Genomic DNA, 225,499 nt, shown 5'->3' with positions numbered 1-225,499 from the left:
GCAATGCCAAGGCTGCGGCCGATGCGGCCGCCAGGCTCTCGGGCGTGACGAAGGTGTTGCTCGCCGACGATGCCAGCCTCGGCAACAATCTTGCCGAACCGCTGGCCGCGCTCATCGTGTCGCTGGCCGGCAACTATGACGCCATCGTTTCGGCCGCGACCTCGGTCGGCAAGAACGTGCTGCCGCGCGTTGCCGCCCTGCTCGACGTCGCGCAGGTCTCGGAGATCGTCGAGGTCGTCTCGGCCGACACGTTCAAGCGTCCGATCTATGCGGGCAATGCCATCCAGACGGTTCAGTCCACCGATGCGAAGAAGGTGATCACCGTTCGCACCGCGTCCTTCGCCGCAGCCGGTGAAGGCGGTAGCGCCACGGTCGAGACCATCCCGGCTGCCGCGAACCCGGGCCTGTCCACCCACGTCAAGGATGCCCTGTCCTCGTCCGACCGTCCGGAGCTGACGTCTGCCAAGATCATCATCTCGGGCGGCCGTGCGCTCGGCTCGTCTGAAAAATTCCAGGAAGTGATCCTTCCGGTCGCCGACAAGCTGGGTGCCGCCGTCGGTGCGTCGCGCGCGGCCGTCGATGCCGGCTATGCGCCGAACGACTGGCAGGTCGGGCAGACGGGCAAGGTGGTTGCCCCGCAGCTCTACATCGCCTGCGGCATCTCGGGCGCCATCCAGCACCTTGCCGGCATGAAGGACAGCAAGGTCATCGTCGCCATCAACAAGGACGAGGAGGCGCCGATCTTCCAGGTCGCAGACTACGGCCTCGTCGGCGATCTCTTCGAAATCCTCCCGGAGCTTGAGAAGGCCCTCTGAGCCGGTTGCACGAAGGGGTTCTCTCGCGCCCCTTCTTGAAGCTTCACCATTGTTCGGCAGAAATCCAGTCGCAAAAGACAGAGATGATCTTTACGCGCTTATGGGCTTTCGGAACGACGAGGTAGAAGCCGGGGACGTCCTTCTTGTCCATCGTCTCGAGGATATCGATGCCGAGCGGCGCGACCAGCGTGCCCGCCTCGATATCGGCGAGCGCATCGAGCTTTGAAACGAGGCCGACGCCGATGCCGGAAATGCTGCCCCTGCGCATCGTCGCGGCATCCTGGAACTCGATCTCGCCGGCCATCTCCATCGACGGCAGGCCGAGATGCGCCAGCACCTTGCGCCAGAGGTCCCGCGCCATGACGGGATGGAGCAGCGTCATGCGGCCGAGATCGGCGGGCGAAGAGATCTGCCTCGCCAGTTCCGGCGAACAGCAGATGATCTTCGGATCGTGCATCAGCAACCGGACATCATATTCCTTCCAGTTGCCGAAGCCCCACTGGATGGAGACGTCCACCTCGTCCGCCGCGAAGTCGCGGACATTCACCATCGTCGTCAGGCGGATATCGGCGCCGGGCATGAGCTGACGAAAGCGCTCGAGCCGCTCCATCAGGTAACGGGTGGCGAAATACGGACTGACATTGATGTTGATGCGGTTGCGATAAGTCGAATTGGTGACCCGGCGGATGCCTTCGGTAAATTCGTCGAAACCCGCCTGAATGAAATGCGAGAGGATGATCGCATGCTCGGTCGGCTCGATGACCCGCGCCTTCCGCTCGAACAACGGAACGTGCAGGGTATCCTCAAGCAGCTTGATCTGCTGGCTGATGGCCTGCGGCGTGACGAGAAGCTCGTCCGCCGCGCTGCGAAACGTCCCCTGGCGCATGACGGCCCAGAAGGCGCGCAACGCATTGAGAGGGGGAAGCCGCGTATGTTGTCCAGCCAAGTCACCCTCCGGCAGGCGATTTTCAATGACGACCGGCCCCGCCGTGCGGGCGGAGCCGGCGGTCGTTATATCACAGCTTTTTCGAGGAAGGGGCGGTTCTCCACGATCCGCTCATAGCCGACTTCCGTCAGGTCCAGTGTGCGATACTCGCCATAGACGATCAGCTCGGAAACACCCCGCCCCGTTGCCGGTCCCTGCTGCAGGCCGTGGCCGGAAAACCCGTTGGCGAAGACGAAATTGCGCACCGTGGGATGGCGGCCGACGACCAGATTGTGGTCCAGCGTGTTGAAGTCGTAATGACCCGCCCACTGGTTCACCACCTTGATCGCCTCGAAGGCGGGCGAGCGTTCGGCGAGCGCCGGCCAGATGATTTCCTCGAACTCTTCGTAGCGCGGCTCGAAATCGTCCCAGTCGGCCGCCGGGTCCTCGACGGGCGCGCAGCCCGTCAGGAAGAAACGGCCTTCCGGCCGGCAGAAGACGCCGGAGGGATCGATCATCAGCGGCAGCCGCCCCTGGTTGACGCGTGCGGTCCCCTCGGGCGTGCTGGCGCAATCGAACACGAACAGGGTCCGCTTGCGTGGCTCGACCGGAATATCGAGGCCAGCCATGCGGGCGGTGAGCGCCGCGCGGGGACCGGAGGCGTTGACGACCGTACCGGCCTTGACGACCGCGCCCGACTTCAACGTCACCGACGTCACCCGGTCGCCGTCACGGCCGATGGCCACGGCTTCGTCCGTGACATAATCGACGCCGAGCGAGCGGGCCTTGTTCTTGAAGCCGTACATCAGGCCGGTATTGTTGAACCAGCCCTCGCCGGAACGGCCATAGGAGGCCAGTTCGATATCCGCGACATTGAGATGCGGGAAGGCGTCTGCCAGTTCGTCGCGGTTCCAGAGCACGACATCGGCGCCGCAGGAAACCTGCGCCTCGTGGTTCTCCCTGAGAACCTGCGCCTGCTCCGGGGTATTGGCCAGGAAGAGATAGCCGCCCGAATGGAAGCCGAGATCCGGCCTGTCGCCCTCGACCTGCATCATCTCACCGAAATTGCGGATGACCTGCGAGCCGTACTGGCTGATCTTCACGTTGATCGGATTGGAAAACTGCGTGCGGATCGAGGAGGACGACAGCGAGGTCGCCGCCTGCAGATAGGTCGGATCGCGTTCGATGACGAGCACCGACCCGTCGAAATCGGGATTGGCCGCGAGATAATAGGCGACGGCGGAGCCGATCACCGCGCCGCCGACGATGACGACGTCATACTGGTCTTTCATTTCGATGCCTCATCATTGGGGTGGCCGATATCGACGAACCAACCACCGAGATAAAGGGTGGACGGTGCCTTGGGATCGACCGGCGGCTTTTCCGCCTCGACCTTGGCGCGGAAGCGCTCGGTATTGTCCTGCGGCACGTAACCGAGATGGCCGGCCCTCGAATTGTCGACCGGCTTGACGGCATTGTCGGAGAGGCCGAAGCTGATCGTGTGGCCGACGCGCGGCGCAGTCAGGCTGGCGGTGACGAGGCGGATGCAATCCTCGAAGGACAGCCAGGACCAGAGCATGCGGCGATCCGCCGGCTCCGGGAAGGAGGAGAAGATGCGCAGGCACACGCTCTCCAGCCCGAACTTGTCCCAGTAGAAGCGGCTGAGCGCCTCGACGAAGCATTTGGAAACACCGTAGAGGCTATCGGGCCGCACCGGCGCATCCGTATCGATATGGCCTTCAAGCGTGTGATAGCCGATCGCATGGACCGAAGAAGCGTAGACGACGCGCTTGACGCCGTGCTTCCGGGCAGCCTCGTAAATGTGGTAACTGCCACGGATATTGGCGTCGAGAATATCTTCCCAAGGGCGTTCCAGCGGCACGCCGCCGAAATGCACGACGGCGTCGACGCCATCGACCGCCTTCATCACGGCGGCCTCGTCGGCGAGGTCGAAGACCATCGCCTCTTCGTTCGGCTGAATATCCTTGATTTCCGCGACATCCGCGAGCCGCAGCCGGTCGGCCAGCGGCGCGAGGCCGCGGCGCAGTTCCGTACCGAGACGGCCGGCCGCCCCCGTGATCAGGATGGTCTTGTAGGGTTTGGACATTCTTCCTTCCAATCAGAATTCGAGTTTGGAAACGGCTTCGCCGATACGCTTCACTGCCTCGGCCAGGACCCCGTCGGAGGTCGCGGTGGAGATGCGGAAGAACGGCGACAGGCCATAGGCCGTGCCGGGAACGGCCGCCACATGGCCCTCGTCGAGAAGATACTTCGCGACGGCGACATCGTCGTCCAGCGTCTTTCCGGCCGGCGTCTTCGCGCCGATCAGCGCGGCGCAGCCGATATAGGCGTAGAAGGCGCCCTCCGGCGGGTCGAGGCTCAGCGCGTTGATCTTCGCGATGCCCTCGACAACGAGGTTGCGGCGGCGCTCGAAGGCGGTGCGGAACTCGGCGACACAGTCCTGCGGCCCCTCCAGCGCCGCCCTCGCCGCGATCTGCGCCGGAGCCGAGACGGAGGTGCAGGACTGGCTCTGGATCGTCGCCATCGCCTTGATCAGGTCCCTCGGACCTGCGGCATAGCCGACGCGCCAGCCGGTCATGGCATAGGCCTTGGACATGCCGTTGACGATCAGCGAACGGTCGCGCAATTCCGGGCAGGCCGCACCGAAGGAGACGAAGCTGCGCCCGTCGAAGAGGATGTGCTCGTAGATCTCGTCCGAAAGCACCATCACTTTCGGATAGTTCGCCAGCACCGCGCCGAGCGCCTTCAACTGCGCCTCGGTATAGACTGCGCCCGAAGGATTGCCCGGCATGTTGAGGAACAGCCAGCGGGTCTTGTCCGTCAGCGCCGCCTCCAGCACCTCCGGCGTCAGGCGAAAGCCGTTTTCGGCCGGGCAGGCCGGGGTGACCGGCACGCCGCCGAAAAGCTTCACCATTTCCGGATAGGAGACGAAGTACGGCGCGGGCAGGATCGCTTCGTCCCCCTCCTCCACCGTCGCCATCAGCGCATTGAAGATGATCTGCTTGGCGCCGTTGGCGACCGCGATCTCGTCGATGGCGTAGTCGAGGCCGTTCTCGCGTTTGAACTTGGCGACGATCGCCTTGCGAAGCTCCACCGTGCCGAGCGAGGCGGTGTAGAGCATGCGCTCCGTGCGCGCCGCCGCGAAGGCGGCCTCGGTGATGTGGGCGGGGGCCGGAAAATCCGGCTCGCCGAGACCGAGGTCGATCACGTCGACACCGGTGGCCGCCAGATCCTTGGCGGCCTGCGAAACGGCCATGGAGGCGGAGGGTTTGACGGCGGAAAGCCGGCTGGCGATATGGCTCATTGCTTCTTCTCCGTCACATAGCCCTTGGAAAGGTCTTCGGCCGTTGCCTCGGCCGAGCGCTCGGCGGGGTTTCCAAAGCCGCCGCCGCCGGGCAGTTCCAGCACCAGCTTGCGGCCTGCCGGCACATGCTGCCAGCCCTTCGGCCGCAGCTTCGTGCCGTCATCGAGCCTGGCCGAACCGGGCGCTCCGTCTTCGCCGCCATCGCGGCCGCGCGGCGGGGTCGCGATGCGGTCGAACATCGCCGAAAAGTCGAACTCATGGCCTTCCGCCGGCGCGATCTCGATGATCTGGCCGAGGCCGCCGCGATATTTGCCGGCACCGCCGGAATCGGGGCGCAACTCCTTGCGCCAGACGACGATGGGGCCGGTATGCTCGGTCGCCTCGATCGGCATCGTATGGACGCCGGAAGGGAAGGCGGTCGAAGATAGGCCGTCGATGCCCGGGCGCGCGCCCATGCCGCCCGAGTTGAACATCAGCACCTCGGCACGGCGGCCGGCGGAGCCCGCAACCGGCCGGGCCGAAATATGGATGTTCCACAGGGCGGCCGCGCCTTCGGCGAGAATCTGGCCGGGCAGCGCCTTGGCGAGCGCGCCGAGAACGAGATCCGGCACCATATGGCCGATGACGTGGCGCACCGAAACCGGGGCCGGCCGCTCGGCATTCAGGATATTGGTCGGCGACGACACGTTGAAGGCGGCAAGGGACGCCGCGTTGTTCGGGATGTCGGGGGCGACCACGCATTTCAGCGCGTAGCAGGCATAGGCCTTGGTGTAGATCAGCGGCACGTTGATGCCCCAGCGGCTCATCGCGTCCGTGCCGGAGAAATCGACATTGACGCCCGTGTCGGTGATCGAGACTTCGGCCGCGAGCCTGATCGGCACGTCATAGCCGTCCGTCAGCATGTCATTCGTCCACGCGCCCTTCGGCAGGCCGGCGATACGCTCCATCGTCGCCGCATGCGTGCGCGACAGGATGAAGTCGCCGAGCGTGTCGAGGTTGTCGTAGCCGACCTCGACCAGCATCTCGATCAGCCGCTTGTGGCCGACATCGTTGCAGGCGGCGAGCGAATAGAAGTCGCCGATCACCTGGTTCGGCTCGCGCACATTGAGGCGCAGTATCTTCAGGAGATCCTTGTTCACCACGCCGCGCTCGGCGAATTTCATGATCGGGATCTGGATGCCTTCCTCATAGACCGACTTGCCGTCCGCCCCGAAGCCGCGACCGCCGACATCCACCACATGCGCCGTGCAGGCGAAGAAGCCGATCAGCTCCTCGCCCTTGAAGGAGGGCGAGACCATGGTGATGTCGTGCAGGTGGCCGGTGCCCTTCCAGGGGTCGTTGGTCACATAGGTATCGCCCGGATACATTTCCTCGCGCGGAATTTCGGCGATGAAATGCAGCACCGCCTCGGCCATGGTGTTGACGTGGCCGGGCGTGCCGGTGACGGCCTGGGCAAGCATCTCGCCCTTGGCGTTGTAGACGCCGGCCGAAAGGTCGCCCGCCTCGCGGACGGAAGTGGAAAACGCGGTGCGCAGCAGCGTCAGCGCCTGTTCCTCGACCACCGAGATCAGGCGGTTCCACATGACCTGCATGCGAATTTCATTGATATCGCTCATGATCAGTGACCCTTGCGCACGAGAAGAATGGTGCCGTCGATCTGGATGACGGCATCGAACGGCGACGTGACGATGGTGGAGGTTTCCCGCTCGACGATGACGGCGGGGCCGGTCACCCGCGCGCCCGGCGACAGCGTATCGCGCGGCACGATCGCCGTCTCCAGCGCCTTGCCCGACGCGGGATCGAAGACCGCCCTCGTCACGGGCACGGATGCGACGACACCGTCCGTTTCAAGGGTGAAGCGCTCGCCTTCGGGGCGAACGTCCTGCGCCTTTACCGACCAGGTGACGAATTCGATTTCCGGGCCTTCGACCGCACGGCCGAAGAACTGGGCATAGCGCTCCTTGAAGGCAGCCTCGATCATTGCGGTATCCGCCGCCGTGAAGGCACGATCGGGCAGCGCCACGGGAATCTCCCAGCCTTGGCCGGCATAACGCATGAAGGCGGTGATCTCGCGCACGATCGCGCCATCCGTTCCGGCGCGCACGAAGCCTTCGGCGGTCGCCTTCAGGTCGTCGAGCATGGTGTTTACCGCGCCGGCATCGAATTTCGACAGGCGCATGATCTTGGAGGCCAGCGCTTCATAACCGAACGGCGCCTTGAGGAAGCCGATGGCCGAGCCCACGCCCGCCCCCTGCGGGATGAGGCACTGGTCGACGCCGAGCTTCTCGCAGAGCCGGGCGGCATGCAGGGGAGCTGCGCCGCCGAAGGCGATCATGATGTTTTCCGAGATGTTCTTGCCGTTCTCGACCGCATGGACGCGCGCCGCATTGGCCATGTTCTCGTCCACCACCTCGACGATGCCGAAGGCGGCGGCTTCGGTCGCCAGCTTCAGCCTGTCGCCGACATCGCGAGCAATCGCCGCGCTGGCATTGTCGACCGAAAGCCTGATCTTGCCGCCGGCGAAATTGTCGGGGTCGAGCTTGCCGAGCACGAGGTCCGCATCGGTGATCGCCGGGCGTTCGCCGCCGCGCTGGTAGCAGGCCGGGCCCGGTTCCGAAGCTGCGGATTCAGGGCCGGCCTGGATGCGGCCCATGGCATCGACCCAGGCGATGGAACCGCCGCCGGCGCCGATCTCGATCATCTCGATCACCGGAATGGAGATCGGCATGCCCGACCCTTTGCAGAAGCGATAGGTGCGCGCGACCTCGAAAGTGCGCGCCGTATGCGGCTGATAGTCCTCGATGAGGCAGATCTTCGCCGTCGTGCCGCCCATGTCGTAGGAGACGACGCGCTCGAGGCTGAAGCGGCGGGCGATATCGGCGGCGAAGATCGCCCCGCCCGCCGGGCCGGATTCGACGAGCCGCACCGGAAACTCCGAGGCCGTCTCCACCGAGATGAGGCCGCCGCCGGAATGAATCATGAAGACCGGGCATTCCGCCCCCATCTCCTTCAGCCGCACCTGCAGGCGCGAGAGGTAATCGGCCATCTGCGGGCGCACATAGGCATTGGCGCAAACCGTGTTGAAGCGCTCGAACTCGCGCATCTGCGGCGAGACTTCCGACGAGATCGAGATCGGGATCGAGAGCTTCTTAGACAGGATTTCGCGGGCGCGCTCCTCGTGCCGCGGATTCATGTAGGAATGGATGAAGCCGATGGCGACGGCTCCGAAGCCGCGTTCCGCGATGACGTTCGCCAGAGCCTCCAGCGCCGCCTCGTCGAGCGGCTGAAGCTCCCTGCCCTGTGCATCGATGCGGCCCTTGACCGGGAAGCGATCCTCGCGCGGGATCAGCGGCTTCGGCAGGACTAGGCTGAGATCGTATTGCTCGAAACGGTTTTCCGTGCGCATCTCGATGACGTCGCGGAAGCCTTCCGTCGTCACCAGCGCGGTTTTGGCGCCACGGCGTTCGATAAGCGCGTTCGTGGCGAGCGTCGTGCCGTGGATGACGATGTCGATATCCTTCGGCGCGATCCCCGCATCCCGCACCACGATCTCGATGCCGTCGAGGATCGCCTGCTCGGGGGCCGCGTAATTGGTCAGCACCTTCGTGGAGAAGAGCTTGCCCCGCACATCGAGCGCGATGTCGGTAAAGGTCCCGCCGATATCGGCACCGAGGCGAATGTCGTGACGCTGTGTCATGCGGTTTCCTTTGCAGAAAGTGCTGCCTTGCGCATTTGGCTCAGCGTCTGGCGAGGGGTCAACGCCTCAGGTGAAATAGCGAGGTCGAGGAGAGCGCCGGTCTTCGATGCGCGAGCGCGCTCGAAAGCGGCGGCGAAGTCCGCCGTCGATTCCACCCGCTCGGCATGGAAGCCATAGGCTTTCGCCAGCGCGACGAAATCGGGATTGACCATCGTGGTGCCGGAAACGCGCTCGGGATAATGCCGCTCCTGATGGGCGCGGATCGTGCCGTAGATGCCGTTGTTGAGCAGCAGGATGATCGGCTGCGCCCCATGCTGAAGGGCGGTCGCCAGTTCCTGGCAGTTCATCTGGAAATCGCCGTCGCCGGCAAAACAGACGACCGTGCGCTCGGGATGGGCGACCTTTGCGGCCACGGCCGCCGGCACGCCATAGCCCATCGCGCCCGATTGCGGAGCGAGAAGCCGCGCCTTCGGCCCGAACCTGAAGAACTTGTTGGGCCAGACCGTGAAGTTGCCCGCGCCGTTGGTCAGGATCACGTCCTCCGGCAGGACGTCGTTCAGCAGCGCCGTGACCTTGCCCATGTCGACGGGCGACGGCAGGTCGGGGAGATCGAAGCCCTTCTCATAGGCGGCACGCCCCTTGGCCCGCCATTCCGCCCATCCGCCCTTGACGGGCTCCAGCGCGCCGAGCGCATGCGCGAAGGCGTTCGGACCGGCGTGAATGCCGAGCGCCGGCCGATAGACCTTGCCGATTTCAAGGTCCGAGCCGTGGACGTGGATGATCTGCTGGCGGGGCTGCGGAACGTCGAACAGCGTGTAGCCGTCCGTGGAATTCTCCCCGAAACGGTTGTTGATGGCGAGGATGACATCGGCCTCGCGCAGCAGTTCCTTGACGGAAGCGACCATCCCGACCCCGGCCTCGCCGCAGAAGGTCGGCGAGGTGTTGTCATACTGATCCTGATAGCGGAAGACGGAAACGACCGGAATGTCGGATGCCTCGGCGAACCGCTGGACGGCGGCCATGGAGCCCTCGGCCCAGTTGCAGCCGCCATAGAGAATGACGGGGCGCCTAGCGCCTTCCAGCATCTCCCGCACGCGTTGCATGCCCACGGCCGACGGCGCGGGTTCGGCGATCTCCACGGGACCGGACAGCGGCGCGGCCGCGGTGAGCGAAGTCAGCATATCCTCTGGCAGGGCGATGACGATCGGGCCGGGACGACCCGAGACGGCAAGCGTCCAGGCACGAGAAAGGATTTCCGGGATGCGCTCGACCTGGTCGATCTCGACCGCCCATTTCGCCATGGTGCCGAAGACGGCCTTGTAGTCCACTTCCTGGAAGGCTTCCCGGCCCTTCATGTCGGTCCCGACCTGGCCCACGAAAAGGATCATGGGCGCGGAATCCTGCATCGCCGTATGCACGCCGATCGAGGCATTGGTGGCGCCCGGACCACGGGTCACGAAGCAGATACCCGGATGGCCGGTCAGCTTGCCGTAGGCCGCCGCCATGAATGCCGCTCCGCCCTCATTGCGGCACAGAACGTAGTCGAGGCGTCCGCCCGTGTCGTGCAGCGCATCGAGCACCGCGAGATAGCTTTCCCCCGGCACCCCGAAGCTCTTCGTCGCGCCTAGCGCCAGGAGGCACTCGACGAGCAGCTGCCCTCCATTACGTTCCATGTCCGTATTCCTGTCGTTCGATGAATTGAGATTGAAAGCCGCCTGTTGACAGCAGCGAAAGGACCTGCGGCCCCAAATGCTGGAACGGCGGCTCTCCCAAAGAAAGGCGATGAACGGATACGCCGCTGCCCCGGGTCTCATCAGCAAGCGCGCGCGAGAACCCGTCGATCGCCCCCGCGACGGTCCGTTCGATCGCACCATTCGCGTTGCTGCCATCCAGGGAGAGCATCACGAACGCACCGCGGCCTCGCTCGATCATCGAGGGCAGGACGGCGCGCGTGACATGCAGCATGGCGGACAGATTGACTTCAAGAGCCATGTCGATGTCCGCTTCCGCAAGACCGAGAAAACGGTTCTCTTCGGGCCAGCGGAGGGCGGCATGGACGAGGACATCGGTTTCGAGGCCTTCCGCAACGGAGCGGACGTATTCGCGATCCGTCAGATCCATGGCCAGCGGCACGATCCCGTGTTCGCCGCGCATCTCGTCAAGCGCGACGCGATCACGACCGAGCGCGTGCACTTCCCAGCCTACTTTTGCAAGCGAAGTGGCGATCGCGCGTCCGGGAGCACGCGTCGCCCCCGTGACAAGTGCTTTCGTCATCACACGATTCCCATGAGGCAAGTCAGAAGATGCCTGCACAGGCCATCGGCTTAAACGAAGAAATTGGCACCCTTAGACAAGTTCTTCTTGTGTCCCGACGGCAGCATGCTTTCCGGCACCCCACGACATCGTATTCGCATGGAAATCCGGCCTGACAGCGACTGCAGCGGCTATCGGGCCGCTTTTGCCCGCTCTCGCTCAACTCTCTCGGTCGCATCTCGCGCCACAGCAACAGAACCGACGACGCAATCGGAGGACCGGACGAGTGCGAAACTCATCTCGACGTAAAGCCTGCGCCCCGTCTTGTGTGTTGCCCTGGTCAGTGTCGGCCGGCCATTCAGCTTCAATTGCCCCGCCTTGACGGCGGAATCGAAGCCGGCCCAGTGCGCGTTCCGCAGATGCGGTGGAATGATGAGATCGAGCGATTCACCGATGGCCTCGCCCTTTTCGAAACCGAAAAGCGCAGTCGATGCGCCGTTCCACCCAGCTATCTTTCCATCGACCGTCGCAAAGATCAGGGCGTCCGCCATCTGGTCCAGAATGAAAGTGGCGATGGCGTCGTCCATTGGCAGGGCCCTCCGCGCTCCTTCCGCGACCTCAGATAAATCGAGGCCGCGATCCTGTCAGCCCGGATACGTCGATCCGATGCAGCTTGCGGTAACGATATACCAACCGTTCCAATTCCGCCGCCCGCCGCGCGTCATCCCAGCGACGAAACAGTCCGATGACGCCGACCAGTTCCTCCAGCGCATCGTGGCCCAGCGGCCGCTCCAGGAACACCGAGCTGCGCCCGAAGAGAAAATCTTCGGCGTGCAGGACCAGTTCCGTATCGCAGATGATCGCGATCTCCTCCCGAGAAAATTCCGGCAAGGAGGCCAAGAAGGTTTCGCCCTTCGCGAGCGCCGGCGCAACCGCTTTCGCGCGCGAGCCGTAGCGGGCGACAAGCTGGCGGGCCCTTTGGCGCGAAAGCCCGTGCTCATCCGTGATGGCGGACAACAGGCGCTCCGTCGGGGCAGAGGCCTGGGAAAGGCCCGCTCCGCCGCCGATGGGCAGATCCGTCGTCGAGGATGAGCGGCGCTTGCCCAGGTGGGCGAGTATCCTATCGGTCGCCTCGGCCGAAAAGGCCCGGAAGGTGGTCCATTTGCCGCCGACAAGCGAGACGATCGGGAAACGGCGCTCGCCTTCGGGGGGAAGTTCCGGCATCGAGTGATCGCGGCTGATGGCGCCGGGGTCGCTTGCATCGTTCGCCGGCAGGGGGCGAACGCCCGCATAGCTGAAGAAGATGCTCGAACGATCGACCGGAACCTGCGGGAAGAGCCGCCGGAACGCACCGAGGAGATAGTCCACCTCCTCGTCGTCGCAGGCCACGCCGTCGGGATCGTCGACAGGGATATCGGTGGAGCCTAGCAGCACATGTCCCATGAAGTTCGACAGGATGCAGATGCGCCCGCCCTCGGCCTCGAAATAGATCATGCGGCCGTGCAGGGTTTCGGCGAGGGCCGGAAGGTCGAGCAGGAGGTGGCTGCCCTTGGTGCCGCCGATCATCCGGCGCCCGGGGGCCGCGCTGGTATTCACCCGGTCGATCCAGGCGCCCGCGGCATTGACCAGCACGTCGCATGTCAGCGAAAACGCCTCGCCCGTGTCGGCATCCTGAAGCTCGACGCGGTTGCCGGCGATCCCGCTGAAACGCAGATGGTTCAGCGCCATGTTGCCCGGATTGGCGGCCATGCCGTCGAGGGCGAGCTCCACGACGAGCCGTTCGGGCGACGTGATCCAGGCGTCGTAGTAGGAGGCGGCGATCTTCAGGTCCGGGGCCAGATCGGGGATTTCGCGCAATATGTCCTGCCGCGCGATCATGCGGTGGCGCGGCATGGTCCGGTTCAGCGCGCCGTAGAGATCGTAGAGCCAGAGGCCCAGCTTGATCACCAGCGCGCCACGCTCCGTGATCTTCGCCGGCATGCGCAGGAACTTCCGCAACGCCGGAACGATGCCGCCGAACCAGGAATGGATCGGGATGATCATTTCGAGCGGCCGGACATAGTGCGCGGCATTGCGCAGCAGCCGATTGCGTTCCTCGGCGGATTCCCTGACCAGCCGGAATTCGCCCGTCTCCAGGTATTTGAGCCCACCGTGGATCATGCGTGAGGGGGCCCTACTGGCGCCGGCGCAGAAATCGCCCTGCTCGACGAGCAGGCAGCCGACGCCCTGGAGACTGAGGTCGCGGAACGTTCCCATGCCGTTGATCCCGCCGCCGACGATCAGGACGGGGACATGGCCGATGCGGCGCAGGGCCTCCAGCCGGGCTTCGCGCGTGGTGTCGCCTGCGCTCATGGGGCGGTCTTCTCCTTGTGGCGGTGCATGACCGTGTCGATGGCCTCGCGATAGCGGCCATAGCCGGCCTGAAGGCGGGGTACGGCCCGGCCCGGCTGGTAGATGCGCAGGTCCGGCGCGGTCCGCGCGGTCGCCTCCTCCCAGTCGCCGTAGACGTTCACGGCAATTCCGGCCGCGATGGCCGCACCAAGCGCCCCGGCCTCCGGCATTTCCGGCACTTCGACGCGGCGGTTCAGCGCATCGGCGAAGAGCTGGCCGAAGAAGGGATTGCGGCTGCTTCCGCCCGTCAGCCGCACCTTGCCGACGCTTCCGTCCGGGTCGATGAGATCGACATGGTGGCGGTGGTTGAAGACGATGCCCTCCGCAACGGCGCGCAGCATATGACCCCGCCCGTGCCAGCCGCGCAGCCCGAGAAAGGCCGCCGGCACATCCTCAGCATGGGGAGACCCGTAGAGATAGGGAAGGTAGACGATGTCGGAGGGATCGTCCGAGACGGCGTCCAGCTCGGCCTGAAGCAGGGCGAAGGGGTCACCGCCCGCCAGCGCGTCCCGCGCGGCCGTTCCAAGGAACCAGTCGAGATTGGCGCTGGAGGCGGGGGAAACCGACATGTTCATCCACTGGCCGGGGTACAATCCATTGCGCGCATTCCAGCCCACCGACGTTCCCGGCACGTCGACCAGCATTTCATTGATCGAATAGGTGCCGGCGATGACCGCGATCGTGCCGGCTTTCGTCACCCCGGCCCCGACGGCGCAGGCCGTTACGTCATGCAATCCGGTGGCAACCGGCGTGCCGGCCGCAAGCCCCGTGGCGCGGGCAGCCTCCTCGGTGACATATCCCGCGACCTCGCAGGGCATCAGCACGTCCGGAAGGGCATTCGCGACGGCGGTAAGGCCGAAGAGGGCGAGCGCCTCCTCGCTATAGCGTTGCGTTCCTATGTCGGTGAAGGCGACGCTTGCCTCGGTGAAATCGGTCGCCACCCTGCCCGTCAGGCAGAAGCGGAGCCAGTCCTTGCAGGAGAGGACGGCGGCGATCCGCTGGAAGCGTTCCGGCTCGTGCGCCTTCATATGGGCGAGCAGCGGCGCCGGGGAGGACGCGAAGGGGCGCTGCCCCGTCAGCTCCAGCGCCTTTTCCGATATGCCCGTCTCGTCCCAGTGGCACAGCAACGGCTGGGCGCGGCTGTCGAGCGAGGTGGCGGCAAGGCCGAGCGGCGCACCAGCGCCGTCGATCAGATAGAGGCCGTCGCCATGGCCCGCCACGGACACGGCAGCCGGGCGGACCGGCGCGCCGACACTGGCGCTCGCCTGTTCCAGCGCCTCGCGGATTGCTGCGGCGGAGGCTTGCCAATGCGCCGTCATGTCGCGCTCGACGTGCCGGGGCACGGCCTTGATCTGCGCGATCTCGCGGCGGGCAAGGGCCACGACCTTGCCGTCGTCCCGGAAGACGACGGCCTTGGTGACGGTCAGGCCGCTGTCCAGCCCCAGAAGATAGGCCGGCATTTCAGGACTCCAGCCGTGCGTGGCGCAGCCGCTCCTGCAGGCTGGCGAGATAGATCGCCACCAGAAGAACGCCGCCGAAGACGACCTGCCGGATCGAAGGCGGCACGCCATGGAGGTTCATGAGGTTCTCGATGATCGAGATCACCAGCACCGCCGCGAAGACGCCGCCGACATTGCCCTTGCCGCCGGTCAGGGCCGTGCCGCCGAGAATGGTGCCGGCGAAGACCATCATGATATCGCCCTGCCCCATGTCGGCCACGACGGATTCCAGGCGGCCGACCTCGAGAAGCCCGCCGAGCGACGCCAGGAAGCCGGCGATGACGAAGCAGACGATCTTGGTCCGCTCGATGTTCACGCCCGCCACGAAGGCGGCATGCTCGTTGTTGCCGAGCGCGAGGATATCCTTGCCGAGCCGATGACGGTCGATCATCAGCCACGCCAGGATGAAGATCGCGATCCACACCAGCACAGCCACCGGCAGGATGCCGAAGAGCTTGGCCGAGCCGAGATAGACATAGCCCTCGGGCAGATAATAGACGCCTTCCGGGATCAGGTAGACCACGATGCCGCGCATCAGCAGCATCGTTCCGAGGCTGACGAGGAAGGAGCTGACCCTCAGCTTGACGGAGAACAGGCCGTTCACCAGCCCCGCGATGGCGCCGAACAGCAGCGTGCAGAGCACGGCGACGATCGGATAGCTGTCGAGCCCCATCCCCTGGAAGAAGAACACGACGGCCAGCGCTGGCGCGAGGGCGAAGGTCGATTCCAGCGACAGGTCGACATTGGCGGTCAGCAGCACGAAGAACAGGCCGAGCACCATGCAGCCGAGCGGGGCTGCCGCCCACATCACGTTCAGGATGTTGCGCGCCGAAAGGAAGCCCGGCACCGCCAGGCCCGCAAGGCACAACAGCGCGAGCAGGGCCCAGATCAGGTGCTTTTCCAGAATGAGAAAAACAAATTTGTTCACCGAAGTCATACCCGCACCTCTACGCCCTGTATCGCCTTGTAGATCGTCTCGACATCGAAGCCCGGCATGCCGCGCTTCAATTCCCGGACCGCACGTCCCTGATAGAAGATCAGGATCCTGTCGCAGATCTCGGCCAGCTCTTCCTCGCTCTCCGAGATCATGATGACGCCCGCATCGCGCGACAGGTCCTCGCGGATCATCTTCAGAATGTCCGGCTTGGCCGATATGTCGACGCCGCGCGTCGGCTCGTTCAAAAGCACCAGCCGCGGCGCCGTCAGCGAGAGACGGCCAAGCAGGATCTTCTGCTTGTTGCCGCCCGACAGGCCGTCTATCGGCACGTCGAGGCCGGGCGTCTTGACCTTGAGGCGCGTCACGATGGACCGGGCGACGGCCTCGCATTCGCCGCGCCGCACGAAACCGAGCCGGTTCGTCAGCACCGGAAGGCCGGCGATGATCGCGTTTTCCAGCACGGAGCGGTTCTGGATCACCGCCTGCTCCTCGCGATGCTTGGGCAGGAAGGAGATACCCGCCGTCTGGGCCGCCTTGGGGCTTTTCAGATGCACCTCGACGCCGTCCATCTCGATGGAGCCGCCATGGTTCGGAACGAGCCCGTAAAGCGCCTCGATGGCCGCGTCCTTGCCGGAGCCTTCAAGGCCGGCAAAGCCCAGCACCTCGCCGCGATGAAGCGCAAGGTCGAGATGCGCGAGGGAGCGGCCGGCCTTCAGCCCCCGCACGGTGAGCACGGGAGGGGCGGTGAATTCGGGCTGATCGGTATAGTTGATCTCGGTTCGCGCGACGTCGCCGACAATCCAGTCGGCCAGTTCTCTGCCGGTCGTCGCCGCCGTCTCCAGCGTCGCAACGCGCTCGCCGTCGCGCATCACGGAAACGCGGTCGGTAAAGCCCATCACCTCGCTGACGTGGTGCGAGATCAGGGTGAAGGACAGGTCCGGCTGGTCGACGATCAATCGGCGCAGGAGGCCGAGCAGGCTTTCCTTGCGCTCGCTCGTCAGCGATGCGGTGATCTCGTCCAGAAGGATCGTGCGCGCCTTCTCGATGAAGACCGCGCGGCCGAATGCGAGAAGCTGCTGGGTCTCCAGCGGCAGGTCCCCCATGCGATCCTCGGGGCGGGCGCGAAGGCCGAGCTCGCGTATCACCTCCGCCGATTGCCGGCGCGTCACGGCGGGAGCAAGAAAATTCAGGCGGCCGCCCGGATGGCGCCCCATGAAGAGGTTGTCCGCCACGGAAAGGTCGGCGGCGAAAGCCGGCTCCTGGGTGACGAGCGCGATACCAAGCTTCTTGGCGCGCGCCGGGCCGGAATGCGTCGGCGTCAGCGCGCCGTGTTCGGTAACGATCTGTCCCTGGCTCGGTGCGAGCAATCCCGCCACCATGGAGACGAGCACCGACTTCCCCGCGCCGTTCTTGCCGATCAGACCGTGTATCTCGCCCTTGCGGACGCCCAGATCGACGGAATCGACGGCCAGAACGCCGGGAAACCGGCGGGTCACGCCTTGCACCGCGAAGCTCAGCGAAGGGTCCAGTATCATGTGAACTCCTGTTGCGGGAATGGCTGCGAGCGCCTGAACGCCCGCAGCCGAGGCCCGGTTACTTGCCGAAGTCGGGCATCTTGCCCGTCTGCTCGACGGTCATTTCGTTCGCCCAGTTGTGCGGGTCGTCGTAGTTCGCATCGCCCGGCACGCTATAGGCCTGCGTCTGGTACCAGGAACCCTCGATCGCGTCGGGCGTCAGCACCTTCACCGGCGCCCAGACGGGACCTTCCCCGTCGAGCAGCACCTTGCCTTCTTCCGGCAAGGCGTTGCCGGACATCAGCGTATGGAGCATCCGCATGGAGATGATGCCCTCGCCCGTCGCCGGCTGCACGGAGATATGGTCGATCTCCCCGCGGGCCATGGACTGGAACTCCGGCACCGTGCCGTCGATGGTCGCGACCGGGATGTGCTTGGGATCGTCGATCGGGAAGAGCAGGTCCTGCGCCTTGAAGGCCGGAACCGCGCCGCCGATGCCCATCGTGCCGTCGATGCTGGCGATGCCCAGGATCTTGTCCGCGCCTTCGCGCGAGATCACGTCATCGACCACCTTGCGCGCCTTGCCGCCGTCGCAGCCTGCTTCCTGCTCGACGATCTTGACGCCGGGATATTTGGCGGCGATCGGATCGAGCACCGACCGGTAGCCGGTGTGGCGCGCGATGTCGAAGGAAGCGGTGATGATGCAGCGCAGCTCGATGAAGACGCCGCCCTTTTCGGCCCAGCCCTCCCCGCGAAGCGTGTCGAGGCGCTTGACCAGCGCCTCGCCGCCGAGGCGGCCGGCCGTCTCGTTGTCGAAGGCGACGAAGGTCTGCTTGACGCCCGGGACCCAGGCATTGGTCGTGACGACCGGAATGTTGGCCTCCTGCAGCTGCTTGACGATGCTGCGCATGGCCTCACCGCGCCAGGGCGTCAGGAGCACGCCGTCCACGCCGCTGTCGAACTGCGCCTGAAGCGCCTTGAGCTGCTGGCCGGCATCGTTCGCGCCGAAGACATTGAACGTGATCGTGTCGCCGGTCGCGGTCTGGATGCGCTTTGCCTCCTGCTGCTGGCCGAGCGCGACGCCGTTGAAATAGATGTCGTTCGGTTCCCACCGGATGACGGCAACCTTGTAGTCCTTGGCGGACACGGCCCCTGCCATCAGGCACAGTGCCGATACCGCGGTCAGTCCCTTCAAAAAGCCTCGCATCCTATCCTCCTCTTGTGCTGGTGCTTGCTTTACAACCGGTTCTTCCTGCTGTCGCTCTTCGGAAGCTGGCCTTTTACGATCCAGCCGCCTGGTATTCCTCCGGTTCAGATGACCCGGTCATTGCCGCCATCCACCGGAATCTGTGCGCCCGTCGTCCGGGAAAAGGTGCTGTCCGCCAGCGCGACCACCGCGCGTGCCACGTCCTTCGACGTGACCTCGGTCCGCATGAGGTTACGCGCCTTGTATTGCTCGACCGTCAGGCCGTAGCGCCGCGCCGACGTCGCCAGCGCCTCGGGCGTCCACAGGTCGGTGTCGAAGACGCCGTCGGGATGGATCGCGTTGACCCGGATACCCTCCGGCGCCAGTTCGAGGGCGGCGACGCGCATCAATTGCGTCAGCCCCGCCTTCGAGACGGAATAGGCGGCCGCGCCAGCGCCGGGCGCCAGCACGTTGCGGGAGCCGATGAAGACCACGCTCGGATCGACGCCGTGGCGCAGGAACGGAACGGCCTGCTTCAGAAGCTTGCGATGCGAGGTCAGATTGACCGCGAGCGATGCGTCCCATGCCGCATCGTCCAGCACCTCGATATTCGCGCCGGCGCGGAAGATGCCGACATTGGAGACCAGGATGTCGAGGCCGCCATAGTCGTTCACGACCTGCCGTAGCGCCGCGCTGACCTTCGCTTCATCGGTCAGTTCGACGACGATGCCTTCATAGCCCGGGCGATCCATATGGTCCTTGACCGCAGGATTGATGTCGAGCCCCACGACCACCGCGCCGCGATCACGCAACGCCTCGGCCGCGGCGCGGCCGATGCCGGTGGCGCAGCCGCCGACAACGGCGACCCGGCCGGCCAGCGGCGGCGGCGCTCCCTGCGCGCGCAGCTTGGCCTGTTCCAGCTCCCAATATTCCAGCGCGCGCAGGTCGGCCTCGTCGAGCCCCTGCCAGCCGCCGAGACGAGCCGCCAGCCGAAGGGCACGCAGATTGGCCGCGGCCACGTCCGCCGAGACGCGCGCGCGCGCCAGCGTCGGTCCGAAGCTGCGCACCGCGCCGTCGGAAAGCAGGGCCCAATGGGGATGCGGCGGCAGCGGTATCAGGTCCTTGTCGCCGCCGCGCTCGACATAGGCGCGGTATTCGGCGGCGAAGTCTTTAAGCGCTTTTTCCGGCGCCTCGCCGATGACGGCGGGAAAGGGCTTGTTGTGAATGACATGTTCGGGCGTCAGCGTGCCGTGGCGCGAAAGCCGGGCGATCTCCGCGATCTCCGAAGCCGGCACGCCGGGCACGGGGCGCGAGATCATGGCGCGGCCGGCGATGCGGCTGACGGTTCCGCGAAGGCGGGCGATATCGACGGGATCGGTCGCGGCATCCGGGGTAGCCGGCAGGGGCGGAATGCGGGCGGAAAGCCAATCCTCGGCGCGGGCGCAGATCGCCACCATGCGGTCATAGCTTTCCCGGGCCGTATCGCCCCAGGTGAAGACGCCGTGATGCTCGAGGATGATCGCCTCGGCCTCTGCGAATTCCGGCGAAAGGAGCGCCGCGCGCATCTGGCGGGCGAGATCGAAGCCGGGCTTCACATAGGGCAGGATCATGACGCGCGGGCCGTAAATCTCGCGCAGCAGCGCTGTCCCGTTCGCGCTGTTGGAGACGGTCAGCACGCCGTCGGCATGGGAATGGTCGACATAGGCGGCGGGAAACAGCGCATGGACGATCGCCTCGATGGAGGCGGCCGCGGCCTGCGGATCGAGGCGGGCGCGCTTGACCTCGGCCACCATATCGCCGTCCGACAGGGTTTCGAGTTCGGCGAGAGCCAGCAATGCGGGAAGATCGAGCGCGGTGAAGCCCTCTATGCCCATCGTGCCCAGATCGAAACCGCTGGCCTTGACCCAGATCACCTGCCGCTCGTTTCCGAAACGGTCGGTGAGAGCCCCCTTGTAGGACGTGTTGCCGCCGCCATGCAGCACCATGGCCGGGTCGCGGCCGATGAGCCGCGACGAGTAGGCGCGCAGGTCGAGGCCGGTGATGGCCTTATCCGCTTCAGCCTCGTTCCAGAGGTTTTCCATGCGATGATCCTTGTTATGCAGCCGGGCCGCAAGACCCGGCCCCCCTCGCCGATGGCAGCCCTCAGGCCGCCGTCTTGCCGTGCAGGTCCTGGAAGAGCTCGTAGCCCTGCGCGCCGGTCCGGCCCTCGTGCACGACGGCGGCGAGCGCGGCGAGCATCGCCACCGGATCGGTCGACTGGAAGACGTTGCGCCCCATGTCGACGCCGGCCGCGCCCTGGTCGATGGCGCGATAGGCCATTTCCAGCGCTTCCCGCTCCGGCAGCTTCTTGCCGCCGGCAATGACGATCGGAACCGGGCAGCCGAGGGTGATGCGCTCGAAGCCTTCGTCGACATAGTAGGACTTGACGAACTGCGCGCCGATTTCCGCCGCGATGCGGGTGGCGAGGCCGAAGTAGCGGGCATCGCGGGCCATGGCCTTGCCGACGCCGGTGACGGCCATGGTGGGAATGCCGTACCGCGTGCCGGTATCGATCAGCTTCACCACATTGGCGATCGACTTGTGCTCGTATTCCGCGCCGATATAGACCTGCGCCGCCATGGCGGCCGCGCCGAGGCGGATGGCGTCGTCGATCTCCACGCTCACGAGCTCGTTGGAAAGCTCCGTCAGGATCGAGTTGCCGGCCGAGCAGCGCAGCACGACGGGCTTGAGCGATTCCGGCGGGATCGAGCTGCGCAGGCCGCCGCGGGTGCACATCAGCACATCGGCATGGGCGGCGAGCGGCGCGATGGTCAGGTCGAGCCTTTCGAGGCCGGTGGTCGGCCCCTGGAAGTAACCGTGGTCGAAGGCCAGCATCACGGTGCGGCCGGTATCGGGACGGAAGACCTGCGAAAGCCGCGCCTTCATGCCCCAGTCGTGATGCGCATTGCCCTTGAGGAAGAAGCGCGAGGTGTCCGCCGGACGATCCCGTCCCCAGTCCTTGCCGTCCTTGATGTCGTCCAGATCTGCCATGTCATCCTCTGTTCTGCCGCCCGTCCGGCGACGTTTTTACAGACGCGCGCCATCGCTGGCCCGGAGCCTGAAGCTCCCGCCGGAAACGCCGTCTTGCCTGTCGGTGACCTCCCACCGTCGAATGATCGATTCCTAGCAATCGATTTTATAAATATCAAGGATTATGTTATTTATATCGGAATTTATGTTGCATCGCCAAAAAATGCTAAACGCACGCATCCTCAAAAACCACGCTTCCGATCTGAGAAAACCCGCTAAAAGCGCTGATAATTCGTCATTTTTCCAGATCTCGCGTTTGCGCAAGAATTCGATGGACACGCCGCATGAATTCCCCAATAAAGGAAAAATGTTAAATTCAGAGCGGGACGACATGGACGATCATAACAATTCCGATCCCGAGGCCGCCTCTTCCAAGGCCGAGAGGAGACGCACGAAAATCATCCAGACGCTGATGAGCGGCTCGTCGACCCAGATCCGGGACCTCGCCGAGTCCCTCGGCGTCAGCCTGATGACCATCCACCGCGACCTTTCCGTGCTCGAAAAGGAAGGGCTCGTGCGGCGCCTGCGGGGCTCGGTCTCAGCGGAAAAGTCGCTTCTGTTCGAAAGCAGCTACAATTATCGCGGGCGCAAGAACGTGGAGGACAAGAAGCGGCTGGCGCGCGCGGCGGTCGCCCGGCTGGAGCCCGGCAATGCCGTGATGATCGACGACAGCACCACCACCTACTATCTCAGCGAATTCCTGCTGGATGTCGCCCCGCTGACCGTGGTGACCAATGCGGCGCCGATCCTGGAAAAGCTCCGCCACGCCCCCGAAATCGACCTGATCTCGACAGGCGGGCGCTATCATCCGGGCTATCACGGCTATTTCGGAGCCAATTGCGAAAAGGCGATCCGCTCCTACCACGTCGATGTGGCGATCCTGTCGACCACGACGATCCAGGGGCTTTCGCTCTATACGCCCGACGAGATCGTGGTGCGCGCGAAGCAGGCGATGATGCAGGTGGCACGCAAGCGCATCCTCCTCGCCGACGCCACGAAGTTCACCTTCAGCGCGCTGAACTATGTGGCTGAGATCACGGATTTCGACCTGGTGATCCTGACCGGCGACATACCGCCCGACAAACTCGATCTCATTCGCGCTTCGAAGGTGAATGTCGAGATCGTCTAGAAGCACGATCGGTTGCGGCTGATCCTCAACCTTCTGCATCCCCACGGCGAGGAAGCGATACCCCGGCCCTTTTCAAGGCCGGGGCGATCTCCAAGCCGATCAATCCGGCAGCGCGTAAGCGATCACGTAATCGCCGCGATCCGGCGACTGGCGGGCACCGCCGGCGGAGATGACGATATATTGCTTGCCGGTCTTCGGCGACTTGTAGCTCATCGGACCACCCTGGCTGCCGACGGGCAGGCGCGCCTTCCAGACCTCCTTGCCGGTGGCGCTGTCGAAGGCGCGCAGGTAGTAATCCTGCGTGCCCGCGATGAAGAACAGGCCGCCCTGCGTCGCCAGCGTGCCGCCCAGCGTCGGCATGCCGACCGGGATGGGCAGGCCCATCTTGATACCGAGCGGGCCGGTATCCTCCACCGTGCCGACCGGAACCTGCCACTTGATCTTCTGCGTCTTCATGTCGATCGCCGTCATCGAGCCGAAGGGCGGCTTCTGGCAGGGGATGCCAAGGACGGAAAGGAAGCGGTTCTTGTTGACGGCGTAGGGCGTGCCCTTCATCGGCACGACGCCCATGCCGGTATTGACCGCCTCGCCGCCGCTGCTGACGGCTTCGGTGGGTGCGGCCTCGACCATCTGGATCCAGAGACCAAGGCGCATGTCGTTGACGAAGATGGTGTTCGTCACAGGATCGGTGGAAATGCCGCCCCAGTTCATGCCGCCCAGCGAGCCCGGGAAGTTCAGCGCCAGATCCGTGCCGGGCACGGTATAGACGCCATCATAGCGCATGCCCTTGAAGCCGATGCGGCATAGAAGCTGGTCGAAGGGCGTCGCACCCCACATGTCGCTTTCGGTCAGCGTCTCGGCGCCGATCTGCGGCATGCCGACCGAGAGCTTCTGCGTCGGAGAATAGGGTTCGTTCGGGATCGAGCCGGCCTTCACCGGAACGTCATCCACCTGGGTCAAGGGCATGCCGGTGGCGCGGTCGAGCACGTAGATCTGCCCGGCCTTGGTGCCGAACACCAGCGCCGGGACCGTCGTGCCGTCCACCTTCGGGAAGTCGATGAAGGAGGGCTGCATCGGCACGTCGAAGTCCCAGAGGTCGTTATGGACCGTCTGGTAGACCCACTTCTCGCGCCCGGTCGTGGCGTCGAGCGCCAGCATGGAAGCACCGTATTTGTGGTCCAGCGCCGTGCGTGTCGCGCCGTAGAGATCGACCGAGGGGCTGCCGACCGGCATGAAGACGGTATTCGACGCCGGATCGTAGGACATCGAGGCCCAGACATTCGGCGTCGAGCGCGTATAGGTCTGGCCCGCGGGCGGCAGCGTGGTGATCTCGGGATTGCCCGGGTCGAACGCCCAGCGCAACTCGCCGGTCACGACATCGAAACCGCGCATGACGCCGCCGGGCATGTCGACCTGAACGTTGTCGGCGATACGGCCACCGACCACGACCGTCGTTCCGGCCAGCGTCGGCGCCGAGGTGAGAACGTAGCTCGGATCGGCAGCCTCGCCGAGCCCGACCTTCAGATCGACGCGGCCATTGTTGCCGAAGTCCGGGCAGAATGCGCCGGTGTCGGCGTCGAGCGCGATCAGCTCGGCCGTGATCGTGTTCATCAGGATGCGGCGCTGGCACAGCGCGCCTTCGGCGACGCTGACCGGCGTCACCGGCGTGGAGCCTGCCGCCGTCGGCTGGACGAGCGGCCTTGTGGCGTCGAAATAGGCAAGGCCGCGGCAACGCATCCAGACGGAGGACTGGGCATTGATCTCGTTCTTCCAGATTTCCTTGCCGGTATCGGCATCGATGGCGATGACGTTGTTATGCGGCGTGCACAGGAAAACGCGATCGCCCACCTGCAGCGGCGTCTGCTGGTCTTCCGCGCCGTTGCCGCCGGGGCTGATCGGCGTGTCGCCGGTGCGATAGGTCCAGGCGACCTGGAGCTTGCCGATATTGTCGCGCGTGATCTGGTCGAGGGCGACGAAGCGGCTGCCGCCGGATGTGTTGCCGTAGGCCTCCCAGTTCTTCTGCTCATTGGCCGGGTCGACCTTGACGAGCGCGTCGGGCGTGCCGGAGAACGCGACGCTCGGATGCGACACGAACATGCCTGCAAAACCTGCGGCGGACGCGCAGGCGAGCAGGATGGCGACGACGAAGGAAGGCACGGTGGCCGGGGAACGCCCCGAAGCCCGGCCCAGCAACGGGTAGGAGAGCGCCACGACCGTCGCGCCGACGCCGAAGGCAAGCAGCCGCGAATTCAGCGGCCAGAATTCGAGACCGACTTCCCACACCGCCCAGACGGCCGTGAGCAGGGTGACAAGGCCGAAAAGCAGCGCGCCCGCGGGCTTTCGCAAAACGACCAGCAGCCCGGAGAGAACGATGGCGATGCCGGCAATCAGGAAGTACCAGCTACCGCCGAGCATGGCGAGCTTCGCGCCGCCGATGGCGAAAAACAGGCCGCAAAGAATGAGAACGGCGCCGAGCACGAACAGCCATATTCTGGCAGCCGGCCCAAGTACGCCTCGGGATTGCATCATGATTTCCAACTCCTCTGGTCTCAATCGAAAGGACAGTCGGGCTGCGAAACCATGTCATGGGCTACCGGATGAAAACGCAGGGCAACCGCCTTCATTCGCTCGAAACGGGGCCGATGGCCGGCCTGAACGGCAGGCATGCCTCCCCATCGGTTGAAATGGACCACCGCACCCTCCCTGCACAACGGCCACAGAGACATTCTGCCTTTGCAGGTATATTTCCCGCCAGTACAAGTTGGCAAGGTTTGCCGCGGTCACCGCCGGCATACGATTGACCACCGCGGACGGCGCGCCGCTCGTCCTAGACCTCCACTCTGTCCCCGGTCGTGCGGTCGAAGACGTGCAACCTGTCCGCCACGAGATGCACGGCGACATTCTCCCCGACGCCATGGCCTGCGCTATCCGACGTGCGGGCAACGATGCGCCCTTCGGCGGTGGCGATGAACCAGAGCTTTTCATGGCCGAGGTTCTCCACGCCCTCGATGGTGCCGGCGATCGACGGCCCGTCCCCTGCCCCGAGGCGGACATGCTCGGGCCGGATGCCGACGGTGAGCGCGGTCGGAAGATGGCCCGCGCCCGGCAGGTTCAGGGCGCCGATGCGGATGCTGCCGCCTTCTGCCCGAGCCTCGAAGAAATTCATCGGCGGCGAGCCGATGAATTTGGCGACGAAGAGATTGGCGGGACGGTGATAGACTTCTTCCGGCGTGCCGAACTGCATGAGATTGGAGCGGCCGGCCTGCTTCAGGGGCGCCAGCACGGCGATCCGGTCGCCCATCGTCATCGCCTCGACCTGGTCGTGTGTGACGTAGATCATGGTCGAACCGAGCTCGCGGTGGAGCTTGCTCAGCTCATAGCGCATGGCGGCACGGAATTCGGCGTCGAGATTGGAGAGCGGCTCGTCGAACAGGAAGACGGCAGGCTTGCGCACGATGGCGCGGGCAAGCGCCACGCGCTGCCGCTGGCCGCCGGAGAGCGCGCCCGGCCGCTTGTGAAGGTGATCCTGCAGGCCGACCATGCGCGCGACGTCCGCAACGCTCGTGGCGATCTTCCCCTTCGCCTCGCCGCGCAGCCGCATGCCGAAGGAGATGTTGTCGGCCACCGACATGTGCGGGAAGAGCGCATAGTTCTGGAACACCATGGCGACATCGCGCCTGGCCGGATCGACATCGTTCACGACACGGCCGCCGATGGAGACATGGCCAGCGCGGCCCTCCTCGAGCCCGGCGATCAGGCGCAGCGTCGTCGACTTGCCGCAGCCGGACGGGCCGACGAAGACGACGAACTCGCCGGCCTTGATATCCAGATCGAGATTGCGGACGACATCGACGGAACCGTAGGAGATATCGACGCCCTGAAGGGAAACGGCGGACATGGCTTTTTTCCTTGATTGATCCGATGCGGCTTACTTGACCGCGCCGAGGCTGAGGCCCTGCACGATGCGCCGTTGCGCCAGAATGGCGAACAGGGCCATGGGCAGGATGATGATGATGGAGGCGGCCGACATCGCGCCCCAATCGATGGAGGCGTAGCCGCGGAAGCCGGCGACGGCGAGCGTCACGGTCTGCGCCTTCTCGAAGGTCAATGCGAGAGCGATGGTCAGCTCGTTCCACATCTTGATGGAATTGAGGATGACGGTTGCGGCAATGCCGGGGGCGGCGATCGGCACATAGATCGTCCAGACGATACGGAAGGTGCTCGCCCCTTCCAGCCGGGCCGCCTCGGCAAGGGCTTCGGGGATATCGGCGAAGAAGGCGCGCAGCAGCCAGATCGTGAAGGGCAGCGTGAAGACCTGATAGATCAGCGCAAGGCCTATCACCGTGTCGTAGAGCCCGATGGACTGGAAGAGCACGTACATCGGCACGATGAACAGGAACTCCGGCAGCATGTAGGAGATCAGCAGCCAGATCAGGATCGTGCGCCGCCCCGGCACATGTTTCCGGTTGAGGTAATAGGCGGCGGGAATGCCCGCGGCGAGCGCCAGCACATTGCCGATGGCGCAGACGATGAGGCTGTTGAAGAAGGCGCCGGAAAAGCCAGTCGAGGACCAGGCCTTGCCGAAATTCTCCCAGACCGGCGAGAAGAACCAGACCGGCGGCATGGCGAAGGCGTCGACCTGGGTCTTCAGCGCGATGGTCAGGATCCAGAAGATCGGGAACAGCGAGACGACGACGGCGAGGACAGCGACCGCATAGGGCCAGAACGCGCGGCGGGCGGAAGCGGAGGCGGTCATGCCTTTTCTCCATCGTCGGTGTCGATCACCAGGTAGATGATGCAAAGCGTCAAGATGATGAGCGAGAAGACGACGGCGATGGCCGCGGACTCGCCGAACTTGTAGGACTTGAAAGCCGTCTGGTAGGCGAGGGTCTGCACGCTTTCCGTGGCCCTCAGCGGCCCGCCCCCGGTGGTACCGAAAATGATGTCGAAGACTTTCAGCGTATCGATGGTGCGGAAGATGATGACGGTGATCAACACCGGCTTCAGCATCGGCAGCGTGACGTAGCGGAAGGTCTGGAAAGGCGTCGCGCCTTCCAGCCTCGCCGCCTCGAAAGGCTCGGCCGGCAGGCTCTTCAGCGCGGATGAGAGGATGATGAAGGTGAAGGCCGTCTGCCACCAGGTATCGATCATGATGATGGACGGCATGGCGGTCGGCACGGTTCCGAGCCAGGCAGGGCCGGATATGCCGACAAGCGACAGGAGATAGTTGACGATGCCGAGCGTCGGGTCGAGCATGACCTTCCAGATCAGTGACACGGCGATGCCCGAAACCATCAGCGGCAGGATCATCAGCGTGCGGATCAGGCCCGCGCCGATGCGGATGCGATTGATCGCAAGCGCCAGGCCGAGGCCGAGACATGTCTCGATGACGACGGCGAAGACCGCGAAATAGAAGGTGTTGAACAACGCCTTCGGAAAGCCGGTCCCCGACAGGATCCGCACGAAGTTGCGCATTCCGACGAACTTCGCCTCCGACCCCCAGTTCCACTGAAGGAGCGAGAGGTAGCCGGCATAGATGACGGGGTAGAGCGTTCCCGCGGCCAGCAGCACGAGGGCCGGCGCGATCAGCCAACGGATATGTTTGTCTCGGCGCATGGTCGATACGATCCTGCTTTGAAAAGCGTGGGGCCGGTTCGCCGGCCCCACGGGTCCGGTCTATTCGAGCGTGTCCTGAACGTTCGTCTGAAGTTCCGCCACGGCATCTTCCGGGGCCGTGCCCTGGTAGATCTGGTGGATCGCATCGACGATCAGCAGGACGACATCGTTCCAGCCCTGGCGGAAGACCGAGGTGGGCCGGGTATGCTGCATCTGCTCCTTGACGGCGGCGACATAGCCGGCGTCGAGCGCCTTGACGTAGTCGGCATCGGCCCAGGACGAGTCGCGCGGCGCACCGCCCGTTGCAACGCCGAGCGCCGCCGTCATCTTCCTGTTCGTCGCCCATTGAACGAAGAGCCAGGCGGCATCCTTCTTCGGCGAGTTCTTCGCGATCGAAACGCCCCAGGACCAGTGGCCGCTATAGCCGATATCGCCCGTGGAGGCCGGCAGCGGCGCATAGCCGACCTTGCCCGCGATCGCCGAGGTCTTGGCATCCTCGAAGCCCGGACCGAAGACCGAGGCGTCGACGAAGAAGGCGGCATTGCCCTGGGAGAAGAAGCGGCTCGCATCTTCCCAGCCATAGGAAAGCGCGCTCGGGGGACCGGCCTTCAGCAGCCCGGCATAATAGGAGAGGCCCTTGGCGATGCGCGGATCGTCGAAGCGCGGCTTCGACCAGTCACCGTCGAACCAGATGTTGTAGGGAAGATCGGCCGGCTGGCTGCCCCAGGCGTCGAGCACGATGCCCGTCATCGTATCGACGAGCTCGGCCGAACGCTTGCCGCGCATGGATGCGCCGAAGACCTTGCCCTCACCCTTGGCGCTGATCTCGCTTGCCGCGGCGATCAGATCGTCCATCGTGGCCGGCACCTTGCCGCCGAGATACTTTTCGACCAGGTCCTTGTTATAGAAGAGCGTATAGGCCTCGAAGGAGATCGGGATCGCATAGAGCTGCGGATCCGGCTTGCCAACCGGGAAGGACGCACCCGCGCGGAAGCCTTCCGGATAGTCGGCGAGATCGTAATCCGCCTCGGTCTTGGCGGGATCGTCGAGATAGGGCGTCAACGGTTCGACGACCCCAGCTTCCCATTGGGTATAAAGCGCCGAGTCCATCTGGATCATGTAGACGTCGGCGACGGAATCGGCCGAACGCACCGCAAGGTTCATACGGTCGGAATAAAGGTCTTCGGCAAAGGCGTCGATCTTCACCTTGATGCCGGTCTCGGCCTCGAACTCCCCGATATGCTTGCGCAGTTCGGCCGTCCAGGGATGCTCGCTGAGCAGTACCGTGATCTGCTGGCCGGACTGCTGCTTCCAGTCGATGGCGAAGGCGCTGGAGGACAGTGCGGAGGCGGCGAGCGCCGCCGCCAACGTGATGAATCCCCTTCGTTTCATAGTCTCGCTCCCGTTGTTTTGACGACATGTAGATAAGTTGACCGCTTGACAACTTGTTACTACATGTTAGACAGTTTGCTAACACAGAGACGAACCACTGTCCATCCCCCTCGCAAAACCTCTCACGAGGCAGGCCGAACAGGCGAGGATGCACAGGGCCGCAGACCGGTTGCATCGGAGACAGACATGCGCAGCACAATCCAGGAATTCGACTATGTCATCGTCGGCGCCGGCTCCGCCGGCTGCGTGCTGGCGAACCGGCTGAGCGCGGATCCTGCCGTCTCGGTCTGCCTCATCGAGGCCGGCCCGAGCGATCGCAGCATCTTCATCCAGATGCCGGCGGCGCTCACCTTTCCGATCGAAAGTGACCGTTACAACTGGAAATTCGAGAGCGAACCGGAGACGGAACTGCACGGCCGCAGCATCGGTCAGGCACGCGGCCGCGGCCTCGGCGGCAGCTCCTCGATCAACGGCATGGTTTTCGTGCGCGGGGCGAAGCAGGATTACGACGGCTGGCGCGATCTCGGCGTCGAAGGCTGGGATTTCGAGGATTGCCTGCCCTTCTTCAGGAAGCTGGAAGGTTTCGAGGGGGGGCGCGACCCGATGCGTGGCGGCTCCGGTCCCATCAGCGTCGTGCGCAGCAAGGCCGACCACCCGCTCTACCGGACCTTCCTGAAGGCCGGACAGGAATTCGGCCTGCGGGATGCGGGGGACTACAACAGCGGCGCGCAGGACGGCGTCCATATCACACAGGCGACGATCCGCGACGGGGTGCGCTGCAGCACCAGCCTCGCCTATCTGAAGCCCGCCGGAAACCGTCCCAACCTCACCGTCATGACCGGCTGCCTTGTCGAAAAAATTCTCCTTGAAGGACGGACGGCAACCGGGGTGGCAATCGTCCGGCAGGGCGAACGCAGGGCGATCCGCGCTGCGCGCGAGACCATCCTTTCGGCCGGCACGGTCGGCTCGCCGCATCTGCTGATGCTCTCGGGCATCGGCGACCGTGCGGCGCTGGCGGAGCACGGCATCGCCAGCGCTGCCAATCTGCCGGGCGTCGGCGCGGATTTGCAGGACCACGTCGTCGCCCCGCTGCGCTTCACCGCACCGGGCGGTGTCTCCATCCGCCGGCAACTGAGCATGGTCGGACGCCTGAAGCTCGGCATCGAATGGCTGCTCTTCAAGCGCGGCCTCGGCGCGACGAACTTCTTCGAGGTCGGCGCCTTCTTCAAGAGCGACGAGGCCCTTCCCTATTTCAACATGCAGCATGAATTCCTGCCGTTCCTCGCCGACTTCCAGTCCGGCAAGGTGACGATCTCCGACGGATTCCAGTATTTCGTCAGCCAGATGCGCCCCTACAGCCGCGGCCGCATCGCGCTCAAATCCGCCGACCCCACGGTAAAGCCCTCCATCCGTTTCAACTATCTCACCGACCGGCGCGACACGCTGGAAATGGTGGACGGCATTCGCAAGACATTGGAAATGACCCACCAGCCGGCCTGGGGTCGCTATCGCGGCCAGCCGGTCGACACACCCGACATGAAGGCCACGGGCGCCGAGATCGAAGCGTGGCTGCGCACCGTCGCCAATACCGAGCACCACCCGACGAGCACCTGCCGGATGGGTACGGACGATCTGGCCGTCACCGATTCGGCCGGCCACGTGCATGGGCTCGAGAAGCTGCGCATCGTCGATGGCTCCATTCTTCCGCGCGTGCCCTCGGCCAATATCAACGCGCCGATCATCATGGCGGCGGAAAAGATCGCCGCAACCATGACGCGGCGCTGACGGCTTGAAGGGGATGCTCAGCGGGGCGCGCTTGCCGACTTGTCTCGACATGTTAGAGACTGACGGTTTGATCGCCCTTACGAGAAAGGAAGACCGATGACCGAGACATGGCTGAAGAAGAAGCCGATCCGCAAGAGCGGCGCCGTTCCCATGTATGTGCAGGTGGCCGAAATCCTGGACAGCGAGGTGAAGGCACGCAACGGCGCGCATTTCGCCCTTCCGTCCGAAGGCGAGCTGTCACGCGAATTCGGCGTCTCGCGCGTCACGATCCGCCAGGCCCTCAAGCAGCTGGAAGCTCGCGGCGTCATCTACAGCGAGCACGGCCGCGGCTATTTCAGCACCGCGTCGCGCATGAAGGGCGTCTCCGGCTTCCACAGCTTCACGACGGAAGTGCGCAAACTCGGTGCCGAGCCCGGCTCGACCGTCGTCGCCTACGAGGAGCGCCGGCAACTTTCGCCCGCTTTCCGCAAGCACCTCCAGAGCGAGGGCGAAAGCGGCACCGACTTCATCTTCCTGCGCCGCGTTCGCAGCATCGACGGCGACCCCGTGGCGCTGGAGGATGCCTATCTTCCCACGGCACTCTACCCCTCCGCGACACGGGACATGTTCGAGAGCGGCTCGCTCTATGCGGAAATGACCGCGACCTGGGGCATCGTGCCCACCTGGACGGATGCGCTGTTCGAGCCCACGGCAGCGACCGCCGAGGAGGCCGGCTACCTGAAGATCGAGCCCGGCGCGCCAGTGCTCAGCGTCTGGCGCGTCACCGTGACCGACACCGATCAGGCCGTGGAATATGTGAAGTCCGTCTACAAGGGCGGCGGCTTCATGCTCAACGTCAACCGCTACCGCCTTTAGGAGCCCGCCCGTGTCGCAACAGGATTTCGCAATCGGCATCGACATCGGCGGCGGCAGCACGAAGATCGGCCTCGTCTCGACCAGAGGCGAGATCGCCGAGCGGCGTCGCATCGTCGTCAGCGAGGCCGATGGCGCAGATGCCATCGTCCGGCAATATGCGGATGCGATCGGCGATATCCTGTCGGCCCATCCGCAGGCGAACCCACTGGGCATCGGCATCGGCTTTCCGGGGCGCATCCATCCGGACAATCTTTCCGGTGATCTCGGCAACATCCCTGCCCTCGACGATTTCCCGCTGGCCGAGCGCATCGGCAACCTGTTCGGCCTTCCGGCCCGGATGGAAAACGACGGGACCGCGGCCGGCCTGGCGGAAGCCATGTTCGGCAGGGACAGGGATGCCCGGCGCTCGCTGCTGATCGCGGCGGGAACCGGTATCGGCGTTGCGCTCACCGTCGACGGAAAACCCTTCATCACCTCGGGCGGCGGCCTCGGGAATGCCGGGCAGCTCATCATTCACGGAAGCGACGGCCGGCCCTGCCGGCAGGGATGCGTCGGCTGCCTGGAATCGCTCGCCTCCGCAGACGCCCTGAACGGAATCGTACAACGCTATTGCGCCGAAATGCCGGAGAGTCCGCTCGCGGCAAGGGCGCGCAGCCTCGGGCGGGAGCCCGACGCGTCGGATGTCGTGGTGATGGGCCTTGAAGGTGACCCCGTTGCAGTGGCGATGCTCGCCGATGTCGGGCGCTGGCTCGGGCGTGGGGCTGCGACCTGGGCGCAGATCTTCGCTCCCGACGTCATCCTGCTCGGCGGCGGGCTGAGCGCCGCCGGCGACCTGCTGCTGGGGCCGCTCGAGCGCGAGGCCCGGCTCTCGGGCCTCGACCTTTATCTCGCGCCGGTCCGCTTCTCGCTCGCCTCGCTCGGCAACGATGCCGGCATCATCGGCGCTGCGGCGCAAATCTTTCCCACCCCCAAGCCTTGATGGAGTTTCCGTGTCCCAGTCCTATCTCGACGAAATCGCCGAACAGCCGGCAGCAATCCGCAAGCTGGGCCGGCTCGTCACGCCCGGCCTCGCCGCCGACATCCGGGCGATCCGCGCCGCGATCGACAAGGGAGACGTCCGGCACATCATTCTCACCGGCATGGGCGGATCCCTCTTCAGCGCCTACGGCACCTGGCTGCGGCTGAGCCGGTCGCTTCCCGTCCCGGTCTCGCTCTGGGATACGTCCGAACTCATCCAGCAGGCGCCGACGCTGCTGCGCCCCGGCGCCATGGTCGTCGCCATCTCGCAGTCAGGCGAGAGCGTCGAACTGTGCCGCATGACGGAACTGGATGCCGGCGTCAGCGTCCGCGTGGCGATCACCAACCCCCGCGACAACACCCTGGCGCGCTGGGCGTCGCTAGCGCTGGCGACGGAGGTTGGCCCGGAACAGACCGTTTCGACCAAGACTTATACCGCCGGCCTTGCCGCCCTCTATATCTTCGAGCGCATGCTGATCGACGGGGGCGACACGGTCGCCGCGGATATCGCAACGCTCGCCGACGCCACGGACGAGGTTCTGGCGAGGGTGCCCGCGAGGCTGGACGAGATGCTGGCCTTCCTCGGCCATGACTTGCCTCTGACCTTTATCGGTCGCGGCGCGAACTACGCCAGCGCCATGATGGGCGCGCTGGTCACGGCCGAGGCTGCAAAGGCGCCGACACAGGCCCTGTCCGGCGGCCAGTTCCGCCACGGTCCGCTGGAACTGGTGCGCGACGGTTTCCGCAGCATGCTGTTCCTCGGCGGCCCCGGCGCCACGCTCGACCTCAACCTGAAGACCGTCGCCGACATTGCCCGCTTCGGCGGCCGCAGCCTCGTCGTCGCGCCCGCAAGCACGGCGGCCGCGCTTTCGGGAAGCGAAGCGGTCCTGTCTCTGCCCGCCGTGGCGGAAGGGCTTCTGCCTGTCCTGGAGATCCTGCCCATCCAACTGCTGATGGTGCCGATGGCCATTGCCCGCGGTTTCGAGCCGGCGAAGTTCCTCAACGGCTCGAAGATCACCGTCATCGAATGAGATTAAGCTCCTGCGTCGACCCATTCGGTTGGGTCGACGGTTTTCTTGCCTTGTAGGCGTTGGAACAGGTGTGGCTCGACCATCAAGCTCAGAAGCGGCTATAGCGCGGGCGCTTCTACGGATCGCCGTGCGATCAGCTCCGCCTGGAGCACCTGGGAGCTGCGATACGAGCTATCCTCGATCTTCTTGAGCAGGAGCTCCGCTGCTGCCGCACCGAGTTTGGCGACAGGACGCCTTATCACGGACAGCGGCGGCCGGAACACTCCGGTCCATGGCGCTTCGTCAAAAGCGATGATCGAGAGCGCCTCGCCAATTCCGACCGCAAATTCCTGGGCTGCGGCCAACGCGCCCAGCGCCATTTCCTCGTTCGTGGCGAGGATAGCGGTCGGCGGCTCGGGGCTTGCAAGAATCTCCGCCATCGCCGCACGGGCCGTCTCCACGCTGCTGTGGCAGTAGCGCGTCCATTCCGGATTGACCGCAAGCCCCAATTCGGCCAGCGCCGCAGTTGCCCCTTCGACACGATCCCGAACCGTGCTCACCACCTGCGCGGGCATGGCCAGGCAATGTCCTTCGACGCTGGCAGTCGCCACCAGCAAGCCGATCCGCACATGGCCCGCGGCGGCGAAATGGCGGATCGCCGCCCCGGCTGCGACGCGATCATCCGTCGTGACAAAATCGATTTCATCGGAATCGACGCGCCGGTCCAACAGCACGACCGGTACTTCCGGCTCGCTCTGGACGAGCAAATGCTCGATTTCATGCTGCGAAGCAGGCACGACGATAAGGCCGTCGACCCGCTTCTCGATGAGAACCCTGACGGCGTTACGCTCCTTCTCGATATCGTCGTCCGTATTGAGAACGAGGATCTGGTAACCGGCCCTCGAGGCGGTTTCGATGATGGCGCGGATGGCGCTGTTGAAGAACGAGTTGGAGATGTCGGCGACCACGACGCCGATCGTCAGCGACCGGCCGGAGCGCATCGACCGGGCCAGTTCGTTCACCCGGTAGTTCAGCTCCGCCGCCGCCGCCAGGACGCGTTCGCGCGTTGCCTCCGTGACGAGGCCGTAACCACCGAGCGCGCGCGCGGCGGTGGCGCGCGACACCTCGGCGCGCCGCGCCACGTCGATTAATCTCGCTGCCTTGTCATTCGGTGCCTGCGTCATGTTCCGTTCCGATTTTCCGACCGCATGTCGATATCCCATATTGGGTTCCTCCCGGGATGGAAACCGGGTAGCCCGAGGCGCGGCGCTACGGCAGGACGAGCTCGGCACCTGCCCGGCGGCAGGTCGCGGCGGCGACCGCCATCGCTTCCATCAGATACTGTCGCCAGATATCCGCAGTGCCGGGCCGCCCGCCGCGCAGCAAGGAGGCGACGAGGCTTGCCAGCGTCGCGTCGCCGGCCCCCATCGTATCGACGATCGGCTCCGGTCTGCCGGCAATCGGAACCGCGACCTGAAGGCCGGATCGATCGATCAGGGTCGCTCCGCCCGCTCCATGGGAAAACAGGGCGGTTTCGACCCCCATGCCGAACAGATGTTCCGCCACCGATCGCCAGTCCGTTCCGTAGAGGAGCTGGACATCCTCGTCGCTGAGCTTCACGAGGCTCGCGACGGGCAGGACCTTCTCGAATCCCTGCCGGTAGGCCGGGAGGGAGGAGATCAGGCGCGGACGGGGATTGGGATCGACGATCCGCAAGCCGGGCGCGGCGGAAAAAGCCCGCGCCAGATCGTCGGCATGCGCGGGATTGTCCAGCGGATACGAGTTGACGACCGCGGCGGCGGCATTCGACAGCACATGCAGTGCCTCCGGCCCGAACGCGATCCGGCGGCGGTACATGGCCGGTGCGAAGGCATAGCTCGGCTCGCCGTTCAGTCGCGTCGAGCTGACGACGCCCGTCGGGTCCACCGTCGGCGTGTTGACGACCCGGATACCGCGCTCGCGCGCATAGCGCAGGAGATAGTATCCGTCCCGGTCCTGGCCGACGCGCGTGACGAGTGTCGAAGGCAGGCCGAGCCGGGCGATGCCGGCGGCAAGGTTGAGCCCTGCCCCGCCGGCGAACCGCTCGGGGTCTTTCCCCTCGGCCCTGATTTCGTCGACGATGCAATCGCCGATGGTTACGACACCATGCATCAGCGGCTCACTGCAGGTTGGTGTGCCGATAGGCCATCGTGCCATGGGCATCGGCGATGTCGGAGGCAAGCTGCAGCACGACCGCATCGAGGAGAAGCAGGCACGTCTGCTCGAAGAGGCTGCCGCCGAACTGCTTCGTCTCGACCACCGGAACCGGCAGCACGATGTCGGCGATGCCGGCAAGCGTGCCCTTCGGCTTGTGCGTCAGCGTGATCACCTTCGCGCCCTCGGCCCTGGCGATCTTCGCGTAGCTGAGGCTGACGGGCGTCTCGCCGGAACCGGAGATGATCAAAAGGCCATCGCCCTTGCGGACGGACGGCGCCGTCACCTCGCCGACGAAATGCACGGACCTGCCGAGATGCATGAAGCGCATCGCCGACATCTGGGCCGCCAGCCCCGAGCGTCCCTGCCCGGAGAAGAACCACCGGCGGTCGCCATCGCGGAAGGCCTCCGCGACGGCGGCGAAGGCCTGCGGATCGATGCGCTCCAGCAGTTCGCCTATTTCTTGTCCCACGGCCAGCCAAGGCCTTGTTCCGGGAGCCGTTCCTTGATCCATGATGCTACCTTTCCTGGGGTTTCCGATTCCGTGATGGCGCTGCCGACGACGAGAATCTCGGGTTTGACGGCGATGACCGAATCCAGCGTCGCCGGGCCGATGCCACCGGCGAGCGACACGCGGAAGCCGCGCGCGTGCATGGCGGCGACGGCGTCGATGTGGCCGGTCGAATTGTCGCCGGCGAGGCGCGCATCCGTCGGTGAATGCACCGCCACATAGGCAAAGCCCTCCGGCAGCGCGAAATCCTGCGGCAGCAGGATCGGCTTGCCGGATTCCGTGATCGTGTCGACGATGACCGAGGCGCCGAAGGCGACGGCGCATTTGCCGACCGTCTCGTGCGTCGCCCTGGAGGCGCAGGACAGGACGGTCATGAAGGAGGCCCCCGCGCCGAACACCATGTTGGCTTCGAGCGCGCCGCCGTCGACCGTCTTCGTATCGGCGAGGACGGGCACATCGGGGCAGATCTCGCGCACCGTCGTGATGGCGGCGACGCCGAAGCGCTTGAGAAGCGGGGTTCCCACTTCGATGATATCGGCAAGGCCCGTAAGAGCGGGCAGGATTGCGAGATGCTCGGGCTTGTCGAGCGCGACTTGCAGCAGCATGGGGCTATTTTCCTTCAGGTTGACCGAGGCCGGTGATCGCCTTCAAGAGGCTGTCGGGCGTGAATGCCGAGGACGGCGCGTCCGCGACCACCCGGCCGAGGCGCAGGACGACGATGCGGTCCGTCACCTCCAGAACGTGCGGCAGCGTGTGGGAGATGAAGATGACGCCGAAGCCCTTGGCGCGGGCATTGCGGATGATCTCCAGCACCTCCCCCGCCTGGCGCGCGCCGAGATGGTTGGTGGGCTCGTCGAGAAGGATGACCTTGTTCGCCCAGGCCACGGCCCGGCCGATGGCGACGGCCTGGCGCTGGCCGCCCGAAAGGCGCGCCACCGGGCGATCGCTGGCCGGCACGGCGATGCCGACCTGCTCGAGCCCGGCATGAGCCTCGCGCCGCATGGCCTTCTCGTCGAGGAAGCCGAGCTTGCCGAGAAGGCCCTTGCGCACGATCTCGCGGCCGAGGAAGACATTGGCCGCCACCGTGAGGTCCGGCGCGACGCCCGAATCCTGGTAGAGCGTCTCCACACCCGCCTCCAGCGCGTCATGCGGCGACTTCCAGACCCGGCGCACGCCGTCGAGATAGATCTCGCCGCTGTCCGGCTCGTGCGCCCCGGAGAGCACCTTGACCAGCGTCGACTTGCCCGCGCCATTGTCGCCGACGAGGCCGACCACTTCTCCGGCGCGCAGGGCAAAGTCGACATTGTCGAGCGCCACGACACCGCCATAGCGCTTGCCCACGCCACGGACCTCGTAAAGAACGGAAGCGTTTTCCATCAGCGGCCTCCCTTTGCGCCAAGTCCCTGGATGCCGACGGCAAGCGCGATGAGCGCGGCCACGACGATCTGCTGCCAGTTGGGCTGGACACCGATCAGGATGAGGCCGCTCAGCACAGCCGTCGTGATGAGCGCGCCGACCACGACGCCCGACAGCTTGCCCGTGCCGCCGAGCAGGCTGACGCCGCCGATGACCGTCGCGGCGATGGCGTTCAGTTCGCCGCCGCGTCCGGAGAGCGGCGAGCCGGAGCCGAGCCGGAAATAGACGAATGCGCCGGCAAGGGCCGCAAGAACGCCGGACAGCAGGTAGAGCTTGATGAGATGCCGCTCGACATTGATGCCGGCACCGCGCGCCGCGAAGGGATTGGAGCCGATCGCATAGGTCCAGCGGCCGAACCGCGCCCGGGACATGAAGGCCCAGGAGACGGCGATGATGACGAACACGGCGATGACGGGCACGGTCAGCGCGCCGAAATAGGTGGCGTTGCCGAGCAGGATGACCTCCTTCGGCGCGCCGGCGATCTGCGTACCACCGGTCAGCACGAGGCTCATGCCGGCGGCCGCGCCCATGGTCGCCAGCGTTGCGACGAAGGGCACGAGCCGGCAATAGGTGATCAGAAACCCGTTGATCAGGCCGACCACGACGCCGACGCCGACCGCCGCCAGAAGGCCGAGTGTAATCGCCAGCCACGGATCGATGCCCGCCGCGTTCGCCGCGCGGATGACGAGCGCCATGGAGACGCCCGCCAGCCCGAGAACGGAGCCCACGGAGAGATCGATGCCCCTGGAGGCGATGACGAAGGTCTGGCCGATCGCCATCAGGACGACGGGCGAGAAGTCCTGCAGGATGTTCGCCATGGCCCGGACCGAGAAGAACCGGGGATTGGCGAGCGAGAACGCCAGCACCATCACGCAGAACAGCAGCAACAGGACGACATCCTGCCTGAGGCCGGACGCCTTCAGGCGGGCCAACTTGCCTTGCATTTCCATTGTCGTAGATCTCCGCGCGGGAAACAGGAGAGCCGCCGGCTCACTCCGAATACATGGAGGAGCCCGTCTCCGCGAAATTCTCCCTGGTCATGACCACGTTCGGAATGACCACGGATTTCTCGATCTTGTCGGCGCCCTCGCCCGTGACCTTCGCCTTGGCATATTCGAGGGCCAGTTCCGCCTCCTTGGCCGGCTGCTGGGCGACCAGCGCAGTGAAGACGCCTTCCTGCAGCGCATCGACCTGCGCCTTGTAGGCGTCGTAACCGACGAGCTTGACCTTGCCGACCGCATTGCTGTTGCGCAAAGCGGCGATCGTGCCCGTGCCGCTCGTGCCGTCGATCGCGAAGATGCCGGCAAGATCGGGATGGTTCAGAAGCACCGTGTTGACCGCGGATGTCGCGGTGGCCGGCTGGCTGTTGGCATATTCGCGGCCGACGATCTCGATCTTCGGGAAGTTCGCCGCCAGCTCCTCGCGGAAGCCCTGTTCGCGCAAGGTGTTGGTCGTCGCGCCCGGCGAGCCGGACATGATGAAGACCTTGCCCTCGCCGCCGATCTGCCCGGCCAGCGTCCTGGCCGCCTGCCGTCCTCCGTCGACATTGTCGCCGGTGATGTGAGAGGTCAGGTAGGCCTGGTCGGTGACGGTCGTGTCGACGGTGATGACCGGAATGCCCGCGGCTTCCGCCCGCACGACGGCCGGCTGGAGCGAGTCCGGGTCGGTCGGCACGAGGATGAGCGCATCGATATCGTCCGCGAGAGCGGCATCGACGAACGGCATCTGCGACTGCGGCGAATATTCCGAGGCGCTGCCCTGCCAGACGAGCTCGACGCCGAGCTTGTCGGCCGCCGCCCGCGCGCCCTTCTCCATCGCCAGGAAGAACGGGTCGGAAGCGATACCGGGAATGAAGGCGACCTTCAGCTTGTCCTCGGCATTTGCAGCATGCGCGCCGATGGCGAGCATGGAAACGGTTGCAGCAATCATCATGCGGCGGATGCGGCTCATTTTTCTCTCCTCCGTGAAAATGAGATCGATCTCATTAACGGATAGCATGCCCTTTTCCTCTGTCAACCGAAAAGAGATCGATCTCATCGACGGTAAGATGCTTTCCTGATTCAGACAGCCGTAACCGGCCGCCACTGACAGGCCACGGCCGGCATCATGGGCGGTTCAAGGGATGTTCGCCGGTAGAGGAGAATGCCTGCAGAACGGATGCAACGGCCGCTGGGACCCGACTTGCCGGATTGCGCTGCGCGATGCCCGAAAGCGCGCCGCACGAGAGGCTGCCTTTCGTTTCATCGTCTTTCCTCCGGCCATCCCGCCGCATCTTGTCCGAAATCGCCGTTGACCCGCGCGCAACATTTTCTATAACGGCTTCATTCACCCCGGACCCGGTGAAATTCCGGGTGGCTCTTCTGGCCGCCGATCCGCCAGACAACGCAAAAGCATCAAACCAGTTCACGTGCCGGACATCGTCCGGTCTGGATGCACTACTCTTGCGGACTTTCCCATGTTCAATCTGACAGCCTACAAGCGCGAGTGGTTCTCGAACGTTCGCGCCGACATTCTCTCCGGCATCGTCGTCGCGCTTGCCCTCATTCCGGAGGCCATCGGCTTCTCGGTCATTGCCGGCGTCGATCCAAAGGTCGGGCTTTTCGCCTCCTTCGCCATCGCCTGCGTCTCCGCCTTCACCGGCGGCCGTCCGGGCATGATCTCGGCCGCAACGGCGGCAACGGCCGTTCTGATGGTCACGCTCGTCAAGGAGCACGGCCTGGAATACCTCTTCGCCGCCACGCTGCTGATGGGCCTCATCCAGATCGGTGCCGGCCTCCTGAAGCTCGGCCGCGTGATGCGCTTCGTCTCGCGCTCGGTCATCACCGGCTTCGTCAACGCGCTGGCGATCCTGATCTTCATGGCGCAGTTGCCGGAACTCATCGGCGTGCCGGGGCTGACCTATGCCATGATCGCCGCAGGCCTCGCGATCATCTACCTCTTTCCCTATGTCACCAAGGCCATCCCCTCGCCGCTGGTCGCCATTCTCGTCCTGACCGGCATCGCCTGGTGGGGCGGCCTGGATCTGCGCACCGTCGGCGATCTCGGCGAACTGCCGTCCGCTCTGCCGATCTTCGCGCTGCCAAAGGTCCCGCTGACCTTCGAGACGCTGCAGATCATCTTCCCGTACTCGGTGGCGCTCGCCGCGGTCGGCCTGTTGGAATCGCTGCTGACAGCCCAGATCGTCGACGACATGACGGACACGCCAAGCTCGAAGAGCCAGGAATGCATCGGGCAGGGCGCAAGCAACATCGCCTCCAGCCTCATCGGCGGCATGGGCGGCTGCGCCATGATCGGCCAGTCGATGATCAACGTCACCTCCGGCGGTCGCGGACGGCTCTCCACCTTCGTGGCCGGTTCGTTTCTCCTGTTCCTCATCCTCGTGCTGGACGATCTCGTACGCATCATCCCGATGGCGGCGCTGGTCGCCGTCATGATCATGGTATCGATCGGCACGTTTTCCTGGCGCTCGATCCTGGACCTGCGCCGAAATCCGCCGTCGTCTTCCATCGTGATGCTGGCGACGGTGGCAACCGTGGTCGGCACACACGATCTCGCAAAGGGCGTTCTCGTCGGCGTGTTGCTCTCGGGCGTGTTCTTCGCCGGCAAGGTTGCGAGGCTCTTCCACGTTCGCTCCACCCTGAACGAGGAGAAGAGCGAGCGCACCTATCACGTCGACGGTCAGATCTTCTTCGCTTCCGCGGAAGGGTTCATCGCCGCCTTCGATTTCACCGAGCCGGTAAGCAAGGTCACGATCGACGTGTCGCAAGCGCATCTGTGGGACATTACCGCCGTTGGCGCTCTCGACAAGATCGTCCTCAGGTACCGCCGGCAGGGCATCGATGTCTCCGTGTCCGGCGTCAACGAGGCGAGCGCGCACATGCTCGACCGCTTCGCCCTGCACGACAAGGAGCATGCCGCATTCTCAGCATCGACCGGACATTGAGAAGAAGACGGGAAGTCCGGCCTGCCGATCCGGACTTCCCCGGCAGTTTCGAATGACAGGGCCGCACGGTCCCGTAGACGCGGAAAGGTGGAGGCGGACGAAGCCGAAGGCAACGATCCGCCTCGGCGATCAGTCGGCGACCGAAACATCGGGAGCAACAGACCCGATATTGTAGCCTTCGAGCTGCGCAGCCGATCTGTCCCGCCCCGGGAAGTTGAGGATGGTCGCCGTTCCAGGCGTTACCGGCACGACACGGGACGGCGGCAGGTCGAGGAATTCATGGCAGGCCGCACGGATGACGCCGCCATGCGCGACGACGAGAAGATCGCCCTCCGTGCGGGCCATCCAGTCGCGCACCCCCTCGGCAACGCGGCTGCGAAACACGCCCCAGGTCTCGCCCCTTTCCGGCGTGAAGCGCCCGGCCCGCCAGGCCGCGTAGTCGTCGGGCCGCTCGGCGATGAGGTCGGGCTTGCAGCGGCCGGTCCATTCGCCCATGTCCAGCTCGCGGAACCGCTCGTCCGAGGGGGCGTCGGGATGGCCGATCAGCGCGACCGTCTGCCGGGTGCGGCCGAGATCGGAGGCGATGATGCGCGCCGGCTGCAGAGCCTTCGCATAGGCGCGGAAGCGCTTGACCTGGGCGACGCCGCGCTCGGAGAGCAGCGAATTGTCCTGTCCCTGCAGCCTCTGTTCGGCGTTCCACTCCGTTTCGCCGTGGCGCATGAGGATCAGCCTCATTGATGTATCCTTTCTCCAGTGGTCGCGAAGACCGCATCGGGTGTGCGAATGAACGAAAGCGCAACGGGCTCGCCCGGCGTCGCGCTGAAATAGCCGTCGGCCATGCCGGTGATGCGCAGATCCCCCACCATCGCCGTGACCATGGTCCGCCCGGCGATCGGCGCGGCTTCGGCAAACCGCGCGGTGAGCGTCGGTGCGCCGGCCACGGCGCCGACGCCGACCTCCTCGGCGCGGTAGAGAAGCTGCACCTCGTCCCGGCCGCCGGCCAGCGCGGCCGGAGCCAGCGCCGTCTCGCCGAAGACGAGGCTTTCGCCCGACCGGCGCACCGGCAGGAGGTTTGCCGGCGGCGTGCCGAGGAAGGTCGCGACGAAGGTCGTCTGCGGATTGCGCAGCAGATCGATCGGTTTGCCGAACTGTTCGACGCGGCCGTTGTTGAGCACCGCGACATGGGTCGCCATGGTCATGGCCTCGACCTGGTCGTGGGTGACGTAGACCGACGTTGCGCCGGTCGCCCGGTGGATGCGCATCAGCTCGCTGCGCATCTCGATGCGCAGTTTCGCATCGAGGTTGGAAAGCGGCTCGTCGAAAAGCAGGATGCTCGGTTCCGGCGCGATGGTGCGGGCAATCGCCACGCGCTGCTGCTGGCCGCCGGAGATTTCCGCCGGGTAGCGCTCGCCGAGCGCATCGATGCCGAGAAGGGCAAGGACTTCCTTCACCCGCTTCTCACGCTTTTCCCGCGGCCAGCCGGCAACCTTCAGCGGCCAGGCGATATTGCCGGCGACGGTCATGTGCGGCCAGAGCGCATAGCTCTGGAAGACGAGGCCGGCATTGCGGCGTCCGGCATCGGCGATGACGCCGCCTGCCCCGCTGGAGACCGTCTTGCCGACGAAGGCTATCTCCCCCTCGCTAGGGCTTTCGAGGCCGGCCAGCATGCGCAGCAGCGTGGACTTGCCGCAGCCGGAGGGGCCGACCAGCACCAGGAAGGAGCCGGCGGGCACGGAGATATCGACGTCCTTGACGGCGGTGAAGGCGCCGAAACGTTTGACGAGATTGCGGATTTGTATGGCGTCCGCGGCGCCGGTGGCGATGGCGTTCATTGCTCTTTCCATTTCTGGACGCGGTTCTGCAGGGCATGGGCCAGGAACGAGGCCGCAAGGCAGACGACGAGGATGACGAGGGTTATGGCATTGGCGAACTGCATGAAGCCTTCCGACGCGTAGCGGTAGGCGACCATGCTGAGCACCGGCGAGGTGGCGGTGAAGAGAAGCACGACCAGCGAGAGGTCACGCACCATCTTCACGAAGACGAGGATCGCCCCGGCGAAGAGACCGCGGATCGCCAGCGGGAAGATGATGGCGAAGAGCCGGCGGATGAGGCCCGCGCCGGTCAGCCGCGCACTCTCCTCGATATCCGCCGAGATCTGGCCGAGCACCGAGCGGCCGGACTGCACCGCGAAAGGCAGGTTATGCGCGGAAGCCGCGACGACGAGCAGCGCGAAGGTGCCGTAGAGCGAGGGGAACGGGCCGATGGGCGCACCGAACAGCGCGATATAGGCCGCGGCGAAGGCGATGCTCGGCACCAGCAGGGGCAGGAAGGCGAGCTGGCTGAGCAGCGTCGCGAGGAGAGTACCCTTGCGCTGCACGATCGTATAGGCGAGCGCCAGCCCGAGCAGCATGGTGGTGAAAGCGACGACGAGGCCGAGGCGGATGGTGTTCCAGAGCGCGTCGATCAGCACCGGATTGCGGAAGATGCCCGCCTGGCCCTGCGCGATCTCGCCGCCCCCCTCGCCGATCCAGAAATGCAGCGTCCAGTTGGAGAACAACGCTCCGCTCTGCGGCGCGAGGCTGGATGCGGCCAGCACCAGTACCGGTGTGACGGTGGTCAGGAGGCCGATCAGCAGCGCGACGGCAAAGAGTGGCCAGCGCCAGGCGCCGAGCGGAAAGCGCTTCGTGCGCCCGCCCTTGCCCGTGACGGTGATGAAGGCCTTGCGACCCGACACCAGACGGTCGGACAGGAAGAGGAACAGCGCGGAAACGGCGATGAGCAGCAGCGCGAGCACGAAGCCGCGTTCGTTCTGCCCCGTCTCGATCATGCCGAAGAGGCGGGTGGAGAGCGTCTGCATGCGCACCGGCAGGCCGAGCAGCGCGGGCGCCGCGAAATTGGCGACGGCACCGGCGAAGGTGAGCGAGGCCGCGGCGATCAGCGCCGGCGTGACGACGGGCAGGATGATGCCGAAGAAGATGCGCGGCCTTCTTGCACCCGCCATCTGCCCGGCCTCCACGAGATCGGCCCCGACGGACCCGAGCGCGGCGGCGATGATGGTGTAGGCGAGCGAATAATAGTGAGCGATCAGCACGATGGCCGTGGGGATGAGGCCCCAGGCCAGCCAGTCTGGAATGGCAAGGCCGTTCGTCTCGAAGAAGCCGGCCGAACCGCCGAGGCGCGAATTGCGGAACAGCGTGCCCCAGGCGAGCGCGGCGGCAAAGCTCGGGATCATGTAGGGCAGCGAGGCCATCATGCCGAGGAAGCGCCGGCCGGGCACATCGGTGAGCACGACGAGCCACGCGAGGAAACCGCCGATCAGCAGGCAGCCGCTGGCGACGCTGAAGCCGAGCAGCATGGTGTTCAGCAGCGGCCGCCACCACAGATTGGTCGAAAGCGGGCTGGCGAGCACCGCCGTCCAGGCGGCAAGCCCCTCCGGCGTCAGTGTCGACAGGAGAATGCGCAAGAGCGGCGCGACCACCAGCACGGCGACGATGAGCACCAGCGCGGCCGGCAACAGGAAGCCCGATCGGAGCAGCCGGCTGCCCGATGGCACGGAAAGCGAAGTCGATGTCATGAAAACCCTCCGCGCGGACCGGCGCGCCTTTGTTGATGCCTGCGCGGCTCCCGCAAGGAACCGCACGGCACGCCGGCCTGCGGGTTCGTTACTGGAGCGTGATGATGAGGTCGGATATGCGCCCGCGCGCGGCCGCCGTCTTTGCCGGATCGATCGTCCAGGCCTTCAACTCGCCCAGCTTCACGGAATCGGGATGATCGGCGATGGACGGACGCACCGCATAGTCGCCCGGCACGTTGAAGGGCTCGAAGCCCGGACCGCCGGTCGGCGTGTCGTCACCGAACATGAAGTCGATGAGCAGGCGCGCGGCCGCCGGATGCGGCGCCTTGTCGGCAATGGTCAGGATCGCCGGGAAGAGGATGCCGTTGGCAGGTTCGACATTGTTGGCGACCTGCAGGGCCCAGCCTTCCTTCTCGTTGTCGCGGCGGTCGGAATAGGTGCCGAAGCCGACGGGCGGGTTCTTGGCGTTGACGTCGCCGACCGACTTGTTGAGCACATCGCTGTTGGGCAGCATGATCAGGTCGTTTTCGATGAGCGCCTTGATGAACTGCTCACCGGCGCCTTCAAGCCCGTCCTCGACTTCGATGTCCTTGCCGAACTCGGCCTTGTAGGCGGCCGCCATCTCGTCGGGATGGAGCGAGATTTCGGTGAGCAGATCGAGCAGTTCGCCGCGCTGGCTCGGATCGACCATCAGCACCCGGCCCTGCCATTCCGGCTTGGTGAGCTGCCAGAGATTGGTGACGGGCGAACCATCCGGGAAGGCCTTCTCGTTGTACATCAGCACCTTGGTCGACAGGCGCTGCGTGAGGAGCGGCGCCTTGTAGCGATCCTCCAGCACGCCCGCGACGCGCGGCGGCACGTAGTTCACGATGCGCTTCTCCTCCAGGAGCTTCGTGAAGACCACCGGGGAATCGGCGATGTAGAGCACGTCGACGGCATGCACGCCGGCCTGCTGCTCGGCCTCCACGCGGGCGATCTGCTTTGTCGAGCTCATGTCGAGGCCGATGAGGTCGATGCCCGGATAGGCCGCCTCGAAGGCCGCTTCGATCTTGGCGATGCGGCTCGACAGCGAGAACACGGTGACGCTGCCCTCCTTCTGGGCGAGCGGCAGCAATTGCTCCGGCGTCAGCCCGTCGAGATCGTCGGCCATCGCGGCGGCCGGCAGAACGAGAAAGGCCGCAAGGGCGGTCGAACACAGTCGTTTCAGCATGGTTTCCTCCTCCAGGTTTCGTTCAGTCGAAGTCGTTGAAAAGCCCCGACAGTTTTTCCAGTCTTCCAATGATCTCCCGCTCATGCCGCCCCGCGATCGTCAGCACGATGCCGTTGACGATGGCGAAGGGGATGGTCGGGGTCTGGAATTCGCTTCCCGAGCGGCCACGCGGGGCGGCCAGCATGAGATCGGCCGGCGGCTCCATCAGCGGGCCGGCGAGGTCCGAGATCAGGATGGTGCGCGCGCCGACGCGGGCGGCATGGCGCGCCAGCGGCGCATAGCTTTGCGGCTGCTTGCGGAAGGCGAGCGAGATGACGATGTCGTTGCCGTCCATACCGACAAGACGCTCGGCAATGTCGCGGCCGCGGCCGGTGAGCGCGATGGTCGTCATGCCGAAACGGTCGAGCCGGCGCTGCAGGAAGCCGGCGACGGACTGCGCATGGCCCTGCCCGAAGACGAAGACCCGACGCGCCTCGAAGATCATGTCGGCCGCGCGGTCGATATCGGCCTGCGGCACGGCGCGGGCGAGCGTTTCCAGCGCGGCGATCTCGGCATCGATGAGATCCGTCAGGTAGTCGCCGTGCTCGACCTTGGCGACCGAGCGGCGCATGCGGTTCGCCGCGTCCTGATCCAGCAGCACCTCGCGCTGAAGCTCTGCCCGCAGGTCGGGGAAACCCTTGTAGCCGAGCTTCTGCGCCAGCCTTGTCGCCGTCGCTTCATGAACGCCTGCACGCTGGGCGATTTGCGGCCCCGACAGGAAGGCTGCCTCCGCGCGGTTCGTCAGCATGGTCGCGACCAGCTTCTGATCCGCGTCTGTCAGCTTCTTCGACTTGGCCTTTATGCGATCAAGAATGTTCATTGCGCCCGACAAAGTTGTTTGCAGTGCCGATTGTGTTGGCAAAGATGTTTGCAGTCAAGCTGCGTCGGGTAAGAATCCTTGCAAAGGCCTGCAAGGCGGAACCGTTTCCCGTAGCGCCCGGCTCCCGACAACAAACGGTGCCTTCACCACGTTCGCTCCGGTTACGCGGGACCGCTCGCGATCGGCATCCCATTTCAAATGTGGCGTAACGGGAAGGCATCGACATAGTGACGTCATTATGTCATTACGACCGTCATGAACATTGACGATGACCACAGCCCCCTCTACGCAAAAGTTGAAGCGGCGCTGATATCCGATATATCCGCCGGCGTGCTTCGTCCGGGTAACCAACTTCCACCGGAAGATCGTCTGATTGAACGCTTCGGCGTCAGCCGCACGACGGTTCGCAAAGCGATCGCAAACCTTGTGTCGCGAGGGCGGGTCGAAATCCGTCGCGGCAAAGGCACCTTCATCGCGCCGCCGAAGGTGACCCAGGAACTGACCCAGCTGACAGGCTTCGTCGAGGACATGCGGGCGCTTGGCCGCACTGCGACCACCCGGCTGCTGGACAAGCAAAGCGTGCCTGCCGATGAGGTCGCCGGCAGGCAACTGGCCGTGCCGCCCGGGAGCCTCGTCATGCGGATTCAGCGCGTCCGGATGGCCGATGGCGTCGCCATGTCATTTGATGAAACCTACTTGCCGCACGAGATCGGGAAGAAGATCGTCACGCATGATTTGGATGCCGAGCCTATCTTTTCGCTGCTCGAAGACAGGTATGACCTGCCGCTCGTCGAAGCGGAGTACCGGCTGGAAGCCACGACCGCCGCGCCTGACGTAGCACAGGCCCTCTGCATCGAGCCCGGCAGCGCGATTTTCCTGATCGAGCGGACGTCCTACACCGAAGGGCATCGCCCCGTCGATTATGAAAGGCTCTACTATCGCGGCGACCTGATCAGCTTTGTCACGCGCCTGGAACGGCGCCCGCGCAGCCGTTCGTAACGGGAATCGGGGCAATGGAAACCCTGTGGCTATTCGTGGCCGCGTTCGGCGCCAGTGCTCTCGGCGGCGTGCTGGGCATGGCCAGCGGCATTTTCATCGTGCCGATCCTCACCTTGCTGTTCGGCGTGGACATTCATGTCGCGATTGGCGCGAGCATCGTTTCGGTTATCGCATGCTCATGCGGCAGTGCGGCCCCGTTTCTGGAAGGACGCCTGACCAATATCCGCCTTGCCATCGTGCTGGAGACGGCCACCACGCTCGGGGCCCTGACCGGCGTGCTCCTCGTCGGGATCGTCTCGACGCGAGCCCTCTACGGTCTCTTTGCGGCCATTCTGGCAATTTCTGCCAAGCAGATGCTTGCGCGACGGCACGAGGCGATTGATACGGCCGCCCCGAACGCGAAGGGTTGGGGTTCGGTCCTACGCTTGCATTCCAGCTTTCCCGATCCGGCGTCGGGGCAGATCGTATCGTACCAGGTTGGCCGCGTCCCGCTCGGCATGGCGCTGATGTATGGCGCAGGCCTCATCTCCGCATTGCTGGGGATCGGCTCCGGCGTCCTGAAAATCCCGGCCATGGACACCGCCTTGCGGCTTCCCATCAAAGTCTCGTCCGCGACCTCGAATTTCATGATCGGCGTCACCGCAGCCGCCAGTGCCGGCGCTTATTTCGTCAGAGGCGATATCGACATCGGCATTGCCGGCCCCATCGCGATCGGCTCGGTCGGCGGCGCGCTTCTGGGCGCGCGCCTGCTGATGTGGCTTCCGGCCGACAGGCTGCGCGTCTTCTTCGTGATCGTGCTTTCGCTGCTGGCGGTTTTGATGGTGCTGAGCGCCTTCGATCTCAACCTTGCCGGAGGATTCGCATGAAGCCCGGGACAGACGATTTCGAGCGGCGGGACCAGATCATTGCCGGACTTCTCCGGTATGGAACCTGGCTCGCCACCGCGCTGGTCGCCTTCGGCCTTCTCCTGACTCTTTTCGAACCGGTGCCACGCTGGCCGGCCCTCCCGCTGAGCGGACATGACGCGATGAGAGCGGGCATCGTGATGTTCATCTCGCTGCCGGTCGCGCGCGTGGCATTGCTGCTGGCCATCTTTTTGCGAGAAAGAGACTACGCCTACACGGCTATCGCGGCGCTTGTGCTGGCAATCATCGCCGCCGGCCTCATCCTTGAAGCGTGAACGGCCTGATGCCGAAGTAAATTCAATTCAGGCTTTCATTCCCGAGCTGATGCATGATCAGGCCATGGATTTACCGTCCGCCGTATTATTGGTTCAATATGTCCAAGGCCCTACGGTGAATCTCCTGATTGGCCGCTATCAGCACAGCCTCGTATCGACGGGCATCGACAAGCGGCCGCCCCTCCCAGTCGGTCACGATGCCGCCAGCCGCCTCCACGATGGGCATCTGGGGCAGGATGTCGTAGTCGAAGACGTTGCTTTCAACGAGCAGGTCGATGCCGCCGAGCGCGAGCATGCCGGCGGCGTAGCAATCGTGCGAGAACCGGCTGAAGCTGACCTTCGCCGCAAGCGCCGAGAAACGGTCGTGGCCCACGCGGTCGAACTGCTCCGGGGCGGATGTATAGAGAATGGCCTCAGCGAGCCCGGTTTTGTCGCTGGTGCGGATCGGCTCGCCGTTAAGGGTCGCCGCCGCGTCTGTGCCGAGCCAGCGCTCGCCGGTGATCGGCTGGTTGATCAGGCCGAGAACGGGCGTGCCACGATGAAGAAGCGCGATCTGGGTGCCAAAGGCGAATGATCCCGAAAGGAAGGATTTCGTGCCGTCGATCGGATCCAGAACCCAGATCCAGTCCGCATCGCTACGGCAGACACCGAATTCCTCACCCCTGATGCCATGCTCGGGGAATGCAGCTTCGATCATCCCGCGCATGACCGTTTCCGCGTTGCGGTCGGCGATCGTGACGGGACTGGCGTCGGCCTTGGCATCGATGGCGATCCGTTTGCGAAACCACGGCCGGATCGCTTCGGCGGCGGCATCGGCCATGGCGTGCGCCAAGGCCAGGAATTCCGGCGGGCAAGTGGTATGGGCGCTCATCCTTCGGTCCTTTCAGCTTCATGGGCGATGTCTTCGAGCATGGTGCGGATCGTTTCCACCTGCCGTCGGGCGGCAGCCGCCTCCCGGCTCAGGCGCACCTCGATATTGCCCGGACCGATATCGGTAAAGCTTGCCGTACGGGCGGGAATGAAGGGATCCGGTCCGTCCGAGGGCCGGCGTAAAGCCGGTGCGAAATAACCTTCCTCTTCCTCCAGGCCGAAGGCCAGGACCTGGGGCCGGTCTTGCCCCAGCAGAAACAGGTCCACGAACATCGCCTGCATCGGCAGATGGCCCTCGCCCGAGAGGCAGGCAAGGTGCGCCCAGCCACCATTATCAGGCTGTACGAGGCAGTCCTTGACATGGACCTCGGTGACATATGGCGCCTGGATCGCGAGCGCCGGCATCGGCAGTTCATAGGCGTTGATCATGTTGCCGAAGTCGAAAAGCAGGCCGAGGCGCGGATTGGCGACGGCATTCACGATATGAACGAGCTCTTCCGATTTCAGGTCCTCATGCTGTTCGAGCGTCAAGCGCAACCGGCCCCCGGGATCGAAGTCGGCAAGGCGGCGCAGATCGGCGATCGTCCAGGCGATGATTTGCGATACCCGCCCCTCGTAGCGCGGATAGCACCGCAGGGAGGTCGCCCCCGTGGCCAGCCCGATACGCACGGCGTCTGCAAGACCGCTCGCATGCGTCGTGCTGGTTTCGATATGAAGTTCCAATCCCCGCGCCTTCAGTTGCGCGGCGAAGGCAGTGAGCGCATCGTCGCTCATCCGGCTGAGGCTGGCCTGTTCTCCGTCGTCGACATGCAGCTTGAGACCGGCAAGGCATTGCGCTTCGGCAAAATCCACGAGCTGCAGCGGCGTCATGCCGCCGAAGCGCATGTTGAGATGGAAGGCATAAGCGTGGGCGAAGAGCGGTGCGCTGCGTGCCCGAGCGGCAAGCCGGAGGCGGCTTGCTGCAGGCAACGCGGCCACTCTTTCACGCCAATCCTGAGACGCTTCCCGGCCCCATGGCATTTCCGTCACGATGTCGGCTCCTCCTTGAGAATGACCGTGCTCCGCGTTCAGGCGGCGAGCACCAGCAGATCGCGCCCGGATACACTGACCTCGACAGGCGCGCCCACCGCCGGGGGTGGCCGGTCGGGCTGGTTAAATGTATCGAGGGAGAGAATCTGGCCGCCCACCGCCACGCGGATACGGATCACCGACCCGAGGAAATGCACTTCGGCGATGCGCCCGGAAAGCACGACGTCATGCCCCTCGGCGCGCCCGAGCGCCACGATTTCCGGCCGAAGCGCCAGACTGATGCGCTCACCGGCGCGCGCAGACAGGGGACGATTCAGCGCGACGGGCACTTCGCCGAAGCGCACCCTGCCGCTCTCCGCCTCGACCACATCGGCATCGACAAGATTGAGCGTGCCGACGAATTCCGCCACGAAACGCGTCGCCGGGCGATTGTAGATCTCGAAAGGCGTGCCGACCTGGTCGGCGATACCCTGATGCATGACGACAATGCGGTCCGAGATGGAGAGGGCTTCCTCCTGATCGTGCGTGACGAAGATGGTGGTAATGCCAAGCTCCTGCTGGATGCGGCGGATTTCCTCGCGCAGGCTGATGCGGATTTTTGCATCGAGCGCCGAAAGCGGTTCATCGAGCAGCAGAACCTGCGGGCGCGGGGCAAGCGCGCGGGCAAGCGCCACGCGCTGCTGCTGGCCGCCGGAAAGCTGGAAGGGATAGCGCTCGCCCAGTTGCGGCAGGCCGATCAGTTCCAGCATTTCCGAAACGCGGCGGGCAATCTGCGCCTTCCCCTCCCCGGCAATCTTGAGGCCGAAGCCGATATTGTCGGCCACCGTCAGGTTCGGAAAAAGCGCATAGGCCTGGAAGACCATGCCGATCTTGCGCCGGTTGGCAGGAAGGTCCGTCACATCCCGCCCGTCGATGCGGATCGTGCCGGATGTCTGCGTCTCGAAACCGGCGACCATGCGCAGCACCGTGGTCTTCCCGCAACCGGACGGGCCGAGGAAGGAAACGAACTCGCCTTTTTCGATGCCGAGATTGAAATCCTTGACGACGCGGAGCGAGCCGAAGGTTTTTTCCAGATGCTGGATGTCGAGAAAAGCCATGGTCAGCGCCTCGCGGTGGAGAATTTCGAAAAACGGGTGAAGAGCTGGATCAGCCCCATGCAGGCCCAGGTGATGGCAAAGGCGACAACGGCGAGCGCAGAAGGCTCATAGGCGCGGTTGCTGCCCATCCAGACCATGTAGGGCCCGAAGGAATTGACGTTCAGCAGGGCGGCAAAGACATATTCGCCGATAACGATCGCAAAGGTCAGGAACGCCCCAGACAGGACCGAGACGAAGACATTCGGCAGGATGACGACCGCAAGGATTCGCGCCCAGCCGGCCCCCAGCGACTGCGCCGCCTCGGTAAGGCTGGCGATATCGATGGTGCGCAGGCCCGTATCGACCGAACGGTACATGTAGGGCAGTGCAAGCGTCGCATAGCCGAAGAGCAGGAGGAGGTTGGTGCCCCACCAGGTTCCCGTCAACGGCAGGATGGAGGACGTGTTGTAGATACGAATATAGCCGAAGACGATGACGATGGGCGGAATGACCAGCGGCAGCAGCGTGATGAACTCAATGACGGGCCGCAGGCCCGGAAGTTTCAGCCGTACGAAGAAGGCGGTCGGTACGACAAGGAGAATACCGAGGACGATGGTGAGCAGCGCCAGCTCGACCGAATAGAGGAAGGTCTGCTGGAACTGCGGATCGGCCAGCACGATGCGATAGGCTTCGAAGCTGTATTCGCCGCGTTTCATGCGCATCGAGAAATCGACCATGCCGGCGAGCGGCAGCAGGAAATAGAGACCGCCCAGCGCGACGGCGACAAGAGACCAGAAGCGTTTTCCCGTCATTTGACCCACCGTTCGGCGCGCATGCGCAGCAGGATGTAGATGCCGTTGGCAATCGCGGTCAGCAGGATCATGCCGAAGGCGATGGCATAGCCGAGATGCGGATCGTTCAGCACGTCGCCGCGGATCTGCGCAAAGAGCACGATGGGTGCGATGGAGAGTGAGGAGCCGGTGAGCGCGATGGCCGTGGCGACGGCGCCGAAGGCATTGGCGAAGAGCAGCGCCAGCGTACCCAGCAGCGACGGCCACAGGACCGGCAGGGCCACCATCCGCCAATATTGCGCACCGGAGGCACCGAGGCTTTCGGCCGCCTCGCGCCATTCGCGGCGCAAGCCTTCGAGCGCGGGAGCGATGATCAAGACCATCAGCGGGATCTGGAAATAAAGATAGGTGAGCGCCAGCCCGAGGAACGAGACGATGTTGAACCCGGAGCCATAGAGATTGATGCCGAACCAGTTGCGCAGCAGCATCGTCACGAAACCGAGCCGGCCGAGCGTGGCGATGAACGCGAAGGCGAGTGGCACGCCGGCGAAATTGGAAGCGACACCGGAGAAGGTGACGATGCCGTTGCGCAGCCAGCGCGGCAGGCCGCCGAGCGTGATGGCGGCGGCGATGAGGAAGCCGAAGAGGCAGCCGAGCACCGCCGTCAGCAGGCTGAGCTCGATGGAAATCCAAAAGGCCGCGCTGATCGAGGGCGAGAGCAGCTTGCCGAGATTTTCAAGGGTCACCTCACCCTGCGCGTTGCGGAAGGCACCGACGACGATGTTGAGCGTCGGCAGGATCAGGAACAGCGTGGCAAAAAGAAAGAAGGGGGCGACCCCGACCCAGTTGAGAAGCCGCCGCGGCCGCAAGGCCGCCGGCAGCAGCGCGGCGCTTGTCGTCATCGGATTGTTTCCTAAGGGGAGTTTGGCCGGACGCCGGGTAGAAAGCTGGGCCTCCGGCCGGGTCTGTTACTTCACGTTGGCGCCGACGACCTTGTCCCAGCCTTCGACGATCGCGCCCTTGTTGGCGTCAAGCGCCTCGACGCTCGGGAAGACCGCCTTTTCGTAGGCTTCGGCCGGCGGCAGCTTGTCGAGCAGGTCCTGGGGGAACTTCCCGGCCTTCAGCATGGCGTTGAAGCGGGCGGGATGGCAGTAGCCCTTCAGCCAGCCGATCTGCCCCTCGTCGGAATAAAGATACTCCATCCAGAGCTTGGCCGCGTTCGGGTGCGGCGCATAGGCCGAGATGGCCTGCACGTAGACGCCGGCGACCACGCCCGTCTTCGGCACGATCACATCCATCGGCGGGTTGCCGTTCAGCGCATCGCGCCAGGCGAGCAGGTTGTAGTCCCAGGCCGCGATGATCGGCGTCTGACCCTGCGCGATGGTTCCGGCCTTGCCGAGGACGGGCACGAAATTGCCGGCCTTGTTCAGTTCGGCGAAGAGTTCCAGCCCCTTCTTGCCGGATTCCGCACCTGGTTCTGCGCCGCGCGAGATACCGGCCGACATCAGGGCGAGGATCGCCTGTGCGGAGGAACGCGGATCGCCGGTTAGCGCGACCGAACCGGAATATTCAGCCTTGGTAAGATCGGACCAGTCGGCCGGCGAGGTCTGGATCAGGTCCTTGTTGATGCCGAAGGCCATGACACCGTAATAATCGCCGTACCAGTTGCCGTCCGCATCCTTGATGTTGTCGGGAATTTCGTCCCAGGTCGCCACCTTGTAGGGCTGCAGCAGACCTTCCTTCGTGGCAGCCGGCGCAAAGGCGAGGCCAAGGTCCACGACGTCAGGAGCCTGCGAGCCCGTATTGCCCTTGTTGGAACGGATCGCTTCCAGCTCGTCAGCCGTGCCGGCGTCGGGATTCAGCTCATTGACGGTGATGCCGGCATACTTCGCCTTGAAGCCTTCGATGACTTCGCCGTAGTTGCACCAGTCGTGCGGCAGCGCGATGACCGTCAGCATGCCCTCTTTCTTGGCTGCATCGATGAGTTCCTGGGGCGCTTCGGCGCGGGCAAGGCCCGGTAGCGCGGCAGCGATGGCGAGCGTGGAGACGAACGTCGAGCGGACGGTGTGGGATAGGCGCTTCTTCATGAATTCCTCCTGTTTGGCATCTTCGACAATTGGTGGTCGCTGGCTACTGGCCGGCCCTGGCAATAGGCCGCAGGTGCCACCGCGTATTCCGGTTCCCCCGCACTCTGTCTGCGTCCCGGGGGCTGCATCGGTGCGTTTCGTGTAGATGGAGCATGTAACAATTGGACAACAATAAAATGTCCATTATTGTGCTTTTGATTGTACCAATTTACGAGGTCGCCATGGCCAAGCAGTTCGAAGGCCCGATCTTGCCTTTCCTTCGCCTGGATGCGGCGGCGGCTGTGCCGAAATTCCGGCAGGTGCAGGACCAGTTGCGCCAGGCGATCCTCAAGGGATATCTGCGTGCGGGCACGCGCCTGCCGGCAAGCCGCATTCTCTGCGAGGAGCTCGGCCTGTCACGCCAGACGCTGGTGCGCGTGCTGGAGAACCTGAAGGCCGAGGGATATCTCGAGGCGCGCCAGGGAGCCGGCACCTTCGTCTCTGCCGCCCTGCCGACACCGGCGGCAAGACCGTACAGGCGCAAACCCGTGGCCAATGCACCCGATACGCTGCCGCTCCGGCTGTCGCGGATCGGCACTCTCTCCCGGCAGATGTCGGCCGATATCGGCCAGTTCGAGGCGATGCCCTTCCTTCCCAACCGACCGGCTATCGATCGCTTTCCCTTTGCGCTGTGGCGCAAATGCTGGAATTCGGTGACGCGCGGCGGCAGGGTGGCCGCGCTTGGCTATGGCGATCTTGGCGGCGAACTCATTCTGCGCCAGCGGATCGCCGAATATCTCGCCGTGCATCGGCACGACCCTTGCGATCCCGAGCAGATTGTCATCACACCCGGCGGGCATGCGGCCTTCACGCTCGCGGTGCTCGCGCTGGCCGATCCGGGTGACGGCATCTGGTTCGAGGATCCCGGCCCCGTCACCGCCTACAACCTCTTCCATACGCTTGGCTTCCGGATGTGCCTTGCCGATGTCGACAGCGAAGGCATGGACGTCGCCGGTGCGGCGATGCGCTATCCGGATGCACGGATCGCCTTCGTCATGCCCTCGCGGCACCATCCGCTCGGCGTGACGCTTTCGCTTCCGCGCCGGCTCGCGCTTCTCGAATGGGCACGGATGAACGATGCCTGGATTATCGAGGACGACTATGACAGCGAGTTCCGCTACGACGGTGCCCCGCTACCCTCGATGCGCTCCATCGACGGCCATGACCGCGTCATCTACGCCGGAAGCTTCAGCAAGGCACTTTATCCCGGGGTGCGCGTAGGCTATCTCGTGCTGCCGCCGCGGCTTGTCGATACCTTCCGCAACCTTTCGGGCCTGATCAATCGAAGCGTGCCGGTGGAAACCCAGCTCGTGCTCGCAGAATTCATCGGCGGCGGGCACTTCGCCAGCCATCTACGCCGCATGCGCAGCCTTTATTCGGAGCGCCGCGAAGCCTTCCTGGAGGCGGGTCGAGCCACGCTCGCCGGGCTCGCCCGCATCGACTGTTCCGAAAGCGGTCTCAACGCGCTTGCCTGGCTTTCGAGCGAACGGCAGGACAGCGCCGTTCGCCGCGATGTTCTCGAAGCGGGCCTGCAATGCTACCCGCTCTCCGATTACACCGTCGCGATCCCAAAGCCTGGCGCGCTCATCCTCGGCTATGCCGGCGTGCCCGCCGAACGGATGAAGCCCTATCTCGGGCGCCTCGCAGAGGCTCTTTCCCGATAATGACCCCTCCGTGAATCCGCGAGGACCAGATGGCGAAGCGGGCCTGCAGGCCACGAAACAGGGCCTCTATGAAGAGCGCCCAATCGTGCCGTTCCTCCGGGTCTTCCCGTTCCCGCCGGGCAACTGCATGTCCTATCACCCGCGGCATCGTTGATCCTCTCAATGCTGCAGGGTACGCACCGGCGAGCCGCTGCGCTGGGTCGTGCCAACACCGGGCGCAACACCGACCTCCGCATTCGAGGCGGCGAGCAGCGGCTTGCCGCGCACGATATCGGACGCGCGTTCGGCAAGCATGATGGTCGGCGCGTTGAGGTTGGCATTCGGCTCGGCCGGGAAGACGGAGCTGTCGATCACCCGCAGCCCTTCGAGGCCGCGCACCTTGAGGTCGCTGTCGACGACCGCCATGGCGTCCTCGCCCATGCGGCAGGAGCCGCAGGGATGATAGGTACTCTCCATGGTCTCGCGCACCCAGGCGTCGATCTCGTCATTGCTGCGCACATCCTTGCCCGGCGCGATCTCCTCGCCGCGGAACCGGTCGAAGGCCGGCTGGGCGATGATCTCGCGGGTAAGCCGCAGGCAGCGGCGGAAGCCTTCGCGGTCCTCCTCGCGGTCGAGATAGTTGAAGAGGATATCCGGCTGCTCGTGCGCCTCCGGCGAGCGCAGGCGCACATGGCCGCGGCTCTTCGGCTTGTTCGGGCCGGTCAGCACCATGAAGCCGTGTCCGTCGAGCGGTTTCTTGCCGTCGTAACGCATGGCGGCTGGCAGGAAGTGGAACTGGATATCCGGCCATTGCAGCGACGCATCGGAACGGATGAAGCCGCCGCTCTCGAAATGGTTGGAGACCGAAAGGCCTTTCTTGAACAGCAGCCACTCCGCGCCGATCATGGCGCGGCTCAGCAGACCCATCTTGCCGTTCAGCGTGATCGGCTCCTTGCAGGCATACTGGATATAGACCTCGGAATGATCCTGCAGGTTCTCGCCGACGCCCGGCAGATCATGCAACACCGCGACGCCCGCCTTCCGCAGCACGGCGGCGGGGCCGATGCCGGAGCGCTGCAGGAGGTGCGGCGAGCCGATCGGGCCGGAGGAGATCAGAACCTCGCGGCTGGCCTTCGCCACGATGCGCTCGCCGCCGGCCAGTTCGTATTCGACACCGACGGCGCGCTTGCCTTCCAGCAGCACGCGCCGCGTCATGGCGTGGGTGACGACCCTGAGGTTCGGCCGGCTCATCGCCGGTTTCAGGTAGGCGTTGGCCGTCGACCAGCGCACGCCGTCCTTGACGGTCATGTGCATGGGGCCGAAGCCCTCCTGCATATGGCCGTTCGGATCGTCCGTGGTGATGTATCCCGCCTCGTGTCCGGCATCGACGAAAGCCTTGTAGAGCGGGTTCTTCATCTTGTTGCCGGCATTGGTGGCGAGCGGGCCGTCGGCGCCGCGATAGGCATCGCTGCCGTCCTGCCAGCTTTCGGCCCGCTGGAAATAGGGCAGGCAATTGGTATAGCGCCAGCCGCGCGCCCCCAGTTCCTCCCACTCGTCGAAGTCACGCGCATTGCCGCGCATGTAGACGAGCCCGTTGATCGAGGAAGAGCCGCCGATGACTTTTCCACGCGGGCAATGCACCTGCCGGCCGTCGAGGCCCGGTTCCGGCAGGGTCATGTATTTCCAGTTGTACTTCGTGCCGTTCATCGGAATGGACAGCGCCGTCGGCATCTGGATGAAGATCGACTTGTCGCTGCCGCCATATTCGAGAACCAGAACCCTGGTGGCCGGGTCCTCCGAAAGACGGTTGGCAAGCACACAGCCGGCCGATCCGGCACCGATGATGATGTAGTCGTAGGTCTCGGTCATGGCGGTCATCCAGAGGTTACGGGTAGAGGCCCCAGCCGCGCCCGCGGGCGAAGAGCCGGGTCAGGACATAGTGAACCGTGCCGGCCGCAAGGCAGGAGGGCACGGAGGCGGTGAGGTATTTGAAGGCCGGCAGGCTCGCGAGCGTCTGCGGATTGAAGACGAGCACGTAGACGCCGAAGCCGATGGCAAGCGCGAAGAGGCCGATCGGGTTGAAGCCACCCCAGAACCGATAGGGACCGTTTTCCTGCGGGCCATGCAGGCTGCGCATGTCGAGCTTCTGGCGGCGCAGGAAGAAGTAGTCGGCGATGCCGATGCCGGCGAGCGCGGAATTCAGCGCCGAGGTCCAGACGAGGAAGATGAAGAAGCCGTCGTACATCTGCGGATAGAAGACCACGAGGCCGAGCGGGATGATGCAGAACAGGAAGAGGATCGCCCCCCAGGAGATGGCGCGGATCGACGCCGTGCCCACCTGCCGCAGGCCGACGATGGAGGTGTAGAGGATATTGGCCATCGAGGTCATGTTGGCGAAGGCGACGAAGAGCAGCGCGATGATACCGATGACGGGACCTGCGATCTTGGTCATCCAGATCGTCGGGTCGCTGTCGCCGAGCGCGACGGCGGCAAGCAGGCCGACGATCTCGCCGAGAGCCGCCGCGCCGAAGATGCCGACGACGTTGGGCCAGAAGGCCGTGCGTTCGTTCTTCGTCAGACGGGCCAGGTTGCCGATATAGGGCCACCAGGAGAAGCCCGCGGCGAGGTTGACCTCGACGGCGATGATGAAGTTGAGCGTGTTGTCCTCGAAGGGCGGGGCGAGCGCGGGCATCGCCAGCAATTCGGAGAAGGAGCGATGCTGGAGGATAAGGTACAGCATCACGATCATCAGGATCACCAGCGCGGGCGAGACGACCATGTTGAAGAACTTGATCGAGGTCGGCCCCTTGGCGACGATGAACCAGGTGACGAGAATGGCGCCGACAGCGGCGACGATCATCTTGATGCCGGTGGGATTGGCCGCCTCGCCGGCGCTCAGCGCCGTCAGCCCGTCGATCGACCGGCCGAACATCATCGCAAGCACGGCAAGCCAGCCCATGGTGAGAATGACCACGGCGAGCACGTAGACGATGCGGCTGCCATTATAGCCGAACTGGCTTCGCAGGGCGATGAACTGCTCGATGCCGTAGCGGCCGGAAAGCGGCGTGGTGGAAAGGGCCGTCAGCATGACGCCGACGATATTGCCCATGATGATGGCGGCGATGCCCTCCTTGGGGCCGACGAAGAGACCGACCGACCCGCCGATCAGGAAGGCCCAGGTGGCGATGGCAAGCGCCGAATTGGCGTAGGTGAACTCCCAGAAGCCCCATAGACGTTCGGAGGGAAGCAGCGGCGCATCGCCCCGCTCGGCGGCGGCACGGTTGCGCTCGGCTTCCGCCCGTTCGGTTTCGGCGACGGCAAAGCCGCCCTGGCTGACGTGATCGGTCATGTCAGCCTCCCCAGACCCAGAAGGCGACGACCAGCACGAGCGTCAGCGCCATCATGCAGGCATAGTCGATGACGGTCATCGTGCCCTCGAAGCGATGGCCCGCCTCGATGTCCTCGTAGATGCGGGCGCGGCGCGCCAGCTCGTTCTGCCAGGCGATATCGTTTTCCATGTTCGGTTCCCCTTTCGCGTCGCGCCTTGGGCGTCTTTCCGCGATGAAAGGCGGCTCCATCGGCCGCCGATGGTCGTGAGGCGGCCGCCCATGGGCGGCGGCCGGCTGGATCTATGGCAGCGTGATCCACACCGCCTTCGTCTCCATGAGATAGTCGAGCTGTTCCGGCCCAAGATCCTTGCCGAAGCCGGAATCCTTGAAGCCGCCGAACGGCATGGAAGGATCGATCGTGCTATGCGCGTTGACATAGACCGAACCGGCATGCAGTTGCGGGATGAGCGTGTGCACGCGGGCGAGATCGTTCGAATAGATCGCGGCGGCGAGCCCGAAGGGCGTGTCGTTCGCCAGCGAAACCGCTTCCTCCAGCGTATCGAACGGGCTCGTCACCAGCACCGGCCCGAAGATCTCCTCACGCACGATGCTCATGTCCGGCGTGCAATGGGCGAAGATCGCAGGCTCGATGAAATGACCCGGACCTTCCGGAGTTGCGCCGCCATGGACGAGCTTCGCGCCCTCGCGCCGACCGGCCTCGATATAGCCTGCGACGACCCTCTTCTGCTGGGCCGAGACCATCGGGCCGATATAGCAATCCCGGTCGAGGCCCGGCGCGAGTTTCAGCGTGCGCGTGACCGCGATCAGCTCGTCGAGGAAGGCGTCGTGCACCGAGCGCTGGACATAGACGCGGGTGCCGGCATCGCAGACCTGGCCGGAGTTGAAGAATACGCCGTTCGCCACCGCGCGGGCGGCGCTCGCCAGATCCGCGTCGTCGAGCACCAGCACCGGCGACTTGCCGCCAAGCTCCAGCGTGACATGCTTGAGATTGCCGACCGCCGTGCGGCCGACTTCCTGCCCGACGGGCGTCGAGCCGGTGAAGGTCACCTTGTTGATGCCGGGATGGGCCGACATGGCCGCGCCGATGACGCTGCCCTTGCCCGTGACGATATTGACGACACCATCGGGGAAGCCGGCCTCCTCGACCAGTTCCGCAAAGCGCAGGGTGGACAGCGAGGTCAGCTCCGCCGGCTTGACGATGACCGTGCAGCCGGCGGCCAGTGCAGCCGCGACCTTCCACGCCATGGTCTGCAGCGGAAAGTTCCACGGCACGATGGCCGCGACCACGCCCAGCGGTTCCTTGCGGGTATAGGCAAGGTAGTTGCCGGGAATGGACGGCTCGACGGTACGTCCATGCAGCTTGGAGGGCCAGCCGGCGAAATAGCGGAACGTATCGACCGTTCCCTGGATGTCGATCTCCCGGGCGAAGGTCACGGACTTGCCCATGTCGATGGCTTCGATCTCGGCAAGTTCGTCGCCATGGGTCTCGATGAGGTCGGCAAGGCGATGCAGCAGCCGCTCCCGCTCCAGCGGCTTCAGGCGGCGCCATTCACCGCCGTCGAACTGGCGGCGCGCGGCCCGGACGGCCCTGTCCAGATCATCCGCCGTGCCCGAGGGCGCGCGGGTGACGAGACCGCCCGTCGACGGCTCGAAGATGTCGAAGGTCGCGCCGTTTGCGCTATCGACCCAGGCGCCGTCGATGAACATCTTCTGCGGCTTGGCGAGAAACCGGCGCGTCGCGTCGCTGACGCCGTATTGATCCAGATAATTGCGGACGAGCGAGTCCATGCTTTCCTCCTCCCCGGCCGGCCGCCATGGGCGCGCCGGTCCTCCCGGGCCTGTTCGATCAGCGTTTTTTGGCGTGCATGATGCGGCCGATGAGGTTCATGAGAACCTGTGCGGCCAGAATGGCGGTGCCTCCGGTGTGGTCGTAGTCGGGCGCGACCTCGACCAGGTCGATGCCGACGATATCGCCGCGCTTGGCCAGCGCCGCCAGGATTTCCAGCACCTCGTAATAGATGAAGCCGCCATGCGACGGCGTGCCCGTGCCCGGCGCGATCGACGGATCGAAGCCGTCGATATCGATCGTCACATAGTAGCGCGCGCCTGCCGGAATACGGTCCACCACCGCGTCCGTGCCGAGCGCCCGGATCTGCCGGACCGACAGGATGTCGGAACCCATGTTTCGCGCATCCTCATAGCCTTCCTTGGCCGTGGAGGAGACGTTGCGGATGCCGAGTTGCGACAGGCCGCTGACATAGGGCTTTTCCGCCGCGCGGCGCATCGGGTTGCCGTGACCGTAGCGGACGCCATGGCGCTCGTCGACGAAATCCAGATGGGCGTCAATCTGCACGATGTGGATCGGGCCGTTCTTCTCGCAGTCCTCGGCAAAGGCGTTGATGCAGGGAATGTTGATCGAGTGGTCGCCGCCCAGCACCACCGGCAGCGCACCGGCTTCCAGGATCTTGCGCACGCCGAATTCGATATTGGCATGGCTCTTCATCGTGTCGGTATGCACGATGTCGGCGTCGCCGATATCGACGATGGAGACTTCGCCGCTCGGCAGGTAGGTGACGTCGTCCTCATGGTCGTAGGCGCCGCCATGGCCGAAGGAGAAGAGGGTCGAGGCCTCGCGGATGGAACGGGGCCCGAAGCGGGTGCCGGCGCGCCACTGCGTGCCGCAGTCGAAGGGCGCACCGAGGATCGCGACATCCGCGTCGATGGCGTCCCAATCCGGCTGGTAGGGATACTTGCCGAAGGTGCAGATGCCGACGAACGGCAGGTTCAGGCGCCCGGTCTCATACGAATTGCTGGTCATGTGCCCTCCTCCAAAGGTGCGAAGGAGTGTGCCAAAGGCCGAAACGTTTAAAAGTATCTATGATTGGATGTTCACTTGTGCATTAATCAATGAATGATCAACAAGGTCCGGCACCGCGTCCTCAATCTGTCGCTTGGCGATGCCGAGCTTCGGCTGCTGCGCGTCTTCGCCTCGGTGGTGCAGCATGGCGGCTTTTCCGCTGCGCAATCGGCGCTCGGCATGACGCAGGCGACCATCTCCACCCACATGCGGCACCTGGAGGAGCGCATCGGCCTGCGCCTGTGCACCCGCGGGCGCGGTGGTTTCCAGCTGACGGAGGAAGGGCGGCTCGTCTATGACGCGGCACTCGAGCTCTTCGGCTCGCTGGAGAAATTCCAGAGCCGCATCGGCGAGGCGCAGGGCGAGCTTTCCGGCAATCTCAGCTTCGGCACGGTCGATGCGATGATCAGCAACCGCGACCTCAATCTTCCCGGTGCCCTTGCCGCCTTTCACGCGGAAGCGCCGCGCGTGCATCTGGAGATCGACGTTGCGGCGCCGCAGGTCCTGCATCAGGGGCTGCTGAACGGTTCCTACCAGATCGTCCTCATGCCATCGGTCGGCAGCGTCATGCCGAACGTCCGCAGCCAGCCGGTCTTTTCGGAAATGCAGAAACTCTACTGCGCCGACGGCCACCCTCTCTTCGACCGCCCCGATGCCGACCTCACCGACGCGCTTCTGGAAGCCCAGTCCTTCGCCGGCCGCACCTACATGCTGAACGAGACGATCTGCGGCGTGAATTTCAACTGGGCGGCGGCGACGCCGCATATGGAAGGCACGCTGCTTCTGCTGCTTTCAGGCGCCTATATCGGCTTCCTGCCCGATCATTACGCCGAGGAATGGGTGCGCAACGGCCGTTTGCGGATCCTCGCACCCGAGCGCATGACCTTCGAGGACATGTTCCACATCGCCTATCCGCGCAACAAGCCCTCGCGGGCCGCCGAGACCCTGGCGGCAGCCATCGCCAGGAGCGTGCGCAAACCGCACTGACATTCCTTCGCGGCAATCTCGGCGGGTCTTCAGGTGTCGCAGAACGCGTATTGACTCCCGGATGAATGCTGCCTAGTAAGTTGTAGGCCTAACCCTACAATTGGATGCCATGCAACAGTCCGCCCCGAAATCAACCGCAACGCTTGCGCCCGCCGACCTTCCCGGTCCGGACGTGGCCGTGCGCCGCCTGCGACATCCCGGCCGCTGGATCAGCGGCGGCATCGTCCTTCTTCTTCTCGCCGTGATCGGGCGGGCCTTCGCCATCGGGCAAATCCAGTGGACCGTCGTCGGGCAATTCCTGACGGCGGGGGTCATCGTCACCGGTTTCGGCTGGACGCTGCTGATCTCGGCCTGCGCGCTGGCGCTCGGCGTCGCGCTCGGTTTTGCCTTCGGCATCATGCGGCTTTCCGAAAACCCGATCCTGCGCTTCGCCGCCTGGCTCTATGTCTGGATATTCCGCGGCACGCCGGTGCTTCTCCAGCTGCTCATCTGGTTCAACATCGCGCTGGTCTTTCCGCGGCTCTATATTCCGGGCCTCGTAGATGCACGCATGGTCGATGTCGTGACGCCCTTCGTCGCCGCCGTGCTCGGGCTTGGCGTCAACGAGGGCTCCTATCTCACCGAGGTCGTGCGCGGCGGCATCGGCGCCGTCGACAAGGGCCAGAAGGAGGCAGCGCATACGCTCGGCATGACGCCCGGCCAGACCATGCGCCGCATCGTCCTGCCGCAAACGCTGCGGCTGATCCTGCCGGTGCTCGGCAACAGCGCCATCGGCATGCTGAAATTCTCCTCGCTCGCCGCCACGATCGCCATGGGCGAAATGCTGAACGCGGCGCAGCGCATCTACTTCATCAACGGCGCCGTCATCGAACTGCTGTTCGTCTGCGCCGTCTGGTATCTCGCCGGCACGACGGTGCTTTCCATCGGCCAGTATTACCTCGAACGCCATTTCGGCCGCGACGCCTCCGCCACGAGCGACGAGCGGGCGTGGTTCAAGGGCTGGGCGCGCCGTCCGGCCACCCCGGAGGAAGCATGAGCCTCGCAGTCAAGGCGGTCGGTATCCGCAAGAGTTTCGGCAGCCACGAGGTCCTGAAGGGGCTCGACCTGGATGTCGCCCATGGCGAAGTGCTCTGCATCCTCGGCCCCTCCGGCAGCGGCAAGAGCACTTTCCTGCGCTGCATCAATCACCTGGAGACGCCGAACGGAGGCTATGTCTGGGTCGATGGCGCCATCATGGGCTACGCGCTTTCCCGCGACGCCCTGCAGGAGCTGCCGGTCAAGCACCTGCGCGCCCAGCAGAGCCAGCTCGGCATGGTTTTCCAGCACTTCAACCTCTTTGCCCACCGCACCGTGCTCGGCAATGTCATCGAGGGCCCCATGGTGGTGCGCGGCCTCAAGCGCGCCGAGGCGGAGGCGCGCGCCATGGAACTGCTGGAGCAGGTCGGCATGGCCGGCAAGGCCGCAAGCTACCCCTCGCAGCTTTCCGGCGGCCAGAAGCAGCGCGTGGCGATCGCCCGGGCGCTGGCCATGGAGCCGCGCGTCATGCTGTTCGATGAGCCGACCAGCGCGCTCGATCCGGAACTCGTCGGCGAGGTGCTGGAGGTGATGCGCACGCTCGCCCGCGGCGGAACCACCATGATCGTCGTCACCCACGAGATCGGCTTTGCCCGCGAAGTGGCCGACCGCGTCGTAGTCATGATCGACGGCGAGATCCGCGAGATGGGCGCGCCCGGCGATGTCCTCAGCAACCCCGCGGATCCGCGCGTGCGCTCGTTCCTGAGCCGCGTGCTCGCCTGAAAAAAGCGTTCCCGCCCGGGAATGCTCGAAAAGAAATCAGTCCAACAATGGGAGAACGGACATGAAGACGATACTGCCGATGGTTCTGGGGCTCGCTTCCGCCACCTTCATCAGCCTTGCCGGCGCCGCACAGGCGGCCGGCGACGAAAAGCTTGCCGCCGCCCTGCCGGAGGCCGTGCGCACCGCCGGCAAGCTGAACTTCACGATCAGCCTTGCCTACCCGCCGATGGAATACAACGACGCCGGCTCGACGGAGCTGAAGGGCTTCGACATCGACCTTGCCAAGGCGATCGCCGAGCGCCTCGGCCTGACGGCGGAATTCCAGAACGTCGAGTTTCCGCAGTTGATCCCGCAGGTCGTCACCGGTCGCTCCGACATGATCATCACGGCTTTCTCCGACAAGGTCGAGCGCCAGACGCAGCTTGATTTCATCGACTACTTCAAGACCGGCAACGTCTTCTACTCGAGCATCGACCATCAGGACGAGATCAAGACCGAGGCCGACCTCTGCGGCAAGACGGTCGCCGTCGCGACCGGAACGAGCTGGGTCACCTGGGCCGAAGAGCTCGGCAAGTCGATCTGCCCGGCCGACAAGCTGATCACCGTCATCCAGATCCCGACCCAGGCCGAGCACATCATGCAGATCCGCCAGGGTCGCGCCCAGGCCTCCGTCATCGGCCTCGAAGGCCTGCTCGACCTGATGAAGCAGGAGCCGGGCAAGTTCTACCAGATCGGCGAGGTCGGCGACGTCAACCACTACGGCATCGCCTTCGCCAAGGCCAATGGCGAGCTGCGCGACGCCGTGCACGCCACGCTCGATGCGCTCAAGGCAGACGGCACTTATGCACAGATCCTCGACCGCTACGGCTTGAAAGAAGCGGGCGTCGAAGAGTTCAAGATAAACGGAGCCACCAAGTAACGGAACTGCACCGGAGCCTGCCTTGACCCACCCTTCCACGCCAGATGCCAACGTTGCGGGCGAAAACCCGGATGACCGGCTGTCGCGCTTTCGTCTCGATCCCTATTCGAGCGAACAGCTTTACCGCCAGCTCTACCGGGCGCTGCGCGCCGCGATCCTCAGCGGAGACTTTTCCGAAGGCGAAGCCATTCCCTCGGAAAACCAGATGCGCGACCAGTTCGGCATCGCCCGCACGACGGTTCGAAACGCCATGGCGCTTCTGGTGTCGGAAGGCCTGGTCCAGCAGGTGCGCGGGCGGGGTACGATCGTCTCGCACAGGCCGATCAGCCACAATATCTGGAACTTCGGCAGCTTTACCGAGCTTGCCCGCCGGCAGGGCCAGCGCCCGGTGACCCGCGTGCTCGACCATCGGGTGGAAGACGGCGAGCTCATCCTCGTGCGCGCCCGCGGGCTCGCCAATGACGAGACGGTCAGCTGGCTGAACGTCGATACGTCCCGGCTCGATCTTGCCCTCTATCCGGGCATCGAGACCTATGATTTCGCCGCGCAATCGCTCTACGAGGTGTTGCGCCGCGACTATGACCGCCATCCCCTGCGCTCGGAACTGCTGCTCACCGTCGTGCCGCCGTCCGATCGCCTGCGGGAGGTCTTCGGCCCGGCAGCGCCCCAGGTGCCGGGCTACCTTTGCGCCAGCGGAGACGTACTGGACGCCAACGACCGTTTGGTCGAGCGCACGTCGATCGTCTACTCGCCGGCCGTCCAGATGAAATTCGCAACGCGCTGGGGGCGCGATACCGCGCCGGCCTGAGGGCGGCGCGACGCAGGAGAAATGACATGAGCCGTCTCAGCGAGACCTTCGCCACCGTGAAGCCCATCCTCGGCATGCTGCATCTTGCCGGTGAAGACCCCGCCGCAAAACTCGCCCAGGCCGAGGAAGAGGCCCGCATCATGGCCGGCGAAGGTGTCGACGGGCTGGTGGTGGAAAACTATTTCGGCGATGCCGACGATGTCGAGCGTGTGCTCGACCGGCTGAGCGGCCTCGGCCTCGGCGCGAAGATCGGCGTCAACGTCCTGCGTGATGACACACGCGCGTTTGCGCTGGCCAGGCAATATCCCGTTTCCTTCATTCAGGTCGATTCCGTCGCCGGTCACCTGTCACCGCAAGACGACGCCGCCTTCTCCGCCGATTTCGCCGCCCGGCGGGCGAGCGTTTCCGCGCTTTTGCTCGGCGGGGTGCGGTTCAAGTACCAGCCGGTTCTTTCCGGCCGGCCGGAGGAAGAGGACGTGCGCCTCGGCGCTCAGCGCTGCGACGGCCTGGTGGTGACATCGGATGCCACCGGCCAGCCGACCGACATGGACAAGGTCGCCCGTTTCCGCGCCGCGGCCGGCGGGACCGTCCCACTTCTCATCGGCGCCGGTCTTACCGAAACGAACGCGGTCGAACAGCTCGCGCATGCCGATGGCGCGATCGTCGGAAGCTGGTTCAAGCACGACCACAAGGATACGGGCCGCGTGGATGCGTCCCACGTCGCCCGCCTGATGCGCGCCGTTCGCCTCGCAAGGAGCGCTGCATGACCCCCGTTGTCGCACGGCCCGTGACGGCCAAAAATTTCGCCCGCTACGGCAGGGTCTACGATCTTGCGGGCGATACCGATCCCAACGTCACCTGGACGAAGGGCGACGGCTGGAACGACGGCTTTACCCGCATCCCGCTGATCGATGGTTCGGGCCATCTCGGCATGACGCGCGGCGGCAGCGCGCCATGGCCGTGCACCGCCATGGAACGGCACCCGCAGACCGAGGAGGCGCTTTTCTGCGCGGCCGAACCGATCGTGCTTGCCGTGGCTCCCGCCTCCGAGGACGATGCACCGCATCGCGACGAAATCGAGGCCTTCGTCATCGCGCCCGGACAGGTGGTGGTGATGCACCGGAACGTCTGGCACGATGCCTGCCGGGGCGCTACGCGCGCCACGCCCTATTACTGGATGGCAATCTGCGGCCTCGGGGAAAGCCCGTGGGTTCCGGTCAAGGGCGGACCGCGCCGGATCCAGATGAATGACGAGCCCTCAGCATGACCGCCTTCTTCATCGGAGACGTGGCGCTCGACGAATATTACACCGCCGACCGCTGGCCCGGCCGCGCCGACAAGGGCATGGTGCAGGAACTGCCGGCCGAGATCGGGGGCTCCATCGCCAATGCCGCCGTCGTGCATGCCGTACTCGGCGGTGAAACACAGTTCATTTCCCTGCTGAACGACAGCCCGCTGTCGGGGCGGCTCACGGACGACCTCCGGCAGAATGGCGTCGGTATCGAGCACATGCTGGTCGATCCCGCCATCGCGGAATCACGCAACCTGATCTTCCTGATCGACGGCGAGCATGTCGTGCTGACGGTCGAGATGGGCGAGCAGCCGATGTGGCTGGCGCCGGCGACCCTGGCGGCGCTGCGCCGGCCGGGCCTTCTCTATACGACGCTCTACCGCGTGCGCCGGCTGCACAGCCGGATGAGGAACGGCGTGCTCAGGCAGGCGGACCTTCTGTCCGACCTGAGGCGCCACGGCCGCCGCGCCATCTTCGACCTCGATGTCGGCGGCTGCACGCCGGAAGACATGCCCTACCTCACCGGTGCCGCCGTCGTCATCTTCAACCAGGTCGGCTTCCGCGCCGCCTTCGGCCACGACGACATGGCCCGCATCGGCGGGTGGATTCGCGACCACGAAATCGGCTGGGTGGTGCGCACGATGGCCGCGGACGGCGCCGAGGCATTCGACGGCGAGACGCGGCTGCAGGCCGCCGGCTATCCCGTGAACGTGGTCGACGTGACCGGCGCCGGAGACACCTTCGGCGGTGCATTGACCTGGTGCCTGGGAGAGGGCCGGTCCTTCGCCGAAGCGCTGGACTTTTCCATCGCGGCCGCTTCCCGCTCCGTTACGATCCACGGCCCGCGCGGCGGCAAAGCCACCCCCGGCGAGGTGCTTGCCTGGCGCAAGGAAGAACACGATCGCTAAAGCACGAGGATTGAAGCGCATGGTGTCTCCCACCCCCATGCCGAGTTGATCCCTGGCAGCACTCTGCGATGGCACGTTGACCATTGGCACAGCGCGAAGCTTGAACAGCCCGGCGGAAGAAACATCGTCCATCTATTGCGTGCTCAGCACCATCTCCGCCGCCTTTTCCGCAATCATGATCACCGGCGAGTTGGTGTTGCCCGAAACGATGGTCGGCATGATGGAGGCGTCGACGACGCGCAGCCCGTCGAGACCGTGCACCCGCAGCCTGGCATCCACCACCGCCATCGGATCGTCGCCCATCCGGCAGGTGCCGACGGGATGGAAGATGGTCGTCGCGATGTCGCCGGCGCGCCGGATGAGCTCGTCGTCGCTCTGGTATTCCTTACCCGGCAGCATTTCCTGCGGCCGGAAGCGAGTGATCGCCCGGGTTTCCATGAGGCTTCGCGCATGGCGGATGGATCTGGCCGCCAGCAGACGGTCGCCCGGCGTCGACAGGTAATTCGGCCGGATTTCCGGGGCGAGCGCCGCATCGTCCGCCGTCACATGCACCGTGCCGCGGCTTTCCGGCCGGAGATTGCAGACGGAGACCGTCACGGCCGGATAGCGATGCAGCGGCTCGCCGAGCCGGTCGGTGCTGAGCGGCTGGACATGATACTCGAGGTCCGCCGTGGCGACTGCCGGGTCGCTTCGCGCGAAGATGCCGAGCTGGCTCGGCGCCATGGAGAGCGGGCCGGAGCGGCGGAACGCATATTCCAGACCCATGCCCGCGCGGCTCAGGAGGTTGTGATAGAGTTGGTTCAGCGTCCTTGCGCCTTCGATACGGAACACCGTGCGGATCTGGAGATGGTCCTGCAGGTTCTCGCCGACGCCGGCAAGCGCATGGCGCAGCGGAATGCCGAGCGCGGAGAGCAGGTCCGGCCGGCCGATGCCCGACAGTTCGAGGAGCTTTGGCGAATTGATCGCGCCCGCCGACAGTATGACCTCTCGGGAGGCGCGCGCGACGGCGGGCCGGCCGTTCAGCCGGAAGCGCACGCCGGTCGCCCGTTTGCCGTCGAATTCCAGGCGTTGCGTCTCCGCGCCTGTGAGCACGCGCAGGTTCGGGCGCTTCATCGCCGGGCGCAGGAACGCCTTGGTCGTGTTCCACCGCAGACCGCCGCGCTGGTTGACCTCGAAATAGCCTGAGCCCTCGTTGTCCCCGCCGTTGAAATCGTCGGTCTTCGGGATGCCGAGTTCCTCGGCAGCGTCGCGGAAGGCGTCGAGGATGGGCCAGGAAAGGCGCTGACGCTCGACGCGCCACTCGCCGCCCGCGCCGTGGACGGCGGACGAGCCGCGATAATTGTCCTCCGACTTCAGGAAATAGGGCAGCACATCATCCCAGCCCCAGCCGGCATTGCCCGCCTGCCGCCAGCCGTCATAGTCCGCCGCCTGCCCGCGCATGTAGATCATGCCGTTGATCGAGGAGCAGCCGCCCAGCACCTTGCCGCGCGGATAGTTGAGCGCGCGGCCGTTGAGCCCGGCCTCCGCCGCCGTCTTCATCATCCAGTCCGTGCGCGGATTGCCCATGCAGTAGAGATAGCCGATCGGCACATGAACCCAGTGGTAGCGGTCCGACCCGCCCGCCTCGAGCAGCAGGACGCGGTTCCCGGGGTCGGCGGAGAGCCGGTTCGCCAGAACGCAGCCGGCCGAACCGGCACCGACCACGATGAAATCGTAGCTGCCCTCATCGACCGGCGTTTCATTGACAGAATGGTTCACGCCGCAACTCCCGTTGCCATTTTTTCCGAAGCCGCCAGCCGCCGCCAGAGCGGCGTCATCGCCTCGGCGATATCCGTGTAAAGCGCGTAGCGCCTCGCATAGTGCGCGGCAAGGTCGACATTCGGCCTGTAGTGCCGCTCTGTCCGCACCATGGCCTCGGCCCCCGCCGCGAAATCGTCAAAGAGGCCGACGCCCGTGCCGGCCGCGATCGCCGCACCAAGGGCGCCCGTCTCCCGCGAGGTGGCAACCGAGACCGGTACGCCGAGCACATCCGCAAAAATCTGCGGCCAAAGCTTGCTGCGCGAACCGCCGCCCGACAAGACCGCCTCTTCGAACGTCGCGCCCGCCTTTCGGATCGTCTCGACATGCTGGCGGTGGCCGAAGGCGACGCCCTCCAGCAGGGCGCGGATCAGATGGCCCCTGGTGTGCCAGCCGGCCACGCCGTAGAAACCCGCCCGCGCGTGCCCGTCCTGCTGGGCGCCGTAGAGATAGGGGTGGTAGAGCGGATCGTCCGCCGCAGGCTCCACGGCCGCCGCAAGCGCGCAGCAGGCATCGAAGGGCGAGACGGCGGCATGGTGATCGCCGTCGAAGAACTCCCGCACCAGCCATTCGAGATTGGCCGCCGAGGTCGCGCTGTTTTCCATCGCCATGTAGCGCGTGCGGTCGAAGGTGGAGGACATGAAAACCGGACCCTTCAAATCCGGGCCATCGACGATCACCTGGTTGATGCTCCAGGTGCCGGCGATGATCGAGGCGCTGCCCGTGCGCGAAACGCCGGAGCCGAGCGCCGAGGCGACGACATCGAAGAGCCCGCCAATGACGGGCGTGCCCGCGGCAAGCCCGGTTTCGACCGCAACGGCCTCCGTCACGCGGCCCGCAATGTCGGCGCTCTCGATGAGCGGCGGCAGAAGGTCCATGCAATCGCCGAGGCCATAAGCCTCCATCAGCGTCCTGTCATAGCGGCGCGCCGCCAGATCGAGCAGCCCGGCGCCGGACATGTCCGAGACCTCGCTGACACGCTGGCCCGTCAGGCGGTTCACCACGAAATCCTTGGAGTAGAACACCGTGCCGATTTGCCTGAACACATCGGGCCTGAAACGCTTCAGCCAGGCGAGCAGCGTCGGCGTCTGGGCCGGCCAGGGGCGCTGCCGGGCGATCGGATAGGTGCGGTCGCCCACGCCTTCGGCCAGCCATTCCTCAACCAGGCCGGTCGCGCGCGTATCGATCGACTGGATGCCGATCAGCGGCGCGCCGTCGCGATCGAGCGCATAGAGCCCGTTGCCATGGCCCGCGCAGCCGATCGCGGCGATGTCGCCGGCCGCTATTCCCGCCTTGTCGAGGCAGGTACGGATGACGCGTCTGGCGTTGGCCCAGAGTTCGTCGAGATCGCGTTCGACATGGCCGGGGCACGGCATGCGGCTGTGCCCCTCCTCCCCGGCATGGGCGAGTTCACGCCCTTCGAGGTCGAAGATGACGGCCTTGATGACCGTGTTGCCCGCATCGAGCCCCAGAAGATATTTTTGCATGCAGAACCCCTCCCAGGTTCACTTTAGTCGCGCGATCGCGGGAAATCGCCTCGCGTATTTCCCGCGACCACCCGGCGTCTCATCCCTGCTGGTAAAGTGCGAAGGCCTCCTCGCCGCCCGCATCCGCATGGATGATCGCCATCAGCCCGCGCACCACGGCGCTCGGATTGGCGTGCTGGTAGATGTTGCGGCCATAGACCATGCCCATTGCGCCCTGCCGCATCAAGGCGGCAGATTTCGCAAAGACCGCGGAAAGATCTTCCTTGCCGCCGCCGCGCACCAGAACCGGGCAGCGCGCCGCCTCGACGACGCGATGGAAATCCTCCGCGTTGGTCGTCGGATCGGCCTTGACGATATCGGCGCCCATCTCGCGGGCAAGCCGCGTCAGCGTGACGATCTTGTCGGCATCGCCGTCGACCATGTAGCCGCCGCGCTCGGTGACGGGCTGCATGACGAGCGGCTCGATCATCAGCGGCATGCCATATTTCTCGCAATCGGCCCGGACGCGCGCGATGTTCTGCACGCATTGGCGGAAAAGATCCGGTTCATCCGGCAGCATGAAGAGGTTGACGACCACGCAGGCCGCATCCATCTGCAACGCACCGATCAGCGGCTCGGCCTCGTTTTGCAGCACCGCCCACATGTCGCGATGGCGGATGCGGTTATAGGGGTTGCCCATGTCGATGCGCATGACCAGCGCCGGCTTGTCCCTGCCGGGAATGTCCTGCAGCAGGTCGGCCTGGCCGTAATTCATCTGGATCGCATCCGGCCCGGCATCGACCAGCGCCTTCACCACGGCCGGAACATCCTCCAGCCCGTCGAGGAAGGACGGCTCGTTGCACACGCCATGGTCGATCGCCACGTCCAGGCAACGGCCTTTGCCGAACAGCCGGTTCATCCGGACTTTGCGGTTGTCTCGCATAATTCACTCCTGTGTTCATTCCGTACGGAAAGGGTTTGTTCGGTAACGCCGTGGCGTTCACGCATGAAATCCAGAAAACGGCCGCGCTCTTCGGCCGTCCGTTGCGCGGACCAGCCCTTTTCGGCGGCGAGCAACTCAAGCACGGCCTCCGCCATGGCGAGCGAAAGATCGCCCGAGACCGCCAGCGTCGTGCGGCGCAGCAGCAGATCGTCCAGATGCTCGACCGCCTCGGCACGGATGAGATATTGCAGCTCCCGTGCGCTGTAGAGAGCATGCGGCAGCGCGTGATCCGGTTTCGCCGCGATGAAACGGGCGACGTTCTCGGCCTCCGTACCGTAGCGACCGAAGAGAACCGTGACACGCGCGACGGAAAGACCGGTCGACGCGGCGAGGTCGCGGATCCAGGTCCCGGGATCTTTGGGGAAGACGCGGCCGCCGCCGATCGCCCGTTCAGCGGTATCGATACGGCGCGTCACGCCCAGATGTTTGAGCGCCATGTCGGCGGCGAGCTCCCCGAAGGAGCGAAAGGTCGTCCACTTCCCGCCGATCATGCAGAGCACCGGCGGCCCGCCATTCTGGCCATCCAGCACGGTGCAGAAATGGTCGCGCGGGATGCGGCCGGTAAAACTGTCCTTGCTCGCTGGCAGCGGACGCACGCCGGCAAACTGGAAGACGATCTCCTCCGGCCGGATCGTGACGCCCGGCAGCACGAAGGCGAGCGATTGCAGGATGTAGTCGCGCTCGTCCGCCTCGCAGCGCACCGTGCCGGGATCGTCGACGCGGATATCCGTTGAACCGACCAGCACCTTGCCGAGATAGGGAAACAGGATGCAGATGCGCCCATCCTCGTTCTCGTAATAGATCATGTGGCCGTCGAGCATGTCGCGGAGTGACGGGTTGTCGATGATGAGATGCGAGCCCTTGGTGCCGCCCATCAGCGGCGCCGGCCGTGCCTCGCCTGAAAACAGCGTGGCATTCGCGATGTCGATCCAGCCGCCCGTCGCATTGACGATCAGTCGCGGCTCGAGGGGCAGCGCCTCGCCGGACAGACCGTCGCGCAGGACGAAGCGACCGGCGCCGGCTTCCTCGATCGTCGCATAGTTCAGCGCTCCGGCATTCGCGCCGGTGGACAGGCCGTCGCGCAGAAGCTCGATGCCGATGCGCTCGGGATGGCTGACCCAGGCGTCGTAATAGGTCGCGGAATTGCGGATCGACGAATTGAGCGCCGGCCATTTCGAGAGCGTCGCCCTGCGGCTGCGGAATTCGTGTTTCGGCATCAGGGCGCGCCTGCGCGTCAGAAAGTCGTAGATGCCGAGCCCCGCCTTGATGGCGATGGCGCCGCGGCGACTGGGGCGGCGGGTAAGGCCGAGGAAGCGCACCACGCCATTGGCAAGGCCGGAAAAGGTGTCGAAGATCGGCACCGTGGTCGGCAAGGGCGCAACATAATGCGGGGCGTTGCGCAGCAGCCGGTCGCGCTCGACGAGCGATTCCTTGACCAGGCTGAACTCGCCGTTCTCGAGATAACGCAGGCCGCCATGAACCATGCGCGAGAGCGCCGCACTCGCGCCGGAGCAATAATCCGCCTTTTCGACGAGCAGCACGTTGACGCCCTGCAGCGCCAGCTCGCGGAAGACGCTGAGCCCGTTGATGCCGCCGCCGAGGACGCACACGTCCACCTTCGGGCTCCGGCGGAGCCCGTTCAATGTCTCTGTCCGGTTCATGATGGCAGTCCGTTATCCGTCCATATCGGCCAGTTTTGCCGCTATACCGGCGTCGATGGCCGCAAGATCGTCCTGATCGAGCCGGAGCGTTCCGGCCCGTGCATTGTCGAGCGCCTGCGTCGGGTTTCGGGCGCCGCAGAGCGCAAAGGTCACGCCGGGCTGCGCCAGCGTCCAGGCGATCACCACCTGCGCGATGCTGGCGCCGTGCCGTTCCGCGACCGGGCGGATAGCATCGGAGAAATCCCTGGCCTTCTGCCTGTTCGCAACGGAGAAACGCGGATTGTCCTTGCGCTGGTCGTCGCCGGCAAAGACCCGGTCCGGGCCGATCGTGCCCGAGAGCAGGCCGAGCGCCAGCGAGGAATAGCTGAGCGTCGCCACGTCGTTTTGAAGGGTGAGCGGCAGCAGGTCCGCCTCGATCTCGCGATCGATCATGCTGAACCGCTCCTGGATCGCATCGAGCGACCCGGTCTCAATGTATTTTTCCAGTTCCGGCCGGTTGACGTTGCTGGCGCCGATTGCCCGGATCTTTCCGGCTTTCTTCAAATCTTCCAGCGCCGAGACAGTCTCCTCGACGGGCGTCGTCGGATCCTGCCAATGGGTGATGTAAAGGTCGATATAGTCGGTGCCGAGCCGGCGCAGGCTTTCCTCGACCTCATGGATTATCCCGTCGCGGCCGAGATAACGATGAACCGGCCTGCCGTCCTGATCGAAGAAATGCCTGCCCTTCCCCGTATGCCAGACGAGGCCGCATTTCGTGGCGATGACGGCCTTGTCCCGGTGGCCGGCGATGGCCTTGCCGACGATCTCTTCCGAGCGGCCGAGACCGTAGGCCGGGGCTGTATCGATCAGCGTCACGCCGGCATCGAGCGAGGCCTGGATCGCGGCGATGGATTCGGCCTCGTCCGTGCCGCCCCACATCCATCCGCCAATGGCCCAGGTGCCGAGGCCGACGGCCGAGGCCCTGACGCCGGAGCGTCCGATTTCACGGTTCAACTGTTCGCCGCTCATGCGGAAAGTCCTTCTTCGGATGCGAGGTCGAGAATGCGCGCGCCGGTCGCTTCGTCCGTGACGAGCGTGTCGAGATGGCCGCCGCGCAGTACGGAGAGGATGGAGCCGGCCTTGTTGAGGCCGCTCGCCACCCCGATCTTCGTCGGGATCGAGGCGAATTCCGTCAGCGTCAGTGAAACGAGCGCGCGGTTGAGGGCGTAGTCGCAAACCCGCCCCTCGCCGTCGAGCAGATGGGCGAGCAGCTCTGCGCTCGCACCGGACTGTTCGATGGCATTGCGGTCCTCGCTGGAGGAGGGATGCAGGTCGTAATAGGTCGAATCCTGGCTGAGGATCGAGCCGATGCCGACCAACGCCACCTTGGCCTCGCGCGCCCGCTGAAAGACATCGGCGACGGAGCGCATGTTGATCAGCATCGCGCGCTGCGCGGCGTCGTCGGCAAAGAGCGGCGCGTGGATCTGCCAGGAGCGGCCGCCCAACCGGTCGGCCATCAGCGTCGAGACGTGGTTGACGTCGGTATAGTGTTTTCCCTGCACGCAGCCGGTCGCCGGGATGACCTCGACATCGTAACGGCGCGCGGCCTGCAGTCCGGCGACGACGGCGCCGACACCCTTGCCGCCGGTGATGCAGATCGTATCGCCATCGGCGATCTCCTCCAGAAGCAGCCGCGCCGCCGCCTCTCCCACCGCGAGCAGCGCGGTCTGCGGATTGTCCGAAACGGTCGGCACCACCACGGCGCGGCTGATGCCGCCGAGCGCCAGAAGCCGCTCCTCCATGTCCACCAGCGGCTCGACCGGCGACTTGATCTTGATCTCGACGAGGCCGAGCTGGCGGCCGCGCTTGATGAGGCGGTTGACGGTGGCATGCGAGATGCCGAGCTGATCGGCGATCTGCGCTTGCGTCAAGCCTTCCAGGAAGTGCAGGACGAGCGCCTGATGCATCTGGCGGGCGATGACGATTTCCTCGCGCGGGGCGGTCGTCTTGGGTTTCAGTTTGGCGATCGACATATCAGCTGGCCTTCCGCTTGTGCATGAAATGATCGATGGAGACTGCGGCGAGCAGAATGCAGCCCTTGATCATGTCCTGCCAATAGACCGATACGTTGAGCAGGATGAGCGACGAGGTGACGAGCGAGAGCAGGGCCATGCCGAGGATGGCTCCGAGGACCGTGCCCGAGCCGCCGCTGAGCGAGGCCCCGCCGATGACGGCGGCTGCGATGATGTTCAGCTCCATGCCCGCGCCGAAGGTGGGTGTGGCGGCGCCGAAGCGGGACATGTAGATCACGCCGGCCACGCCTGCGAGGGTCGAGCACAGCACCGTCACCCAGAACTTCACCTGATTGGTCTTGATGCCGGAATAGAGCGCGGCCTTCTCGTTGCTGCCGGTGTAGAACACCTTGCGGAACGCGGTCGCCCGGCGCAGCAGGAAATCGAACAGGATGACGATGGCGACGAAGATCAGGATGACATAGGGCACGCCGTAGAAGGTGCCCTGCCCGACTTCCTTGAAGGCTGCCGGCAGCGTGAAGAGCGACAGCGGCGTGCCCTTGGTGATGATGAGGCAGAGACCGCGCACGATCACCATGGCCGCGAGCGACGTGATGAAGTGGTTGAGCCCGACGACCGTGACGAAGAAGCCCATGGCGCCGCCGATGGCGCTCGAGGCGGCAATGCCGATCAGCGAGGCGGTCCACGGGTCGAGTCCGGCAAGGAAGAGCGAACCCGACAGCACCATCGCAAAGCAGACGACGGATCCGACGGCCAGGTCGATGCCGCCGACGATGAGCAGGATCGTCATGCCGACGACGACGATGCCTTCGACCGAGAAGCTCATCAGCATGGCGCGAAAATTGCCGAGCGTCAGGAAATGCGGCGAGGCGAAGCTCATGGTCACGCCGAGCGTCAGGATGATCGCGATCAGCCCGGCCTCGCGCATCGAACCGATGCGCCTGAAGGACGATGTTTTCGGCGCTGCACCCGCCATCGTGTCGATTGCCATTTCCCGCTCTCCCAGTTTCTTCTCACGCGGCATGATCTGCCACCCGCGCCGCGCCGAGCCCCGAGGCAAGACGGATCACGGCCTCCTCCGACATCTCGTCAGCTCCCAGTTCGCCTGCGATGCGCCCCTCCCGGACGACCAGCACGCGATCGCAAAGACCGAGCAGTTCCGGCATTTCCGAGGAGATGACGACAATGCCGATGCCCGTGCCCGCAAGCTCGCGCAGCAGGCGATGGATTTCGGTCTTGGCGCCGACATCGATGCCGCGCGTCGGCTCGTCCATCAGGATGACCTTCGGCTTCACGGCCAGTTGCTTGGCGATCGCCACCTTCTGCTGGTTGCCGCCGGACAGCGATTTGACGGGCGCCTCGATACCGCCCATGCGAACGGCGAGCCGCCTTGCGAAATCCTCGGCCAGAGCCGCTTCGGCACGGCCATCGAGCAGGCCGGCGGCATTGGTCAGCGATTTCAGGTCCAGCACGGAAATGTTCTGCGCGATGGACATATCGAGGAAGACGCCGGAACCCTTCCGGTCTTCTGACAGGTAGACGATGCCCGCCTTCACCGCATCGGAATAGGTGGCGATCTTCTGTACGGCGCCATGCAGCCGCACCATGCCTTCGGCACGGGACCGCAGACCGCAGATACTCTCGGCGATCTCCGTTCGACCGGAGCCGATCAGGCCGCCTATGCCGAGGATCTCGCCCTTGCGTAAATTGAAGCTGACATTCTGGAAGCGGGAGCCGTCGCCGATGCCGTCCACCTCGAGAATCGTTTCGGCCGTCTTCTCGTCCGGCCGCAGCTTGTCGGGATAAAGCTGAGTGATCTCGCGGCCCACCATGCGGCGCACCACGTCGTCGGGAGTCACGTCCGAAATACGGTCCGTGCAGACATAGCGGCCGTCGCGGAAAACGGTCACGCGGTCGCAAAGGCTGAAAATCTCGGCCATGCGGTGGCTGATATAGATGATCGATATGCCATTCGCCTTGAGATCGCGGATGATCGAGAAGAGCTGCTGCGCCTCGGTTTCGGTCAGCGCCGCGGTCGGCTCGTCGAGGATCAGCACACGGCAGTCGAGCGTCAGCGCCTTGGCGATCTCGACGAGCTGCTGGCTGGAAATCGGCAGATCGGCGACCTTGCGGCGAACGTCGATGGCGGCGAGACGGTTCATCACGGCCTGCGCATCGCGCTCCAGCGCGCGGTAATTCATGAGTGGCGAGCGGCGGCGGTTCGTGGCCGCCATGAACATGTTTTCGGCAACCGTCGCATCCGGGCAGAGCGCGATTTCCTGATGTACCAGGCCGATGCCGAGCGACTGCGCGGCGGCGGGGGACGCGATACGCACCGGCTGGCCGTCGACGCGGATTTCGCCCGCGGTCGGCTGCAAGACGCCGGCGATGATGTTCATCAGCGTCGACTTGCCGGCACCGTTCTCGCCGCAGAGCGCATGGACCTCGCCGCGTTCGAGCGTGAAGCCGACATCCGTCAAAGCCTTCACCGCCCCGAAATGCTTGGTCACGCCATGAATGGTGAGCACCGGCTCCGCCATCGTCTTCCTCCCTCTCCCCGAAGCCCATCCGCGCCCCACGGCGCGGATGGCGTCTCTTGGGAGATTACTCCTCGATACCCTTGGTGCCACGGCGCTTCAGGTACTTGTCCCAGTAGAAATCGTCGGCATTTTCGGCCGTAACGATCGACAGGCCGTTGTCGACGACCGGGATGCTCATCGGGTTGAAGCCCGAGCGCTTGGCATCGTTCATCGGGTCGATCAATTCCGGGTGCTTGGCAAGCCACAGCAGCATGAAGCCCATGTAACCCTGCATGCCCTGGTTCGGGTTGATCGAGCCAAAGACTTCGCCGGCCTTGATCATGTCGAGAATATTGGCGTTGACGTCGGCGCACATGACGAGGACCTTGCCGCCGGCTTCCTTGTTGGCCTGCGCCGCACCGATCGCCGAGTTGGCTTCCGGCATGAAGACCGCGCCGAGGTTCGGGTTGGCCTGGATGAGGCTCGACAGGCCCTGATAGGCCTTGGTCGGATCCTGGTTGGAGGCCGCGCGGCCGACCAGCTTCATGTCGGGCCACTTCTCTTCCATGCGGGCGATGAAGGCGGCGATGCGCTTGTCGTGGTTGTCCTGGCCCGGGTTCTCGAGCACCGCATATTCGCCCTTGCCGCCCATCTTCTCGGCGATCGCATCGGCCGCGTAGGTGCCTTCGCGAGTATTGTCCGAGGTGATGAACGAGACGCGCTTGGAGAGCGGCGAGTCTGCGGCGAAGGTCACGACGGCCGTGCCCTGATCGATGGCGCGATTGATCGGTTCGATGAACGGATCGGAGTTCATCGGGTGCACGAGAATGCCAGCCGGGTTCTGCGCCAGCGCCTGGTCGAAGGTGGCGATCTGCTTGTTGACGTCATATTCCGGCGTGCCGGTATATTCCGTCTCGCAGCCGAGCTGCTGGCCCGCCTGCTTGAACATTTCATAGACCGGGAACCAGTATTCGACGCCCGAAACCATGACGTTCATGACGTATTTCTCGCCCGGCTTGCAGCGGAACGGGTTGTCCGTCTCCGCAGATGCCGTGCCGGCAAAAAGCGTTGCCGCAAGGACCGCCATGGCGGTCGAGCCGATAAATTTGCGCAAGTTTCCTCCTCGAGGCCGAAGCCCCTCCCAAAAGCCCGAGGGCGTCCCGAAGACGCCGCAGATCGCGTTGAAACCGAACTTCCTCCTCGAAGTCCGATGAAGGGCAATAGAGGCGAAGATGAAACGCATGTCAATATAATTCATCATCTGAAATATATTTCAAACACTATAGGCGGACCGCACTCATTGCGGGCCGCTGCAGTGCGGTCCTCGCAGAGGACTGCGCCAGCGCGTGCACGCACATCCGCTGTAGCTACCCCCGGACCCATACCTCACGAAAGGAAGGAGGACCGGGGACAGCCTTGGCTCGGCAAATCCCCTCTTGACTCTCACAAATTGATGAACAAAACTGTTCAACAATCTTGTTGAGCAATATGGGAGGTTGATATGCTCGATTCATCGCGAATTCTCTCCGGACTATGCGCTGCCGGCACCGTGGCCGCGTCCCTGCTGCTGGCGTCCGCCACGATGCAGCCCGCGCAGGCCGCACCGCTTCCGACGATCAAGGAGGGAACGCTTTCCGTCGGTTCGGACCTGACCTATCCGCCCTTCGCCTATCTGAAGGACGGCGTGCCGGCGGGCTTCGACGTCGAGTTCATGCAGGCGCTTTCCAAGCGCCTGGAGCTGAGCTCCGAGTTCATCGACACCCGTTTCGCAAGCCTGATCACGGGTATCCGGGCCAACCATTTCGACGTCGTGGCCTCCGCCCTCTACGTCACGCCGGAGCGGCAGAAGATCCTGAACTTCATTCCCTATCTCAAGGCCGGCTCTTCGCTGCTGGTGCTGAAGGACGCGACGTTCCGTCCCACCGGGGAAGCCGAATTGTGCGGCAAGGTCGTCGGCTCGATGCAGGGCGCGTCCTGGCTGCCCAAACTCAAGAAATTCTCGGACGAGCACTGCGCGGCGAACGGCCTCGGCGCCATCGAGACCCGCGAATTCGATACGGACGCCCAGGTCACGCAGGCGCTCCGTTCCCGTTCCATCGATGTCGAGTTCATGGACAATGTCGTGGCGGCCGAACTCCTGAAGAAGTTCCCGAACGACTATGAGGTGACGTCGAAGGATCTCATCTATCCGGTGCTGATCGGTGTCGCCGTCAGCCCGCAGAACAAGGACCTCTACGGCGCCGTCAGCGAAGCCTTCTCGAAGATGCGCCAGGACGGCAGCTATACCGCTCTCGCCGACGCATATGGCATGCCGACGGTGAGCGACGCGGACATCGAGAGCGTCACGTCCACCGCGCAGTAAATCCGTCTTCCAGGCGTATCGAAACGCCGGCCCGCGAGGCCGGCGTCCCCCTCTCATTTTCGAGCAGTTTCCCATGGGTTTCGACTGGCACTATACCGTTGGCCTTCTGGCCGATACCGATTTCTGGCTGGCGTCCTGGACGGTCGTGCAACTGAGTCTGGCGAGCTGGCTCGTCGCGGCCGTCGTCGGCTTCGCCCTCGCTCTTGCCAAGAGATCCCGGTGGAAGGTGCTGGCCCGCGCGACGCAAACCTATATCTGGTTCTTCAGAAGCCTGCCCCTGCTGGTCCTGCTCATCTTCATCTACAGCATGCCGCAGGTCTTCCCCGCGCTCCGGTCGGTCCTGTCGAATGCCTTCACGGCCGGTTTCATCGCCCTCGTCGTCAGCGAGGCGGCCTATATGGCCGAGATCCATCGAGGCGGGCTCATCGCCATACCGAAAGGCCAGGTCGAGGCCGGCCGCGCGCTCGGGCTCTCCTTTTTCGGGATACAGCGCCTGATCGTCATTCCGCAGGCGATCCGCGTCGCTCTTCCCGCCCTTGCGAACGAGCTCGTGACGATCGTGAAGCTGACCTCGCTCGTCTCGGTCATCTCGCTTGCGGAAATCCTGCTTGTCGGCCAGCGGCTCTACACCCAGAACTTCCTGATCCTCGAGACGCTCACGGCCGTCGCCTTCTATTACATCCTCATCGTCACGATCTTCGATCGCAGCATCACCTTTCTCGAGCGATCGGCTGACGTGAACCGGCTGGGACAGAAGGCCCAGCCGCTCTCGGAAGGGGAAGTCGCGGCGAAGATCGCGCGCTTCACCGCCCGGCCGGCCTCCAGGCGCCAGCCGGCGGACATTCCGGCGCTGGAGGCGAAGGGCGTCCACAAGGCCTTCGGCGACCTGCAGGTTCTCAAGGGCGTCGACCTGACGGTTCAGCCGGGCGAGGTGATCTCGATCATCGGTCGCTCCGGTTCCGGCAAGACCACCTTCATCCGGACCTTGAACGGACTGGAGCATATGGATAGCGGCTCGGTGCGCCTGCATGGCGAACCCTTCATCTCCGCCGGGGCGTCCGCGTCGGGTGCCCACCTGTTCAAGGAGGATTTCCGGCTGATCCGCGATGTCGGCATGGTCTTCCAGAGCTTCAACCTGTTCAACCACCGCACCATCCTCGACAATGTCCTGCTCGCCCCGCTCTACCATGGTCTCGGCACGCGCGCGGACCTTGAGGCAGAAGCCTTCCACTATCTGGCGAAAGTCGGCATGGCCGCGCATGCCCGCAAATATCCCCACCAGCTTTCGGGCGGCCAGCAGCAGCGCGTCGCCATCGCGCGCGCCCTGATGATGTCGCCGAGCATCATCCTGTTCGACGAGCCTACCTCCGCGCTCGACCCGGAGACCGTGGACGAGGTCCTGGGCGTCATCCGTTCCCTGGCAGGCGATGGCGTCACGATGGTGATCGTCACGCACGAGATGAATTTCGCCTTCGATGTGTCCGATCGCATTTTGTTTATGGAGCAGGGCAAGGTGATCTGCGACGATACGCCCGCGAACATCAAGGCGGGCCTGTATCCTCAGCTCAGGACCTTCTTGAAGAACCTGACAAACTGAGATCCGACATGACCGAAACCGCTCCAAACGAACCAGCTTTCATCCGGGTTGCGAATGAAATCCGCAACAGCATTCTTTGCGGACGGATCCTGAGCGGCGCCGCCCTGATCGAGGCCGAGCTGATCGACGTCTATAACGTATCCCGCAACACGCTGCGGGAATCCCTGCAATTGCTCCGCCAGCAGGGGCTGCTGTCGCAGGAGCGCAACAAGAGCGTTCGGGTCAAGCGCCTTTCCGCGGCGGAGCTGAAGGACATCTTCATCGTGCGCCGCGTCGTCGAACTGAGCGCGCTGCGCGGCCGGCAGTCCGTGCCGGCCGACTGGCTGCAACGGCTCGGGGACCTCACGCGTGAAGGCACGGGGGCCATCGAGCGGGCCGACTGGCAGGTCGGGGCAACGACGAGCCTGCGCTTCCATCAGGAGATCGTCGCCCTTCATGGCAGCCCGATCTTCGACCAGATGTTTTCGCTCCTCGTCACCCAGTTGCGCCTCGTCTTCGTGACCGGGGCGCAGGAGCGCGCATTCCAGGAACCGTGGCTGATGAGGGAAACCGAAATCCACGGACTTCTGGCCGAGGGCCGATACGAGACCGCCGCCGACCGCCTCGAGATCTATCTCGCCGATGCCGAGGCGATGCTGATGACGCTGATGTAGAATGAGAAACGTGACCGACATGCCGAACGCGCCGACCGACCCTCGTTCCCCGCACGCCAAATTTGCGGCTGCCATCGCAGATTATCAGGCCCGCTCCTGGCAGGACCAGGCGATTTTTCTTGCGGAACGCTTCGCCGACGCGGGCGAAGAGCTGACCGATTGGGAACGCCTTCGGCAGGAAGGAGCCTCGCTGCCGCCGCTTGCGGGCCTGACGATGACGGCGAAGGCCTGTTTCGATGTCGAGGGGTGGCCCACCAGCTGCGCGTCGAGAGCATTGGCGAGCTCACCGGCGGCAACGCAAACGGCGCCCATGGTCGCCCGACTGCGCACCTACGGCGCGACCCTTGTCGCGCAGACCAACATGACGGAATTCGCCTATGGCGCCCTTGGCCTGAACTTGGCCTTCGGCACGCCCCGCACGCCGCTCGATGCGACGGGAGAGCGGGTGGCGGGAGGGTCCAGTTCCGGAGGGGCGGTCGCCGTTGCGCGGGGATATTGCGATATCGCGGTATGCTCGGACACCAGCGGCTCTGCCCGTATCCCCGCGGCGTTCTGCGGCGTCGTGGGCTTCAAGCCCAGCCGTGGCCGCTATTCGAGCGACGGCATGAAATGGCTGTCGACGTCCTTCGATGTGCCCGGCCTCATAACCCGCTCGGCGGACCTGTGCCGGATCGTCGATGCGCTCCTCGCGCATGGGGAAATCTCCGAGCCGGAGCCCACGCCGTTTCGCCTGGCCATCTCGGCCTGCTACAAGGAAGCCGTCATCGACGCGGACGTCCGCGACACCTTCACGCGCTGCATGAACGCCCTGGCGGATGAAGGCGTGGAGATCACGGAAATCCCACTCCCGAGCCTGCAGTCGGCGACGCGGATCACCGTCGAGGGGCGGATCATCGGCTACGAGGCCTACAGGTACCACGAGGCGCTCCTGAAGGCTGCGGAACATCTCTACGACCCGTTGATCGCGACGCGTCTCAGGCAGGGGGCGGAGGCGCCCGAAGGCGAATATCGCCGGGCGCTCGTCGAGCTGGACGCATGCCGGAAACAGTTCGACCGGGAAATCGAGGGGTTCGACGCGTTCGTGCTGCCGACGGTGCCGATGATGCCGCCACGCGCCAGCGACCTTGACGAGCAGTCTCGCTATCTCGCGATGAACAGCCGTTCCTTTTCCCTCACCGAATTCGCAAACCGGCTCGACCTGCCGAGCGTCACGCTGCCCGCCGGCGGCCTGCCCATCGGCATGATGCTGACGGGCGCCCGCGGCGGCGACGACAAGCTCCTGGCCATCGCCGGGATGCTTGAACCGGTCCTTGCGAAAGCCATCCAAAACCCCCTTTGAAAAAACCAGGAGTTTGAAATGATCGTCGTCACCTCACAGGAAATGGCAGGATCCGCACGGGATGTCTCCGGGCCGGGCTGGCAGAGCAAGCGCATGATCGTGCGCGAGCACGGCATGGGCCACTCGGTGCATGAAACCCGTGTCCTCGAAGGCGCCGAACTACATCTTCATTACAAGAACCACTTCGAAAGCAACTACTGCATTTCGGGTGAGGGCGAAGTCGAGCATAAGGTGACCGGGGAAGTGTTCCCGATCAAGCCGGGCACGATCTATTCGCTCAACGAAAACGATCCGCACATCCTGCGCGCCACGAAAGGCGACCTGCTGCTCGTCTGCGTCTTCACGCCGCCTCTTTCCGGCAACGAAACGCACAAGGCGGATGGAAGCTACGCAAGCGAATAGAGGAATCCGTCGCTCTAAAGGTCAGATCCTCAAATCACCTTCGAGACACAGCGACGAACCTCGATAAATCCTGCACCGCGCTCGCAGGCCCGGCATAGAAAAGGCTATGCCGGGCCTGCGCCGGGAACGAAGGACCGCGATAGTCCAAAAGTGCGCATTCGGGAAGAGGTAGAAGCCCCCCTCCGGCTCACGAACCTCAAGGCCGGGGATCGCGTCAAAACCCTTCGACGCGTTCACCGCGTGCCCGATATTCGACGACGGCCGACATCACGAAGTCCGGCGAACCGTTCAGCGCCGCCGCCGCAGCCCGCGATGATCTCCTTGCCCTTGCGTGCAGCCATCCTTGCGGGGGCAAATATTCAATCAAGGGAGTTCGATTTCAGAGTTCGACAATTGCTCAAACACCCTCGACATACGCGCGGCAATTTGCTCCGCGCGAGCCCTGCTCAAGCGATCGGCTTCTTCGACATTCCTCTCGACGAGAGCCGTAATGATAGCGGAGTGGTCATCAAGGACGATGGGCAATTCAGCAGTCCTCGAATTGGGGCGATGCCAGTGCCATAACCGTTGCTGCTTGGTGAGAAGGCGAGAGAGAAGCCATGAAAAGTGAGGATTTCGGCCAACAGCCGCGATCTTTTCGTGAAACGCGGCATTTGCACCAATCACCTGGGTAGTGTTGCCTGTTGCGAGCGCATTTCGAAGCGCATCGGCACTGATCTCCAAAATGGAAATATCGTGCGGCAAGTAATTTTCCGCGGCGCATCGGGCGGTGACGCGAAGCATCAGTATGAAGGCTTCGTAATATTGGGGAATCGTGGACATGTCGATTGCCGCAACCGTGGGCGCACGATGAGGCTGAATATCTACCAAGCCTTCGCAGGCCAATCGCACAAGTGCCGCTCTAATCGGCGTCCGGGACAAGGAAAACCGACGAGCCAGATTTTCCTCGTCAATCGGCGCGCCCGGGCCTAGCGCGACGTCGATTATGTCGTGCTTGAGGCATTCATAGACAAGTTCAACGCCACGGCCTCTCGCCAAATTAGCAAGAGCGCTATACCCAGTATCCACTCGCGAAAATCCACTTCTCCCCGCAATGGATATAATATACAATATTGCCTTTATCGGGTAAAGGATGCGAATGGCCGGCGCTGGAGATTGGTGTCGTCCCCAATGCCTTTGCAATAAGACGAGCTTCGTTCAGCCCCGCCCAAACGGACAGGCGGTACCGACCTTGAAAGCTTATCGACGCCATGCGGGCAAACTCTATGAGATGAAGCAAAGCGAGGTCGCGCGGCAGCGTGCCGATATCGGAATGGTGTTCCAGAACTTCAATCTGTTTCCGCATATGACCGTTCTGGAAAACATCATCGAGGCGCCCATAGGGGTGCGGAAGATCGCCAGGTCGCAGGCGACCAGCGAGGCGATGGAACTCCTGGGCAAGGTCGGACTGGCCGAGAAAGCCTCGGCCTATCCCAGGACGCTTTCCGGTGGCCAGCAGCAGCGTGTCGCGATTGCCCGCGCACTGGCGATGCGGCCCAAGCTCATGCTTTTCGACGAGCCGACGAGCGCGCTCGATCCGGAACTCGTAGGGGAAGTCCTCCTCGTCATGCGCGCGCTGGCAGACGAGGGGATGACGATGATCGTCGTCACCCACGAACTGGGCTTCGCGCGCGACGTGGGCGATCTGGTCGTCTTCATGGACGGTGGTGTCGTCGTGGAACAGGGCAGCCCGGAAGAACTCTTCTCCAATACGAAGACCGCCAGGGCGCAATCCTTCCTCAGCCGCATCAGGTAGAAGCGGAAGACTTATGCGGCGGACTGCCCCGAAGCCTCGGCGGCCTGGTGTTTCTCCAGCAGGTCGACAAGCACGACACGGACATGGTCGATGTGTTCCCACATCAGGGCGGCCGCCTCATCGAACTTGCGCTCCTCGCAAAGCCGGAGAAGCTCGTTGTGTTCCCTGACGGCCCGCTCCGGGTCGCCCTTGATATTGGACAGCTGGAATCGCGTGTGACGGTCACATTCCTGCAACAGGGTCTGAACCGTCGCCATCATTCGCGGGCTGTCGGCGTGACGGTAGAGGACCATATGGAATTCCGTGTTCAGCTCGTTCCAGCTTTCGCTGTCCTGATTGGTGATCGAGTCCGTGTAACGAGCGAGGATCTTCCTCAGGCTTTTGAAGTCGGCGGGCTTCAGCAGCGGCGCCGACCGCTTCAGCAGGAACGGCTCCAACAGTGTCCGCATGTTGAAGAGTTCTTCGATCTCCTTTGCGGACAACTCGACGACGATGGCACCCTTGTGGGGAAGGATTTTCACCAGCCCTTCGCTTTCGAGCTGTACGAGCGCCTCGCGGATCGGGATACGGCTCATACCGCATTCGGCTGCGAGTATATCCTGCTTGAGTTGAGCTCCCGGCTGAAACCGTCCTGCGAGAATCCTGTCGCGTATCACTTCCGCGGCCGCCATCGCCATGGTTTTATGACTCAGGCTTTTTCGAGCATTTGACACATTGCAATCCTTATTCTGCGCCGGCGATTTTATACGAATTCTGTATTGAGAGCAGCACTCCCTACACGGTTTTCAAGAACTTTTCGCCGTGATTGTCGCCCGGAACGCCCCCTCGCCTCCCGCTTTGGAAAGTTCACGAGGCACGGAGCATCCTCGCATCCCGAACCGCATCACCACCTTTTTGCAAGAAAAGCGTTGCCAATCCTTTTCGCATATTTTATACAATTAAACACTGGTTTTTCAGAGGATTGACGCCACAATGCAGCCGAACGGTATTATCTCCGCGATCATCACACCCTTTTCTTCCGATGGTGAATCCGTCAACGAAAGCGAGCTCCGCGCGATTGTCGAAAGCGGCATCACAAGCGGACTGGGCGGCATCGTTCCCTGTGGAGGCACGGGGGAATTCGCGGCGATGTCACCCGACGAACGGCGCAGGGTCGTCGAGATCGTCGTCGAGCAGGCGGGCAAGCGAACGTCCGTCATGGCCCAGGTCGGTGCGAATTCCACACGCGAGGCGGTCGCCCATGCGAAACATGCGGTAAAGGTCGGCGCGGATGCGATCATGCTGGCGACGCCCTATTACGAATCCATCGATTTTGACGGTGTTCGCCGCTACTTCCATGATGTCGCCGCGGCGAGCGACCTGCCGATCTGCATCTATAATTTCCCGCCGGCAATGGGCATCAGGTACGATGCGGATCGCGTCCGGACGCTCGTCGGGGAAATTCCCAGCATCAAGTTCATGAAGGATTCGAGCGGCGACTTCGCCTTGCTCGACAGCCTCATCAACAGCGGCACGGGCGTGCAGCTCTTCGCCGGCGAGGACGTCCTGGCGTTTCCCGCATTCCTGCAGGGATGCGCCGGCGTCATCAACGGCGCTGCCAACTTCCTCACTCCCGCATTCGTTAAGATGCTGAATGCCTCCAATGACGGGCAATACGAGGATGTCATGACGACCTGGCGGAAAATCAATCCCCTGATCTCCGAGGTCATCAGCGGCCACTACAACGGCGGCGTCAAGGCGGCCGTGGCTGCGCTGGGCTTCGATGTCGGCCCGATCCGCGCGCCTTACAACAGCCTGTCACAGGAAAAAACCGAGCGGATCCAGGCGATCGTCAAATCCATGGATCCCGCACTTCTCAACACGCCGAAAACCGCCCGCTAGGAGAAATGCCATGAAGCTCAAGGTTGTTGACGCGCATTCGTCCGGCGCACCGTGCAGGACGGTCATCGGCGGATTGGAAGACCTGGGCATCGTCGGAAGCACGATGCTCGAGAAGAAGAAGTACATCGAACAGAACCATGACTGGCTGCGAACCTCGTTGCTGCAGGAGCCACGTGGCTTTCCCGCCGTCAATGCCGACCTGGTGCTGCCGCCCTGCAATCCCGATGCCGATGTCGGCCTCGTGATCATCAACCAGCGACCGATCTATCCCGTCATGTCGGGCGGCAATATTCTCTGCTTCACGGCGGCGATCCTGCATGCGGGCGTCGTGCCGATCGACAATGACAATCCCGTTACGATCGTGCGCGTCGATACGCCGGCCGGGCTCGTGATCGCCAAGGCGGCCTGCCGTGACGGCCTCGTCGAATCGGTGTCCGTGGAGAACGTCCCGTCCTATGCGACGCATCTCGACATGGAACTCCATGTCCCCGGTATCGGAAACCTCACCGTCGACGTGGCCTATGGCGGAATGTTCTACCTCATCGTGTCGGCAAAACAGCTCGGTCTGAAACTGGTGCCCGAGAACGCGGCGGACATTTGCGAGATCGGCGAGCGAATCCGCGCGGCCGCCGTTACGGCGATCAAGGTGGACAATCCGGCCAGCACCGGCATGAGCGTGGTCGATGCGGTGATGATCTACGACGAACCGCATTCGCCGGAAAATCATGGCCGCTCCGCCGTCGTCATGCCGATGCTTCCCGGTGCGCCGACCTTCGCCACGGGCGCGAACGCACTTATCGATCGCTGCCCCTGCGGCACCGGCACCTCGGCGCAGATTGCCGCCCTGCATGCCAAGGGCAAGCTCAGGGTCGGCGAAGATTTCCGGCAGGAAAGCATCATCGACGAGGTTTATATCGCAAGGCCCGTTCGTGAAATCGAGGTCAACGGCAAGCCGGGGATCGTTCCCGAACTGGTGGGCACCGCTCATGTGATCGCTGAATCGGTCATCCACATTTCCGAACGTGATCCCCTGCGGCACGGCTTCAAGGTCGGCGACATGTGGCCGGGCCGGGTGCCGTCCTCACCCCCGACTTTCGGCGCGAAAGGGTAGGTTTCAGCCACCCCTTTCCAATTGGCGGGAATACCCATCAAGCAACCGGCGGCCGTCAAGGCCGCCGGTTTTGTTTGTCGCTCGCATCTGATGCGCAGGCTTCCGACATGCTGCGCGTCTCCAGGACACGTAGGGTTCGAGCGACCTATAGGGAACGCTTGTCGCCTCTCGTTCAAACACAAAAGGCTCCGGCGGATGCCGGAGCCTTTTGCGTCGATACCGGAGGGATCAAAGGGTCCCGGCCTTGAAGTCGTTCCAGATCTGGACGCGCCGCTCGATATCTTCCGGCGGGCTAAAGACCGAGAGCTTTTCCCAGAAGCCGGGCGTATCCTGATCCAGAATGGTCGTCTTGTGCAGGACCTCGTCGCTCAGTCCGGCCTTGCGTGCATCGGCCGTGCTCAGGACGCCGTTGGTCTGGGCAGATGCGACGAACCGCGCCTGCCAGTCCGGCGCGAGAATGTCGCTGATAAACTGATACGAGGCATCACGTTCGCCGCGCGGCGTCACGGCCGCATTGTCGATCCAGCCCAGAGTACCTTCCTTGGGGAAGGAATAGCCGAACTTGTTCTGGCCATCGGCATTGAGCGTGAAGACCGAGTTGACCACCATGCAATAGCCGACCAGAGCGTCGCCGGCGGCGAAGATGGCGGTCTGGTCACTGGGACCACGGGAGATCGACCCGACTTGCGGCCGCAGTTCCTTGAGCGCTTCGACGACGGCTGCGAATTCGTCCTCGGTCAGGTTATAGGGGTCCTTTGCGCCCGCCTTCATGGCGATCATCGGGATCGTCGCATAGCCGTCGTCGAAGAGATTGACCTTGCCTGCGAAGCGCTTGTCCCAAAGCGCGTTCCAGGTGTCCATTCCCTCTTCGCCGACGCTGCGGGCGAACATCAGCGGCTGAACGCCCCAGTTGTACGGAATGCCGTAGATCTTCCCGTCGATGGCGTTGCGCTTCTCGAAATTGAAGCCCTTCGCAACGTAGGACGCATTCGGGATTTTCGACACGTCGAGCGGAGCGATGAAGTTGCTGTCGACATGGCGCTTCAGGTTTCCGGAATCGACGATGATGACGTCGGGCTCGATCGAGCCGGCCGCCATCTGGGCGTACATCTCGTCAGCCGAGCCGGTGAGCACGACATTGACCTCGATGCCGGTCTTTTCGGTCCATTCCTTGATCCACGGATCGAGATGATAGGTTTCCCAGGAGAAAACGGTCAGCTTGTCCGCGGCGCGGGCCGATCGGATGATGCTGGGCGCCGCGAGCGTCGCAAGCGCGGCGCCCGACAGTTTCAGCATTGAGCGTCGCGGCATGATCAATGTTTGTTTCAGGTCCATTCTCCATCTCCTCTGGTTTGGTTACTACGCTTCACGAAAAGCCGTGCTCACGCTTTCGGCTTTCCTCCGGGCATTTCCGGTCGACCGATACGGCGCCCTATCGAGACCGCGGGAAGAACGCTTCCTTGGGCGAAACCCTGATCCCGATCGTCTTGACTTCCATGAATTCATCGAGGCCGGCCTGCCCCTTCTCCCGGCCAAGGCCGCTGGCCTTGTAGCCGCCGAACGGCAGCTGCGGCTTGCCTTCCAGGCTCGTGTTGATTTCGATCGTGCCGGTGCGGACACGTTGAGCGACCTGAAACGCCGTCTGGATATCCCGGGTCCAGACGCTTCCGGCCAATCCGTAATCGGACTGGTTGGCCAGGCGGATTGCATCCTCGACCGTATCGAAGCGCGTGACCGTCAGGACGGGACCGAAGACCTCGTCCCTGAAAATCGACATGCCGGACGTCACGCCGTCGAGGATGGTGGGAAGATATGTCTGTGCCGGGGCGCCCGGAAACGCCGCCTGCCCCACGACCTCGCCGCCACATACGACCGTCGCTCCTTCTTGCCTCGCTCCCTCCACATGGCCGTGGACAAGCTTGAGGTGCGCGGGCGAAATCAGCGGCCCGATATCCGTTTCCCGATCGCTGAGGTTTCCGAGATTCAGCTTACGGGCGCGCGCCGCGAGCTTTTCGACAAAGGCGTCGGCAATCGCTTCTTCCACGAGGAGGCGCGAACCGGCACAGCATACCTGCCCCTGATGCATGAAGATGGAAAACAGGACGCCGTCGGCGGCTGCGTCCAGGTCTGCATCGGCGAAGACGACCGCGGCGGATTTTCCACCGAGTTCAAGGGAAATACGCTTGAAATTCACATGCTGGCCCTTGAGGATTTCCCTGCCCGTTCGCGTGGAGCCGGTGAAGGAAACAAGCTCGATATCCGGGCTTTCGGAAATCGCGCGTCCCACCGGGTCGCCATATCCCGTCACCACGTTCAAGACCCCGTCAGGAATGCCGGCGGCCTGGGCGAGACGCGCCAGTTCCAGTGCCGTGCCGGAGGTGAATTCGGACGGCTTCACGACGACCGAACAGCCGGCCGCCAGCGCGAGCGGTACTTTCTGGGCGAAGATGATCGTCGGAAAGTTCCACGGAACGATCGCGCCGACGACGCCGATGGGTTCCTTGACGACGAATGCGTTGAGACCGTCCCCGACATCCATGAAGGCCTGACCGGCTATATTCTGCGCCATTGCGGCGGCGTAGGAAATAAGCTCGACCGTCCCTTCCACATCGCCTTTCGCGACGCGATAGATCTTGCCGGCCTCCTCGATCTCGATGGCGATGAGCCGCTCTGCCGCCTGCTCCACAAGCGCGGCCCATTTGCCGAGAATCTTCGCCCGTTCGGCTCCCGGCTTACGCGACCATTCACCGCTTTCGAAGGCGGCTTTGGCGTTTTCGATCGCATTTTCCGCATCCCGGTCCGTTCCCTCGGCGAACTGCGCGACGACCCTGCCCGTTTCCGGGTTCACCCTTTCGATGAACGTGATGGAATGAACCTCCTTGCCGCCGATCCAGTGCCCGTAAGAACGCGGCACTTCATAGCTAATCTCAGGATTCTGCATCACATTTCTCCGATGGAATTCAATTGTCGAAGTCTATTATATACTTTATACAATTTTTCGCAACGGGCCACGGGACCAAGATGCGCAGCTCACATTCCAGGTGCGCTTGCGCCGCCAGCGCGAAAAACCCCTTGCCTTTCGTATAAAATATCCAATAATGCCGGAACGTCAACTGTTCCCATCCGATGGAGATGACATGAAGCCCACGCCGAGCCCTTCCGCAGAAGAGTACGATGTCCTGGTGGTCGGCGCCGGCCCCTCGGGCGCCATCGTTTCCCACACGGTGGCTTCCGCCGGCCTCAAGGTCGCGTGTCTCGAGCAGGGCGACTGGACCAGCCCGTCCGATTACCCTGCGAATTTCGACATGTGGGAAGTCGTCGCGCGCGCCCACTGGCAGACGGAACCCAATCTGCGAAAGAATCCGGCGGACTATCCGATGGAGCTTTCCGAGACCGATCTTCCACCATCCATGTACAGCGCCGTCGGTGGATCGACGATCCACTTCGGTGCCCTTTGGCCCCGGCTCACCGCTTCGGATTTCCGGGTCCGCACGCTTGACGGGGTATCGGACGATTGGCCGATCACGTATCAGGACCTGGCGCCATATTACGATCGCGTCGACAATTTCATCGGCGTTTCGGGACTTGAGGGTGACACCGCCTATCCCGACGGGCTGGCCCCTCCCCTCCCTCCTCACCCGCTCGGCAAGACGGGCCTGAAGACGGCCGAAGCCTTGAACGAGCTCGGCTGGCATTGGTGGCCCGGCGCGAACGCCATTCCAACGCAGAAGCATGGTTCGCTTGCCGCCTGCGCGCGATGGGGGACATGCGTGCAAGGGTGTCCGGAAGGGGCGAAGGCATCGTTCGATCTTGCCTATTGGCCTGCGGCCATCGCAGCAGGCGCCAAGCTGATCACGGGCGCGCGGGTGTATGAGATCACGACCGATGGCGACGGCGCCGTAACCGGCGTGAACTGGATCGGCAAGGACGGCCGCCAGCACACGCGGGCAAAGTATGTCGTCATGTGCGCGAATGGCATCGGAACAGCCCGGCTGCTGCTGCTTTCCAGATCGGAGAAGCATCCCTCGGGCCTTGCGAATTCCTCGGGCCTCGTCGGCAAGAACCTCATGCTGCATCCCAATTGCTGCGCGATGGGATACTATGACGAAGATCTCGAAACCTGGCGGGGGCCCTTGGGCGCCGTGATCAGTTCGATGGAATTCTACGAGACCGACAAGTCCCGCGGCTTCGTCAGAGGCTCGAAAATGCATGCGTCAACGGCACCGGGGATCATCCTGAATGGGATCGATCCCCATCGCTCCCTGCCGTTCGATCAGCTCTGGGGCGAGAGCTTCCATCAGGTCATCCGAGACGCATGCAACACGATCCTGTGGGCTGCGAATATCGAGGACCTTCCCGAGGAAACGAACAGGGTCACCATCGATCCCCATCTGACGGACGGAGACGGCATTCCTGCGCCGAAGATCGAATATCGCTTCAGCGAAAATACCCTTCGCATCCGGGATTTCACGCTCGACCGTATGGTCGAGGCACACAAGGCCGCGGGCGCGAAGAAGGTCATCGCGATCGCGGAAATGCCGGGCGAGCCCGGTCATCTTCTGGGCACCGCCCGCATGGGAGCGGACCCCAAGTCCTCGGTCGTCGACCCTGACGGTCGCGCCCATGACGTGCGCAACCTGCTGATCGCCGACGGCAGCATTTTCGTGACGAGCGGATCGGCCAATCCGACCAGCACCATCTGCGCGCTGGCGCTGAAAATCGCGGAAAACCTCGTGAACGTCGTCAAGAGCGAAGGATATGCCGATGTCTGTGCAAACTGAAAAGCCCGCAGCCATGCGACTGAGTGTTTCGCATATGAAGCGTCGCCCAAGACGGGCATTCACGGAACAGGAGGCCGGCGTCCTGCGGCTGGTCGCCGATACGCTGATTCCTGCGAAAGGCTCCTACCGGAGCGGGAGTTCCGTCACCGGTTTCATCGATCTGGCAACGCGGGCCACAACTATTCTCGATGCAAAATTTGAAATGCTGGAAGCGCTCCTTGCCGAGCTCGGAAATGTCCCTCCCGGCTCCATGTGGCAGTATCTGGAGGAGCTCAACCGCACGAGATTCGACGCGTTCTATACACTGTCGCTCATCATAGCCGCCGCATATCTGAATTCGCCGGAACTCAAGAGCGAACTCAACTACCCGGCCCCTCATCAGAACCCCGCCGGAATGTTCGAGATCGCCGATGAATTGTCGAGTGGAATTCTCGATCCGGTGATCGAACGCGGGCCTGTTTTCGTATCGGCCGACTGAAGTTCAGCCAGCAATCCTGATGGGGAGAAGAAGATGCAATCGACGTCTCACGGCAGCCAGCCTCTCACTCCGGGCATGAGCGTTGCGTTGGGATTTTTCTCGATGAGAAGCCTGTTCGGCCTGGCTGGGCTGGCCGCCCTAGCGGCACTCGCGATGAGCACGCTGATCTGATCTCTCTTCGCAAACGTTGCCGTCGCTTCTGAAAGAAAACAAATACAGGAACCGCCCATGAAACTTCTCGTACCCATCAAGCGTGTTGTTGACTACAACGTAAAGATCCGTGTGAAGTCTGATGGCTCGGGTGTCGAGCTTGCCAATGTGAAGATGTCGATGAACCCGTTCGACGAGATTTCGGTCGAGGAGGCGCTGCGTCTGAAGGAGGCGGGCAAGGCCGAGGAAGTGGTGGTGGTGTCGATCGGCCCTGCCAAGGCCGAAGAGACGCTGCGCACCGCGCTCGCCATGGGCGCCGACCGCGCCGTGCTGGTCGAGACGGACGACGCCGTCGAGCCGCTGGCGGTCGCCAAGATCCTCAAGGGTGTTGCCGAGGCCGAACAGCCCGGCCTGATCATCGTCGGCAAGCAGGCGATCGACGACGATTCGAACCAGACCGGCCAGATGCTCTCGGCCCTCCTCGGCTGGGCGCAGGCCACCTTCGCCTCCAAGGTGGAGATCGGTTCCGGCTCGGCGCAGGTCACCCGCGAAGTCGACGGCGGTCTGCAGACCATCGAGGTCAAGCTTCCGGCGGTCGTCACGACCGACCTTCGCCTCAACGAGCCGCGTTATGCCTCGCTGCCGAACATCATGAAGGCGAAGAAGAAGCCGCTCGACAAGAAGGCACCGGCCGATTTCGGCGTCGATACGAGCCCGCGCCTGAAGGTGCTGAAGACCGAGGAGCCGTCCGGCCGCAAGGCGGGCGTCAAGGTCAAGTCGGTCGCCGAGCTGGTCGAAAAGCTCAAGACCGAAGCCGGCGTGCTTTGATCGGCGAGATTTGAGGAGATTACGATAATGGCCATTCTTCTTCTGGCAGACCACGACAACGCTCACCTTTCCGACCAGACCGCCAAGGCGCTGACGGCAGCGAGCAAGATCGGCTCGGACGTGCATGTGCTCGTCGCCGGCAGCAATGCCAAGGCTGCGGCCGATGCGGCCGCCAGGCTCTCGGGCGTGACGAAGGTGTTGCTCGCCGACGATGCCAGCCTCGGCAACAATCTTGCCGAACCGCTGGCCGCGCTCATCGTGTCGCTGGCCGGCAACTATGACGCCATCGTTTCGGCTGCGACCTCGGTCGGCAAGAACGTGCTGCCGCGCGTTGCCGCCCTGCTCGATGTCGCGCAGGTCTCGGAGATCGTCGAGGTCGTCTCGGCCGACACGTTCAAGCGTCCGATCTATGCCGGCAATGCCATCCAGACGGTTCAGTCCACCGATGCGAAGAAGGTGATCACCGTTCGCACGGCTTCCTTCGCCGCAGCAGGTGAAGGCGGAAGCGCAGCCATCGAGGCCATCTCCGCTGCAGCGAACCCGGGCCTGTCCACCCACGTCAAGGATGCCCTGTCCTCATCCGACCGCCCGGAACTGACATCGGCGAAGATCATCATCTCGGGCGGCCGTGCGCTCGGCTCGTCTGAAAAATTCCAGGAAGTGATCCTTCCGGTTGCCGACAAGCTGGGTGCCGCCGTCGGCGCGTCCCGCGCGGCCGTCGATGCCGGCTATGCGCCGAACGACTGGCAGGTCGGGCAGACGGGCAAGGTGGTTGCCCCGCAGCTCTACATCGCCTGCGGCATCTCCGGTGCGATCCAGCATCTTGCCGGCATGAAGGACAGCAAGGTCATCGTCGCGATCAACAAGGACGAGGAGGCGCCGATCTTCCAGGTCGCAGACTACGGCCTCGTCGGTGACCTCTTCGAAATCCTCCCGGAGCTTGAGAAGGCCCTCTGAGGCGCATCGGGTCGATGGGAATTTCCCGAACCCTTCGAAACAGGGTTCTCATCGTCGCAGGATGAGGCGGAGGAATGCTCCGCCTCATCGCATGTCATCGCAGGATCGGCGCCTCGGAGGCTGGCAGCTGCCGGCCCAATATCGCGTCCGCGATTTTTTCACCGATCATGATCGTGGGCGCGTTCGTATTGCCTGTCGTCAGCGCCGGCATCAGCGACGCATCCGCGATGCGCAGCTTCGAGACGCCGCGAACCAGACCGTTCTCGTCCGTCACGGCATCTTCGTCCACACCCATCCGGCACGTCGCGACCGCGTGGTATCCGGTCCCGGCATTCTGGCGGATCCACGCTGCGAGGTCCTTGTCCGAGGAAATCTCGGAGCTGGGCGTGACTTCTCTTCCGCGCAGCGGATCCCACGACTTCTGCCGGATGATCTCGCGCGTCTTGCGGACACCTTCGATCATTTCCTTCAGGTCGGCATCCTGCGTCAGGAAGCCGATCTCGATCTTCGGCGTATCCTTGGGGTTCGCTGAACGCAAGGAGACCTTGCCGCGGCTCTTCGGCCTCATGACGCTGGTGAAATACTGGAAACCGTCCAGCACCCGTGCCTCGCCGCGATAGAACTCGCCGATCATGGGAAAGAACTCGTGCTGGATGTTCGGATAGGCCACGCTGTCGTTGCCGCGGAAGAACGCCCCGACCTCGAAGTAGTTGCTTGCCCCGAGGCCGCCTTTCGTCAAAAGCCATTGCGCGCCGACGAATGGCCTTCCCAGTTTGGAAAGCCGCTTGGTCGGAGAGACCGCCTTGGTCGTGGTATACTGGATCGCGACCGCCACATGGTCCTGGAGGTCCTTGCCGACGCCGCGCAGATGCACGACCGTATCGATGCCATGCGCCTTCAGGTCATCGGCATCGCCGATACCGGAGAGCATCAGGATCTTCGGCGTGTCGAAGGCACCGGCACTCAGCACGACCTCCTTATCGGCATATGCGGTCTGAAGCCCACCGGCGGTTTCGAACTGCACACCGGTCACGGTCGTGCCTTCCATGACGAGTTTGGTGACGGTCGCTCCGATAACGACCGTCAGGTTGCGACGCTTTTCCGCGGGGCGCAGATAGGCGACCGCGGTGCTTTCGCGCGAACCGTTGCGGGTGGTCGCCTGGGCGACGTTCACCCCTTCCTGCTTGCCGGCATTCTGGTCGGGATTGAGGCCGAGCCCGAAATCCTGGCCGGCACCGAGAAACGCCTGATAAAGCGGATTCTCTGCCTTGCACTGGTGGACGTGCAGCGGCCCGCTGCCTCCCCGATATTCGTTCGGGCCCTTTTCATAGGTCTCCATTTTCCTGAAATACGGCAGGACATGCGCGTACGACCATCCCGGCAGGCCCCTGGCTGCCCAGCCCTCGTAATCCAGAGGGTTGCCTCGAACGAATACCATGCCGTTGATCGAGGAGGATCCACCCAGCACGCGTCCGCGGTGCTGGTCGCTCACCTGGCCGTTGAGACCGGGCTCCGGTTCGGATTTGTAGCCCCAATTGTACTTGGTGCTCTCGAGCGGCAGGCCAAGGGCCGCCGGCATCCTCATGATGATCGAGCCGTCGCGTGGGCCTGCCTCGAGAAGGAGGACGGAGCGATTGCCGTCCTCGGTCAGGCGGTTTGCAACCACGCAGCCCGCTGACCCGGCACCGACGACGATATAGTCATATGTTTTGGACATCGGGCTTACCTGAGCTGCATCCAGATCGTCTTGACCTGGCTGTATTGATCATGCGCGAGCAGGGACTTCTCACGGCCGCCGAAGCCGGACTGCTTGAAGCCGCCGAACGGAACGGCCTGGTCGCCTTCCGAGAAGCAGTTGACGGAAACCGTGCCCGCCCGGATCTTGCGGGAGACCTTGTGGGCGATGTGAAGGTCGTTCGTATAGAGCGACGCCGCCAGACCGTATTTCGTGTCGTTGGCGATCTTCACCGCCTCGTCCACATCCTTGAAGGTGATGGTGGAGAGAACCGGCCCGAAGATTTCCTCCTGAGCGATCTTCATGTCGTTGCGGACATTGTCGAAGATCGTCGGCTCGACGAAGTAGCCGCCCGTTTCCTTGAGGACCTGGTTGCCGCCCAGCACGACGGACGCGCCTTCCCTGCGGCCCGCATCGATATAGCCGAGCACGCGGTCGAGGTGCTTTTCCTCGATCAGTGCGCCCATCTTCGTGTCGGCCGCGAAGGGGTCGCCCACCTTCCAGGTCTTGAAGTGCGCGATGACGGCTTCAAGCAGCCTGTCCTTCATCGCCTCGTGCACCAGAAGACGCGAGCCGGCGCTGCAATTCTCGCCCTGCGAGAACAGGATACCCATGGCGATCTGCTCGACGATCGGATCGAGGTCGTCGACGTCGTCCATGACGATGGCGGGGCTCTTGCCGCCAAGCTCGAGGATCACCCGCTTGAGGTTGGATTCCGCCGCATATTTCAGGAAGTAGCCACCGACTTCCGTCGAACCGGTGAAGCTCAGGCAATCGACGTCGGCATGGCGGCCGATCGCCTGCCCGGCGGTTTCGCCGAAGCCGGGAACGACGTTGATGACGCCTTCGGGAATTCCTGCTTCGGCCGCGAGGCGCGCGAGCTTGAGGGCGGTGAGCGGCGTCTGCTCGGCCGGCTTGATGACGATGGAGTTGCCGCCGGCCAGCACCGGGCCGATCTTCATCGCCGTGATCGCGAGCGGAAAATTCCAGGGAATAACGGCGCCGACGACGCCGATCGGCTCGCGCACCACCATTGATACGATATCCGACGACGTCGGCGAGATCGTATCGTAGATCTTGTCGATCGCTTCGGCATGCCATTGCAGCGTGGCGATCGCATCCGGAATGTCCGCATTATAGGCGTCGAGCACGGGCTTGCCGGTGTCGAGGGATTCCAGCACGGCCAGTTCGGCCTGGTGCTTCTCGACCAGAGCCGCAAGCCTCAACAAGGCGGCCTTCCGGTCGCGCGGCGCCATCCCGCTCCACGACCCGCTTTCAAAAGCGTTGCGGGCCGCCCGGATTGCCCGGTTTGCATCCTCCTTGTCACCCTCGGCGATAGCCGTGATGGCCTTGCCCGTCGCCGGGTTGATGGTCTCGAACGTTTTTCCGCTCGCTGCGGAAACAAACTCGCCGTTGATGAACGCCTTGGTTTCAAACGCGAGCGACTTGGCGATTGCCCCAAAATCAGGAACGGTGGCAGTCATCTGAATTCCTTTCAGTGATTCAACTTTTGTTCGAAGGTCAGCGGGCTTCGACGCCCTTCGGCTCCAGGAAATGCCGCGCAATCAGTGTCAATCCGACGGAGAACACACCGATGCAGACGAAGATCGCGTTCACCGACGGCGTAAATCCAAAGCGCATCTGGTTCCAAACCCAGACAGGTAGCGTGGGCTGGGTCCCGGTGAGGAAGAGCGACACCACGACCTCGTCGACGGACAAAGTAAAGCCGAGTAGTGCACCGCCGATGATTGCGCCGCGCACCAGCGGCAGGATGATGTTCCAGATCGTTCGGCCGTATGTGCCCCCAAGATCGAGGGAGGCTTCCACCAGCGCGGGATCGAGCCGGCGCAAGCGACCCAGCACGGTCAGCATGACGACGGGCATGACGAAGGTCGCATGACCGAGCACGACGCGCGGAATACCGACGGGGATTGCCAGCAACTGGAAAGCCAGCACCAGGGTGATCCCGAGCACGACGCCGGGAATGGCAACCGGAAGGGTCAGAATCCGCTCCATCCAGCGGGCGCCTGCGATCTTTCCGTAAGCGAACAGGATCGCAAAGCCGGTCCCTGCCACAATGGAGATCAGCAATACGCAGAGACCGACATAAAGCGAACGGTTCAGCGCAGCCAGAAGAGCGGCGTTGTTGAGAACTTCCTGATACCACTGCAAAGTAAAGCCTGTGACAGGGAAGACCTGAACCTTGGCCGCGTTGAAGGAGAAGATCGCGATGATGATCAACGGGGCGTACAGGAACAGGTAGGGGAGCAGGAAGAGGGCGAACCCGCCGATCCTGCAAAGCCGCTCACGTCCCGTTTTTGGTTGCCGCCTTACCGGCGACGAATTTCCGCCCTCCCCCACGAGAATGCCCGGCACCTGCATGACCTTGAACAAAATCAGCAGGATCACAGTGACGGCCAGAAGCAGGATGAGCGCCAGCGCCGCACCATAAGGCCAATTGCCGGCGATACCGAACTGAGAGGCAATGACCATCCCCAGCATGGTGCCGTTCAACCCGCCGACCATGGACGGCGTGATGTAGTCGCCCACGGCCATCAGGAAAGACAGGGCGAGACCGATCGCCATGCCCGGCTTGGAGAGAGGCCAGATGACGGTCGAAAACGCGCGAAACCCGTTGGCGCCACAATCGTTGGCGGCTTCGACAAGGCTATGGGGAATACGTTCGATCGCGGAATAGACCGCAATGAAGATGAACGGGATCGACACGTAGACAAAGGTCAGGAACACGGCGAAGGGGTTGTAAAGGAAAGCCGAACTCGGCTCCGAAATCATTCCCGTAGAAATGAGAAACGAGTTCAGCACGCCCTTTTCACCGAGGATCACGCGCCAGGCGAATACACGCATGAGAAGGCTGATCCACAACGGGATGATGACCAGCAGAACCGCGAGGAACTGTCCTTTGCGAAGGACGCGGGCCGCATAGTAGGCCATCGGGTAGGCAATTGCCGAAGCGATCAGCGTGGAAGCAGCGGCCGTCGCCAGCGTGCGCACCAGAAGGAACCAGACCCCGGAGGATTGAAAGGCGCGCGTGAAATTTTCGAGCGTCGGATCGAAAACGATCCCGCCATTGGCGGCTTTGAGGAAGCTCGTTCCGATCAGCAGCACGTTCGGAAGGATCACAAGGATCGCCAGCCAAGCATAAAGAGGTATCTGCGGCAGCAATTTGGAAAAGGACCGGCCGGACCCTGCTTTCGTCAACTGTGTCGTTTCGAACGATGTCGCGATATCAGTCATTGAACACCGCACAGTCGTTCGGATTGAACGAAACGCAGACGTCCTGCCCATGCGAGAGGATTGCATCGCGCCGGGCGGGCGCGAAGGCGATGAACTCCTGATCCTGGCATTTCACCTTGACCTCGCAGGTGTGCCCGAGGAAGAGGACGTCCGAGACCTTGCCCATAAGACGCACCTGATGCGGGGCCGGTTCATCCGGCTTCGTGACCGCAAGGGACTCGAAACGGACCGCCAGATTGATCGGTCCCGACTGCTTCGCAGCGGGCAACGCGAACCGCTCGCCGCAGACGGTCGCGACGGGATCCACATCGGCAGATGCGGCGCCGGCCACATGCGCCTGGACGAGATTCGACTTACCGATGAACTGTGCAACAAAGCGGCTGTTCGGCTCGTAATAGATGGCGTTCGGCGTATCCAGCTGCTGGATCTTTCCGCCGCTGACGATGGCGACCCTGTTCGACATCGAGAGGGCTTCGCCCTGGTCATGGGTCACGTAAACGAAGGTAATGCCGATCTTTCGCTGCAGATCGACCAGAACGTGCTGCATCTGCTGGCGCAGGTTGAGATCGAGCGCCGACAGCGGCTCATCAAGGAGCAGCACCTTCGGCCGGCCTACGAATGCACGCGCCAGCGCCACGCGCTGCCTCTGCCCACCGCTCACCTGATGCGGGAAACGGTCGGCCATCTTTTCCATGGCGACCATTTCGAGCGCCTCGTCCACGCGCTTGCGGATGCTGGCTTTATCCACACCCGCCATTCTCAGCGGATAAGTGACGTTGTCGCGCAGCGACATATGCGGGAACAGGGCGTAGGATTGGAACACGGTATTGATGTCCCGCCGATACGGCGGGACATCGGTCACATCCTGATCTCCAACGAAGATTTGCCCACCATCCGCCTGTTCAAAACCAGCGATCAGGCGCAGGGCGGTCGTTTTGCCAGACCCGCTCGGTCCGAGAATGGAAAAGAACTCGCCGCGATTGATGGTGAATTCAGCGACGTCGAGCGCCGGCGTGGGCGCGCCGGGATAACGCTTGACGACGTTCTTGAACCGGATGATCGGATCGTTGGAGGAGGTCATATTGATACCCTTGCTTAGAGCGTTCCAGCCTTGAAATCGTTCCACATCTGGACGCGCCGATCGATATTCTCGGGGAACATGAACACCGACATCTTCTCCCAGAAGCCGGGCTGGCTCTGGTCGATGATGTTGGTCTTCTTCAGGACATCCTGCGCAACGCCTCCCTTGTTGGCGCCCTCTTCCGTAAGAATGCCGTTGTTGAGCGAAGAGGCGATGAAACGCGACTGCCACGGAATGGTCAGGTTGTCGTTGAGGAACCGGTAGACGGCCGGCCGATTGCCCTTCTCGGAAACGACGGCATTGTCGATCCAGGTCGGCGTCCCCTCCTTGGGGAAGGAATAGTTGAATTTCCGGCCCTTCGCCTGAAGGTTGAAGACGATCGAAATATTCTGGCAATAGCCGAGCGAGGCGTCACCGGCCGCATAAAGGGCTTCGGCATCGTTGAAGCCGCGAGCAATGGTGCGAACCTGCGGCCGCAGAGCTACCAGGGCCTGCCGGCATGCCTCGAATTCGTCGTCGGTGAGATTGTAGGGATCCTTGGCGCCGGCCTTCAACGCGATCATCGGGAAGGTGATGTAGGCGTCGTCGAAGAGGTTGACCTTGCCGGCGAACTGCTCGTCCCAGAGCACATCCCAGCTATCGATGCCGGATTTCACGACGTCCTCATCGTACATGAGGGGCTGCGTGCCCCAATTGTACGGGACACCATAGAGGGCTCCCTCGATGCTGTTGCGCTCCTGATATTTCAGGCCCGCGGAGATATTGGATGCTTCGGGAAGCTGCGCAGCGTCGATCGGGACGATCAGGTTCGCCTGCTTGTAACGCAGAATGGAGCCGGAATCGATGTAGAAGACGTCCGCCTGCACGGCACCGGAGCTCGCCTGGGCAAACATTTCGTCCACGCCCCCGGTTCTGACGACATTGACCTTGATGCCGGTCTTGTCGGTCCATTCCGTGAGCCAGGGGTCCTCGTGGTATGTTTCCCATGTGAAGATCGTGATTTCGTCGGCCGCATAGGCCGAGCGCATCAGCGCCGGTGCAGCGAGAGCCGCGACACCTCCGGCAGACGTCGCAAGAAACTGCCTGCGACCCATTTTCAATTCCGACAAGCTTTTCATTGTTCACCCCATTTATTTTTGATGCGTTTCTGCGACCGGCCCTGTTCGGCCATGTCCTCCAAAATTCGCGACGTAATCGACAAAACCTAGAACGCGAATATTTTATACAATGTACATGATGCAGGCGCAAGCAAAAACGACCGCTGGATTGCGGGCGCGCGATGACGAACAGCTCGCGGCGACGTCACGAGGCTAACGATGCCGCAATCTTTTCCGCGACCATGATCGTCGGCGCGTTCAAGTTGCCGCTTGTCACCCGGGGGATGATGGAAGCGTCCACCACGCGCAGCCTGTCGATACCGTGAACACGCCCCGACTGGTCAACGACGGCCATATCGTCGTTACCCATCTTGCAAGTGCCGCAAGGATGATACTGGGTGCTGACATTCTCACGCAGCCAGCCGGCCATCTGGGCGTTCGACAACCCCTCGAGGTCGGGATCGGTGGCGGAGCCTCGAATACTGTCCCAGGCTCTCTGGCGGACCATGTTCAAAGTTCCACGAACCCCACCGATCAGGTCCGAGACATCTTCCGGATGCTCCAGATAGTTATGCACAATCGAAGGCCGGTCCGCCGGATTGCGCGATACCAGCTTGACCCGGCCGCGACTGCGGGGCCGCATCAGCGCCGTCTGGTAAAGAAAGCCGTCGCTGACATTGGTAGAGCCATGCGTGAAGTCGCCGATCATCGGGATGAATTCGTGCTGGATGTCGCAGTAATCCGCACCCTCATGGCTCTTGTAGAAGGAGCCAACCTCCCAGAAGTTCGTCGCCCCCAATCCGCTCCGCAGGAACAGCCATTGCGCGCCGATCGCCGCCTTTTGCGCAATATTGAAGTTGCCGACCGGAGACACGCCTTTCACCTTGGCATGATAACCAACCGGCACGCAGGGATGATCCTGCAGGTTACGCCCGACGCCCGGAAGGTGGTGCCGGCTTTCGACGCCGGCCTCGGCGAGATCGTCCCTGTCGCCGATCCCCGACAGCATCAGAAGCCGCGGGGATTCGTAAGTGCCGCAGGAGACGATCGTTTCCCGCCCCGCATAAATATCGACTTCGGCACCATTCCTGAGCAGGCGGACGCCGCGGGCTACATTATTATCGAGCAGGATGCGCTGGACACAGGCGCCCGGCATGACGTGGAGATTGCTGCGGCCCCGCGCCATTCTCAGATAAGCCCAATCGCAGCTTGCCCGAATGCCGCGATCGATATTGGCCTGATAGACGTGAACCCCCTCCTGGGAGCCAGCATTATAGTCCGGATTGAGCGCAAGGCCGGCCTGCTGGTTCGCCTCGAGAAACGATTGGAAGATCGGACCCTTCGCCTTGCAAGTCGTGACCCGGATGGGGCCGTCGCCGCCCCGGAAAGCATTGGGCCCCTGGTCGAAGCTCTCCAGCTTCTTGAAATAGGGCAGGCACTTTTCGTACGACCAGTCGGTTAGCCCGTCCTGTTCGGCCCAGCCGTCGAAATCCCGACGGTTGCCTCGAACGAAGACCATTCCGTTGATCGACGAGGAGCCCCCCATCAACCGGCCGCGGACATGGTGAAGCGACCGCTGCTCCAGATGGGGCTCGGGACCGGTATCGTAACTCCAGATGATGCGCTCGTCCGAAAGCGGATAGGCCAATGCGGCCGGCATCCGGATATAGACGGAATTGGTCTTCGGTCCGGCTTCGACGAGCAGGACCGTAACGGACGGATTCTCGGAAAGGCGGAAGGCGAGCGCGCAACCCGCAGAGCCCGCGCCCACGATGATGTAGTCGTATTCCAGAGTCTGTGCCATCGCCGCCTCCCGCCGCATCGCCGATCAGACCGGCAGATACCGGCCGACGGTCCTGGAGTTCTGAATCACCATGGTCTTGAGTACCGTGAACTCGTCGATCGCATAGCGTCCATTCTCGCGGCCGTAGCCGCTTTGCTTGACGCCCCCGATCGGGATTTCGGAGGCGACGTCGAGGAACGTGTTGACCCAGACGATGCCCGACTGAATGGCGCGCCCGACTTCCGTCGCCGTGTCCAGGTTCGATGTCCAGACGCTGGATGCCAGCCCGTAGTCGGTGGCATTTGCGGCCGCGATAACCTCCTGGGTGGTCTTGAAGGGGATCAGCGCCATGACCGGGCCGAAGATCTCGTCGCGAATGACTGCGGACGATGCGGGAAGCTCGGCCACCACGGTGGGCTCGATAAAATAGCCGGGCAGATCGGAGAGGGAGTTGCCGCCGAAGAGGATGTTGCCTTCGGACCGGGCTTGTTTGATGAAACCCGCGACCTTCTCGAAATGCCCTTCGCTGATGAGGGAGCCCATGGTCGTTCCGGCCGAAAGCGGGTCGCCAACCTTCACGGTGGCCAGCTTTTCACGCAGCATATCGACGAAGGCCTGGAAAACGCCCTCCTGCACATAGACACGGCTGCCGCTGCAGCACTCGGCGCCGGAATTGTAGACGAAGCCCTTGATGGCGTTGTCGACCGCCGCATCGAGATTGGCATCGTCAAAGACGATGAAGGGATTCTTTCCACCCAGTTCGACGATGACCTTCTTCATGTTGCCGGCCGCCGCCTGGGCGATCTTCTTGCCGGTGCCGGTCGACCCGGTAAAGGAGACGACACGGATATCGGGATGCTCGGCAAGGCGCTGGCCCACCGGATCGCCTGCGCCGGTCACGACGTTGAACACGCCGTCCGGCAGCCCTGCCTCCTTGAGGATCCGCGCCAGCTCCAGCGTTGTGCCCGACGTCATCTCGCTGGGCTTGACGACGACCGTGCATCCGGCTGCGAGAGCGAAGGGAAGCTTCTGACTGAGGACAACCAGAGGATAGTTCCAGGGCGTGATCAGCGCCACGGGCCCCGCAGGCTCCTTCAGCACCAGCGCGAGCTTGTCGGCGCCGAGATTGGAATGCAGATCTCCATGAATGGCCCGGGCCTGTCCTGCGGCATAGTCCCAGATGTCTCCCGCCCACGGGATTTCTTCCGATGCCTGCGCGAGCGTCTTGCCGGTTTCCTCGCTTTCGATCAGGGCGAGCGCCTCGACATTGTTCTTGAGATGGGCCGACACCGCCCGCAGAACATCCGATCGCGCCGAGGCCGGAAGGCCGGACCAGCGCCCGTCGTTGAAGGCCGCCACAGCCGCCGCGACGGCGGCATCGACGTCTTCGCTCGTCCCGGCCGGCCATCTTGCGGCGCCCTTTCGCGTGGCGGGATTCTCACGCTCGATGAACGCGCCGCCACGAGAGGGTACATGGTTGCCACCGATGAAGTGGAGGTACTCACGCATAATGATCGCCTTCTCTCGGATGTTTGGGATTGGGACCGGCCGCATATCGGCCTCCGCGGCCGCCGGCGGAACCGTCAGACAAGCGGCCTTGCTTCCGCATGGCCAAATTCGTATATTGGATAAAATATGCTGTCAATCCGCTTTCCTGCGCTTTCGCATTCCCGCCCCGCCCCAGCACATGATTGACCGGACGAAATATCGCTGGATTTCCCGCGTGTTGCGGATATTGCAAACAGGGCACGCCATATTGTATAAAATCGACAGGATGGATAAATCGCATCGAACTTCAACGAGGCAACGGACGCGCATGACGACGGTCGGCAAGGGATTAATGCACAAGACCATGGCTGAGGCGGCCGCTTCGGAGATCCGGGAACGAATTCTCGGCGGCGCCTACCCTCCCGGAATGCGGCTGCGCCAGGATGCCCTGGCCGAGGAGTTCGGCATGAGCCGCATTCCGATCCGCGAAGCCCTGCTTTGCCTGGAGAGCGAGGGAATCCTCAATATTCTTCCTCACAGGGGCGCCGTCGTCGTCGAGCTCTCGGTCGAGGAGATCGAGGAACTCTTCAACATGCGCGTGCTGCTCGAACCTTTTCTTTTTCTCCGCTCCGCGCCCCGCTTGACGCCGGGCGATTTCGAACTGCTCGAGAGCAATCTGGAGAAATACTCCGCCTCGATGGATGCCCTGGACGTCGATATGTGGAACGACATCAACACGGAGTTCCACATGACGATCTACAAGCGTGCGCGCAGCCCTCGCGTTCAGGCCACCGTTCAGAATCTCCTGGCCGAATGCGACCGCCATACGCGGATCCAGCTCACCAACATCACCGCTGACCGCAACCGTGCGGTCGAAGAGCATACCAAGATCCTAAAGCTGTGCCGGCAGCGGAAGTTCGAGGAGGGCGCCCAACTCATGCGGGAACACATCGACCACATCCGTCTCGTGCTGTTCGACCTTCTGAAAGATCGCGACGCCGATGCCGGCCGCGCGGCGGAGTGACGGCTGCGTTTAAGCAACGCTTCTCCGCAAGAAAGGAAGGCGGAATAGCGACCCCGCCGCAATGAGCGGGGCCGCAGGCGCTTAGCGCGATCCAACACTGAAGATCGGGGTGCCGAGCCGCTGGGAATCGACCTCGATGCCTAGACCGGGCGCCGTTGGGGCAGACCCGTAGCCGCCGGAAGAGCGGGGCGTGTAATTCGCAAGGTGACCGTCGGTCCAATCGTTGAAGAACGGGGTCATCAGGAGCGATTCAGGGCGGGTGGTGGCTGCGACATGGCTGGTCGCAGCCGTGATGATATCGCCACCCCACATATCCTCGACCGAGACGGCCATGTTGAGATCCTGCAGAAGATCGCGCGCCTTCACGACATTCGTCAGGCCACCGAGCTTGCCGAATTTGAGATTGATGGAAACGGCATTGGCTTCATACTTGGCGCGGAACACTTCGTCATGATTGACGATGGATTCGTCGAGCACGAGCGGCAGGGACGAGCCGCGATGCGCCAGAATGCAGTCGGCGGTCGAACGGCACGGCTGCTCGACGAACACGGGAAGGCCGGCCATTCCTTGAACGGCGAGCTTGGCGGCGGCAAGCGACCAGCCGCCATTCGAATCGGCAACGATGACCGTGTTCGCATCGCCGGCTTCCACACTGGCCCGAACGCGGGCGATGTCGTCGAACGGATTGTTGCCGACCTTCAGCTGGAAGCGGTTGATCCCTGCCGCCCGTCGCGACCGGATGAAGGCGCCCATCTCCTCCGGTGCGGTCAGCGGCACGGCTTCGTATATCGGGAAGCGTTCGTTGATGACGCCGCCGATCAGGCTCGACACGGGGAGGTTCAGGGCCTTGCCCTTGATATCCCAGCAAGCGATGTCGATCGGGCTTTTCGCGAATTCCTGGCCCATCAGGGTGGCGTTCATCACGCGGTTAATCTTCGCGATATTCGTCGGGTCTTGCCCGATCAATGCCTCTCCGAGGTCTTTCAGGGCCGTGCGGATCCCTTCGGGAAAGGTCGGCAGATAAACCTTTCCGAGGGTCGTGATCTCGCCCCATCCTTCGATCCCCTCGTCCGTCCGGATGCGGACGACGGTACCGTCTTCTGTCTGCGCAACGCGGTCGCCCGACATGATATAGGTTCCGTGGGCATAGCCTACCGTGTAGGAATACACGTCGATGCCGATGATTTTCATAACTGATGTCCTTTAGGCCGTTACGCTATCGCATATTGTATAAAATGTTCCTCCTGGCGACGCAATCGCGTTTTTCCCTCCGGCCGTAATGACACAAGGAATTTCCGTCTTTTGCCCATCTTGAGGTGAAAACAATGCGGATCGCCACGGCCGGCCAAGGGGCGGCTGCATAGCAGTCGACCTGATTTTGCACAGCACGCCGCCTAAGAAGTAGGCTATCCACAGCCAACAAACGAGCAAGGATAGTACGTCATGAAACTCTTCAACCCATCCAGCTACTGGTTCAAGAAGAGGTCCACGCAGGCCGAGAACGATGCTCTTAGCGATGGCTTCAAGCAGACGCCCGTCGCCAAGTTCGACCTTTTCTCGCTTGCTGTGCGCTCGATGCGCTAAGCATTGAGCGATAGACAGGATGTCACGGCCCGAAATTTCGGAGGGCCGCGTAGGACTCCCCCCTATTGTTATGGGCACGTCGAAGACGTCGGAAACGTGCCCATAAATCTAGAACCGTTGTTTTGCGGTTGAAGTGGCCTTCCTCACAGGCCCGAATATGCGCTTGCTCAGCGCACAATCTGTAGCAATCAACCCATACCGGCAGTCAATCTCTTATTGCAACCAGAGAGACGTCGCGGGGCGGCACAGTATGCCTGACCAGGGTATGGATGTCGTAGCTACGATCTTACCCGGCCACCTCCAGCACACGCGAAAGACGCCAAGGGCTTCCCTGGGAGTTCAGACCCGCTGTCGCGCCCGGCTCTGCCGAGGTGCCTCCCCGGCCGGCAAGGCGTGAAAATACTTGTTGTATTTTCAGAAATATTGGCATCTTGTCACGTCGTCTGGCCTCAACGAAGCGCAAAGGACCACAGATGCCAATCGTCAGAATCGAGCTGTTCCCCGGACGAAGTCACGAGACCAAAATGGAAATCGCGACTGCGATCACACAGGCGCTCGAGGAAAAGGCAGGGATCAAACCCGATGCCACGACCGTGATCTTCACCGAGATACCGCCGAGCGACTGGGTCGTCGCGGGCAAGCCGTATGCCGCTCCCGCCAACAGCGACAACGGGACAAACAAAAACCTTTGATCACGCGTTTCGGCGCGCATCGTCATTCGAACTATCCGGAGAAATCGAGATGCGGTCTCGTCTTTCAATCAACGTTGTGGGCTGCCATGCCGAGGGGGAAATCGGCGACGTCATCGTCGGGGGCGTGCTGCCTCCGGCGGGTCAGACGATGATGGAAAAGATGGTCACCATGGAGCGTGATCACGATCATATCCGGCAGCTTTTGATCTGCGAGCCCCGTGGATCTGTCGCGCGCCACGTCAATCTTCTCGTGCCCGCAGTCAATCCGGAATGCGTGGCCGGCGCCATCATCATGGAGCCGACGGAATATGTGCCCATGTCGGGCTCGAACACGATCTGCATCGCGACCGTGCTTCTGGAGACCGGCATGGTGCCGATGGTTGAGCCGGTGACACGTTTCAAGCTCGACATGCCGGGCGGCATCATCGAAGTCGCCGCAGAATGCGAGGGCGGCAAATGCCGCTCCATCACCTTCCGCAATGCGCCTGCCTTCGCAGCGGTCCTCGACGGAGCGCTCGAGGTCGAAGGGTATGGCACGATCTCGCTGGACATTGCCTATGGCGGGATGTTCTTCGGTATCGTCGATGCCAAGGCGCTCGGCTTCGAAGTCAAACCGGACGAAGCCCGGGACCTTGCCGTTCTCGGGGAGAAAATCCGCAAGGCCGCGCGCGAGCAGTTCGATGTCGTCCATCCCGATTTTCCGAATGTTCGCGGCGTTTCCATCGTTCAATTCGCCATGCCGTTCGAGGGAAGCGGAAAGGTCACGCGAAACACCTGCATCGTCGCGCCGGGCCGTTCGGATCGCTCGCCGACGGGAACGGGAACCTCTGCCCGCATGGCGGTCCTGCACGCCCGCGGCCTGATGGGAGCCGGAGATACGCTCATCCACTCATCGATCATCGGGTCGCGCTTCATCGGGAAAATTCTCGAGGTGAACACGACCGGCGACCGCGTCACCATCACCCCGCAGATCACCGGGCGTGCCTGGATCACGGGACAGCACACCTACATGGTCGATGCCGAAGATCCGTGGCAAAGCGGGTATATGCTTTCCGACACATGGGGCGTTACCCCGACGCTCAAGCAGTAGGCGATAGTTCATCAGCCGAGGCCCGGACCGCCTCTCGACCGAACCGCGCCTGCTGGCAGGAAACGCGTGTTCGGTCGAGCTGGCGCGCTCAAACGGCAAGCACTTGAGAGATTAATCTTCAAGGCATATCGCTGAATTCCGAACATGCCGGCCGACGTAATGTATTCGATGCGCGCTGCCGGATAATGGCGAGATCGGCCACCCCGACGAGGCCGGCATCGTCGCCAAGGCTTGCAGGTACGACCGGCACTTCCCGAAACGGAGCCATGGCATCGCGGCGGATGCGCGCACGAATGCCTGGTTCGAGCAAATCGAAAGCGGCCGACACGCCACCGCCCATGACGATCATCTGCGGGCTGTAGAGATGCAGCAGGCTGGCAAAGCCTGAGCCGAGCCAATCAGCCTCTTCAGCGACGAGGGCGAGGCAGGCGGCATCGCCTGCCCGCGCACCCTCCACCGCGTGGCGGCCTTCGAGCGTCTCGTGCTCGGCCATCCTGCCAAGGTAGGAGGCGGGGTTTCCGCTTGCCGCCGCGCGGACCCGCTTGCCGAAGGCCGTACCGGCGGCAACCGCTTCGAAGCAACCGACACGCCCGCACGAGCAGACGGGCCCTTCCGCAACCAGCGTGAAATGCCCGACATGGCCGCCCATGCCCCGCGCCCCGTGCATCAGCCGGCCGTCGACAACGACACCGCCGCCGATGCCCGTGCTGACCGTGACATAGACCATGTGGTCCAGCCCGCGCGCAGCCCCGTATTGCCATTCGCCGAAGGCGGCCGCGATGCCATCGTTCTCGACGATGGCGGGAAGGCCGAAAAGCTCCGACAGGCGGTCGCGCAGAGGGAACTGCTCCCAGCCGGGAAGGGTCGGAATATGGTCGATAACGCCGCTCACGGTATCGAGCGGCCCGGGGGCGCACATGCCGACCGCCCGGACTGGGGCGCTGCCCGCCGCCCGCGACACCTCCGCGACCAGCGCCTTGAATTGCCGCATCACCTCTTCCGGACCGCTGATATCCGTGCGCGCCGCCATGCGCACCAGAACCTTTCCTGCGCGAACCAGCGCGGCGCGGACCTGCGTGCCGCCGAGATCGAGGCCGATGGCGAAATCGTCAGTCATGCGCGACCTCGTATCGTCCCGCCGGTTGCGGATGGATCCAGCCACTCCCATCGCAGGCGAGCGACCTCATGGCACTCGTCTCAGCCATCAGCCGGTGCCCGGGCAAGGTTTCGAGCCAATCGAAAGGCGACCGCATCTCAGAGCTCCTTGAGGAAAGCCGACAGGGCCGCGCGGAAATCGGCGCGATAGGCGTCGGCATCGTCCGCCTTCGGCGTGATCTCCACCAGCCGCGCGCCCGGGATCATCCCGGCAAGCGACCGGGCATGACCAAGCGGATGAACGAGGTCGCGCCCGTGGCCGATCACGAGCGTCGGCACGGCAATAGCAGAGACCTCCACCTCGGTGACGTCGGGGCCGTCCATCGAGATTGCCCGGAGCAGCGCTGCGGTAACGTCGATCGGTTCGCGCGTGAAGAAGCCGCGGATCGAGGCAAGATTGTCCGGCGCATCCCGTTCCAGCTCTTTCGCCAAGGGCAAGGCCTCATACTGCCTGCGCGCCTCCTGCGGCCGATAGCGGTCGAGAAGTTCACCGGCAATGCGGTTCGGCGCCATGTTTTCCGGATTGGCGGCACAAATCCAGGCGGGCCGCGCGATCACAAGCGCCCGAACCCGTTCGGGCCGGCGGACGGCAAGCCGCAGCGCGATCGCCGCCCCCATCGAGATTCCACCCACCACGGCTCGTCCGGCACCTTGCGCCGCAAGATAGCCGGCAATGTCGTCGGCGAAGGTGGCGATCGAAAAGGCCGCCTTGGGACCCGCATCCGAGGCACCGTGGCCGCGGCATTCGACGGTGATGCGCCTGAAGCCGGCAGCGGCCGGAAAGACCTGGCCCGGCTGGGCCTGATCCCCGCAAAGGCCATGCTGGAAGACGAAGGGTAGGCCCTCGCCTTCCTCGTAGACCGCGAGGCTCGCGCCTTCGACGGGATGGCGGATCGGCTTCATGCGTTGCGGCCCTCCGGGGCGATGAGGGGCGCAAGGAAGGCGGCGACGCCCGGCGCTTCTGCCGCCGCAAGCCCGTGAGTGATCATGTCGCCGTCGAAGCCTGCCCGCTTCAGCGAGGCCACGTAGCGCGGATAATCGATGACGCCCCTGCCCGCGGTGGCGAAGGAGCTGTCGGCGTTGCGATCCTTGGCGTGCGCGATGGCGATCCGGTCTTTCAGCAGGTCGATAGCCGCGTCGATGATGCGGCCGCGCGCTTCGGCGTCCTCGTTCTCGAAGAGATTGGCCGGATCCAGCACGATGCGGATGCGCTCGCTCTCCATCGTTTCGATCAGCCGCCGCGCCTTCGCGGCGGAGTTGATGACATTGGCGAGCTCCGGCTCGACGCCGATGAAGATATCGTGCCGTTCCGCGATGGCGAGCAGATGGCCGAACTCGGCGATCATGTCCTGCCAGGCCTCGGCCCCCTGGTTGTCTGGATGGTCGCGCCACTGGTCGGCGGCATCCCGGCTTCCCGTGCAGACGGTCAGAAGGGTCGAACCGGCCGCATGCGCCGCTGCGGCAATCGCCGCAAAGCTGCGCCGGCCGGCTTCCCGCACGGCGATATCCGGGTGGATCATGTTGTAGGTTGCGGAGATCGCCGCGATGGCGACACCGGTTCGTTCCGATGCCTCACGGATCGCCGCGACGGCAGCGTCCGGGATCGCCTGCGGCAAGGCCCCAAGGCCTGAGCAGGCGAAATTGTACTGCACCGATGCGTAGCCGGCATCGCGCGCGGCGGCGAGCACGACATCCGGCGTCGTGCCTGCGAAGGTCTTGGCGAAGATACCGGCGCGCATCATACGCTCCCATGCGCGTCGGCGAGCTTGACCGGCGCCTTTGCGCGAACCGACTGCATCACCGCCGCCATGCCGCGCACCGAGGCGATGCCGTCCTCGATGCCCGCGCCGGTCAGCGGCCCGCCATCGAGAATCGTATCCGCAAAGCCCTCCAGCTGGCGCCGGTAGAAGTGGCCGTCCGCACCCAGAACGCGGCTGGTCGCCCCGGTCTTTTCGCTGAAGATGTCCACCTCGCTGCTCTTGAACAGCCAGGGATTGTAGGTCTTGCCGAGAATGCTGCCGTACTCGCCGTAGATCTGGAAGCCTTCGTGCCAGTCCATGCGCACGGCAACCGTCAGATCCAGATGGCCCATGGTGCCGTTTTCGAACTCGACATCGATGAACCAGGAATATGCGCCGAACCGCTGGCGCAGCCGCGCATCGACGGCGAGGATGGGACCGGCAAAATAGCGGGCGGTATCCAGCAGGTGGCTGCCATGGGCGAGCATGAAATACTGCTCGAGGTCGGCCTTCGGATTTCGCGACGGCTTCTTCGCGTTGGCGCTGCGGATCATGTAGGGCTGCACCGCGTCAGTGACGGCATAGCGATGGGTGGAATCGCAATACCAGGCCTTCAGCGCGAGCATCTCGCCCATTTCCGTGTCGATGAAGCTCTTGGCGCTCTGGAGGCCGGCGTCGTAGCGCTTCATATGTCCGACCTGGAAAACCTTGCCACTCTTCTCGACGACGGGCCGCAGGCCTTCGACCTCCTCGACGGTCATGCCGAGCGGCTTTTCGCAGAGCACATGCTTGCCGGCCTCGAGCGCGCGGGCTGCTGCGGCGACGTGGAAGGCGTCCGCCGTCGCGATGATGACGGCATCGACATCCGGATCGGCCAGCATCGCATCGTAGTCGGAGAAAGCCTTTTTCGGCGCATGGGTCGTGGCCATGCGGGCGCGCAGGTCGTCCGCGACGTCGCAGATGGCGTAAAGCTCGGCATTGCGCGCTTTCACGGCGCTTTCGAAATGACCGGCCTGCGAGATCGGCCCGCAACCGAGAATCCCGACCTTCAGCAGCGGCTTGCCCTCATTCATCTCATTGTCCTTTCCATGGTGGACGGCGCTTTCAAGGCCGGTCCGGTATTCTTCAGCTCTTCGACACAGGCATGCTGCGGAAGCGCATGGCGGTCTCCGGCTGCGCCACCTTGCAGACGGCGGGCGGAAGACCGCGGGCGATCAGTTCAATATCGGCGGTGATCGACGCGCCCATGGCGTTCAGCGTCGATTCCATGGCGCCGGCCTGATGGGGCGAAAGGATGATGTTCGGCGTCCCGCGCACCGGATCGTCGGCCGCGACCGGTTCGACGGGAAAGACGTCGGTCGCGACCCGGATCCGGCCGGAAGCGGCCGCCTCCAGCATGTCCGGAAAATTGACGACCGCTGCGCGGCTCAGAAGCAGCAGGCACGCCCCCTCTTTCATCGTTTCGAACGCATGCTTGTCGAGGAAACCGGCATTGTCGGACGTCACGCCAGCGAGCACGAAGACGAAATCGCTCTCGGCAAGCACGGTCTCCAGCGCCACCGGCCGGCATCCGGCCTGCTCGATCAGGAGGGCCGGCACCCACGGATCGTAGACGTCGATGGTCGAGGTGAACGGTTTCAGCAAGGGCAGCAGCGCGCGGGCAAGATCGCCGAAGCCGATCAGCCCGACCCGGGCACGCATCAAAGGCAGCGCCGTGCGGTTGGCCGCAAATCCGTACTCTTCCCTGCCCTCTCGCATCAGCCGGTCGGCCTCGGTAATGCCGCGGCCGAGGTCGATCGCCATGGCCAGCCCGATTTCGGCGACCGGTTCGGCAAAGACATGGCTCGCCGACAGCACGCGGATGCCATGCTCGAAGCAATGGCGGTAGTCGATATTGGGCAGGAAATTTCCCTCGCTGTTGACAAAGGCCTTGAGGTTTCGGCACCGCGCCAGCCGCTCGGCCGGCATGTCGAAAATGCCCATCGCGATATCGGCCGGCGCAACGTGTCGTTCGAAATCCTCATCCGTCAGCACATCGCCCTCGTGGATGACGACGTCGCCAAGCGCACGGAGCCGCGCAAGATGGGCGTCCGTGAAGACATCTTCCACGAGGCGCGGATGTGCCATGATGAAGATACGGAAAGGTGTGGTCATGAACGGTTCCCTTCAGATGTCTGTCCAGCGGCCGTCTTCAGCGCCCGAGCGAAGGGCGGCATCGACAAAACGCAAGCCGCGCACGCCATCGCGAATGCCGGGCAGCAGCAGGGCGTCCGCCGCCGGAGCGCGGCCGTCGCGACGCGCGTCGATCTGGTCGGCCATGTCGAGATAGAGCCGCGCCAGCGCCTCGATGAACCCCTGGGGATGTCCGGGCGGCATCGTTCCCTTGAAGGCCGTTCCGTGCGAGGCCCGGTCGATCACCATGCGCCGGCCGCCGAGCGGCGCGAATGACAACCGGTTCGCCGCCTCGACCGTCCAGCCGAGCGAGCCCTTGTCGCCATGCACATCGATCCTGAGCCCATTGGTCTCGCCGATCGCCACCTGGCTTGCCCAGAGCAGTCCCTTGGCGCCGCCGTCAAAGCGCAGTTTTGCCGTGACGTTGTCATCGACGCGGCGGCCGGCAACGAAGGTATCGACTTCGGCCGAAAGGGCTGTCACCGAAAGGCCCGTGACAAATTCCGCAAGATGGAAGGCGTGGGTGCCGATGTCGCCGAGACTGCCGGCGCCGCTTCTTGCCGGATCGGTGCGCCATTCGGCCTGCTTGTTGCCGGTCGCCTCGGTAGCCGTGGCCAGCCATTCCTGCGGAAAGACGACGCGGACCATGCGCACCGTGCCGATTTCCCCGGCCGCCACCATGGCGCGCGCTTCACGCACCATGTCGAAGCCGGCATTGGTGTAGGCGACACCGAAAAGAGAGGCGCTGTTCGCCGCCGCCGTCCGGAGTGCGAGCGCCTCATCCAGCGTGGCGGTCAGCGGCTTGTCGCAGAGAATGTTGATGCCGGCATCGAGGAAGGCGCGGCAGGCGGGCGCATGCAGGTGGTTCGGCGTCACCACGGCGACGAGATCGATGCCGCCGTCGGTCGCTTCGCGCTTCGCCATCGTCTCGAAATCGTCATAGCAGCGTTCCGGGGCGAGACCGAGATCGTGCCCGCTTTCCCGCGCGCGAACCGGATCGCTCGAAAGGGCGCCCGCGACCATCGAAAAGCGTCCCGTCATCGCGGCGGCGGCACGGTGTGCGGCGCCGAAGAACGCACCATTCCCACCGCCGACCATACCCAGTTTCAGCGTTCTCATATCCCTGTCCTGTCTGGAATGGGATGGGCCGACGTTTTCCGCCGGCCCACCCCTCTGGCGACGTGTTACTTGGCGGCCACCTTGCCGCAGGTGGTCAGCGCATCGGCCGGGGTGCAGGTCTCGGTGCCGGTCTGGATGAACGGCTCGAGCTTTTCGCCCTTGGTCAGCTTGTCGAGGGCCATGATCGTCTCGTAGCCCATGTCATAGGGACGCTGGCCGATATTGTAGTGGCTGAGGCCCTCGGCGAGCAGCGGAAGCTGCGGGCCGAAATTGTCGCCGAAGACCACGACGAGATCCTTCTTGTCGAGGCGTTCCTTCAGCGGCTCCATCGCCTGCTTATAGGCCTGCGGCGCATACTGCGCCCAGCCGCCGACGGCGACGAAAGCGGAGAGGTCCGGATGGTTGGTCATGACGTCGCGAACCTGCTGGGCGGCGAGCGCGATGTCGTCATTGTTGTAGACCGGGCATCCGGCCGGCTCGGTCCAGCCGTTCTGGCCGGTGAGTGTTTCGACCGGCTGGTCCTTCGAGGCACCGGCGAGCGTGTCGCGGATGCCCTGGACACGGGCTTTCAGGTTTTCAGAGGCCGGCGCGCCGGACTGGATGCAGACCGTGCCGCCTTCCTTCTTGTTCTCCAGCACCTTCTTGGCGAGCTCCACGCCGAAAGAGTAGTTGTCCGTGCCGATATAGGTGGCGCGCAGCCCTGCGTCTTCGGGCAGCACGTCGGTGTCGAAGGTGACGACCGGGATGCCCTTGTCGTTCGCCATCTTGAGGATGCGCGCCATCGCCTTCGGGTTGCCGGCGGAAATGCCGAGCCCGTCGACGCCGCGGGTGATCATGTCCTGCGCAAGCTGGACCTGCTTGGCTTCGTCATATTCCGTCGGGCCGATATAGGTGCAGGTGACGTCGCCGAGCTTTTTGGCAGCGTCCTTGCAGCCGGCGTCGATCGGCGGGCTGAAGGCGTTGTTGAGCACCTTGAAGACCAGCGCGAATTCCCGGTCCGCGGCATTGGCCGTCGAGGCAAAGGCGCAAAGCGCGATCGCCGCGGACGACAGGGTAAATTTCAGGCTTCCTGACAGCGACATGGTATCTCCTCCTTGGTTCGCTGTTAAAGACGTTTCGTTTCACGGCGCAGCGGCACTCCTCCCCCGCGCCCTGACCTTATGCGGGCGCGGCCGTCAGCGGCGCAGCGACCGGATGCGTTCGAGGAGCACCGCGGCGAGGATGAAGCCGCCGACGAACGTGCCCTGCCAGAACGGATTGACGCCGGCTATCAGCAGCGCGTTGCGGATCACCTCGATCAGGATCGAGCCGATCGCGGCACCAAGCGCCGTGCCGAAACCACCGGTCAGGGACGCGCCGCCGATGACCGTCGAGGCGATGGTCTGCAATTCGTAGCCCGTGCCGATGGCGTTCGTGACGGCGCCGAGCCAGCCGACGAGGAAGATCGCGCTGACGGCGGCCATCAGGCCACTGAAGGCATAGGCCGAGACCTTGATGGCATCGACCGAGATGCCCGCGAGACGCGCAGCGCTCTCGTTGCCGCCGATAGCGAAGATGTAGCGGCCCCAGCGCGTCATGGTCAGAAGGCAATGCAGCACGATGACGAAGACCACGAGCGCATAGACGACATTGGGAACGCCGAGCGTGTAGCCGCCGCCGAGCGCCAGGATCGATTCCGTCGCCGTGCCGAACTCGTAAAACACCTGATTGTCGCTGATGACGAGCGCAAGGCTGCGCCCGATCGACAGGGTCGCCAGTGTCACGATAAACGGTGGCAGCTTGGCGAACGTGATGACGGCGCCGTTGAGCCCGCCGAAGACGAGGCCGACGGCAAGCGTCCCGGCGATGCCGACCGGCAAGGGCGCGCCGGCATTCAGCAGGACGCCGAGCGTCACGCCGCTGAGCCCGAGGATCGAGCCGACGGAAATGTCGATCCCGCCGCTGATCAGCACCGGTGTCATGCCGAGCGCCATCAGGCCGATGAAGCAGGCATTCTGCAGCACGTTCAAGAGGTTGCCGGACGTGGCGAACTTGCCGGAGATCATCGAGACGGCAAGGCCAAGTACGACAATGGCAATCGCGATCCACATTTCCTGCGTGAGCATCAGCCGGCGCAGAAGCGATCGGTCATGGCGCTTCAGGAGGTCGATGTTCATGTCGGGGACGTCTTGCTGGGACATGGTTTCCTCCCCTCTCAGGCGGCGTGGATGGCGCCGGTGATGAGGCCGGTGACCTCCTCCGGGCTGGACTGGTTTATCGGCTTGTCGGCGACCTTGCGGCCGCGCCGCATGACCACGACACGATCGCAGACGTCGAAGACATCGGGCATGCGGTGGCTGATAAGGATAACCGAGAGGCCCTGCTCCTTCATCCGCCGGATCAGCGCCAGCACCTCGGCCACCTGCCGCACGCTGATGGCCGCGGTCGGCTCGTCCATCAGCACCAGCTTGGAGTTGGAAAGGCGCGTGCGGGCGATCGCCACGGCCTGCCGCTGGCCGCCGGACATGCGATCGACGAGATCGGCCGGCCGCGTCTCGGATTTCAGCTCGCGGAAGATTTCGGCGGACCGCGTGTTCATCAGCCTCTTGTCGAGCACCCGGAACGGTCCGACCTGCCGCATCGGCTCGCGGCCGAGGAAGACATTGGCTGCGGCCGTCAGGTTGTTGCAGAGCGCGAGATCCTGGTAGACGACCTCGATGCCGTGCCGGCGGGCATCGGCCGGGCCGGAGAAACTGACATCCTGGTCCTCGAAGACGTAGCGGCCGGAGGTCGGCTGGAAGTTTCCGGCGATGGTTTTCACCAGCGTCGACTTGCCCGCGCCGTTGTCACCCATCAAGCCGAGCACTTCGCCACGGTTGATATCGATCGACACGCCGTCGAGCGCGCGGATGGCGCCAAATTCCATGACAATGTTTTCGAGACTGGCAAGCTTGCTCATCCAACCTCCTCCCTGAGCCTGGATAAATATCTTTCTTAAAGTAAGAAATAGAACGCATTTACCTTTGTCAACGAGGAATGTTTTTGCGCTCCCGCGGGCGAATTGCGTCAATAAGGCTGACATAATGGACTCAAGGCCCGATTTTCGTGAATTTTTCTCGTGGACGGCAAATCGTGGGCCGTGAATTTGCCCGAAACAAAATGACATTTTTTTATAAAAGTAATAAACGCAATGACTCCAGACATCGCATGCGGAAAGGCGGGGGATTTCGACATGGCAGACCAGACCCTTGCCAAGGAAATCAACGAGCGGCAGATCCTTCGTTTCCTGCGGCTGGGCGGGTCGGCGAGCCGGGCCGATATCGCCCGTCATCTCGAGGTGACACCGGCCTCGGTGACGCGCCTCGTCAACGGTCTCGCTCTGCGCGGACTGGTGCGCGAGGTGCAGCCTGAAGAAAAGACGCCGGGGGCAGCACGCGATGCCGGGCGGCCGGGCGTGGCACTCGCGCTCAACCCGAGTGCGATCTATTTCCTCGGCGTCGAGATCGGCGTCGGCATTCTGCGCTATGCCCTTATCGACCTGACGGCAAACAGCGTCGCCACGTCCGATGTGCATGTCAGCCGCACGATCACGCCGGAAGAGGTCGTCGACGCGATCGCCGCGCATGTGGCCATGCTGGAGCGCGATCTTCGTTATGCCGGCCGCGTTCAGAGCGTCGGCGTCACGGTACCCGGCGTGGTCAATCTGGAAGGTTTTGTCATCAATCTGCCGATCCTTGGCTGGAAGGAAGTCGATCTCCTGACACCCCTGCAAGCCGCCGTCGGCCGGCCCTGTTTCGTGGAAAACGACGCCGGCGCCGCGGCGTTCGGTTCCGTCTACACCATGCCGGAACTCCAGACCGGCTGCTCCGTCTTTCTCGTGATCGGCCGGGGATGCGGCGGGGCGGCGGTGATGAACGGCCGGCTCCTGCGCGGCGCGAGCGGCGCCACTGGCGAGCTCGGCCACATGCGTATCGCCCGCGATGGCGCCGTTTGCAGCTGCGGACACCGCGGTTGCCTTGAAAGCCATGTCGGGCTCGACGCGCTGGCGCGGTCCTATCTGGGGACAGACAGTCTCGAAGAGGCGCAATTCGAGGCGCTTTCGGCGGAAGTGGCCGACCGTTTCAATTCCGGCGATCCCACGGCGATTGCGTCCGTGGCCGATCTTGCGGGATGGCTTTCGCTGGCTATCGTCAGCCTGGCCAATATCTTCAATCCTTCGACGGTCTTCCTCGGCGGCGCGCTGGGCCCGGTACTCTCCCTCATCATCGAGGGCCTCCGCCGGGATGTCGCCGCCGGCATCGTTCCCGGCCTGCCGGCGCCGGAGGTTCGCCTGTTCAGTCTCGAACCCTACGAATGCGCCATCGGCGTTGCTGCCATCGCCCATCAACGCTGCTTTGACAGCTCCCGCGTCGACAAGGATATGGCCGGCTGATCATCCGTCGCTCCCGTCAGGCCATTCCGTCGTTCGGTTTCAACAACGGACGCTCGAGACACGTCAGAAGAACGCAAAAGACGGTTTCACGAGCATGAGCCAGAGAATGCCGATAACCGCGAAGAACGCCGGAAAACCGCACAGAAACCAGATGCGATAGAGACGGAAGTAGGCTGGCGGAAGTACCTCGTTGTTGATCGCGGCAACGTGGGCGAGGTTTCTGAGCCTGATTTGAATGGCCACAACCGGCAGCCAGAACAGGCCGGTCAGAACATAGAGAAGAAGCGACAGGGCGATCCAGCCTTCGGTGAGCGACCATCCGATCTCTCGGGCGAGCAAGTATCCCGTGACCGGCTGGAGGACGACGGCTGTGGCGGTGAAAAGCGTATCGGCGACGACGACCGTTCCCGCGACATGCGCGATGAGGGAGGAATTACGGGTCCGATGAGCCATGACCATGAAGAAGGCGATGCCCGCGCCCGTGCCGAACAGAACGGTCGCGCCGACGACATGCAGCAGCCGCAGGATATCCACCCATTCCGGCATCAGCGCTCCTCCAATATCGCGATGGCGATACCCGCAAGGACCATGGAGGGAAGAACCTTCACGAACGGGCCGAGCGGGTCGAGCCAGAGGCCCGGCGTGAGGATCGTTCCACCGGCAAGATAGGCCGCAGAGACGATAAGCATGCCGAGCAGGGCGCGGCGCGTCCATGGTCGATAGAGAACGGCAAGCCCCAGCGCGATATCGACGGCGCACGTGGCGAAAGTCATGAACCAGACGGCAGCGACGGGCATGAATGGCCGCAAGAAAGAGGCCGCGCTTGCGGGGTCGAAAAGCGGGATCAGCCCGGACAGCATCCAGAAGATCGACAATACCACCACGATCAGCGGCTTGAACAGGTAGAGCCGCGCGAACCAAAGGTCCTGCACACCCGCAGGATGGCGCGCGAGGGCCTGCGATGCCTTCATGAAAGTCACGCCGGCCGGCACGGCACCCTGACGCCCCGACGATACGCCGCCAGCCATCACGGCTATCGCGGTCGACCGCATCGCAGACCGCCAGCCGAGCTTGCCCGCCAGATCGGCAAGCGCGCTGACCGGTCCGACAAGAAAGCCGGGAAGCGCCAGGATACGGGCCGGCGGAAGCCCCAGCCACGCACGATGCAGCGTCACCAGATCGCGGAAGCTCATGTCTTCCGCTGCCGCGAGATCGTAATCGCCATCGGCGGAGATCATGCCGGTAACGGCTCTGGCGACACAGGTTGCGACGTCCTCCACCGAAACGGTGGCTACGGGACTATCGGCATAGGCAAGGGGGATCGGTCCCGGCAGCGCGGAGAGCGAACGCAACAGCGCTGTGCCGCCGAATGCATTGCGGCCGATGACGACGGCTGGGCGCAGGATGATATGTGGCACGCCGCTGGAAGCGAGCGCACGGTCGGCCGCGCGCTTGGTGCTGAGGAAGGCCGTCTCGGCGCCGGCATCCATCGTGTTGGCGGAAATCTGAATGACGAGGCGGAGGCCCGCCTGCTTGGCGGCCTCGTACAGCGCCAGCATGGCTCGCTCCTGCGCGGCGGCGAGATCGTCATGGAGGCCGTCCTGCAGGGCCCCGGCGCAATTGACAACGATATCCTGATCCCGGAGGAGCGGCGCCCAATCCCCGGCCCGGCCGAGATCGTTGAGGTCAGCCTTCAACCACCGGATATCGGGATGCTGGTTTCTCGCACGATCGGGATGCCGGCCAAGCCCTGTGACGGCATGCCCTTCTTCGCGAAGCCTGCCAGCGATGACGGAACCGATAAAGCCCGTGGCTCCCAGTACCAGGACGCTGAAGCGTTGGGACATATACGACTCGTCTTCTTCCAGATGTTCAGTTCAAGGGCCGGTCTCGGCGTGCCACCTTTTCCGAGATTTGACAATTCCCTTGGCAATGACCACGCAGCGGATGGTCGATCCGAGGGGCGACGACGACGCAGGCTCTGCCGAATTCAGGGTGCGGTGTCTTGGTGGACGACCCGGCCGGGCTGCTCGCAAAGGATCAGAAGCCGGCGGATGGCTTCCAGATGGAGCTTCATGCTCGCATGAGCCTGAACGCTGTCGCCCGCTTCGATCGCCGTGACGACAGACATGTGCATCGCGCTCTGGGCGGTCGCATATTCGCGTTTGCGGGCCTCCCGGAAAATCGCATCGTGGCGCCGTTGCCATGCGGCGCGCCCGCGAACGGAAGCCAGAGACGTCAGCATCGCCGCAAGAAGCGCGTTGCCGCTGGCGCGCGCCACGGCCTTGTGAAAGGCATCGTCGAGCGTCTCGTATTCCCGCCAGTCGCGAGCCGCGCCAGTCGCGGCCGCCAGACGCCGCAGCACGACAAGGTCTTCGGGCGTCGCCGACCGTGCCGCTGCCGCCGCCAGTGCCGGCTCGTAAACAAGCCGCGCCTCCATCAGATCCATACTCGATACGGTATCGATCACCCGATCCAGGGAGCGTTCGACGGTTGCGGGCGCGCCGCCGACAAACGTCCCCTGTCCCTGATGGCGCCAGAGAACGCCATCGCGCTCGAACCGGCGCAGGGCCTTTCGAACCGTCTCCCGGCTACAGCCGAACAGGTCCGCAAGGGCGCGCTCCGATGGAAGCCGGTCCTGCGGGCCGAGATTGTGACGCTCCAGCAAGGCGCGCAGCTCCTGCTCAACCTCATGGACGGACTTGCGCTCTGCCATCGTGCCGATCCTTTCCGGACCAATTTGTAGACCATTTCCCAAGATCAATACACGAAATCCAGGACAACAAGTCGAATGAGACACGTCTCGGAAAGTTATGGATCGCAAATGCGCATGGACCCCTTCCTCATCCTGATGATCGCTGCGGTGATCGTCGCGACAATTTTCCCGGCGACGGGTCGCTGGGCTGACAATGTCGATCTGCTCGGAACGATCGGCGTCGCCCTGCTTTTCTTCGGCCATGGCGCCGCATTGTCGCATAGGGCGATCCTGACGGGCCTCAAGCAATGGCAGCTCCACGCCTTCATCTTCGCCACGACGTTCCTGATCTTTCCCCTCATCGTCCAGCCGCTGCGTCTCCTCCCGCAAGGCATATTCCCGCCGGACCTTCTCCTCGGGTTCATCTATGTCGGCGTGCTCCCTTCCGCGATTTCCTCTTCGATTGCCTACACGGCCATGGCGAAGGGCAATGTGCCGGCCGCCGTGTGCAACTCGGCCGGCTCCAACGTATTCGGATTGCTGCTCACACCGCTCCTCATGACCATCTTCATGCGCTCTTCCGGCTCGATCGACCTGGGCCAGGCGCTGCATGACGTCGTTCTCGAATTGCTCCTGCCCTTTGGTCTCGGACAGCTTTCGCATCGCTGGCTCGGCCCTCTGCTCGCCAGCCGCAAACACTGGCTGGAGAACTACGATCAGTCGGTCATCGTGCTCATCATCTATTCGGCGTTCTCCAAATCCGTGACCGCAGGGCTTTGGCAGGTTCTGCCGGCCGCCGGTTTGTGCCTGGCCGTGGTCCTGTGCACCATCCTGCTCGCCGCGGTGGTCGCCTTCACGACCTGTGGCTCCCGCCTGCTCGGCTTCTCCCGTGAGGACGAGATCGCGGCCGTTTTCTGCGGCTCCAAGAAAAGTCTGGCCTCGGGCCTGCCGCTGGCCCAGGTGCTCTTCGCAGGCACGTCCGGCTTCGGCATGATCGTGCTCCCGATCATGCTTTACAACCAGATCCAGATACTTGTCGGCGCGGTCCTGGCGCGCCGATATGCCGTCCGGCTCACGCCGGCCGATCCTGTCGGGCAGAACGGCGCGGCATGAAACGCAACCCCTCGGACCTCGCCGCATCGGCCGATCGGCTCGCCCCCCTGGAACGCCAGCCCCTGAATATCCAGGTCGCGGCACGGCTGCGCGCCGAAATCCTCACCGGCCACCGGCTGCCCGGCGAGAAGCTGCCCAACGAACTCGATCTCAGCGGCCGTTATGCGGTCTCCCGCGCAACGATACGCGAGGCCATCGGCATGCTGGTCTTTGCCGGACTGGTCGAAAGACGTCACGGCTCGGGGACGTATGTTACGCTGGGGCACCCCCCGGCCTGAATTTATCCAACCCGCCCCTTCCGACCGCGCGCCGGACAGCGAGAAATCCAAGGCGCGCGTGAAGGTACCCTTGTCGGGGTACCAGCACCCTTGCCGCAGACGACTGTCCGGCTTTTGAAGTTTAGGTGAAGCGCGCTTATCCTTCTCCAAGCAAGGGGACCAGCCTCACTCAATTTTGGTCAGCGAGAAAATCACGCCTGCATGGCGTGAAGGTGTCGATCAGCAGGCCATCTGTCAGCGCCACAACCCCATGCACGAGGTTCGGCGCGACGATGAAGCTGCTTGCGGGGCCGAGCCGCGTGGTGACGCCGTCGACGGTCACGTCGAAGTGGCCTTCGGCGACATAGCTCACCTGCGTATGCGGATGCGAATGCAGGGCGCCGATAGCCCCCTCCTCGAAGCGGAATGCGACGAGCATCAGTTCCGGGCGGTGGCTCAGCACGGCGCGGCGGTTGCCGGGGGCGACTTCGGTCCAGACGGTATCTTCGGGTAGCGTATAGGGCTGCATGAGTCCTCTCATCGGGCAAGCCAGCCGCCATCGACGGGCAGGATGGCGCCGTGAACGTAATCGGAGGCCGGGCTTGCGAGGAAAACCGCCGCGCCGGCCATGTCTTCGGGCCGCGCCCACCGGCCGGCGGGAATTCTCTTCAGGATATCGGCATTGCGCTCGGCATCGGCACGCAGGGCCGTCGTGTTGTTCGTCTCGACATAGCCGGGGGCGATGGCATTCACATTGATGCCGCGCGCCGCCCATTCGTTTGCCAGAAGCCGGGTTATGCCGGCAAGGCCGCTCTTGGCCGCCGCGTAGGACGGCACCCGGATGCCGCCCTGGAAGGACAGCAGCGAGGCGATATTGACGATCTTCGCCGGCCGCCCCGCCGTGATAGCAGCTCTGGCGAAGGCCTGGCAGAGGAAGAAGACCGATTTCAGGTTGGTATCGAGCACGGCATCCCAATCCTCCTCCGTGAAATCGAGCGAATCCGCGCGGCGGATGATGCCGGCATTGTTGACGAGGATGTCCGGCGTCGCGCCGGCAGCCAAGGCGTCGGAAATGACGGTAGCGGCGCTGCCCGGTCTGGAAAGGTCCACAGTCACGCTCCTGAACTGCCGGCCGGCCGCCCTCACCTCCGCCTCGGTGTCCGTCATGGCGGAGCGCCCGACGCCGACGATATCCGCACCGGCCGCCGCGAGCCCGACGGCGATGGCGCGGCCGATGCCGGTATTGGCCCCCGTGACGATGGCCCAGCGGCCGGAAAGGTCGAAAAGGCTCATCGCAGCGCGTCCATCGGAACCTTGTCCATGTCGGTGAAGCTCATGTTGTCGCCGGCCATGGCCCAGATGAAGGCGTAGCGCCCGGTGCCAGCGCCGGAATGGATCGACCAGCCCGGCGACAGCACCGCCTCGTGGTTCTTCAAGACGACATGCCGCGTCTCGCCCGGTTCGCCCATGAAGTGGAAGATGCGCGTCGCCGCCTCCATGCCGAAATAGAGATAGACCTCCATGCGCCGGTCATGCACATGCGCCGGCATGGTGTTCCAGACCGAGCCCGGCTCGAACATGGTGAGGCCGACCAGAAGCTGGCAGCTCTCGCAGACATCGGGATGGACATACTGGTTGATGGTGCGATGGTTGGATTCCTCCGCCGAGCCGAGATGCACCTTCCTTGCCATCTCGCGGGTGATGTGCACCGTCGGACAGGTCCGGTGGGCCGGCGCGCTGAGGATGTAGAACAGCGCGGGCGCCGCCGGATCGTCGCTGGCAAAGCCGAGCGCGCCCTCGCCCATGCCGATATAGATCGCCTCCTGGAAGCCGAGCGCATGGTCCCTGCCGCCGACGCTCACCGTGCCGGCGCCGCCGATATTGATGACGGCGGCCTCGCGGCGCTCGAGGAAGCTGTCCGTGCCGGTTTCGGCGACATGGCCGATTTCGAGCCTCTTGTCGGTCGGGACCACGCCGCCGACGATCATGCGGTCGAGATGGCTGTAGGTGAGGTTGACCTCGCCGGGCCGGAACAGGCCCTCTATGACGAAGCCGTCGCGCAGCCCCTGTGTGTTGCGCCTTGCGGCGTCCTCGGGCCCTACGGCCTGGCGTACGGATACGGAAAGTGTCACGGCATCTGCCTTTCAAAATTGGGGATCAGGTGAGCACGACGTAGTCGGTGAGCTGGCTGATGGTCGTGTCGGCCTTGGCGACGTCGAAGACCTTGGTGCCGTGGCTCATGATCACGAAACGGTCGCAGACCTGGTAGGCATGGTAGATATTGTGCGTCACCAGCACGCTGGAAACGTTCTCCGCCTTCAGCTTCAGCACCTGGTTCAGCAGCGCCTCCGTCTCGCGCACGGAGAGCGCCGAGGTCGGCTCGTCGAGCAGCAGCACGCGCTTCTTGAAATAGACCGCGCGGGCGATGGCGACGGCCTGTTTCTGGCCACCGGAAAGATTGCCGACCAGCGTATCGGGGGAGTCGATACCGGAAATGTGCACGGCGTTCTGCAGAACCTCCATGGCGATGGCGCGCATCTCGGCCTGCCGGAGGAAGCCGAAGCGGTCCGTCAGCTCGCGGCCCATGAAGATGTTGCGGGTGATGGAGAGGCTGTCGACCAGCGCGGTGTGCTGGTAGATCGTCTCGATGCCGGCATCTGCCGAATCCGACCGGCAGGTGAAGAGCGTCTTCCTGCCGTCCACGCTGAGATAGCCATCCGTCGGCTTGTGAATGCCGGAGATGAGATTGACCGTCGTCGACTTGCCGGCGCCGTTGTCGCCGAGGAGGCCCACCACCTCCCCCTCGCATATATGGAAGCTGAGATCGCGCAGCGCCGTCAGCGCGCCGAAGCTTTTCGAGATGTTGTGCAGTTCGAGAAGATGGGACATCACGCAACGCCTCGCCGCTCGATGAGATGGTTGAAGATGGCGGCCAGCACGATCAGCGTCGCGATGAACATGTCGAGGTAGAAACCGGGTGCGCGCAGCAGCAGAAGCACGTCGGTGATGGTGTGGATCAGCAGCACGCCGAGAAAGATGCCGACGATCGAGCCGCGCCCGCCGCGCAGGGACAGGCCGCCGATGACGCAGGCGGCGATTGCCTGGAGTTCGAGGCCGGCGCCCTGACCCGGCTGCACGCTTCCGACGCGGGCCGTCGCCAGGATGCCCGCCATCGCAGCCATGCCGCCGGCAATGGCGAAGGCGATCAGCTTGACGCGGTTGGTATTGATGCCGATGGCCTCGGCCGCGCCGCGATTGCCGCCCGTCGCGAAGACATGGTTGCCGAAGCGGTGGCGGTGGAGCAGGAAATGGAAGCCGACGACGAAGAGCACGATCCAGATGAAGGCCGCGTTGATGCCGAGGAGCGTACCGGAAAACAGGCTGGTGAAGATCGGCTCAGGATCGAAGCGCACCTGCACCGCGCCGTTGTAGAGCAACACCGCGCCGCGCCAGAACAGGAGGCCGCCGAGCGTCACGATGAAGGACGGCAAACCGAAGCGCAGCGTGATATGGCCGTTCAAAAGCCCGATCATGAGGCCGACGACGATGCCGAGAGGGGCGGCGACGAAGGCGCTGACGCCGGCCCCGACGAGGCTCGCCATCAGGACGGCGGTGAAGGTGTAGACGGAGCCGATGGAAAGGTCGAATTCGCCCGCGATCATCAGCACGCCGGCGCCGAGCGCCAGGCACCCGAGCACGGGGATCGCCTTCATCAGGATCGTCAGATTCTGCGGCGAGAGATAGCGGAACTCGTTCGGATAGATCAGCGCGCCGGCGATGCAGACGATCTGCAACGCCATGAAGACGAGGAAGATCGCGCCGGCGGGCATCGCCATGATCTGCTTCAGAAGGGATTGTCTTTGCGTGCGCGAACGGGGCGCGGCACTGTCGGCAAGGATGGGTGTCACGGTCTGGCACTCGATCGTTGAGGAACGGGGAACCCGCCGGCTCATGCCGGCAGGCTCCCGCGACATCCGGTTAGCGGTAGCTGCCGATCAGCGGCTTGACCGAGCTGATGCGCGACTTGTCGAGGAAGGCGCCCTGCCCCGTATCGACATCCGTCGGGGTCAGCCCGTACTTCTTGGCAAGCGCGATCTGCGCGATCGGGTAGTAGCCCTGGAGATAGGGCTGCTGGTCCATGGTCGCGAACATCGCGCCGGACTCCACCGCGTTGACGATCTCGACCGCAAGGTCGAAGCCGCCGAAGGGGATATCGACGCCGGCATCCTTGATGGCGCCCGCGCCGACCGTCGAGGTGACCGACCCCGTGCCGAACAGCGCCTTGACGTTCGGATTGGCGATGAGGAACTGGGCGATGATGTTCTGGGCTTCGGCCGGATCGAGGCCCGCGCGCACCGTCTCCACCTTGATGCCGGCCTCCGTCATCGCCTTCTCGATGCCGCCGCCGCGGGCGACGGCGAAGCTCGCCTCGGGAATTTCGCGCGGGTTGAAGACGACGTCGCCGGACTTCAGGCCGAATTCCTTGATCATCCGGTTGCCGAGCTCGTAGCCCGAGGCGAACTCGTCCATGCCGACATAGGCCTGGCGGCAATTGCCCTTGGCGCCGTCGAGGTCGTCGTTGTTGAAGCCGATGACGATGATGCCGGCCTTGACCGCCGCGCAGATGCTCTCGTCGAAGGCATCCGACGAGGAGATCGCGACGGCGATGCCGTCGACGCCGCTCGCCGTCGCGCTCTCGATCAGGTCGTTCTGGCGCACCGGATCGTTGTTGGCATATTGCACGTCGAGATCGACGCCGAACTGGGCGGCTGCGTCTTGCGCACCCTTCACCACGGGATTAAAGAACTGGACACTCGGATCGAGGTAGATGATCATCGTGGCCTTGACGTCCGCGGCAAGCGCCGTGGTCGCCATCATGGTGGCAGCAGCCGCGGCCAGGCCTGCGGCTTTCAACCTGGTCAATCTCATTTGCGTATCCTCCCTTTGGATGTGCAATGCGGGTCCAAAAGACCCAAGTCTCGGCTGGCGGGCTCCGACCAAAGATCACGCCAGCCGAGATTTTCCTCCTCTCGCCACGGATGCGGCGGATTATAAGAACCAGGGCGCCGGGCGCCCGAGCGTGACGTGCACGCCCTTGAACTGGGAATATTCGTCGAAGCCGTAGCGGCCGAGCTCGCGGCCGAGGCCGCTCTTCTTGTAGCCGCCGATCGGCAGTTCCGGCGTGCCGTCGATGACGCTGTTGATCCAGCAGCGGCCGGCGCGGATGCGGCGGATGCTCTGCAGGGCGTTTTCGAGATTGGTCGACCAGACGGAGGCCGACAGGCCGAATTCCGTGGCGTTGGCCATCGCGACCGCCTCGTCCGCCGTCCTGAAGGTCAGCGTCGAGAGCACCGGCCCGAAGATCTCCTCGCGGGCAATCGACATGTCGGGCGTGACGCCGGCAAAGACCGTCGGCGCATAGTAAAGCCCGGCCTCCCTGCCGACCCTCTCGCCGCCGAGCAGCAGTTCCGCGCCGGCGGCAACGCCTGCCTCCACATAGGAATGCACCTTCTGCGCATGCGCCTCCGAGATCATCGCGCCGATCCTGGTGCGCTCGTTGAGCGGATCGCCGAACGTCACCTTGCGGGAAATGTCGAGCAGTCGCTCCATCAGCGCGTCGCGGATGCTTTCCTCGACCAGCAGGCGGCTGCCGGAAATGCAGCACTGGCCGGCATTGTGATAGACGCCATAGGCGATGCCGTCGGCCGCAGCGTCCAGATCCGCATCGGCAAAGACGATCTGCGGACCCTTGCCGCCGAGCTCCAGCCCAACGCGCTTGACGCTGCGCGCCGCGATCTCGCCGAGCCTGGTGCCGACGCGCACGGAGCCGGTGAAGGCGACCATGTCGACGCCGGGGTCTTCCGCCAGCACCTGTCCCGCCGGATCGCCATAGCCGGTGACGACGTTGAAGACGCCGTCGGGAATGCCGGCTTCCCGGGCCAGCTCCGCCATGCGGATCGAGGTGCCGGACGTGAATTCCGACGGCTTCAGCACGACCGTGCAGCCGGCGCCGATGGCCCACGGCACGCGCTCGGAGGCGATGATGAAGGGGAAGTTCCAGGGCGTGATGATGCCGACGACGCCGACCGGCTCGCGCAGTACAAGGCCGAGACGGTCATCGCCGATATTGTTGTGGCTCTGCCCTTCGAGCGCCCGCGCCTGCCCGGCCGCATAGGACCAGAGGTCCGCGCAGAAGCCGATCTCGCCGCGCGCCTGGGCGATCGGCTTGCCGACCTCCAGGCTTTCGGCAAGCGCCAGTTCCTCCTGATGCGCAAGGATAAGGTCCGCCACCTTGAACATCAGGCGCGAGCGCTCGGCGCCCGACATGCGCGGCCACGGGCCGGTATCGAAGGCCCGGCGGGCCGCCGCGATCGCGAGGCGCACGTCATCCGCCGAAGCCTCCGGCCAAGTGCCGACGACTGCGCCCGCGTGGCCGGGGCTCACGCGGTCGATCGTCCTGCCGGATGCCGCATCGACGGACTTGCCATCGACAAGCATCCGGTAGCGGGATTTAATATTCAGCCGCGGGTCACGAGAATCGGGTGCAATGAAATTGGACAGCAATATCGTCTTCCGGCCGGCCAATGGTTGCCGGCCCCTCCCTGTTGATCCGGCTGTCAGGCCGCCGGATTTCTGTTGCGCATGAATTGTATGGTACTGTATGGTGGCTTCAAATGGATGTCAACGCATGACGGCGGCAAAAGAGATGAACCTTGAATCCCTCAAGATCGACACCGGCGAAACCGCGGCGGCGCAGGTCGAGCGCGACCTGCGGGAATCGATCATCCGCCTGGAGCTCGCCCCCGGCATGCGGCTTTCCGAACAGGAGATCGCAACCCGCATGGGCGTCTCGCGCCAGCCGGTGCGCGAGGCGCTGATCGCGCTCGGGAAATCGAAGCTGGTGGATATCCGCCCCAACCGGGGCACGGTCGTGGTGCGCATCTCGGCGCGCCAGATGATGGAGGCGCGCTTCGTGCGGGAAGCGCTGGAGACCGCCGTCGCCCGCCGCGCCAGCGAGACTTTCGACAGCTGGACACGGCGCAGGATCGACACGATCCTTTCCCGCCAGAAGGCGGCGATGGAGGCGCACGACCACAATGCCTTCCGCCGCGAGGACGAGCAATTCCACATCGCGATTGCCGAGGGGGCGGGCTGCGGCCTCGCCTGGAGCGCCATATCGGACATCAAGGCGCATATGGACCGGGTCTGTAATCTCCAGCTCCGCCATCCCGATTCCATGACCCGGCTGATCGCCGAGCACGAGGCGATCATCGACGCCATCGACACGCGCAACGCCGACGCGGCGGAGGCCGCCATGCGCAGCCACCTGAACGGCATCCTTGCCGACCTGCCGCAGATCGAGGCCGACAATCCGGACCTGTTCGAGTAAGGCGGCTAGCTTTTGCGGGTGGCGCCCGTGGTTTCGCGCACCACCAGCGGTCCGTCGACCTTGATGGTCATGGGACGCATCTGCTTGCCGTGGATCGCCATGTCGATGAGGATTTCGGCCGCCTTCTGGCCCATCTCGTAGTTCGGCAGCACCAGCGTCGAGAGCGGCGGGTGGGTGTAGCGGGCAAGTTCCTGGTCGTCGTAGCCCATGACGGAAAGGTCGTGCGGCACGCGCAGCCCCTTTTCCTGCGCCGCCTCCATGACGCCGATGGCCATCAGGTCGTTGCCGCAGAAGATCGCCGTCGGGGGATTATCCAGCGAAAGAAGATCGAGGCCCGCCTCGTAGCCGCGCAGCGGCAGCCAGTCGCCGTCGCGCACGAGGCTCTCGTCGAAGGCGATGTCGGCGGTGGCGAGCGCCTGCTTGTAGCCCTTGAGGCGATCCATCGCCGCATCCATCCACGGCTCGCCATTGATGAAGCCGATGCGCTTGTGGCCGAGCGACGTCAGATGCGCCGTCGCGGCAAAACCGCCCGCCACCTCGCCCGGCACGATTGCCACATGCTGGCGCGGCTCGCAGTAGCAGTTGAGGAGGACGGTCGGGATGGATTTCAGCGCCTTGGGCACCGAGACCTTGCGCGTGAAGATCGTCGCATAGATGACGCCGGCGATCGACGGGTCGCGCAGCACCGAGCGCAGCACGGCCGCTTCCAGATCCGGATTGGAGCGCGTGGCATGGGCGGAAACGAGCAGCCCCTGCTCGAAGGCATGGTCACGGATGCCGTCGAGGCTGACGACGGGATGGGGGCTGGTGGAGATTTCATCGACGATGAAGGCTATGGTATCCTTCTCGACGGCGGGCGCGGCGGCGACAGGACCGCGCGTTGCGGGTAATTTATAACCTATTTTATGAGCAGCCTCGCGCACCTTCTGCTGCGTTTCGGGCGAGATGCGCGAACCCGACATCTCATTGAGCACGAGCGAAACGCTGGACTGCGAAACGCCGGCAATGCGCGCGATATCCGTCATGGTCGGGCGTCCGCTGCCCTGCCTGTCCGAATTGCGCCCGTTTCCTCTTGCCATGCGTCGCTCCCTGCCCTCGACGTGCTTTGCACTGCACACGGACTTTTTGCAAGTGCTCATAATTTTGGCTCTTGACTGCTAATATTATTAGCGCAAGATTTGCACATGTGAAGCAGGAATTTGCTCACGTCCGGTAGAGGAGCACCGGCCAGAACCTGGGAGGAGAAACCGCTCATGACATCCATGTCCCGTCGCACCTTCATGCTTGCGGCAACGGCCATCGGCGCGCTTGCCGTCGCCGGCATCGCAATCGCCGAAGTGCCGAAGCTCGCACAGAAGGACACCTACAAGGTGGGCTTCGCGCAGACCGAATCCAACAATCCCTGGCGCATCGCCCAGACGAACAGCATGAAGGCCGAGGCCGAGAAGCTCGGCTACCAGCTCGTCTATACCGACGCCGCCGGCTCGGCCGCCAAGCAGGTCGCCGACGTCAACTCGATGATCGCCCAGGGCGTCGACGTCATCTTCCTCGCCCCGCGCGAGGAAAAGCCGCTGATCCCGGCCGTCATGGCCGCCAAGAAGGCCGGCATCCCGGTCATCCTGCTCGACCGCTCGGTCGATCCCTCGCTCGCCAAGGCCGGCGAGGACTACCTGACCTTCATCGGCTCGAACTTCGTCGAGGAAGGCAAGCGCATCGCCGAATGGCTCGCCAAGAACGCCAATGGCAAGTCGAAGATCATCGAGCTGGAAGGCACGACAGGCTCGTCGCCGGCCAACGACCGCAAGAAAGGCTTCGACGAAGCCATCCAGGCGGCCGGCGGCTTCGAGATCGTCGCCTCGCAGACCGGCGACTTCGCCCGCGACAAGGGCCGCCAGGTGGCAGAGGCGCTGCTTCAGGCGCATCCGGATGCCGACATCATCTACGCTCACAACGACGAGATGGCGATGGGCGCCATCGCGGCGCTGGAAGCGGCCGGCAAGGTGCCGGGCAAGGATGTGCTGGTGCTCTCCATCGATGGCGGCAAGGAAGCCGTGCAGGCGGTGGTCGACGGCAAGATCGCGGCCGTCGTCGAGTGCAACCCGCGCTTCGGGCCGAAGGCGTTCGAGACGATGCAGCGCTACGCCAAGGGCGAGGCCATCGACCCGATCCTCGTCAACGACGACAAGTTCTACGACGCGTCCAACGCGGCCGCGGAACTCGACGGCGCCTACTGATCGAAACTCCCAAGCCATATGCGGCCGGGGCGGCACCACCGTCTCGGCCGTTTTCGAGCGATCTTCCGCCGGTTCGGGTGTAGGTTCGTCATGGGTGGGATAGAGGAGGAACCGATGCTTCTGTCCATGCAGGGCATTTCCAAGGCGTTCGCTGGCGTTGCCGCGCTGAAATCCGCCTCGCTCGACGTCGAGCCGGCGGAGGTCATGGCGCTGGTCGGCCAGAACGGCGCGGGAAAATCCACGCTGATCAAGATCCTCACCGGCGTCTATCGCCGCGACGAAGGCAGCATCACCTTCGACGGCGGGGAGGTCGACTTCTCCATGCCCGCGCAGGCCCAGTCCGCCGGCATCGCAACGATCTACCAGGAAATCAACCTCGCCCCGCAGCGCTCGGTGGCGGAGAACATCTACCTCTCCCGCGAACCCAGGCGCTTCGGCCTGATCGACCACGCCGCCATGCGGCGCGGCGCGGAGGCGGTGCTGAAGACCTTCAATCTTTCCATCGACGTCGACCGTCCCGTCGCGCATTTCGATGCCGCGACCCGGCAGATGGTGGCGATCGCCCGCGCGGTCACGCAGAACGCCCGCCTCGTCATCATGGACGAGCCGACCTCCTCGCTCGACGAGCGGGAGGTCGCGGTGCTCTTCGAGACGATCCGCACGCTGAAGCGCTCCGGCGTGGCCGTCATCTTCATCGGCCACCGGCTGGACGAACTCTACGCGATCTGCGACCGCGTGACGATCATGCGGGACGGCCAGACGGTGGCGAAAAGCCCGATGGCCGACATGCCGAAGATGGCGCTGGTGCGCCACATGCTCGGCAAGGAGCTCGCCGCCTTCCAGGCGATGGCGCCGGACGGAGACGTGCCCGACCGGCCCGTCCGCCTTTCCGTCGAGCATGCCGGCGCGGGCGTGCGCGTGCGCGACGTGAGCCTCGACGTCCGCGAGGGCGAGATCTCGGGCCTTGCGGGCCTGCTCGGCTCCGGCCGCACGGAGACCGCCCGCCTCGTCTTCGGCGCGGACAGGATGCAGCGTGGCACCATCCGCATGGACGGACGGGAGCGCGCCTATCGCGAGCCGGCGGATGCGATCGCCGATGGCATCGGCCTCGTTTCCGAGGACCGCAAGATCGACGGCATCGTGCCCGACATGAGCATCCGCGAGAACATGACGCTGGCGCTGCTGCCGAAGCTGAAGAAGGCCGGCATCGTCGACCGCGCGCGGCAGAACGAGATCGTCACCCGCTACATCCGGGCGCTCGGCGTCAAATGCGCCTCGCCCGATCAGCCGATCAAGGAACTCTCCGGCGGCAACCAGCAGAAGGTGCTGCTTGCCCGGTGGCTGGCCACCGATCCGCGTGTCCTCATCATCGACGAGCCGACCCGCGGCATCGATATCGGCGCGAAGTCGGAAATCCTCAAGCTCCTGCGCAGCCTCGCCGACGAGGGCCTCAGCGTGCTGATGATCTCCTCCGAGCTGGAGGAGCTTCTCGCCGCCGCCGACCGCGTCACCGTGCTCAGTGACGGCACATCGGTCACGACCCTGCCGCGCAGGGAACTGAGCGAGGCGGCGCTGCTTTCGGCCATGGCCCATCAGGTGGACGCGTCAGGTGAAATGACATGACGACGATCGAGACCCCCGCCCCGCAGCCGTCGGGCACGCTCTCATCGGGCGGCCGGCTGTTTTCGCTGGCGAGCCGCTACGGCACCTTCGTCGCCTTCCTGGCGCTCATCGTCTTCAACATCGCGGTGACACCGAACTTCCTGTCCTGGCAGACGCTGAACGTGAACCTCACGCAGGTCGCCACCATCGTCATCGTCGCCACCGGCATGACGCTGGTCATCGCCACCGGCGGCATCGACCTTTCGGTCGGCTCGCTGATGGCGATATCGGGGGCGCTGGCGCCGATGATCTTCATGGGCCAGTTCTGGCAGGTGGAGAACATGGCCTTCGCCGTGGCGCTCGCCTTCGTCATCCCGGTCGCGGTGGCCGGCCTGTTCGGCCTGTTCAACGGGCTGCTCGTGACCCGTTTCTCGATCCAGCCGATCATCGCGACGCTGGTGCTGTTCATCGCCGGCCGCGGCATCGCGCAGGTCATGACCAACGGCAATCTGCAGGTCTTCAGGAACGAAGGATTCCAGTTCATCGCCATGGGCCGCGTCGCCGGCATTCCGGCGCAGGTCGTGCTGATGATCGTCATCGTCGCGCTCGCCTCCGCCATGATCCGCTATACCGTCATCGGCCGCCAGATCATTGCCGTCGGCGGCAACGAGAAGGCGGCGCGGCTGACGGGCATTCCGGTCAAGCGCGTCAAACTGCTGGTCTACATGATCAGCGGGGCGCTGGCCGGGCTTGCCGGCCTCGTCGTTGTCGCGCGCAATTCGGCGAGCGACGCCAATCTCGTCGGCCTCGGCATGGAGCTCGACGCCATCGCGGCCGTCGCCGTCGGCGGTACGCTCCTGACGGGCGGGCGGGCCAACATCGTCGGCACCGTCATCGGCGCCTTCGTCATCCAGCTCGTGCGCTACACGCTGCTCGCCAATGGCGTGCCGGATGCCGCCGCCCTCATCGTCAAGGCGGGGCTCATCGTGCTCGCCGTCTTCATCCAGCAGCGCGCCGACAGGCATTGAGGAGACCCATCATGCACGCCCTCCTCCGCCCTTTCGCCATCAAGTCCTCGGGCGATCTCGCCCGCGCCGGCGTCATTCTCGCGCTCGCCGGCCTCATCCTGTTCGGCGCGCTGCGCTACGACAACTTCCTGTCATCGTTCAATATCCTCAGCTTCCTGCGCTACAATTCCATGTTCGCGCTGATCGCGCTCGGCATGGCCTTCGTCATCATCACCGGCGGTATCGATCTTTCGGTCGGCGGCACGGCGGCGATGGCAAGCGTGGTGGCGGCCCTTCTGTCGCCCTATCACTGGGCGGCCGGCCTCCTCGGCGGCATGGCGGCGGGCCTCGCCGTCGGCGCGCTGAACGGCTTCATCATCACGAAGATGCGCATCCAGCCCTTCATCGCCACGCTCGCGACCATGCTGGCGGCCTATGGCACAGGGCTGCTGCTTGCCGACAACCAGTCGGTCTCCGTCTCCTACGACAGCGGCTTCACCACCATCGGCCAGGACGATTTCCTGGGCTTTCCCATCCCCGCCTGGATCGGCATCGCCGCCTATGTCCTCGGCTGGCTGGTGCTGGAGAAGCTGCCGGTCGGCCGCCATATCCTCGCCATCGGCGACGGCGAGGCGACGGCCGGCCTGATGGGCCTCAAGGTCGAGCGCACGCTGGCCGCCGTCTATCTCGCCTCCGGCACGCTCGCCGGCCTTGCCGGCGTCATCCTCGCCGCGCAGTTCGGCGCGGGCCAGCCGACGGAGGGCGTGGGCTGGGAGCTCTTCGCCATCGCCTCCGTCGTGGTGGGCGGCACGCTGCTCACCGGCGGCTCGGGCTCCGTCGGCGCGACGCTCGCCGGCGCCCTGCTCCTCGCCATGGTCTTCAACATCCTCAACTTCGAAAACGGCCTCGGCTGGATCTCGCTCTCCGCCTACTGGCAATCCGTCATCCGGGGCGCCTTCCTGCTCGTCGTCGTCGTGCTGCAGGCAAAGCTGATGGCGCGGCACCGCAGCGCTTGAAGGGTTCTAGCCGAGGGCACCGGCAGCGAGGCGCCGGGGATGACATTGCCGCCATTGTCGAAGCTCGTGTTCATCAGGTCTTTCGGAAGCGGTTCGCCCTTGAGGAGCGCGACGGAGATACACGCCGCGGCGCGCGCCTGGATGCGCAGGTCCTTGAAGACCGTGTCGTCCTGCCAGTCCTGCACGATGAAGACACCGGCAGAAATCTGTCTAACACTACGATTGCAGAAAGCCTGCTATACCTGTGATGTCACAGCCTTTCGCTGATCACACGCCAGCTCGGTTCGCGATTTACCAGCGCAACAATCGCCGGCCAAGCAGTGCGCCTGCGACGGTCACGCCGGCGATGGCGATCGTGTACCAGGTGGCGAGAAAGAGTGGGCTGTCGTCAGGGCAATGCCAGGCGTAAATTGCTGCGGCAATTGCGCTTGCCGCAAGGCCGGCAGCGGCACCGGCCGCCATCGGATTTTCGGGTGCGCCTTTTTTCAGCGCCCAGAACAGGCCCGCCAAGGGCGCAAGCGACAGGACCGGCACGAAGAACAGACAGAACAGCGCGTTGCGTCCGACGAGACTCGTCCGCCAAGCATCAACCGGCAGCGTGGTGAGTTCGATGATGACGGCGACAGCGACCATGGCAAGGGGCACGCCGAGCAGGAGAGCGGGGAAACGCGTCTCCGCCCCCGGCCGGCCGATGCGCATGGCAAGCCGGGCTGCAAGGACGGCGAGCACCAAGGTAACGCTGATCTTGAAGAAGACACGCACCGTCTCGAAGACACTCGCCATGTCGTGCCGCAGGCCGATCGTGACGATCAGCAGCACCGCGGAAAAGACAGTGCCCGTCCCGAGCGTAAGTGCAAGCGCCCGACCGTAGCGCAGGTCGACAGATGCATCTTGCGTCATCAGGGTGATCAGGTCGTCGGTCTTCATATGTCATTCGCTCCGATAAAGGGCCGCCAGCGATTTCAGCGCCCGGTGGAGGGATACGCGCACCGCGACCTCCGTCATCTTCAACCTCTCCGCCGTCTCCCTGACGCTCGCACCTTCCAGGGAAATCGAGCGCACGATGTCGCGCTGCGGATCCCTCAGCCGGTCGAGCATGGTCTTCGCATCGAGCCGGTCGGCAGCCTCGTGCGTCTCGTCCTCCGCTTCCAGAAAATCCGCAACATCCTCCAGCGGCACATTGCCGTGTCGACCACGGCGCCGCAGGCTGTCGACCAGCTTGTTGCGCACGATGGTCGTCAACCAGGGGCCGAGCGGTCGGGCGGGGTCCCATGTGCCGCGCTTGAGGTGGATGGCGAGCAGCACCTCCTGCACGACATCCTCCGCCTCGCTCGCCGGTGCGCCGTACTGGTCGCAACGCCGCCGCGCCATGGCGCGCAGATACGGCGTTACCGCCACGAGGAAACGGCTATAGGCCTGCGTCTCGCCCTTCATGGCAAGGCGCAGCCATGCTGCCCATTCCTCTTCGCGCGCCGACTGTTTCACTGCTGCCTACCCTACGCCGGGAGACACGAATTTGTTACCGCGCGTGCAGCGAGAAATGCACGGAACGCCCAAACAGCTGATACAAAAGGATTTTTTCTTAAACAGATCGATCCATCGTCAAGGCTTTCGTGAAAAATCGATAGGCCCCGCTGTAACGAGCCATCTCCCTCCCTCCGTAGCCGATCCTGCACAGCCAATTGCGGCTGGCCCCAAAACGGAGACAGAGAATGAAGACCACGATCGCCACCCTCGCCCTTGCCGGTTCGCTCGCTTCCGCGCTTGCCGCCATTGCCACGCCCGCCGCCGCCGATGACGCCAAGGAGAAGTGCTACGGCATCGCGATGAAGGGCCAGAACGACTGCGCCGCAGGCCCGGGCACGACCTGCGCCGGCACCTCGAAGATCGACTATCAGAAGAACGCCTTCAAGCTGGTTCCGAAGGGCACCTGCATGTCGATGAAGACCCCCGACGGGCACGGCATGCTGGAACAGGGCCCGGCCCCGGCCTGACGCGAGCCCTGCAGCGGACGGCGCCGGCCCGGCGCCGTCACCTCTCTTCAGAAAGGTCCCGCCATGATCCCTTCCACGCTTCCGCGCCGTGCCGGCGTCGGCTTCAAGCCCGAGCATTTCGCCGATATCCTCGCCGCGCCGCAGCCCATCGGCTTCTTCGAGGTCCATGCGGAAAACTACATGGGCGCGGGCGGCCCGCCGCATGTGCAGCTCGGCAAGCTGCGCGAGGACCATGCCATCTCCATTCACGGCGTCGGCCTTTCCATCGGCTCCATGCAGCCGCTCGACCGCGATCATCTCGCCCGGCTGAAGGCGCTCTGCGACCGCTACCAGCCGGAGAGCTTCTCCGAGCATCTCGCCTGGTCGACCCATGACAGCGTCTTTCTCAACGACCTCCTGCCCCTGCCCTATACGGGGGAAACGCTCGCCCGCGTCGCCGATCACATCGACGAGGTACAGTCGGCGCTGGGCCGGCAGATGCTGCTCGAAAACCCCGCGACTTACCTGCTCTTTACCGAAAGTACGATCGAAGAAACCGCCTTCCTGGCCGAGATCGTCCGGCGCACCGGCTGTGGCCTCCTGCTCGACGTCAACAACGTCTTCGTCGCCGCAACGAACCATAATCTCGATCCCGACGCCTATGTCGCACGCTTCCCGCTCGAAGCCGTGCGGGAAATCCACCTCAGCGGCCATTCCGAAACGGTGGACGATCTCGGTGCGCCCTTGCTCATAGACAGCCATGACACGCCGGTGAAGGACCCCGTCTGGGCGCTTTACCAGACCGTTCTTCGCCGTATCGGGCCGGTGGCAAGCCTCATCGAATGGGACAACGACGTGCCGGCCTGGCCGGTGCTGCGCGAAGAAGTGGTCTCGGCGCAGCGCATGCTCGACAATGCCGCACGGCAGAGAGCGGCCTGACCATGTCAGAGATCACCCAGAACGCCTTTGCGGCCGGACTTTTCGGAGCAAGCTCGCCGCCCGACGGCCTAGTGGCATGGAACGAAGCCGTGCCGCAGCGCCGCTACGACGTCTATCGCAACAATGTCAAGGCAAGCCTCGCGGGTGCCCTGGCCTCGCGCTTTCCCGCGGCGGAAAGCATCGTCGGGGCGGATTTCTTCCGGGCCATGGCAGCGGACTTCATAAAAGACCATCCGCCACACTCGCCGGTGCTACTCGCCTATGGCGACGATTTTCCGGACTTCGCAGCGGCTTTCGAGCCTGCACGGCCGCTGGCCTATCTGCCCGATGTGATGCGTCTCGAAGTGGCGCGCGGACGTGCCTATCACGCGGCCAACGCGCGACCGCTCGATCCGGCGGCGCTGGCGGCGATCGATCCGGCCCGGCTCGACAGCCTCGTTCTCGTACCGCACCCCGCGCTGTCCATCCTCTCCTCACCCCATCCCATGGTGACGATCTGGGCGATGAATGCCGGCGAGAAGCCGCTCGGCCCGATAGACCCCTGGCAAGGAGAGCATGCGCTCATCGTTCGCCCGCGCCTTGCCGTCGAAGTTATTCCCCTGCCGCCGGCCGGCGCGCGGTTCTTCCGCCGCCTCGCCGCAGAAGCGAACCTCGCGCAAGCGGCCGCGGCTTTGGACGATAACGGCTTCGATCTCGCCGAAGCGCTCGCCATCCTGCTCCGTTCCGGCGCATTCACGACATTCAAGGAGGACGTTCCATGAAGACCGACACGATGTCTGGCCCTGTAACTTCCGCGCCGCAAGGTCTCGGCGGACAGGTCATTGCTGCACTCGACCGCATCCCGAACGATCTCATCGCACTGGTTGCCCGGCTCTCGATCGCCGCCGTCTTCTGGCAATCCGGCCAGACGAAGGTGAACGGCTGGATGCTCTCCGATAATGCGCTCTATCTCTTTGAGAACGAGTACAAGCTGCCCCTCATCGATCCGTGGCTCGCCGCCCATCTTGCGGCCCTTGCCGAACATGTCTTCCCGGTCCTGCTGGTCATCGGCCTTGCAAGCCGGCTGTCGGCGCTGGCGCTTCTGGGCATGACGCTGGTGATCGAGATCTTCGTCTATCCCGACGCATGGCCGACGCATGGCACCTGGGCCGTCTGCCTGCTGTTCATCGCCGCACGGGGCCCGGGGCTGCTGTCGCTGGATGCGATGATTGTTCGCCGGGTCCGACGCCCGGGATGACGGGCGCGGAGTGCTCGTCATCGCCAAACGCAAGGCGACTGCCTGTTTCCTTAGACGCCCGTTCAACGTCCGGCGCAACATCGCGGGGCCGTCCGGCCAACTGTTTTGCGGAGCGTAAACAAGAAGCTGGTACGCAGCCCTGACGCGGCCGCCCCTAAGGTTGCGGTTTTATAACGCCTGCATACCGATCGATGACCGGAACAATCACGGCGCTGGGTGCCTGGTTTCCTGTCGGGTGCGTAGCACGCCGCGTCCGCCACCCGAGCAGCGCGGCCAGTCGCCCCGGAGCGATGCAGGCCGCCCGCACTGTTTTTCATCACAGATTTGCCCTGTCCGGCAATTCGTGGAATAAGAACGTATTGATCCCGACCGGAGGAATGTGTCCGAATATGCCTATGGACAAAAAGCGAAAGGAAACGCCGATGATAGAGATTGGACAGAACGCTATCAAAGCATCGAACGGATCAATCGCTCTCTTTGTCTTTAAAGTATCACTCTTCCAGTGTTTCGCGACATGGATTTTCAATTGGTATCGGCCAGAATCCGCAGATTTTTTCGGATTGTTTCTTTCATCTGCAGGGAAAAACTCATCCCTATTCTGCATCGCGCCGACCTTCACACCTTTCGGGAATATTCGCCCGGAAGGCAAAGACGCCACGCCCGGTGTCGCATTGAAGGCCGCCTGAAGCCCCTTTTTGGCCGGTCGAAGAAGACGCCGAAGCGTTGCGCAGCCGGTACAATTCCTTTCAGCGGCAGGCTCCGCAAGGGGCGCCGCACAGACGTTCAGGAGTGACGATGATTTCAAACTTTGCCGATATCCACCCGATCCTCACGACCGGGATAGCGCTTCTCGCTCTCGGCTTTGCCGCGCTGTTCGCCAATTATGTGGTGAAGGCACTGCTGGTGCGTACGCTCAACCGCGTGCTTGCCTTCACCGCCTATGGCCGCGACCCGGAACTACGCCGGCATGGCCTGATCGAGAGGCTTGCCAACGTCATGCCAGCGCTCGTCGTCTCGGCGGGCATCGCGCTCGTGCCCAATCTGCCGGCCTTCGTCGTCGTCGTGGTGCGTAACGTCTCCAGCGCCTTCATGATCCTGACGGTCGCCATGGCCATCAGCGCGGCCCTCAACATCGTCGACACCACCTATCACCGCCGTCCCGACGCGCGGCTGAAGCCGATCAAGGGCTATATCCAGGTCGTCAAGATCGCGGTCTACGTCATCGCCGCGCTCCTGATGATCGCCACGCTGATAGATCGCTCGCCGCTGATCCTGTTGTCCGGCCTCGGCGCGATGGCCGCCGTCCTCATCCTGGTCTTCCAGGACACGCTGCTGTCGCTGGTAGCCGGCATCCAGATATCCTCCACGGACATGGTGCGTGTCGGCGACTGGATCGAGATGCCCGGCCAGAATGCCGACGGCGACATCGTCGAGATCGCCCTTCACACCGTCAAGGTGCAGAACTTCGACAAGACCGTGACCACGATCCCCATCCGCAAGCTCGTGACCGAGCCGGTGAAGAACTGGCGCGGCATGCAGGAAGCGGGCGGCCGGCGCATCAAGCGCGCGCTCCATCTGGACCAGACGAGCATCCGCTTCCTCGACACCGAGGAGGAGGAAAGGCTTTCCAGGCTCGACCGGCTGGAAACCTATCTCAAGCACAAGCAGGAGGAGCTGTCCGAATGGAACGGCAGGCTCGGCGAGCGTGCCCGCATTCCCGCCAATACGCGCCGCGCCACCAATGTCGGCACCTTCCGCGCCTATGTGGAGGATTATCTGCGCAATCATCCCGGCGTCCATCAGGGCATGACGATCATGGTGCGTCAGCTCCCGCCCCAGCCCGAAGGCCTGCCACTGGAAATCTATTGCTTCGCCAACACCACGGCCTGGGCCAGATACGAAGGCACCCAGTCGGACATCTTCGACCACCTGTTCGCGATCCTTCCGGAATTCGGCTTGCGTGTATTCCAGAGCCCAACCGGCAGCGACCTTCAGGTTCTTTCAAGGGTGCCGGCATGAACGAATCCCTTCGAGCAAACCGGGCCGGATTTTCCAATCGCAGGGCCCTCAACGGGACCAGATATGCTCAACCAGCCCCGGCGAGGCGACAAGGGAAGGCATTTGCGGCGCAGGAAATTGGCGAGAACGGCATGAAGGACTGGACAGGGTACTGGGATTTGCATGAAATCGGCTGCCCGTCCGGTTCTTCCAACCACGATCCCTGAAGTCGAGAATGCCCAACTTCTACAGAAAATCCAAGCTGCTCCGCCGATCCCGCGTTTTCTGGGGTTCTTTCTCCCTCTGGCGCCCGCGGCTCGTCTTCTGGTGCGGGGCGCTGGCGACCGGGGTGATCAGCGTCGGCTTCGCCAAGCTGGCCGACCTGGCGCAGCATGGGTTCAGCCGCCTGACGACAGCGACGGAATGGAGCTTTCTCCTGCCGCTGCTTCTGACGCCGGCGGGCTTCGCCCTCTCCGCCTATCTTGCGATCCGTTTCTTCCCGAACGCACAGGGCAGCGGCATTCCGCAGGCGATCGCCGCGCGGCATCTCAAAGATGACGAGGATCGCGGCAGGCTGCTCTCGCTGCGTATCGCTTTCGGCAAGATCCTCCTGACCGTGCTCGGCCTCTTCTCCGGCGCCTCCATCGGCCGCGAGGGCCCGACCGTGCAGGTCGGCGCGTCGATCATGTTGGCAGTCGCCCGCTTCGGCGGCATGGCGCAGGCGCGCGGCCTGATCCTCGCGGGTTCGGCCGCCGGCATCGCCGCCGCCTTCAACACGCCGCTCGCCGGCATCGTCTTCGCCATCGAGGAGATGGGCCGCACCTACGAGGCCCGCACCAATGGCATCGTTCTCGCCGCCGTCATCCTCTCAGGCCTCGCCGCGCTCGGCCTTTCCGGCAGCTATCATTATTTCGGCTCCACCTCCGTCGCACCGCTAAGCATGCGGGACTGGGGGCTCGTTCTGGCCTGCGGCATCGGCGGCGGTGCGCTCGGCGCCGCCTTCAGCGGCATGGCGCTGCATTTCGGCCAGCGCATCCGCCGCTGGGCGCAGCCGGCGCCGATGAAGCGCATGGTGCTGCTGGCGCTCTGCTGTGGCCTTGCCATCGCCGCCATCGGCGTCATCTCCGGCGGCAAGACCTTCGGCACAGGCTACGAGCAGGCCAAGGGCGCCGTGCAGGGCGAAGCCCTGCCGCTGCTTTTCTTCCTTGAAAAGTTCGCAGCCGGCTTCCTCTCCATGCTTTCAGGCATACCCGGCGGCATCTTCGCACCATCGCTTTCGGTCGGGGCCGGCCTCGGCAGCACGCTTGGCTCGCTCCTCGGCACGAGCATCGCCCTTTCGGCGGTGCTCGGCATGGCGGGATACTTCGCCGGCGTCGTACAGGCGCCGATGACCGCCTTCGTCATCATCCTCGAAATGACCGGCGACCACGAGGCCGTGATCCCCATCATGGCCGTTGCGATGCTCGGCTACCTGACGTCGCGCATCCTCTCGCGCGAACCGCTTTACCATGGGCTCTCGCGCGTCTTCATCGCCGCGGCCATCCGGGCGCGGCGGGCAGCGGAGAAGGGACAGGAAGAAATTCCGCCAAGCGCATGAATGCGCCCCGATGCATGTGGAAAGGCGGAACGGTGTTGAGCCGCGCGCAACATTTTCTATAACGGCTTCGTTTCCCGGATCTGGTAAAACTCCGAGTGGCTCTTCTGGCCGCCGATCGGCCAGACAACATATCGATCGGCACGTTTTCCTGGTGCTCGATCCTGAACCTGCGCCGATCGTGACGCCGGCGACGATGGCCACTGTGGTCGGTATACACGACCTTGCAAAGGGCGTTCTCGTCGGCGTGTTGCTCCCAGACCTGTTCTTCGCCGGCAAGATTGCGAGGCTCTTCCGCGCCCGCTCCACCCTGAACGAGGAGGAGAGCGAACTCCGCCCGATTCCGCAACTGCACGCGCAGCCCTTCCGCGACGTCATTCCAAGGCAGGTCCGGCTTCGGTCGGGCCCTTCCGGTCCGAACGGCATTTTATTGCCGAACCAAGCCGGGATCTGGCAAATTCCTGCCAGATCGATCCTCCATCAGCCCCGGCCAATGGCCGGGACTGTAGCCAGTATCCTCAGAGCACTTTCAGCAAAAGTGCGCAGCGGTTTTACTGGAACTCTAGAACAGTGCCGCCGTGTTTTTCAGCGTTACCCAGATACCCCAGAGCAGCGGAATGCCGACGGCAGCCCAGGCAAGCACCGCCTTGGCATCGAGGCCGCCCGTGCCGATGCCGAACGAACCGCTCGGACCGACACTTGCCGCCGCGGATTTGGCTTGTAGCGAAGCGACCTCCTCGTCAGACATGAACCACTTGTCGGCGAGCGGGCGTACCAGAAGATTGGCGATGAAACCGAGTGCCAGCATGCCCGCCAGGATATACATCGTTCCGGTATAAAGCGCCGGGCCCGGCTCCACACCGGCGGAGATCTGCGCCTCGCGGATATAGTTGACGACGACCGGACCTACGATGCCGGCCGTCGCCCAGGCCGTCAGCAGGCGGCCGTGGATGGCTCCCACGAACTGCGTGCCGAATATGTCGGCGAGATAGGCGGGAACGGTAGAGAAACCACCACCATACATCGACAGGATGATGCCAAGGGCCAGCACGAAGAACGCCTTGCTGCCCATATCCGCCAGCGTCGGCGCCAGGGCATAAAGAACGATACCGAGGATGAAGAAGGTGTAATAGGTGTTCTTGCGGCCGATCTGGTCGGACAGCGAGGCCCAGAAGAAGCGCCCGCCGATGTTGAAGAGCGACAGAAGGCCGGTAAAGCCCGCCGCGATGGCGGCAATGGCCGCCTTCTGGTCCGTGTCGAGCTGGCCGAAGCTGAGTTCCGGCTGGCCGATGAGGCGACCGCCGAAGATTTCCTGCAGCATCGGCGAAGCCATGCCGATCACACCGATACCGGCGGAGACGTTGAGGCAGAGGACGAGCCAGATCAGCCAGAACTGCGCGGTCTTGTGCGCGTCGCGCAGATGGACATGGCGGGCGGTGACCATGGTCGACTTGGCCGCCGGCGGCGTCCAGCCCTCGGGCCGCCAGCCGGCCGGCGGGATGCGGTAGCCGAAGGCGCCCCCCATCATGAAGCAAAAATAAATCGCCGCCATGACGAGGAAGGTCTGCCAGACGCCGGCGGACATATCGCTCTTGAAGACGTTCATCAGGAGATTGGCGAGCGGCGCGCCGATCATCGCTCCGCCGCCAAAGCCCATGATCGCCATGCCGGTCGCCATGCCGCGCCGGTCCGGGAACCACTTGATCAGAGTGGAGACCGGCGAGATATAGCCAAGCCCGAGGCCGATACCGCCGATGACGCCGGCGCCGAGCCACATCAGCCAGAGCTGGTGCGTCATGACGCCGACGGCTGCGACAGCAATGCCGCCGCACCAGCAGCAGGCCGAGACGAAACCCGCCTTGCGCGGGCCGACGCGCTCCAGCCATCCGCCCCAGATGGCGGCCGAACAGCCAAGGAGCACAAAGAACAGCGTGTAGATCCAGCCGAGATCGGCAACCCGCCAGTTGCAGCTCGTGGTGACGAGCGCGGACAGGAGATTGATATCCGCGCAGGTCCCATCGGCAGCGCCCGGAATCGCCTTGGACAGCGGCAGCCAGAACACGCTGAAGCCATAGGCCATGCCGATGCACAGATGGATGGCGAGCGCAGCCGGCGGAACGAGCCAGCGATTGAAACCGGGCCGGGCGACGATGCGCTCCCGGTCAAGGATGCTGCCGGAATAACCGCCGGCATAGGTTTCGGTCGATACAGTCATGTTTCTCCTCCGCAACGCATCGTCCCGATGCGCAGATGTCGCGACAGGGAGAGGAACGATTTCCCCCGCACCCGGCAAAACGCCCGCATCCTCCATGCAGACGACAGGCCGGGCCTCCCGCAACGAACCCTGCAAGGCGCATGCCAAAGAGTATGACTTTTCAAATCAGGGATTTAGCGAAGCGCCGACGGAGAAACCGGACAATTTGTCCGGCCGGCAGACAAATTGTCCGCTCATTCCGCCTCCGGCAGCCAGACGATGAAGGTCGCGCCCTCGCCCGGCCGGCTGGCGAGCGAGATGGCTCCGCCCTGCCGCGTCACCAGCGTCTGACTGATGGAAAGGCCGAGGCCCGTGCCCTCCTGCCGCTTGGTGGTGAAGAATGGATCGAACACCCTCGCCGCCACCTCCGGATCCATGCCAACGCCGCTGTCGCTGACGACGATCTCCACGCCGGGCCGCCCCCGGCGCGTGCTGTCGCGCGTCTCGATACCGAGCCTGCCGCCGTCGGGCATGGCATGAATGGCGTTCACTACCAGATTGACGACGACCTGCTGCAGCTCCGTGCGGTTCATCAGCACCAGCCGCTCCGCCGTATTCTCCAGCCGCACCTCGATTGCCGCCTTGGCGAGCAGATGCTGGACGAGCGGCAGGCAATCGGCGATCACCATATCGGGTGCATGGCGGTCGACGAAACCCGCGAATTCCTCCGGTTTGGCGAATTGCAGGAGTTTGGTGACGATCAAGCTGATGCGCTGGATCTGATCATCGAGAAGCTGGAACTCCACCTTCGCCTGCTCGGCCTGTTCTCCCACCACGGACCGGATGACCTCCAGATTGCCCTGCATGACAGCGATGGGATTGTTGATCTCATGCGCCACGCCAGCCGTGATCTCACCGATGGCGGCAAGCTTTTCCGACATGATGAGCTGCTTGGTGGTCGCCTCGAGTTGCCGGTTGGCAAGCTTGAGTTCACGCGTGCGCTCGTCGACGCGGGCGTTCAGCTCCTCGTTCCAACGCCTCAATTGCCGGTCGCTGCGTTCCAACTGGTCGAGCAGATCATCGAGATGCACGGCAACCCGGCCGATCTCGTCCCGGCTGTCGACTGCGCCGGTACGTGCGCCGAGATTCCCGCTCTCGACCTTGGCGATGGTCGCGTCGACCCGCTCGAGCGGCTCGAAGATACCGCGCGCCCAGCGCAGGAAGATCGGCACGCTCGCCGCCGTAATCGCCAGGAAGGCGAGAACGATGGTGAGTAGCGTCTGGCGCTTCGCAGCGGTGAAAGGCGTTTCCAGAAATCCGACATAGAGCATGCCGACGCGCTTCCCGCGACTGTCGGTGATCGGCTCGTAGGCGGAGATATACCAGTCGTTGACGACGAAGGCGCTGTCGAGCCATGTACGCCCCTCGCCGAGCACGGCCGAACGCACCGCCGCGGAAACACGCGTGCCGAGCGCGCGGCGGCCTTCGAAGAGGCGTACATTGGTGCTGATGCGCACGTCATCGAGGAACAGCGTCGCCGTTCCCTGGCTGCCCTCCGGCAAACTCGCCTCGCGATAGACGAGATCATTGATCGTATCGATGAAATTGAGGTTCTGGTTGAGCAGCATGCCGCCGACAAGCACGGCCCTGCGTCCCTCGGCGAGGGTCACCGGGCTGGCGCTCTGCACTACCATGCCACGCGTCTCCTCCAGCCGTTCCGTCGGCATCGCATTCGGCGTCGGAACGAGCGGCAGGCGCGCGCGGGCGGCAAGGCCCGGAGAGAGCTTTTCGAGATCGGTATTGTCGAAAATGGCGATGCCCGTCGACGGCTTGCCCGAGAGCGCATCGCGGATGACGGGCCAGTCGGTGCGAAGGACGCTGGCGGTCTGCGCCGTCACGGATGTGACGAGCCGTCCCTCCGGATCGATCAGATAGAGAAAATCGAGATCCAGCCGCGACGTCGCCTCATCGAGAAGAGCCGTCAGCCGGGATTTGTCACCGACGACATCCCGGAAACGCACCGAACCGCCGAGCGCAGTGATGTGCTCGCCGGTATTGTCGAGAATATGGGCAAGGTACTGGTGTGCGATGGTGAGGTCACCATTGACCTTGGAGATCAGCGCTGCATCGAACTTCTCGTTCCAGCGATAGACGGTGACGCCAAGCAGCAGCGGCAGGATAACCAGCATGGGTAGCAGCGCGATGGCGAGCAACCTGTAGCGCACGGAGCGCACCGCGCGAATCCCGTGCCCGCGGTCAGCCATCCCAGGCAGCCAGCTTCCGGTCGATGGTCTTGCGGGAGACGCCAAGCTGGCGCGCCGCCTCTTCGCGCTGGCCGTTACAGGCAGCGAGAACCGCAAGGATGTGCCGGCGCTCCACGTCCGCCAGCGACCCGCCCTCGCCAGCGGCAGCAGCTCCATATCCGAAGCTTTCGGGAAAGCGGCCGAGGATTAAGGCCCGCTCGACGAGGTTGCGCAGTTCGCGCACATTGCCTGGCCAGGCATAGGATGCAAGCACCCGCCGCGCCGCATTGTCGATTGGCACTACCGGCATGGCGAGCTGCGCGGAAAGCTTCTTCATGAAGAGGGTCGCAAGCTCCACCGCGTCGCCATCCCGTTCCTTCAAAGGCGGCAGATGAATATGCATAACGTTGATGCGGAAGAAGAGATCGGCGCGAAAACGACCAGCCTGCACCTCCTTCTCCAGTTCCGCATTGGTGGCGAAGACGAAGCGCAGATCGACCGGAACCTCACGTTCGGAACCGACCGGCCGCACCCTGCGATCCTCCAGCACGCGCAGCAGTTTGGCTTGCGTGGCGGGCGGCATCTCGCTGATCTCGTCGAGGAACAGCGTACCGCCCTGCGCATGCTGAAATAGGCCCTCCCGCCCTCGGTCGGCACCCGTGAAGGCGCCCTTCAGGTGACCGAACAGCTCGCTTTCGATCATATCCGCGGGGATCGCGCCGCAATTGACCGGAACGAAGGGTTTGCCCGCCCGATCGGACAATGCGTGCAGCGAACGAGCCGCCACCTCCTTGCCCGTGCCGGACTGGCCTGTCAGCAGCACGGAGGTCGGCAGCGGTGCAACGCGGGCAATCGTTTCGCGCACCCCGGCGATCGCGGCGGATTCGCCGATCAGCCGGTCGCGCAGCAGCATGTGGTCGGACGCCGCCTTCAGCTCGTAGCGCAGCACGTAGTTCTCGCGCTGCAGCCGGATCCGATCAAGACAGCGGGCAACCGCATTGAGCAGTTGGTTCGATCGAAAGGGCTTGAGGATGAAATCGACGGCTCCGGCACGCAGCGCCTGGATCGCGGTTTCGAGATCGGCATAGGCGGTCATCAGAATGGCATCGGCGAAGAAGCCGATCGCCCGCTGCTCGGCAAGCCATTCTACCCCGTTCTTCCTGGGCATGATGTTGTCGAGGATGACGATGTCGAAATGATGCTGATCAAGCTTCTGCGAAGCCTCGTTCGTATCGGCCGCCAGCTCCAGCCGCTTGCAGCGCGGACCGAGCGTGCGCATGAGGAAGTTGCGCATCCCCGGTTCGTCATCGACGATGAGAATGGAGGCTTGCGCCAGCCAGGGGCCGAATTCCGGATCGGCGGACGTGTCGCGCGATGCACGCGCGGCTTCAGTCGGCACCTGCGATCCTCCCGATCGTTTGTCGCCTCGAACGCGGCCACCATAGGAAACCGCCCTCGATAGCACAAGGCGAAGGAGCAAAGCTGAATTCCGGGATTCACGCTGCAGTATTGCGCCGGGATGTGTCATTGGCCGAAATCGCACGGCGAGCCGGCCATAGCGTGAGTTCCCCAAAGCGGGTCACCGCTCGGTCTCACTTCCGCCGGGCGTGGCGGCGGTGAGTGACCCCTCGCCGATGACACTCCCAGGGCCGGCTTCAAGGGCAAAGACCGGTTCTCCACCCGCAACACGACGCCCAAGGTGAGGGGGCAAACCCTGTCCGGCTGCGTGACGGTGACGGTCCGCTAAGCGGGTTCGGGGGCCGGTGGCGCCGACGCGCGGCTCCTCGTCGTCTGCTTCCTGTCGAAAACGGTTCTCACCCCTTCGTCGGGCGCGGCGCTACAAGGCATGGGCCATGGGCGCCTCGCCACCCGGGTCCCAGCCCGTTACCGATGATCTTTTCCGACGTGCCGAAGCCCTTCGCCATGTCCACTGTGCGGCAAGGTGCCGGTCGAAGAAACCGGTGATCTTGTCGAGCGGGATCACCTCCACCCTATCATAGAGGTTCACCCGGCTTGCAGTCGGGATGATCATGAACGACATCGGCTTCGTGCCCTTCCTCTTCATTCCGACGCCTGCAACCGGTCGCTGACGAGCTCAACGTCCATATCCCGGCGGCGCGGTCTCTAGTCGAAGACGTAAGGCAAATCGGCCATGACCTGGGAACTGCGGAAGGACTGAAGCCGGAGGGCGGCTTTTTCCGCCGAGAGCGCAAGATGGCGGATGAGGCGGCTGCGAAGGACCTCCCCATCCTTGTCACGCAAGGCCTGTACGATCTCCAGATGCTCTTCCATGAAGGGATCGACGCCGTTGCCGTTCTCGAGTGCGAGTTGGATATGCTTGCCCGCCACCAGGATACAGCGGCTGCGCTTCAAGGCTTCGACAATCTCGGGATTGGGGCTATAGCTGATGCAGTCGATGTGGAGATCGGCCTCCAGTCGGTCGAAGTCGGCGCCGGGAACGGCGGGAAATTCGCGCTGCACACGGTGAAGCCGCACTTCGACCGCGTCGAGCTTGGCAGGGGGTATGTGCTCCATCGCGCCGGTGAGGGCGACCGGTTCGAGAAGGATTCGCAACTGGTAGAGATTCTCGAAACGCACCTCGTCGAGCGGCACGATCCACCAGCGCGACCCGTCGTCCTTCTGCAGGATGCCAACCTCACGGGCATGGGTCAGAAGATCGTGGGCGACAGTGCGGCCGACATCGAGGTGGCGTGCCAGCGCCAGTTCGTTGACGCGCGCCCTGCCGAAGACCGAGCGCAGAATGATCTCGCGCTCGAATTCGTAGTAGAAGGGCTGCCAGGCGAAGATTTTGGCGTTCAAACCATCCTCGTCGTCGAGCATCAACATCTTCGGAGTAATCTTCAGCCTGCGCGGCGCCTCGCCCTTGCCGACGAGGAGCCCGCGCCCGTCGAAGCGACTGACGAGGCCCTCCTCTTCCAGCGAGGCGAGCGCACGCTTGACCGGCGAGCGGCTGGAACCGAACATTGCAGCAAGCGGCCCTTCCAACAGCACCGTCCCTTCCGACAGGGCGCGGGCCTCGATGCTTTTGCGGATCTGCGCCGCGATCGTCGCATAGGTGGTCGAGCCCGCCGGAGCGGCGGGCTCGGTCGCGGATGCTGTCAGGTTACGGCTCCGATCTGCCATGGCACAAACTCGTTGTCTCCGAATCCGAAATCCTCGCTTAGCGTGTGCTCGCCCGAAGCGACAGCCAGAATCTTCTCGAAGATACGTCGGCCGGCCGCCTCGATGCTATCCGTTCCGTTGACGATGTCACCGCAGTTGATGTCCATGTCGTCACTCATGTGCTCGTACATCTCGGTATTGGTGGCGACCTTGATGCAAGGGGCGGGCTTGAAGCCGGAGACCGAGCCACGGCCGGTGGTGAAGACGATGACGTTGCAGCCGCCCGCCACCTGTCCCGTTACGGCGACGGGGTCGTAGCCGGGCGTGTCCATGAAGACGAAGCCGGTGCGGTCGATGATCTCGCCATATTCGTAGACCGCCTCCAGCGGCATCGAACCGCCCTTGGCGACCGCGCCCAGCGATTTCTCGAGAATGGTTGTCAGCCCGCCAAGCTTGTTGCCATGGGAGGGATTGTTGTTGAGCTCGGCACCGTTACGCTCGGTATAGTGGCGCCACCACTCGATGCGGTCCATCAGCTTCTGCGCCACTTCGGCGCTGACGGCCCGGCGCGTCAGAAGATGTTCGGCGCCATAGATTTCCGGTGTCTCACTGAGGACGGCAGTGCCGCCGTGCTGGACGATGAGGTCAGCCGCATAGCCGAGCGCCGGGTTGGCGGAAATGCCGGAATAGCCATCTGAGCCGCCGCACTGCAGCGCGACCTTGAGGCCGGTGAGCGGCACGGTCGTGCGCCTGGCGGCGTTCACTTCCGGTAACATCTCGCGGATGATGTCGCTCGCCACCTCGATGGTCTTGCGCGTGCCGCCGAGGTTCTGGATCGTCATGGTGCGAAGGAGCGGGCCTTCCGTCAGCCCGAATTTCTGGACGATCGGGTCAATCTGGTTCGTTTCGCAGCCGAGGCCGATGAAGAGGATGCCGGCGAAATTGGGGTTGCGCGCATAGCCGGAAAGCACGCGCTGGAGATAGAGGTAGCCCTCCGTCTTCATGTTGATGGCACAGCCCGTGCCGTGCGTCAGCGCGACCACCCCGTCCACGTTGTCGTAGCCGTCGAGCCCGCCGCCGCGATTGAAATGGTCGGCGATGGCACGCGCCACCGTGGCAGAACAGTTCACAGAGGTGACAATGCCGATGAAATTGCGTGTACCGACCTGCCCATCGGGCCGCACATAGCCTTCAAAGCCGCGACGCTCGCCTTCAGGAAGAAGAGGCGTTTCGCGGGCGTCCTCGGCGAAATGATGGGTCGCGTGGCTTTCCTGCATAGCGAGGTTGTGCAGATGCACATGGTCGCCCGGCGCGATGGTTCCGGTCGAAACGCCAATGATCTGGCCGTATTTCAGGACGGCTTCACCCGGCGCGATGGTGCGTAGCGCGACCTTGTGGCCGCTCGGGATGTCCGTATGCGCGATGACGATTTCCCCACCCTCGGCAATCGCCGTGCCGCTGGGTATCGCCGTACGCGCCACGCCCACATTATCGGCCGGGTTGAGCCTGATCACCGGGGAGATCGTATCCGTCGTCATGAGAGAAATCCTAAAATGAATATTGCGTGCATAGATCATTCATGGTAGAGGCCGGAAAGTCAACTGCCAGTCGAGGGAAAATTGGCATGGGGAGGAGGCCCAGACAGATGCCTGTTGCGATCTTGCGATGTCGCCCGATGCCCGCTCGAAATGCGGGGGCTGCACTGCCTTCCGTCGTGAAGTCCGGAATCGCGTGCCGCCATGTATGAATTCGATTTCTCGTTCCTGAACGATTACCTGCCGGACCTCATCAATGGGGTCTGGCTGACCATCGGCATGACGGTCGCCTCGATCCTGCCGGGCTTTCTTCTCGGCACCCTCGTCGCCGTCGCGCGCCTTCGCGGCGGGCCGTGGGCGCAGCGCATCGCCACGGTCTATGTCGAGGCCATCCGCAACACGCCGCTGATCATTCAGGTGTTCTGGCTATTCTTCGGCCTTGCCTCGCTACAGGTCCATGTCGGCCCCTTCGCCGCAGCGGTGATCGCGCTCGTCATCAATGTCGGGGCCTATACCGCCGAGATCATGCGCGCTGGCTTCCAGACCATTCCGCGCGGTCAGCTCGAGGCGGCATCCTGTCTTTCGCTGAGCCCGTTCCAGTCTCTCGTCTATGTCGAGGTGCCGCAGGCGGTGGAGCGGGTCTATCCCGCCCTCGTCAGCCAGTTCGTGCTGATGATGCTGGCCACTTCCATCATGTCGCAGATTTCCGCTGAGGAACTGACGGGCGTCGCCTACATGATTCAGTCCTTCACCTTCCGCGGGTTTGAGGTTTACCTCGTCATCGCCGTCTTCTATCTCGGCCTCGCCTCGCTGCTGCGCGTGGTCCTGATGGGCATCGCGGAAGTTTCCTTCCCCCGCCGCCGCCGGCTACGCACGCCCCTCTGAGGTAGAACCATGCTGGGACTCACCATCCAACAGATCGCCTATATCTTCCAAGGCGCGGGCTGGACCATCGTCCTGTCGCTGCTCGGCTTCGTCGGCGGCACGATCCTCGGCCTGCCGCTGGCGCTCGCCCGCTCGGCCAAAGCCAGGTGGCTGCGCATCGTCTCCTCGGGCCTCGTCCAATTCATCCAGGGCGTGCCGCTGCCGGTTATCATGTTCGTCGTCTATTTCGGCATCAGTATCGGTGGCTTCGAGGTGCCCGCGCTGGCGGCCGCCGGCCTTGCCATGACGCTCTATTCCGGCGCTTATCTCGGCGAGATCTGGAAGGGCTGCATCCAGGCCGTGCCGAAGACCCAGTGGGAGGCGGCCGAATGTCTGGCGCTGACCAAGCCGCAGCGCTTCATCTATGTCATCCTGCCACAGGCCTTGCGCATCGCTATCCCGCCGACGGTCGGCTTCCTGGTGCAGATCGTCAAGAACACGTCCTACGCGGTCGTCATCAACTTCTTCGACCTCACCTATTCGGCCAAGGTCATCAATAACTCGACCTTCAAGCCCTTCACCGTCTTCACCATCGCCGCGCTGATCTACTTCGCCATCTGCTTCCCGATGTCGGTCATCGCGCGCCGCTTCGAACGAAAGCTTCACCGCAATTGAACCGCCGGGCCCAGACTCCATCATCGGCTCAATCACACGAAGGACAATCCATTATGTCAGGCGTAACCCAACCGATGGTTCGTTTCCATAACCTGCGCAAGAGCTATGGCCAGATCGAAGTGCTGAAGGGCATCGATCTCGAAGTGGCGCCCGGCCAGGTCGTCGCGCTGATCGGACGCTCCGGTTCCGGCAAGAGCACGGCGCTGCGCTGCGTCAACGGACTAGAACGCTTCCAGGCCGGCGAGCTGCAGGTTTGCGGCCATGACCTCGCCGCGGCGAAGGTCGACCTGCGCACACTGCGCCAAGACGTCGGCATCGTCTTCCAGAGCTACAACCTCTTCCCGCATCTGACGGTCGAGCAGAACGTCACGCTCGCCCCGCGCAAGGTCAAGGGCATCGCCCCGGCCGAGGCGCGGGAGCTTGCCAAGGAGGTGCTGGCGCAGGTCGGCTTGTCCGACAAGATCTCGTCCTACCCCGAGGAGCTTTCCGGCGGCCAGCAACAGCGCGTGGCCATCGCCCGCTCGCTCGCCATGCATCCGCGCCTGATGCTCTTCGATGAGGTCACCTCGGCACTCGACCCCGAACTGACCGGCGAGGTGCTGAAGGCCATCGAGCGCCTCGCCTCGAACGGCATGACGATGATGCTGGTGACACACGAGATGGCCTTCGCGCGCTCGGTCGCCGACCAGGTGGTCTTCATGCATCAGGGCCGTGTCTGGGAAGCCGGACCTGGTGACATGCTGCTCGATCCGCAAACGGCCGAACTTCGGCAGTTTGTCGGCAACGGGCTTTGAACCATTCAACCCAAGGAGGAGAAACCATGTTGAAACTCAAACTGGCCGCAACGGCCGCAAGCCTCGTGATCGGCCTTGCCTTCGGCGTCACCGCCGCCGGCGCGGCCGATGTGCCCGCCGCCATCAAGGAACGCGGCAAAGTGATCGTCGCCATCGACGTCAGCCACCCGCCCTACGGCATGCTGGATTCAGAGGCGAAGGAAACCGGCTCGGACGTCGAGACGGCCAAGCTGCTCGCCGAAGACATGGGCGTCCCGCTGGAGATCGTCCCGGTTTCCGGTGCCAACCGGGTGCCCTCGCTGATCAGCCGCAAGGTAGACATGGTGATCGCCTCGTTCTCGATCACCGCTGAGCGCAAGAAAGTCATTGATTATTCCAAGCCCTACGGCGTCATTCCGGTCGTCGTCTCGGCCTCCAAGGACACGGCCATCAAGGCGCCGGCCGATCTGGCCGGCAAGTCGCTCGCCGTGGCGCGCGGCACTACCGCTGACATCGAGCTGACCCGCATCGTCAAGGACAATGGCGTCGACGCCAATATCGTGCGCTACGAGGACGAGGCGACCACGAACACCGCGGTCGCGACCGGCCAGCAGAACATTCTCGCCGCCGCGCTTTCGACGGCGAACGAGGTGGCCGAGCAGAACCCGGCACTCAACCTGGAAGTCAAGCTCGACATGGCCGCCTATCCGATGGCCGTCGGCCTGCGCAAGGGCGACGACGAGCTGAAGGCCTGGGTCGACGAATGGGTTGCCAAAAACCTCGAAAACGGCAAGCTGAACGCGATCTACGAGAAGTATTTCCACCAGTCGCTGCCAAAGACCATTCCGGAAGAATAAGCCATTTGCCGGCGCGGGAAAAACCCGCGCCGGTCCTCCCATGACAGTTTTCAGTACAGGATAGACCATGACCGCCGACGCTATGCCCTATCGCGGATTGTTCCCCGTTGCACCGACGCCCTTCCATGACAATGGCGATATCGACCTGGAGGGTCAGCGCCGCGTGCTCGATTGCATGATCGACCAGGGCGTGGACGGCATCTGCCTGCTTGCCAACTATTCCGAACAGTTCCTCCTGACCGACGAGGAGCGCCGCATCCTCACCGAGGACAGTCTTGCCCATGTCGCCGGCCGCGTGCCGGTCATGATGACGTGCAGCCACTTTTCCACGCGCATCGCCGCCGAGCGTGGCGCCCACGCGCGAAAGCATGGCGCGAGCCTCCTGATGATGATGCCGCCCTATCATGGCGCGGGCGCGCTGCGCATCGACGAGCAGGCGATCTTCGATCATTTCGCCCGCGTGCAGGACGCCGCCGGCATTCCGATCATGGTGCAGGATGCACCGCTCAGCGGCGTACACCTGTCCGTGCCCTTCCTTGTGCGGCTGGCGCGCGAACTGCCACTGGTGCGCTATTTCAAGATCGAGGTGCCAGGCACCGCTGCCAAGCTGCGCGCACTGATCGCCGCCGGCGGCGCGGTGATCGAGGGGCCGTTCGACGGTGAGGAGGCGATCACGCTGATGGCCGACCTCGATGCTGGTGCGACGGGCGTTATGTCGAGCGCGCTGCTGCCCGATCTCATCCGACCGGTGATTGAGCATCACGTTGCCGGCCGGCGCGATCTCGCCGCCGCCGCGTACCAGCGCATCCTGCCGCTTATCAACTACGAGAACCGCCAGTGCGGTCTTCGTGCCGCCAAGATCGTCATGGCAGAGGGCGGCGTGATCGGCTCGGATGCCGTGCGCCATCCACTGGAGCCGGTCCATCCGGCTATGCGCGAAGGGCTGCTGGAGCTGGCGCGCGAAGTGAACCCGCTCGCGCTCACCTGGGGCAAGTAAGAGATGCCGGGCCGCGACCTCACCGCCATCACCGGCAAGACCCGCGTCCTCGGCATCCTTGCCGATCCGATCGGCCATGTGAAGGCGCCGCCCGGCATCAATGCCATCGCTATCCGGCGCGAGCGGGATGCGGTCATGGTGCCGTTCCAGGTCGCGCCGGAGCACCTCGCGGCCTTCGCCACCTCGCTACGCACGCTGAAGAGCTTCGACGGCGGCATCGTTACGGTGCCGCACAAAGGCGCGATGGCGGATATCTGCGACGAGATCACCCCGCGCGCCCGGATGATGGGCGCGGTCAACGTCATCCGTCGCGAGGATGACGGCCGGCTCGTCGGCGACATGCTGGACGGGGCGGGCTTCGTCGCTGGGCTTGCGTCCGAGGGTATCTCCGTTAAAGGCAGGCGGGTCTATCTCGTCGGCGCCGGCGGGGCGGCGAGCGCCATCGCCTTCGCCATGATCGAGGCGGGCGTTTCCCACCTGACGCTGGCGAACCGCACGTCGGCCAAGGCGCAGGATCTCTGCGACCGAATTCGCGGCCATGCGCCCGACGTCTCCGTCAGCGTCGGCACGGCCGACCCGGCGGGCCATGACATCGTGATTAACGGCACTTCCCTCGGTATGAAGCCCGGCGATCCGCTACCGCTCGACGGAGCGGGCCTTGCGCCCGGAATGGTCGTCGCCGAGGTCGTCATGGAGCCGGAGATCACCCCCCTGCTGGCCGCCGCCCGCGACGCGGGCTGCCGCATCCATCTCGGCAAGCCGATGCTGGAACAGCAGCTCGAACTGATGGCCAGCTTCTTCAAGCTTTGACGTCCCCGTACCGATCCGGTGGTGCGATTCCGATGCGTTAATCGGGTCCACGATCCAATCCTGTGGCTATTGCCACCCGCATGAGAGCCGCCCGCCCCGCATCTTCTCGAGGTGGCGTTCTATGTCTTGCGTAGATCATTGCTGCCGGGCGGAAGTTGTCGGTGGCACGAAGCGCATTTATCAAGCGAGATTTCAAGATGCGTCGCGGCATTCTTCTCTGCTGCCGCCAGCGCCACAGCACGATCACCATGTAGCTGGTTTTTCAGCTGCAAACTAAGGCGGCGCGAGGCGGTCATCGACAGGCGGAGGAGCTCGCCGAAAGATAGCCCCTCCTCCGTAGCAGACGGCACCTCTCCCTCCCGGTCGCTTTCACACCAAAAACCGTAATCGGTGCAAACCGGCCTAAGTGATCGCCGGGAAGAACAGGTCGGGGCGCGACATGCGCCACAAGACTTTCCTTTCGTTTGGGCGGCAAACCAGCGCCGCAGCCGCTCCGTCGACCGTGCCGCCTCCCCGCCGGCAACCTCATGCAACGCCCCGAAGGCCAGCCCTCCTCCCGGTAAGGCCCGATCGATATCGGGAACCGCGAAGGGCAGCGAGGAGGTGGGGCGCACGACCGCACCTTCAAGCGGACCATGCGCTCGCGAAGCTCGGCAAGCACGGAATCGATGGCATGGCTCGCCACGGCAGAATTGTTGCTTCTTCAGGGTTTTCGGCCGTCGTTTAAGCCGATACGCTCTTACGCTCTTTATTTGTTCCGATTGGCGAAGTGAGCCAATCGGGCCTCCGACCGAGAAGCCTCACCACAGCTAAAGCGTTGAAACGAATACAATAGCTCCATCAAGGGAACATCCGCCGCTCGGAGAGACAGGAAAATTTACTTAGGCGCAAGTGCCTCAAGCTTTCTCGTGCCACCTCACCGGGCTCTGCACTGCGGTGACCGAAACCAGTCTCGACGGTAACATGGCCGGTGTAATTCGCCGTCACGAGTGCCTCCATGCAGAGCAGCCAATCCGTCGTACCCTCGCCGATGGCCTTTCGCTGGGTGTCCGCCACGTGGATGTTGACGAGGTCAGCGCCCATCTCCGCAACATAGGCCGCGAAGCTCCCGCCTTCGAAATCCATGTGGAACGTGTCAAACATCAGCTTCACATTCGATGTCTGGACCGCCTCCATCATGCGGCGCGCATCGGCCGGCGTGTCGATGAGGTTGGTATCGGACGTGGTCGGCTCGATGACAATGGTAATGCCCCTGTCCTGCGCGTGGATGGCGATCTGGCGCAGGCACTCGGTGCTGTAGTCCCAGCCGGTTTCCGGCGACATGCCCTGCGCCCGCCAGCCGCCGATGTAGAGGACCATGCCGGCGCCGAGATCGGAGGCCAGATCGATGATGTCAATATAGTGTGACACCGTCGCCTGGCGCTCCGCCCTCAACGAGGAGCAAGGATTGCAGCCGAAGCCGCCGCCGATGGCGGGGAGGAGAGCGGAGATATCCAGCCCCTCAGCGTCGGCAATCGCGCGGATTTCCTTCCGGCGGTCCTTTGCCAGGTGCTGCGGCCAGGCATGGGGCGCGCAGCAACCGATCTCGACGGCATCATAGCCTGCCTCGGCGATGGAGCGGATCGCCTCGTCCAGCGTGTAGGTGGGCAGTAAGGTCGGGAAACTGCTGTAGGGAAAGGTGTTGAAGGCGAATTTCATGGCGCGGATATCCTTCGGCTGTCTTACCAGATCGCACACGATGGAGGATTCAAAGATCAGGCCACCGTCGGCGCCATGGCACCGGTCATGATCGCGACAGCATCGGACATGGAATAGTCCTTCGGCGAAATGACTGCCGCGCGCCGGCCGAGACGATGGATGTGGATGCGGTCGGCGACCTCGAAAACATGCGGCATGTTGTGGCTGATGAGTACGATCGGCACGCCGCGAGCCCGCACCTTGAGGATGAGATCGAGCACCTTGCGCGATTCTTTTACGCCGAGCGCGGCTGTCGGCTCGTCCATGATGATGACCTTGCTGCCGAAGGCGGCGGCGCGCGCGACGGCAACACCCTGCCGCTGACCGCCCGACAGCGTCTCCACCGGCTGCTGGATGTTCTGGATCGTCAAGAGACCGAGTTCCGAGAGCTTCGCACGGGCGATGTCGTTCATCGTCTGCCGGTCGAGTTGATGGAACAGCTTGCCGAAAAGGTTCGGACTGTAGATTTCCCGTCCGAGAAACATGTTGTCGCTGATAGACAGGGCGGGTGAAAGCGCGAGTGTCTGGTAGACCGTCTCAATGCCGGCCTTGCGCGCTTCGATGGGCGAGGAGAACGAGATCGGTACGCCATCGAGACGGATTTCGCCGCTATCGGGGCGGATGGCACCTGACAGCGCCTTGATGAGGCTCGACTTGCCTGCGCCGTTGTCGCCGATGACGGCGAGGATCTCGCCGGGCATCAGGTCGAATTCGCCATTGTCGATCGCAACCACGCGGCCGTAGCGTTTCATCAGGCCGCGGGCGCTGAGAACAGGGGTGACTTCGGTTTTCATGCGGAAACCTTTCTGATCCACTGGTCGACGGCGACGGCGATGATGATCAGCCAGCCGATGGCGAAGAGCTGCCAGAGGACATCGACGCCAGCGATGCGCAGACCCGATTGGAAGACGCCGACGATGAGCGCACCGACCAGTGGTCCAAGGATCGAGCCACGCCCGCCGAACAGCGAGATGCCCCCGATCACGACTGCGGTGATCGACTGAAGATTGCCCTCGAAGAAGCTGGTGGGCGACACCGCGCCGACACGACCGATGGCGGACCAGCCGGCAAGGGCACAGATGAAGCCGGCGACCGCGTAGACGGAGATGAGCACGCGATCGGTGCGGATGCCGGCGAGTTCCGCCGCCTCCTTGTCATCGCCGACAGCATAGATATGTCGGCCCCAGGCGGTGCGCGTCAGCGCGTACCAGAGCACGAGGAAGACGGCGACGAACAGGAGCGAGCCATAGCTGATCTTCGTTCCGAAGACCGACAGGTTCTCGCCGAAGAATTTCAGTATGGGCGCTGTCTGGTCGATTTCGCTGCCTCGGATCGACTGCGCGCCCGACAGATAGAGATTGAGCGCATAGAAGACGTTCCAGGTGCCGAGCGTGGCGATAAACGGCGGCAGCTTCACTCGGGTGACGAGAAAACCGTTCATTAGGCCGATGCCGGTACCGACGAGAAACGAGATAAGGAGCGATGGGATGGGCGGCCAGCCGAGCCTGACGGCCAAATTACCAGCCACGACCGAGCTCAGCACCATGATGGCGGCCACCGAGAGATCGATGCCGGCCGTGAGGATGACCAGGCTCTGGGCGACGGCGAGAATGCCGATGATCGAGACCTGCTGGACGATCAGCGACATGTTGTAAGGCGTGAAGAATTTGCTGCCGGCAAAAAGACCGAAACCGATCAACGACACCGCCAGCACGATAAGCGGCACGAAAGTGGGATAGCTGTGCAGGAAGCGCTGGAGCTTCTGCATCAGACCGATCGCGTCGGTATCGAATTGCGCAAAGCCGCCCGCGGGCTCTGCCGCTGCATCGGCGCCTTCGGCCTTGTCGGCCAGCGCGTCGAGATTGTTCGTCATGGATCCTATCCCTATGTGAGCCGGGAATGGGGCGGGCGGCGGACCGCCCACCCCGCGGCTTGCCCCGGGAGTGGCAGGCGAAAGGTCGTCAGAGACTTGCGGGTGCTAGCGCCGCATCAGCCCCAGCACTTCTTCAGGCCTTCGTCGGCAGTGATCGACGGCAGGCCATCGACAGGCTGATCGGTGATCAGTTCGACACCGGTGTTGAAGAAGTCGAGGCCGGGCGTGGGCTCCGGCTTCTTGCCGCTGTCGGCAAAGGCCTTGATCGCCTCGATACCCATGGAGGCCATCAGCAGCGGGAACTGCATGGAGGTGGCGCCAATCACGCCTTCCTTGATATTCTGTACACCTGGGCAACCGCCGTCGATGGAGACAATCATCACGTCCTTCTCGCGGCCTGCGGCCTTGATCGCCTCATAGGCGCCGGCAGCCGTCGGCTCGTTGATCGTGTAGACGAGGTTGATCTCTGGATCGATCTGCAGCAGGCTTTCCATGCCCGTCCGGCCGCCCTCCTCGTTGGCGTTGGTCACGGCATTACCGATGATGCGCGGATCATCCTCATCGCCGATATCGGTCGGGTTCTTGATGTCGATGCCGAAACCGGAAAGGAAGCCCTGGTTGCGCATGTAGTCGACAGTGATTTCCTGCGCATTGAGGTTCAGCAGTGCGATTTTCGCATCCTTCGCGGCATCGCCGAGCTTGCCAGCCGCCCATTTTCCGACAAGTTCGCCGGCCTTGAAATTGTCCGTCGCGAAGGTGGCATCAGCCGCATTCGCCGGATCGAGCGGTGTGTCGAGCGCGATGGTGAGCAGGCCAGCCTCGCGTGCCTTGGTGATGATTGGCACGAGCGCGCTGGAATCGTTTGGCGTCAGGAGAATACCCTTCGCTCCGCTGGCGATGCAGGATTCGATGGCGGCGATCTGCGTATCGGCATCGCCGTCCTGCTTGCCGGCGAAGGTCAGAAGCTCGATGCCGAGCTCTTTTGCCTTGGCGCTGGCGCCCTCCTTCATCTTGACGAAGAACGGGTTGATCTCGGTCTTCGTAACCAAACAGGCGGTGATCTTTTCCTGGGCTTGGGCCGGCGCAGCAAAGGCGGCTGACGCCAGAAGAGCGCCAAAGGCGGCGCGAGCAAAAGTCGAGTGCATTTCATCCTCCCATGAAGCAGGGCCTCTCCCCCGCGAATGTTGTGCGGACAGGCGCTCTCCCTAGCGCCCCGCCGGCAAAGGACTGCCCTTTCGCCCGGCGACGAGAATGCAAGCATCGATGACCAATCTTGTCAATATTTAATGCGGTATGATTTATTAAATTAATTGCGATAGTGCAGAAGCGAGTGCAAAATCAGCCGAAGCGATTTCAGAAAAATCCATTATCTTACTGAATACGCCCATATATTTAGCGATACACACCCGAAGTTTCCCTGCCGATCCTTACACGGCAAAGCCAATCGATATGCATAATAACAACTTCCGCATGATTTATTATTGACGATATGGCCTTTACCCCTCATATTTCGCCCACATCGGAGGAGTGACGCGCAGCCAGTTGGTGTGCGGGGCAAAGCGATATAAATTCACGTCGGCGCAGTGCGCATGACGGGAGGTGCAGGGAAGATGTTGAGCACGGACAAGGCAGTCGGCGAGCGGCTGGATACCAGCCGGGGCACGAACCAGACCGGAGTAAAGCTCTATAACGAACGGCTCGTGCTTTCGCTCGTTCGCACGCATGGTCCGCTGTCGAAGGGCGAGATATCACGTATGACAGGGCTTTCCGCGCAGGCCAGTTCCGTCATCATGAAGCAGCTCGAAATGGACGGCCTTCTGGTGCGCGGCGAGCCGCAGCGCGGCAAGGTGGGCCAGCCTTCCATTCCGATGGCTCTCAATCCGGAAGGCGCCTTCTCTCTCGGCTTCAAGATCGGCCGACGCTCCGCCGATCTCGCGCTGATGGACATGGTCGGGACACCACGTCAGATGATCCGCACGACCTTCGCCTATCCGACGCCGGCGCTGCTGAAGCAATTCTTCCAGACGAGCCTCGAGACGATCACCGACAACATGACGCGCATCCAGTTCAGCCGAGTGCGTGGCGTGGGCATCGCCGCGCCGTCGGAAATGTGGAGCTGGGAAGAGGAAGTCGGCGCGCCGCATGATGTGGTCGATGCTTGGCGCAACTTCGATCTCAAGGCCGAGGTCGCGCAGCTCTGCGACTGGCCGGTCCATTTTTACAACGACGCCACGGCGGCCTGCGCGGCCGAACTCGCCTTCGGCGAAGGCGGCAAATATCCGGATTTCCTCTATGTCTTCTTCGCCACGCTGGTCGGCGGCGGCGTGGTGCTCGACGGCAGCCTCTATCCCGGCCGTCGCGGTTATGCCGGCGCGATCGGATCGGCGCCGGTGTCCATGCCTGAGACGGGCAAGCCACCGAAACGGCTGATCCAGTGCGCCTCCATCTACCTCCTGGAGCGGATGATCCGCGACAGCGGCGGCGATCCGAGCCTCATCTGGCACAACAACAAGGACTGGAGCGCGCTCGGCGATGTCGTCGACCGCTGGGTAGAGCAGGCAACCGACAGTCTCGCGCTGGCGATCGGCAGCGCCATCTCCGTCATCGACTTCCACAATGTGGTGATCGATGGCGGCTTTCCGCCGGCCGTGCGAGCGAAGGTGGTGGCGCGCACGCGCCAAAAACTCGCCGCCATGGACGTGCAAGGCGTAGCGCCGGTAGAGATCGTGGAGGGGAAAATCGGCAGCGATGCCCGCGTGCTGGGGGCGGCCAGCCTGCCGCTCCTGGCCGAATATGCGCGGCATCGGGATCTGCTTTTCAGCTAACCGTACGGCGCGGGAGCGCCTTGCGGGCAAGAACATCGACAGACAATGAATGGGGCGCCCGTTTCTCGGGTGTCGGGAGGATTTGCGTGCTTATCGGTATCGACTGGGGTGGAACAAAGATCGAGGGCGTGGCCATGGAGCCGGATGGACGCGAGCTTTTGCGCCTGCGCCAGGATACGCCGCGTCATGATTATTTCGGCTGTATCCGCATGATTAAGGAGATGATCGACGGGCTGGAAACACAGACGGGGCGCAGCGGCTCGGTCGGCATCGGCATTCCCGGCTCGCTCGAACCCGTCAGCCGTCTCGGCAAGGGCGCGAGTTCCACCTGGCTGCTCGGCCGGCCGGTGGAGAAGAATCTTAACGACATTATCCAGCGCGAGCTGCGTATCGAAAACGATGCCGACTGCTTTGCCGCGTCGGAAGCGGTAGACGGCGCGGGGGCGGACCACAACGTCGTCTTCGCGGTAATCCTCGGCTCGGGCGCAGGGGCGGGCATCGCGATCGGCGGAAAGGCGCATCACGGCCCCAACAACAGCGGCGGCGAATGGGGCCACAATCCCCTGCCCTTTCCCGACGTCACGGAGATTTCCGGGCGTCCGTGTTATTGCGGCCGCCATGGCTGCATGGAGACCTGGGTATCCGGCCGCGCCTTCGAGGCGGAATATACCCGCCACACCGGCGAGGAATTGAAGGCGCGCGCGATCATCGAGAAGAAGCGGGCTGGTAACCGGCTTTGCGGCCTGCTCTGGGACCGTTATGTCGACCGCGTCGCGCGTGGTCTGGCGACGGTCGTCAACACGCTCGATCCGGACGTGCTGGTCATGGGCGGCGGCATGTCGAATGTCGATGAACTTTATGACGATTTACCGCCGGCGCTCGCCAAGCGAACGTTCTCAACGGTGTTCCACACCCCCATCAAGCGGGCGCTGCACGGTGATTCCAGCGGTGTGCGCGGCGCGGCCTGGCTCTGGCGCGATTGAAAGGACAGTTCCGATGATCAATTCCATGCTCGCGCAGCGCTATGACTTTGCGCTGACGCTGATCCGCGATGCCGGCGACCTCGCCCATGACTACTTCCGCCGGCGCGACAGCCTGACGATCAAGAGCAAGGGTGCCCAGGACATGGCCAGCGAGGCTGACCTGAACACCGAGCTTCTCATCAAGGAACGGCTGGCGGCCAGTTTCCCCGAGGATGCTTTCTTCGGCGAGGAAACCGGTATCTCCACCTATGCGCCGGGTCAGGGCATCTGGGTTGTCGATCCGATCGACGGTACACAGCCGTTCATTTCAGGCCTTTCCAGTTGGTGTGTGTCGATCGCCTTCGTGCAGGACAACGAACTGAAATTCGGTATGGTCTATGCGCCGGCTCGCAACGAGCTGTTTGCCGGCGGCATCGATTTCCCGGCCACGCTGAACGGCAAGCCCGTCGAGCGCCATCCCGGCCGCTCGGTGCATGAAGGCATCTGTGGCGTCGGCTATTCGCCGCGCGTGAAACCCGATGAATTCCTGCCGATGTTCGGCCGCCTGCTCCATGCCGGCGGCATGTTTTACCGCGAAGGCTCCGGCGCGCTGACCCTGTGCTACGTCGCAAGCGGGCGCCTTCTTGGCTATATCGAGCCGCATATCAACTCCTACGATTGCCTCGGCGCCATCGCCGTCATTCGAGCTGCTGGTCTGAAGACCAACGACTTTCTTGCCGATGACGGGCTGAACAAGGGCAATCGTGTCATCGCCGGCAACGACGCCGTCTATGCGGCACTTCTCGAAATCTACGGCAACTGACCGGTGATGGAGACCTTATCCCGCGCCGGGCGCACCTACGATGCCTTCCTGTTCGACATGGACGGCACGCTTCTCGATTCGACCGCGGTGGTGGAGCGCGTCTGGGGCCGCTGGTGCACGCGTCACGGCTTCGACCCCGCCGTATTCATCCCAACAATCCACGGTGTGCGGGCGATCGACGTCATCACGCCGCTTGTGCTGCCGGGTGTTGATCCGCTCCGGGAAGCGATTGCGATACAGGACGAAGAACTGAAGGATGTCGAAGGCATAAGACCGGTACCCGGCGCGATCGATTTCCTAAACGCTCTGCCGCGCGATCGCTGGGCGATCGTCACCTCTGCGCCGATCGAGCTTGCGCGCAGGCGCATGGCCGCTGCCGGCATTCCGTTTCCGGATGTCATAATCAGCGGCGAGGATGTAGCGAACGGTAAGCCCAACCCGGCTTGCTACCTGCTCGGCGCGAAACGGCTCGGGGTCGACCCGGCGCAATGCCTCGTCTTCGAGGACGCCCCCGCCGGCATTCTTGCCGCCGAAGGCGCGGGCGCCGACGTGACGGTTATCACCGCTACGCATCACACTTCGATGGTGACACCCCATCTGTCAGTATCTGACTATCGTACGCTCCTCGTTTTCACTCTCCAGACGGGGCAATTAAGGTTTGAACCAATAGCCCCGCACGCTCTGTTCTCGTAGCTTAGTCGTGAGCTTGATTAATTAGCAGAATCCACCCAAGGCCTGTTCAACTTGGTTGATCCGACCAAAGCCGCCTTGAGACCAGTATTATTTGTCTTCAAGGGAGGAAATGTTGCCACACCCGATGGTAGGATATCCGCACAGATCCTATGCGACCTCTTCGCAGCCACACACTTCCAACTGCGATCATGCCTCGGATGCAGGTTGCAAATTGGGCAGTTTCAACGCTCCGTCTCACTGCGAGCCTTGGAGGTTTATCAAGCAACATTAATATCGATTGCGAAGCGCATTTCAGCAATCCTCGTACAACTGCTGCTACCGGAGGCCATAGCGGCGCGGCAGGTCACTCACGGTCTTGAAAGGGTCCGAAACAACCATCCCGGCATCGTGATTTGCTCACACGCAATCTACTAGCGAAAGCACCAACTTGCCCGCGCGCAAACGACCGGGAGCTATTGGTTTCCCCACAGAACTGAGCCGGCTACACGCATAAATTCCGACGAGAATTGAGCCATGTGAAACTTCCCTCAACACGGTGAGCGACGGAGCAACGAAGTGATCCACATGGGGCTTTTAAACATCATCCGCCGTATGGCGCTGTGCGAGAAGTATCCAACCCCGATGCCCCAGCCGCGCGTGGCAACCACCGTGATCGTCGCCACGAGTGCATTCCTCGATCGCCCCCAAGGGCTGAAATCATCCTCCGCGCCGGTGCCCCGAAACTTCCGCGCCGGCGCCGGACGGCAGGGCGAGGAAGCGGAGGGCGGAGGCAAGGCCGATGGACGCGACGACGAGGAAGGCGGCGCGGATACCCGTCAGCATCGCCCCCGGGCCGGCGGGCACGAAGACCGACACTATGCGGATGACGGCGGCTGCGACGGCGATGCCGAGGAGCTGGGAGAGCTGCTGGAGCATGGCGGAGATGGTCGTCGCCGCGCTCCTCTGCCCGGCTGTCACGTCGGCGAAGGCGATGGTCGTCAGCGCTGTGAACTGCATGGAGCGGGAAAGGCCGCAGGTGATCAGCAGCGCGAAGAAGAGAAGCCGCGGCGTCTCGCCGTCGATGAAGGCGAAGATGCCAATGGTCAGCGCCGCGACGACGCCGTTGACGACCAGCAGGCTGCGGAAGCCGAAGAGGCGCAGCGCCGGCGTCGTCACACTCTTCATCAGGAGGTTGCCGAGAAAGTAGACGAGGATCAGCGAGCCCGTCTCCACCGCATCGAAGCCGAGGCCGACCTGGAACAGCAAGGGCAGCAGGAAGGGCGTGGCATTGACGGCGAGGCGCCCGGCGGTACCGGACGAGAGCGTGGCAAAGGCGAAGGTCGGCACCTTCAGCACCGCCAGGTCGAGCAGGGCATGCGGCACGCGCCGGAGATGACGGACGGCGAAGGCGCCGGTGACGAGGCCCGCCGCCAGAAGGGCGAGCGCGGCGGTGCCGCCGGCCGAGGAACTGGAGAATTCGAGGCCGGCCAGCGTCAGTGCCAGCCCTGCCCCGGTCAGCACGAATCCGGCAAGGTCGAATGGCCGGTCGCCCTCGGCCGGTGCAGACGGCACGAAGAAGGCGACGAGCACGACACCGAGAAGGCCGAGTGGCAGGTTGATGAAGAAGTTCCATTGCCAGCCAGCATGGGTGGTGATCCAGGCGCCGATCAGCGGGCCGATGACGGGCGCGATCAGCGCCGGCCAGGTAATCGTAGCGATCGCTCGCACCAGCTCAGCCTTCGGCGCGTCGCGCAGTACGAGCTGGCGGCCGACCGGCGTCATCAGCGCCGCGGATGCGCCCTGAAAGAGACGCGCGGCAGTGAATTCGGTCAGCGAGCCGGCAAGGCCGCAAGCGACGGAGGCGAGCGTGAAGAGCCCGATGGCGGCAAGAAAGACCGTGCGCGCGCCAAAGCGATCAGCGAGCCAGCCGGCCGGCGGAATGAAGACGGCCATGGCGAGCAGATAGGCGGTGAAGCCGATGTTAAGCGTCACGACATCCGTCGCGAAGGCCTTCGCCATCGCCGGCAGCGAAGTCGCGATGATCGTGCTGTCGAGCATCTGCATGAAAAAGGCCACGGCCACGACGGCCGGGACGATGCGGGTGCGGTGAAGCGGAAGCGGCGAGGAGGAAATGGACGACATCGCGGAACGGGACTTGGGGGCGCCGGCGCGAAGCCGACGCCCGAGACTACGGGGATCAGTTGCTGGCGGCAACCTGCTTGAGGGCCGCGTCGTAGAAGGAGCGGTCGATCCACGTCGTGTAATCGACCTTGCCCTTCAATAGGCCGGCATCCGCCATGAAGGCTTCCTCACCTTGGAGTGCACGCACCGCATCCGCGGTGATCTCGGGGGCCTGGAAGAACTTGCCGTTCGGATAGGTGGCGCGCACCGCCTTGTCGCTACTGCCGGTCTCCTTGACGAAGATCGCGATGGTCTCCTGTGGATTGGCGTCGGCCCAGCGGGCGGCGGCGATGTCGACGGCGAGGAGCCGCGTCACGATATCGGGATACTTGCGGGCGAAATCGCCGTTGACACTGATGAGGTGCGGCACTGCCCAATCGGGGTTGCCCGACACGCCGGCATCGAAGATCACCCGTGCCGCGCCCTTCTCGACCAGCGTCTGGACCGGGCCGGTACTTTCCACGACGGCATCGACGTCGCCGCGGACGAGCGCCGGGCCGGAGCTTTCGATGCCAAGATTCAGGCTCTCGACATCCTTCAAGGAAAGCCCAGCAGCCTTCAGCGCTTTGGCGAAGGTCGAGTGGCGCACGGTGCCGGAGAGATAGGCGACCTTCTTGCCCTTCAGCTCCTCAATCGTCCGGATCGGCGAATCCGGCTTGACGACGATCTGCGTCTCGTTCGAGCGATTCCAGCTGGAAAGGCCGATCAGCTTGACGTCCGCGCCCGTTGCGGCAAGGCGCAGCGAGGGGTTGTTGCCGATATAGGTAAAGTCGATGGCACCCGAGCCGAGCGCGACGGTGGCCGCCGAGCCACCGTCGAAGGTGATCAGCTCGATCTTGATACCATCCTTGGCGAACTCGTTCTCCAGCAGCTTTCTGTTGCGGTAGAGGATGAACTTCAGGTGGCCCGGCGCGGTGGAGCCGATACGGACAACCTTGGGCTTGGCCTCGCTCGCGACAGCGGAAGCAAAGCCGCCAACCGGCAGGAAGGAAAGCGCGAGCGCCAGTTTCAGGAGGGTCCGGCGGAACGGTGCGGATGTCATGGCGAGAATCCTTTCGAGATCGATGGGATATGGAGGGAAGGCATCAGTTCGGCCCGCTCTCGGCATTGCCGCGCCAGTGGGTGGCACGCCGTTCGCCGGCGACGAGCAGGTAGTTGAGGACGAGGCCGACGATGGTCAGCGTCAGGATGCCGGCATACATCCGGTCCGTTTCCAGCATCAGCGAGGAATTCTGGATGAGGTAGCCGATGCCCGATTGGGCGGCGAGCATCTCGGCGGCGATGACCGAGAAGAGCGAGGTCTTCACGCCGAGCCGCGCGCCGGCGACGATGGAGGGAATGGCCGAGGGGAAGATGACTTTCTTGAAGAGATCCCAGTCGGAGGTGCCCATGGAGCGCGCTGCCTTGATCAGGAGCGGGTCGACCGACTTCACGCCGACAATAGTGTTGATCAAAAGGAAAAAGACGGCGGCGTAGAAGGTGATGGCGATCTTCGAGGCCTCGCCGATACCGAGCACCAGGATGAAGACCGGTAGCAGCGCGAATTGCGAGGTGTTGCGCAGGGTCTGGACGAGGAAGTCGGAAGCCTTCTCGAAGACGGGATAACGCCCCATCAGGAAACCGAGCGGCACGGCGATGACGACGGCGAGCGCAAAGCCGATTGCTGCCCGCTGCAGGCTGATACCGATATGGTCGACGAGTTGGCCCGAGACGACCATCTCCCACAGCACGGCGAGAACCCGGCTCAGCGGCGGGAAGAACAGCGCATTGATCCAACCGGCGCGTGGTGCGATCTCCCACAGGAGGGCAAAGGCGATCATAGCCGGCAGGCCGAGCGAGACGGTGGAAAGCATCTGTCCGACGGCGGTCGGCGACCTTTCGGCCGCGCGCTTGCGGCGGGACGAAAGAGAGTTGCGCAGCGGCAGGTTGCGGTCGGCGATCAGGCTCATCGGGCCCTCCTCAGTTGACGTAGCTGGAAGCGAGCGCCCAGTCGCGCTGCGCCTTGACGACCTCGTCGCGCAGGCTTTCCCAGACGCGACCGCGATAGGCGTTGAAGGCCTCGCTGTTGCGGATGTCGAGGTCGCGTGGGCGCGGCAGGTCGATCTTGACGATCTCCTTGACGCTGGCCGGGCGCGCCGTCATCACCACCACGCGGTCGGCAAGGTAGATCGCCTCATCGATGGCATGGGTGACGAAGACGACGGTCGTCTTGATCTGCTCCCAGATGCGCAGGAGCTCGCTCTGCAGGATGTCGCGCGTCTGGGCGTCGAGTGCGGCGAAGGGCTCGTCCATCAGCAAAACCTGCGGATCGGTGGAGAGCGCCCGGGCGATCGCCACGCGCTGCTGCATGCCGCCCGAGAGCTGCGAGGGGAAGCGGTCCTCGAAGCCCTTGAGGCCGAAGAGATGCAGAAAGTAGCGCGCTTTCTCCCGGCGCTCGGCGGCGGCAATGCCGCGCACTTCCAGCGCATACTCGATATTCTGAAGCGCCGTGCGCCAGGGGAACAGAGCATATTGTTGGAAGACATACGCCGTGCGGGCATGCGGTTTTGCGACCTCGACGCCGTCGATGCGGGCGACGCCCGAAGTCGCCTCCGTCAGGCCGGCGATCACGTCGAGCAGCACCGACTTGCCGCTGCCCGAAGGGCCAACCAGGGTGATGAACTCGCCCCTGCCGATGGTGAGATCGACACCGTCGAGCACCGCGATGCGGTTGGAGACGACGCCGTCGACGGTGACGGTCTGTCCCTGCTTGAGGGTGAAGGTCTTGCGCAGCGCGCTGACTTCGATGCGTTCCATGTCTATCTCCTTCAAACCTGCGCCACGCGGATGTGGCGGGTCGGATCGTTTTGAGCACCACCGGCACGGCCGCGGCTCCAGCCGAGCGCGCGGGCATAGGTTCCGAACAGGCCGCGCTCCAGCACTTCGGCTTCCTGGATGCCAATCGGCCCGTACGCTGCCTCGGCGACATAGAGCGCATCGGTCGGGCAGTAGATCTCGCACAGAAAGCACGTCTGGCAGTCGTCCTGTCGGGCGATGACGGGCAGGCCCGTCTCATCGCGGTCGAAGACGAAGGCGGGGCAGATGCGCTCACAGATGTCGCAGCGGATGCAGCGGTCGGCTGAGATGACTTCAATCATCGCTTAGCCCTCCCGCGCCGTGTCGAGCGCGATATCCTCGCGCACCGCCGTCACCCGATCGAGACCGGAGACGATGATGCGGCCCACCTGAGTCGCGTCCTCGCCGGGAAAATCACGCCGGCGGTGCACGCCGCGGCTTTCGCTGCGCAGCAGGGCCGCCGCGACCGTCCAGCGGGCGCTTGCCGTGACGGCGGCCACTTCGCGGGCATAGAGGCGCGCGAGGCCCACCGCGGGCGTGGCCCGGTTGAGGCGCGTCCACACATCCTCCAGCACCCGGCCGCTTGCCTCCAGCGTACCGGCCGTGCGCCAATAGCTCTTGTCGAGCGGCACGATCTCGTCGCGGACAGCCCGGGCGATGGCCGAGAGATCGATGTCGTCGTCCCCGGCCTCATCATGCAGCCCGGTCCTGCCGAGAGGGTGCAGACGGGCGACGTCGCGGTTCTGCCGGCGGCGGGCATGCCCTGCCGCACCGTGGCCGGCCCACCAGCCGCTGGCGATGGCCCAGGAGGCGTTGATCGCCCCGCCGCCGGAAATGCCGCCCGTGACGTTCTCGCGGCTCGCCGCATCGCCGGCGGCATAGAGGCCGGCAATGCCGGTACCGCAATCGGCGGAGACGATGCGGATGCCGCCGGTGCCGCGCACGGTGCCCTCGTACTTGAGGTCGATGCGGAAGGGGTCCCTGAACGGGTCGATGCCCATCCGGTCATAGGGCTGGAAACAGTTCGGCTGGCCCCGGCGCAACCAGTCCTGCATGGCGGGTTCGGCAAGGTCGAGCCGGGCATAGACGGGGCCGGACAGCAGCGCCTCGGCCACCAGCCGCTCGCCGCCACCGATGCCGTTCGTCACCGGCTGGCCATGGGCATCGCGCAGGACTTCGCCGTTGGCACGATAGAAGGTCGCCCAGCGGAACGGGAGACCCTTGTTCAGCGAGGATCCGTGCGGGGCGAGCGTATACTTGCCCGTGAACTCCATGCCGGAGAGCGACGCGCCGGCCTCGGCGGCGAAGAGATAACCGTCGCCCGTCAGCCCAGTACCGCCGAGGATGCGCTCGAAGAAGGCGCAGCCGCCCGTCGCCAGCACGACGGCGCCGGCCGAGACGGAAAAGCCCGCGCCACTTCGGCGCGACAGCCCTGCCGCCCCGCCGACATGATCGTCGTCGCCGAGCAGTTCGAGGATCGGGTGATGGTCGAGGATGGTGACGCCAGCTTTCTGCACCTTCCGGCGCATGAAACGCATGTAGTCGGGGCCGCGCAGGTTCGCGATGTAGAGACCGCCGTCCTCCTCGCTCGGGAAGGGATAGCCCCATTCGACCAGCTTCAGCAGATTCTCATAGGCCCGGTCCGCCGCCCGCAGCATCCAGCGGCGGTCGGCAAGGCCGGCCGTGCGCTTGAAACGTTGCTCTACGGACGCCGCCCGCCCCTCACCAGGCGGCACGCACCATGTCCCGGTATTGGAAGGCGCGGTCGCGCCGCTGGTGCCGTGATAGCCTTTGTCGGCTAGGACGACGCGTGCCCCGGCCTCGGCGGCCGAAAGCGCCGCCCAGGCGGCGGAAGGCCCGCCGCCGACCACCAGCACGTCCGTTTCGATATGCCGCCCGTCTTCGGCGATCTGTTGCTTGCGAAGCGATGCCATGGTGTTCCGATGCGAAAAAAGGGGGGACTGGCCGGCCCTGTGACCGGCCGTTGCCACGCAGCTCAGGCGGCGGTGGAGAACCAGGAGGGTTCGTTGCCGGCTGTCCACTTGATGTTGCAACCGATCGAGGGCACCTGCCGTGCGTCGGCGGCCTCGCCCTTCAGCACCGCCGCGATGGCGGCCCTGAGGTCAGCACCGGTCACGTCCTTGCCGTTGCCCGGACGGGCATCGTCGAACTGGCCGTGATAGGCGAGCTTGCGGTCGCGGTCGTAAAGGAAGAAATCGGGCGTGCAGGCCGCGCCATAGGCCTTGGCGACGCGCTGGGAGGCATCCTTCAGATAGGGGAAGTCGTAGCCGTAGGTTCTCACCTCCGCACCAATCCGCTCCAGCGTCTCTTCCGGATGCGCCGCCGCGTCGTTGCTATTGATAGCGACGACGGCAAGCCCCAGCCCGGCATGGTCGCGAGCGAATTGCGCCAGCGTCTCACGGATCAGCACTACGAAGGGGCAGCGGTTGGAGAGGAAGACGACGAGCAGCGCCGGGCTGTCATCGAAATCCGCCAGCGTGAACAGATTACCGTCCGCGTCGGGCAGGATGAAGTCGACTGCGGCGGTGCCGAGTGTGATGGGGTTGGCTTCGGTCTTGGGCATGGTATCCTCTTGGCAAATGAGCAGGATAATTAGCCCATATAATCCATAGAAATTATAGATATTTATTTTTACAAAACGCCCAGCCCGAGAGATAATGTTGGTGCGCGGAGCTGCTCATGCAGACGTTCTTTCCCTGAGCGCGGCTTCTCCACGACCAAAGACATGGAACCAAGCGCAGTCGCCTGGCCGCGCTTGGTTCCGAAACTTAATCAGCTCAATCACGCAGCATATTAGAATTCAATCTCGGCTCGGAACTCGCTGATTGAATCGGGTGGTATGGGATCGACGGCGGTCATCCAACGCGAGGCAGTTGGCCGAGACTAATCGGGCGCACCTTCCCGAATCCACCTATCACCAGATAGATCAACGGTCGAAATGAGCAGGATTTCGTCACCTTGGGCAAACCAATCACCCAACAGTCGATTGGCTTCCCGGGAGTCATGGACATTACCGATGTCATCGACAATGAAGACAACCAGCATGGCATAGGCGTCTATTTACGAAGCCCGAAGATCGCGGCGGCAATCTCTAAGGCAATCGACGGCTAGGCATATCGGTCAAAACTGGGGCGGTCAGCCATCAATCTACCGAAACTGGTAGCGTCGCGTCCCGCTCTTCCGGTCAGTTCAGCCTGCCCGCAAACCACGCCCATGGTCAACTCACCGGAAGTTTTCAGCGACTGCTTCCGCGCACGATAAGTTGCGGTTCAATCATAACATGCTGCACGTCCGGCTTGTCATCGAGCAGGTCGAGGATCAACCGCCCGGTGCGCTCGCCGATCTGGCGCGCCTGCGCGTCGATGGTCGTCAGCGCCGGCACGCTGATGCCACCGATTTCGTAATCGCCGAAACCGCCGATGGCCATGCGCTCCGGCACCGCCACGCCCCGACGTTGGCATTCCGTCAGCGCACCGAAAGCCGAGAGGTCCGAGACGCAGATTACCGCCTCGGTATCGGGATATTCGGTGAGCAGACGCGCCATGGCGTTGGCGCCTTCGCGCATCGAAATCGGTGGCGCGCCGGCATCGATCAGCCGTGAGGCATCGAGTCCTTGATCACGAAGAGCAGCGATGAACCCCAGGCGGCGGTCGCTGCCGCGCGTATCGCGGCTGGCATCGCCACCGATGAAAGCGATGCGGGCATAGCCTGTCGCCACAAAGTGATCGACCATGCTGCGCACGGCGTCGGCATTGGAGAAGCCGACGAAATGGCCGATGGGCTTATTCGGCACATCCCACGTCTCGACCACGGGCACATTGGCGTTCTCCAGCAGTTTTCGGGCACGCGGCGTATGCTTGCCACCAGTTACGACAATGGCCTGCGGACGGCGGCGAAGGAACTGCTCGATCAGCCTCTCCTCTTCTTCCGTGTCATAATTGGTGTAGCCGAGCAGGATCTGGAAACCTTGAACGCTCAGCGTCTCAGAAAGGCCACGTACCGTGTCGGCGAAGTTTGCATTGTTGATGGAGGGGATGGTGACGGCGATGAAATCCGTCTTCTGGGAACGCAGGTTCGAGGCGGTGGAATCGAAGACGTAGCCAAGCTCTTCGGCGGCCTGCAGGATCGCATCGCGCGTATCCTTGCTGATCAGGCTGCCGGACTTGAAGGCACGGGACACGGTCATGGGGGAAACGCCGGTCTTCCGGGCTATGTCCGCCATCGTGGGGGCTTTATCGCTCCGCATGTCCTGCCTCGTTATCGTTACCACAACTTAGCGCGGCACCCTACTCTTCCGCAAGCAGTCGGCCATCCGCCATCCCCTGTCCCGGCATGGACAATCATCCCTCATCGGCGCCGATCGCCGCCGGCGCCACACGGGCGACCACTTCGTCCTGCTCGCCCGAGCCGGAGCCGATACCACCGAGAACCACACCGCCGACGCGGATCGGAACGCCACCGCGCAGTCCCTCCCCCGGTCGCTGCGACAATGGCTGGACGCACCGCCGCCGGCATGCTGTCGCTCGGGTGCCCGATGGACGCGGCAGTGCGGGCCTTGGCCGCAGTACTTTTCAGGGAGAGGTAGCGCGATCCGGCCATGCGGAAGGAGGCAAGCGCGACGCCGCTCGGATCGACGATGACGAAGTATTGCGGCTGGTCCATGGCCTTCGCCGCGCCGATTGCCGCCATCAGCATGGCAGATATGCCGTCGTTCGTCAGACGTGTCGTCGTTTCGCCAAAGGTCATGGCATGTTCCCTGCCAGCGGCCGCGTCCCGCCGCGAATAGCCAGCGACACGGCATAGACGGATGTTGTCGCAGTTATGAAGAGGCGATGTCCGTGCCGACCGCCGAAGCAGATGTTGGAGACGGTCTCCGGCACGAAGATTTTTCCGAGCCGCCGGCCGTCCGGCGCGATGCAATGCACGCCATCGCCTGCCGAGGACCAGAGATTGCCGGCCGCATCGACACGCATGCCATCCGCGCAGCCGGGAGTGATCGCGTGGAACACCGCCCCGCCGGTCAACGTCCAGTCAGTTCCGATGTCGAAGACGCGGATGTGGTGCGGATCGTCGGAGAACATGCGGCCGGTATCCGCCACATAAAGCCGCCGCTCGTCTGGGCTGAAGGCAAGGCCGTTCGGGCAATTGAAATCGGTCAGCACCGCGCGGACCGTGCCGCCATGCGGATCGACGCGATAGACGTTGCAGGGCAGTTCCTGCTCGCTGCGCGTGCCCTCATAGTCCGAGGCGATGCCGTAATGCGGATCGGTGAACCAGATGGCGCCGTCCGAGGCGACGATCACGTCATTCGGGGAATTCAGCCGCTTGCCGTCGAAACGGTCGGCGATCACGGTGATGGAGCCGTCGTGCTCAGTGCGCGTGACGCGGCGCGTGCCGTGCTCGCAGGTGACGAGCCGGCCTTCGCGGTCGCGCGTGTTACCGTTGGCGAAGCCGGACGGCTCGCGATAGGCGGTGACGCCTAGCGCCGGGCTCCAGCGCAGGATGCGGTTATTAGGGATATCGGAGAAAAGCAGGCAATCGTGATCGCCGAACCAGACCGGTCCCTCCACCCAATCGAAACCGCCTGCGAGCTTCTTGAGCGGGGCGTTACCGAGCACGAAACGGGAGAACTCGGGCTCCTCTGCCTCAAAAAACGACATTCCGCTCGTCTCCTTTCATCGATGATCGCAGCGCGGGATACTGGTGCGCCGGAGACGGTGCGGCACCGCCCCCGGCGCACCGGGGAGAAAGGCTTACTTGCCCCAGATCTTCTTGTATTCGTCGCGATAACCGTTGTCCGGGTCGAAGGTGTTCTTCGGCCCGCCGTCGAACTCGACATTGTCCGCCGTCACGACATGGAGGGGCGAGACATAGCCCGACCAAGCCTCGCCGGAGAAGGCGCGATTCAGCTCGTCGACAAGCTGCCAGCCCTGAAGATTCAGCGGCTCGGCCACCGTCACCGACTGGTACTGCTTCGCGCGGATGCGCTGGTAGGCGCTTTCCGAGCCGTCACCGGCCGCAACGCTCTTCGGCGCGCCGTCGCCCGCGATGCCGGCCGCCGAAAGCGACGGCCCCATGAAGTCGAAATAGATATCGTTGATCGCCAGCGAATGGGTCCATTTCTCGCCGTACTTCTGCAGCAGCGTGGTGGTGAGCTGCGGCATGCGCTGCGAGGTTTCGGCAATCGGCGTATCGACATATTCCAGCACCGTGCCGCCGAGCGCCTCGATCTCCGCCTTCATCTTGTCGGCCTTGGCGATGGCGATGGCATAGGTGGAGTCGGTGAAAATCACCACGCCCGGCTTTCCGCCGGCATCGACGAAAGCATAGTCGGCGGCGGCCTTGGAGACCTCCATCGCGTCGGTCGTCACATTGGCGAAGACACCAACGTCATCGACCGGGCCGACGGCCGGCGCGGCATGCCAGGCGACCATGGGAATGCCGGCTTTCTTGGCCTCTTCCATGGCGGGCTTCTGCTCGACCGCATCGAAACCGGCTATGATGATGCCGCCGGGCTTCAGCGTCAGCGCCTGCCCGAAGGACGCCGTGCGCCCCTCGATGGAGCCCGCGCCGTCGACCACGGTCACGGTCCAGCCGATGGCCGCCGCCGCTTCCTGAATGCCGTTGACGACGCCGAGGATGCCGCCGTTCTTCATGTCGGCGGCGACGACCACGACGGTCTTGCCGTCCGCGGCCGTCGGGCCGCTCGTCGGGCCGTCCCATTTCTCGACCTTGCTGGCGTATTTCTCAACGACGGCCTTGGCGTCGGCCATGGCGTCCGCGAAGGCGGGGCCGGCGAGGGTTATCGCGAACAGGGTCGCTGCGGTGGCTGCGAGGAAATGCCTGCGTTTCATGGATGTGTCCTCCCTTTGGACGTGAGAATGCGTGATCAGGACGGCTTGGCCGGTGTTCCTCTGGGCTTGATGGCGCCCGCCGCGCCGCGGCGGCGCTGGGCATAGCCGGCGATACCGATGGCGACGAGCAGCGTGACGCCGTTGAACAGCGGCTCGACGAAGAAGGAGCCGCCGAATTGCTGGATGCCGGCAATACCCACGGCGAGGATGATCACGCCGATCATCGTGCCCCAGACATTGACGCGGCCGGGCTTGATGGTGGTGGAGCCGAGGAAGGCGCCGACAAGCGCCGGCAGCAGGTATTCGAGGCCGACGCTCGCCTGGCCGATGCGCAGCCGCGAGGCGAGCAGCACGCCGGCGACGGCGGAAAGCACGCCCGAGGCGATGAAGGCGCCGATGACGAAGCGGCGGACCGGAATGCCGTTTAGCGCGGCCGCCTTCGGGTTGGCGCCGATGGCGTAGACGTAGCGGCCGATCGGCAGGTATTCGAGCACGATCCACATGACGAGCGCCAGCGCCAGCACGTAGAAGCCAGTGATCGGCAGGCCGAAGACCATGGTGCCGTTCAGCGCCAGGAAACCGTCCGGCAGGACGCCGACAACCTGCCGCCCGCCGGTGTGCCAGAGCGCGATGGCATAGATGACGGTGCCCGTGCCCAGCGTGGCGATGAAGCTGTCGATCTTGGCGACCTCGACCAGCAGGCCGTTCAGCACGCCCGTCAGCGCGCCGAGCACCAGCACCACCGCCACCGCGATGGGCCAGGGGAAGCCGTACATGGTCTGCAGGCTGATGGCGAGGATATGCCAGAGCACGATGCCGTAGCCGATGGTCAGGTCGATGCGCCCGCAGGCCATGGGGATCATGGCGGCCAGCGACAGGATGGCGATGATCGTCTTGTTGGCGATGATCGAGCGCAGGTTGAGCAGCGTCGGGAACGTATCGGACAAGAGGACCGAGAAGACGAGGATGAGCAGCACCGTCAAGATGACGAGGCCATAGACGGGCAGCAGGCGCCTCAGCCGCTCGCCGGCCGAAAGGCCCTTCAGTTCCGCCGGCGTCGGCTCGAGGGCATTGGACTGTATGGATTGCATCGTCTTCTCCCAGAATCAGGCCGCTTCGGAAGCGGAGGCTGCCGAAATGACGGCGGATGTGGTGAGGTCGGCGCCGGAAAGCTCCCGAACGATGCGCCCGCGCGAGAACACCAGCGCCCGATGGCAGATATGGGCGATCTCCTCGAAATCCGTGGAAATCACGAGAACCGCGAGCCCCTCCTCCACCGCCGCGGCGATGAGGCGGTAGATATCGGCCTTGGCGCCGACATCCACGCCGGCGGTCGGATCCTCGGCGATCAGCAGCTTGCGGCCGGTCGCCAGCCAGCGGCCGACCACCACCTTCTGCTGGTTGCCGCCGGACAGCGCCTCGATGGCGAGCGACTGGTCGTTGGGACGCAGCCCCACCTTCTGGCCGAGAGCAAAAGCCATTTCGGCCTCCCTCCCCGGGGACAAAAAGGCGGCGAGCCCGCGGCCGGACGCGCCGGGGTTGATAAAGGTGTTCTCGCGCAGCGAGAGCGACATCGCGACGGATTCCTCCGTGCGGTCGCGGGCGATGAGGCCGATGCCGGAGGCGATCGCCGTCTCGGGGCTTGCAAGGTCGGGATGTGCGCCGCGGATCGTCACCTCGCCCGTGGCGGGCTCGGCGCCGAAGAGAGCGCGGCCGATCAACTCCTGCCCCGCGCCGCGCAGGCCGACGAGGCCGAGAAGCTCGCCCTGCTTCAGTTCGAACGAGACGGGACCGGCGCCACGGCAGGCAAGGTCGCGCACCGACACCAGCGTTTCGCCGGGAACCGAATGCGCCTTGGCGAAGAGCTGTCCGGCCTTGTCGCCGATGATCATGCGGATAAGTTCGTCCGAACTGGTGTCCTTCACCGCCGTCTCACCGACGAGATGGCCATCGCGCAGCACGGCGACGCGGTCGGCGATGCGGAATATCTCGTCCAGCCGGTGCGAGACATAGATCATCGCCACACCCCGCTCCTTCAGCGGGCGGATGGCATCGAACAGGCGCTCGACCTCGTCGGCGGGAAGGCTGGCGGTCGGCTCGTCGAGGACCAGAACGTCCGCCTCCACGGCGAGCGCGCGGGCGATGGCGACCAGCGACTTTTCTGTGCGCGTCAGGCTCTGCACGCGGGTGGCGGGATCGAAATCGCAGCCGACCAGTTTCAGCGCCTCGGCGGTGCGCCGGGCCGTCGCGCTCCAGTCGATCAGACTGCGGCGCATGGAAAAGCCCTGCGCGAGGCCGACATTCTCCGCCACCGTCATCCATTCGATGAGGCCGAGATCCTGGTGGATGAAGGCGACCGGCTGCCGGGTATTGGGCTTGGGCGGACGATGGTGGTAGGACTCGCCGCGGAACAGAATCTCTCCGCCATCGGGCCGATAGATACCGGCGAGCGTCTTGATGAGCGTGGACTTGCCCGCGCCGTTTTCGCCGAGCAGGGCGAGGATCTCGCCGCGGCGAAGGTCGAGAGAGACGCCCATCAAGGCCTTGGTGCCGCCGAATTCCTTCGAGACGGCCCTGAACTCCAGCAGCTTGTCCCCGTCCATTCGCTCCTCCCAAAGCATCATGGCCTAATGCAACATTGATATGGTATCGATAACATTGCTGTCAAGCGGTGTTTTAGCCGATGCTGCTTCACCGCGATTGGGGCTGGACAATTTCCCGAAGCAAGCTATGTTATCGATAACAGGTTATTTGCCGGAGGAGATACCGTGAGCAAGATCGAAGTATTGCAGGTTGGCCCCTATCCCGCATGGGACCAGGAACGGCTGGACGCGCATTTCAAGATGCACCGCTATTTCGAGGCGGCCGACAAGGCGGCGTTCCTGGCCGAGCACGGCGGCAACATCCGCGGCATCGCGACGCGCGGCGAACTCGGCGCCAACCGGGCGATGATCGAGGCGCTACCGAAGCTGGAGGTCATCTCGGTCTACGGCGTCGGCTTCGACGCGGTGGATATTGCCGCAGCCCGCGAGCGCAGCATCCGCGTCACCAACACGCCCGACGTGCTCACCAAGGACGTCGCCGATCTCGGCATCGCCATGATGCTGGCCGAGGCGCGCGGCGTCATCGGCGGCGAGGCCTGGGTGAAGAGCGGCGACTGGGCAAGAAAGGGCCTCTATCCCTTGAAGCGCCGCGTGCACGGCATGCGTGCCGGCGTGCTCGGCCTCGGCCGCATCGGCTACGAGGTCGCCAAGCGCCTCGCCGGCTTCGACATGGATATCGCCTATAGCGACACCGGCCCGAAGGACTTCGCCAAGGACTGGACTTTCATCGCCGATCCGGTCGAGCTTGCCGAACGTTCCGACTTCCTCTTCGTCACGCTCGCCGCCTCGACCGAGACGCGCCACATCGTCGGCCGCACGGTCATCGAGGCGCTGGGGCCGGAAGGCATGCTGATCAACATCTCCCGCGCCTCGAACATCGACGAGAACGCGCTGCTCGACGCGCTCGAAAGCAGAGCGCTCGGCTCGGCCGCGCTCGACGTCTTCGAGGGCGAGCCGAACCTTAATCCGCGCTTCCTGGCGCTCGACAACGTGCTGCTCCAGCCGCACATGGCCTCCGGCACGGTGGAGACCCGCAAGGCCATGGGCCAGCTCGTCTTCGACAACCTGTCGGCCCATTTCGACGGCCGGCCGCTGCCGACCCCGGTCCTGTGAGGAGAAAGCCATGAAGGCGATCGTGATCCACGCAGCCAGGGACCTGCGCATCGAGGACAGCGCTGTGGAAGCGCCAGGCCCCGGCGAGGTGGAGATCCGCCTTGCGGCCGGCGGCATCTGCGGCTCGGACCTGCACTATTACAATCACGGCGGCTTCGGCACGGTGCGGCTGAAGGAGCCGATGATCCTCGGCCATGAGGTCGCCGGCCACATCGCCGCGCTCGGCGAAGGGGTGTCAGGCCTTGCCGTCGGCGACCTCGTCGCCGTCTCGCCCTCGCGGCCCTGCGGCGCCTGCGACTATTGCCTGAAAGGCCTGGCGAACCATTGCTTCAACATGCGCTTCTACGGCTCGGCCATGCCCTTCCCGCATATCCAGGGCGCGTTCCGCGAGCGGCTGGTGGCCAAGGCCAGCCAATGCGTCAGGGCCGACGGCCTTTCGGCCGGTGAAGCGGCGATGGCCGAACCGCTGTCGGTGACGCTGCACGCCACGCGCCGCGCCGGCGAGATGCTGGGCAAGCGCGTGCTCGTCACCGGCTGCGGACCGATCGGCACCCTGTCGATCCTCGCCGCCCGCCGGGCCGGCGCGGCCGAGATCGTCGCAGCCGACCTTTCCGAACGGGCGCTCGGCTTTGCCCGCACCGTCGGGGCCGACCGCACGATCAATCTTTCCGAAGATCGCGACGGCCTCGTTCCCTTCAGCGCGAACAAGGGCTATTTCGACGTTCTCTACGAGTGCTCCGGCGCGCAGCCGGCCCTCGTCGCCGGCATCCAGGCGCTGCGTCCGCGCAGCGTCATCGTCCAGCTCGGCCTCGGCGGCGAGATGAGCCTGCCGATGATGGCGATCACCGCCAAGGAGCTGGACCTGCGCGGCTCCTTCCGCTTCCATGAGGAATTCGCCGTCGCGGTGAAGCTGATGCAGGGCGGGCTGATCGACGTGAAGCCGCTGATCACCCATACCCTGCCGCTCGCCGAGGCCTTGAAGGCCTTCGAGATCGCCTCCGACAAGGGGCAATCGATGAAGACGCAGATCGCGTTCAGTTAAGGAAGAGCCATGAGCATCCAGCTTTTCGACCTCACGGGCAAACGCGCCCTCGTCACCGGCTCATCGCAGGGCATCGGCTTCGCCTTGGCAAAAGGCCTTGTCGCGGCCGGCGCGGACATCGTCCTCAACGGCCGCGACGAAGCCAAGCTCGCTGCCGCCGCGAAGGAACTCGGCGCGAAACACACGCTCGCCTTCGACGCCACCGACCACGCGGCGGTGCGCAAGGCGGTCGACGCTTTCGAGGCGGAGGTCGGCCCGATCGACATCCTCGTCAACAATGCCGGCATGCAGCATCGCACGCCGCTGGAGGATTTCCCGGCCGATGCCTTCGAGCGATTGTTGAAGACCAATATCTCGACCGTCTTCAATGTCGGACAGGCCGTGGCGCGCCACATGATCGCGCGCGGCGCGGGCAAGATCATCAATATCGCCAGCGTCCAGACCGCGCTCGCCCGCCCCGGCATCGCGCCCTACACCGCCACCAAGGGCGCCGTCGGCAACCTCACCAAGGGCATGGCGACGGACTGGGCGAAACACGGCCTGCAATGCAACGCCATCGCGCCCGGCTATTTCGACACGCCGCTGAACGCCGCCCTCGTCGCCGACCCGGCCTTCTCAGCCTGGCTGGAGAAGCGCACCCCGGCCGGCCGCTGGGGCAAGGTGGAGGAACTGGTCGGCGCCTGCATCTTCCTCTCATCCGACGCCTCCTCCTTCGTCAACGGACACACGCTCTATGTCGACGGCGGCATCACGGCCTCGCTCTGAGATGCCCCAGTCCCCTCCCATAAGCCGCATCGTCCTCATGGGTGTCGCCGGCTGCGGCAAGTCGGCGGTCGGCGCGGCGCTGGCCGCGCGCATCGGCGCCGCCTATCTCGACGGCGACGACCTGCATCCGCCGGAAAACATCGAAAAGATGAGCCGCGGCGAGCCTTTGGCCGACGAGGACCGCTGGACTTGGCTTACCCTGATCGGCCAGAGGCTCGCCGAACCGGACAGCACCCTCATTCTCGGCTGCTCGGCGCTGAAGCGCCGCTACCGCGACCGCATCCGCGCGGAGGCCGGCGCGCCCGTCACCTTCGTCCACCTTTCCGGCACGAAGGAGCTGATCACGGAGCGCATGGCCGCCCGCACCGGCCATTTCATGCCGACCAGCCTCATCGACAGCCAGTTCACCGCGCTGGAGCCCCCGGCGGCGGACGAGAACGCCATCACCGTCGATATCGACAAGCCGCTGGAGGCGATCGTCGCCGCCATAGCGGCCAGACTGGAGGAGCCTCGGACATGAGCAACAGAGTAGCGCTGATTGGCGCAGGCGCCATGGGAGGCGCGATCGGCACGCGACTGGCGGAAACCGGCAACCTCCTTACCGTCTTTGATCCGAGCCCCGACAAGGTGCAGGCACTGGTCGACAAGGGCGCCTTCGCCGCGGCCTCGGCCGCCGAGGCCGCCGCCGCCAGCGACTATGTGATCCTCAGCCTCAACGCCCCCGCCATCGTGCGCCGGGCGGTCTTCGGCGAGGCGGGCGTGGCGGCCGGCGCAAGGCCGGGCACGCTGATCATCGACATGTCGTCCATCGATCCCGAGGCGACGAAGGAACTGGCGGCGGATGCCGCCGCGAAGAGCCTTCGCTGGGTGGACAGCCCGCTTTCCGGCGGCGCGCCGAAGGCCCTGGTCGGGCAGTTGACGCTGATGGCCGGCGGCGCGGCGAAGGACGTAGAAGACGCCCATGCGGTGCTGCGCCATGTCGCCAGCAACTACACCCATATGGGACCGGTCGGCGCGGGACAGACTACCAAGCTGATCAACCAGGTACTCTGCGGCCTCGGCTTCCTCGCCGTGGCAGAGGCAACACAACTGGCGCTCGATGCCGGTGTCAACGCGGCGAAGATCCCGCAGGCGCTCAAGGGCGGGCGCGCCGACAGCGCCATCCTGCAGGAATACATGCCGCGTTTCGTGGCGAAGGATTACCGGCGCACCGGCCGCATCGACAACATGGTGAAGGATCTCAACGGCGCGCAGGACCTTGCCCGCCGCACCAACACCGCCATGCCACTGACGGCGGCCTGCGCCGAGATTCACCGCATGCTGACGGCCGCCGGCCTCGGCGGCGAAGATCAGGCAGCGCTGATGGAATTTTTCCGGGGACCCAACAAGGAGACTTTTGAATGATCACCCGTTTCGCCCTGTTCGAGGGCAAGGTGAAGGACGGCCAGACCGATGCCTTCCGCAAGGCCGTCATCGAGCGCATCCTGCCCAAATGGCGCCAGTTCCCGCATGCCACCGATGTGCGCATTTCCTTCGCGGAGGCACGCGACGAGGGCGCGCCGGAATATCCGATGATCCTCGCCATCAACTATCCGAGCCTTCAGGCCGTGGAGGAAGCCCTAGCGAGCCCTGTCCGCTCCGAAGCCCGCGCCGCGACCGAAGCGGTTCTCACCGAGTTCTTCGAGGGCCGCATCCATCACCACGTGACGCTCGCCAACGAATACAAGCTTTAAGCCAGTCGGCGAGTACGACATGCAACGCGGCATCCACGGATGTCGCGTTTTTCTTTACCCGAAGGAACTCGTCGCACGAACGCAAAAGGCGAAGGAACCTTAGCTCCTCCGCCTCCGGGTCTGCGGATATCCAGTGCTACTTACTGGCCCTTGCCCAGCTCGACGATCTTGTTGACGAGTTCATCGCCGTTGGCCTGGATGAAGCCATCCCAAACGGGGCGGACCTTCTCCTGGAAAGCGGCGGCTTCCACGTCGCGGTTCACCTCCATGCCTTCCTTCTCGAGGGAGGCGATCATCTCTTCTTCCTTAGCAACGTTCAGTTCGCGCTGCTTGTCGATCGCTTCCTTGGCAACTTCGACAACGACCTTCTGCTCCTCGGCGGTGAGACCCTTCAGCTTCTGGTCGTTGATGACGAGGGCCAGGGGCGAATATGCGTGCTGTGTGAGCGAAAGGTACTTCTGCACCTCGTTGAACTTGAAGGACACGACGATACCGATCGGATGATCCTGCGCATCGACGACGCCGGTTTCGAGTGCGGTGTAGAGCTCCGCCACCGGGATCTGCTGAGGGTTGGCGCCGAGCAGCGCGAACATGTCGTTCAGCGCGCGGGAATTGTTGACGCGCATCTGCAGACCTTCGAGGTCTTCGGGCTTCTTGATCGGCCCGCGGTTGTTGGTGACGTTGCGGTAACCGTTTTCAGGATAGCCCAGCACCGTCAGGCCGTGTTGGGTGAACTCGGCGGAAATGCCCTGACCGATCTCGCCATCCAGCACTTTGTAGGCGACGTCGCGCGTCGGAAAGATGAAGGGCAACTCGAACACGCCGGCCTTCGGCACAAGGCCGGTGAAGTTGTTGAGGCCGGACATGGCGATGTCGATGATGCCGGAGCGGGCGCCATCGATCATCTGCGCATCGTTGCCGAGCTGCCCTGCCGGGAAGATCGCGACCTTGACCGAGCCGTTGGTGCGCGCCTCGACCTGTTCCTTGAAGAAGACCGAAAGCGTCTGCTGGAGATCGGTTTCCGGTGCGGCGTGAGCGAGCTTCAGTTCGGCTTCCGCGGCGGCCGCGCAAGCCAGGCCGAGCGTCATCGCAGCCGACAGTCCGAGTGTCTTGATCAGTGCATTCATAGGCGTTCTCCCTGGTTAGCCTGCAAAGAATTTCATCGGGACAATGATGAGATCGGGGAAGACGACGAAGAGGACAAGCAGCAGCACATAGGCGCCGATGAAGGGCAACGCCCCGCGCACGGCCGTGCTCATCTTGGCCTGTCCGACCCCGCACACCACGTTGAGGACCGTGCCGACCGGTGGCGTCAGGAGGCCGATCGACGTGTTAATGACGAACATCAGGCCGAAATAGACCGGGTCGATACCCGCCTGCTTGACGATCGGCATGAAGAGCGGAACGAGGATCAGGATGGTCGGGCTAAGATCCATGACCATGCCGACCATGAGCACGATGATCATGATGACCGCCATCAGGACGCGCGGGTGATCGACGAGGGGGCCGAGAATCTGGGCGAGCTGCTGCGGCAGTTGCGCCACCGTGATCAGCCAGGCGGCGACCATGGCCGCACCGACGAGGAACATCACCATCGCCGTGGAGCGTGCCGCACCGACGAGGATGTCGTAGAAGCGCTTCACGGTCATCTCACGGTAGATCAGCGTGGAAATGACGATGGCGTAGACCGCCGCCACGACGGCCGCTTCCGTCGGCGTAAAGATGCCGAAGCGAATGCCCCCGATGATGATCAATGGCAGAAGCAGAGCCCAGACACCGTCCTTCAGCGCCGCGAGACGCTCAGCGCCGGAAGCTTTCGGACTGGTCTCGACCGTCTCCTTGCGCATGATGAGGGACCAGACCAGCATCAGTGCCACGCCCATCATCAGGCCCGGCGCGATGCCGCCGAGGAAGAGCTTGGCGATGGAGATGTTGCCGGCGACGCCGATGATGATCAGCGGCAGGGACGGCGGGATGACCGGAGCAATTATGCCGCCGGAGGCCAGAAGGCCGATGGACGCCCCCTCGGGATAACCCGACTTGCGCATCATCGGGTAGAGAATGGACACCAGCGCCGCCGCATCAGCGACGGCCGAGCCGGAAAGGCCTGCCAGCAGGACGGAGGTAATGATGGCAACATAGCCGAGCCCACCCTTGCGGTGGCCCACCAGCGAGGCGGCCAGCCGGACGATCCGCGTCGACAGGCCGCCATGGGCCATGACCTCTCCGGCGACGAGGAAGAAGGGGACGGCCAGCAGCGGAAAGCTATCGACACCGTTGATGAGCGATTGCGCCAGGATATCCGCACTAAACAGGCCGAGATGCAACATGAGCGCAATGGCCGACAGAAGCAGGGCGAAGGCCACGGGAAGGCCGAGCAGAATGCTGATGATCAGCACTCCGAGAAAAAGCACAAGTGTCACTGGCGGCTCTCCGTCTGCGGCTGCACGTAGGCCGGATTTCCGAAGATGCGAACGATGGCGACGAGAGCCATCAGCGCGCCCGACACCACGCCGGAAAGGTAGACGAGGCCCGTCGGCAGGCCGGTCAGTGGGGAAATGTTGTGCCAGTTGGCGACCGTCTGTCGCCACGCGCCCCAGAAGAGCATGGATGCAGACACAAGAACCACCACCCAAGCCAGGCGACACAAGATCGGAACCGCCCGCGGGAAGAAAGCCTCGGAGAACTCCGTGACGGCCAGATGCTCACCCCTGCGCAAGACCACGGCCGCACCGAGCATGACGATCCAGACGAAGCCGAGCCGGGACAGCTCGATGCCGGCCCGTAGGCCGGATGAAAACCCGTAGCGCATCACGACGTTAGCGAAGACCATGACAATCATCGCGCTCATCAACACCGCCGTGGCGACGTCGATCCACTTCCAGAGAAACGACGCTAGTCGCCCCATGTCCCCCTCCTTCATGCCAGGCGAGAGGCGCAAAATGCACCTAACAACCCCTCCATGATCGAAATGTTATCGATAACAGAAAGGGCTGTCAATCCGCGCGGATGCGAGGAGGCGCTTTTGACGCAGGCGTCGACGTACCTGCCAGCGACTTTCCGCATGGCAAGAGGGCAGGATCTTGGATGTCTCAGCCGATCTCGGAGCGCAGGAATGCTTGCAATTCCGGCGTTTTCGGAGCGGAGAAGAACTCGGCGGACGGGCCTTCCTCGTGGATCACACCGTCCTTCATGAAGATCGTCCGGTTGGCGACCCGGCGGGCGAAGCCCATTTCGTGCGTCACGAGGATCATGGTCATGCCTTCACGGGCAAGATTCTCGATGACAGCGAGCACTTCGCCGGTCAATTCCGGGTCGAGCGCCGAGGTCACCTCGTCGAACAGCAATACCTTGGGCTGCATGGCAAGCGACCGGGCGATGGCAACACGCTGCTGCTGGCCGCCGGACAGCATATCCGGGTAGGCATCGAAACGATCGCCGAGCCCGACGAGCGACAGGCAGCGCTTCGCCTCCTGGCGGGCGACTTCCTTCGACACGCCCTTCACCTGGACGGGCGCAAGCATGATGTTCTCACCGGCAGTCAGGTGCGGGAAGAGATTGTAACTCTGGAAGACGATGCCGACATCGCGCCGAAGCAGCCGCAATTCGGCCGGCTTGCGGGACATGCGATGGCCCGCCACCACGATCTCACCCGCATCGATGCCTTCAAGACCGTTCAGGCAGCGCAGGAAGGTGCTCTTGCCGGAACCGCTGCGGCCGATCAGGGCCACGACTTCGCCCCCTTCAACCGTGAGCGACACGCCCTTCAGCACTTCGAGTGCGCCAAAACTCTTGCGGATGTTCTTTGCGACGACAACGGACATTTAGGACCTCTTCATGGGCGGGGCGCCGCGGGGGCGCCCCTTTTGGCTTCGGATGCTCAGAACGCCGGCAGTTCCGGCATCGGGGTCTTCATCCACTTTTCGTAGATGGCGCCCAGCTCGCCGCTCTGCTTGTGGACGAACAGCACGGTGTTGAGCCAATGCAGAAGGTCCGGGTCGTTGCGGCGCAGACCCACGCCATAGAAGCTCGTGAGATAAGTGGTCTTCTCCTCGAAGCCTTTGTCCGGGTAACGCTCCTGCAGCTGGGCGGCGATGTAGTTCACCGTGCCGATCGCATCGACCTGGCCGGAGACGAGCGCGTTCAGCGTGGTGCTGTCGTCGTCGAAGCGCACCAGTTCCATGCCATCGATATTCGCGGCGGAGAGAATCTTTTCATGCGCTGTGCCGCGCGGCACACCGACTCGCTTGCCTGAGAGGTCCGCGAGGTCCTTTATGGCCGTGTCCTTCGGCGCGATGATGACCGACTTGTGGCCACCGTAAGGGTTGGAGAACGCCACCGAGAGTGCACGCTCGGTATAGATGCCGAAGCTTGCCACGACGAAATCGACCTTGCCGGTCTGCAGCGACGGGATGCGGCTCTGGCCGGTGACGGATACCAGCTCCAGTTCGACGCCGAGATCCTTGGCGAGCAGCTTGGCGACATCGACGTCGAGCCCGTCCGGCTGCATCTGATCGTTGGTGATGCCGAAGGGCGGCACCGACAGGTCGACGCCGATCAGCACCTTCTTGCGGGCGATGATATCGTCGAGGGAGGAGGCCGACGCCGTCGCGGCGCCGACAGTGATGGCGAGAAGCCCGACGAGGGGCAAAAGCAGGGATTTCAGGCGCATGGTATCCTCTCAGTTTTGATGTTTGATGGTGGTGCGACCTTCTGCGTGCCGCGTGTGGTTCAGGTTCTGGCACCCCGTCGCGCGGTGCGCCGCTCGAGCCAGAGGCTGAGTTGCGTCAGCGGGAAGCAGACGGCGAAGTAAAGGGCGGCGACGCTCAGGAAGGCCTTGAGCGGCTCGAAAGTGGCATTGCTGACGAGCTGACCGGCGCGGGTGATCTCGATGAAGCCGATGATCGAGGCGAGCGACGTCTGCTTGATGATCTGGACAAGAAAGCCGACCGTTGACGGCATCGCGAGACGAATTGCCTGCGGCGCGATGACGAAGCGCAGTGTCTTGTAGGGCGTCAGCGCCAACGCATCGGCGCTCTCCCATTGCGCCTTGGGTATGCCTCGCAGCGCGCTTTCCCAGATGGCGCCGAGGAAGGCACTGGAATTGATGGTGAGTGCAATAGCCGCGGCGGTCAGGGCGGCGATCTCCACGCCGAGAAGCGAGGGCGCATAGTAACACAGGAACAGGAGCACCAGCAGCGGCAGGCCCTGGACGAGCTGCATGTAAAACGTGGTGAGGCCGCGCAGCACCCTGCTGCGGGCGATACGCAGCAATGCCAGCAGAATGCCCATGATGCCGCCGCCGACGAAGGCGATGACAGTCAGAGCGAGAGTCCAGCGCAACGCATAGACGATGAAGAGGAATTCGGGGGAGCCGAATGTGCGCATGTCATGCCCTCCCGAGCAGCCGGCGGCGGGACCGCGTGAAAATCATCAGACCGACGAGATTCAACACGGCGCGGAAAACGAAATTGAGCACAACGTAGACCACGGCAATGATCAGGTAGGTCTCCATGGTGCGGAATGTCTCAGAACTTGCGATCATCGCAGCGCCGGTCATATCCTCGACCCCGATGGCCGAGACAAGGCTGGTCGACAGCATGAGCAGCACGCATTGCGAGACGATCGGCGTAAACACCTTTTCGAGCGCCGGCGGCAGGATGACGAAGCGCAACGTCTGGAAATAGGTAAGCCCAAGGCTTTCGGCAGCTTCGACCTGACTGCGGTGCGTGGCCTCGATGCCGCCGCGCACGATCTCTGCAACATAACCGCCATTGTTGAAGACGAGAGCGATGAAGACCGATGTCAGCGGCGAGAGGCGGATACCGATGTTCGGCAGACCGAAGAATATCACGAATATCTGCACCAGGAGCGGCGTGTTGCGCGTCACCTCGACATAGAAGCGAACGAGGAGCCGCCCGGGCTTCCAGGGCGACGTGGACAGGACCGCGCTGGCGACGCCAAGCGCAATCCCGCCGAAAATCCCGACAAAGGACAGGAGAAGCGTCAGCCAGAGCCCGCTGATGAATTGCGGCAGGTAGTTCAGCAGGGGGCCGAACTGGAACGTATAGTCCATCTCTAACCTCGGTTTCCTTCTTGGTGTGGCGGAGGCACGTCCTACTGTTGGCCGAGCGAACGCACGCGCAGGTTCGGGCCGGCAAAGCCGATCGTGTCCGGATGGCACAGATCAAGGGCGGCCGCCACATGCCACCACGCGTGGTCGGCCTGGCGGATGATGTAGCACTCCGTACTATGGCCGATATGGGCACCTTCGAGCGAATGGCCCATGCAGATATGACCGATCTCTTCCGGCAGTCCAACCGACAGGCAGACATGGGTGCCATAGGCCGAATGACGGAAGGACGGCTCGCCGTAGCGATCACCTCGCTCGCTCCAACGCTTCAGATTGACGGGGTCGAATTCCCAGGTCTTGCCGATGTCGTGGCAGAGGCCACCAGCGAGGATGATGTCGCGGTCGACCTTCGCTTCCGGATAGGTCGCCTTGAATTCTTCGTAGATGGCAAGCGCAAGGCGCGTGACCCCGCGCAGATGCGCATCCTGCCTGCCGCGCTTCAGCGAGAAGACATTCGGGCTGCCTTCGCCCTGGATGTCGATTACGCGGTCGAAGGACGAGCGCTCGAGTGCGAAGACCCACGCATCGATGACCTTTTCCCGGAGTTCATCCGACCGAATATCGGCTATCTCGGGCAGGTCTTCGAGAATATGTTCCCGCGAAATGGTCTTGTACATGGCTGTCACCGCGTTTGTGATGTGGATGACGGAAACCTAAGCGGCGTTGAAATCAAAATCTAATCAGGATAATTAGCGCTATCGATAGAAATTTTCTATTCATCCATCATGGCCCTAAGCTTCTCTGCCCTCGAATCCTTCTACTGGGTGTCGCAACTGCGCAGCTTCAACGCAGCAGCGGACATGCTGCATGTCACTCAGCCAACCGTGTCCTATCGGATCCGCGAACTGGAAGAACAGCTCGGCGTATCCCTCTTCGTGCGGCAAAAGCGCCAGCTCGTGCTGACCAGCGAAGGCGAGGCGCTGAAGCATTATGCGGAGTCGATGATCGCGATTGCGCGTGACATCGAATCCAACATCAAGACCCGCAATACCCGCCTGCCGACGTTGCGTGTTGGTGTGATCGACAGCTTTGCCGCCGTCTGTCTGCCTGCCCTTCTCGACGAACTCGACAAACGCTTTGCCGGCACGCGGATCGCAGCCACGGTAGATACCAGCCACAGGCTCGCCGATCAGCTCTCCGAGGGCCTTCTCGACATCGCCGTCCTCTCTACTCCACCCTCACATGACAATGTCGCATTGGAGCTTCTGGGGCGCCAAAGCGTCGATTGGGTTGCAAGCCGAGTGCTCGCATTATCGCAAGGAACCGTCTCTGACGAGGAACTGCTGGCGCAACGCATCTTCTCAACCCCGGCCCCCTCCAACCTGCATTCGCTTACCACAGGCTTCCTTGCGGCCTCGTCAGGCGCTGGCCTACGACTCAATGTCTGTAACAGCCTCGGCACAATCCTCAACCTCGTGGAAGCAGGCACGGGGATAAGTATCCTGCCGACACGTCTCATGCAGGAACTCATTCGGAGCGGGACGATACAGGTGCTGAAGACCCAATCGCCCCTTCCTTTACAGGAAGTGTTCATTGGCACGAACAAGGGCGCGATCGTACGCGCCCTTCCGCAGGTGACGCAAATGATCCGCAAGGTCAGTGGCAGCGTTGGTTTTTGCGTTTAAAGAGCGCGCCTCCGGCATAACGGTACGTCCCGCCAGAGACGATGGCGAGCGTCCTGCACGTTCGTCGTTCCGTCTGATTCCGCCCGCATTTGATTGCGCTGCAGTCACCAGCAACACGCCCACAATTCCTATGCGGCCTCCTTCTGAAATTTGAAACCGAGTACTGAGTTACAGACCGGCGCGGGCTTAACGTTAATGGTTGAAAGAATTTAGCGTCTTCTAACAGATATGGACGCGACCAATTACCCGTTATACGTTTTTTCTCACGAACAACTAACGCGCTCGTTTAACAATGGGGCTCACATGTACAAAAGCTTTTCGTTCAAAGCAGCAACAGTTGCCGCAGTCCTTTCCATCGCGGCTGGTCCGGCCTTCGCGGCTCAACTCAGCGGCAAGTCCGTGACAAAGGGCGGGACAAAGGCCTTCTGCAAGGGGGCGACGCCCATTACGGCATCTCTCGACGAGAAAAGTATCTCGATCACTACGCCGATGGCTTCTGGCGGAACGGCAACCGCAAAAGGCAAGATCGACAAGTCTGGCGCGTTCAAGGCATCGGGCGGGCGCATTACCTTCACAGGGAAAGTCAAGGGCAAAGGCGCATCAGGGTCCTGGAAGGGCCCGTCCTGCTTCGGCAGCTTTAGCCTGCGCTAACTCCCCTTGAGCTCTGGTGCCCGTCTCGGAATCTGACCGGGGCGGGCTCTCTGGTGCGTTGTCTTTCAGGTGTAGGCTTTCGTTCCAGCCTGCATGATTGGATCGCCGAGACGACGAATACGCCTTATGAGGTTGCGGAGGCGACGTTGGGGCATACCGTGGGCGGCAAGGTGGAACGCGCATACCGGCGCACCGACTATCTTGAGCAGCGGCGAAGCCTTTTGGAGCGATGGGCAGCGCACGTAACTAAGCTGCGCAATAGATCGGTGGTGGTTCCTTTGATTCATCGAGAATGGGATGTCGCCGGGATGGCTGCCATGGTACGAGGCCGTCGAACAATGTAACGAGATACCCCGATGCTTCCCTGGATCCAACTTGATCGCGCGACCATTCCCGGCGAGGCCGGTGATCTCCGCCTGAAACAGCGCGGTAGCGAATTCTCCATCATGCTCGGCTCGACAGAACTCATGAACAGCCGGTTGAGCGGCTCGGAAGAGGCGTTGGCGACCTTGAGCTGCGAGCGCATCGTTGGCCGGAAGAACCCAAGCATGCTCATTGGTGGCCTTGGCATGGGATTTACGTTGCGGGCCGCTTTGGCTGCGCTGCCACACGATGCCCACGTCGTTGTCGCCGAGCTCGTCCCAGCTGTGGTCGAATGGGGACGTGGACCTTTGGCGGAACTCCATAACGGCACGCTCGACGATCCGCGTGTCGATATTCATCTCGGTGACGTCGGCGCCCTCATCCGATCGAAAAACTCCGCGTATGACGCGATCCTGCTTGATGTCGACAACGGCCCCGATGGGCTGACGCGCGCTTCCAACGACGGTCTATATAGCCATGACGGTCTTAGAGCAGCCAAGTCTGCACTGCGTCCAAACGGTGTGCTGGCAGTCTGGTCTTCCGCGCCGGATCGTGCGTTCACACGTCGATTGCGCGAGGTCGGGTTTGCCACGGACGAGGTGAGCGTGCGCGCCAGCAACAGGAACAGTGGCGCGCGCCATGTCTTGTGGATGGCGATGAGGCGTTGACGGTATTCTATGAATGATGATCGGGACAAATGGGAGTTGCCGTAGGCCGCCTAACAACTGGAGAACTCGGCCAGCACCGACCTGCTTTCCGAACACATAAATTCTGCTCCCCGCCGATCTTGGCAATTTCCTCGAACAGATCATCTGCAATCCGCGGAGGCATTGTCCGCGTCGACGAGAACGGCAAGCCGGGATGAACGGAGTTCAGACAGCATGAAGCCTCCTGTCAAAGGAATCGGCAATAAATATACCGACCCGTGACGGAAGGTCGATAGTTTGGCTTGGCGAGGAGACACGAGCGTCGCTCGACATGCCGTAGGGAAAGAGGCACAACTGCATAGCTACCAAAGGAATCAATAATGGCATCAACTTCCCGAAGACCGGCCAATCCAAAGGACGCCGCCGAGGCTTTGTTCAAGCCTACGAAGAAAGCGACGGCCCCGGCAGTCGAGCGTCCAGCTATTCCGAACGCCAAGGAACTTGTATCGCTGAAAATCGATAGCGACGTGCTGGCGCATTTTCAGGCGGAGGGACCTGGATGGCAGGATCGCATCAACGATATCCTGCGGGCCGCTATGAAACAATTGCCCTGATTTTCCTTACATGGTTCGATGATCGCGGATGGTTCGGCATTGGCAAGAGTTTGAGGCGACCGAGCGCTGAGACCACGATCATAGATCGCCGAACCCCATTGTCACCTTTCGCAGGCTTCGGGTGCCACCCGAAAACCCACTGTTCGTCAGGGACACGACGGACGACAATGGGGCCTTATCCAGACCTTCTGGCTTCAGATCGGCCCGGCAAGTAGCTGCCGTTCAGTAACCGACCTTATCCTAGTCGAAACTATGGTGTTTCTGTTTCGCCGAACGCGGACATTCGAGTCAAAGCCAATCCAGATGTCCGCAAGGAGCGAAACATTTCCGGGACCTAAGAAGAAAGCATCAAGGTACCGGAAAGCAGGCGCACAAGCGCGCCGTAATGATGCGTACCGGTTTTCGCATAGATGGCCTTGAGATGCGTCTTAACGGTATTTGCGCTAGTTCCGACGAGTTCATCGATATCTTTTGGTGCGACCCCATTTGCGACGTGGCGGGCGACCCTCGCTTCGCCCGGGGTTAGTGACCTGAGCCCCGACTTCCCTCCAGTTTTCGGGAGAGTCTTGGGTTTTCAATCTGGCCTCATGCGGCCTGTTTTTCCATAGCCATTTTCATTGCGAACTCGCTGGGCGTGATGTTGCCCAGCGATGAGTGCGGTCTGTTTCTGTTGTAATCCTCCTTCCATGCGGTGATAGCGGCGCGCGCGTGGGCGAGCGACGAGAACAGGGTCTCGTTGAGGCATTCGTCTCGGAAGCTGCCGTTGAAGCTCTCGACGAAACCGTTCTGCATCGGCTTGCCGGGGGCGATGTAATGCCACTCGACACGAGTTTCCTGGCACCATTTGAGGATGGCCATACTGGTCATCTCCGTGCCGTTGTCCGAGACGATCGTCTTCGGCTTTCCCCGTCTGGCGATGAGGCTGTCCAGCTCGCGAGCAAGCCGAGCGCCCGACAAGGATGTGTCTGCGATCAGGCACAGGCATTCCCGGGTGAAGTCGTCGACGACAGCCAGAACACGGAAGCGGCGACCATCCGTGAAGGCATCGCTGACGAAGTCCAGGCTCCAGCGCTCGTTGGGGCGTGACGGCAAAGCCAGGGGACGCCTCGTCCCTAAGGCCCGTTTGCGACCGCCGCGCTTGTGCACCATCAGCTTCTCCTCCCGGTAAAGCCGCCTGAGCTTCTTCAGGTTCATGACGATCCCTTGCCGGTCCAGCATGACGTGGATGCGCCGATAACCGAAGCGGCGGCGCTCCGACGCAACCTTCTTCATCGCCTCCCGAATGGCCGCATCGTCAGGCCGCACGCTGCGGTATCGCATGGTGGACCGATCAAATGACAACATCTCGCACGCCCGACGTTGGCTCACCCCATGCTGCGCACAGACATGAGCCACCGCATTCCGCTTCACATCGGGCGTCACCATTTTTTTGAGGCCACGTCCTTCAGGATCGCATTGTCCAGCATGGTCTCGGCGAGCAGTTTCTTCAGCTTGGCGTTCTCGTCCTCCAGCGCCCTCAGTTTGCGGGCATCGGAAACGTCCATGCCGCCATACTTCGCCTTGTATTTGTAGAAGGTTGCATCCGAGATGCCGTGCTTGCGGCAGACATCGGCCGTCTTCGCACCCGCCTCCTGCTCTTTCAAAATCCCGATGATCTGTTCTTCCGTGAACCGGGAACGCTTCATGTCGTCCGTCTCCTGATCGTGACGGACTCTACCAAAATTTGGAGGAAGTTTAGGGACTCAGGTCACCACCAAGCTAGACCAAAGTCATGTCAAACTGCGCACGACCGCTTTTGGCAAACGCAACCGAACCGACAAACATCCGCAATGAGGTCGAAACTGAATGGTGGCTCGGAGGTGGTTTCCTGTCTCCCCGTTTCTGGTTGACCAAGCTGGGGAAATGGCCCTTTTGATCCGCCGTAATCTGGCGGCAACACGCCCTCATTTCGGTCATTGCCGTCATCGTGCCACACGCAGACGTGCGCGGAGGCCGGTTCGGTCTTCCCGCATCGCGAGCGTAAGCTGCGCGCCCTGCCTTTCGGCCGCCGCCTTCGCGATCGCCAACCCCAGGCCGCTTCCCTCGCAATCCTGCGGTCTCGCCCGGAAAAACCGTTCGAAAACGTGCGGCATGTCGTCCTCTGCAATGCCGGGACCGGTGTCACTGACTTCGATATACGCCTCCCGCCCGACAACGCTCACCGCAACGTCGACAATGCCGCCGGGCGGGGTATAGCGCACGGCGTTTTCCACCAGGTTGTCGAGGATGACCTCGAAATCGGCCAGCGCCCCCTGCGCAACGGCCTTGTCCTGGCGGGTGATGCCAAGGTCGATGCCTCGGCTTTCTGCAAAGGGAGTCAGGCGCGCGACTGTGTAGAGCGCCAGCTGTACCAGATCGATCGGCTGCGGCGCGGGTGCTGCTTCCCGGGCATCGTAGCTCGCCAGCCGCAAGAGCTTGCCTACCAGGCCGGTGGCTCTGCGAATCCCGGCTTCAAGCTCACCCAGACGCTCGGAAAACCGGCCGTCCTGGTCGTCATGGCGCAGATTGTCGATCTGGATTTGCAAGGCCGCAAGCGGCGTGCGCAGTTCATGAGCGGCATCCGAGATGAACCGCCGCTGGCGCTCCAATAGGCCATGAAGCCGCGCGAGCAGCAGATTGATCGCGCTGACGAAAGGAACGACTTCGGTCGGCACGTCACCGATCGGAACCGGATCGTCCGCCGTGGTATCCCGTGCGGCGACCTCACCGGCCAAGCGATTGAGCCGCGCCATGATCCGGTCGATGATCCAGCCCAATGTCAGCAAGGACAAGGGGATGAGCACGATGATAGGAAGCGCCGCCTGCAGCGCCGCACTGGTGGCAAGCTCCTGCCGGACGCTCATATCCTGGGAAATCTGCACCGTGCGATCCGGCGCAGCCAGGGTATAGACGCGCCAACGATCCCGATCGGTTGTGATATCGGCAAAGCCGGTCCCCGATTGCCGGGCGATCTCGACGGCGGGATGCGATTGCCGCAGCGGGGTGCCGGACGCATCCCAGACCTGAACGACGAAATCGTCTTCGGGATCGTGCTGCGCGGTGCTGTCTGAGCCCACCGCCGGCGTTGACCGTTCATTCCCGACATAGAGCGCGATCTGGCGAAGCTGATTGTCGAGGAAATCGGCGGCCTCGCTCTGAACGAGGAGGTACGAGGCCGCCGCCGCGCAGATGCCGATGGTGGCCATCAAGCCAGCGAGCCACAGGAAGGCCGTGCGTCGGATCGATAGCGCTGTGGTCATTTTGGGATCATCCAGCCGGCGCCCCTGATGTTGCGGATGATATCCTTGTCGAATTTGCGCCGCACATAATGGATGAGTACGTCGATGGCGTTGCTTTCCACCTCTTCGCCCCAGCCGTAAAGCCGCTCCTCGAGCTGGCTGCGGGAGAGAATGGTTCCGGGACGCTCCAACAGAGCCTGAAGCAGCGCGAATTCGCGCGCTGGCAACACTTCGCTGGCACCGCGATATCGCACCTCATGGCTCGACAGATCGAGCTCGATCTCATTGGTGCTGAGCACGGACGTCGCCTGGCCGCCATGGCGCCGCACGACCGCGCGCATGCGCGCCAGCAGCTCCTTCACCTCGAATGGTTTTACCAGATAATCGTCGGCCCCGAGGTCGAGCCCGGCAATGCGATCATCGAGGCCGTCGCGGGCGGTGATCACCAGAACGGGCCGCCTGTCGCCTTGGGCACGCAGCCCGCGCAGGATTTCCAACCCTGAACGGCCGGGCAGGCCGAGGTCCAGCAGGATGAAGCCGTGTCCGCCGATGGCGGCGGCCTCGGCCCCGAGCGGCCCGTCCCGCACCCAGTCCACCGATATGCCGGCATCGTCGAGAGCCTGCACGAGGGCGCGGCCGAGCATGACATCATCTTCGATCACAAGAACACGCATGCTTTGAGCGTAGACGAAACCTCTCCGCCTGCACAGCTTTGCCGCAAGCCGGCTGTTGCCAGCAAAGCTCCAGGAAAACCGCCCCCTAATTCTCAGCTAATTGAAGCGGTGTACTCACGAAATCCGATCCTTTTCAGCCAGAATCAGGGAGATCCCGCTGATGAGACAGATTTTTCTCGCCGTTGCGCTGATTGCCGCGCCAGTCGCAGCCTTCACCGGTTTTGAACTCTACGCCAACAATGCGCCCGCCCATACGGCCGGCCTTGGCGACCTCTCCTCCTTCAAGGCGATCGTCGCCGATGTTCAGGGCTTCGCCGCCAAGGGTGATCTTGCTGGGGCGGCAAAGCGCATTACCGACTACGAAACCGCCTGGGATCAAGCCGAGACGGCGATCCGCCCACTGGACCAGAATAGCTGGAACAACATCGATGCTGCTTCAGACGCGGCGCTGAAAGCGCTGCGACAATCCAGTCCGTCGGCCGATACTGTCACCAAGACACTCGCTGCCCTGATGACGGTTCTCGACAATCCGACCCGGCCCGCGCCGTAGACCGATTGCCCACATCGCTCATTCAGGGATAACCACCATGACCGCATCCACCGCAGCCGTCATCTACAACCGCGTTCCCCGCGTCACCGCGGATTTCTGGCTCATCAAGCTGATGGCCGTCACCATGGGGGAGACAGCGGCCGATTACCTCAATGTGCAGATGGGGCTGGGCCTCACGGCGACATCGCTGCTCATGTCGGCCGTTCTGGCAGTTGCCTTGGTCTGGCAGTTCGCCCAGAAGAGATATGTTCCAGCCGCCTACTGGTTGTCCGTGGTACTGATCAGTATCGTCGGCACCCTGATCACCGACAATCTGGTCGATAACTTCCAGGTGCCGCTGCTCGCGACAACGATCGCCTTTTCCATCGCCCTGGCGTTCACCTTCCTCTTGTGGTTCCGCGCGGAAGGGACCCTTTCGATCCACTCGATCTTCACTGGTCGGCGCGAAGCCTTCTATTGGCTTGCCATCCTGTTCACCTTCGCGCTCGGCACGGCAGCAGGCGATCTGGTGGCCGAGAAATTCGCGCTCGGCTATCTGGCGACGGGTGTCCTGTTCGGGATGATCATCCTCTCACTCAGCTTCGGCTATTTCGCCCTCGGCCTCGACCCGATCCTCGCTTTCTGGCTGGTCTATATTCTTACGCGGCCTCTGGGCGCCTCGTTCGGCGATCTGATGTCGCAGCCGGCGCAATATGGCGGCTTCGGTCTCGGCACCATCGTCACCAGCGCCATTTTCCTTGCCGCCATCGTCGCTATCGTCATCTTCATGAGCCTGCGGCATGAAGGCGAGGAATTGGTCGAGGCCGACCGCAATCTCGGTGCTCGCGGCGCTTGATGCAAAGACTGCATCACGGCTGTACCCGACAATTCGTTCATTTGTTGAGTTGGAGTGGCTCTGCGGACCTGACGCGGACCACCAGCCGTGCTCGATGGTGTCCAGTATGCGAGTCAAGAGCTTCGAAGCCGACGATACGCACCTCTTGATCGGCCAACCGCTCCAGCTCGGCAGCAGTCTGCGGGTCGTCCGAATAGACATGTATCGCGCTAACCTCCTCATCGGAGGAAGGAAACTCGTCTCCGGAAGCACAGATAAGCTGGGCCAAGTCTAAGAGATAGGCCGCGTCCGCCTGGTCGCCATGTCGATACGGACATTCTCGCGATCGGCAGGGGCAAACCGGCCGAAGACGAACATGGATACGCCCGCGCAAGTGGGAAGCGCACTTTTCCGGTGATGCCGGCTTGACCACCGAAACCGCCGTTTTCAAACTTGGGGAGACTCGGGGGCCGCGAAACCTCTGAAGTAGCCCTTGATCCGCAGGCAGGAGATTGCATGGAGAATATCGGTATCGCGCTGATCCTGTTGCTGGCGGTGGTCGTGAGCGGGACGCTCGCGCGCCTCTCACCGGTGGCCGTTCCCCTGCCGCTGGTGCAGATCGCGCTGGGGGCGGCGATTGCCGGCGTCACGGGGTCCAAGGTGGAGCTCGAGCCGCATATCTTCTTCCTCCTCTTCCTGCCGCCGCTTCTCTTTCTCGACGGCTGGCGCATTCCCAAGGAAGGACTGTTTCGCGACAAGGGAACGATCCTCGAGCTCTCGCTCGGCCTCGTGGTCTTCACCGTGATCGGGGTCGGCTTCTTCATCCACTGGCTGATCCCGTCGATGCCGCTGCCCGTCGCCTTCGCACTGGCGGCCATCGTTTCACCGACGGATCCGATCGCCGTCTCGGCGATTACCGCTCGCGTGCCGATCCCCAACCGTCTGATGCATATCCTGGAAGGCGAGTCCTTGCTGAACGACGCCTCGGGCCTCGTCTGCATGCGTTTTGCCGTCGCCGCCGTCCTCACCGGCGTCTTTTCGCCGGTCGCCGCGCTGGGCACCTTCCTGTGGCTCGCGCTCGGCGGCATCGTCATCGGCGCGGGCATGACCTGGCTCGTGATGAAGGCCAAGGATCACCTCTCGCGCAAGCTCGGCGAGGAGCCGGGCTCGCAGATTCTCATCAGCCTGCTCATCCCCTTCGGCGCCTATCTCCTAGCGGAAGAGCTGCATTGCTCGGGCATCCTCGCAGCCGTCGCCGCCGGGATCACGATGAGCTATGCGGAACAGACCGGCCAGACTCTCGCCGTGACGCGTGTACGCCGTACCGCCGTGTGGGATACGGTGCAGTTCGCCCTCAACGGCATCATCTTCGTGCTGCTCGGCGAACAGTTGCCGAGCATCGCCGCAGGGGCGGCGCAGGTGGTAACTGATACCGGCCATCACGAGCCGATCTGGCTGGCCATCTATGTCGTCGCAATCAACGTCGCGCTGGCACTGCTGCGCCTCGTCTGGGTCTGGATATCGCTACGCTTCACCCTCTATCGCGCGGCAAGGCAGGGACGGGCGATCACACGGCCGAACTGGCGGCTGGTGGTGGCAATGTCGGTGGCCGGCGTGCGCGGCGCCATCACGCTGGCCGGTATCCTCACGCTACCGCTCGCCCTTGACGACGGAACGCCGTTCCCGGCGCGCGATCTCGCCATCTTCCTCGCAGCAGGCGTGATCATTGCCTCGCTCGCCGCCGCCAGCATCGGCCTACCCTTCCTGCTTCGCGACCTGGAGCTGCCACCCGAGCCCAGCCATCGGCGCGAGGAGGACGCCGCACGCATCGCCGCAGCGGAAGCGGCAATCCGGATGATCGAAAGGCTACAACATGAAATCGGCGAAGGCCGGGGCGATGCCGATGTCTACGCCGATGTCGGGAGCCACCTCATGGAGCTTTATCGCCAGAGGATCGACACGCGCTCCAAGACCGGCGACGAGGCCGATCAGGTCAAGCATCTCGAAGAGATCGAAAGGCGGCTGCGGCTTGCCGGGGTAAGAGCCGAACGCGACGAAATCTACCGCCTCGGACGCGCCCGCGAGCTCTCCGATGAGCTCGTGCGCAAACTCGTACGCGAAGCGGACCTCATGGAAGCCCGCTACGCCGCGATGGGATAGCCGCTTCCTCACGTTACAGGAAATCATCCCCGCATAGCGTGAAGGTATCGATCATGCCCTCCTCATGCGGAGCCATGCCGATGCCCATCACTACGCCGCCAAGGTCAACCTCCATCAAGCCCCCTTCGAGCATTCGACAGAGCGGCCCGGGCGTCGGGGATTTCGACGTCATGCCGACAGATCTCGACGTCTATGCGCCGGAGCCTTGGTGCGACAATGCGCTGTGTCGGCCATTGGCGCTTGTGGCGGCGCATCTCTGCCTTGGCAGCACGGGCGAGCAAGATTTTTTCCGCAAGAACCTTCGAACAGAAAGAGAACTGGCTCTTGCAGTTGAAGAGCTTTAGCAATGGCCGGTTTTGTCAGAACCAGACCCCTTACGTCAGCGAGATGACTAACCTTGTTTGAATGGTGGAATGGTGGCTATGTCTTCAGCGGCCCCATCGAAAGTTACGTCTTCCTCCGACATTGCAGCCAAGACGATGGCTGCGGAAGCGGCGCCTGGATCGATATGACCAAGTGAACGCGCGCCCAGCTTCGCTGACCGCCCTCTTCGACTTTCGAGTTCCGCCGTGCGCTCCATACCAGCGCGGGCGGCCTCTGTTGCAACCTGCAACACAGTCTTCTCATCTGCCCCGTTGTCGGCAACCCGGATTGCGGCCTTGGCTGCCGGCTCCCATGCATCGAGCATGGTTTTGTCACCTGGCTTTGCGCCGCCTCGCGCGAGAATGCCGTTGCTCATGCCATCGATCCAAGCCGCGATCGCCGGCCCGTCAAGATTCAACCGGTCGGAAACGGCAGCGCCCGCACTCTTGAAGGCACTGGCATAGAGCGGCCCCGACGATGCGCCGACTGCGCTGAGGAATGCTTGAGCCATCACGTCGCAGGTCTCGGATATCGTCGCATCGTGCGGTAGCTTGGATAGGTCGGCGATCACCGCTGTCCAGCCGATATCCATGGTAATGCCGTGGTCACCGTCGCCTATGACGCCATCAAGCTGGGAAAGCCAATCCCGGTTTTGCCGTATGGCTTTAGCAATATTGACCATCATGGTGCGGAACCGTTTCGGCGTGATGCTTCCTGTCGTTACGAGAGAGGAACGGTCCTGCACCGCCGATGCTTTTCTCGTTCGAACCTGCCGCGTGCTGCGTGTCGCACCGGCCGGGGGAGCCGGCTCGGCGCCGACGGTCAGCGCAGGGGTACGGCAGGGATGATCAAGCAGAGAAACCAGGGTCTCGTCGAGCTTGAGCAGCGTCACCGAGGCACCGGCCATTTCCAGTGAGGTCGCATATTCCCCGACCCAACGGGCATGAATCCCGACGCCCTTCTCCTCAAGACAGCGGCGCACGCGGCGGAAGAGCAGGACCAGTTCGAGCTGCGTCGTCGCACCCAGCCCGTTGACCAATACGGCGACACGATCGCCCGCGCCAAGCCCGAGCTCGGCGAGGATCGGCTCCATCAGAAGGTCGGCGACAGTGTCGGCGCTGGCGAGCGGCGCGCGGCGCATGCCTGGCTCGCCATGGATACCCATGCCGATTTCCATGTCCTCCGGTCCGATCTCGAAATTCGGTATGCCGGTCTGTGGCAGCGAGCAGGCCCCGAGCGCCACGCCCATCGAACGGCAATTGTCGTTGGCAAGGCGCGCCAGCGCCTCCACCCGCTCAAGCGGTTCTCCCCGGTCGGCGGCCGCGCCTGCGCATTTGAAGACGAAGAAGTCACCGGCGACCCCGCGGCGCTCGTCCCGCCGCGCATAGGGCGCAGAGGCGATGTCGTCCGTGACCGCGACATGGCGCACGGGAGTGCCCTCGGCGGCAAGCTCTTCCGCTGCCATGGTGAAGTTCAGAACATCACCCGTGTAATTGCCGTAGAGAAACACGACCCCTGCCCCACCATCGGCGGCGCGCCCGGCGTCGAGAATCTGCTGCGGAGATGGGGAGGCGAAAACGTTGCCGACGGCGGCGGCATCGGCGAGGCCGCGCCCAACATAGCCGGCAAAGGCCGGCTCGTGGCCGGAGCCGCCGCCGATGACGATACCCACCTTGCCATCGCGTGGTCCCTGGCGCGCCACCACGGCCCGCCCCGTCGGCCCCTCGACCGTCAGCAGGTCGGGCCAGACCTCGACAAAGCCTTCGATGAATTCGGGAATGATGTCCTCGGGCGCATTGATGAGCTTCTTCGTCTTTATCGTCATGGCGGTTCCTCCTGTCGGACGCCGAGCGTCCGCCGCCGGCCGATATCGGCCGTGCTGTTGTCCTTGTCTTTTCCGTTCAGGCCTTGTGATTACCCGGCACCAGCCGCTTGGCGGCGGCAACCGTACGACCGAGCCAGACGTGCTCCATGCGCCGTGTCGCCTCCATATCGCTCGTCTGCGGCAGCCAGTGTTCGAGGATGACGCTCATGTCATCGGGACAATGGGCAAGTAAGGCGAGAATTTCCTCGATTTCGGCCCTGCCCTCGGACAGGGGCGTGCCGTGGATCCGGAAGCCGACGCCATAGGGATCCGGCGTGATCTCGTAGTCCTTCAGGTGCAGGTTTATCGTATATGGCGCCAGCATCCTGACCGTCGTCATCGGCCATTCGCCGGCGCAGATGGAATTGGCGACATCGAGGCAGACGCCGAGCGCATCGTCCGCCACGGCATCAAGAAGCTCGACCATGCGCGGGGACGGATAATTGAAATGGTTCTCGATGGCGAAGCGAAGGCCGGCGCGCTTGCCGTCGGGCAGGAGTTCGCGAATCTGGGCCGCAAGCTCCGGCACGGGGATCAGCGCATCTTCGGCATCGAGCGCCACGCGCAGGATTTTCGAGCCGATACGCTCGCCGATCGGAATGTAGCGGGCAAGCTCCTCTGCATCGAAAGATTGCGTGCCGAGTTCGAGCGCCATGCCGTAGCTGTCGGCTCGGGCCTTGAGGGCGACATGCTCTTCCGGCGTCAGCCGGTCGAGCGGCAGATTGTCGGCATATTGCACCAGCGCCAGGCCGTGATCGTGAGCGATCTCCAGCACCTCCATCGCCGTCATCGGTTTTGCCGGCTGCAGGTCCTTGATGCCGATCGACCAGCGGAAGGCATAACTTCCCAAACCCAGTTTCATGGGGTCCTCCCGAAAAGGCGGCCGGGGCCGAAGCGGCGCCGGCCGAACAGGTTCAGTGAATGAGCGAGCCGCCGTTCACGTCGACTTCCGAGCCGGTGACATAGGCCGAGAGATCGGAGGCGAGGAACAGCGCGCAGCCCGCGACATCGTCCGCCGTTCCGGCGCGCCCCATCGGGATGCCGGCCTTGATTTCTTCCAGCTTTTCAGGCGTCAGGAGGCCGCCGGTGATATCCGTCGCGATGAAGCCCGGGCAGATCGCGTTGACGCGGACATTGTCGGGCGCCAGTTCGCGGGCCATCGCCTTGGTGAGGCCGAGCACACCAGCCTTTGCGGCGGAGTAGTGCGGTCCGCCGAAAATGCCGCCGCCGCGCTGCGCCGAAACCGACGACAGGTTGACGATCTTGCCTTCCTTGCGCGAGCGCATATGCGGAATGACCGCCTGGCTGCAGTAAAGCGTGCCGCGCAGGTTCACGTCGAGAACCGCATCGTAGTTCTTCGGTGCGATGTCCATGATCTTCAAGGGCTGGGTGATGCCGGCATTGTTGACGAGGATGTCGATCCGGCCCCACTTTTCCACCAGCGCTTCGAAGACCTTCTTCACGCCTTCGAGATCGATGACATTGCAGGCCATGCCGACATGCTGCGACCCGAGGTCGGCGGCGGCCTCCTTCGCGGCGGCTTCATCGAGATCGAGGATGGCGACGGTCGCGCCATGCTCGGCGAAAAGCCTGGCGGTGGCCTTTCCGAGGCCGCGCTTGGAAGCGGCGCCGGTGACGACGGCAAATTTTCCCTGCAGCAGAGCAGTACCCATGAAGTTTCTCCTTGATGTCTGCGCCCGGCTTTACCGCAGCGCCTGTCCGTTGAAATGAATGTCAGAGCCAGCCGCGGATCTGCGTGACCATGGCGGCGGTCGAAATGCCGTAGCGATCATGCAGCGTGGGAAGCGCGCCGGCATCGAGGAAGCGATCCGGCAGGCCGATCATGCGGAAGGACGGCGTCACACCGCTCGTCAGCAGTGTCGAGGCGACGGCCTCGCCAAGGCCGCCGACCTTGGTGTGGTTTTCCGCCGTCACGACAAGACGGCCGCCCTTGCCGGCTTCCGCAAGGATCGTCTCCGTGTCGAGCGGCTTGATCGTCGGGCAATGGAGCACAGCCGCGGAAATCCCTTGCGCTTCCAGCTCGACGGCGGCATCGAGCGCCCGCATCGTCATGAAGCCGGAGGCGATGACGAGCACGTCCTTGCCCTCACGCAAGAGCTTGGCCTTGCCGAGTTCGAACCGGTAGTCCGGGCAGTGCTTGCGAATGACGGAGGCCACCTTGCCGCGCGGCAGGCGCATATAGACGGGGCCGTCATGCGCCGTAATCGCCGGGATCGCCTCCATGACGTCGATCGCGTCGCAGGGGTCGACAATGGTCAGGTTCGGCAGGCCGCGGAAGATCGCAAGGTCTTCGGTCGCCTGATGGCTCGGCCCGTAGCCGGTGGTCAGGCCCGGCAGGGCGCAGACGATCTTGACGGGCAGATATTCCTCGGCGATCGCCATGGCGATGAAATCGTAGGCGCGGCGCGAGGCGAAGACGGCGTAGGTGGTGGCGAACGGGATGAAGCCCTCGCGCGCCATGCCGGCGGCAGCCGAAATCATCACCTGCTCGGCCATGCCCATCTGATAGAAGCGCTCGGGGAAGGCCTCCGCGAAGACGTGCAAATCGGTATATTTCGCAAGATCGGCAGTCAGGCCAACGATACGCTCGTTCTTCCTCGCCTCCTCGACCAGCGCATGGCCGAACGGCGCGGAGACGGTCTCATAGCCTTCCGCCGCAAGAGAGGCGATCATCGCCGAGGTGCGCCCGCCCTCGCCGGCCTTCGGCGGCGTGCGGGGCTCCCATTTGCGATGCGGGTCGTAGCTGCGCGTTGCACTCATGGTCTTGCTCCTCATTCCGGCCGGTTCGCGTCGAGAACGGCAAGCGCCTTCTGCCATTCATCCGCTTCGACCCGCACGAAATGCGTGATCTCGCGCTCTTCGAGGAAGGGCACGCCCTTGCACATGACCGTGTCGCAGATGATGACGCGGGGCTTTGCTTCCTTGAGGTCGCGGGCATTGTCGAAGGCGGCGACGAGTGCGGCGATGTCGTTGCCGTCGACGCGCTGGACGTGCCAGCCGAAGGATGCCCACTTGTCGCCGAGCGGCTCGGAGCAGAGCATTTCCGTCGACTTGCCGTCCGCCTGCTGGTCGTTGAAATCGACGATGCAGATCAGGTTATCGAGCTTGTGATGGGCGGCCGACATGGCGGCTTCCCAGGTCGAGCCCTCGCCGAGTTCGCCATCGGACATCAGATTGTAGATGAAGGCCGGGTTCTTCTTCGCCTTGAGGCCGAGCGCCATGCCGACGCCGATGCCGAGGCCCTGGCCGAGCGAGCCGCCGGTGATCTCCATGCCGGGCGTATAGGCGGCCATACCGGACATCGGCAGGCGGCTGTCATCGGTGCCGTAGGTCTCGAGCTCCTGCTCGGGCAGGATGCCCGCCTCGATCAGCGCGGAGTAAAGCGCAATCGCGTAATGGCCGATGGAAAGGAGAAAGCGGTCGCGGCCTTCCCATTCGGGTTCACCCGGCCGATATGCCAGCGCGTGGAAATAGGAGACAGAGAGAACGTCGGCGATGCCGAGGGCCTGTCCGACATATCCCTGCCCCTGCACCTCACCCATACGAATGGCCTTGCGGCGGATTTCCCAAGCGCGGCGCGCAAGGCTCATGTTCGACAGCGTCGCCGTCGTGGCCTGGATGGTCATGGATCCTCCCGTCTCGTCCGGCGCATCACGGCGCCAACGATCTTCACTACTGACGTGGAAAGAACCGGCCATCAATTAAGTTATTCGAACAAGTTGTTAAGGAGAACTTAGATGACGTTCGCGTCCAGATAGGCGAGCCTCAGGGAAGCGGGCGAGGAGGACGTTCCGCTGCAGGGCGCACCATCCGCTTGCCGAAGGTCGGCATCAGGCTGGCGAGCGGCATGCAGCACCGGAGGCTTCCCTATTCGCGGATAAAAACCCACGCCTTAGGGAGGAGTGACAATGAAATTTCGCCATCTGTTGACCGCCGTTGCCTTCGCATTCTGCGTCAGCGGCGCAAACGCGCAGACATTCCAGGTTTCCCACAATGCAGGAGCCGGCAATCCCAAGGATGTCGCCTCCCTGAAATTCGCCGAGATCGTCAAGGAAAAGACGGGCGGCCGGATTACGGTCGATGTGGGCGGCGCCGCCCAGTTCGGCGACGATGCCGAGACCATCACCAATATGCGCCTCGGCACGATCGCCTTTTCGGCGAACTCGCAGGGCACGACCTCGGCCGTCGTGCCGGAAATCGCGCTGCTGGGCCTGCCGTTCCTGTTCCAGGACCTCGAGCAGGCCGAGGCTGTGATGGACGGCCCTGTCGGCGACAAGATCGCAGGAATGGAAGGCCCAGCAGACCGATCTCCGGCACCGCGCCGGATGTTGCTCCTTGCGCATTCGCCGAAAAGGCGATCGTGCCCAGCCTGATATTGGTGACGCTTTCGGCATCGTCGCCGAATTGCGAACTCGTGCCCACATCGACCGTGATCCGGCCACCCGTCTTCTCCTTGACAATCTCGGCGAACTTCAGTGACGCGGTGTCCTTGGGATTGCCGGAAGCGGCGCTGTGCGAAATCTGGAATTGCTGTGCCGCAGCGGAACTGGCGCACAAAGACACGACCAGGGCTGCGATGATGTTGCGAACTTTCATGACTATCCTCCACTGTTTGTCACGAACCGTATGGATGTTTCCGGACTGACGTCCGCAGTCTGGGCCAACAAGCAACGGCAACAGAAGTCCCTGCGACTTCGCATTGCGAGCGTCGCTGCCGTGAAGTCGATTTGGCTTGGCCGCCCGGACATCCCCGCTGTGGGGGAGTGCCGGTCAGAAGATTTGCCGCGATAACGAACCGGTCTAGTTGACCGCACTCACGGCGGCGGCGGCCACCCGCGAAACGGTGTACCGCGCCCGTTTATGGAACGTCTTCTGCATGAACTCCTCCCGAACCGTATCTACATCTGAAGCAGAAGCTTCTTCAGGATCTGCCGCACGAGGTTGCGATGGTCCTGGCAAAGCTTGCGTGCCTTCTCACTGTCTCCCGCGGCGATGGCCGCGATGATCAACCGGTGCTCCCGAACGGAATTCGCCCGGTCCACATAGATCGGGCTGATGAAGGACAGCACCGATTTCATCTGGTCGCGCACCGAATAGTAACTGCTGGCGATCAGCGTATTTTCGGACATGTCGAAGATGATCTGATGAAACTGCCCATCCAGCTCCGCCCATATCCGCGCCTGATCGCGCTCCAGATTCTCCTCCATCCTGTCGACCAGCGGTGTCAGCAGCCCTTCCAGCTCCCGCCCGTCGACATCGCCGGCGGCGACACGTTCGGCCAGAAGATATCCCGCCATGCCGTCAAGCGCCTCGACCAGCTCATAGCCGCGGATCAGGTCCTGGATCGTGAAATGGCGCACGAACGTACCGGAGCGGGGAATGACCTCCACCAGCCCGTCCGCCTCCAGCCGCTTGATGGCGTCGCGCACGGGCGTGATGCTCATCTCGAACTCGCTCGCAATGCGGTGGATATCGAGGGGAGCAGACGGGCGAAGACCACCATTGATGATCCTGTCCCGAAGCGCTTCATACGCCTTGTCGGAAAAGTTTCGCGTCATCGCTCTCCCTCTGGACACCGTGGGCCTCGTTACATGAGTTCGCTATATACCCTCGCAATATCCTGTGCCGAGAGCGGAACATAGTTGTTCACCAGCAATCGCTGCTGGGTTTCGATCACCTTGTCCGCGTATCGGCCGGTTTCGCCTGCCGTCATGCCATATTCGCTCAGCCGCCGGGTGGGCACCACCTTGGCAAGCAGGGCATCGAGCGCATCGAAAGGATTGCCACCGCCCTCCACGCCGACGACCTCCTCGATCACGCGGGCGATGTCGGCGATCTTTCCGTCCGGAGCCTTCTCGTAGTAGATTCGGAAAACCGGCGGCAGGAACAGTCTCGTCGCCTCGCCGTGCGGCACATGATGCGCACTGCCGAAATGCATCGCGATCGCATGGACCCCGCCCGCCAGCACGTTTGCAAGGGCGATGCCGGCCATGTTGCTCGCCGTCAGATAGGCCTTGGCATCCTGTTGGATCACCTCTCGCCCATGCGCGACGATGCGCATGTAGCCCTGCAGGATGGAGCGGATGGCCGCCATGCAGAACATGTCCGTATAGGCATTGGCCCGCGGCGCCAGATAGATTTCCAGGGCGTGGACGAGGGCATCGGCCGAAGACGTTGCGAAGACGTGATAGGGGATCTTTGACAAGAGCTCGTCGATCAGGACGGCGTGATCGGCAAAACCGGCATCGAACCCCTTGCCGATCTTGCTGCCGACCGACGGAAAATCGAACACCGAGACACAGGTCACCTCGCAGCCCGTGCCGCAGGTCGTAGGGATGAGGAGAAGGCCTGCCTTGCGCCCCGGCTGCACGCCGGCGGCAAACAGTCCGGCGACGTTTTCATCCGAATCCAGCGCCAGCACTTTCGCGCAGTCCAGAATCGAGCCGCCGCCGATCGCGATCAGGCGCTCGAAGCCGAGTTTGCGGATGGCGTGCAGCATCTCGTCAACGGCGATGTCCGTAGGCTCGCCGTCGCAGAAGTCGTCGTAGAAAAGAGTCTGCGCCAGCGTTCCCTTCATGAAGGCGTCGTGCAGGACGCGTTGCGTGAAGATGAGGTCCCGTTCGGTGACGGCATGCGCTTCGGCGAAGGCAGCGAAGGTGTCGTAGCCATGAAGCTGTGGGCGAACAGCGAATTTCATCGTCGTTCAGGCTCCCGCAGCGATGCGCACGGCGGCGATCTTCCCGAACAGGGGCCCATAGATCGCCTCGTCATCCGGCGCGGACCGATCGAGCGGCTCGGCGATACGCGTGGTGTTGTAATAGTGCTTCTGGGTGACGTTTTCGGAAACCGAGTTCCCGCCCCAGCTTCCGCAACCAAGCGAGAAGGTCTTGGCCAGGCCGTTGGACCAGCTTCCCGAATTGGCGACGCCATGCGGCTGGCGCACGATGACCCGTGACGTCTTCGTCTCAAGGCCAAGCTGCAGGATGCGGCCGGCATCGTTGGAATGGATGCCGCAGGAATGACCCGAGCCGGAATAATCGGTGATGGCGTTCACCAGTGCGATGGCGTCGTCGAAGGCCTCGTATTTGTAGCAGGTCAGGACGAGGCTGAGCTTCTCGCCGGAGAAGGGATGCCCGGCTCCCGTACCCTCCTCCTCGACCACGATGAATTTGCGGTCCGCCGGCACGGCGATACCGGCAAGGGCCGCGATTTCGCCGACGGGACGGGCCACGACCTTGCGGGAAACGTGTCCGTTTTCCCAGAGGACGGCCTGGAGCTTCGCCTTTTCCTCCGCCGTTGCGATATAGGCCCCCTCCTTTTCCAGCACGCGCAGGAATCCGTCATGGATCGAGGCCTGGACGATGATGGAGTTTTCGGCCGAGCAGCCGGAGGCATTGTCACCGGTCTTGCCGATCCTGATTTTCGCCGCGGTCTCAGCGAGATCGACCGTCTCATCGATGATCACCGCGGCGTTGCCGACGCCGACGCCATAGGCGGGCTTGCCGGAGGAATAGGCCGCGTTCACCATGTCTCCCGAGCCGGTCGCCATGGTGACGTCGCACTGGGCCATGAGTTCGGCGGCGAGCGCCTTGGACGGCGCGGCAATGCACTGGACCAGATCTTCAGGAGCGCCGCATGCGGCAAGAACCTGCCGGATGACATCCACCACGAAGATGGTGGTCTTCTTGCTGGCCGGATGCGGCGCGCAGATCACGGCATTGCGGGCACGGATGCCCAGAACGGATTTGAAGATCGGCGTCGCCTCGCAATTGGTGCTCGGCACGAGCGCCGCGATGACGCCGTAGGGTTTGGCGATGGTGATGATGCCGTTCACCTCGTCACGGTCGATGACACCAACGGTCTTTTCCGTGCGGATATCGTGGAAAATCGCCGGCATCTTGTGCGTGAGCTTCGCGCGCTTGCTTTCGACAAGGCCCATCTTCGTTTCATCATAGGCCATTTCGGCAATTTTCGCGGCCAGTTCGGGGCGCGACAGATGATAGACGATGGCGCCGGCGATCAGGTCGACCTGTTCCTGCGTGTAACCGTTCAGGATGGCCTGCGCCTTGCGCGCCCGGGCAACCAGCTCTGCGATGTGAATTTGATCTGCGGACTGAGACATTGTTCCTCCGGGCCGCTGTCGCGACCGCACGCTGCATTTCTTGATGCATCAGATAAGGCATCACGACATTCATACGACCTTCGGACGTCGAGTTCAACAATAATATTTTATCTGATGCATCAGTTTGTATTTTTATTGATGCCTCTGATGCTGCATGCTAGTTGGCGTCGAAAGGCAAAACCTGGAGGGCCACATGATGTCGAAGAACGAAGATACGGTAGCGATCAACGAAGTGGTTCTGCGCGACGGCTTCCAGAACGAACCGAGCTTCGTCCCGACAGAGGAGAAGATCCGTCTTTCCGACCGCCTGTCGGGGACCGGCGTCCGGCGCATCGAGGTTTCATCCTTCGTTTCGCCGAAAGCGATTCCAAACCTGCGTGACGCGGCCGACGTCTTCCGTGGCATCGAGCGGACGCCGGGGGTGCTCTATACGGCGCTCGTGCCGAACGTGCGCGGCGCCGAGCGAGCGCTCGAATGCGCGGTGGACGAGGTGAATCTCGTCATGTCGATCGGAGAGCGGCACAACCTGGCAAACATGCGGATGACCTGCGACCAGTCGCTCGCCCAGTTCAGGGAGATCATGAACGTGGTCGCTGGAAGCGGCATCTTCATCAACGGCACGATCGCCACGGCCTTCGGCTGCCCCTTCGAGGGCCGCCAGCCCGTCGAGCGGGTGCTATGGGCCATCGACACCTATCGCGATCTGGGTATCGAGGGAATCACCATTGCCGATACGATCGGCATGGCCAATCCCCGCCAGGTCGGCGAACTCACGGCCACGATCTTGCGCCACCATGCCGATCTGCCGCTGACACTCCACCTCCACAATACCCGGGACATGGGCCTCGCCAATGCGCTTGTCGCCTATGACGCGGGCATGCGCAGCTTCGATTCCGCACTCGGCGGCATTGGCGGCTGCCCCTACGCGCCCGGGGCTACGGGGAATGTCTGCACGGAAGACCTCGTGCACATGTTCCACAATTGCGGCATCGACACCGGTGTCAACCTTCCAGCCCTGCTTGAGCTTTCAGGCGAACTACCCGCAACTCTCGGCCACGGCGTCCCTGGTTATATTGTAAAAGCGGGTACAAGTGACCGTGTTTATGCTTGATTCTGCTAGATTCTAACACGCCAGAAACCGGAGCAATGGTGCTAACTCGGAAGTGCTGGGAAACCGCGATTCTGACTTGGAAAAGGGATCGCTGGCTGGGGCGCCAGGATTCCCAGCCAAGGATTCCGCCCTATTTCAAGCCGTTGAGAAGATTATTAAATCCTTATCACCTAATATTCCCTGTACGACAGTCTTGTACTACAATCCGATACGACAGTCCGGTGGAATTTGATGGCTGCTATGCGGAATTATCGCCGCCTTATGGTTACGCCCCACAATGACAGTCACTCCATCGGTCCCACCAGATGGACCTTTCGTGATCGGGGGCGGCTGGACGGCTACCTGAAAGCTCACAGCAACAGCAGGGTCGTGATAATCTATCCAGCGGAGTTTCCCGGGAAACTAATCAGGCTTGGCGCGTCTTAAACTTGGGACCTGCTTTAAAAGCCTCCTCTACGGCAAGCGACCGGAGGATTACGTACACCATCAAGACGCACGACCTTGAAAGTCAAGCCAAGTTCGCGTACATCTTGAACAAGTACCTTGCACAAGGGAGACGGAGATGCCCCAAGCTGCCGTGGATGACAACAAGCGCATGAATCTGCGCGTCTCGCCGGAAACGAAGGCCAAGCTCGTACGCGCGGCCGCATTGCGCAACACCGACCTGACCAACTTCGTGACCCAGACCGCCTTGCGGGAGGCCGAAGCCGTGATCGAGGCGGCCGAGGTCGTTCGGCTCTCGTCACGCGATCACGCGCGCGTGCTTGAGCTGATGGAAAACCCGCCTAAGCCCAACGCAAAATTGCGCTCGGCAATCGCGGCGTTGCCCGACACCCTATGACACTGCCCACATGGAGAGAAGAAGCTATCGCGAAGTCGCATGATCGTCAGTCTTTCGACTGCGGCGATCCGGCGATGAACGAGTTCTTCCGGCGCTACGCGCGTCAAAGCCACGAACAAAATGCCTCAAAGACTTTCTGCGCAATCGACGTCGCCACGCCTAATCGCGTGCTCGGCTTCTACACCGTTGCCCCCTCCGCCATAGCCCATGAGCTAGTGCCGGCGTCGATGACGAAAGGATTGGCCCAGCACGAGGTTTCCGGTTTCAAGCTGGCACGCATTGCGACCGACGTGACGGTAGCCGGCCACGGCTTGGGCGGCCAACTCCTCGCGGCCGTTGCGTTGCGCTGCCTGCGGGTCGCCACCGAGGCTGGCGGCGCGTTGCTGATCATCGACGCAAAGGGGGCGCGGGCGGCCAAATGGTATGCCAGCTACGGGGCCGAGCCGCTCAAAAACAGTCCCCTCACGCTGGTCATGCCGCTCGCAACCTTCGCCGCCGACCTCAAGGCCAAGGGCCTTCTCTGACGGAGGCGGCCATTTGACTATAGTCATCTATTCGCGCGGCGCTAGCGGTGCATGACCGCAGAACTTTCTGAATATCCCGAATAGCAGTAGGTCGATACTTTGAGTACCAATATGGGCCCGTTGTGCACTTCAGCTTGCGCACGCTAGATATCCGATTTTGGGCCCTGAACTGATAGTCCACTTGTGGAGAACGAGGTCAAGAAAGCAGACTTAAACAGTGCGTTCGGAACACATAGGTGCAGTTCGAATCTCCTCCGGTGAGATGCGGGATAGTGGTGAGCACTATGTCTATTTCAGGCAAGATGGAGTTTCCCTCGTCGGGGAAAATTGCGAGATCGACAAGTTCCGCGCCATCAACCTCCGGACATGTGGCGGCTCCACTCAGGGTGGAGCCTGCTGCTGCAAGACCACCGATAAACGTACCGTGAGATACACCGCCGAGTGTGACCTCGGCGGCGCAATATCCCGACGTCTGGCCCTATCGCATCGTCGGCATGACGAAACCCGCGCCTGAACGGATGCCAGTCGGCCAGCGGGTCGTGATGGTCTTGAGCTTGGTGTACAAGCGTACGCCTTCAAGGCCGTGCATATGATGGTCGCCGAAGAGCGACTCCGATCGCGAATATCCAAGAAGCGTTGCCGAATTGAGGTGCAGCGGCGAACGATGGCGCCACACCTCTTTGCTAGGCGGCTCGTTGTGCACTATCCCATCCGTCCGGGCGGCCGAATTGGAACCGGGCGATAAGACCATCGAGTGTCGCGCTTTCCTGCGCCAGAGCGGCACCAGCGGCATTCATCTCCTCAACCATTGCAGCATTCTGCTGCGTGACCTGATCCATGTGATTTACCGCGGTGTTGATTTGCAGAAGACCAGCGGACTGTTCCTGCGCTGCCGTCGCGATTGCCTCCATGTGCCGCGCAACCGACTGGACAAGTTCAGCGATCTCGTCGAGCCCCGCGCCGGTATCGCTGACCAAACGCACGCCCTCGCCCACGGCGGCTTCGGAGTTGCCGATCAGTTCCTTGATTTCCCGCGCAGCCTTGGCGGACCGCTGGGCAAGCTCACGAACCTCCTGCGCGACGACGGCAAAGCCCTTGCCCGCCTCCCCCGCGCGTGCCGCTTCCACCCCGGCATTCAGCGCAAGAAGATTAGTCTGGAAGGCGATCTCGTCGATGACGCCTATGATCTGGCCGATCTGCCGCGCAGCGCGGTCGATTCGTTCCATCGCAAGAACAGCGCTCTCTACGACGGTGCCTGCCTGCCCGGCCCTGCTCTCCGCATGTCGTACGATGTCGCGGGCTTCGTCTGCGCGTTTCGAGGTCGCTGCCACATTGGCGGTAATCTCTTCCAGCGCCGCAGCGGTTTCCTCCAGCGACGCGGCCTGCTGCTCGGTGCGGCGGGAAAGATCGTCGGATGCCGACGACACCTCACGCGAGCCGCCCGTGACGGTCGAAACCGAGACACCAACACTTTGAAGGGTTTCACGCAATTGTCGGACGGATGCATTGAAATCCTGCCGCAGTGCTTCGAAATGCGTGTCGAGCGGTTGCTGCAACTCACACATCATGTCACCAGCCGCAAGGCGCTGCATGCTGGCGGCGAATATCGAGGTTGCACGGACGAGACGAGCCTGGGCTTCGGCTTCCGCGGCCTGCTGCATCTCGGTGCGCTCGCGCTCGACCTGTGCGCGCCGCTCTGTCTCTGCCGCTTCCAGCTCTCGATTACGCACGGCAGCCTCGTGGAAAACCTCTACGGCCTGCTCCATGTCACCGATTTCATCCTTGCGGCCGGTCGTGACCGGATCAAAGTCGAGATCGCCGGAAGCCAGTCGATCCATGGCTCCGACCATGCGCCCGATCGGACGTACGACCGTCATCGCCATTAATCCGGAAAGGCCCATCACCATAAGGCCGACAACGATGCAAACGAGGACGAGAGTGAGGAAACTGCGATAAGCCGCCCCGGCAGTCGCAAGCGCGAGATCGCCGATATCCTTGAGATTTTCAGTCTCGATTACCTTCAGCGCATCGATACGCTCCGTTGCGGCAGCAAACCATAGCGGACTCTCCAAACCTTCGAGCATCGCGTCCACGCCTCCAGCGACGATACGCGCACGAAAATCCTCCATCGTTTGCGACACATCAGTCAGCATATGCTCGTAGTGGGCACGGTGACTATCATCCTGCACGGAGAGCGCCGATGCGATCAACGCATCCTGCTGACCGGCAAGCCCCGCGAATAAGCCAAACCGTACCGGATCAACTCGACCGGAAACGATGAAACCGTTGCCGAGGGCACGTTCCTGACCGGCCGCCTCCTTGGCCTGCATCAGATGGACATAGCCGAACATGCGTTGCGCAATCCCCGCATCAGAAGCGAGCCTGGACAGGCGATTTGTCAGTACGATGATATCATCAATGGCGGCCGTATAGGTTGCAAAGGCATCCGGCCCCCCCGCCGTCAGCGCATCGACGGACGGGCGCAGGTCGGCGATCGCGGCCAGCTTTTCCTCCAGGCCGCGCTGTACCGAAGAGAGATCGGCGTCGACCGCCGCATCGAGTTTATTCATGCTTTGCGCGAATCCGGTCATCGCGGCGTCGGAGGCGTTGCGCGCCACACGAAGCTCTGCACCGCCGGTGGCCCCCTTCGATCCAAGAAACCCGGTCGTCAAACCTCGCTCGACCTGCAGGCTATGAACGACACCGCCGATCTTCACCATTTCCTGGCTGACCGTGACGATATCGCCCATGTTACGATAGGTTTCGAGACGCTCGGAACTCTGGGCATAGGCAAGATAACCGGCCGCCAACATCGGAACCGCGACGGCTGCCCAAAGACGCTTGCTAACGGAAATATCGACCAATCGCATAAAAGACACTCCTGAATGCAGGCATCATGCCTTTCATGAAAGCGGCACATTCGCTCTGCCCGATAAACATATTGAAAATTAAATTTCTATGAAAATCGAATATAAACCGCATGCTAAATAGCACATACGATAAATAATACATTCATCAGAATGAGATCTTG

At 63.6% G+C, this 225,499-nt stretch carries 210 protein-coding genes, 7 pseudogenes and 2 other annotated features (1 of these 219 cut by a window edge); of the genes and pseudogenes, 83 read left to right on the top strand and 134 right to left on the bottom strand.

Features of this window, described 5'->3' with window-relative positions; translation table 11 throughout:
- Positions 1–815: the 3' portion of an electron transfer flavoprotein subunit alpha/FixB family protein gene (locus tag ACZ48C_RS18375; protein WP_464783568.1), read on the top strand. Its footprint begins 115 nt before the window's first position; 815 of the gene's 930 nt are visible here — the last part of the coding sequence; its start codon lies beyond the left edge, outside the window; it ends in the stop codon at positions 813–815.
- Positions 816–858: 43 nt separating this feature from the next.
- Here ACZ48C_RS18375 and ACZ48C_RS18370 read toward each other — a convergent pair whose 3' ends face one another.
- The 16 genes from ACZ48C_RS18370 to lsrF form a co-directional block, all read right to left on the bottom strand.
- Positions 859–1,761, bottom strand: coding sequence for a LysR substrate-binding domain-containing protein (locus tag ACZ48C_RS18370; RefSeq protein ID WP_119254936.1), 903 nt, complete (start codon positions 1,759–1,761; stop codon positions 859–861).
- 65 nt (positions 1,762–1,826) lie between these two features.
- Complete coding sequence (locus ACZ48C_RS18365; protein ID WP_464783567.1) at positions 1,827–3,032, bottom strand: NAD(P)/FAD-dependent oxidoreductase; 1,206 nt, start codon at positions 3,030–3,032, stop codon at positions 1,827–1,829.
- Positions 3,029–3,847, bottom strand: a complete 819-nt coding sequence (locus tag ACZ48C_RS18360) for an NAD-dependent epimerase/dehydratase family protein (protein WP_464783566.1) — start codon at positions 3,845–3,847, stop codon at positions 3,029–3,031. Before ACZ48C_RS18360 ends, ACZ48C_RS18365 begins: the two co-directional genes overlap by 4 nt.
- A 12-nt stretch (positions 3,848–3,859) precedes the next feature.
- Positions 3,860–5,065 carry a pyridoxal phosphate-dependent aminotransferase gene (locus ACZ48C_RS18355; protein ID WP_464783565.1) on the bottom strand — a complete coding sequence of 402 codons (1,206 nt, stop codon included), beginning with the start codon at positions 5,063–5,065 and terminating at the stop codon, positions 3,860–3,862.
- On the bottom strand, positions 5,062–6,681 hold the full coding sequence (locus ACZ48C_RS18350; RefSeq protein WP_460927528.1) for a hydantoinase B/oxoprolinase family protein: 1,620 nt from the start codon (positions 6,679–6,681) through the stop codon (positions 5,062–5,064). Before ACZ48C_RS18350 ends, ACZ48C_RS18355 begins: the two co-directional genes overlap by 4 nt.
- Before the next feature lie 2 nt (positions 6,682–6,683).
- On the bottom strand, positions 6,684–8,762 hold the full coding sequence (locus ACZ48C_RS18345) for a hydantoinase/oxoprolinase family protein (protein WP_464783564.1): 2,079 nt from the start codon (positions 8,760–8,762) through the stop codon (positions 6,684–6,686).
- Entirely contained in the window at positions 8,759–10,435 is a 1,677-nt protein-coding gene (locus ACZ48C_RS18340; protein WP_464783563.1) for a thiamine pyrophosphate-dependent enzyme, read from the bottom strand. Before ACZ48C_RS18340 ends, ACZ48C_RS18345 begins: the two co-directional genes overlap by 4 nt.
- Positions 10,425–11,036, bottom strand: a complete 612-nt coding sequence (locus ACZ48C_RS18335) for an SDR family oxidoreductase (protein WP_119254929.1) — start codon at positions 11,034–11,036, stop codon at positions 10,425–10,427. The genes ACZ48C_RS18340 and ACZ48C_RS18335 overlap by 11 nt, the downstream gene beginning before the upstream one ends.
- Positions 11,037–11,206: 170 nt before the next feature.
- Positions 11,207–11,602 carry a PAS domain S-box protein gene (locus ACZ48C_RS18330; RefSeq protein WP_318914155.1) on the bottom strand — a complete coding sequence of 132 codons (396 nt, stop codon included), beginning with the start codon at positions 11,600–11,602 and terminating at the stop codon, positions 11,207–11,209.
- 31 nt (positions 11,603–11,633) lie between these two features.
- The gene (locus ACZ48C_RS18325; RefSeq protein ID WP_464783562.1) at positions 11,634–13,367 is read right to left on the bottom strand and encodes a glycerol-3-phosphate dehydrogenase/oxidase; all 1,734 of its coding nucleotides are present in this window, start codon (positions 13,365–13,367) and stop codon (positions 11,634–11,636) included.
- Positions 13,364–14,866: an FGGY-family carbohydrate kinase gene (locus tag ACZ48C_RS18320; protein ID WP_464783561.1), complete on the bottom strand. Its 1,503-nt coding sequence runs from the start codon at positions 14,864–14,866 to the stop codon at positions 13,364–13,366. The genes ACZ48C_RS18325 and ACZ48C_RS18320 overlap by 4 nt, the downstream gene beginning before the upstream one ends.
- Before the next feature lies 1 nt (position 14,867).
- Positions 14,868–15,833, bottom strand: a complete 966-nt coding sequence (locus tag ACZ48C_RS18315; protein WP_454633731.1) for an ABC transporter permease — start codon at positions 15,831–15,833, stop codon at positions 14,868–14,870.
- A gap of 5 nt (positions 15,834–15,838) precedes the next feature.
- Positions 15,839–17,377, bottom strand: coding sequence for a sugar ABC transporter ATP-binding protein (locus ACZ48C_RS18310; protein WP_464783560.1), 1,539 nt, complete (start codon positions 17,375–17,377; stop codon positions 15,839–15,841).
- A 58-nt stretch (positions 17,378–17,435) separates the two neighbouring features.
- A complete protein-coding gene (locus tag ACZ48C_RS18305) occupies positions 17,436–18,563 on the bottom strand; it encodes a sugar ABC transporter substrate-binding protein (protein ID WP_464783559.1) in 1,128 nt (375 codons plus the stop codon).
- Between the two features lie 104 nt (positions 18,564–18,667).
- Positions 18,668–20,623, bottom strand: a complete 1,956-nt coding sequence (locus ACZ48C_RS18300) for an SDR family oxidoreductase (protein WP_464783558.1) — start codon at positions 20,621–20,623, stop codon at positions 18,668–18,670.
- Positions 20,624–20,684: 61 nt separating this feature from the next.
- Positions 20,685–21,572: a 3-hydroxy-5-phosphonooxypentane-2,4-dione thiolase gene (lsrF, locus tag ACZ48C_RS18295; protein ID WP_119254921.1), complete on the bottom strand. Its 888-nt coding sequence runs from the start codon at positions 21,570–21,572 to the stop codon at positions 20,685–20,687.
- A 370-nt stretch (positions 21,573–21,942) separates the two neighbouring features.
- Here lsrF and ACZ48C_RS18290 point away from each other — a divergent pair, with 370 nt between their 5' ends.
- Positions 21,943–22,740: a DeoR/GlpR family DNA-binding transcription regulator gene (locus ACZ48C_RS18290; RefSeq protein WP_464783557.1), complete on the top strand. Its 798-nt coding sequence runs from the start codon at positions 21,943–21,945 to the stop codon at positions 22,738–22,740.
- 99 nt (positions 22,741–22,839) lie between these two features.
- Here the strand turns inward: ACZ48C_RS18290 and ACZ48C_RS18285 are convergent, their stop codons facing one another.
- The 5 genes from ACZ48C_RS18285 to ACZ48C_RS18265 form a co-directional block, all read right to left on the bottom strand.
- Positions 22,840–25,269, bottom strand: coding sequence for a glucose/quinate/shikimate family membrane-bound PQQ-dependent dehydrogenase (locus tag ACZ48C_RS18285; protein WP_464783556.1), 2,430 nt, complete (start codon positions 25,267–25,269; stop codon positions 22,840–22,842).
- 298 nt (positions 25,270–25,567) lie between these two features.
- The gene (locus tag ACZ48C_RS18280; protein ID WP_454633719.1) at positions 25,568–26,638 is read right to left on the bottom strand and encodes an ABC transporter ATP-binding protein; all 1,071 of its coding nucleotides are present in this window, start codon (positions 26,636–26,638) and stop codon (positions 25,568–25,570) included.
- 30 nt (positions 26,639–26,668) lie between these two features.
- Positions 26,669–27,496 (bottom strand): carbohydrate ABC transporter permease, encoded by an 828-nt coding sequence (locus ACZ48C_RS18275; protein WP_119254918.1) that lies wholly within the window; start codon positions 27,494–27,496, stop codon positions 26,669–26,671.
- The gene (locus ACZ48C_RS18270) at positions 27,493–28,356 is read right to left on the bottom strand and encodes a carbohydrate ABC transporter permease (RefSeq protein ID WP_119254917.1); all 864 of its coding nucleotides are present in this window, start codon (positions 28,354–28,356) and stop codon (positions 27,493–27,495) included. Before ACZ48C_RS18270 ends, ACZ48C_RS18275 begins: the two co-directional genes overlap by 4 nt.
- A gap of 60 nt (positions 28,357–28,416) precedes the next feature.
- Positions 28,417–29,748, bottom strand: coding sequence for an ABC transporter substrate-binding protein (locus tag ACZ48C_RS18265; RefSeq protein WP_119254916.1), 1,332 nt, complete (start codon positions 29,746–29,748; stop codon positions 28,417–28,419).
- A gap of 186 nt (positions 29,749–29,934) precedes the next feature.
- Between ACZ48C_RS18265 and ACZ48C_RS18260 the strand changes: the two genes are divergently transcribed.
- The 4 genes from ACZ48C_RS18260 to ACZ48C_RS18245 all read left to right on the top strand — a co-directional run bounded on the left by ACZ48C_RS18260 (position 29,935) and on the right by ACZ48C_RS18245 (position 34,436).
- Positions 29,935–31,533 carry a GMC family oxidoreductase gene (locus ACZ48C_RS18260; protein WP_464783555.1) on the top strand — a complete coding sequence of 533 codons (1,599 nt, stop codon included), beginning with the start codon at positions 29,935–29,937 and terminating at the stop codon, positions 31,531–31,533.
- A 96-nt stretch (positions 31,534–31,629) separates the two neighbouring features.
- Positions 31,630–32,388, top strand: a complete 759-nt coding sequence (locus tag ACZ48C_RS18255; RefSeq protein WP_119254914.1) for a GntR family transcriptional regulator — start codon at positions 31,630–31,632, stop codon at positions 32,386–32,388.
- Positions 32,389–32,398: 10 nt separating this feature from the next.
- Positions 32,399–33,367 (top strand): ROK family protein, encoded by a 969-nt coding sequence (locus ACZ48C_RS18250; RefSeq protein ID WP_464783554.1) that lies wholly within the window; start codon positions 32,399–32,401, stop codon positions 33,365–33,367.
- Between the two features lie 10 nt (positions 33,368–33,377).
- Positions 33,378–34,436 (top strand): SIS domain-containing protein, encoded by a 1,059-nt coding sequence (locus ACZ48C_RS18245; RefSeq protein WP_464783553.1) that lies wholly within the window; start codon positions 33,378–33,380, stop codon positions 34,434–34,436.
- A gap of 98 nt (positions 34,437–34,534) precedes the next feature.
- On the opposite strand, the gene ACZ48C_RS18240 is transcribed toward ACZ48C_RS18245, so the two are convergent.
- The 7 genes from ACZ48C_RS18240 to ACZ48C_RS18210 form a co-directional block, all read right to left on the bottom strand.
- Entirely contained in the window at positions 34,535–35,599 is a 1,065-nt protein-coding gene (locus ACZ48C_RS18240) for a LacI family DNA-binding transcriptional regulator (protein WP_464783552.1), read from the bottom strand.
- Between the two features lie 85 nt (positions 35,600–35,684).
- Positions 35,685–36,566 (bottom strand): PfkB family carbohydrate kinase, encoded by an 882-nt coding sequence (locus tag ACZ48C_RS18235; RefSeq protein WP_464783551.1) that lies wholly within the window; start codon positions 36,564–36,566, stop codon positions 35,685–35,687.
- A gap of 7 nt (positions 36,567–36,573) precedes the next feature.
- On the bottom strand, positions 36,574–37,080 hold the full coding sequence (locus ACZ48C_RS18230; protein WP_464783550.1) for an SIS domain-containing protein: 507 nt from the start codon (positions 37,078–37,080) through the stop codon (positions 36,574–36,576).
- Positions 37,065–37,724, bottom strand: coding sequence for an orotidine 5'-phosphate decarboxylase / HUMPS family protein (locus ACZ48C_RS18225; RefSeq protein WP_464783549.1), 660 nt, complete (start codon positions 37,722–37,724; stop codon positions 37,065–37,067). Before ACZ48C_RS18225 ends, ACZ48C_RS18230 begins: the two co-directional genes overlap by 16 nt.
- Before the next feature lie 4 nt (positions 37,725–37,728).
- Positions 37,729–38,496, bottom strand: a complete 768-nt coding sequence (locus ACZ48C_RS18220; protein WP_313192456.1) for an ATP-binding cassette domain-containing protein — start codon at positions 38,494–38,496, stop codon at positions 37,729–37,731.
- Positions 38,496–39,479 carry an ABC transporter permease gene (locus ACZ48C_RS18215; protein WP_454633703.1) on the bottom strand — a complete coding sequence of 328 codons (984 nt, stop codon included), beginning with the start codon at positions 39,477–39,479 and terminating at the stop codon, positions 38,496–38,498. Before ACZ48C_RS18215 ends, ACZ48C_RS18220 begins: the two co-directional genes overlap by 1 nt.
- Before the next feature lie 46 nt (positions 39,480–39,525).
- Positions 39,526–40,485, bottom strand: coding sequence for an ABC transporter substrate-binding protein (locus ACZ48C_RS18210; protein ID WP_313192454.1), 960 nt, complete (start codon positions 40,483–40,485; stop codon positions 39,526–39,528).
- Between the two features lie 379 nt (positions 40,486–40,864).
- Positions 40,865–40,920 (top strand) — a sequence feature (sul1 is cis-regulatory element that is thought to sense ions involved in sulfur or methionine metabolism; They are found in Alphaproteobacteria).
- 70 nt (positions 40,921–40,990) lie between these two features.
- Between ACZ48C_RS18210 and ACZ48C_RS18205 the strand changes: the two genes are divergently transcribed.
- Positions 40,991–42,478: a SulP family inorganic anion transporter gene (locus ACZ48C_RS18205; RefSeq protein ID WP_454633699.1), complete on the top strand. Its 1,488-nt coding sequence runs from the start codon at positions 40,991–40,993 to the stop codon at positions 42,476–42,478.
- Between the two features lie 129 nt (positions 42,479–42,607).
- Here ACZ48C_RS18205 and ACZ48C_RS18200 read toward each other — a convergent pair whose 3' ends face one another.
- The 5 genes from ACZ48C_RS18200 to ACZ48C_RS18180 all read right to left on the bottom strand — a co-directional run bounded on the left by ACZ48C_RS18200 (position 42,608) and on the right by ACZ48C_RS18180 (position 48,121).
- The gene (locus tag ACZ48C_RS18200) at positions 42,608–43,213 is read right to left on the bottom strand and encodes a histidine phosphatase family protein (protein ID WP_318914114.1); all 606 of its coding nucleotides are present in this window, start codon (positions 43,211–43,213) and stop codon (positions 42,608–42,610) included.
- Positions 43,210–44,310 (bottom strand): ABC transporter ATP-binding protein, encoded by a 1,101-nt coding sequence (locus ACZ48C_RS18195; protein WP_464783548.1) that lies wholly within the window; start codon positions 44,308–44,310, stop codon positions 43,210–43,212. The genes ACZ48C_RS18200 and ACZ48C_RS18195 overlap by 4 nt, the downstream gene beginning before the upstream one ends.
- The gene (locus ACZ48C_RS18190) at positions 44,307–46,052 is read right to left on the bottom strand and encodes an ABC transporter permease (RefSeq protein ID WP_318914110.1); all 1,746 of its coding nucleotides are present in this window, start codon (positions 46,050–46,052) and stop codon (positions 44,307–44,309) included. The genes ACZ48C_RS18195 and ACZ48C_RS18190 overlap by 4 nt, the downstream gene beginning before the upstream one ends.
- Positions 46,053–46,140: 88 nt before the next feature.
- Positions 46,141–47,259, bottom strand: coding sequence for an ABC transporter substrate-binding protein (locus ACZ48C_RS18185; protein ID WP_432430836.1), 1,119 nt, complete (start codon positions 47,257–47,259; stop codon positions 46,141–46,143).
- A 25-nt stretch (positions 47,260–47,284) separates the two neighbouring features.
- Positions 47,285–48,121, bottom strand: coding sequence for a MurR/RpiR family transcriptional regulator (locus ACZ48C_RS18180; RefSeq protein WP_318914107.1), 837 nt, complete (start codon positions 48,119–48,121; stop codon positions 47,285–47,287).
- A gap of 255 nt (positions 48,122–48,376) precedes the next feature.
- Between ACZ48C_RS18180 and ACZ48C_RS18175 the strand changes: the two genes are divergently transcribed.
- The 3 genes from ACZ48C_RS18175 to ACZ48C_RS18165 are packed head-to-tail and all read left to right on the top strand — an operon-like array spanning position 48,377 to position 50,300.
- Positions 48,377–49,120 carry a GntR family transcriptional regulator gene (locus ACZ48C_RS18175; RefSeq protein WP_424547114.1) on the top strand — a complete coding sequence of 248 codons (744 nt, stop codon included), beginning with the start codon at positions 48,377–48,379 and terminating at the stop codon, positions 49,118–49,120.
- Between the two features lie 14 nt (positions 49,121–49,134).
- The gene (locus ACZ48C_RS18170; protein WP_464783547.1) at positions 49,135–49,986 is read left to right on the top strand and encodes a sulfite exporter TauE/SafE family protein; all 852 of its coding nucleotides are present in this window, start codon (positions 49,135–49,137) and stop codon (positions 49,984–49,986) included.
- Positions 49,983–50,300 carry a DUF1634 domain-containing protein gene (locus tag ACZ48C_RS18165; protein WP_119254896.1) on the top strand — a complete coding sequence of 106 codons (318 nt, stop codon included), beginning with the start codon at positions 49,983–49,985 and terminating at the stop codon, positions 50,298–50,300. Before ACZ48C_RS18170 ends, ACZ48C_RS18165 begins: the two co-directional genes overlap by 4 nt.
- 85 nt (positions 50,301–50,385) lie before the next feature.
- Here ACZ48C_RS18165 and ACZ48C_RS18160 read toward each other — a convergent pair whose 3' ends face one another.
- From ACZ48C_RS18160 to ACZ48C_RS18135, 6 genes are all read right to left on the bottom strand, one after another.
- Positions 50,386–51,171 (bottom strand): inositol monophosphatase family protein, encoded by a 786-nt coding sequence (locus ACZ48C_RS18160; RefSeq protein WP_464783546.1) that lies wholly within the window; start codon positions 51,169–51,171, stop codon positions 50,386–50,388.
- A complete protein-coding gene (locus ACZ48C_RS18155) occupies positions 51,168–52,040 on the bottom strand; it encodes a sugar phosphate isomerase/epimerase family protein (protein ID WP_464783545.1) in 873 nt (290 codons plus the stop codon). Before ACZ48C_RS18155 ends, ACZ48C_RS18160 begins: the two co-directional genes overlap by 4 nt.
- A 197-nt stretch (positions 52,041–52,237) precedes the next feature.
- A complete protein-coding gene (locus ACZ48C_RS18150; protein ID WP_464783544.1) occupies positions 52,238–53,296 on the bottom strand; it encodes an ABC transporter ATP-binding protein in 1,059 nt (352 codons plus the stop codon).
- A gap of 2 nt (positions 53,297–53,298) precedes the next feature.
- Complete coding sequence (locus tag ACZ48C_RS18145) at positions 53,299–54,087, bottom strand: ABC transporter permease (protein WP_464783543.1); 789 nt, start codon at positions 54,085–54,087, stop codon at positions 53,299–53,301.
- On the bottom strand, positions 54,084–54,968 hold the full coding sequence (locus ACZ48C_RS18140; RefSeq protein ID WP_119254891.1) for an ABC transporter permease: 885 nt from the start codon (positions 54,966–54,968) through the stop codon (positions 54,084–54,086). The genes ACZ48C_RS18145 and ACZ48C_RS18140 overlap by 4 nt, the downstream gene beginning before the upstream one ends.
- 66 nt (positions 54,969–55,034) lie before the next feature.
- Complete coding sequence (locus ACZ48C_RS18135; protein WP_464783542.1) at positions 55,035–56,153, bottom strand: ABC transporter substrate-binding protein; 1,119 nt, start codon at positions 56,151–56,153, stop codon at positions 55,035–55,037.
- A gap of 221 nt (positions 56,154–56,374) precedes the next feature.
- Between ACZ48C_RS18135 and pdxR the strand changes: the two genes are divergently transcribed.
- On the top strand, positions 56,375–57,856 hold the full coding sequence (pdxR, locus tag ACZ48C_RS18130; protein ID WP_464783541.1) for a MocR-like pyridoxine biosynthesis transcription factor PdxR: 1,482 nt from the start codon (positions 56,375–56,377) through the stop codon (positions 57,854–57,856).
- Between the two features lie 159 nt (positions 57,857–58,015).
- On the opposite strand, the gene betA is transcribed toward pdxR, so the two are convergent.
- The 5 genes from betA to speB all read right to left on the bottom strand — a co-directional run bounded on the left by betA (position 58,016) and on the right by speB (position 64,003).
- On the bottom strand, positions 58,016–59,704 hold the full coding sequence (betA, locus tag ACZ48C_RS18125) for a choline dehydrogenase (protein WP_464783540.1): 1,689 nt from the start codon (positions 59,702–59,704) through the stop codon (positions 58,016–58,018).
- A 16-nt stretch (positions 59,705–59,720) separates the two neighbouring features.
- Positions 59,721–61,184 carry a purine-cytosine permease family protein gene (locus ACZ48C_RS18120; protein ID WP_464783539.1) on the bottom strand — a complete coding sequence of 488 codons (1,464 nt, stop codon included), beginning with the start codon at positions 61,182–61,184 and terminating at the stop codon, positions 59,721–59,723.
- A gap of 1 nt (position 61,185) precedes the next feature.
- Positions 61,186–61,353: a hypothetical protein gene (locus tag ACZ48C_RS18115; RefSeq protein ID WP_119254886.1), complete on the bottom strand. Its 168-nt coding sequence runs from the start codon at positions 61,351–61,353 to the stop codon at positions 61,186–61,188.
- A 111-nt stretch (positions 61,354–61,464) separates the two neighbouring features.
- Complete coding sequence (locus ACZ48C_RS18110) at positions 61,465–62,973, bottom strand: aldehyde dehydrogenase family protein (RefSeq protein ID WP_464783538.1); 1,509 nt, start codon at positions 62,971–62,973, stop codon at positions 61,465–61,467.
- 58 nt (positions 62,974–63,031) lie between these two features.
- Positions 63,032–64,003 (bottom strand): agmatinase, encoded by a 972-nt coding sequence (gene speB / locus ACZ48C_RS18105; protein ID WP_464783537.1) that lies wholly within the window; start codon positions 64,001–64,003, stop codon positions 63,032–63,034.
- Positions 64,004–64,096: 93 nt separating this feature from the next.
- Here speB and ACZ48C_RS18100 point away from each other — a divergent pair, with 93 nt between their 5' ends.
- The 8 genes from ACZ48C_RS18100 to ACZ48C_RS18065 all read left to right on the top strand — a co-directional run bounded on the left by ACZ48C_RS18100 (position 64,097) and on the right by ACZ48C_RS18065 (position 70,752).
- Complete coding sequence (locus tag ACZ48C_RS18100) at positions 64,097–65,029, top strand: LysR family transcriptional regulator (protein WP_119254883.1); 933 nt, start codon at positions 64,097–64,099, stop codon at positions 65,027–65,029.
- Between the two features lie 109 nt (positions 65,030–65,138).
- On the top strand, positions 65,139–66,065 hold the full coding sequence (locus ACZ48C_RS18095) for an amino acid ABC transporter permease (RefSeq protein ID WP_464783536.1): 927 nt from the start codon (positions 65,139–65,141) through the stop codon (positions 66,063–66,065).
- Positions 66,062–66,826: an amino acid ABC transporter ATP-binding protein gene (locus ACZ48C_RS18090; RefSeq protein ID WP_464783535.1), complete on the top strand. Its 765-nt coding sequence runs from the start codon at positions 66,062–66,064 to the stop codon at positions 66,824–66,826. The genes ACZ48C_RS18095 and ACZ48C_RS18090 overlap by 4 nt, the downstream gene beginning before the upstream one ends.
- Before the next feature lie 61 nt (positions 66,827–66,887).
- On the top strand, positions 66,888–67,745 hold the full coding sequence (locus ACZ48C_RS18085; protein WP_464783534.1) for an ABC transporter substrate-binding protein: 858 nt from the start codon (positions 66,888–66,890) through the stop codon (positions 67,743–67,745).
- A 22-nt stretch (positions 67,746–67,767) separates the two neighbouring features.
- Entirely contained in the window at positions 67,768–68,553 is a 786-nt protein-coding gene (locus tag ACZ48C_RS18080) for a GntR family transcriptional regulator (protein ID WP_464783533.1), read from the top strand.
- A gap of 26 nt (positions 68,554–68,579) precedes the next feature.
- Positions 68,580–69,320: a BtpA/SgcQ family protein gene (locus ACZ48C_RS18075; RefSeq protein ID WP_464783532.1), complete on the top strand. Its 741-nt coding sequence runs from the start codon at positions 68,580–68,582 to the stop codon at positions 69,318–69,320.
- The gene (locus ACZ48C_RS18070; protein ID WP_464783531.1) at positions 69,317–69,820 is read left to right on the top strand and encodes an ureidoglycolate lyase; all 504 of its coding nucleotides are present in this window, start codon (positions 69,317–69,319) and stop codon (positions 69,818–69,820) included. The genes ACZ48C_RS18075 and ACZ48C_RS18070 overlap by 4 nt, the downstream gene beginning before the upstream one ends.
- Positions 69,817–70,752, top strand: coding sequence for a carbohydrate kinase family protein (locus ACZ48C_RS18065; RefSeq protein WP_464783530.1), 936 nt, complete (start codon positions 69,817–69,819; stop codon positions 70,750–70,752). Before ACZ48C_RS18070 ends, ACZ48C_RS18065 begins: the two co-directional genes overlap by 4 nt.
- Positions 70,753–70,884: 132 nt before the next feature.
- Here ACZ48C_RS18065 and ACZ48C_RS18060 read toward each other — a convergent pair whose 3' ends face one another.
- The 9 genes from ACZ48C_RS18060 to ACZ48C_RS18020 form a co-directional block, all read right to left on the bottom strand.
- Positions 70,885–72,510 carry a GMC family oxidoreductase gene (locus ACZ48C_RS18060; RefSeq protein ID WP_464783529.1) on the bottom strand — a complete coding sequence of 542 codons (1,626 nt, stop codon included), beginning with the start codon at positions 72,508–72,510 and terminating at the stop codon, positions 70,885–70,887.
- Positions 72,507–74,036, bottom strand: coding sequence for an FGGY-family carbohydrate kinase (locus ACZ48C_RS18055; protein WP_464783528.1), 1,530 nt, complete (start codon positions 74,034–74,036; stop codon positions 72,507–72,509). The genes ACZ48C_RS18060 and ACZ48C_RS18055 overlap by 4 nt, the downstream gene beginning before the upstream one ends.
- Before the next feature lie 79 nt (positions 74,037–74,115).
- On the bottom strand, positions 74,116–74,958 hold the full coding sequence (locus ACZ48C_RS18050; RefSeq protein ID WP_424547093.1) for a class I fructose-bisphosphate aldolase: 843 nt from the start codon (positions 74,956–74,958) through the stop codon (positions 74,116–74,118).
- Positions 74,931–76,679, bottom strand: coding sequence for a glycerol-3-phosphate dehydrogenase/oxidase (locus tag ACZ48C_RS18045; RefSeq protein WP_464783527.1), 1,749 nt, complete (start codon positions 76,677–76,679; stop codon positions 74,931–74,933). The genes ACZ48C_RS18050 and ACZ48C_RS18045 overlap by 28 nt, the downstream gene beginning before the upstream one ends.
- Before the next feature lie 12 nt (positions 76,680–76,691).
- Positions 76,692–77,687 (bottom strand): aldo/keto reductase, encoded by a 996-nt coding sequence (locus ACZ48C_RS18040; protein WP_464783526.1) that lies wholly within the window; start codon positions 77,685–77,687, stop codon positions 76,692–76,694.
- Entirely contained in the window at positions 77,684–78,691 is a 1,008-nt protein-coding gene (locus ACZ48C_RS18035) for a sugar-binding transcriptional regulator (RefSeq protein WP_464783525.1), read from the bottom strand. Before ACZ48C_RS18035 ends, ACZ48C_RS18040 begins: the two co-directional genes overlap by 4 nt.
- 1 nt (position 78,692) lies before the next feature.
- Positions 78,693–79,682 carry an ABC transporter permease gene (locus ACZ48C_RS18030; protein WP_464783524.1) on the bottom strand — a complete coding sequence of 330 codons (990 nt, stop codon included), beginning with the start codon at positions 79,680–79,682 and terminating at the stop codon, positions 78,693–78,695.
- Between the two features lie 22 nt (positions 79,683–79,704).
- Positions 79,705–81,231, bottom strand: coding sequence for a sugar ABC transporter ATP-binding protein (locus tag ACZ48C_RS18025; RefSeq protein WP_464783523.1), 1,527 nt, complete (start codon positions 81,229–81,231; stop codon positions 79,705–79,707).
- Positions 81,232–81,295: 64 nt separating this feature from the next.
- A complete protein-coding gene (locus ACZ48C_RS18020) occupies positions 81,296–82,297 on the bottom strand; it encodes a substrate-binding domain-containing protein (protein WP_413251198.1) in 1,002 nt (333 codons plus the stop codon).
- Positions 82,298–82,711: 414 nt separating this feature from the next.
- Between ACZ48C_RS18020 and ACZ48C_RS18015 the strand changes: the two genes are divergently transcribed.
- From ACZ48C_RS18015 to ACZ48C_RS17995, 5 genes are all read left to right on the top strand, one after another.
- Positions 82,712–83,572 carry an ABC transporter substrate-binding protein gene (locus tag ACZ48C_RS18015; RefSeq protein ID WP_464783522.1) on the top strand — a complete coding sequence of 287 codons (861 nt, stop codon included), beginning with the start codon at positions 82,712–82,714 and terminating at the stop codon, positions 83,570–83,572.
- Between the two features lie 73 nt (positions 83,573–83,645).
- Positions 83,646–85,169, top strand: a complete 1,524-nt coding sequence (locus ACZ48C_RS18010; RefSeq protein ID WP_464783521.1) for an amino acid ABC transporter permease/ATP-binding protein — start codon at positions 83,646–83,648, stop codon at positions 85,167–85,169.
- Between the two features lie 8 nt (positions 85,170–85,177).
- Entirely contained in the window at positions 85,178–85,822 is a 645-nt protein-coding gene (locus ACZ48C_RS18005; protein ID WP_119254865.1) for a GntR family transcriptional regulator, read from the top strand.
- A gap of 19 nt (positions 85,823–85,841) precedes the next feature.
- Positions 85,842–87,161, top strand: coding sequence for an amidase (locus ACZ48C_RS18000; protein ID WP_464783952.1), 1,320 nt, complete (start codon positions 85,842–85,844; stop codon positions 87,159–87,161).
- An 18-nt stretch (positions 87,162–87,179) separates the two neighbouring features.
- Entirely contained in the window at positions 87,180–87,563 is a 384-nt protein-coding gene (locus ACZ48C_RS17995) for an ectoine synthase (RefSeq protein WP_119254863.1), read from the top strand.
- 363 nt (positions 87,564–87,926) lie between these two features.
- Here ACZ48C_RS17995 and ACZ48C_RS17990 read toward each other — a convergent pair whose 3' ends face one another.
- Together ACZ48C_RS17990 and ACZ48C_RS17985 are read right to left on the bottom strand one after the other, a co-directional pair.
- Positions 87,927–88,385, bottom strand: a complete 459-nt coding sequence (locus ACZ48C_RS17990; protein ID WP_464783951.1) for an FCD domain-containing protein — start codon at positions 88,383–88,385, stop codon at positions 87,927–87,929.
- Between the two features lie 81 nt (positions 88,386–88,466).
- Positions 88,467–88,631, bottom strand: a pseudogene (locus tag ACZ48C_RS17985) (GntR family transcriptional regulator); the annotation flags it as partial.
- A 163-nt stretch (positions 88,632–88,794) separates the two neighbouring features.
- On the opposite strand from ACZ48C_RS17985, the pseudogene ACZ48C_RS17980 reads away from it, so the two are divergent.
- Positions 88,795–89,358 (top strand): annotated as a pseudogene (locus ACZ48C_RS17980) (amino acid ABC transporter ATP-binding protein); the annotation flags it as partial.
- An 11-nt stretch (positions 89,359–89,369) separates the two neighbouring features.
- On the opposite strand, the gene ACZ48C_RS17975 reads toward ACZ48C_RS17980, so the two are convergent.
- Positions 89,370–90,035 (bottom strand): GntR family transcriptional regulator, encoded by a 666-nt coding sequence (locus ACZ48C_RS17975; RefSeq protein ID WP_424547086.1) that lies wholly within the window; start codon positions 90,033–90,035, stop codon positions 89,370–89,372.
- Positions 90,036–90,330: 295 nt separating this feature from the next.
- Between ACZ48C_RS17975 and ACZ48C_RS17970 the strand changes: the two genes are divergently transcribed.
- Both ACZ48C_RS17970 and ACZ48C_RS17965 read left to right on the top strand, forming a co-directional pair.
- Positions 90,331–91,239, top strand: a complete 909-nt coding sequence (locus ACZ48C_RS17970) for a dihydrodipicolinate synthase family protein (RefSeq protein ID WP_464783520.1) — start codon at positions 90,331–90,333, stop codon at positions 91,237–91,239.
- A 10-nt stretch (positions 91,240–91,249) separates the two neighbouring features.
- Entirely contained in the window at positions 91,250–92,350 is a 1,101-nt protein-coding gene (locus ACZ48C_RS17965; protein WP_464783519.1) for a proline racemase family protein, read from the top strand.
- 228 nt (positions 92,351–92,578) lie between these two features.
- Here ACZ48C_RS17965 and ACZ48C_RS17960 read toward each other — a convergent pair whose 3' ends face one another.
- On the bottom strand, positions 92,579–93,685 hold the full coding sequence (locus tag ACZ48C_RS17960) for an ABC transporter substrate-binding protein (RefSeq protein WP_464783518.1): 1,107 nt from the start codon (positions 93,683–93,685) through the stop codon (positions 92,579–92,581).
- 97 nt (positions 93,686–93,782) lie between these two features.
- On the bottom strand, positions 93,783–95,291 hold the full coding sequence (locus ACZ48C_RS17955; RefSeq protein WP_464783517.1) for an aldehyde dehydrogenase family protein: 1,509 nt from the start codon (positions 95,289–95,291) through the stop codon (positions 93,783–93,785).
- A 196-nt stretch (positions 95,292–95,487) separates the two neighbouring features.
- Here ACZ48C_RS17955 and ACZ48C_RS17950 point away from each other — a divergent pair, with 196 nt between their 5' ends.
- Genes ACZ48C_RS17950 through ACZ48C_RS17930 form a run of 5 tightly spaced genes read left to right on the top strand, consistent with a single transcriptional unit; the run spans position 95,488 to position 99,544 of the window.
- The gene (locus ACZ48C_RS17950; RefSeq protein WP_424547081.1) at positions 95,488–97,131 is read left to right on the top strand and encodes a GMC family oxidoreductase; all 1,644 of its coding nucleotides are present in this window, start codon (positions 95,488–95,490) and stop codon (positions 97,129–97,131) included.
- On the top strand, positions 97,115–97,609 hold the full coding sequence (locus ACZ48C_RS17945; RefSeq protein WP_424547080.1) for a hypothetical protein: 495 nt from the start codon (positions 97,115–97,117) through the stop codon (positions 97,607–97,609). Before ACZ48C_RS17950 ends, ACZ48C_RS17945 begins: the two co-directional genes overlap by 17 nt.
- A gap of 33 nt (positions 97,610–97,642) precedes the next feature.
- Positions 97,643–97,780, top strand: coding sequence for a hypothetical protein (locus tag ACZ48C_RS17940; protein ID WP_424547079.1), 138 nt, complete (start codon positions 97,643–97,645; stop codon positions 97,778–97,780).
- A 57-nt stretch (positions 97,781–97,837) separates the two neighbouring features.
- On the top strand, positions 97,838–98,587 hold the full coding sequence (locus ACZ48C_RS17935; RefSeq protein ID WP_464783516.1) for an electron transfer flavoprotein subunit beta/FixA family protein: 750 nt from the start codon (positions 97,838–97,840) through the stop codon (positions 98,585–98,587).
- A gap of 27 nt (positions 98,588–98,614) precedes the next feature.
- Positions 98,615–99,544, top strand: a complete 930-nt coding sequence (locus ACZ48C_RS17930) for an electron transfer flavoprotein subunit alpha/FixB family protein (protein ID WP_464783515.1) — start codon at positions 98,615–98,617, stop codon at positions 99,542–99,544.
- Between the two features lie 94 nt (positions 99,545–99,638).
- Here the strand turns inward: ACZ48C_RS17930 and ACZ48C_RS17925 are convergent, their stop codons facing one another.
- From ACZ48C_RS17925 to ACZ48C_RS17895, 7 genes are all read right to left on the bottom strand, one after another.
- A complete protein-coding gene (locus ACZ48C_RS17925) occupies positions 99,639–101,261 on the bottom strand; it encodes a choline dehydrogenase (RefSeq protein WP_464783514.1) in 1,623 nt (540 codons plus the stop codon).
- A gap of 5 nt (positions 101,262–101,266) precedes the next feature.
- Positions 101,267–102,763 carry an aldehyde dehydrogenase gene (locus ACZ48C_RS17920; RefSeq protein WP_464783513.1) on the bottom strand — a complete coding sequence of 499 codons (1,497 nt, stop codon included), beginning with the start codon at positions 102,761–102,763 and terminating at the stop codon, positions 101,267–101,269.
- Between the two features lie 37 nt (positions 102,764–102,800).
- Entirely contained in the window at positions 102,801–104,534 is a 1,734-nt protein-coding gene (locus ACZ48C_RS17915) for an ABC transporter permease subunit (protein WP_464783512.1), read from the bottom strand.
- Complete coding sequence (locus ACZ48C_RS17910; protein WP_464783511.1) at positions 104,527–105,615, bottom strand: ABC transporter ATP-binding protein; 1,089 nt, start codon at positions 105,613–105,615, stop codon at positions 104,527–104,529. Before ACZ48C_RS17910 ends, ACZ48C_RS17915 begins: the two co-directional genes overlap by 8 nt.
- 14 nt (positions 105,616–105,629) lie before the next feature.
- Positions 105,630–106,709, bottom strand: coding sequence for an ABC transporter substrate-binding protein (locus tag ACZ48C_RS17905; RefSeq protein WP_464783510.1), 1,080 nt, complete (start codon positions 106,707–106,709; stop codon positions 105,630–105,632).
- A 208-nt stretch (positions 106,710–106,917) separates the two neighbouring features.
- Entirely contained in the window at positions 106,918–108,516 is a 1,599-nt protein-coding gene (locus tag ACZ48C_RS17900) for a choline dehydrogenase (RefSeq protein ID WP_464783509.1), read from the bottom strand.
- A gap of 24 nt (positions 108,517–108,540) precedes the next feature.
- A complete protein-coding gene (locus ACZ48C_RS17895; RefSeq protein WP_464783508.1) occupies positions 108,541–110,004 on the bottom strand; it encodes an aldehyde dehydrogenase family protein in 1,464 nt (487 codons plus the stop codon).
- Positions 110,005–110,311: 307 nt separating this feature from the next.
- Here ACZ48C_RS17895 and ACZ48C_RS17890 point away from each other — a divergent pair, with 307 nt between their 5' ends.
- Complete coding sequence (locus ACZ48C_RS17890; protein ID WP_464783507.1) at positions 110,312–111,007, top strand: GntR family transcriptional regulator; 696 nt, start codon at positions 110,312–110,314, stop codon at positions 111,005–111,007.
- An 81-nt stretch (positions 111,008–111,088) separates the two neighbouring features.
- On the opposite strand, the gene ACZ48C_RS17885 is transcribed toward ACZ48C_RS17890, so the two are convergent.
- Positions 111,089–112,198 (bottom strand): mandelate racemase/muconate lactonizing enzyme family protein, encoded by a 1,110-nt coding sequence (locus tag ACZ48C_RS17885; RefSeq protein WP_464783506.1) that lies wholly within the window; start codon positions 112,196–112,198, stop codon positions 111,089–111,091.
- A gap of 252 nt (positions 112,199–112,450) precedes the next feature.
- On the opposite strand from ACZ48C_RS17885, the gene ACZ48C_RS17880 reads away from it, so the two are divergent.
- The 3 genes from ACZ48C_RS17880 (at position 112,451) to ACZ48C_RS17870 (ending at position 114,373) form a co-directional block, all read left to right on the top strand.
- Complete coding sequence (locus ACZ48C_RS17880; RefSeq protein WP_424547871.1) at positions 112,451–112,591, top strand: hypothetical protein; 141 nt, start codon at positions 112,451–112,453, stop codon at positions 112,589–112,591.
- Positions 112,592–113,064: 473 nt separating this feature from the next.
- Positions 113,065–113,283: a tautomerase family protein gene (locus ACZ48C_RS17875; RefSeq protein WP_464783505.1), complete on the top strand. Its 219-nt coding sequence runs from the start codon at positions 113,065–113,067 to the stop codon at positions 113,281–113,283.
- Between the two features lie 49 nt (positions 113,284–113,332).
- A complete protein-coding gene (locus ACZ48C_RS17870; RefSeq protein ID WP_424547873.1) occupies positions 113,333–114,373 on the top strand; it encodes a proline racemase family protein in 1,041 nt (346 codons plus the stop codon).
- Between the two features lie 118 nt (positions 114,374–114,491).
- Here the strand turns inward: ACZ48C_RS17870 and ACZ48C_RS17865 are convergent, their stop codons facing one another.
- The 9 genes from ACZ48C_RS17865 to ACZ48C_RS17825 form a co-directional block, all read right to left on the bottom strand.
- Positions 114,492–115,490, bottom strand: coding sequence for an ROK family protein (locus ACZ48C_RS17865; RefSeq protein ID WP_464783504.1), 999 nt, complete (start codon positions 115,488–115,490; stop codon positions 114,492–114,494).
- A gap of 137 nt (positions 115,491–115,627) precedes the next feature.
- On the bottom strand, positions 115,628–116,431 hold the full coding sequence (locus ACZ48C_RS17860) for an alpha/beta fold hydrolase (RefSeq protein WP_464783503.1): 804 nt from the start codon (positions 116,429–116,431) through the stop codon (positions 115,628–115,630).
- A complete protein-coding gene (locus ACZ48C_RS17855; RefSeq protein ID WP_464783502.1) occupies positions 116,428–117,267 on the bottom strand; it encodes a sugar phosphate isomerase/epimerase family protein in 840 nt (279 codons plus the stop codon). Before ACZ48C_RS17855 ends, ACZ48C_RS17860 begins: the two co-directional genes overlap by 4 nt.
- Positions 117,267–118,340 (bottom strand): Gfo/Idh/MocA family protein, encoded by a 1,074-nt coding sequence (locus tag ACZ48C_RS17850; RefSeq protein ID WP_464783501.1) that lies wholly within the window; start codon positions 118,338–118,340, stop codon positions 117,267–117,269. The genes ACZ48C_RS17855 and ACZ48C_RS17850 overlap by 1 nt, the downstream gene beginning before the upstream one ends.
- Before the next feature lie 52 nt (positions 118,341–118,392).
- The gene (locus ACZ48C_RS17845; RefSeq protein ID WP_464783500.1) at positions 118,393–119,421 is read right to left on the bottom strand and encodes a hydroxyacid dehydrogenase; all 1,029 of its coding nucleotides are present in this window, start codon (positions 119,419–119,421) and stop codon (positions 118,393–118,395) included.
- A gap of 12 nt (positions 119,422–119,433) precedes the next feature.
- A complete protein-coding gene (locus tag ACZ48C_RS17840) occupies positions 119,434–120,558 on the bottom strand; it encodes a Gfo/Idh/MocA family protein (protein ID WP_464783499.1) in 1,125 nt (374 codons plus the stop codon).
- A 65-nt stretch (positions 120,559–120,623) separates the two neighbouring features.
- The gene (locus ACZ48C_RS17835) at positions 120,624–121,640 is read right to left on the bottom strand and encodes a sugar-binding protein (RefSeq protein WP_454633628.1); all 1,017 of its coding nucleotides are present in this window, start codon (positions 121,638–121,640) and stop codon (positions 120,624–120,626) included.
- A 93-nt stretch (positions 121,641–121,733) separates the two neighbouring features.
- The gene (locus tag ACZ48C_RS17830; protein ID WP_119254976.1) at positions 121,734–122,714 is read right to left on the bottom strand and encodes an ABC transporter permease; all 981 of its coding nucleotides are present in this window, start codon (positions 122,712–122,714) and stop codon (positions 121,734–121,736) included.
- A 38-nt stretch (positions 122,715–122,752) separates the two neighbouring features.
- On the bottom strand, positions 122,753–123,496 hold the full coding sequence (locus ACZ48C_RS17825) for an ATP-binding cassette domain-containing protein (protein WP_464783498.1): 744 nt from the start codon (positions 123,494–123,496) through the stop codon (positions 122,753–122,755).
- A 273-nt stretch (positions 123,497–123,769) separates the two neighbouring features.
- Here ACZ48C_RS17825 and ACZ48C_RS17820 point away from each other — a divergent pair, with 273 nt between their 5' ends.
- Positions 123,770–124,969 carry an ROK family transcriptional regulator gene (locus tag ACZ48C_RS17820; protein ID WP_318914038.1) on the top strand — a complete coding sequence of 400 codons (1,200 nt, stop codon included), beginning with the start codon at positions 123,770–123,772 and terminating at the stop codon, positions 124,967–124,969.
- A gap of 63 nt (positions 124,970–125,032) precedes the next feature.
- On the opposite strand, the gene ACZ48C_RS17815 is transcribed toward ACZ48C_RS17820, so the two are convergent.
- The 3 genes from ACZ48C_RS17815 to ACZ48C_RS17805 form a co-directional block, all read right to left on the bottom strand.
- Positions 125,033–125,515 carry a DUF2269 family protein gene (locus tag ACZ48C_RS17815; protein WP_464783497.1) on the bottom strand — a complete coding sequence of 161 codons (483 nt, stop codon included), beginning with the start codon at positions 125,513–125,515 and terminating at the stop codon, positions 125,033–125,035.
- On the bottom strand, positions 125,515–126,816 hold the full coding sequence (locus ACZ48C_RS17810; RefSeq protein ID WP_464783496.1) for an SDR family oxidoreductase: 1,302 nt from the start codon (positions 126,814–126,816) through the stop codon (positions 125,515–125,517). The genes ACZ48C_RS17815 and ACZ48C_RS17810 overlap by 1 nt, the downstream gene beginning before the upstream one ends.
- Before the next feature lie 143 nt (positions 126,817–126,959).
- Positions 126,960–127,685, bottom strand: a complete 726-nt coding sequence (locus ACZ48C_RS17805) for a FadR/GntR family transcriptional regulator (protein WP_464783495.1) — start codon at positions 127,683–127,685, stop codon at positions 126,960–126,962.
- 108 nt (positions 127,686–127,793) lie between these two features.
- Here ACZ48C_RS17805 and ACZ48C_RS17800 point away from each other — a divergent pair, with 108 nt between their 5' ends.
- Together ACZ48C_RS17800 and ACZ48C_RS17795 are read left to right on the top strand one after the other, a co-directional pair.
- Entirely contained in the window at positions 127,794–128,777 is a 984-nt protein-coding gene (locus tag ACZ48C_RS17800; RefSeq protein ID WP_464783494.1) for a bile acid:sodium symporter family protein, read from the top strand.
- Positions 128,774–129,055 carry a GntR family transcriptional regulator gene (locus ACZ48C_RS17795; protein WP_119254849.1) on the top strand — a complete coding sequence of 94 codons (282 nt, stop codon included), beginning with the start codon at positions 128,774–128,776 and terminating at the stop codon, positions 129,053–129,055. The genes ACZ48C_RS17800 and ACZ48C_RS17795 overlap by 4 nt, the downstream gene beginning before the upstream one ends.
- Positions 129,056–129,224: 169 nt before the next feature.
- On the opposite strand, the gene ACZ48C_RS17790 is transcribed toward ACZ48C_RS17795, so the two are convergent.
- The 7 genes from ACZ48C_RS17790 to ACZ48C_RS17760 form a co-directional block, all read right to left on the bottom strand.
- The gene (locus ACZ48C_RS17790) at positions 129,225–129,563 is read right to left on the bottom strand and encodes a cupin domain-containing protein (RefSeq protein ID WP_119254848.1); all 339 of its coding nucleotides are present in this window, start codon (positions 129,561–129,563) and stop codon (positions 129,225–129,227) included.
- An 8-nt stretch (positions 129,564–129,571) separates the two neighbouring features.
- On the bottom strand, positions 129,572–130,327 hold the full coding sequence (kduD, locus tag ACZ48C_RS17785) for a 2-dehydro-3-deoxy-D-gluconate 5-dehydrogenase KduD (protein WP_464783493.1): 756 nt from the start codon (positions 130,325–130,327) through the stop codon (positions 129,572–129,574).
- The gene (kduI, locus tag ACZ48C_RS17780; RefSeq protein ID WP_464783492.1) at positions 130,324–131,166 is read right to left on the bottom strand and encodes a 5-dehydro-4-deoxy-D-glucuronate isomerase; all 843 of its coding nucleotides are present in this window, start codon (positions 131,164–131,166) and stop codon (positions 130,324–130,326) included. Before kduI ends, kduD begins: the two co-directional genes overlap by 4 nt.
- A 25-nt stretch (positions 131,167–131,191) precedes the next feature.
- Positions 131,192–131,923, bottom strand: coding sequence for an ATP-binding cassette domain-containing protein (locus ACZ48C_RS17775; protein WP_464783491.1), 732 nt, complete (start codon positions 131,921–131,923; stop codon positions 131,192–131,194).
- The gene (locus ACZ48C_RS17770) at positions 131,923–132,942 is read right to left on the bottom strand and encodes an ABC transporter permease (protein WP_313196413.1); all 1,020 of its coding nucleotides are present in this window, start codon (positions 132,940–132,942) and stop codon (positions 131,923–131,925) included. The genes ACZ48C_RS17775 and ACZ48C_RS17770 overlap by 1 nt, the downstream gene beginning before the upstream one ends.
- Before the next feature lie 70 nt (positions 132,943–133,012).
- The gene (locus tag ACZ48C_RS17765) at positions 133,013–133,963 is read right to left on the bottom strand and encodes a sugar ABC transporter substrate-binding protein (protein ID WP_318914024.1); all 951 of its coding nucleotides are present in this window, start codon (positions 133,961–133,963) and stop codon (positions 133,013–133,015) included.
- Between the two features lie 120 nt (positions 133,964–134,083).
- Positions 134,084–135,598 carry an aldehyde dehydrogenase family protein gene (locus ACZ48C_RS17760; RefSeq protein ID WP_454633605.1) on the bottom strand — a complete coding sequence of 505 codons (1,515 nt, stop codon included), beginning with the start codon at positions 135,596–135,598 and terminating at the stop codon, positions 134,084–134,086.
- A 124-nt stretch (positions 135,599–135,722) separates the two neighbouring features.
- Between ACZ48C_RS17760 and ACZ48C_RS17755 the strand changes: the two genes are divergently transcribed.
- A complete protein-coding gene (locus ACZ48C_RS17755) occupies positions 135,723–136,424 on the top strand; it encodes a GntR family transcriptional regulator (RefSeq protein ID WP_464783490.1) in 702 nt (233 codons plus the stop codon).
- 5 nt (positions 136,425–136,429) lie between these two features.
- Here the strand turns inward: ACZ48C_RS17755 and ACZ48C_RS17750 are convergent, their stop codons facing one another.
- Positions 136,430–137,503, bottom strand: a complete 1,074-nt coding sequence (locus ACZ48C_RS17750; RefSeq protein WP_424547891.1) for a LacI family DNA-binding transcriptional regulator — start codon at positions 137,501–137,503, stop codon at positions 136,430–136,432.
- Between the two features lie 174 nt (positions 137,504–137,677).
- Between ACZ48C_RS17750 and ACZ48C_RS17745 the strand changes: the two genes are divergently transcribed.
- From ACZ48C_RS17745 to ACZ48C_RS17730, 4 genes are all read left to right on the top strand, one after another.
- Complete coding sequence (locus tag ACZ48C_RS17745) at positions 137,678–138,658, top strand: ABC transporter substrate-binding protein (protein WP_464783489.1); 981 nt, start codon at positions 137,678–137,680, stop codon at positions 138,656–138,658.
- Between the two features lie 114 nt (positions 138,659–138,772).
- Positions 138,773–140,281 (top strand): sugar ABC transporter ATP-binding protein, encoded by a 1,509-nt coding sequence (locus tag ACZ48C_RS17740; protein ID WP_464783488.1) that lies wholly within the window; start codon positions 138,773–138,775, stop codon positions 140,279–140,281.
- Positions 140,278–141,288, top strand: a complete 1,011-nt coding sequence (locus ACZ48C_RS17735) for an ABC transporter permease (RefSeq protein ID WP_464783487.1) — start codon at positions 140,278–140,280, stop codon at positions 141,286–141,288. Before ACZ48C_RS17740 ends, ACZ48C_RS17735 begins: the two co-directional genes overlap by 4 nt.
- Positions 141,289–141,299: 11 nt before the next feature.
- Positions 141,300–142,283, top strand: coding sequence for an ABC transporter permease (locus ACZ48C_RS17730; RefSeq protein ID WP_464783486.1), 984 nt, complete (start codon positions 141,300–141,302; stop codon positions 142,281–142,283).
- A gap of 291 nt (positions 142,284–142,574) precedes the next feature.
- On the opposite strand, the gene ACZ48C_RS17725 is transcribed toward ACZ48C_RS17730, so the two are convergent.
- Together ACZ48C_RS17725 and ACZ48C_RS17720 are read right to left on the bottom strand one after the other, a co-directional pair.
- Positions 142,575–143,210, bottom strand: coding sequence for an NrsF family protein (locus ACZ48C_RS17725; RefSeq protein WP_464783485.1), 636 nt, complete (start codon positions 143,208–143,210; stop codon positions 142,575–142,577).
- A 3-nt stretch (positions 143,211–143,213) separates the two neighbouring features.
- On the bottom strand, positions 143,214–143,768 hold the full coding sequence (locus ACZ48C_RS17720) for a sigma-70 family RNA polymerase sigma factor (RefSeq protein WP_464783484.1): 555 nt from the start codon (positions 143,766–143,768) through the stop codon (positions 143,214–143,216).
- A 227-nt stretch (positions 143,769–143,995) separates the two neighbouring features.
- Between ACZ48C_RS17720 and ACZ48C_RS17715 the strand changes: the two genes are divergently transcribed.
- The 9 genes and pseudogenes from ACZ48C_RS17715 to ACZ48C_RS17675 all read left to right on the top strand — a co-directional run.
- On the top strand, positions 143,996–144,277 hold the full coding sequence (locus tag ACZ48C_RS17715) for a BufA1 family periplasmic bufferin-type metallophore (RefSeq protein ID WP_119254832.1): 282 nt from the start codon (positions 143,996–143,998) through the stop codon (positions 144,275–144,277).
- Positions 144,278–144,340: 63 nt separating this feature from the next.
- Positions 144,341–145,195 (top strand): MNIO family bufferin maturase, encoded by an 855-nt coding sequence (bufB, locus tag ACZ48C_RS17710; protein ID WP_464783483.1) that lies wholly within the window; start codon positions 144,341–144,343, stop codon positions 145,193–145,195.
- A 2-nt stretch (positions 145,196–145,197) separates the two neighbouring features.
- The gene (locus ACZ48C_RS17705; RefSeq protein WP_464783482.1) at positions 145,198–145,956 is read left to right on the top strand and encodes an HvfC/BufC family peptide modification chaperone; all 759 of its coding nucleotides are present in this window, start codon (positions 145,198–145,200) and stop codon (positions 145,954–145,956) included.
- An 11-nt stretch (positions 145,957–145,967) separates the two neighbouring features.
- Positions 145,968–146,432: a DoxX family protein gene (locus ACZ48C_RS17700; RefSeq protein ID WP_464783950.1), complete on the top strand. Its 465-nt coding sequence runs from the start codon at positions 145,968–145,970 to the stop codon at positions 146,430–146,432.
- Positions 146,433–146,623: 191 nt separating this feature from the next.
- Positions 146,624–147,118, top strand: a complete 495-nt coding sequence (locus ACZ48C_RS17695; protein WP_464783481.1) for a hypothetical protein — start codon at positions 146,624–146,626, stop codon at positions 147,116–147,118.
- A 109-nt stretch (positions 147,119–147,227) separates the two neighbouring features.
- Positions 147,228–148,451 (top strand): mechanosensitive ion channel family protein, encoded by a 1,224-nt coding sequence (locus tag ACZ48C_RS17690; protein ID WP_464783480.1) that lies wholly within the window; start codon positions 147,228–147,230, stop codon positions 148,449–148,451.
- Positions 148,448–148,657: a hypothetical protein gene (locus ACZ48C_RS17685; RefSeq protein ID WP_464783479.1), complete on the top strand. Its 210-nt coding sequence runs from the start codon at positions 148,448–148,450 to the stop codon at positions 148,655–148,657. The genes ACZ48C_RS17690 and ACZ48C_RS17685 overlap by 4 nt, the downstream gene beginning before the upstream one ends.
- Before the next feature lie 8 nt (positions 148,658–148,665).
- On the top strand, positions 148,666–150,027 hold the full coding sequence (locus ACZ48C_RS17680; protein ID WP_464783478.1) for a chloride channel protein: 1,362 nt from the start codon (positions 148,666–148,668) through the stop codon (positions 150,025–150,027).
- A 73-nt stretch (positions 150,028–150,100) separates the two neighbouring features.
- Positions 150,101–150,156: a sequence feature (sul1 is cis-regulatory element that is thought to sense ions involved in sulfur or methionine metabolism; They are found in Alphaproteobacteria), on the top strand.
- Positions 150,156–150,355: pseudogene (locus ACZ48C_RS17675) on the top strand (sodium-independent anion transporter); the annotation flags it as partial. Its footprint overlaps the feature before it by 1 nt.
- Positions 150,356–150,586: 231 nt before the next feature.
- Here ACZ48C_RS17675 and ACZ48C_RS17670 read toward each other — a convergent pair.
- The 6 genes from ACZ48C_RS17670 to ACZ48C_RS17645 form a co-directional block, all read right to left on the bottom strand.
- The gene (locus tag ACZ48C_RS17670; protein ID WP_464783477.1) at positions 150,587–152,239 is read right to left on the bottom strand and encodes an OFA family MFS transporter; all 1,653 of its coding nucleotides are present in this window, start codon (positions 152,237–152,239) and stop codon (positions 150,587–150,589) included.
- A gap of 233 nt (positions 152,240–152,472) precedes the next feature.
- Positions 152,473–154,482 carry a sensor histidine kinase gene (locus ACZ48C_RS17665; protein ID WP_464783476.1) on the bottom strand — a complete coding sequence of 670 codons (2,010 nt, stop codon included), beginning with the start codon at positions 154,480–154,482 and terminating at the stop codon, positions 152,473–152,475.
- Complete coding sequence (locus ACZ48C_RS17660) at positions 154,475–155,989, bottom strand: sigma-54-dependent transcriptional regulator (RefSeq protein WP_464783475.1); 1,515 nt, start codon at positions 155,987–155,989, stop codon at positions 154,475–154,477. The genes ACZ48C_RS17665 and ACZ48C_RS17660 overlap by 8 nt, the downstream gene beginning before the upstream one ends.
- A 309-nt stretch (positions 155,990–156,298) precedes the next feature.
- Positions 156,299–156,526 carry a hypothetical protein gene (locus ACZ48C_RS17655; RefSeq protein ID WP_464783474.1) on the bottom strand — a complete coding sequence of 76 codons (228 nt, stop codon included), beginning with the start codon at positions 156,524–156,526 and terminating at the stop codon, positions 156,299–156,301.
- A gap of 59 nt (positions 156,527–156,585) precedes the next feature.
- The gene (locus tag ACZ48C_RS17650) at positions 156,586–157,605 is read right to left on the bottom strand and encodes a GntR family transcriptional regulator (RefSeq protein WP_464783473.1); all 1,020 of its coding nucleotides are present in this window, start codon (positions 157,603–157,605) and stop codon (positions 156,586–156,588) included.
- The gene (locus ACZ48C_RS17645) at positions 157,581–159,122 is read right to left on the bottom strand and encodes a UxaA family hydrolase (protein WP_464783472.1); all 1,542 of its coding nucleotides are present in this window, start codon (positions 159,120–159,122) and stop codon (positions 157,581–157,583) included. The genes ACZ48C_RS17650 and ACZ48C_RS17645 overlap by 25 nt, the downstream gene beginning before the upstream one ends.
- Before the next feature lie 201 nt (positions 159,123–159,323).
- On the opposite strand from ACZ48C_RS17645, the gene ACZ48C_RS17640 reads away from it, so the two are divergent.
- The 6 genes from ACZ48C_RS17640 to ACZ48C_RS17615 all read left to right on the top strand — a co-directional run bounded on the left by ACZ48C_RS17640 (position 159,324) and on the right by ACZ48C_RS17615 (position 164,095).
- Positions 159,324–160,004: an amino acid ABC transporter permease gene (locus ACZ48C_RS17640; RefSeq protein ID WP_318913995.1), complete on the top strand. Its 681-nt coding sequence runs from the start codon at positions 159,324–159,326 to the stop codon at positions 160,002–160,004.
- A 9-nt stretch (positions 160,005–160,013) separates the two neighbouring features.
- The gene (locus ACZ48C_RS17635; protein WP_119254820.1) at positions 160,014–160,658 is read left to right on the top strand and encodes an amino acid ABC transporter permease; all 645 of its coding nucleotides are present in this window, start codon (positions 160,014–160,016) and stop codon (positions 160,656–160,658) included.
- A 74-nt stretch (positions 160,659–160,732) separates the two neighbouring features.
- Positions 160,733–161,452, top strand: coding sequence for an amino acid ABC transporter ATP-binding protein (locus ACZ48C_RS17630; protein ID WP_318913993.1), 720 nt, complete (start codon positions 160,733–160,735; stop codon positions 161,450–161,452).
- A 26-nt stretch (positions 161,453–161,478) separates the two neighbouring features.
- Positions 161,479–162,288, top strand: coding sequence for a transporter substrate-binding domain-containing protein (locus ACZ48C_RS17625; protein ID WP_119254818.1), 810 nt, complete (start codon positions 161,479–161,481; stop codon positions 162,286–162,288).
- A gap of 67 nt (positions 162,289–162,355) precedes the next feature.
- A complete protein-coding gene (locus tag ACZ48C_RS17620) occupies positions 162,356–163,285 on the top strand; it encodes a dihydrodipicolinate synthase family protein (protein ID WP_464783471.1) in 930 nt (309 codons plus the stop codon).
- A gap of 3 nt (positions 163,286–163,288) precedes the next feature.
- On the top strand, positions 163,289–164,095 hold the full coding sequence (locus tag ACZ48C_RS17615) for a shikimate dehydrogenase family protein (RefSeq protein ID WP_318913988.1): 807 nt from the start codon (positions 163,289–163,291) through the stop codon (positions 164,093–164,095).
- 840 nt (positions 164,096–164,935) lie between these two features.
- On the opposite strand, the gene ACZ48C_RS17610 is transcribed toward ACZ48C_RS17615, so the two are convergent.
- From ACZ48C_RS17610 to ACZ48C_RS17595, 4 genes are all read right to left on the bottom strand, one after another.
- Entirely contained in the window at positions 164,936–165,793 is an 858-nt protein-coding gene (locus tag ACZ48C_RS17610; RefSeq protein WP_464783470.1) for a sugar phosphate isomerase/epimerase family protein, read from the bottom strand.
- Between the two features lie 56 nt (positions 165,794–165,849).
- Positions 165,850–166,626, bottom strand: coding sequence for an ATP-binding cassette domain-containing protein (locus ACZ48C_RS17605; RefSeq protein ID WP_424547914.1), 777 nt, complete (start codon positions 166,624–166,626; stop codon positions 165,850–165,852).
- The gene (locus tag ACZ48C_RS17600; protein WP_464783469.1) at positions 166,623–167,705 is read right to left on the bottom strand and encodes an ABC transporter permease; all 1,083 of its coding nucleotides are present in this window, start codon (positions 167,703–167,705) and stop codon (positions 166,623–166,625) included. Before ACZ48C_RS17600 ends, ACZ48C_RS17605 begins: the two co-directional genes overlap by 4 nt.
- A 116-nt stretch (positions 167,706–167,821) precedes the next feature.
- Positions 167,822–168,850 (bottom strand): substrate-binding domain-containing protein, encoded by a 1,029-nt coding sequence (locus tag ACZ48C_RS17595; protein WP_464783468.1) that lies wholly within the window; start codon positions 168,848–168,850, stop codon positions 167,822–167,824.
- A 465-nt stretch (positions 168,851–169,315) separates the two neighbouring features.
- On the opposite strand from ACZ48C_RS17595, the gene ACZ48C_RS17590 reads away from it, so the two are divergent.
- The 4 genes from ACZ48C_RS17590 (at position 169,316) to ACZ48C_RS17575 (ending at position 173,008) form a co-directional block, all read left to right on the top strand.
- The gene (locus ACZ48C_RS17590) at positions 169,316–170,530 is read left to right on the top strand and encodes an ROK family transcriptional regulator (protein ID WP_464783467.1); all 1,215 of its coding nucleotides are present in this window, start codon (positions 169,316–169,318) and stop codon (positions 170,528–170,530) included.
- 86 nt (positions 170,531–170,616) lie between these two features.
- Complete coding sequence (locus ACZ48C_RS17585; protein WP_464783466.1) at positions 170,617–171,513, top strand: ROK family protein; 897 nt, start codon at positions 170,617–170,619, stop codon at positions 171,511–171,513.
- A 13-nt stretch (positions 171,514–171,526) separates the two neighbouring features.
- Entirely contained in the window at positions 171,527–172,315 is a 789-nt protein-coding gene (locus tag ACZ48C_RS17580) for an inositol monophosphatase family protein (protein ID WP_464783465.1), read from the top strand.
- A gap of 6 nt (positions 172,316–172,321) precedes the next feature.
- Complete coding sequence (locus ACZ48C_RS17575; RefSeq protein ID WP_464783464.1) at positions 172,322–173,008, top strand: HAD family hydrolase; 687 nt, start codon at positions 172,322–172,324, stop codon at positions 173,006–173,008.
- A gap of 696 nt (positions 173,009–173,704) precedes the next feature.
- Here the strand turns inward: ACZ48C_RS17575 and ACZ48C_RS17570 are convergent.
- From ACZ48C_RS17570 to ACZ48C_RS17540, 7 genes are all read right to left on the bottom strand, one after another.
- Positions 173,705–175,129, bottom strand: a complete 1,425-nt coding sequence (locus tag ACZ48C_RS17570) for an MFS transporter (RefSeq protein WP_464783463.1) — start codon at positions 175,127–175,129, stop codon at positions 173,705–173,707.
- A 55-nt stretch (positions 175,130–175,184) separates the two neighbouring features.
- Positions 175,185–176,210 carry an aliphatic sulfonate ABC transporter substrate-binding protein gene (locus tag ACZ48C_RS17565; RefSeq protein ID WP_464783462.1) on the bottom strand — a complete coding sequence of 342 codons (1,026 nt, stop codon included), beginning with the start codon at positions 176,208–176,210 and terminating at the stop codon, positions 175,185–175,187.
- Between the two features lie 43 nt (positions 176,211–176,253).
- Complete coding sequence (locus ACZ48C_RS17560; RefSeq protein WP_464783461.1) at positions 176,254–177,117, bottom strand: ABC transporter permease; 864 nt, start codon at positions 177,115–177,117, stop codon at positions 176,254–176,256.
- Between the two features lie 10 nt (positions 177,118–177,127).
- A complete protein-coding gene (locus tag ACZ48C_RS17555) occupies positions 177,128–177,964 on the bottom strand; it encodes an ABC transporter ATP-binding protein (protein WP_424547924.1) in 837 nt (278 codons plus the stop codon).
- An 11-nt stretch (positions 177,965–177,975) separates the two neighbouring features.
- Entirely contained in the window at positions 177,976–178,305 is a 330-nt protein-coding gene (locus ACZ48C_RS17550; RefSeq protein WP_464783460.1) for a 4Fe-4S binding protein, read from the bottom strand.
- Between the two features lie 3 nt (positions 178,306–178,308).
- On the bottom strand, positions 178,309–179,937 hold the full coding sequence (locus ACZ48C_RS17545) for an FAD-binding protein (RefSeq protein WP_464783459.1): 1,629 nt from the start codon (positions 179,935–179,937) through the stop codon (positions 178,309–178,311).
- A 62-nt stretch (positions 179,938–179,999) separates the two neighbouring features.
- Entirely contained in the window at positions 180,000–180,587 is a 588-nt protein-coding gene (locus ACZ48C_RS17540) for a thioredoxin family protein (RefSeq protein ID WP_464783458.1), read from the bottom strand.
- A gap of 395 nt (positions 180,588–180,982) precedes the next feature.
- Between ACZ48C_RS17540 and ACZ48C_RS17535 the strand changes: the two genes are divergently transcribed.
- Positions 180,983–181,135 carry a hypothetical protein gene (locus tag ACZ48C_RS17535; RefSeq protein ID WP_424547928.1) on the top strand — a complete coding sequence of 51 codons (153 nt, stop codon included), beginning with the start codon at positions 180,983–180,985 and terminating at the stop codon, positions 181,133–181,135.
- A 124-nt stretch (positions 181,136–181,259) separates the two neighbouring features.
- On the opposite strand, the gene ACZ48C_RS17530 is transcribed toward ACZ48C_RS17535, so the two are convergent.
- The 6 genes from ACZ48C_RS17530 to ACZ48C_RS17505 form a co-directional block, all read right to left on the bottom strand.
- Positions 181,260–182,246, bottom strand: a complete 987-nt coding sequence (locus tag ACZ48C_RS17530) for a LacI family DNA-binding transcriptional regulator (protein ID WP_464783949.1) — start codon at positions 182,244–182,246, stop codon at positions 181,260–181,262.
- A 125-nt stretch (positions 182,247–182,371) separates the two neighbouring features.
- Complete coding sequence (locus ACZ48C_RS17525) at positions 182,372–182,770, bottom strand: heme-binding protein (protein WP_464783457.1); 399 nt, start codon at positions 182,768–182,770, stop codon at positions 182,372–182,374.
- Positions 182,767–183,684 (bottom strand): SMP-30/gluconolactonase/LRE family protein, encoded by a 918-nt coding sequence (locus ACZ48C_RS17520; RefSeq protein WP_464783456.1) that lies wholly within the window; start codon positions 183,682–183,684, stop codon positions 182,767–182,769. The genes ACZ48C_RS17525 and ACZ48C_RS17520 overlap by 4 nt, the downstream gene beginning before the upstream one ends.
- A 93-nt stretch (positions 183,685–183,777) precedes the next feature.
- A complete protein-coding gene (locus ACZ48C_RS17515) occupies positions 183,778–184,878 on the bottom strand; it encodes an ABC transporter substrate-binding protein (protein ID WP_464783455.1) in 1,101 nt (366 codons plus the stop codon).
- A 35-nt stretch (positions 184,879–184,913) separates the two neighbouring features.
- Complete coding sequence (locus ACZ48C_RS17510) at positions 184,914–185,969, bottom strand: ABC transporter permease (protein WP_424547932.1); 1,056 nt, start codon at positions 185,967–185,969, stop codon at positions 184,914–184,916.
- Positions 185,970–185,984: 15 nt separating this feature from the next.
- The gene (locus tag ACZ48C_RS17505; protein WP_464783454.1) at positions 185,985–187,481 is read right to left on the bottom strand and encodes a sugar ABC transporter ATP-binding protein; all 1,497 of its coding nucleotides are present in this window, start codon (positions 187,479–187,481) and stop codon (positions 185,985–185,987) included.
- Positions 187,482–187,646: 165 nt separating this feature from the next.
- Between ACZ48C_RS17505 and ACZ48C_RS17500 the strand changes: the two genes are divergently transcribed.
- The 6 genes from ACZ48C_RS17500 to ACZ48C_RS17475 are packed head-to-tail and all read left to right on the top strand — an operon-like array spanning position 187,647 to position 192,134.
- A complete protein-coding gene (locus ACZ48C_RS17500; protein ID WP_464783453.1) occupies positions 187,647–188,594 on the top strand; it encodes a 2-hydroxyacid dehydrogenase in 948 nt (315 codons plus the stop codon).
- A 10-nt stretch (positions 188,595–188,604) separates the two neighbouring features.
- Positions 188,605–189,636 carry an L-idonate 5-dehydrogenase gene (locus ACZ48C_RS17495; RefSeq protein ID WP_464783452.1) on the top strand — a complete coding sequence of 344 codons (1,032 nt, stop codon included), beginning with the start codon at positions 188,605–188,607 and terminating at the stop codon, positions 189,634–189,636.
- A gap of 9 nt (positions 189,637–189,645) precedes the next feature.
- Positions 189,646–190,401 carry an SDR family oxidoreductase gene (locus tag ACZ48C_RS17490; protein ID WP_464783451.1) on the top strand — a complete coding sequence of 252 codons (756 nt, stop codon included), beginning with the start codon at positions 189,646–189,648 and terminating at the stop codon, positions 190,399–190,401.
- 1 nt (position 190,402) lies between these two features.
- The gene (locus tag ACZ48C_RS17485) at positions 190,403–190,921 is read left to right on the top strand and encodes a gluconokinase (RefSeq protein ID WP_464783450.1); all 519 of its coding nucleotides are present in this window, start codon (positions 190,403–190,405) and stop codon (positions 190,919–190,921) included.
- Positions 190,918–191,805 (top strand): NAD(P)-dependent oxidoreductase, encoded by an 888-nt coding sequence (locus ACZ48C_RS17480; protein WP_464783449.1) that lies wholly within the window; start codon positions 190,918–190,920, stop codon positions 191,803–191,805. Before ACZ48C_RS17485 ends, ACZ48C_RS17480 begins: the two co-directional genes overlap by 4 nt.
- Positions 191,802–192,134 carry a hypothetical protein gene (locus ACZ48C_RS17475; protein WP_464783448.1) on the top strand — a complete coding sequence of 111 codons (333 nt, stop codon included), beginning with the start codon at positions 191,802–191,804 and terminating at the stop codon, positions 192,132–192,134. Before ACZ48C_RS17480 ends, ACZ48C_RS17475 begins: the two co-directional genes overlap by 4 nt.
- A gap of 140 nt (positions 192,135–192,274) precedes the next feature.
- Here the strand turns inward: ACZ48C_RS17475 and ACZ48C_RS17470 are convergent, their stop codons facing one another.
- The 8 genes from ACZ48C_RS17470 to ACZ48C_RS17435 all read right to left on the bottom strand — a co-directional run bounded on the left by ACZ48C_RS17470 (position 192,275) and on the right by ACZ48C_RS17435 (position 198,884).
- Positions 192,275–193,261 carry a TRAP transporter substrate-binding protein gene (locus ACZ48C_RS17470; RefSeq protein ID WP_424547940.1) on the bottom strand — a complete coding sequence of 329 codons (987 nt, stop codon included), beginning with the start codon at positions 193,259–193,261 and terminating at the stop codon, positions 192,275–192,277.
- A 15-nt stretch (positions 193,262–193,276) separates the two neighbouring features.
- Entirely contained in the window at positions 193,277–194,557 is a 1,281-nt protein-coding gene (locus ACZ48C_RS17465) for a TRAP transporter large permease subunit (RefSeq protein ID WP_464783447.1), read from the bottom strand.
- The gene (locus ACZ48C_RS17460) at positions 194,554–195,042 is read right to left on the bottom strand and encodes a TRAP transporter small permease (RefSeq protein ID WP_464783446.1); all 489 of its coding nucleotides are present in this window, start codon (positions 195,040–195,042) and stop codon (positions 194,554–194,556) included. Before ACZ48C_RS17460 ends, ACZ48C_RS17465 begins: the two co-directional genes overlap by 4 nt.
- Positions 195,043–195,226: 184 nt before the next feature.
- Positions 195,227–195,958 (bottom strand): amino acid ABC transporter ATP-binding protein, encoded by a 732-nt coding sequence (locus ACZ48C_RS17455; RefSeq protein ID WP_424547943.1) that lies wholly within the window; start codon positions 195,956–195,958, stop codon positions 195,227–195,229.
- A gap of 56 nt (positions 195,959–196,014) precedes the next feature.
- A complete protein-coding gene (locus ACZ48C_RS17450; RefSeq protein WP_464783445.1) occupies positions 196,015–196,806 on the bottom strand; it encodes a transporter substrate-binding domain-containing protein in 792 nt (263 codons plus the stop codon).
- A 59-nt stretch (positions 196,807–196,865) separates the two neighbouring features.
- On the bottom strand, positions 196,866–197,522 hold the full coding sequence (locus ACZ48C_RS17445) for an amino acid ABC transporter permease (protein ID WP_464783444.1): 657 nt from the start codon (positions 197,520–197,522) through the stop codon (positions 196,866–196,868).
- A gap of 1 nt (position 197,523) precedes the next feature.
- On the bottom strand, positions 197,524–198,210 hold the full coding sequence (locus ACZ48C_RS17440; protein ID WP_464783443.1) for an amino acid ABC transporter permease: 687 nt from the start codon (positions 198,208–198,210) through the stop codon (positions 197,524–197,526).
- A gap of 41 nt (positions 198,211–198,251) precedes the next feature.
- Positions 198,252–198,884, bottom strand: coding sequence for an HD domain-containing protein (locus tag ACZ48C_RS17435; protein ID WP_424547947.1), 633 nt, complete (start codon positions 198,882–198,884; stop codon positions 198,252–198,254).
- Between the two features lie 108 nt (positions 198,885–198,992).
- Here ACZ48C_RS17435 and ACZ48C_RS17430 point away from each other — a divergent pair, with 108 nt between their 5' ends.
- The 5 genes and pseudogenes from ACZ48C_RS17430 (at position 198,993) to ACZ48C_RS17410 (ending at position 202,167) form a co-directional block, all read left to right on the top strand.
- A complete protein-coding gene (locus ACZ48C_RS17430) occupies positions 198,993–199,892 on the top strand; it encodes a LysR family transcriptional regulator (protein WP_464783442.1) in 900 nt (299 codons plus the stop codon).
- 303 nt (positions 199,893–200,195) lie between these two features.
- The gene (locus tag ACZ48C_RS17425) at positions 200,196–200,543 is read left to right on the top strand and encodes a hypothetical protein (RefSeq protein ID WP_464783441.1); all 348 of its coding nucleotides are present in this window, start codon (positions 200,196–200,198) and stop codon (positions 200,541–200,543) included.
- A gap of 74 nt (positions 200,544–200,617) precedes the next feature.
- Positions 200,618–200,887: pseudogene (locus ACZ48C_RS17420) on the top strand (hypothetical protein); the annotation flags it as partial.
- A 12-nt stretch (positions 200,888–200,899) separates the two neighbouring features.
- On the top strand, positions 200,900–201,574 hold the full coding sequence (locus ACZ48C_RS17415) for a spermine/spermidine synthase domain-containing protein (RefSeq protein WP_464783440.1): 675 nt from the start codon (positions 200,900–200,902) through the stop codon (positions 201,572–201,574).
- A 359-nt stretch (positions 201,575–201,933) separates the two neighbouring features.
- On the top strand, positions 201,934–202,167 hold the full coding sequence (locus ACZ48C_RS17410) for a BrnA antitoxin family protein (protein ID WP_464783439.1): 234 nt from the start codon (positions 201,934–201,936) through the stop codon (positions 202,165–202,167).
- A gap of 334 nt (positions 202,168–202,501) precedes the next feature.
- On the opposite strand, the pseudogene ACZ48C_RS17405 reads toward ACZ48C_RS17410, so the two are convergent.
- The 4 genes and pseudogenes from ACZ48C_RS17405 to ACZ48C_RS17390 form a co-directional block, all read right to left on the bottom strand.
- Positions 202,502–202,636 (bottom strand): annotated as a pseudogene (locus tag ACZ48C_RS17405) (helix-turn-helix transcriptional regulator); the annotation flags it as partial.
- Positions 202,637–202,752: 116 nt separating this feature from the next.
- A protein-coding gene (locus tag ACZ48C_RS17400; protein ID WP_464781451.1) for an IS3 family transposase occupies positions 202,753–203,852 on the bottom strand; the annotation gives its coding sequence in 2 pieces (ribosomal slippage) (positions 202,753–203,600 and positions 203,600–203,852; 1,101 coding nt in all).
- A gap of 276 nt (positions 203,853–204,128) precedes the next feature.
- Positions 204,129–205,445 (bottom strand): ATP-binding protein, encoded by a 1,317-nt coding sequence (locus ACZ48C_RS17395; RefSeq protein ID WP_464783438.1) that lies wholly within the window; start codon positions 205,443–205,445, stop codon positions 204,129–204,131.
- Complete coding sequence (locus ACZ48C_RS17390) at positions 205,442–206,098, bottom strand: response regulator (RefSeq protein ID WP_464783437.1); 657 nt, start codon at positions 206,096–206,098, stop codon at positions 205,442–205,444. Before ACZ48C_RS17390 ends, ACZ48C_RS17395 begins: the two co-directional genes overlap by 4 nt.
- Positions 206,099–206,258: 160 nt before the next feature.
- Between ACZ48C_RS17390 and ACZ48C_RS17385 the strand changes: the two genes are divergently transcribed.
- The 3 genes from ACZ48C_RS17385 to ACZ48C_RS17375 all read left to right on the top strand — a co-directional run bounded on the left by ACZ48C_RS17385 (position 206,259) and on the right by ACZ48C_RS17375 (position 209,622).
- Positions 206,259–206,648 (top strand): hypothetical protein, encoded by a 390-nt coding sequence (locus ACZ48C_RS17385; protein ID WP_464783436.1) that lies wholly within the window; start codon positions 206,259–206,261, stop codon positions 206,646–206,648.
- A 37-nt stretch (positions 206,649–206,685) separates the two neighbouring features.
- Positions 206,686–207,483, top strand: a complete 798-nt coding sequence (locus ACZ48C_RS17380; RefSeq protein WP_464783435.1) for a COG4705 family protein — start codon at positions 206,686–206,688, stop codon at positions 207,481–207,483.
- Between the two features lie 495 nt (positions 207,484–207,978).
- On the top strand, positions 207,979–209,622 hold the full coding sequence (locus ACZ48C_RS17375; RefSeq protein WP_464783434.1) for a Na+/H+ antiporter: 1,644 nt from the start codon (positions 207,979–207,981) through the stop codon (positions 209,620–209,622).
- A gap of 13 nt (positions 209,623–209,635) precedes the next feature.
- On the opposite strand, the gene ACZ48C_RS17370 is transcribed toward ACZ48C_RS17375, so the two are convergent.
- The gene (locus ACZ48C_RS17370) at positions 209,636–209,794 is read right to left on the bottom strand and encodes a hypothetical protein (RefSeq protein WP_464783433.1); all 159 of its coding nucleotides are present in this window, start codon (positions 209,792–209,794) and stop codon (positions 209,636–209,638) included.
- On the opposite strand from ACZ48C_RS17370, the gene ACZ48C_RS17365 reads away from it, so the two are divergent.
- Positions 209,793–209,966: a hypothetical protein gene (locus ACZ48C_RS17365; protein ID WP_464783432.1), complete on the top strand. Its 174-nt coding sequence runs from the start codon at positions 209,793–209,795 to the stop codon at positions 209,964–209,966. The genes ACZ48C_RS17370 and ACZ48C_RS17365 overlap by 2 nt on opposite strands.
- A 47-nt stretch (positions 209,967–210,013) precedes the next feature.
- On the opposite strand, the gene dhaL is transcribed toward ACZ48C_RS17365, so the two are convergent.
- The 5 genes from dhaL to ACZ48C_RS17340 all read right to left on the bottom strand — a co-directional run bounded on the left by dhaL (position 210,014) and on the right by ACZ48C_RS17340 (position 215,496).
- Positions 210,014–211,810, bottom strand: coding sequence for a dihydroxyacetone kinase subunit DhaL (dhaL, locus tag ACZ48C_RS17360; protein WP_464783431.1), 1,797 nt, complete (start codon positions 211,808–211,810; stop codon positions 210,014–210,016).
- Between the two features lie 76 nt (positions 211,811–211,886).
- Positions 211,887–212,711, bottom strand: a complete 825-nt coding sequence (locus ACZ48C_RS17355; protein WP_464783430.1) for a sugar phosphate isomerase/epimerase family protein — start codon at positions 212,709–212,711, stop codon at positions 211,887–211,889.
- A gap of 52 nt (positions 212,712–212,763) precedes the next feature.
- Complete coding sequence (locus tag ACZ48C_RS17350; RefSeq protein WP_464783429.1) at positions 212,764–213,522, bottom strand: SDR family NAD(P)-dependent oxidoreductase; 759 nt, start codon at positions 213,520–213,522, stop codon at positions 212,764–212,766.
- A 61-nt stretch (positions 213,523–213,583) separates the two neighbouring features.
- Entirely contained in the window at positions 213,584–214,630 is a 1,047-nt protein-coding gene (locus tag ACZ48C_RS17345; protein WP_464783428.1) for a transketolase family protein, read from the bottom strand.
- 11 nt (positions 214,631–214,641) lie between these two features.
- The gene (locus ACZ48C_RS17340; protein ID WP_424547143.1) at positions 214,642–215,496 is read right to left on the bottom strand and encodes a transketolase; all 855 of its coding nucleotides are present in this window, start codon (positions 215,494–215,496) and stop codon (positions 214,642–214,644) included.
- 282 nt (positions 215,497–215,778) lie between these two features.
- Here ACZ48C_RS17340 and dctP point away from each other — a divergent pair.
- Positions 215,779–216,153, top strand: a pseudogene (gene dctP / locus ACZ48C_RS17335) (TRAP transporter substrate-binding protein DctP); the annotation flags it as partial.
- A gap of 55 nt (positions 216,154–216,208) precedes the next feature.
- Here dctP and ACZ48C_RS17330 read toward each other — a convergent pair.
- The 4 genes and pseudogenes from ACZ48C_RS17330 to ACZ48C_RS17315 all read right to left on the bottom strand — a co-directional run.
- Positions 216,209–216,466, bottom strand: a pseudogene (locus ACZ48C_RS17330) (TRAP transporter substrate-binding protein); the annotation flags it as partial.
- A 302-nt stretch (positions 216,467–216,768) separates the two neighbouring features.
- Positions 216,769–217,428 (bottom strand): GntR family transcriptional regulator, encoded by a 660-nt coding sequence (locus ACZ48C_RS17325; RefSeq protein WP_424549463.1) that lies wholly within the window; start codon positions 217,426–217,428, stop codon positions 216,769–216,771.
- Between the two features lie 29 nt (positions 217,429–217,457).
- Complete coding sequence (locus ACZ48C_RS17320) at positions 217,458–218,567, bottom strand: iron-containing alcohol dehydrogenase (RefSeq protein WP_464783427.1); 1,110 nt, start codon at positions 218,565–218,567, stop codon at positions 217,458–217,460.
- A 6-nt stretch (positions 218,568–218,573) separates the two neighbouring features.
- Positions 218,574–219,992: an aldehyde dehydrogenase family protein gene (locus tag ACZ48C_RS17315; RefSeq protein ID WP_424549465.1), complete on the bottom strand. Its 1,419-nt coding sequence runs from the start codon at positions 219,990–219,992 to the stop codon at positions 218,574–218,576.
- 193 nt (positions 219,993–220,185) lie between these two features.
- Between ACZ48C_RS17315 and ACZ48C_RS17310 the strand changes: the two genes are divergently transcribed.
- From ACZ48C_RS17310 to ACZ48C_RS17300, 3 genes are all read left to right on the top strand, one after another.
- A complete protein-coding gene (locus tag ACZ48C_RS17310) occupies positions 220,186–221,103 on the top strand; it encodes a hydroxymethylglutaryl-CoA lyase (protein WP_464783426.1) in 918 nt (305 codons plus the stop codon).
- A 562-nt stretch (positions 221,104–221,665) separates the two neighbouring features.
- Positions 221,666–221,944 (top strand): type II toxin-antitoxin system TacA family antitoxin, encoded by a 279-nt coding sequence (locus tag ACZ48C_RS17305; protein ID WP_245424709.1) that lies wholly within the window; start codon positions 221,666–221,668, stop codon positions 221,942–221,944.
- Positions 221,941–222,468: a GNAT family N-acetyltransferase gene (locus tag ACZ48C_RS17300; RefSeq protein WP_464783425.1), complete on the top strand. Its 528-nt coding sequence runs from the start codon at positions 221,941–221,943 to the stop codon at positions 222,466–222,468. Before ACZ48C_RS17305 ends, ACZ48C_RS17300 begins: the two co-directional genes overlap by 4 nt.
- Before the next feature lie 683 nt (positions 222,469–223,151).
- On the opposite strand, the gene ACZ48C_RS17295 is transcribed toward ACZ48C_RS17300, so the two are convergent.
- On the bottom strand, positions 223,152–225,338 hold the full coding sequence (locus ACZ48C_RS17295; RefSeq protein ID WP_464783424.1) for a methyl-accepting chemotaxis protein: 2,187 nt from the start codon (positions 225,336–225,338) through the stop codon (positions 223,152–223,154).
- Positions 225,339–225,499: the final 161 nt, after the last annotated feature.

The organism is Shinella sp. 1A1 (assembly GCF_055379515.1).
The sequence above is the reverse complement of the archived record's forward strand: the minus strand, read 5'-3'. Positions and strand labels throughout refer to the sequence as shown.

Excerpts from the sequence above, each read along its gene's own strand:
- ACZ48C_RS18335 (WP_119254929.1), bottom strand. The coding sequence starts at position 11,036 with ATGACGAAAGCACTTGTCACGGGGGCGACGCGTGCTCCCGGACGCGCG.
- ACZ48C_RS18325 (WP_464783562.1), bottom strand. The coding sequence starts at position 13,367 with ATGAGCGCAGGCGACACCACGCGCGAAGCCCGGCTGGAGGCCCTGCGC.
- ACZ48C_RS18360 (WP_464783566.1), bottom strand. The coding sequence starts at position 3,847 with ATGTCCAAACCCTACAAGACCATCCTGATCACGGGGGCGGCCGGCCGT.
- ACZ48C_RS17845 (WP_464783500.1), bottom strand. The coding sequence starts at position 119,421 with ATGACCACACCTTTCCGTATCTTCATCATGGCACATCCGCGCCTCGTG.
- ACZ48C_RS17495 (WP_464783452.1), top strand. The coding sequence starts at position 188,605 with ATGAAGGCGATCGTGATCCACGCAGCCAGGGACCTGCGCATCGAGGAC.
- ACZ48C_RS17485 (WP_464783450.1), top strand. The coding sequence starts at position 190,403 with ATGCCCCAGTCCCCTCCCATAAGCCGCATCGTCCTCATGGGTGTCGCC.
- ACZ48C_RS17755 (WP_464783490.1), top strand. The coding sequence starts at position 135,723 with ATGACGGCGGCAAAAGAGATGAACCTTGAATCCCTCAAGATCGACACC.
- ACZ48C_RS18190 (WP_318914110.1), bottom strand. The coding sequence starts at position 46,052 with ATGACATCGACTTCGCTTTCCGTGCCATCGGGCAGCCGGCTGCTCCGA.
- ACZ48C_RS18220 (WP_313192456.1), bottom strand. The coding sequence starts at position 38,496 with ATGGAAAACGCTTCCGTTCTTTACGAGGTCCGTGGCGTGGGCAAGCGC.
- ACZ48C_RS17840 (WP_464783499.1), bottom strand. The coding sequence starts at position 120,558 with ATGAGAACGCTGAAACTGGGTATGGTCGGCGGTGGGAATGGTGCGTTC.
- ACZ48C_RS17365 (WP_464783432.1), top strand. The coding sequence starts at position 209,793 with ATGCCGACAGATCTCGACGTCTATGCGCCGGAGCCTTGGTGCGACAAT.
- ACZ48C_RS17870 (WP_424547873.1), top strand. The coding sequence starts at position 113,333 with ATGCGGTCTCGTCTTTCAATCAACGTTGTGGGCTGCCATGCCGAGGGG.
- ACZ48C_RS17605 (WP_424547914.1), bottom strand. The coding sequence starts at position 166,626 with ATGAAAACCGAAGTCACCCCTGTTCTCAGCGCCCGCGGCCTGATGAAA.
- ACZ48C_RS17795 (WP_119254849.1), top strand. The coding sequence starts at position 128,774 with ATGAAACGCAACCCCTCGGACCTCGCCGCATCGGCCGATCGGCTCGCC.
- ACZ48C_RS17950 (WP_424547081.1), top strand. The coding sequence starts at position 95,488 with ATGAAGCCCACGCCGAGCCCTTCCGCAGAAGAGTACGATGTCCTGGTG.
- ACZ48C_RS18240 (WP_464783552.1), bottom strand. The coding sequence starts at position 35,599 with ATGACGCAGGCACCGAATGACAAGGCAGCGAGATTAATCGACGTGGCG.
- ACZ48C_RS18145 (WP_464783543.1), bottom strand. The coding sequence starts at position 54,087 with ATGACGGGAAAACGCTTCTGGTCTCTTGTCGCCGTCGCGCTGGGCGGT.
- ACZ48C_RS18010 (WP_464783521.1), top strand. The coding sequence starts at position 83,646 with ATGGGTTTCGACTGGCACTATACCGTTGGCCTTCTGGCCGATACCGAT.
- ACZ48C_RS17990 (WP_464783951.1), bottom strand. The coding sequence starts at position 88,385 with ATGTCCACGATTCCCCAATATTACGAAGCCTTCATACTGATGCTTCGC.
- ACZ48C_RS17445 (WP_464783444.1), bottom strand. The coding sequence starts at position 197,522 with ATGCGCACATTCGGCTCCCCCGAATTCCTCTTCATCGTCTATGCGTTG.
- pdxR (WP_464783541.1), top strand. The coding sequence starts at position 56,375 with ATGGCCAAGCAGTTCGAAGGCCCGATCTTGCCTTTCCTTCGCCTGGAT.
- ACZ48C_RS17725 (WP_464783485.1), bottom strand. The coding sequence starts at position 143,210 with ATGAAGACCGACGACCTGATCACCCTGATGACGCAAGATGCATCTGTC.
- ACZ48C_RS18050 (WP_424547093.1), bottom strand. The coding sequence starts at position 74,958 with ATGCGAGACAACCGCAAAGTCCGGATGAACCGGCTGTTCGGCAAAGGC.
- ACZ48C_RS17300 (WP_464783425.1), top strand. The coding sequence starts at position 221,941 with ATGACACTGCCCACATGGAGAGAAGAAGCTATCGCGAAGTCGCATGAT.
- ACZ48C_RS17920 (WP_464783513.1), bottom strand. The coding sequence starts at position 102,763 with ATGACTGCCACCGTTCCTGATTTTGGGGCAATCGCCAAGTCGCTCGCG.
- ACZ48C_RS17455 (WP_424547943.1), bottom strand. The coding sequence starts at position 195,958 with ATGTCCGTTGTCGTCGCAAAGAACATCCGCAAGAGTTTTGGCGCACTC.
- ACZ48C_RS17295 (WP_464783424.1), bottom strand. The coding sequence starts at position 225,338 with ATGCGATTGGTCGATATTTCCGTTAGCAAGCGTCTTTGGGCAGCCGTC.
- ACZ48C_RS18025 (WP_464783523.1), bottom strand. The coding sequence starts at position 81,231 with ATGGCGGAGCCGGTGCTCACCATTCATGGCGTGACCAAGCATTTCGGG.
- ACZ48C_RS17855 (WP_464783502.1), bottom strand. The coding sequence starts at position 117,267 with ATGCGCGCCGGTATCTTCGCCAAGACCTTCGCAGGCACGACGCCGGAT.
- ACZ48C_RS17820 (WP_318914038.1), top strand. The coding sequence starts at position 123,770 with ATGGCAGACCAGACCCTTGCCAAGGAAATCAACGAGCGGCAGATCCTT.
- ACZ48C_RS17810 (WP_464783496.1), bottom strand. The coding sequence starts at position 126,816 with ATGTCCCAACGCTTCAGCGTCCTGGTACTGGGAGCCACGGGCTTTATC.
- ACZ48C_RS17640 (WP_318913995.1), top strand. The coding sequence starts at position 159,324 with ATGTATGAATTCGATTTCTCGTTCCTGAACGATTACCTGCCGGACCTC.
- ACZ48C_RS18020 (WP_413251198.1), bottom strand. The coding sequence starts at position 82,297 with ATGGCGGTCCTTGCGGCAACGCTTTTTGCCGGCACGGCATCTGCGGAG.
- ACZ48C_RS17850 (WP_464783501.1), bottom strand. The coding sequence starts at position 118,340 with ATGAATGAGGGCAAGCCGCTGCTGAAGGTCGGGATTCTCGGTTGCGGG.
- ACZ48C_RS17515 (WP_464783455.1), bottom strand. The coding sequence starts at position 184,878 with ATGAAACGCAGGCATTTCCTCGCAGCCACCGCAGCGACCCTGTTCGCG.
- ACZ48C_RS18215 (WP_454633703.1), bottom strand. The coding sequence starts at position 39,479 with ATGCAAGGCAAGTTGGCCCGCCTGAAGGCGTCCGGCCTCAGGCAGGAT.
- ACZ48C_RS18015 (WP_464783522.1), top strand. The coding sequence starts at position 82,712 with ATGCTCGATTCATCGCGAATTCTCTCCGGACTATGCGCTGCCGGCACC.
- ACZ48C_RS17620 (WP_464783471.1), top strand. The coding sequence starts at position 162,356 with ATGACCGCCGACGCTATGCCCTATCGCGGATTGTTCCCCGTTGCACCG.
- ACZ48C_RS17505 (WP_464783454.1), bottom strand. The coding sequence starts at position 187,481 with ATGGACGGGGACAAGCTGCTGGAGTTCAGGGCCGTCTCGAAGGAATTC.
- ACZ48C_RS18350 (WP_460927528.1), bottom strand. The coding sequence starts at position 6,681 with ATGAGCGATATCAATGAAATTCGCATGCAGGTCATGTGGAACCGCCTG.
- betA (WP_464783540.1), bottom strand. The coding sequence starts at position 59,704 with ATGACCGAGACCTACGACTACATCATCATCGGTGCCGGATCGGCCGGC.
- ACZ48C_RS17660 (WP_464783475.1), bottom strand. The coding sequence starts at position 155,989 with ATGACACATCCCGGCGCAATACTGCAGCGTGAATCCCGGAATTCAGCT.
- ACZ48C_RS18100 (WP_119254883.1), top strand. The coding sequence starts at position 64,097 with ATGATCAACAAGGTCCGGCACCGCGTCCTCAATCTGTCGCTTGGCGAT.
- ACZ48C_RS17915 (WP_464783512.1), bottom strand. The coding sequence starts at position 104,534 with ATGACTGATATCGCGACATCGTTCGAAACGACACAGTTGACGAAAGCA.
- ACZ48C_RS18265 (WP_119254916.1), bottom strand. The coding sequence starts at position 29,748 with ATGAAACGAAGGGGATTCATCACGTTGGCGGCGGCGCTCGCCGCCTCC.
- ACZ48C_RS17895 (WP_464783508.1), bottom strand. The coding sequence starts at position 110,004 with ATGCGTGAGTACCTCCACTTCATCGGTGGCAACCATGTACCCTCTCGT.
- ACZ48C_RS17460 (WP_464783446.1), bottom strand. The coding sequence starts at position 195,042 with ATGGGGCGACTAGCGTCGTTTCTCTGGAAGTGGATCGACGTCGCCACG.
- ACZ48C_RS18000 (WP_464783952.1), top strand. The coding sequence starts at position 85,842 with ATGCCGAACGCGCCGACCGACCCTCGTTCCCCGCACGCCAAATTTGCG.
- ACZ48C_RS17635 (WP_119254820.1), top strand. The coding sequence starts at position 160,014 with ATGCTGGGACTCACCATCCAACAGATCGCCTATATCTTCCAAGGCGCG.
- ACZ48C_RS17550 (WP_464783460.1), bottom strand. The coding sequence starts at position 178,305 with ATGATTGAAGTCATCTCAGCCGACCGCTGCATCCGCTGCGACATCTGT.
- ACZ48C_RS17765 (WP_318914024.1), bottom strand. The coding sequence starts at position 133,963 with ATGAGATTGACCAGGTTGAAAGCCGCAGGCCTGGCCGCGGCTGCTGCC.
- ACZ48C_RS17630 (WP_318913993.1), top strand. The coding sequence starts at position 160,733 with ATGGTTCGTTTCCATAACCTGCGCAAGAGCTATGGCCAGATCGAAGTG.
- ACZ48C_RS18330 (WP_318914155.1), bottom strand. The coding sequence starts at position 11,602 with ATGGACGACGCCATCGCCACTTTCATTCTGGACCAGATGGCGGACGCC.
- ACZ48C_RS17695 (WP_464783481.1), top strand. The coding sequence starts at position 146,624 with ATGACCGGAACAATCACGGCGCTGGGTGCCTGGTTTCCTGTCGGGTGC.
- ACZ48C_RS18035 (WP_464783525.1), bottom strand. The coding sequence starts at position 78,691 with ATGTCGATCGCCAAACTGAAACCCAAGACGACCGCCCCGCGCGAGGAA.
- ACZ48C_RS17590 (WP_464783467.1), top strand. The coding sequence starts at position 169,316 with ATGTTGAGCACGGACAAGGCAGTCGGCGAGCGGCTGGATACCAGCCGG.
- ACZ48C_RS17900 (WP_464783509.1), bottom strand. The coding sequence starts at position 108,516 with ATGGCACAGACTCTGGAATACGACTACATCATCGTGGGCGCGGGCTCT.
- ACZ48C_RS17545 (WP_464783459.1), bottom strand. The coding sequence starts at position 179,937 with ATGGCATCGCTTCGCAAGCAACAGATCGCCGAAGACGGGCGGCATATC.
- ACZ48C_RS18270 (WP_119254917.1), bottom strand. The coding sequence starts at position 28,356 with ATGCGCCGAGACAAACATATCCGTTGGCTGATCGCGCCGGCCCTCGTG.
- ACZ48C_RS17960 (WP_464783518.1), bottom strand. The coding sequence starts at position 93,685 with ATGGACCTGAAACAAACATTGATCATGCCGCGACGCTCAATGCTGAAA.
- ACZ48C_RS17540 (WP_464783458.1), bottom strand. The coding sequence starts at position 180,587 with ATGCCCAAGACCGAAGCCAACCCCATCACACTCGGCACCGCCGCAGTC.
- ACZ48C_RS18290 (WP_464783557.1), top strand. The coding sequence starts at position 21,943 with ATGGACGATCATAACAATTCCGATCCCGAGGCCGCCTCTTCCAAGGCC.
- ACZ48C_RS17975 (WP_424547086.1), bottom strand. The coding sequence starts at position 90,035 with ATGGCGATGGCGGCCGCGGAAGTGATACGCGACAGGATTCTCGCAGGA.
- ACZ48C_RS18205 (WP_454633699.1), top strand. The coding sequence starts at position 40,991 with ATGTTCAATCTGACAGCCTACAAGCGCGAGTGGTTCTCGAACGTTCGC.
- ACZ48C_RS17685 (WP_464783479.1), top strand. The coding sequence starts at position 148,448 with ATGAACGAATCCCTTCGAGCAAACCGGGCCGGATTTTCCAATCGCAGG.
- ACZ48C_RS18045 (WP_464783527.1), bottom strand. The coding sequence starts at position 76,679 with ATGAACCGGACAGAGACATTGAACGGGCTCCGCCGGAGCCCGAAGGTG.
- ACZ48C_RS18260 (WP_464783555.1), top strand. The coding sequence starts at position 29,935 with ATGCGCAGCACAATCCAGGAATTCGACTATGTCATCGTCGGCGCCGGC.
- ACZ48C_RS17995 (WP_119254863.1), top strand. The coding sequence starts at position 87,180 with ATGATCGTCGTCACCTCACAGGAAATGGCAGGATCCGCACGGGATGTC.
- ACZ48C_RS17490 (WP_464783451.1), top strand. The coding sequence starts at position 189,646 with ATGAGCATCCAGCTTTTCGACCTCACGGGCAAACGCGCCCTCGTCACC.
- ACZ48C_RS17730 (WP_464783486.1), top strand. The coding sequence starts at position 141,300 with ATGCACGCCCTCCTCCGCCCTTTCGCCATCAAGTCCTCGGGCGATCTC.
- ACZ48C_RS17645 (WP_464783472.1), bottom strand. The coding sequence starts at position 159,122 with ATGACGACGGATACGATCTCCCCGGTGATCAGGCTCAACCCGGCCGAT.
- ACZ48C_RS17520 (WP_464783456.1), bottom strand. The coding sequence starts at position 183,684 with ATGTCGTTTTTTGAGGCAGAGGAGCCCGAGTTCTCCCGTTTCGTGCTC.
- ACZ48C_RS17320 (WP_464783427.1), bottom strand. The coding sequence starts at position 218,567 with ATGAAATTCGCTGTTCGCCCACAGCTTCATGGCTACGACACCTTCGCT.
- ACZ48C_RS18135 (WP_464783542.1), bottom strand. The coding sequence starts at position 56,153 with ATGAAGAAGCGCCTATCCCACACCGTCCGCTCGACGTTCGTCTCCACG.
- ACZ48C_RS17800 (WP_464783494.1), top strand. The coding sequence starts at position 127,794 with ATGCGCATGGACCCCTTCCTCATCCTGATGATCGCTGCGGTGATCGTC.
- ACZ48C_RS18310 (WP_464783560.1), bottom strand. The coding sequence starts at position 17,377 with ATGATACTGGACCCTTCGCTGAGCTTCGCGGTGCAAGGCGTGACCCGC.
- ACZ48C_RS17875 (WP_464783505.1), top strand. The coding sequence starts at position 113,065 with ATGCCAATCGTCAGAATCGAGCTGTTCCCCGGACGAAGTCACGAGACC.
- ACZ48C_RS17470 (WP_424547940.1), bottom strand. The coding sequence starts at position 193,261 with ATGAATGCACTGATCAAGACACTCGGACTGTCGGCTGCGATGACGCTC.
- ACZ48C_RS18255 (WP_119254914.1), top strand. The coding sequence starts at position 31,630 with ATGACCGAGACATGGCTGAAGAAGAAGCCGATCCGCAAGAGCGGCGCC.
- ACZ48C_RS18225 (WP_464783549.1), bottom strand. The coding sequence starts at position 37,724 with ATGCTGCTGCAAGTCGCGCTCGACAAGCCCGAGCATCTCGCAATCCTG.
- ACZ48C_RS17965 (WP_464783519.1), top strand. The coding sequence starts at position 91,250 with ATGAAGCTCAAGGTTGTTGACGCGCATTCGTCCGGCGCACCGTGCAGG.
- ACZ48C_RS17510 (WP_424547932.1), bottom strand. The coding sequence starts at position 185,969 with ATGCAATCCATACAGTCCAATGCCCTCGAGCCGACGCCGGCGGAACTG.
- ACZ48C_RS17525 (WP_464783457.1), bottom strand. The coding sequence starts at position 182,770 with ATGACCTTTGGCGAAACGACGACACGTCTGACGAACGACGGCATATCT.
- ACZ48C_RS18110 (WP_464783538.1), bottom strand. The coding sequence starts at position 62,973 with ATGGACTCGCTCGTCCGCAATTATCTGGATCAATACGGCGTCAGCGAC.
- ACZ48C_RS17970 (WP_464783520.1), top strand. The coding sequence starts at position 90,331 with ATGCAGCCGAACGGTATTATCTCCGCGATCATCACACCCTTTTCTTCC.
- ACZ48C_RS17825 (WP_464783498.1), bottom strand. The coding sequence starts at position 123,496 with ATGAGCAAGCTTGCCAGTCTCGAAAACATTGTCATGGAATTTGGCGCC.
- ACZ48C_RS18210 (WP_313192454.1), bottom strand. The coding sequence starts at position 40,485 with ATGAGCCGCATCCGCCGCATGATGATTGCTGCAACCGTTTCCATGCTC.
- ACZ48C_RS17935 (WP_464783516.1), top strand. The coding sequence starts at position 97,838 with ATGAAACTTCTCGTACCCATCAAGCGTGTTGTTGACTACAACGTAAAG.
- ACZ48C_RS17650 (WP_464783473.1), bottom strand. The coding sequence starts at position 157,605 with ATGGCAGATCGGAGCCGTAACCTGACAGCATCCGCGACCGAGCCCGCC.
- ACZ48C_RS18200 (WP_318914114.1), bottom strand. The coding sequence starts at position 43,213 with ATGAGGCTGATCCTCATGCGCCACGGCGAAACGGAGTGGAACGCCGAA.
- ACZ48C_RS18160 (WP_464783546.1), bottom strand. The coding sequence starts at position 51,171 with ATGAGCGCCCATACCACTTGCCCGCCGGAATTCCTGGCCTTGGCGCAC.
- ACZ48C_RS17575 (WP_464783464.1), top strand. The coding sequence starts at position 172,322 with ATGGAGACCTTATCCCGCGCCGGGCGCACCTACGATGCCTTCCTGTTC.
- ACZ48C_RS17475 (WP_464783448.1), top strand. The coding sequence starts at position 191,802 with ATGATCACCCGTTTCGCCCTGTTCGAGGGCAAGGTGAAGGACGGCCAG.
- ACZ48C_RS18090 (WP_464783535.1), top strand. The coding sequence starts at position 66,062 with ATGAGCCTCGCAGTCAAGGCGGTCGGTATCCGCAAGAGTTTCGGCAGC.
- ACZ48C_RS18055 (WP_464783528.1), bottom strand. The coding sequence starts at position 74,036 with ATGCAAAAATATCTTCTGGGGCTCGATGCGGGCAACACGGTCATCAAG.
- ACZ48C_RS17745 (WP_464783489.1), top strand. The coding sequence starts at position 137,678 with ATGACATCCATGTCCCGTCGCACCTTCATGCTTGCGGCAACGGCCATC.
- speB (WP_464783537.1), bottom strand. The coding sequence starts at position 64,003 with ATGACCAGCAATTCGTATGAGACCGGGCGCCTGAACCTGCCGTTCGTC.
- ACZ48C_RS17625 (WP_119254818.1), top strand. The coding sequence starts at position 161,479 with ATGTTGAAACTCAAACTGGCCGCAACGGCCGCAAGCCTCGTGATCGGC.
- ACZ48C_RS18285 (WP_464783556.1), bottom strand. The coding sequence starts at position 25,269 with ATGATGCAATCCCGAGGCGTACTTGGGCCGGCTGCCAGAATATGGCTG.
- ACZ48C_RS17425 (WP_464783441.1), top strand. The coding sequence starts at position 200,196 with ATGTACAAAAGCTTTTCGTTCAAAGCAGCAACAGTTGCCGCAGTCCTT.
- ACZ48C_RS17655 (WP_464783474.1), bottom strand. The coding sequence starts at position 156,526 with ATGAAGAGGAAGGGCACGAAGCCGATGTCGTTCATGATCATCCCGACT.
- ACZ48C_RS17440 (WP_464783443.1), bottom strand. The coding sequence starts at position 198,210 with ATGGACTATACGTTCCAGTTCGGCCCCCTGCTGAACTACCTGCCGCAA.
- ACZ48C_RS17740 (WP_464783488.1), top strand. The coding sequence starts at position 138,773 with ATGCTTCTGTCCATGCAGGGCATTTCCAAGGCGTTCGCTGGCGTTGCC.
- ACZ48C_RS17775 (WP_464783491.1), bottom strand. The coding sequence starts at position 131,923 with ATGTCCCATCTTCTCGAACTGCACAACATCTCGAAAAGCTTCGGCGCG.
- ACZ48C_RS17315 (WP_424549465.1), bottom strand. The coding sequence starts at position 219,992 with ATGTCTCAGTCCGCAGATCAAATTCACATCGCAGAGCTGGTTGCCCGG.
- ACZ48C_RS17815 (WP_464783497.1), bottom strand. The coding sequence starts at position 125,515 with ATGCCGGAATGGGTGGATATCCTGCGGCTGCTGCATGTCGTCGGCGCG.
- ACZ48C_RS18345 (WP_464783564.1), bottom strand. The coding sequence starts at position 8,762 with ATGACACAGCGTCACGACATTCGCCTCGGTGCCGATATCGGCGGGACC.
- ACZ48C_RS17805 (WP_464783495.1), bottom strand. The coding sequence starts at position 127,685 with ATGGCAGAGCGCAAGTCCGTCCATGAGGTTGAGCAGGAGCTGCGCGCC.
- ACZ48C_RS17350 (WP_464783429.1), bottom strand. The coding sequence starts at position 213,522 with ATGGGTACTGCTCTGCTGCAGGGAAAATTTGCCGTCGTCACCGGCGCC.
- ACZ48C_RS17310 (WP_464783426.1), top strand. The coding sequence starts at position 220,186 with ATGATGTCGAAGAACGAAGATACGGTAGCGATCAACGAAGTGGTTCTG.
- ACZ48C_RS17415 (WP_464783440.1), top strand. The coding sequence starts at position 200,900 with ATGCTTCCCTGGATCCAACTTGATCGCGCGACCATTCCCGGCGAGGCC.
- ACZ48C_RS17700 (WP_464783950.1), top strand. The coding sequence starts at position 145,968 with ATGTCTGGCCCTGTAACTTCCGCGCCGCAAGGTCTCGGCGGACAGGTC.
- ACZ48C_RS17385 (WP_464783436.1), top strand. The coding sequence starts at position 206,259 with ATGAGACAGATTTTTCTCGCCGTTGCGCTGATTGCCGCGCCAGTCGCA.
- ACZ48C_RS17610 (WP_464783470.1), bottom strand. The coding sequence starts at position 165,793 with ATGAAATTCGCCTTCAACACCTTTCCCTACAGCAGTTTCCCGACCTTA.
- ACZ48C_RS17380 (WP_464783435.1), top strand. The coding sequence starts at position 206,686 with ATGACCGCATCCACCGCAGCCGTCATCTACAACCGCGTTCCCCGCGTC.
- ACZ48C_RS18030 (WP_464783524.1), bottom strand. The coding sequence starts at position 79,682 with ATGGCAATCGACACGATGGCGGGTGCAGCGCCGAAAACATCGTCCTTC.
- ACZ48C_RS17670 (WP_464783477.1), bottom strand. The coding sequence starts at position 152,239 with ATGACTGTATCGACCGAAACCTATGCCGGCGGTTATTCCGGCAGCATC.
- ACZ48C_RS17370 (WP_464783433.1), bottom strand. The coding sequence starts at position 209,794 with ATGACGTCGAAATCCCCGACGCCCGGGCCGCTCTGTCGAATGCTCGAA.
- lsrF (WP_119254921.1), bottom strand. The coding sequence starts at position 21,572 with ATGGCAGATCTGGACGACATCAAGGACGGCAAGGACTGGGGACGGGAT.
- ACZ48C_RS17395 (WP_464783438.1), bottom strand. The coding sequence starts at position 205,445 with ATGACCACAGCGCTATCGATCCGACGCACGGCCTTCCTGTGGCTCGCT.
- ACZ48C_RS18040 (WP_464783526.1), bottom strand. The coding sequence starts at position 77,687 with ATGAGCGGCGAACAGTTGAACCGTGAAATCGGACGCTCCGGCGTCAGG.
- ACZ48C_RS17600 (WP_464783469.1), bottom strand. The coding sequence starts at position 167,705 with ATGACGAACAATCTCGACGCGCTGGCCGACAAGGCCGAAGGCGCCGAT.
- ACZ48C_RS17565 (WP_464783462.1), bottom strand. The coding sequence starts at position 176,210 with ATGACATCCGCACCGTTCCGCCGGACCCTCCTGAAACTGGCGCTCGCG.
- ACZ48C_RS18300 (WP_464783558.1), bottom strand. The coding sequence starts at position 20,623 with ATGGAAAACCTCTGGAACGAGGCTGAAGCGGATAAGGCCATCACCGGC.
- ACZ48C_RS18070 (WP_464783531.1), top strand. The coding sequence starts at position 69,317 with ATGACCCCCGTTGTCGCACGGCCCGTGACGGCCAAAAATTTCGCCCGC.
- ACZ48C_RS17880 (WP_424547871.1), top strand. The coding sequence starts at position 112,451 with ATGAAACTCTTCAACCCATCCAGCTACTGGTTCAAGAAGAGGTCCACG.
- ACZ48C_RS18075 (WP_464783532.1), top strand. The coding sequence starts at position 68,580 with ATGAGCCGTCTCAGCGAGACCTTCGCCACCGTGAAGCCCATCCTCGGC.
- ACZ48C_RS17595 (WP_464783468.1), bottom strand. The coding sequence starts at position 168,850 with ATGCACTCGACTTTTGCTCGCGCCGCCTTTGGCGCTCTTCTGGCGTCA.
- ACZ48C_RS17340 (WP_424547143.1), bottom strand. The coding sequence starts at position 215,496 with ATGACCATCCAGGCCACGACGGCGACGCTGTCGAACATGAGCCTTGCG.
- ACZ48C_RS18165 (WP_119254896.1), top strand. The coding sequence starts at position 49,983 with ATGAAGCCCGGGACAGACGATTTCGAGCGGCGGGACCAGATCATTGCC.
- ACZ48C_RS17530 (WP_464783949.1), bottom strand. The coding sequence starts at position 182,246 with ATGGCGGACATAGCCCGGAAGACCGGCGTTTCCCCCATGACCGTGTCC.
- ACZ48C_RS18180 (WP_318914107.1), bottom strand. The coding sequence starts at position 48,121 with ATGAACATTCTTGATCGCATAAAGGCCAAGTCGAAGAAGCTGACAGAC.
- ACZ48C_RS17570 (WP_464783463.1), bottom strand. The coding sequence starts at position 175,129 with ATGTCGTCCATTTCCTCCTCGCCGCTTCCGCTTCACCGCACCCGCATC.
- ACZ48C_RS17690 (WP_464783480.1), top strand. The coding sequence starts at position 147,228 with ATGATTTCAAACTTTGCCGATATCCACCCGATCCTCACGACCGGGATA.
- ACZ48C_RS17355 (WP_464783430.1), bottom strand. The coding sequence starts at position 212,711 with ATGAAACTGGGTTTGGGAAGTTATGCCTTCCGCTGGTCGATCGGCATC.
- ACZ48C_RS18095 (WP_464783536.1), top strand. The coding sequence starts at position 65,139 with ATGCAACAGTCCGCCCCGAAATCAACCGCAACGCTTGCGCCCGCCGAC.
- ACZ48C_RS17430 (WP_464783442.1), top strand. The coding sequence starts at position 198,993 with ATGGCCCTAAGCTTCTCTGCCCTCGAATCCTTCTACTGGGTGTCGCAA.
- ACZ48C_RS17580 (WP_464783465.1), top strand. The coding sequence starts at position 171,527 with ATGATCAATTCCATGCTCGCGCAGCGCTATGACTTTGCGCTGACGCTG.
- ACZ48C_RS17450 (WP_464783445.1), bottom strand. The coding sequence starts at position 196,806 with ATGCGCCTGAAATCCCTGCTTTTGCCCCTCGTCGGGCTTCTCGCCATC.
- ACZ48C_RS17665 (WP_464783476.1), bottom strand. The coding sequence starts at position 154,482 with ATGGCTGACCGCGGGCACGGGATTCGCGCGGTGCGCTCCGTGCGCTAC.
- ACZ48C_RS18065 (WP_464783530.1), top strand. The coding sequence starts at position 69,817 with ATGACCGCCTTCTTCATCGGAGACGTGGCGCTCGACGAATATTACACC.
- ACZ48C_RS17905 (WP_464783510.1), bottom strand. The coding sequence starts at position 106,709 with ATGGGTCGCAGGCAGTTTCTTGCGACGTCTGCCGGAGGTGTCGCGGCT.
- ACZ48C_RS17930 (WP_464783515.1), top strand. The coding sequence starts at position 98,615 with ATGGCCATTCTTCTTCTGGCAGACCACGACAACGCTCACCTTTCCGAC.
- ACZ48C_RS18085 (WP_464783534.1), top strand. The coding sequence starts at position 66,888 with ATGAAGACGATACTGCCGATGGTTCTGGGGCTCGCTTCCGCCACCTTC.
- ACZ48C_RS17560 (WP_464783461.1), bottom strand. The coding sequence starts at position 177,117 with ATGAGCCTGATCGCCGACCGCAACCTGCCGCTGCGCAACTCTCTTTCG.
- ACZ48C_RS17375 (WP_464783434.1), top strand. The coding sequence starts at position 207,979 with ATGGAGAATATCGGTATCGCGCTGATCCTGTTGCTGGCGGTGGTCGTG.
- ACZ48C_RS17910 (WP_464783511.1), bottom strand. The coding sequence starts at position 105,615 with ATGACCTCCTCCAACGATCCGATCATCCGGTTCAAGAACGTCGTCAAG.
- ACZ48C_RS18305 (WP_464783559.1), bottom strand. The coding sequence starts at position 18,563 with ATGCGAGGCTTTTTGAAGGGACTGACCGCGGTATCGGCACTGTGCCTG.
- ACZ48C_RS18150 (WP_464783544.1), bottom strand. The coding sequence starts at position 53,296 with ATGGCTTTTCTCGACATCCAGCATCTGGAAAAAACCTTCGGCTCGCTC.
- ACZ48C_RS17435 (WP_424547947.1), bottom strand. The coding sequence starts at position 198,884 with ATGTACAAGACCATTTCGCGGGAACATATTCTCGAAGACCTGCCCGAG.
- ACZ48C_RS17480 (WP_464783449.1), top strand. The coding sequence starts at position 190,918 with ATGAGCAACAGAGTAGCGCTGATTGGCGCAGGCGCCATGGGAGGCGCG.
- ACZ48C_RS17305 (WP_245424709.1), top strand. The coding sequence starts at position 221,666 with ATGCCCCAAGCTGCCGTGGATGACAACAAGCGCATGAATCTGCGCGTC.
- ACZ48C_RS18195 (WP_464783548.1), bottom strand. The coding sequence starts at position 44,310 with ATGAACGCCATCGCCACCGGCGCCGCGGACGCCATACAAATCCGCAAT.
- dhaL (WP_464783431.1), bottom strand. The coding sequence starts at position 211,810 with ATGACGATAAAGACGAAGAAGCTCATCAATGCGCCCGAGGACATCATT.
- ACZ48C_RS18115 (WP_119254886.1), bottom strand. The coding sequence starts at position 61,353 with ATGGAAAACGATATCGCCTGGCAGAACGAGCTGGCGCGCCGCGCCCGC.
- ACZ48C_RS17390 (WP_464783437.1), bottom strand. The coding sequence starts at position 206,098 with ATGCGTGTTCTTGTGATCGAAGATGATGTCATGCTCGGCCGCGCCCTC.
- ACZ48C_RS18140 (WP_119254891.1), bottom strand. The coding sequence starts at position 54,968 with ATGACGACAAGCGCCGCGCTGCTGCCGGCGGCCTTGCGGCCGCGGCGG.
- ACZ48C_RS17830 (WP_119254976.1), bottom strand. The coding sequence starts at position 122,714 with ATGAACATCGACCTCCTGAAGCGCCATGACCGATCGCTTCTGCGCCGG.
- ACZ48C_RS17955 (WP_464783517.1), bottom strand. The coding sequence starts at position 95,291 with ATGCAGAATCCTGAGATTAGCTATGAAGTGCCGCGTTCTTACGGGCAC.
- ACZ48C_RS18355 (WP_464783565.1), bottom strand. The coding sequence starts at position 5,065 with ATGAGCCATATCGCCAGCCGGCTTTCCGCCGTCAAACCCTCCGCCTCC.
- ACZ48C_RS18275 (WP_119254918.1), bottom strand. The coding sequence starts at position 27,496 with ATGACCGCCTCCGCTTCCGCCCGCCGCGCGTTCTGGCCCTATGCGGTC.
- ACZ48C_RS18320 (WP_464783561.1), bottom strand. The coding sequence starts at position 14,866 with ATGCCGGCCTATCTTCTGGGGCTGGACAGCGGCCTGACCGTCACCAAG.
- bufB (WP_464783483.1), top strand. The coding sequence starts at position 144,341 with ATGATCCCTTCCACGCTTCCGCGCCGTGCCGGCGTCGGCTTCAAGCCC.
- ACZ48C_RS17940 (WP_424547079.1), top strand. The coding sequence starts at position 97,643 with ATGCAATCGACGTCTCACGGCAGCCAGCCTCTCACTCCGGGCATGAGC.
- ACZ48C_RS17735 (WP_464783487.1), top strand. The coding sequence starts at position 140,278 with ATGACGACGATCGAGACCCCCGCCCCGCAGCCGTCGGGCACGCTCTCA.
- ACZ48C_RS18120 (WP_464783539.1), bottom strand. The coding sequence starts at position 61,184 with ATGACCGATCACGTCAGCCAGGGCGGCTTTGCCGTCGCCGAAACCGAA.
- ACZ48C_RS18155 (WP_464783545.1), bottom strand. The coding sequence starts at position 52,040 with ATGACGCCGCTGCAGCTCGTGGATTTTGCCGAAGCGCAATGCCTTGCC.
- ACZ48C_RS18235 (WP_464783551.1), bottom strand. The coding sequence starts at position 36,566 with ATGCATGGTGTCGTAACCATCGGCGATTGCATCGTCGACGAAATCAGG.
- ACZ48C_RS18005 (WP_119254865.1), top strand. The coding sequence starts at position 85,178 with ATGACCGAAACCGCTCCAAACGAACCAGCTTTCATCCGGGTTGCGAAT.
- ACZ48C_RS17945 (WP_424547080.1), top strand. The coding sequence starts at position 97,115 with ATGTCTGTGCAAACTGAAAAGCCCGCAGCCATGCGACTGAGTGTTTCG.
- ACZ48C_RS17790 (WP_119254848.1), bottom strand. The coding sequence starts at position 129,563 with ATGCAGCCCTATACGCTACCCGAAGATACCGTCTGGACCGAAGTCGCC.
- ACZ48C_RS17555 (WP_424547924.1), bottom strand. The coding sequence starts at position 177,964 with ATGGAACGCATCGAAGTCAGCGCGCTGCGCAAGACCTTCACCCTCAAG.
- kduD (WP_464783493.1), bottom strand. The coding sequence starts at position 130,327 with ATGAGCCTTTTCGACCTTTCCGGCCGCTGGGCCATCGTCACGGGGGCC.
- ACZ48C_RS17885 (WP_464783506.1), bottom strand. The coding sequence starts at position 112,198 with ATGAAAATCATCGGCATCGACGTGTATTCCTACACGGTAGGCTATGCC.
- ACZ48C_RS18170 (WP_464783547.1), top strand. The coding sequence starts at position 49,135 with ATGGAAACCCTGTGGCTATTCGTGGCCGCGTTCGGCGCCAGTGCTCTC.
- ACZ48C_RS17680 (WP_464783478.1), top strand. The coding sequence starts at position 148,666 with ATGCCCAACTTCTACAGAAAATCCAAGCTGCTCCGCCGATCCCGCGTT.
- ACZ48C_RS17715 (WP_119254832.1), top strand. The coding sequence starts at position 143,996 with ATGAAGACCACGATCGCCACCCTCGCCCTTGCCGGTTCGCTCGCTTCC.
- ACZ48C_RS17865 (WP_464783504.1), bottom strand. The coding sequence starts at position 115,490 with ATGACTGACGATTTCGCCATCGGCCTCGATCTCGGCGGCACGCAGGTC.
- ACZ48C_RS18365 (WP_464783567.1), bottom strand. The coding sequence starts at position 3,032 with ATGAAAGACCAGTATGACGTCGTCATCGTCGGCGGCGCGGTGATCGGC.
- ACZ48C_RS17345 (WP_464783428.1), bottom strand. The coding sequence starts at position 214,630 with ATGAGTGCAACGCGCAGCTACGACCCGCATCGCAAATGGGAGCCCCGC.
- ACZ48C_RS17410 (WP_464783439.1), top strand. The coding sequence starts at position 201,934 with ATGGCATCAACTTCCCGAAGACCGGCCAATCCAAAGGACGCCGCCGAG.
- ACZ48C_RS17705 (WP_464783482.1), top strand. The coding sequence starts at position 145,198 with ATGTCAGAGATCACCCAGAACGCCTTTGCGGCCGGACTTTTCGGAGCA.
- ACZ48C_RS17890 (WP_464783507.1), top strand. The coding sequence starts at position 110,312 with ATGACGACGGTCGGCAAGGGATTAATGCACAAGACCATGGCTGAGGCG.
- ACZ48C_RS17860 (WP_464783503.1), bottom strand. The coding sequence starts at position 116,431 with ATGAAGCCGATCCGCCATCCCGTCGAAGGCGCGAGCCTCGCGGTCTAC.
- ACZ48C_RS17750 (WP_424547891.1), bottom strand. The coding sequence starts at position 137,503 with ATGGCAAGAGGAAACGGGCGCAATTCGGACAGGCAGGGCAGCGGACGC.
- ACZ48C_RS17615 (WP_318913988.1), top strand. The coding sequence starts at position 163,289 with ATGCCGGGCCGCGACCTCACCGCCATCACCGGCAAGACCCGCGTCCTC.
- ACZ48C_RS17925 (WP_464783514.1), bottom strand. The coding sequence starts at position 101,261 with ATGTCCAAAACATATGACTATATCGTCGTCGGTGCCGGGTCAGCGGGC.
- ACZ48C_RS18175 (WP_424547114.1), top strand. The coding sequence starts at position 48,377 with ATGAACATTGACGATGACCACAGCCCCCTCTACGCAAAAGTTGAAGCG.
- ACZ48C_RS18340 (WP_464783563.1), bottom strand. The coding sequence starts at position 10,435 with ATGGAACGTAATGGAGGGCAGCTGCTCGTCGAGTGCCTCCTGGCGCTA.
- ACZ48C_RS17325 (WP_424549463.1), bottom strand. The coding sequence starts at position 217,428 with ATGACGCGAAACTTTTCCGACAAGGCGTATGAAGCGCTTCGGGACAGG.
- ACZ48C_RS18280 (WP_454633719.1), bottom strand. The coding sequence starts at position 26,638 with ATGTCCGCCGTTTCCCTTCAGGGCGTCGATATCTCCTACGGTTCCGTC.
- ACZ48C_RS17835 (WP_454633628.1), bottom strand. The coding sequence starts at position 121,640 with ATGTCGCTGTCAGGAAGCCTGAAATTTACCCTGTCGTCCGCGGCGATC.